Raw genomic sequence first — 227,570 nt, 5'->3', positions numbered from 1 at the left:
GCACAGCAGCAAAAAGGGCGCTTTGCCGCGCGGGATTTCCACGGCGGCGGCAGAGGGTTCATCGGCGGACAATAACGGCGGGATAAACGAATGGGGCATGACGGGCTCCGGCGGTGGAAAGCAAAACGTTTATCGTAGCGCTATCCCGTCGCCGGCCCCAAGGTCGTGCTTAGATCAAAAAGGCATGAGTCAGAATGTAGTCATGCCGTCTCGGCCGGCTGCGGCTGGTGCACCGCGATGTAACGCTGATACCGCGATGGCTTGAGCCGCGTGGTATCCACCAACACCAGCCCGTCGATACAGTTGTTGAACGCCGGATCGGTGCCGAAATCGATAAACTGCACCCCGCCCGGCTCGCACAGTTCGGTGTACTGCTTGTACAGCGTTGGGATCGAGCAGCCGATATTGCTGAGCAGGCTCTTCAGCCGCACCAGATCTTCCTGATAGTTGTCCCCGGCAAACTGCGCCAGCACCTGCGGCAGCGACGCCGGATAAGGCCGCCGCGACTGGCCGAACGCGTGATCCGGCGAGAAATAGAGCCGATAGAAGGCGATCAGCAAATCACGTGCTGCCAGCGGCATGCCGCCGGAGATCGACACCGGGCCGAACAGATAGCGGTACTGCGGGTATTTCGACAGATAGGCGCCGATGCCCAGCCACAAATAGTCCAGCCCGCGCTTGCCCCAATAGGCCGGCTGAATAAAGCTGCGCCCCAGCTCGATGCCCTGCGCCAGGATCGGTTCCATATCGCGGTCATAATGGAACAGGCTGTTGCTGTAGATGCTTTCCAGCCCTTTGCGCGCAATTTGTTCGGCGGTAGGGATAAAGCGATAGGCGCCGACGATCTCCAGCTCCTCCTCGTCCCACAGCACCAGGTGGTAGTAATCGTCGTCGTAGCTGTCCAGATCGCGGCGGCGGCCGGATCCTTCCCCCACCGCGCGGAAGGCGATCTCACGCAGGCGCCCCAGCTCGCGCAGGATTGGCGTACGCGCTTCGTCATGGCGACGATAGAGATAGATGGTTTTACCGTCCGGCGTTACCCCCAACCGTTCGCAGTTCGCCAGCGCCTTTTTCAGCTCCAGACGATCTTCCGGCAGCGCGATCGGCGATTCGCTGGCGAACAGCCCCGGCTTGCCCTGGCCCAGACGATAGACGTGGCGGCGAAAACGCTCCGCCAGATCCTTGGCGCTGGTGTGGCCGTCGTGCCAGTTGGCGAACGGCACGCGGCCGCCGACGCGGATCTTGATGCGCCCGCCCCGCTGCTGGAACATTTCGCGCACCAGCAGCAAGGTCGACAGCGGCCGGTAGACCAGAGAGGTAAAGTAGAACAGGTTGCTGTTGCGTGCGCTGATGTGGATCGGCACGATCGGCGCGCGCGCTTTGGCGGCCAGGCGCAGAAAACCGGTATGCCAGTGGCCGTCGCGGATGCCTTTCGGGCTCATGCGCGACACTTCGCCAGCCGGGAACAGGATCAGCGCCCCCTGGTTGTCCAGCTGCTGCTGCATGCCTTCAATCTGTTTGCGGCTGGTTTTATAAGCGACGTTATCCACCGGCACGAACAGGCTGCGCAGCGGTTCAATGTAGGTCAGCAGCTGGTTGGCCACCACTTTCACGTCCGGGCGCACCGCGGCAACGGCGCGCAGCAATACCAAGCCGTCGAGCGAGCCGATCGGGTGATTGGCCACGAGCACCACCGGCCCCTGGCTCGGGATGTTTTCCAGATCGCCGTCCACCAGTTCGCAGCTGAGGTTAAAGTAGTCCACCACCTGCTCGATCAGATCGAGCCCTTTCAGATGGGGATAATCGGCGGCGAACTGTTTGAATTCTTTTTCGAAGAGAAGGGTTCTTAGCAGGCTGCGCTGCCAGGCGGGGGTATTGCGGTGTGGAAATGCATCTTGCAACAGAGAATCCAGGCTGAACATCGCGTTATCTCCTGACGTAGTCGCTGCAAACTTAAGCCAGAGCCGTGACTCTGACATGTCAGTTACATGACAATAAAGTGAATCCATCGACTATCAGGTATAGCAAAGTAATGGCGAATTGGGAGCGAAAGACGCATTTTCGCCCCCACTTGCCTTCACATCGGCGCCAGCAACGCTTCGATGCGGCGGTTTACCGCGTCGCGCAGGCGCAGCAGCGGCCCGGCCTGGTGCGGATAACGCTTGAAGGTGATGCGCATGCCCAGCTCACTTTCTATAAGCGCTTCCACCGTCGCCCGATCGGTCAAACTCTCCAGCAGCTGCAGCGCGCGCATGTCCTGCAGCCCCTGGTGCAGCACCCGCAGGCGCAGCGACTCCACCGGCTGCAGATCCTCACCGGGGTAGACCACGAACGGATCGCCGGAGGGAAACGCATGGCCGCTGTCGGTCACCGCGTACGGATTGATGCGTTCACGCGAATGGGCGCTGTTATAGAAGTTGAATCCCCAGTGCAGAAAGCCGGCGATGCGGTACAGATACAGCTGCACGCCCAATATGCGGTTGCGCGCCGAAGGCTGAGCGAAGAAGCGATTGGCGACCTCAGTCTTCTGCACGCAGCAGTAATAGGCCCACAGGCCGGGGACCTGGTGTTCGATAAAAGGTTCGAGGTGGTCGGTCGCAACGACCGGGGTTTCCACCAGGCCTTGCTGATAAAACGCGAAATCCGACAGCGCATCGAAGGTGCGGAAGCCATCCAGCAGCGGGCGCAGCGCGGCGCTGGCGCGCCGGTAGGCCGCCAGGTTGTCCAACGTCGGCTCATCGGAAACATGGAACCATACCTGCCGTTCCAGCCCCCGTTCGCGGAACCAGGCGATCAACGCCGGCAGCAGCGCCTGTAGGAAACGCTGATACGCTTCGCCCTGCGCATCGGTGTGCCAGCCGAACGGCGTTCGCGTCTCGCCCTGCTCCTCCACCACGATCTTCGGCGCATGCGCCGCGCCCCATTGGGTAAACAGCGGCGCGATTTCGAAGTGCTCGATGCCCTCTTCCTGCGCCAACGCCACCCACTGCGCCAGACGGCTGAAATCGAAGCCATACCCGTGCGCCGAATGTGTCACCCTCACCAACTGTACCGTGGTGCGTTCGCCGCCAACGGCGGTATCCAGCGGCGGCGTGAACAGCGGCGTCAGCAGCATATTGACGCCGGCCTGCACCGCGCAGCGCACAAAGTTGCGCACCGCGCGCCAGTACGCCGGGCTGAACACCGCCAAACGGTAGTAATCCGCCAGGCAGTCGGTGTGCAGCCATTCGGTGTGCAACAGCGTTTGCGGCGGCAACGCCGCGGGCACCAGATGCAGCGTCAGTGTGGCCTCGGCCAGCGCCTCGCCGCTCTGGGCATCCAGCAGCCGCAGGGTCAACGGAAAGTCGCCGGCCAGTTGCGCGTCGGCCGGCGGCGTCAGGGTCAACCACAGGCTGCCATAATAGCGGCAGGCGGCAAAAAAACGCCGTTGCGGCAGCGGTATCAGCGGATCAGGAAATAAGCCCGGCTCGGTGGTCAGGTAATTCTCATCGGTCTCGCGATAACAGGGAAAACCGCTCGGCACCGATTGCACCTGGCGCACGCTGATATACTCCGCCAGCGGCCCGTCGAGTTGATAACACAGCTCATGGCGAGTCTCGTTGCCCGGAGTTTGCAAACAGTACACCGCCTGCCAGGACAGCACCTCGTTATTTAACCCGCTCAGCCGATTTTCCACGGCAATGGGCGGCATATTTTGGCAATGAAATACTTTTTCCAGGCAATGCGTAAATACCAGAGACAGGCGCATGATATTTCGCCCTCTTTATTTTGGATGAATAAATGTTGTGAGATTCAGGCTAGCGTCTTTTATCGCCACAAACAATAGCCGGCAATAAAAAACGTTCAAGTGCCCTCCGCGGACAGCCCCAGCAAGATTTTTTTGTTTATTTGCATCACAAAAATGAAAGAAGCTGAAGCTTGCACAATAAAAATATTTTTAATCCCCATTATGGTGCAAGGGTTATCAGTTATTCCTATGCCTGCGAAGGCCGCTAAATGCCGCGCCACCGGGGAAAAACCCCGCCAAAAGGTTAATGAGATGTGAACAAAAACCCCTTTCACTTGGCCGTAAAAGCCTTTCGATTTTAACAACAATGAAACATTGTCGCCCCATTTTTGGGCGTTTGGGGGTGTATTGACACATTGAAAGTTAAGGGATAGAAAGAATTTACGTTGCGAAAAACGCTATTCGTCGCTCACCGAGGGGAAAGCAATGTCACCGATAAAAAATACCGGCCGCCTGCTGGCGCATTCTATTCTTGCCAGCGCATTATTATTACCCACACTGCTCCATGCCGCAGATAAAATAACTTTACGCTATGCCGTTTGGGACAGAAACCAATTACCCGCCGAACAGGAGATTGCCAAGCGTTTTGAACAAGCTAATCCGGATATAAAAATAGAAATAGAATTAACCCCCTCGGCGCAATATTTCGTTAAATTAGATTCCGCTGCCGCCGGCGGCGTAGCGCCGGATATATTCTGGATTAATATGCCTTATTTTGTGCAGTACGCCAAAAACGGCATTATGGAGCCGCTGGCGCCTTATATTAAGGACAGCGGCCTTAAACTGGACGACGTGGTCGCCAGCTCGGTGAAAGCCTATCAGTACGACGGCCAACAGATGGCCATCCCGCGCGACGTCGATTCCATCGCCGTGTGGTACAACAAAAAACTGTTCGATCAGGCCGGCGTCAGCTATCCCACCAGCGACTGGAGCTGGGACGATCTGAAGAGCAAGGCCGCCGCGCTGAAAAACGGGCTGAAAGGCGCCGCCTTCCCGCTGGTGATGGATCTCAGCATCGACGGTCAGGACAGTTACATGAACCTGCTGTTCCAAAACGGCAATCACATCGTGCCGAAAGATGGCCAGCCCACCGACATCGCCAACGATAAATCCCTCTGGGTCTATCAGCAGCTGCAGGGCATGATGAAAGACGGCCTGATGCCAAGCGCCCAGCAGATGAGCGAAGTCAAAACCGAGAACATCTTCCAGTCCAACCGCGCCGCGATGGTCTATGCCGGTTCCTGGCTGGCGGCGCCGTTCGCCAATAACCCGCTGATCAACGACCACATCGGCGTGGTGATGATGCCCAAAATTGAACGCCAGTCCGGCGTGGCCCACAGTTTGGCCTTCGCCATGTCGGCGAAAAGCGCCCACAAGCAGGCCGCCTGGAAATATATCGCCTTCATGAGCAGCGAGGCCTCACAGGCGGAGCTGGCCAAGGTGGTGATCCCGGCCAACAAGACGGCGGCCAAGGTCTGGGCGCAGCAGATTCAGAAAGTCGACGTCTCGCCTTACATCCAGACCCTGGAAGTGACCCAGGCTTACCCCACCGCCGGCACCAATACGCCGAAGTGGCAAAACATGTGGATCGCCAGCCTGAAGAAGATCTTTATGGGCGCGGACGCCAAACAGGAAATGGACAAATCGGTCAAGAAGATCGCGCGCGTCATGGAGCAGTAATCGCCCCGCCGCGGCGCGCTGCCCCGAGCGCGCGCCGCGGTGGACCCACGCTGAACGTCATAGGTGAGGAATGGCAACATGTCGCTGGCAGAAACGGCTACGGTCACCCTGAAACCATCCCGGCGCACCGCCCGCCCCGCGCTCAATCGGCTCGAACGCGCCGAACGCTTCTGGGGCTGGGTGATGATCCTGCCGCTGCTGTTGGGGGTGACGGTGTTTTACCTGATCCCCTTTTTGCAGAACATTTTCTACAGCTTTACCGATCTGAACCAATTCATGCGCTGGAGCAGCATCAGCGTCGATAACTATCTCAACCTGTTTGAAGACGACGACTTCTACACTGCCGCCGCCAACACCCTGTTTTACGTGGTGGTCTGCGTGCCGATCAGCCTGAGCCTGTCGCTGCTGCTGGCGATTGGCCTCAACCAGAACATCCGCGGCAAAGGCCTGCTGCGCACCCTGCTGTTCCTGCCGGCGGTCACCATGCCCGCGGCGGTGGCCATGGTGTGGCAATGGCTGTTCAACAAGGATTTCGGCCTGATCAATCAGGCGTTGGGCCTGCTGCACATTGCGCCGGTCGCCTGGCTGTCCGATCCGGACGTGGTGCGCATCAGCGTGTCCATCATCATCATCTGGTCGTCGCTGGCGCTGAAGATCATCATTTTGCTGGCCGGGCTGCAGAGCATTCCGCGCCAGCTGTACGAAGCGGCGGACATCGACGGCATCGGCACCCTGCGGCGCTTCTTCTGCATCACGCTGCCGATGATGGTGCCGACGCTGTTCTTCGTGTCGGTGATGAGCTTTATCGAGATCCTGCAAGTCTTTGACGTGGTGTTCCTGATGTTCGACCGCGCACTGGTGGAGAACGACGTGATGACCGTCACCAACCTGTTCTACAAGTACGCGTTTTACCTGCAGGAAAAAGGTTACGCCTCCGCCATCACCGTGGTGCTGTTCGCCGTCACGCTGGTGATCACCCTGATTCAAATGGCGATCGGCAAGCGCCTGAAAGTCAGCTGAGGAGCTGCATATGAACGCAAGCAAGAAAACGCTGGTGTACCTGTTTATGGGGCTGGCGGCGCTGGCCTCGGTGGTGCCTTTTATCTGGATGCTGGTGACCTCGCTGAAAACCCAGGCCGAGAGCATTCAGATCCCGCTGACGCTGCTGCCGGCGCATCCCAGCCTGCAGGCCTACGGCCGGGTGATGCACGAAATCCCGTTCGCCGGTTTTTATCTCAACTCGCTGCTGGCGACCTTCTTCACCGTCACCCTGCAGATGGCGATCGCCACCCTGGCCGCCTATGGCTTCTCGCGCCTGCATTTTCGCGGCCGCGACGCGGTGTTTCTGGTGTGCGTGTCGATCCTGATGGTGCCCGGCCAGGCGTTTCTGATCCCGCAATTCCTGGTGGTGCAGAAGCTGGGGCTGGTCAACAGCATCACCGGGCTGGTGCTGCCGGGCATTTTCAGCGTTTACGCCACCTTTCTGCTGCGCCAGTTCTTCCTGGCGGTGCCGAAGGAGATGGAGGAAGCGGCGTTGATCGACGGTTACAGCTACTTCGCCATCTTCTGGCGCATCATGCTGCCGCTGATCCGGCCCGGCATTATCGCCTGCGTCATCATCAACGGTCTGTGGAGCTGGAACAACCTGATGTGGCCGCTGATCGTCAATACCACCACCGAGAAGCTGACGCTGCCGGTTGGGCTGGCCTCGCTCTCCAGCCGCGCCGGGGTGGAATACCCGTTGCTGATGGCCGGGGCGCTGATGGCGGTGATCCCGATGCTGATGCTGTTCATTATTTTCCAACGCTATTTCATCCAGGGCATCGCCAGCGCCGGGGTGAAAGGCTAACGCGCAGACAAGGTAAACGACATGGCCGGAATTCAGTTAAACAGCGTTAAAAAAGTGTACCCCAACGGTTTCCACGCGCTGCACGGCGTCGATCTGGACATTGAGGATGGGGAATTTATGGTGTTCGTCGGCCCGTCCGGCTGCGCCAAATCCACCCTGCTGCGGATGATCGCCGGGCTGGAGAGCGTCAGCGAGGGGCAGATCCTGATCCACGATCGCTGCGTCAACGACAGCATGCCGAAGGATCGCGGCGTCGCCATGGTGTTCCAGAACTATGCGCTGTACCCGCACATGACGGTGTACAAGAACATGGCGTTCGGCCTGATCGGCAAAGAGAGCAAGGCCGAGATCGACCGCCGGGTGCGCGACGCGGCGGAAAAGCTGGAGATCACCAATCTGCTGCAGCGCAAGCCGGGCCAACTCTCCGGCGGCCAGTGCCAGCGGGTGGCGGTCGGCCGCGCCATCGTACGCAAACCCAAGGTGTTCCTGTTCGATGAGCCGCTGTCCAACCTCGACGCCAAGCTGCGGGTGTCGATGCGCGTGCAACTGATCGAACTGCACAACCAGCTGAAGCAGGAAGGCGCCGCCGCCACCATGGTGTACGTCACCCACGATCAGGTCGAGGCGATGACCATGGGCGATCGCATTTGCGTGATGAACCGCGGCGCCATCATGCAGGTGGATAAACCGATCAACCTGTACCACCACCCCGCCAACCGTTTCGTCGCCGAGTTTATCGGCAGCCCGTCGATGAATTTGCACGATCTGGCGATCGTGCGCGACGGCCAAACGGTGCGGCTGCGTATCGGCCTGCAGCACCAGCTCGATCTGCCGCCTGCGCTGCAACGGCAATTGGCGGACTACCCGCATGCGCGGGTGTGTCTCGGCATCCGGCCGGAGTCCTTGCGGCTGTGCGCGCCCGGCAGCGCCAACTGTTTCCCGGCGCAGATCGTCACTATCGAGCGCATGGGCAACGAAGAGCTGCTGCACTGCGAACTGGCCGATCTGCGCTTCGTGCTGCGCATGGCGTCGCTGCCGGATTGGGAGCCGCGCCTCGGCGAAAACATTCATCTGGCATTCGATCTGACGCGCGCGCATTTGTTCGACGAGCTCAGCGGCCAAAACCTCAAATAACAACAGCGGAGTATCCAGCAATGTCGTCAACACAACCCAACAGCTTTGCCCATCGCCCGGTGCGGGTGCTGGTGGTCGGCGCCGGGGCGCGCGGTGAGATCTACTCGCGCTATGCGCTGGCGCATCCCGATTTGATGCAGGTGGTGGCGGTAGCGGAACCGCGCGACGCCTACCGCGAGCCGTTCGTGGCGCAGCATGCCATCGCGCCGGAAAACGTCTTCACCGACTGGCGTCAGGCCGCCGACGCCGGCAAGCTGGCCGACGCGGTGCTGATCTGCACCCAGGATCAGATGCACCTCGAACCGGCGCTGGCCTTCGCCCGCCAGGGCTACGCCATGCTGCTGGAAAAACCGCTGTCGCCGGACGCCGACGAGTGCCGCGCCATCGTCGCCGAGGTGACGCGCCAAAAGCTGATCTTCTCGGTCGGCCACGTGCTGCGTTACACCCGCTATACCCAAAAGCTCAAGCAGCTGCTGCGCGACGGCGCGATCGGCGATATCGTCAGCCTGCAACATTTGGAACCGGTCGGCTACTGGCATCAGGCCCACTCCTTCGTGCGCGGCAACTGGCGCAACGATCGGCAGGCCGCTTTTATGCTGCTGCAGAAATCCTGCCACGACATCGACTGGATCCGCTACGTGATGGAACAGCCCTGCGAACAGGTCAGCTCCTTCGGCAACCTGCGCCACTTCCGCCAGGAAAACCAACCGGCCGGCGCGGCGGACAACTGCCTGGATTGCGCGGTAGAGGCAAACTGCCCCTATTCCGCCAAACGCATCTATCTGGGCGACAATCACAAGGCCACGCCCGGTTTTCTGCGGGTGCTGACGCCGGAACCCGACCAGACGACGCTGCGGGCGGCGCTGCGCGACGGGCCTTACGGACGCTGCGTCTACCGCTGCGACAATAATGTGGTCGACCATCAGGTGGTCAATATGCAGTTCGCCGGCGGCCGCACCGCGTCGTTCACCATGACGGCCTTTACCCGCCACGAAGATCGGCACACCCGCATCTTCGGCAGCCGCGGCTGCCTGGAAGGCGACGGCCGCCATATCCGCATCACCTCGTTCCTCGACGACGGTGAAACGCATTACGACACCGACGCCGGCCAGGATCTGCACGCCATGGCCGGCCACGGCGGCGGCGACTACTACCTGATGCAGCACTTTATCGCGGCCATTCGCGCCAACGATCCGAGCCAGGTGCTGGCCGGCCCGGCGGAAGCGCTGGAGAGCCACCTGATGGTGTTCGCCGCCGAACGCGCACGCCGCGAGGCGGCGGTGGTCACCCTGAGCGGAGCCTAAAGCATGGCGATGAGAGAGATGCGTTACGGCTTCGACATCGGCGGCACCAAAATTGAAATGGCCGCTTACGATCGCCGGCTCAATCAGGTGCTGCTCCAGCGGGTGCGCACCCCAACCGGCGATTACGGCGAGTTCGTGGCCTGCATCGCCGGGCTGGCCGAGCAGGCGGATCGCGAACTGCACACGCGCGGCAGCATCGGCATCGGTTTACCGGGGATCACCGATCCCGTCAGCCGCCGCCAGTTAGCGGTCAACGTGCCCTGCCTGACCGGCCATTGCCTGGCGGATGACCTGACGCAGGCGTTGGCGCGACCTATCGCCATCGAGAACGACTGCCGCTGCTTCGCGCTGTCGGAAGCCAGCACGCCGCAAACCGCGCACCTGCCGCTGGTGTTCGGCGCCATCATCGGCACCGGTGCCGGCGGCGGCCTGGTGGTGAACCGGCAACTGCACAAAGGGCGCAGCGGCGTGGCGGGCGAATGGGGCCATATGCCGATATCGGCCCAGCTGGCGCAACGTTACGATCTGCCGCTGTTCAGCTGCAACTGCGGGCTGACCGGCTGCTTTGAACGCTACGTCTCCGGCAGCGGGCTGCTGGCGCTGAGCCGCCATTTCTCCCATCCGGCCGCCGACGTGCCGGCGCTGGTCGCCTGCTATCGTGCCGGTGATGCGCTCGCACAACGGCTGATGACCATGTACGTCGACATCCTGGCCAGCGCGCTGGCCGGCTTACAGCTGCTGCTGGACGTCGATGCCTTCGTGCTGGGCGGCGGGCTGTCCAACGTCGGCGAGCTGTATCGGCTGTTGCCGCCGGCGATGCGGCGCTGGCTGCTGCCGGGCGTGGAACCGGCGGCGGTGTTCCCGCCGGTGCACGGTGACAGCAGCGGCGTGCGCGGCGCAGCGCTTTTAAGCGCGCCGGCATAAAAAAACAGTGAAAGCCCGGCGGTTGTCGAGCGATCGCTGCGGCTTTCGGCATCGATGGACTGAATGAATAAGCGCTGGGAATTGGCGACTGAAAAATAACGAATTTGCCGTTTTCACTTTGCGTTAACACCGCTTTCGGTTGCCGCTCAACCGAAAGCAAAATCAAATATAACCAACTGATAGATATGGATATTTTAAAATTAATCGATTGCATTTCAGTGTTTCGTTTGCTGTAATTTGCCACGAACAACTGAAAGCGCTCCGGTCGGTATCGCTGCGGCTTATTAAGCCGCGGTCGGGCACGGCTACAGGTAAATCAGGAGTCTGCATTAATGATCAATACCGCAAAACGCCGGGAATTAATTATCGACCAGCTGTGCCGCGAGGGCACGGTGCGCGTGGAGCAGCTTAGCCAGCAGTTTTCGGTGTCCAGCGTCACCATCCGCAGCGATCTGCGCCAGCTGGAAAAACACGGCTGCGCGGTGCGTGCCTACGGCGGCGCCATGTTGAACAAACAGTTCGCCTTCGACCGCCCGCTGCAGGACAAGGGCCGCATCAATCGCGACGTAAAACACGCCATCGCCTGCGCGGCGGCGGCGCTGATTGAAGACGGCGACGCCGTCATCCTCGACTCCGGCTCCACCACCAGCCAAATGGCGCCGCAGCTGGCGGGGAAAAAGGATCTGGTGGTGATGACCAACGCGCTCAACATCGCTTTCGAACTGGCCAACAACGAGCAGATCGACCTGATGGTGGTCGGCGGCAGCGTGCGCCGCAAAGCCTGGTCGCTGTACGGCCCCGCCGCCGAACAACAGCTGCGCCAGTATCGGTTCGACAAGCTTTTTCTCGGCGTCGACGGCTTCGATCTCGCGAGCGGCATCACCACGCCGGATCCGGGCGAAGCGCAGCTGAACCGGGTGATGTGCGAGGTGGCGCGCGAAGTGATCGCCATCGCCGACGCCAGCAAATTCGGCCGCACCAGCTTTTGCATGATCCGCGACATCGGCCAGATCCACCGCCTGGTCACCGACAGCCGCATTCCTGAACACTATCTGCAGGCGCTGCACCATTTAGGGATCGACGTGATTATCGCCGACCGTTAACCGAGGCTTTTTAAGGAGCTGTCATCATGAACGCGTATTTCTCTTACGAGACGAATTGGCTGAAGCAGCGCAACGCCTGGCATACCGCCGCAGAAATTTGGCAACAGCCGGATTTGTGGGCGACGCTGCATCGCCAACTGCAGGATCAACAGGCGCAGTGGCAGCCGTTCCTGGCGCCGCTGCTGGCCAATCCGCGCCTGCAAATCGTGCTGTGCGGCGCCGGCAGCTCGGCGTTCGCCGGCCGCGCTCTGGCCCCCTGGCTGCGCGAACGCACCGGCCGCGACGTGGTGGCCTACGGCACCACCGATATTGTCGCCAACCCGCTGCAGTATCTCGACCCTGAGCGGCCGACGCTGCTGGTCTCCTTCGCCCGCTCGGGCAACAGCCCGGAAAGCGTGGCGACGGTGGAGCTGGCCGACCAACTGCTGCCGGAAAGCTACCACCTGATGCTGGTGTGCAACCCGGACAGCCGGCTGGCGCAGTACGCGCATCAGCGTGGCAACGTCTGCTCGCTGGTAATGCCGCAGGGCGCCAACGATCAGAGCTTCGCCATGACCTCCAGCTTCAGCTGCATGATGCTGAGCGCCGCGCTGCTGCTCGGCCCAACGTCGCTTGAGGCCGCCCAGGCGCCGTTGAACGCCATGGTGCAGCGCTGCCGCACACTGCGCGAAACGCTGCAGCCGCAGGTGAAGGCGCTGGCCGCCAGCGGTTTCCGCCGTTATATCACCCTCGGCGGCAGCTGCTTTACCGGCCTCGCCGAAGAGGCTTCGCTCAAGATGCTGGAGCTGACCGCCGGCCGCATCGTTACGCGCTACGACTCGCCGCTCGGCCTGCGCCATGGCCCGAAATTTATGGTCGACGGCCAGACATTGGTGGTGCTGATGTTCTCCCACCACGACTACGCCCGTCAGTATGACCGCGACCTGTGGAACGAACTGCAGCGCGACGGACTGGCAATGCAGCTGGTCGGATTGACCGGCGAACGCCAACCTCTCGCCGATGCCCTGCTGCATATGCACGATGCCGCTGACGATATCTGGCTGCTGTTCCCGTACCTGCTGTTCAGCCAAATGCTGGCCTTCGAGAGTTCGCTGGCGCTGGGGCTGACCCCGGACAACCCTTGCCCGACCGGCGAGGTTAACCGGGTGGTGAAAGGCGTGACGATTTACCGTTTTCCTTCCCTCGAGCTGTAAGGAGATCCCATGTATCTGATAGCCAACCGAGACATGCTGCTAAAGGCGCAGCGCCAGGGTTACGCCGTGCCGGCGTTTAACGTCCACAATCTGGAAACCGTGCAGGTGGTGGCGGAGACCGCCGCCGAGCTGCGCTCGCCGGTGATCATGGCCGGCACGCCCGGCACCTTCAGCTATGCCGGCACCGACTACCTGATCGGCATCTGCCAGGCGGCCGCGCACCGCTACGATCTGCCGCTGGCGCTGCATCTCGATCATCACGAAGAGCTCGATGACATCGAGCACAAGGTAAAAAGCGGCATCCGCTCGGTGATGATCGACGGCTCCCATTTGCCGTTCGAGCAGAATATCGCCAAGGTGGCCGCCGCAGTGGCCCTGTGCCACCGCTACGGCGCCAGCGTGGAGGCGGAGCTGGGCCGCCTGGGCGGGCAGGAAGACGATTTGATCGTCGATACGGCGGACAGCTTCTATACCGACCCGGTGGCGGCACGCGAGTTCGTCGCCGCCACCGGCATCGATTCGCTGGCGGTGGCGATCGGTTCCGCCCACGGCCTGTACCACGGCGAACCGAAGCTGGACTTCGAGCGCCTGGCGCTGATCCGCGAGCAGGTGGACGTCCCCCTGGTACTGCACGGCGCTTCCGGCATTCCGGAAGCGATGGTCAAGCGCGCGATCTCGCTCGGCGTTTGCAAGGTCAACGTCGCCACCGAATTGAAAATCGCCTTCGCCGATGCGGTAAAAAGCTACTTTTCACAGCACCCGGATGCCAACGATCCGCGCAAATACATCGTCCCCGGCAAGCTGGCGATGAAAGAAGTGGTGGCGGAAAAGATCCGCATCTGCGGCAGCAGCGGCATGCTGTAACCCCGCTCTCGCCCCCGTTGCTGCCGCCGCGCAACGGGGACGAAACAGCCCGCCCTTGTCCGACTTTCCTGAGAGAACGATCACAGCCTGTTATCCCGCCTGCGCCTGAAATCATTAACCGGTCTTCACTATGATCCAAATCATGGTTTTACTCATCCTACCTCCCTATTATCAAATTCATTGAATGCGGGCAGTAGGATTTTTGCCCATTCGTTTTTATTTCTCCAAGCGAAATAGCTTATTTGATGAAAACAAGCGCGCTTGTTTTTTAATTGGCAGTGTTTTTACTCTGAAAGGAACAGCATATGAACCATTACTTAGCCGTATTAAGCGCATTGGTCATTCTGCCCTTCGCTCTGCAAGCAAAACCGCTTTCCGGCAGCCAGGTCGCCTCCGGCGTCGTGCGCTTCACCGGCGCCATTACCACGCCGGCCTGCACCGTCAAACATCAGGATGAAAAGCTTATCTCCAGCTGCTTCGGTAAAGTGACGGAATATCAGAACGGGTATATATCCTCTTCGTTAAAAGAGATGCCAAAAGAATTAGTTTCTGCCGTCAGCAGTGAGTTGGTGAATAACGATCCCCATTTAAAGCGCGTGACTATCAGCTATAAGTAAGCACAAAGCGTTACTGCCTGCTTAAATAATAAACAAGACACAACTTGTCTTGATGACTTATAAATTTATTTTATAAATTTATCGCACAATAACTCCCCGCCTTACCGTAAGCCGGCTATTCGGGCAACCCTGCGGTTGCCCATCAGCATGTCCGAAATCCGCCATCGCACCCTCCCATTTCATGCGATAATCGCCACACTAAACTGAGGAGTGAGCCAGATGCAGACTTTTTTGATTGATCGTACCGCCACGCCGGTGGGAGAACTGGTGCTGATTGCCGATGAACAGGGGCGCCTGCGGGCGATCGACTGGACCGATCACGAAGCGCGCCTGATGAAGCTGCTGAACACCCACTACCGCGCCGATCGGTTCACCCTGCGCGAACAGCGCGATCCCAGCGGGCTGACCGACGCCATGCAGCGCTATTTCGCCGGGGAACTGAGCATTATCGATCGGTTGCCGGTGATGACCGCCGGCACCGAGTTCCAGCGCACCGTCTGGCAACAGCTGCGCCAAATCCCCTGTGGCGAGATCCTGACCTACGGCCAGCTGGCGCAACGCATCGGCCGTCCGACCGCCTCGCGCGCCGTCGGCATGGCCAACGGTTCAAATCCGATCAGCATCGTGGTGCCCTGCCATCGAGTGATCGGTTCGCAGGGCGCGCTGACCGGCTATGCCGGCGGCGTACAGCGCAAGCAGTGGCTGCTGCAGCATGAAGGCTACCTGCCGAAAAGTTTGCTGTAGCCGCTGCGATCGGCTTATCCAGCGCCATTGTTTGGCGCTGCTTAATAAAGCACAGTGCCCAACGCCGCGCTCGTGCCCGCAGGGCACTATTAATAACTTGTGTGAATAGAACACATAAGTCACAAATAATACTCATAACTTCAGTCCGATACAGAATAATCGGCGGCATGTGTGCGCAAAATTCGCACACAATACCCCTATTCATGCTAATGCCACCCTTATCAGCTGCAGCAAAAGATGTTAAAATTGACTCATATCAATTATTGAATGAGCGTAATCTATGATCCCGGAAAAACGCGTGATTCGTCGTATCCAGTCTGGTGGTTGTGCGATCCATTGCCAGGACTGCAGCATCAGCCAGCTGTGCATTCCTTTCACCCTCAATGCTCACGAGCTGGACCAGCTCGACAACATTATCGAGAGGAAGAAGCCCATCCAGAAAGGCCAGACCTTGTTCAAGGCCGGCGACGAGCTGAAATCGCTGTACGCGATCCGTTCCGGGACCATCAAAAGCTACACCATCACCGAGCAAGGTGATGAGCAGATCACCGGCTTCCACCTGGCGGGCGACCTGGTAGGCTTCGACGCCATCGGCGGCCTGAAGCACCCGAGCTTCGCTCAGGCGCTGGAAACTTCGATGGTGTGCGAGATCCCGTTCGAGACCCTCGACGATCTGTCCGGCAAAATGCCGAACCTGCGTCAGCAAATCATGCGGTTGATGAGCGGCGAGATCAAAGGCGACCAGGACATGATCCTGCTGCTGTCGAAGAAAAACGCCGAAGAGCGCCTGGCGGCGTTCGTTTACAACCTGTCGCGCCGCTTTGCGGAGCGCGGCTTCTCACCGCGTGAGTTCCGGTTGACCATGACCCGCGGCGACATCGGCAACTACCTTGGGCTGACGGTGGAAACCATCAGCCGCCTGCTGGGGCGCTTCCAGAAAAGCGAAATCCTCAGCGTGAAAGGCAAATACATCACCATCGAAAACGCCGACGCGCTGTCGGTGCTGGCCGGTACGCCGCGCATCAACGTGACCGTCAACGCCTGATCCCCCCGCCGGATCAACATTTCACCGAAATTGTTGATCCGGCACGCTTCCGTTGTTGTTCTGTTTTTCAATGTTGGGTTACTCTGTAAATTAACAGACTGTTGATTTCAGCTGTAAGGAGGCCCTATGGCGAAGTATCAGAATCTTCTGGTGGCTATTGACCCCAATCAGGACGATCAGCCGGCATTGCGCCGCGCCGTGTACCTGGTAAAACGGAACGGCGGGCGCATCAAGGCCTTCCTGCCCATCTATGACTTCTCTTACGAAATGACGACCCTGCTCTCCCCGGATGAAAGAACGGCGATGCGGCAAGGTGTGATCAGCCAACGCGCCGCCTGGATCAACGAGCAGTGCCGCTTCTATCTCAACGACGGCGTGCCGATCGAAATCAAAGTGGTTTGGCATAACCGCCCCTTCGAAGCCATCATTCAGGAAGTGCTTTCCGGTCAACATGACCTGCTGCTGAAAATGGCGCACCAGCACGACCGGTTGGAGTCGGTGATCTTTACCCCCACCGACTGGCACCTGCTGCGCAAATGCCCTTGCCCGGTGTGGATGGTGAAAGACCAGCCCTGGCCGGAAGGCGGCAAGGCGCTGGTGGCGGTCAATCTGGCCAGCGAAGAACCCTATCACGACCCGCTCAATATCAAACTGGTGCAAGAAACCGTCGAACTGGCGCAAAACGTCAACCAGACCGAGGTTCATCTGGTCGGTGCCTATCCCGTTACCCCGATCAACATCGCCATCGAATTGCCCGACTTCGACCCGAGCGTCTACAACGACGCCATTCGCGGCCAGCATCTGATCGCCATGAAGGCGCTGCGGCAGAAATTCTGCATTAAGGAAGAGTTCACCCACGTGGAAAAAGGCCTGCCGGAAGAGGTCATCCCCGATCTGGCCGAACATCTGCAGGCCGGCGTGGTGGTGCTGGGCACCCTGGGCCGTACCGGTATTTCAGCCGCCTTTATCGGCAACACCGCGGAACATGTGATCGATCATCTGAAATGCGACCTGCTGGTGATTAAACCGGAAAACTTCAACTGCCCGATCGAGGCGGATGAAGATGATGAGCATGACGACGAAGATTAACCTTCGTGCATAAAAAACGGGCCGCTTAGCGGCCCGTTTTTTTGGTTGCCCAATTCTACTTCTGCAACGCCCGCAGAATCGCTTCCACGCTGTCTTTGGCGTCGCCGAACAGCATCTGGGTGTTCTCCTTGAAGAACAGCGGGTTCTGCACGCCGGCGTAGCCGGTGTTCATCGAGCGTTTGAACGCGATCACGTTCTGCGCTTTCCACACTTCCAATACCGGCATGCCGGCGATCGGGCTGCGCGGATCCTCCAGCGCCGCCGGGTTCACCGTATCGTTGGCGCCAATTACCAGCACGGTATCGGTATCCGGGAAATCGTCGTTGATTTCATCCATCTCCAGCACCACGTCGTACGGCACCTTCGCTTCCGCCAGCAGCACGTTCATGTGGCCCGGCAAGCGCCCCGCGACCGGGTGAATGCCGAAACGCACCTTCACGCCGCGCGCCCGCAGTTTTTCGGTGATTTCCGCCACCGGATACTGCGCCTGCGCCACCGCCATGCCGTAGCCCGGGGTGATGATCACCGAGGTGGAGTTCTTCAACTGCTCGGCCACCTCTTCCGCCGTGGTTTCACGGTATTCGCCCATCTCTTCGGCGTCGCCGGTGGATGAACCGTCACTGCCGAAACCGCCGGCGATCACGCTGATAAACGAACGGTTCATCGCCTTGCACATGATGTAAGACAGTATCGCCCCCGAAGAACCCACCAGCGCGCCGGTGACGATCAGCAGATCGTTGCTCAGCATGAAGCCCGCAGCGGCCGCCGCCCACCCCGAGTAAGAGTTGAGCATCGACACCACCACCGGCATGTCGGCGCCGCCGATCGAGGCGACCAGATGCCAGCCGAACGCCAGTGCGATCGCCGTCATCAGCAGCAGCGCTATCACCTGCCAGCCCACGCTGTCGGTACGCACGAACGCCACCAGCAGCAGGAACGAGATCACCAGCGCCGCCAGATTCAGCTTGTGGCGGTTCGGCAGCATCAGCGGTTTGGAAGAGATGATGCCGCGCAGCTTGCCGAAGGCGACGATCGACCCGGTGAAGGTCACGGCGCCGATAAAGATGCCGAGGAACACTTCGGTCAGATGGATATTCGCCATCACCGGCTCCATCGGCGCGCCGTGATCCAGGTAGCTGTTGAAGCCAACCAGCACCGCCGCCAGGCCAACGAAGCTGTGCAGCACCGCCACCAGCTCCGGCATTTCGGTCATCTCGACCTTTTTCGCCAGATAGACGCCGATCGAGCCGCCGATGATCATGGCGATGATGATCCAGCCGACGTTGCCGGAATCCGGCCCCAAGATGGTGGCGATCAGCGCGATCGCCATGCCGGCGACGCCGAACAGGTTGCCCTGCTTCGACGTTTCATGACGCGACAGGCCCGCCAGGCTGAAAATAAACAAAATAGCGGCAACAATGTATGCAGCTGTAACCAATCCTCCAGACATTTGTTACCCCTTAGTTCTTGCGGAACATCTTCAGCATGCGCTGAGTGACGGTGAACCCACCGAAAATATTGATGCTGGCGATCAGCACGGCAATAAAGGAGAGGAAACTCACCCAGCCGCCGTGGCCAATTTGCAGCAGCGCACCGACCACGATAATCCCTGAGATCGCGTTGGTAACCGACATCAGCGGGGTATGCAGCGCGTGGCTGACGTTCCAGACCACGTAGTAACCGACCACGCAGGCCAGCGCGAACACGGTAAAGTGCGACAGGAACTCTTTCGGCGCCGCGTCCGCCAGCCAGCCGAACAGCAGGATCGCCAGGGCCATCAGGCCATACTTCAGCCACGGCGAGGTCGGTTTGGCTTCGGGTTTGGCGGCCGGTGCGGCGGCGGGCGCCGCTTTCGGTTGGGCCGAGACCTGGATCGGCGGCGCCGGCCAGGTGATTTCACCGCTGCGCACCACGGTAACGCCGCGGATCACCGTATCGTCGAAATCGATATCGATCTCACCGTTTTTCTCTTTCGACAGCAGCTTCAGCAGGTTGACCAGGTTGGTGCCGTACAGCTGCGAAGATTGGGTCGGCAAGCGGCTCGGCAGATCGGTATAGCCGATGATTTTCACGCCGTTGTCGGTCACGGTAATGGTGTCGGCCACGGTCAGTTCGCAGTTGCCGCCGGTTTGCGCCGCCAAATCGACGATCACGCTGCCCGGCTTCATCGACGCCACCATCTCTTTGGTGATCAGCTTCGGCGCCGGTTTACCCGGGATCAGCGCGGTGGTGACGATGATGTCAACCTCCGCCGCCTGCGCGGCGAACAGCGCCATCTCGGCCTTGATAAAGGCTTCGGACATCACTTTGGCGTAGCCGTCGCCACTGCCCGCTTCCTCTTCAAAATCCAGCTCGAGGAACTCCGCCCCCATGCTCTGCACCTGCTCTTTCACTTCCGGGCGGGTGTCGAAGGCGCGCACGATGGCGCCGAGGCTGCCCGCGGCGCCGATCGCCGCCAGGCCGGCCACGCCGGCGCCGATGATCATCACCTTGGCCGGCGGCACTTTGCCGGCGGCGGTGATCTGGCCGGTGAAGAAACGGCCGAACTCATGCGCCGCTTCGACGATCGCGCGGTAGCCGGCGATGTTGGCCATCGAGCTCAGCGCGTCCATCGACTGGGCGCGCGAGATGCGCGGCACCGAGTCCATCGCCAGCGCGGTGACGTTGCGCGCCGCCAGCTTGGCCATCAATTCGGGATTTTGCGCCGGCCAGATAAAGCTGACCAGCGTGCTGCCTTCGCGCATCAAGGCGATCTCGTCGTCTTGCGGCGCGTTGACTTTCAGGATCAGATCCGACTGCCACACTTCGCTTTCGTCCACCAGCGCCGCGCCGGCGGCTTCGTAAGCGACGTCTTCAAAACTGGCCAGTTTGCCCGCCCCGCGTTCAATCGCGACGGTAAAACCCAGCTTCAGCAGTTGTTCCACCGTTTTCGGCGTGGCTGCGACCCGGGCTTCATTGGCCAACCGCTCTCTTGGTACACCAATACGCATAATGTTCCCTTCTCACCTGTCTTGGATGATGTTTATTATTTTCCTGCCCATAGCACGGCGCCGTCGGCGAGCATTGCGTTAACTTGCCCGCACTGATTTCAGGCGCCAACTATAACCTACTGAAAATAAGGTCGATGATCCATAATTGCTTACGCATTCATCCCTGTTTTTACATAAAAACGCCGCGCGCGATATGACAAATCGCAATTTACAGTGAAAAAATCCATACAGAACAGCACATTCTGCGTGACAAGAGGTTTACGCCCGGCGTAACGATTTATGGCCGCGCGCGGCGTAAAAGCATAAAAGTTATCATTTTGTGAATAATTAACATTAATGACACCAAAGCCGTTATTATGGAAACTTATGACGGCGGTGCCATCCGTGCGCCCCGCGTCGCCATCGGCGATTTGTCGCACGGGATAACATAAAATGCTGAGACAGTTTTCAGAATTACATGTAATAATCGACGGCTGAATTACACTTAAACAGTTCAGTACGTTATAAACGTTAATGCGCTAGGCGAAAGGATTTTTTATGAAGCTGAAGACCACGATCATCGCGTCAGCCTTGTTATCACTCACCGCGCTGTCTGCTCATGCGGCGCAAGAGTTAACTCCTGAGAAAGCAGCGGCACTGAAGCCGTTTGATCGCATCACGATTACCGGCCGCTTCAATGCCATCAATGAAGCCGTCGACGCCGTATCCCGCCGTGCAGACAAACTGGGTGCCGATTCCTTCTATATCCAGGACAGCAACAACAGCAACAACGGCGGCAACTGGCGCGTCACCGCAGACCTTTATCATAAAGATGCGCCAGAAGTGAGCAAAACACCAAAATACCGCGTATTTAACGGCGTGAACGAACTGCCTAAAGAGGAAGCCTACCTGCTGGAGCCTTACGATACCGTGAGCGTCAGCGGCTTCTACCGCAGCCAGCCGGACATCAACGACGCCATCTCCAAAGAAGCGAAGAAAAAAGGCGCCGCTTCGTTCTTCATCGTGCGCCAGGTTGACGCCAACTCCGGCGGCAACCAGTTCGTCACCGCCTATATCTATAAGGCCGATGCGCCGAAACGCCGCGTGCAGAGCCCGGACGCCATTCCGGCCGATTCTGACGCCGGGCGCGCCGCCCTGGCCGCCGGCGGCGCCGCAGCCGCGAAAGTCGAAATTCCTGGCGTCGCGTCTTCCGGTTCGCCAAGCCGCGAAGTGGGCCGTTTCTTCGAAACCCAGTCCTCTACCGGCCAACGCTATACCGTCACGCTGCCTAACGGCACCAAGATCCAGGAAGTGAACAACGTGACCGCCGCGCAGATGGTGCCGTTCGATTCCGTCACCTTCACCGGCCACTTCAACAGCATGACCGATGTCTCCACCGAAGTGGCGAAACGCGCGGCCGAGAAAGGCGCCAAGTACTACCACGTCACCCGCCAGTGGCAGAACAAGAGCGGCGGCAACCTGACCGTCAGCGCCGATCTGTTCAAATAAAACCCGTTTTTAGGTTTACCATCGGGCAGCCCTTGAGCTGCCCGTTTTTATTGCCGCTTTTTCCATCGCGCGTTGAATAGTTTTTTGTAAATTCCGCATATTCAATCATTGCATCTCTAATCATCCCTCCGTAGAATTTGCGCCAATTTTTAGGGCTATTGTCTATTCGCGCAGTGGTTGTTAATACATTGTTGCCGCCAAGCAGTTCCCTTCCAGTTGTTTATTCTGCGTTCAGGATCCGTCATTGGAAAAAAAACTCGGTCTTACCGCGCTAACCGCTTTGGTGCTCAGCTCGATGCTGGGCGCCGGCGTGTTCAGTCTGCCGCAAAACATGGCGCAGGTCGCCAGCCCCGCCGCGCTGCTGCTGGGTTGGGGGATCACCGGCGTCGGCATTCTGTTTTTGGCATTCGCCATGCTGTTGCTTACGCGTTTGCGTCCGGATCTGGACGGCGGCATCTTCACCTACGCCAAAGAAGGATTCGGCGAACTGGTGGGCTTCTGCTCCGCCTGGGGTTACTGGCTGTGCGCCGTGATCGCCAACGTCTCGTATCTGGTGATCGTGTTCGCGGCGCTGAGCATTTTTACCGATCGCGGTGGCAACGTTATCCTCGGTGACGGCAATACCTGGCAGGCGCTGATCGCCGAATCTGCCCTGCTGTGGATCGTGCACGCGCTGGTGCTGCGCGGCGTGCAAACCGCCGCCAGCATCAATCTGGCGGCCACCCTCGCCAAGCTGTTGCCGCTGGGGATGTTCGCCGTTCTGGCGGCGATCGCCTTTAAAATGGACGTGTTCACACTGGATTTCAACGGCATCGCCCTCGGCAAACCGGTGTGGGAACAGGTCAAGGACACCATGCTGATCACCCTGTGGGTGTTTATCGGCGTGGAGGGCGCGGTGGTGGTTTCCGCCCGCGCCCGCAATAAGAAAGACGTGGGCCGCGCCACTATGCTGGCGGTGCTGTCGGCGCTGGCGGTGTATCTGATGGTCACGCTGCTGTCGCTGGGCGTGGTGCCGCGCAGCGAACTGGCGGAGATGCGCAATCCGTCGATGGCGGTGCTGATGGTAGAACTGATCGGCCCGTGGGGAGACGTGCTCATCGCCGCCGGCCTGATCGTTTCCGTGTGCGGCGCCTACCTGAGCTGGACCATCATGGCGGCGGAAGTGCCGCTGCTGGCCGCGCAGCACGGCGCGTTTCCGCGCGTGTTCGGCAAGCAGAACCGCCATCACGCCCCGTCCTCTTCGCTGTGGCTGACCAACATCGCGGTGCAACTGGCGCTGGTGCTGATTTGGCTGACCGGCAGCAACTACAACTCGCTGTTGACCATCGCGTCAGAGATGATCCTGGTGCCTTACTTCCTGGTTGGCGCGTTTCTGTTCAAGGTGGCTTACCGCCGCCGCGACAAACGCCTGATCTTCGCCGCCACCGGCGCCTGCGTCTATGGCCTGTGGCTGCTGTATGCTTCCGGGCTGATGCACTTGCTGATGTCGGTGCTGCTGTATGCGCCTGGGCTGTTGGTGTTCATGTATGCCCGCCGCGGCCATCGAGATATCAATCTGCTCAATCGCCTGGAAAAAAGCAGCATCTTCTTGCTGCTGGTGGCCACGCTGCCTGCCGGCTGGTTTATGTTGCACTAAAATCGCCTGCCCATGCGGCTGCCCGTCAGCCGCATTTTGCTTCCTCTTTTTCCCCTGCTACCGCGTTTCCCCCCTTTGTACAGTCAGCCATGCGCCACGCTTGCGATCTCAAATGCAATTAATTATCATTATCATTTATTGGTCAATGGTAAGACGCGAGTGCCCCTGGCGAGAGGCGTCAGGCGGCGGATGAAGACAGGCTGAAAATGGAAGGCATTTCATGGCTGAGAAACTGCTGCACGCATTACCTTTGTTTACCGCCTGGGAGGCGCTGATCGCTGAGGGCAACACGGCATTCAATCAGCGGCGCGATCGCCTGGCGATGGCGCGCTATCAACAGGCGCTGGAGGGGGCTCAGGCGATCATCGCCGAGAAGCCCTGGCTGAATGCGGAATATACCGCCAGATTTGAAGCGCTGAATATTTTCGAGTCTGCCCTTGCCGCGCTGATCGTCACGTTCAACAACATTACCCATCTGCGCCTGCGGCAGAAGCCTCTTCGCGGCGTCGAGCTGCATGTTCATCAGGCCCGAGTCGCTATCGAGCAACTGTTGGACGATACGTCGCTGTGCGAACAGATGCAGCAGATCGCCGAACGGCACCTGCTGCGTTTCAGGATTGAAACTCTGCACTTGCTGCGCGAACACCGGCTGCCGGAAACCAGCGTCTGCGCGCCGGCGGCCAACGCTTCCGCTACCTTGCATTAAAAGTGACACACCAATCTGAGGGTCATCTGTAATGAATGAATTGAATGACGAGATGAAGAAGATGCTGGCTAAACAGCTGCCTGTGCAGGCGACCAGCAGCCCGAACGGCGTTCCCGATATCGGCCCCAAGCGCTCTTTGCGCCTCTATGATGACCGTACGCTGATTTACAACGAAAATACCGGTGGCCAAACGCTGAAAAACATCAAGGCCGGCTCGAAAATGGCCGTGGTGATCATCGATCGCGAGGCGCTGGACGGTTACCGCTTCGTTGGCACGCCCGAACTGTTTCTGGCGGGCAAGCCGTTTGACGATGCGTTGACGTTTGCGGAAAAAAATGGGATGAAGCCGCCGAAGTACGCGGTGTTAATTCATATAGACAGTATTTATACCCTGCGCTCCGGCCCGAATGCCGGGACCCAGCTCTAGACACCGGCCGTCATGCGGCGTGAGACATCACGTTCATGGTTAGGCCATCGCGGTAAGTCAATTGCCTAACCATGAACGGGCGGCCTGGTCGGTACACCCGGTCAGCTTTTAGGGGGAATGGTGATGGTCATGCGCTCACCCACCAGGGCGATCGCAATGCCTTCCTCGCACTCTTTTTGAATGGCCGCCAGCTGTTGTGCTTCCAGCGCATAGGGCAACTGAATATCAAACACCGTCAGGCCCTGCTGCTGCGCCAGGTCAATCAGGCGCACGATATTGGTTTCATCGCTGACCTGTGTCGACACCACTTGCAGCGCCAGCTCTTTCAACTGCTCTTTGCGCGTTTGTGACGTGGTCACGCGCGATTTCAACACCATGCCGAAGATCGGCATCACACCATAAATAGCATCAACAAAGCGCCAGTGCTTCCTGCACGATGCGGACAGAAAATCCATATAGTCGAAACAGATTTTCTCACTGCGCGCGATGGATGCAAGGTGATTGCTGTTCATCCCCTCATTCCTCTCATGGCCAGTGTTAACCCGTGGTCTTTCAAGCCGCCGCCGGGCGGCAACCTGAAACGCATTGGGGATCTTACATCCAGAAATGGATAATCATGCGAAGCTTTAACGACTTTCCGCCGTATGATGGCATAATTCCCCTATTGTTTGCCAGTCTGTCCAGGAGCTTTAATCAATGGAACACCCCAACTCTGCCCCGGTGCTGATTACCGGCGGCGCGCGGCGCATCGGGCTGGCGCTCGCCAGAGCGTTTCTCCAGCGCGGCGTTCCCGTCATCATCGCCTATCGCAGCGAATATCCGGCGATGACCGAGTTGAAAGCCTTGGGCGCCAGTTGCATTCAAGGCGATTTTTCCACGCACGAAGGTATCTACCGTTTCGCCGACCAGGTGCGGCAGGTGGCGCCCAAATTGCGCGCGGTGATCCACAACGCCAGCGCCTGGCAGGCCGAGTCGGCGGAAGTGCCGCCGGAGCAAGTGATGGCGGCGATGCTGCAAATTCACGTCTATACGCCCTATTTGCTCAACCAACTGCTCGAATCTTGCCTGACCGGCCAGGGCCAGGCGGGCGCTGACATTATCCATCTGACCGACTACGTGGTGGAAAAAGGCAGCGACAAACATATCGCCTACGCCGCCAGCAAGGCCGCGCTGGACAATATGACCCGATCGTTCGCCCGCAAGCTGGCGCCGGAGGTGAAGGTCAACGCCATCGCGCCGGCGCTGATCATCTTCAATCCGGGCGACGATGAGGCCTACCGCCAACAAGCGCTGGCGAAATCGCTGATGAAGGTCGCGCCGGGCGAGAGCGAAGTGGTCAATCTGGTGAACTACCTGCTGGAGAGCCGTTACGTGACCGGCCGCACCCACGGCGTCGACGGCGGGCGGCCGCTGCGCTGAGGCAAAGATCCGCATGGCGCATCGCTGTAGGCCGCGCTATGCTGAAATCCGCTTTTCTTATTAAAACACGGGCATATGCATAAAATTGTTTTTGTGGAAGACGATCCTGAAGTCGGCAAGCTGATCGCCGCCTATCTGGGCAAACACGACATCGAGGTGCTGATCGAACCGCGCGGCGACAGCGCGCAGGCGCGCATTGAGCGCGAGCAACCCGATCTGGTGCTGCTGGACATCATGCTGCCCGGCAAAGACGGCATGACGCTGTGCCGCGATCTGCGCCCTACCTTCCCCGGCCCGATCGTGCTGCTCACCTCGCTCGACAGCGACATGAACCATATTCTGTCGCTGGAGATGGGCGCCAACGACTATATCCTGAAAACCACGCCGCCGGCGGTGTTGCTGGCCCGCCTGCGTTTGCACCTGCGCCAACACAGCCAGCAGCCGAAAGAAGAGTCGGTTCAGCCGCTCACCCAGCACAACGCGCTGCATTTCGGGCTGTTGTGCATCGATCCGGTCAACCGGCAGGTCACGCTGGGCGAAGAGACGATCACCCTGTCCACCTCGGATTTCGATTTGTTGTGGGAATTGGCGACCCACGCCGGGCAGATCATGGATCGTGAGGCGTTGCTGCAAAACCTGCGCGGCGTAAGCTATGACGGCATGGATCGCAGCATCGACGTGGCGATCTCCCGCCTGCGCCGCAAGCTGTACGATAACGCGCTGGAACCGTTCCGCATCAAGACCGTGCGCAATAAAGGCTATCTGTTCGCCCCTAACGCCTGGGCATCGGTGCAACAATGAGAAAACTTTTCGTCCAGTTCTTCCTGTTGCTGTTCGTCTGTTTTCTGGTGATGGCGATGCTGGTTGGCCTGGTGTACAAGGTGACCGCCGAGCGCGCTGGCCGCCAGTCGATGGACGATCTGATGAAAAGTTCGCTGTACCTGATGCGCAGCGAGCTGCGCGAAATCCCGTTGAAGGACTGGAACAAGACCATCGCCACGCTGGATCTCAATCTGTCGTTCAAACTGCATATCGAACCGCTCGGCAAACAGGCGTTGAGCGAGGATCTGAAAAAACGGCTGCGGCTGGGGGAAATCATCGCCCTCGACGATCAGTACACCTTTATGCAGCGCATTCCGCGCAGCCACTACGTGTTAGTGGTCGGCCCCATTCCTTATCTGTTCTACCTACACCAGATGCGCCTGCTGGATCTGGTATTGCTGGTGTTTATCGGCATGTCGCTGGCGCTGCCGGTGTTTCTGTGGATGCGGCCGCACTGGCAAGACCTGCTCAAATTGGAAAACGCCGCCCAGCGGCTCGGCGCCGGGCATCTGGATGAGCGCACCCACTTCGATCCCACCTCCAGCCTGAGCCGGCTCGGCGTGGCGTTCAACCAGATGGCCGACAGCGTCAACACCCTGATCGCCAGCAAGAAACAGCTGATCGACGGCATCGCGCACGAGCTGCGAACGCCGCTGGTGCGCCTGCGTTACCGGCTCGAAATGAGCGATAATCTGTCCGAAAGCGAGCAGCAGGCGCTGAACCGCGATATCGGCCAGCTGGAGTCGCTGATCGACGAGCTGCTGACCTATGCCCGTTTGGACCGCCCGCAGGTTGCGTTAAACATTGAACCCATCGATCTGCCAAAATGGCTTGAGGACAAGGTCGATGATATCCGTCTTATTCATCAGGAACGTGACATCCAGCTCGATATCCCACACGTCGGCGACTTCGGCGGCGTCGATCTGCGCCTGATGGAGCGCGTGCTCGACAACCTGGTCAACAACGCGCTGCGCTATTCCGAACAGCGTCTGCGCGTCGGCCTGTGGTTTGACGGCGACCTCGCCTGCTTGCAGGTCGAGGATGACGGGCCGGGCATTCCGCCGGAAGAGCGTGAACGGGTGTTTGAACCTTTCGTCCGTCTCGACCCCAGCCGCGATCGCGCTACCGGCGGCTGCGGGTTGGGACTGGCCATCGTCCATTCCATCGCCGTCGCCTACCAGGGGCAGGTGTTCGTCGAAGGCAGTTCGCTCGGCGGCGCCAGTTTCCGTTTCTGCTGGCCGGTAAAGCCGACATTCAGTTTAAAAGCCGATCTGGCATAATGCCGCCAGACCTTCTCATTGGAGCCGAATAATAATGACATCTGCACATTCCAACACGTCTGCTTACGATCACCTGCGCGCCCTGTTCAGCCGGTTGTCGCGTTTCGGCCACCTGTCCGCCATCGCCGGTTGGGACATGCAAACCATGATGCCACCGGGCGGCAGCAAGGCGCGCTCCGAAGCGCTGGCCGAGCTGAGCGTACTGCAGCACCAGATTTTAACCGCACAAAGCACCGGCGCGCTGTTGGATCGCGCGCAGCAAGAGACGCTGGACGAACTCGACCGCGCCAACCTGCGCGAGATGCGCCGCCAATATGAAGACGCCGTGCTGCTGCCGGCGTCGCTGGTCGAGGCCAAGTCGCTCGCGGGTGCGCGCTGCGAACACGCCTGGCGCGCCCAGCGCCCGGCCAACGATTGGGACGGCTTCGCCGACAACCTGCGCGAGGTGGTCAAGCTCAGCCGGGAAGAGGCGCAGATCCGCGCGCAGGCGGCAGGCACAAGCCGTTATGATGCCCTGCTCAACCTGTATGAGCCGGGCATGCGCAGCAGCGATCTTGACCGTATCTTCGGCGATCTGAAAACCTGGCTGCCGGATCTGCTGCAACGCGTGGTGGCCAAACAGGCCAACGAACCCTGCCAGGCGCCGCAGGGCCCGTTCAATGTGGACACCCAACGCCAGCTGAGCCTGAGCGTGATGAAACTGCTCGGTTTCAACTTTGACAACGGCCGCGTCGACGTCAGCGCCCACCCGTTCTGCGGCGGCGTGCCGGAAGATGTACGCATCACCACGCGTTACAACGAGAAAGAGTTTCTGACCGCGCTGCTCGGCATCGTGCACGAGACCGGTCACGCCCGTTACGAACAGAATCTGCCGCGCGATCTGCTTGGCCAGCCGGTCGCCCTGGCCCGTTCTACCGCTATCCACGAATCGCAGAGCCTGCTGTTCGAAATGCAGCTGGCGCGCGGCAATGAATTCCTGAAAATCTTGCGTCCGTTAGTCACCGCGCAGTTTGGCGAACAGCCGGCGCTGGAAGAGACCAACTTCATTCGCCTCAACCAGCGCGTTAAACCGGGCCTGATCCGCGTCGACGCCGACGAGGTGAGCTATCCTGCTCACGTCATCCTGCGCTACGAAATTGAAAAGGCGCTGATCGAAGGCGACATTGAAGTGGAAGACATTCCGGCGCTGTGGAATGAGAAGATGAGTGCTTACCTCGGCCTCGACACCATCGGCAACTACCGCAACGGCTGCATGCAGGATATTCACTGGACCGACGGTGCCTTCGGCTACTTCCCGACTTACACCCTCGGCGCGATGTACGCCGCGCAGCTGTTCCACAGCGTGCGTCAGGCCCTGCCTTCGCTGAACGAAGATATCGCCGCCGGCAACCTGCAGCCGCTGTTCCACTGGTTGCAGCACAACATCTGGCGCCACGGCAGCCGTTTCCCGACCGAGACGCTGATCGCCAACGCAACCGGCGAAGCGCTCAACCCACGCTATTTCCGCCAGCATTTGGAAAACCGCTACCTGTAATCTCCCCTGGCGCGGCCCTGCCGCGCCCTTTTCCCGCCTGTAAGACCGGATAATGCTTCATAACGCACGTTCTGTGCCGACATCGCCTTGGCTACAGAGTGGCGTGTGGCCACTCACCATTAGTATGTTGTAACTAAAATAGCAAGAAACGCCGGCATTCCGGCCTCTCATCCCAGTGCATGACGGGCGATCATCGCCGCCAGCTGCGGCCTCAACGAGGCCGGCAGGTCATGCCCCATGCCTGGCATGATATGCAATTTGGCGTTGGCGACCGCGCGGGCGATCGCCACCCCACCCGCCTTGCGTACCAGCCGATCGCGATCGCCGTGAATGACCAGCGTCGGCGCGGCTATGCGCCGGCTGTAGCGACGCAGATCGCCGCTGCCGAGCAACGCGGAAAGTTGCCGCTGCACGCCTTCGGGATCCACGCCCCGCTTCAACAGCCGATTCACCAATGCATCCAGCTCCGCCTCCTCCGGCGGATAAAACCGGGTACCGAGCGCGCGCAGGAAGACCTTCATTCCTTCGTGGCGCTGCTGCAGCGTCAAATCGGCCGCCGGCCGGCGCACCAACAGCCACAGCAGCGAAGGCGCCGGCGGTGGCAACAGCGGCTGATTGGTGCTGGAGAACAAGATGCATAACGAGGCGACGCGCTGCGGGTATTCGGCGGCCAGCACCTGGGCGATCATCCCTCCCATCGAAGCGCCCAGTACGTGAGCCTGCGGGATGCGTAAATGATCGAGCAGATGCGCCGCGTCCGTCGCCATGTCCGCCAGGGTATAAGGCACCGGCGTTTGCCAACCGAGCTGGGCGCGCAGCATCAGCAGCCACAACGGCTGCGTGCGTTGCGCCTGCGTTTTGCCGGAAAGGCCGACGTCGCGGTTGTCATAACGGATCACCCGAAACCCCTGAGCCACCAGGGCGCGGCAGAAGTCGTCAGGCCACAGCAACAGCTGCGCGCCGATGCCCATGATGAGCAGCAGCGGCGGATGCGCCTCATCGCCCCAGTCCTCATAGGCCAGCGGCACCTCGCCCTGTTCGGTTACGCCACAACGAATCACTATCTCGTTCATTTTAAATCCCTTTTATCGCGCCTGGCGGTCATTATAGCAGCAATCCCCTCGCCGCCGTCGCCCTGTACATTAGGTTACATGCCGAAACCAATCACTCACGGAAAGCCGGGCGCCGTTTGCCTACTATCATTTCAACGGCCCCGCAGTGGGGTTGATACCCAAAAGTCATGTTGAGGATTCTACGATGAAAAAAGTATTAGCTCTGGTTGTTGCCGCTGCAATGGGTCTGTCTTCCGTGGCTTTCGCTGCCGAGGCTGCCACCACCGCACCTGCGGCTACCGCAACCACCGCCACCGCTGCGCCGGCTAAAGCTCAGGTGAAACACCACGGCAAGAAAGCGCCGGTACAGAAAGCGCAGGCGGCCAAGAAGCATCACAAAAAAGCCGTGAAGAAAGCCCCGGCGCAAAAAGCCCAGGCGGCTAAAAAGCACCACAAGAAAACCAGCCACAAAAAAGCGTAATGACGTGAGGGTCCCCTCACCGCTTCAGGCTTGACGTGTACGACACCCGGTTCGCCGGGTGTTTTTTCATCGGGGGGTTCTCATTGATGCTGCGCCGCTACCTGTTCGAGATCGTTCTGACCGCCCTGATCCTTTGCGGACTGATCGCCGTCTTTTTTTACCTGTAGCCTGCCGCATTGCCGGCGGGAAATTATTGAAAAATCAATTATTGCCCATCCACATGGCTGCTAAATCAGTCTATAGTTAGCATTCAGTGTGTTTATGGATGATCCGTATTTGTCAGGCAAGAGATCTATGCGCATATCCGTTTTACTGTTGCTGTGCTCACTCCCGCTCATCGCTACTCAGGCGGCACGCGCCGACGGCCCGTCCAAGGCCGAGCAAACGCGTCTGTTTTTCGGCAAAGATGAACGAATCAAGGTCACGGATACCGCCGCCCAGCCGTGGCAAGCCATCGGCCAGGTCGAAACCGCCAGCGGCAATCTGTGTACCGCCACGCTGATCTCCCCGCACCTGGCGCTGACCGCCGGCCACTGCGTGCTGGCGCCGCCCGGGCAACTGGATAAAGCCATCGCTCTGCGCTTTGTGGCAGGCGATAAATCCTGGCAGTATCAAACCGGCAATATCGAGACCCTGGTCGACAGCAAGCTGGGCAAAAAGCTGAAGCCGGACGGCGATGGCTGGATCGTCCCGCCCGCTGCGGCCGCTTATGATTTTGCGCTGATCCGTCTGAAAGACAAAAAGCCGCTGCCGATCGCACCGTTGCCGCTGTGGCAAGGCGACAGCAAGGCGCTGACCCAGGCCCTGAAACAGGCCAAACGGCTGATCACTCAGGCGGGTTACCCGGAGGATCATCTGGATGACCTCTACAGCCACCAAAACTGCAAGGTCACCGGCTGGGCCCAGCAAGGCGTACTGTCGCACCAGTGTGATACCCTGCCCGGCGACAGCGGCTCACCGTTGCTGTTGAAAACCGCCGACGGCTGGCAGCTGATCGCCATCCAAAGCTCGGCACCGGCGGCGAAAGATCGCTATCGCGCCGATAACCGCGCCCTGGCGGTACCCGGCATCCGCGACGCGCTGGACGCCCTGGCGGCGGGCAACTAACCCTCTCACAACGGCGCATTATGCGCCGTTGTGCTTTTTCAGCCCCCTTGCATATAGCGCCGCGGCGTGGTGCCGGTGAACTGGCGGAAAAAAGCGATAAACGCGCTGTCGCTGGAAAACCCCAACCGCTGTGCCACCGCGCTGACCGACGGCAACGACGCCAGCAGTTCGATCGCGCGCATCAGCCGCCACTGCTGGCACCACTGCTGATAGCTCAGACCGGTTTCCCGCTGAAACAGCCGCGTCAGCGTTTTGGCGTGCAGATGCAAACGCTGCGCCAACGCCGCCAACGCCGGCAACTCGTCGCTCTCCGGCAGCGTCGCCAGCCAGGCGGCTAGACGCTTATCCTGCGGCAGCCGCAACTGGGTATTCTCGCGCTGCGCCTCGCCCAACTCATTGATCAGCACCGCCAGCAAATCGCGCGCCTGGGGCTGCGCCAACGCATAGTCCAGCGGCCAGTGCGCGATGCGCTCAACGATCGCCGCCAACAGCGGGTTTACCGCCAGCACCGCTGCCTGTGGCGGCATGGCGGTCGTCAGCGCCGGATCGAAATACAGCGAGCGATACGCGACGCGGCCACGCAGCTGCACCCGATGCGCAATGCCGCCCGGTATCCAGACGCTGCGCGTCGGCGGCAGAATCAGCCACTGCTGCGCCAACGTGACCGTCATGCACCCCTGCGGCGCATACAGCAGCTGCGAACGCTGATGCCAATGCAGCCCGGAGTCGTGCTCCACCAGTTCAGCCGCGATGCCGAGAGCCGGTGCCGGCAGCCGATCCGGGTCGAACGGGTGATGCTGTTGAATCAGCGCCATCAGATTGTCCTATACCTGTTGTTTTTTGTCCGGATGATTGTAATCGAACAAGACGCGACTCCCTATACTGACGCCTTAACATTTAGGGAGCCCCTGCATCATGCAACGCTTATCTTTACCGCTGCTCGTCACCGTCATCATGACGCCGCAGATCCTGGAAACGCTGTACAGCCCGGCGCTCACCGCCATCCGCAGCGACTTCGGCGTCAGCGCCGCGCAGGCCGGGCAGACGTTATCCATCTATTTCTTCGCCTTCGCCCTCGGCGTCGCCTTTTGGGGAGCCTTCTGCGATCGGTTCGGCCGCCGTCCGGCGATGCTGGCCGGCCTGGCGCTCTATCTGGTCGGCGCCGGCCTCGCCCTGCTGAGCGGCAGTTTCACGCTGTTGCTGGCCGCCCGTGCGCTGATCGCCTTCGGCGCCGCGGTCGGCTCAATCGTCACGCAAACCATGCTGCGTGATGTCTATCAAGGCCCGGCGCTGGGGCGCATGTTCGCGCTGGTCGGCATCGCGCTCTCCATCAGCCCGCTGCTGGGAATGCTCGCCGGTGGCGCGCTGGTCGCCTGGGGCGGCAGCGCGGCGATTTTCACCGCGCAGGCGGCCTGGGCGCTGGTGCTGCTGCTGTGGAGTTACGGCAAATTGCCGGAAACGCGGCCGCGGCAAACCGCAACGGCCGCCGCGCCGGGCATTGCCCTGGCGACGATGTTGCGCGATCGGCACATCTGGTGTTCGGCGCTGCTGGTCGCCAGCTTCAATATTATGGTGTTCAGCTACTTCAGCCTGGCGCCGTTCATGTTCGAAAGGCTGGGGTTGAACAGCCAACAGTTTGGCTACTCGGGTGTGATGCTGGCGCTCGGCAGCCTGGCGGGGGCGCTGTTGAACCGCCACCTGCTGGCGCGCGGCGTCAGCGCCAAACGTCAGATCCTGCTGGGCGGTTTGCTGGCGGTGGCCAGCGGTGTGGCACTGTTCGGGTGGCAACACAGCCTGTGGATGCTGCTTCCCTGTGCGCTGGTGATGCTGGCGTTCGGGTTGGCTATCCCGAATGTGCTCAGCCAGGCGCTGAGCCGCTACCGGCAGCAACTCGGCACCGCCGGCGCGTTATTCGGGCTGCTGTACTATCTGTTGATCGGCCTGGGGCTGACGATTGCGGCGCGCGGGCAGGATTTGGCCGCCACGCTGCTGCTGTGCGGCCTGTTGAGCCTGTGGTGCGCCGGCCGCTTGCCGGCCGGTGCGCCCGAGCTTAACCCGAAAGCTGCTCGATAGTTTGCAAAATGCGCTTGTCGGAGATCGGGTAAGGCGTGCCCAACTGCTGCGCGAACAGGCTGACGCGCAGCTCTTCGATCATCCAGCGCACCGCCTTCACCTCTTCCTCCTGCTGTCGCTTCGGCGGCAGCTTGTTCAACCACTGCTGCCACGCCTGCTGTACCTGCTCCACCCGCAGCATCTGCGCCCGATCCCGGTGCGGATCGATAGCCAGTTTTTCCAACCGCCGCTCGATCGCCTGCAGGTAGCGCAGCGTGTCCGGCAGGCGTTTCCATCCGTTGCCGGTGACGAAACCGCGGTAGACCAGGCCGCTGAGCTGGGTCTTGATATCCGACAATGCCAGCGCCAACGACATGTCCACCCGCCCCTTCAGCCGTTTGTTGATGTTGAAGACCGCCGTCAGGATCTGCTCAACCTGTTTGGCCACCTCGACCACTGTGTCGTTCAACTCGGCGCGGATCTGCTCCTGCAGGCGCGCAAAGCCTTCCTCTTGCCAGACCGGGCCGCCGTGTTCGGCGATCAGCTTGTCGATGCCACACGAAATGCAGTCGTCGATCAGCTCCAGCACCTTGCCGTACGGGTTGAAATAGAGCCCCAGTTTGGCCTTGTTCGGCAGCTTTTCATGCAGATATTTGATCGGCGAAGGAATATTCAGCAACAGCAGGCGGCGTGTGCCCTGCCACATCGCCTGTTGCTGCTCGATTTCGCTGTCGAACAGGCGGATCGCCACGCTGTCCTTTTCATCTACCAGCGCCGGGTAAGCCTTCATCGAATAGCCGCCGCGCTTCTGCTCGTAAAAGGCAGGCAGTTGACCAAAGCTCCAGACATGCAGGTTGCTCTGCTCCAGCCCATCGTCGGCCACCGCCGACAGCGTCTCCTGCACCTTCTCTTTCAGCTGCAGGCGCAACGCGGCCAGGTCTTTGCCTTCGCGCAGCGTCTGGTTTTTCTCGCCCACCACGCGGAAAGTCATCTTCAGGTGATCGGGTACCTGATCCCACTGCCAATCATCACGTGACACGGTCACGCCAGTCATGCGCCGCAGTTCACGCTCCAGCGCGTCCAGCAGCGGCAACTCCAGCGCCGTTACGCGGCCGAGGAACGCTTCGGCGTAGTTCGGCGCCGGCACAAAGTTGCGACGCACCGGTTTCGGCAGCGACTTGATCAGCGCGATCACCAGCTCACGGCGAATACCGGGGATCTGCCACTCGAAGCCCTGCTCCTCCACCTGATTGAGGATCGGCAGCGGGATGTGCACCGTCACGCCATCGGCGTCGGTGCCCGGTTCAAACTGGTAGCTCAGCCGCAGCTTGAGATTGCCCTGATGCCAGAAGTTCGGGTAGTCCAGCGCGCTGATCTTGTTGGCGCCGTCTTTGATCAGCATCTCTTTTTCGAAGTTCAGCAGATCCGGCTGCTGCTTGGCGGCATTCTTCCACCAGCTGTCGAAATGACGGCCGGAAACCACATCGTTGGGGATGCGGCGATCGTAGAAGCCGAACAGCGTTTCGTCGTCCACCAGAATGTCGCGGCGGCGCGATTTATGCTCCAGCTCTTCCACTTCGGCGCGCAGCTTCTGGTTGTCGCGGAAGAAGGCGTGGCGCGTCTGCCAGTCCCCCTCCACCAGCGCATGGCGGATAAACAGCTCACGGCACAGCAATGGATCGATGGCGCCGTAATTGACCTGGCGCGCCGCGACGATCGGCAAACCGAACAGCGTGACCTTTTCGCTGGCCATCACCGCCCCTTGCGACTTCGACCAGTGCGGCTCGCTGTAGCTGTGTTTCACCAGATGCTGAGCCAGCGGCTCGATCCATTCCGGTTCGATGCGCGCGGCGATGCGCCCCCACAGGCGGCTGGTTTCCACCAGTTCGGCCACCATGGTCCACTTCGGCGGCTTCTTGAACAGGCCGGAGCCGGGGAAGATCGAGAAGCGGGCATTGCGCGCGCCGGTGTATTCCTGCTTGTCCGCATCCTTCTGGCCAATGTGCGACAGCAAGCCGGTCAGCAGCGCGGTGTGCACGCTGCGGTAGTCGGAAGGCGTGCTGTTGATCGGCAGCCCCAGCTCTTTCACCACCTGGCGCAGCTGGGTATAGATATCCTGCCACTCGCGCACCCGCAGGTAGTTGAGGAAATCGTTGCGGCACAGCCGGCGGAACTGGCTGGAAGAATTCGCCTTTTGCTGCTCCTGCAGATAATCCCACAGGTTGACGAACGCCAGGAAATCGGAGTCTTTGTCGGCGAAGCGGCGGTGTTTTTCGTCCGAGGCCTGCTGCTTGTCCATCGGGCGCTCACGCGGATCCTGAATCGACAGCGCGGCGGTGATGATCATCACCTCGCGCACGCTGCCGCTCTTCTGCGCTTCCAGCACCATGCGCGCCAGACGCGGGTCAATCGGCAACTGCGCCAGCTGCCGGCCCTGCGGCGTCAGCTGATAGTGGCCGTTGTCGGCGGTGGCGATCGCCCCCAGCTCTTCCAGCAGGCGCACGCCATCCTGAATGTTGCGTTTATCCGGCGCTTCGACGAACGGAAACGCGGCGATGTCGCCCAGCCCCAGCGAGGTCATCTGCAGAATGACCGACGCCAGGTTGGTGCGCAGAATTTCCGGATCGGTAAACGCCGGCCGCGACAGGAAGTCCTGTTCGGAATATAAACGGATGCACACCCCTTCCGACACGCGGCCGCAGCGCCCTTTACGCTGGTTGGCGGAAGCCTGGGACACCGGCTCGATCGGCAGGCGCTGCACCTTGGTGCGGAAGCTGTAGCGGCTGATGCGCGCGGTGCCCGGATCGATGACGTATTTGATGCCCGGCACCGTCAGCGAGGTTTCCGCCACGTTGGTGGCCAGCACGATGCGGCGACCGTGGTGCGACTGGAACACCCGGTTCTGCTCGCTGTTCGACAGGCGCGCATACAGCGGCAGCACTTCAGTGTGCGGCAAATTGAGGCGGTTCAGAGCGTCGGCGGTGTCGCGGATCTCGCGCTCGCCGCTCATGAAGATCAGAATGTCGCCCGGCCCTTCGCGCCCAAGCTCGTCCACCGCATCGAAAATCGCCTGCAGCTGGTCGCGGTCGGTATCGTCGCCGTCGTCGACCACCGGGCGGTAACGCACCTCCACCGGGTAAGTGCGGCCGGAAACCTCGATGATCGGCGCATTGTTGAAATGGCGCGAGAAGCGCTGCGGATCGATGGTCGCCGAGGTGATGATCACCTTGAGATCCGGGCGCTTAGGCAACAGTTCGCGCAGGTAGCCGAGAATAAAGTCGATGTTGAGGCTGCGCTCGTGCGCTTCATCGATGATCAGCGTGTCGTACTGCATCAGCAGGCGATCCTGCTGAATCTCCGCCAGCAAAATGCCGTCGGTCATCAGCTTGACCAGGGTGTTTTCCCCGACCTGATCGTTGAAGCGCACCTTGTAGCCCACGCTGCCGCCGAGCGGGGTTTCCAGCTCGTCGGCGATGCGGTTGGCAACGGTGCGCGCCGCCAGGCGGCGCGGCTGGGTGTGGCCGATCAGCCCTTTCACCCCACGCCCCAGCTCCAGACAGATCTTCGGCAACTGGGTGGTTTTCCCCGAACCGGTCTCCCCGGCAACGATCACCACCTGGTGATCGCGGACAGCGTTTAAAATGTCCTGCTTTTTCTGACTGACCGGCAGGCTTTCCGGATAGGTAATGCGCGGGCAAGACGCGGCGCGCGCCAGCACTTTTTGCCGCGCCGCCGCGATGTCGCTTTCCACTTCGGCGGCAACCGCCAGCTGGGCATCGGGATTTTTGATTTTTCGTGCGCCCTGCAGGCGACGACGCAGGCGTTGTTGATCGCGGAGCATCAGCTCGCCCAGTTGGGCCGGCAGTGCCTCGAGCGGAGATTTCACGTTCGGTGTTCCTTGTTTCTTCGCCGCCAAGACCAGGCTTAGCAACGGTTTAATGTTTTTTTAGCGATTTTTTTGCTTTAGCCGCACAGCCTATCACAAACGGCTTTTTCGCCCTACTTCCGCGAGCAAAACCTCGGCATGTCATTCAATAAAATCGAACGAAGATCTCGAAATATTGCGCTATCACTGTTGGAGGAATGTGAATAGCATGTACTTCATGCAAGGGACGCTGAGTCCTGATGTCACTGTCACAACGTAAGGAATTATCGATGAGCAACGTATTGGTTCTGAAATCAAGCATCCTGGCGACCTACTCTCAGTCTAACCAACTGGCCGATTTCTTCGTAGAGCAATGGAGCAACGCCCATAGCGGCGACACCATCACCGTGCGCGATCTGGCCGCACAGCCAATCCCGGTGCTGGACGGCGAACTGGTTGGCGCGCTGCGTCCTTCCGATGCGCCGTTGACCCCGCGTCAACAAGAAGCGCTGGCGCTGTCGGACGAGCTGATCGCCGAGCTGCAGGCCAATGACGTCATCGTGATTGCCGCACCGATGTACAACTTCAACATCCCGACCCAGCTGAAAAACTATTTCGATCTGGTTGCCCGCGCCGGCGTGACCTTCCGCTACACCGAAAACGGTCCGGAAGGCCTGGTGAAAAACAAACGCGCCGTGATCCTGACCAGCCGCGGCGGCATCCATAAAGGCACCCCAACCGACCTGGTAGAACCTTACCTGCGTCTGTTCCTGGGCTTCATCGGCATTACCGACGTGGAGTTCGTCTTCGCGGAAGGCATCGCCTACGGCCCGGAAGTGGCCACCAAAGCCCAGGAAGACGCCAAAGCGGCCCTGTCTCAGGTGGTTGCTGCCTAAGACCCTGCGCAGGGGCGCCGTGCCCCTGCCGGACAAAAGGCAAGTCCTGTCAAACCTGCACTACCCTCATAATAATCATCTATCCGTATCATTTAGCGCGCCAGACGGCGCGCTTTTTTTTATTTCTTCAGCCATTGTCCGTTGATGCCGCGCACATACTCGCCGCTCTGCGCACGCGTCACCAGCTTCTGCCCCGCCATGCGCGCCACTTCGTCGACGGCGATATGGTTGCCGTCCGCCACTTCCTGATACTTCTCGGCGCGGCCGGCGTTGATGCGCTTCACCAGCGCCAGCGTTTCCGCATCCTGTTTCACCGGCGCAATATAGCCGCTCAGGGTTTCGCCCACCCGCCCTTGCTGCTTCGCCTCATCCAGCGTCAGCGCCATCGCCACGCCGCTGAACAGCCAGACGGCGCCGGCCAGCCACACATAACGTTTTTTCATGTCGGCTCCTAGAACAGACCGCTTTGGGTTTTCAGCAGGTTTTCGACGTCCTTATCCACCTTGATATGAATCTCATGCTCGATCTTGACGTTCATATTGATGGTGATCGGATCCTTCGGCGTCGCCACCTCGATGCGCGGCACGCAGCCGCTCAGCAGCGAAACGCACAGCACCGCTGCCAGCGCCGACACACTCATGATTTTCATTGTTGCTCCCCAGGTTGTGAGAGGGCCTGCTCCAGCCACTCCTGTAAATTGTCGCCGAAGCGCAAACTGCGCCACAGCTGAAACACGTTTTCCTGATGGTGATAGTTCAGGATCACCTCGCGCTTGGCGCTTTTCTGCGGGTTGATGCCGTCGATGCGCGCGCTCAGCGTCAGCTCGCCCAGGTTGTCGAGATCGACCCGGGCGTGCGAACGGTTGATTTCCATGTAGCGCAGCCAGTCGATCGCCGCGCCGGTCGCCAGGTTATTGCTGCCGATGGCGTCGGCCATGTCTTTGTCCAGCCGCAGCGTCAACGTGCCGGCGTTGGCGATCCAGCCGTTTTGCACCAGCCATTTCGGGTGATTCAGGAACAGCGGCAGTTCGCCGTCGACCCGGCCGGACATGGCGAACTGCTTCGGTTTCAAAGCGGTGAACAGCGCGCTGAGATCGACCTTGTCCAGCTTCAGCACCGCGGCGTCATGCTGCGGCAACCGCAGCGCCGACAGGCTGATATGCCCGTTGAGCATGTCCACGCCGACGTTGCTCAACGTCAGCGGCTGCCTTTCGCTATAAGGATAGGTGCCCTGCAGATCGGCGGAAATATTCTGCATCTCGAACAGGTTGGTGAAAGACTTGATGCGCAGCGACACCGGCTGTTTGGCCCCCAATTGCCACTGATGCTGCTTGAACCGGTACGACAGGATGAAATCCAGGCCGCTCATCTCGCCGTCCTTCAGCCACATGCCGCCGTTTTTCACCACCCAGTGGCCACCGGCCTCGAACCCCTGTTCGCGAGCGGCGGAAAACGCCGACTGCGCGTAAAACTCGCCGTCGCGCAGCGTGAGATTGAGATCCGGCGCCAGCAGCGGTTGGAACACCTTCAGCGACTGTTTCGGCCACCAGGCTTCGCCGCGCAGACGTTCGCCGTCCCAACGGCCGCGCAGCGCTATCGGCCCAATCTGTTGCGCCTGCAGTTTGCCCTGCAGCTGGAAACTGTCCGGTGAACGGCCGTTTACCTGCAGCGCCAGCACCGGCGCCGGCAGATAGCCGCCGTCGCTGAAGCTGACCTTATCCGCCGCCAGCTGCAACTCGCCGTTGAACTGCGGACTTTGTTCATCACGCCGCCAGCGCAGCGGCTGATTGAGGCTCAGGCGCGGCGCGGCGACCGTCACCAGACCGTACTTCAACTTATCGAAGCCGGTGGAAAGTTTGTCGAGCACCAACTCACTGTCGCGCCAACGGCCGCTGCCGGCGACGTCCCAGGCGGCCTGCAGCGGCGGCAAGCGGCCATTGCCCCAGTAACGCCATTGCCAGTTGCCCTTGTCCGGCCAGAAATCCTGTGCCTGGCCGTCCAGGTGCAGCTTGAAGCGGCCCCAGTAACTGTCGCTGGCGCTCAAAATCGCCTGCAGGCGGCCGGTGATGCCGGCGGCGGTCACCTTCACGCCCGCCAGCGGCAAACGCGCCTCTTCCAGCGTCATTTCCGGCGTCACCTTGCCCCACAGGCGCAGCAGCGAACCGGGCTGCAGCACCAGCGTCGGGTTGAGAATGCTGCCGCCGATCACACCCGGGATCGACGCGGTAGTGGAAAAGTCGGCCAGATTGGCCTGGCCGGTCAGTTGGAAGCGCAGATCGCTGTCGGTCAACCCCACCTTGCCCGGCCCGAGGGTGAGCACCGCATTGCCCTTGCCGTTGTGACCCGCGGTGATCACGTTCAGCCGCGCGCTGATCTCCGTTTCATCCAGCCCTTTGCTCCAATCGTGCAACGCGATGCTGAGCCCGCCGTTCAACGGCTGCTCGCTGTACGGCCAACGCCACTCGCCCTGCTTGATGCTGACCCGCTGCGGCGAGACTTCCCACGGCAACACCGCCAGCGGGCGATCGTCGCCTTTCTCGCTCACCGTCAATACGCCCTGCTGCTGTTGCCAGCGCATGTCCAGCAATACCGGTTTTTCCAGATAGGCGGTCTGCATTTCCCCCTGCAACGCGCCCTGCGTCGGCAGGCTGGCCAGATCCAACGGGATGGTTATCTTGCCGGCGAGGTGCAGCGGTTGTGCGCTGTTGGGCGGAACCACGGTCAGGCTCTGCAACGTCAGCTGCTGTTTTTCATCCAGCTGCGCCTCGGCGCTGAGATTCGGGCCCCGATAATGCAGACGTTGCCCGTCGGGGCCGGAGGAAAGCTGCAGCTTGCCGGCATAGCGCTGCCAGGGAATGAGCGTCAGGTCATTAATGGTGAGATCCAGCGGCGGCAGCTGTTGCTGCAGCTGATCGAGCGCCAGCGGCGCGCTGTTGGCGTCGCCGCTCGGCAGTTTTGACAAACAGGCGCTATCGATGCTGACCTTATCGCTCGACAGCTGCCAGCGGCCCTGGCGGTAAGCCAGCCGCGTCGGCCCGACGTTGGCCAACAGGCAATCTTGCGCAGTGAAACGCGCCCCCGCCAACGCCAGGCCGCCCTGGCGCCAGTGCAATTTGCCCTGCAATTCCAGGCGGCTCCCCGCCGGCAACCAATGCGATAACACCCCCGGCAGCCAGCGCGGCAAGGTTTGCCACAACGTCAGCACCAGGATTGCGCAGCCCGCCACCGTCCCTATGAATACTTTCAATCGCCTGGTCATTAAATGATTGCTTCGTTCCTGAGTTAGGCATTGGTTAAGTCTATGCCTGAATTGACAATAATGATGGCACGAATTTGACATAGGGTGAAGCCGAGCGGGCTCGCAGAAGCGATTTGCACCTTTTTGGCGCAAACGTGTGCGGGGTTGTAGATTTTCGTTACATATACATCACATAAACAGGACAGTTTTCAGACTTTTGTTATTGTTGTTACCATTGATGATTAATAGTCTTGCAACCATTCTAATAAAAGTTTAGCTGCTAGCTAACTGTGTACTAGAGAAGCCATTCCCCACACCCCCGTGGGGATTTTTTTGCCGCCTGTCGCCACCGTCGCCTTCCCTTCACCGTACCAAGCCCCCAGCGCAGCCCGATAGCGGCGATTTTGACCATGTCGGAAATGGCTAACCAATTGTCGAATTTACTAAAATCTGTTAAATTGATCACAAAATCACGGTGGAGAAACCACGATGAAATTGGCGATATACAGTACCAAACAGTATGACCGTAAATACCTCGAACTGGTGAATCAGCAGTTTGGCTATGAGCTGGAATTCTTCGACTTTTTACTCAGTAAAAAAACCGCCAAAACGGCCGCCGGTTGCAAGGCGGTGTGTATCTTCGTCAACGACGACGGCAGCCGTGAAGTGCTCGAAGAACTGGCGGCGCTGGGCGTCGAAATTCTCGCCCTGCGCTGCGCCGGTTTCAATAACGTCGATCTGGACGCCGCCAAAGAACTGGGCATCAAGGTGGTGCGCGTGCCGGCCTACTCGCCGGAGGCCGTGGCAGAACACGCGGTCGGCATGATGATGTGCCTGAACCGCCGTATTCACCGCGCTTATCAGCGTACCCGCGACGCCAACTTCTCGCTGGAAGGGCTGATCGGTTTTAACATGCACAATCGCACCGCCGGCGTGATCGGCACCGGTAAAATCGGCGTGGCGACGATGCGCATTCTGAAAGGCTTCGGCATGAAACTGCTGGCCTACGATCCGTTCCCGAGCGAACAGGCGCTGGAACTGGGCGCGGAGTATGTCGATCTGAAGACGCTGTACGCGCAATCCGACGTGATCACCCTGCACTGCCCGCTGACGCCGGAGAACCACCACCTGCTGAATGCCGACGCCTTCGCGATGATGAAAAACGGCGTAATGGTGATCAACACCAGCCGCGGCGCGCTGATCGATTCCACCGCCGCCATCGATGCGCTGAAGCAGCAAAAAATCGGCGCCCTCGGGATGGACGTCTACGAGAACGAACGCGATCTGTTCTTTGAGGACAAGTCTAACGATGTGATTCAGGACGACGTGTTCCGCCGCCTCTCGGCCTGCCACAACGTGCTGTTTACCGGCCATCAGGCTTTCCTGACCGAAGAGGCGCTGACCAGCATTTCGCAAACCACGCTGCAGAACATCAGCCAGTTGGATCGCGGCGAAACCTGCCCGAACCAGTTGAACGCCTGAGCGTAACCTCGGGGCGCCCTTGCGGCGCCCTGTTTATTTGAGAGAACGCGATGAGAAAAACCACGGTAGCCGCCCTTGCGGCGCTGGCCTTAGCGGGGTGCAGCATGAAACCACACACGGCCGTCACGCCAGGCGATCTGTTGCATCACAACTTCGTGTTGCAAAGCGTGGATGGCGAAACGGCAAAATCACCGGCGGGCGGCGGCCTGCTCAATCTGGAGTTCGGCGAGAACCTGCATGTCTCCGGCACGATGTGCAACCGCTTTTTCGGCCAGGGGCAATTACGCGACGGCGTGCTGACGGTGAAATCGCTGGCCACCACGCGCAAGCTGTGCCCTGATGAGCCGCGCAACCGCTGGGATCGGGCGATTGGCACCGTGCTGGAAAACGGCGCCGAAGTGACGCTAAACGCACAGCAGCTGACGCTCACCGGCAGCGGCCACACGCTTATTTATACCCTGCGCGATTGGGTGTATTGATCCTGCAGGCCAGGCGCCGCGGGCTTATCCGGCGCAGCTGCCCAGGCCCAGCGTGCGTTCCTCACACTGTTTGCCGTTCGGCATCTGGCACATGCGCAGCGCTTCGCCGTTCAAGTTGTGCGCGATGGTGGTGACGCCGCCGACCGCCGCGCAACCGGCGCTGGTCTGCAACGTATTGATTCTGGCACTGTTGCCCTGCTGTACTGGCTCTTCGTTATTGCTGCTGCAGGCGGCTAAAAGCAGCACGGCGCTGGCAAGCAGCCATTTTGATGTCGTCATTATCCCACTCCTGAACCCGGAACTGCGCTGTGTAAAATCGCCATTGCTGATAACGCGCGTCACTTGGCGGACACGTTTCGCTATCTTTGATGCAAACTTGTTTAATCTAGCTCGATATATAAATAATGAAAATATATTCCAGCCATTATTTGTCGTTTTTTTGCGCCGGCCGAACATTTATTTTGTTTGCAGAATATTTCCGTGACGGCGCCACGCGCTGTCAGGCGCTGGCCGCACGCAAAAAAGTGATAACGTCACCGCGGCCATCGAGGAAGTTTTTCCCGCGACAGCGGTATTAATTATCTTCGTGTGCTTTCATTGCAGCGGCGCATTTTTTGCTACCGGAGAGAACGATATTTGTGTCTATGCTGGCGGCGCTAAGTAATTAGCATTCCACTATTTTCAGTGAATGATGACTGAATTCTTCAACCGGCGCGACTTGCTGTCACGCCGGCTTTTTTTACATCAAAATAACATTTAGTGCACAGAGGCTTTCGACAGTAAATTAATCACCAGCACGCCGGCAATAATTAATCCCATGCCGACGATCGCCGGCCAATCCAATTTTTGCTGATAAACGAACACCGCGGCGACCGACACCAGCACAATCCCCATGCCCGACCAAATCGCATACACGATGCCCAGCGGCATGCTCTTGACCACCATCGACAGCCCCCAAAACGCCACACCGTAGCCCAGCACCACCAGCAGCGACGGCCACAGGCGGGTAAAGCCCTCAGAGGCTTTCAACATGGTGGTGGCGATCACTTCCGCGACTATCGCCATCGTCAAATACATAAATGCGCTCATGGTTTTCTTCTGTCAATTTGCCGATGCGCAATTATGACGCGCCGGAAATAAATTGTCTTTAAACGGTGAAAACAATTTATTGCCGCCGGCCCCTAATCGGCGAGGAAATATGCCTTTGACGATTTATCACCCGCCACACAAACGCGATAAAGCCACGTTCGCCCCCTCTGTTAGACTTTTTTCCATTACTGCGAAAGTGCGCTTTCGCGGCTTTGTGAGCAATGAAAAGGTAACGCCGATGATAACTACAGATGGTAATAATGCAGTCGCTTCCGTGGCCTATCGCACCAACGAAGTGATTGCCATCTACCCTATCACGCCGAGCTCCACCATGGCGGAGCAGGCTGATGCCTGGTCCGGCGATGGCCGGCAAAACATCTGGGGCGATATTCCGCGGGTGGTGGAAATGCAGTCGGAAGGCGGCGCGATCGCCACCGTGCACGGCGCCTTGCAAACCGGCGCGCTGTCGACCTCGTTCACTTCATCGCAGGGTCTGCTGCTGATGATCCCCACGCTGTACAAACTGGCCGGCGAGCTGACGCCGTTCGTGCTGCACGTCGCCGCGCGCACCGTGGCCACGCACGCGCTGTCCATCTTCGGCGACCATTCGGACGTGATGGCGGTGCGCCAAACCGGCTGCGCCATGCTGTGTGCCGGCAACGTGCAGGAGGCGCAGGACTTCGCGCTGATCTCGCAGACCGCCACCCTCAACGCGCGCGTGCCGTTTATCCATTTCTTCGACGGTTTCCGCACCTCGCACGAGATCAACAAGATTGTGCCTCTCAGCGACGATACGCTGCGGCAGATGCTGCCGCAGGCGGCGATCGACGCGCACCGCAGCCGGGCGCTGTCGCCGGATCATCCGGTGGTGCGCGGCACTTCCGCCAACCCGGACACCTATTTCCAGTCGCGCGAAGCCACCAACCCGTGGTATGACGCCACCGGCCAACACGTGATCGACGCCATGGAAGCCTTCGCCGCCCTCACCGGCCGCCGCTATCGGCCGTTCGACTATTACGGCCACCCGCAGGCCGAACGCGTGGTGGTGGTGATGGGTTCCGCCGCCGGCACCTGCGAAGAAGTGATCGACACCCTGCTGACCCGCGGCGAGAAAGTCGGCGTGCTCAAGGTGCGGCTGTTCCGGCCGTTCTCCGCCCAGCATCTGCTCGGCGCGCTGCCGGACAGCGTGCGCAGCGTCGCGGTGCTCGATCGCACCAAAGAGCCGGGCGCGCTGGCCGAGCCGCTGTATCTGGACGTGATGACCGCGCTGGCGGAAGCCTACAGCCGGGGGGAGCGCGCCACGCTGCCGCGGGTGATCGGCGGCCGTTACGGCCTGTCGTCGAAAGAGTTCGGCCCGGACTGCGCGCTGGCGGTATTCCGCGAGTTGGCCCTGCCGCAGCCACGCCCGCGTTTCACCGTCGGCATCTTCGATGACGTCACCGGGCTTTCGCTGCCGCTGAGCGACGAAATCCTGCCGCAGCGCGCCTCGCTGGAAGCGCTGTTTTACGGTTTGGGCAGCGACGGCTCGGTCTCGGCCACCAAGAACAACATCAAAATCATCGGCAACGCCACGCCGCTGTATGCCCAGGGCTATTTCGTCTATGACTCCAAAAAGGCCGGCGGCCTGACGGTGTCGCACCTGCGCGTCAGCGAGCAGCCGATCAATTCGGCCTACCTGGTCAGCCACGCGGACTTCGTCGGCTGCCACCAACTGCAGTTTATCGATAAGTACCAGATGGTCGAACGCCTGAAGCCCGGCGGCACCTTCCTGCTCAATACCCCTTACGGCGCCGATGAGGTCTGGTCGCGCCTGCCGCAGGAGGTTCAGGCGCTGTTGCACCAACGCCAGGCGCGTTTCTATATCATCAACGCCGCCAAGCTGGCGCGTGAATGCCGGCTCGGCGCGCGCATCAACACCGTAATGCAGATGGCGTTCTTCCACCTGACGCAGATCCTGCCGAGCGACGTGGCGCTGCAACAGCTGCAGGACGCCATCGCGCGCAGCTACAGCAGCAAGGGCCAGGAGATCGTCGAGCGCAACTGGCAGGCGCTGGGCGCCACCCGCGCCGCGCTGACCGAGATCCCGCTGCAGCCGGTCGACGCCAGCAGCCCGATGCGTCCGCCGGTGGTGTCGGACGCCGCGCCGGACTTCGTCAAAACCGTTACCGCCGCGATGCTGGCCGGGCTGGGCGATGCGCTGCCGGTTTCCGCCTTCCCGCCGGACGGCACCTGGCCGGTGGGCACCACCCAGTGGGAAAAGCGCAACATCGCCGAAGCGATCCCGATCTGGCAGCCCGACCTGTGCACCCAGTGCAACCACTGCGTCGCCGCCTGCCCGCACTCCGCCATTCGCGCCAAGGTGGTGCAGCCGGCGGAGATGGAACACGCCCCCGCCTCTCTGCAGTCTCTGGATGTGAAAGCGCGCGATATGCGCGGCCAGAAATACGTGCTGCAGGTAGCGCCGGAAGATTGCACCGGCTGTAACCTGTGCGTCGAGGTCTGCCCGGCGAAAGATCGCCAGAACCCGGAAATCAAGGCCATCAACATGGCGTCACGCCTCGATAATCTGGTGGCGGAGAAAGACAACTATGACTTCTTCCTGCAGCTGCCGGAAATCGATCCGGCGCAGCTGGAGCGCATCGACATTCGCACCTCGCAGCTGATCACGCCGCTGTTCGAGTACTCCGGCGCCTGTTCCGGCTGCGGCGAAACGCCGTACATCAAGCTGTTGACCCAGCTCTATGGTGACCGCTTGCTGATCGCCAACGCCACCGGCTGTTCGTCGATCTATGGCGGCAACCTGCCGACCACGCCGTACACTACCAACGCCGAAGGGCGCGGGCCGGCGTGGGCCAACTCGCTGTTCGAAGACAACGCCGAATTCGGCCTGGGCTTCCGCCTGACGGTCGATCAACATCGCGCGCGAGTGCTGCGTCTGCTGAACGCACTGGCGCCGCAGCTGCCGGAGCAATTGGTCAACACCCTGCAGATGGAAGACGTGGCGCCGGAGCCGCGCCGCAAGCAAATCGCCGAACTGCGCACGCTGTTGGCGAGTTTCGAAGGCGAAGATGCGCGCCAGCTGGCGGCGGACGCCGACTACCTGGTGGATAAATCGATCTGGCTGATCGGCGGGGACGGCTGGGCCTACGACATCGGCTTTGGCGGTTTGGATCACGTGCTCAGCCTGACGGAGAACGTCAACGTGCTGGTGCTCGACACCCAGTGCTACTCCAACACCGGCGGCCAGCAGTCGAAAGCCACGCCGCTGGGCGCGGTGACCAAGTTCGGCGAGCACGGCAAGCGCAAGGCGCGCAAGGATTTAGGCGTCAGCATGATGATGTACGGCCATGTCTACGTCGCGCAGATCTCGCTGGGGGCGCAGCTCAACCAGACGGTGAAAGCGATTCAGGAGGCCGAAGCCTATCCGGGCCCGTCGCTGATCATCGCCTACAGCCCGTGCGAAGAGCACGGCTACGATCTGGCGCTCAGCCACGATCAGATGAAACAGCTGACCGCCACCGGTTTCTGGCCGCTGTACCGCTTCGATCCGCGCCGCAGCGCCGAGGGCAAGGCCGCATTGGCGCTGGATTCGCGCCCGCCGAACAGCAGCCTGGCTGAAACACTGCTGAACGAGCAGCGTTTCCGTCGCCTGAACGCGCAGCAGCCGGAGGTGGCCAGCGCGCTGTATCAGGCCGCCGAGAAAGAGCTGAAGGAGAAATACGATTTCCTCAGCCTGCTGGCCGGCAAGGCGGAAAAGTCCGCCGCTGAGTAACCTCCCTCAGGGCGCGAGCGATTCGCGCCCTGTTCTTTTACCGCCGACGTAAATCGCAGCAACAAAACCTGCTGGCATTCCGGCGCGCAATCCGTACCATACAGGCCTCGCGTCGGGTGCGTGGCGGCTGGATGATGAATAATGATCAAAATCGGCCGGTTGAATGGTAAACTCGCGGTCTATAACGCCATGCCCCTAGTGCCCCCCATTGAGAATGAGCACGATTTAAATGTCAGAAAAGCAATCCGTTAGCCAAAAAGAGCAGTACAACCTGAACAAATTGCAAAAGCGCCTGCGCCGCAACGTGGGCGAAGCGATCGCCGATTTCAATATGATTGAAGAAGGCGACCGCATTATGGTCTGCCTGTCCGGCGGCAAAGACAGCTACACCATGCTGGAGATCCTGCGCAATCTGCAGCAAAGCGCGCCGGTCAACTTCTCGCTGGTGGCGGTGAACCTCGATCAGAAACAGCCCGGCTTCCCGGAGCACATTCTGCCCGCCTATCTGGAAAGCCTGGGGGTGGAGTACAAGATCGTCGAAGAAAACACCTACAGCATCGTTAAAGACAAGATCCCGGAAGGGAAAACCACGTGTTCGCTGTGTTCGCGCCTGCGCCGCGGCATTCTGTACCGCACTGCCACCGAACTGGGCGCCACCAAGATCGCTCTGGGCCACCACCGCGACGACATTCTGCAGACGCTGTTCCTCAACATGTTCTACGGCGGCAAGATGAAAGGCATGCCGCCCAAGCTGATGAGCGACGACGGCAAACACGTGGTCATCCGCCCGCTGGCCTATTGCCGCGAGAAAGACATCGAGCGTTTCTCGATCGCCAAAGCGTTCCCGATCATTCCATGCAATCTGTGTGGCTCGCAGCCTAATCTGCAGCGCCAGGTGATCGGCGACATGCTGCGCGACTGGGACAAGCGTTACCCAGGCCGGTTGGAAACCATGTTCAGCGCCATGCAGAACGTGGTGCCTTCGCACCTGAGCGATATCAACCTGTTCGATTTCAAAGGCATTCACCACGGCAGCGCCGTGGTGGACGGTGGCGATTTGGCCTTCGATCGCGAAGACATCCCGATGCAGCCGGTCGGCTGGCAGCCGGAAGACTCGGACGACGCGGCGCCTGCGCCAGAGCGTTTGAACGTGCTGGAAATCAAATAAGCCCCCTCGCCGCTTGCCATCCTGCGAGCGGCGACATTTCCCTTTCCCGACGATCTCGATCCTGTTCACAGTTTGCGCAAAATTTACTGGGCAGTGCCGTTTTTACCCTATACTGTTTATCCATACAGTCATATGGAGATCGCGCAATGAATATCACCCCCTGCCTGTCCCACGTCTCGCTGGGCTCCAACGATTTCGAGGCCGCCGCCGCCTTTTACGATCGTGCGCTGGCCGCTTTGGGTTGCCGACGCGTGCTGGAGCATCCCGGCGCCATTGGCTACGGCCGCGACTACCCGGAGTTTTGGCTGCAGGTGCCGATCGACGGCCGGCCGGCCTCGCCCGGCAACGGCACGCACGTCGGTTTTTTCGCGACCAGCAAGCAACAGGTGGATGAATTCCATCGCCAGGCGCTGCTGGCCGGCGCCGTCGATGAAGGCGCGCCCGGTTCGCGGCCGCATTACGGCGAGGCTTACTACGGCTGCTTTGTCCGTGATTTGGATGGGCACAAGATTGAAGCCAGCTTCTGGGATGAAAGCGCGGCCTGAAGAAGAAGGAAATCGAATAAAAAAATGCCGGTGATTAAACCGGCATTGTACGAATCAAATGTGCTATGCAGTAATTCAAAAATAAGAAAGTAAGACAATTATGGAGCGCAACGCCCATCGCTTGACGTTGCATTCACCTGCGAGAGAGATCATGCCCCATTTCCCCCGGCTAAATGTTGATTTTGCTCAATGTTAACCGGGTTTTCGTCATTTTCGCCTACAGCCAGCGGCTGCGCTTCAGCCACCAGGCGACGCCAAGCACCAACCCGACCAGCATCAGGCAAAATGCCGCGAAACCGAAAGGATTACCGCCGCCCGGAATACCGCCAAGGTTGACCCCGAACAACCCGGTCAGGAAAGTGGTTGGCAGAAATACCATCGCCAACAATGACATGGTGTAAGTGCGGCGGTTCATCGCGTCGGCCATCACCGTGGTGATTTCGTCGGACAAGATGGCGGTGCGCGCGATGCTGCCGTCCAGATCGTCCAATCCCCGTCCCAGGCGATCGGCGATATCCTGCATGCGGCGACGATCGTCATCGCTCATCCACGGCAGGCGGTCGCTGGCCAGCCGCGCGAAGACGTCACGCTGCGGCGCCATGTAACGGCGCAGCACGATCAGCTGTTTACGGATCAGCGCCAGCTGGCCGCGCTCCGGCACCTGCTGCTCCAGCAACGCGTCCTCCAGATCGATAATCTTGTCGTGCAGATCCTCGATAAATTCGCTGGTGTGATCGGTCAACGCATCGGAAATTTCCACCAGCCAGCTGCCGCTGTTGGTCGGCCCGGCGCCGCTTTGCAGATCGTTCACCACCTGATCGATGGAATACACCTTGCGGTGCCGGGTGGAGATAATCAGCTTGTCGGTGATATATACGCGGATGGTGACCAGCTGATCCGGCCGGGAATTAGCGTTAAAGTTGATGCTGCGCAGGGTGATCATGGTGCCTTCGCCCTGGCGGCTGACGCGCGGCCGCGAGCTTTCGCCGGAGAGCGCTTCACGCACCGAGTCCGGCAGCAGCGGCGTGGTACTCAGCCATTCAGCGCTGGCCGGGTGCGCGTAATCAAGATGCAGCCAGCACGGCGCGTCGCAGGTGATCTTGTCATCCCGCTCGATCGGCGTGACGCCCCCCTTGCCGTCGAGCTGGTAGGCGTAAACCGCATCGGCGACCTGCAGCTCGCTCCCCTCAATCACATCCATTCATTTATCCCCTCAGTCTTGCTTATGTTGCTGAGTCTAGCGTTAACGCCTTGGAGATCAAAGGCCAAGCTGTAACGCCAGTTTTCTCGTTGTCCCATAAACGTGATCTATACTTCTGCCGCAAGGAACGAACGGAGAACCGCAGGAGATCGTCATGCTAAAAACTTTTCTGGACATCGTCGTACCCACCGTAGGCGCCTTTGGCGCGATGTTTTTCGCCCTCGTCAAAATGCCCTTCCGCATTCGGCGGGAAAACCACGATAAGCTGCTAAACCTGCTCGAATCCGTCGAGAAGCCCCAAAGCGCCCCCATACGCCTGTTGCGCTTTCGCGACTATATCGGCAACAGCAGCGCCAGCCTCACTGCGCTGCAGCTGCTGTTGGCGTTACCGGACAGCGTAGCGGCGCTGGAACGCTATCGTTTCACCGGTGGCCGTCAGCAAATCTTGCGCGCCACGCCCGCTGGCTTCGTGTTGCGGCCAAGCGCCAATAACGCTTTCAAACGTTTCCTGCTTTCCTGCCGCTATTTTTTGCTGTATTTGGTGTTCGTTACGCTGCTGGTGCTGTTCCCCGCTTTGACGCAATGGGGACTGCAGCAGTTAGGGGTATTGGTTACCCCCCATTCACTCCGCTATCTGCCTAATGCGCGCATCACCGACGGCTGGCAGCTGCTGTTCCCCGGCCTATTATTTATTATGATTATGTTCAGCCTGGCATTCCTGACCTTCAGGCAGCTGGCACGCGCGGGTAACCTCAGTTCGGAACGCGCCTTTTATCGCTACTATCAACGCGCGCGTGAGGAACAACGATGCCGGGAAGTCCTGAGACAAATGCGCACGGTGCTGCGCCGAACCTGACGAGGCTGCGCCGTCTGCGCGGCATCGCCATGGCCACCCTGCTGCTGTTCGGCCAATCGGTTCGCGCAGAACCGGTGTTAGAACATCTCGCCACGCCCTACCACGCGCCGACGGCGGCGGGTTCCCTGCCTTATTTTGTCGCTCGCGCTCGATTCCCCCAGCCGCGTACCGCGCTGGTGGTGATGCACGGGCATCCACGCGACGCCGCCAAGACGTTGCAAGCGGCGATCGATGCCGCGCAGGGAGCGGGAGACAACAGTTTGCTGGTCGCCCCGCTGTTCCAGGTTCCGGTGAAACTCGCCGTCCACTGCCATTCCGCCGGCCTGCCCCAGCCGCAAGACGGTGACGCTCTCTGGCGCTGTGGCTCGTGGATCGCAGGCGGTTTGGATAATGGCGGGAAAACCGGCTCGTTCAACGCCATGGATAACCTGCTGGCCGATCTGAAACGGCGTTGGCCTTCGCTGCAGTCGATCACCGTGGCCGGTTTTTCCGCCGGCGCCCAATTCGTGCAGCATTATGTCGGCTTTGCTCATCCGCCGAGCGGAGTGCGTCTGCGCTATGTCGTCGCCGATCCCGGCAGCTGGCTCTATTTTGATCGCCTGCGCCCTCTGCCCACAAGCTGGGGAAGCTGCGGCAATGAAACAACCTGCCGCTTCCGCTGGCAAACGCTGGACGCCGGCCGCTGCCCGCAGGCCAATCGTTGGAAATACGGTCTGGAAGCGCTTCCCGCTCACCTGCAGCGCACTGCAGATGCAGCCCGCCAGCGCTATGTGGCGGCCGATATCACCTATCTGGCCGCCGCCGATGATACCGGCACCGCGCCGGGCGCCTACTATCGGATACTCGACAAATCCTGCGCCGCCCAGCTACAGGGCCCCTATCGGCTGCAGCGCGCCCTGGCCTATGCCGACTATGACCGACGTTATCTGGCGCCGGATAAGCCGCATCGGTTAACGATCGTACCCGGCTGTGGGCACAACGTCGCCTGCGTCTTTCCGGCTCCGGCGGCCAGGCACGCGCTGTTTCCCATTAATGCAGACTAATAATAACGGCAATGAAATAAACCCTTGCCGATAAATCAGACAATATCACCGATAAAGCGCTGGTAATGCCGTTATTATTATGACTTAACATATTGCTATCAATTTTAATTCAAAATGATAATAATAAATCAACACAAAGCTGTTTCAGCGCAAATTTTAGGGGCATATACTTTTCTCACTACGAGGAGGTAGTTATGTTACGCGACCATTTAAAAATAAACGCCAGCGATACGCTGGAAAAAATCAGCAATATTCATTTGCAAAACCAGGGCCAGGAAGAGATCAGTGAGTTCGTGGTGAAAAACGCCGCCGGCCTGCAGATTGGCAAGGTCTCCGTCCACGATCGTTTCAGTACCCGCCGTTCTTATCCCACCAGCTACCGCATTACTCAGACCGATATGAGCGGCCGCGTAGTGGTGGACGCCATGCGGGACTGTCTGTAAGCGTAACCGAGCTCTGAAATAGACAATATTAATGTGATGATGGCAACCCTGTTTATTATTAAACGGGGTTTATCGCGTGGAAAAATTAATTAGTCTCGTGATTTCGCCGCCGAAAAAAAATACCCCCCCACATTGCGCGGGGGCGGTAAATAAGCCCACTCAGTGTTTGATGATATACATCGTTTGGCTATAGGCCACGTCTTCCGGATTGGTGATCGGGTAGCCTTTTACCCACGGTTTGATCAGGCGGCCGTTGGTGTATTGATATATCGGCGCGATTGGCGCCTGATCGGCAATGATCTGTTCCATCTTGTTGTAATCGGCGGTCACCGCCGCCGGGTTGGTTTCCCGCCCCGCCTGCGCCAGCAGCTTGTCGTAGTCCGCATTCTTGAACTTGGCGATATTGCCGCTGTGGGTGGAGGTCAGCAGCGACAGGAAGGTCGACGCCTCGTTATAGTCACCCACCCAGGAGGCGCGGATCACATCGAAATTGCCGGTATTGCGGCTGTCGATGTAAGTTTTCCACTCCTGATTCTGCAGCTTGACATCAATACCGAGCTTTTTCTTCCACATCGAGGCCACGGCGATGGCGATCTTCTGGTGGCTTTCAGAGGTGTTATACAGCAGCGTCAGCTTCAGCGGGTTGTTCGGGCCGTAACCGGCCGCCTGCAGCAACGCCTTGGCCTGTGCATCCAGCTCCGCCTGTGATTGCTGTTGCAGCAAGCTCGCTTCCGGTTTGAACCCGGCGGTCACGTCCGGCGTAAAGTGGTAGGCCGGTTTTTCGCCGGTGCCCAACACTTTTTCCGCGATAATCTTGCGATCGATGGCGTAGGACAAGGCCTGACGCACCCGCACGTCGTTGGTTGGCGCGCGCTGGGTGTTGAACGCGTAGTAATAGGTGCCGAGCTGATCCGGGGTGTACACCTGCCCCGGAATGTCTTTTAGCAGCTTCTGATACATGTTTTTCGGGAAGGATTCGGTGATGTCGATGTCACCCGCCAGGTAACGCTTGGTGGCGTTGGATTCCTGGTTGATCGGCACGAAGGTCACTTTGGTCAGCACGGTGCGCGCATGATCCCAGTAATGGTCGTTAGGCGTCAGCACCAGCTTCTCATTCACCACCCGTTCCTGCAGTTTGAACGCACCGTTGCCCACCAGATTACCGACCTTGGTCCAGTCGTTGCCGTATTTTTCCACCACCGCCTTGTTCACCGGGAACAGGCTGAAGTTGGCCGTCAGGCTGACGAAGTACGGCACCGGCTTGTCCAGCTGCACCTTGAGCGTGTAGTCATCCGGCGCCGATACGCCCAAGCGATCGGCAGGCAGTTTGCCGCTGATGATCTGCTCGGCGTTCTGGATCCCCGCCAGCTGCGCGAACCAGGCGAACGGCGACAAATTTTTCGGTTCTACCAGCCGCTGCCAGCTGTAAACGAAATCCTTCGCTGTGACAGGGTCACCGTTTGACCAGCGCGCGTCTTTACGCAGATGGAAGATATAAGTCTGGTTATCGCTGGTCTGCCAGCGGGTGGCGACGCCGGGGATCACTTTGCCGTTGGCGTCCTGATTGACCAGCCCTTCGAACAGATCGCGCGCCAGCTGAGCCTCCGGCAAGCCCACCGCTTTGATCGGATCGAGCGAGGCCGGTTCGTCTTTAATGTGGCGCACGATTTCCTGTTTGTCCGCCAGCGCGGTGCCCGGGGGAACCTGCGCCGCCATGGCGCTGCTCATACAGGCGCCGATCGCCGCCGCGCAGAGCGCCAAACGAAAACCCCGTTGCATTTTTTTTCCCGTCATTATGATTTGTCCCCCGTTAACCATCTGAATTTTTTATCATATAGCACAAGATCCGTCCGGCCTAGCGCTCACGGGCGAGAAGTTGCAAAAAGTGCGATTCAGGCGATAAAAAACCCGTGCGGCGCAGGGCGGCACGGGTGGGATTGCGGCAGCGACCGTCAGTCGTACAGGTGGATGCTGTTGATGCGGTAGCTGAACTCTTCGCCCTCTTCTTCATCGAACACGGTGAAAAAGCCTTTCTCGGCCAGCGGACGTGCCGAGATATCGGTTTTTTGCAGCTGGCGCGCATCCGCGTCGTCGTAACCGTAGTCGAGGTAGAAGGCATCTTTCTGGTAATCGATATGCAGGGTGAACGGATAGTTCGATTCGTCCCCGCGCCCGTCGTCATTTTTCACCACGCCGAACCATTCCCCCTGGCGGATCTGGTTTTCAGCGTCTACGCCGCACAGCAGCGTGATGGTGTCATTTTCATTTTCGCTATAGCTGGCGATGATTCTGGCTACTGGCATGTTAAATCCTCTTGCGGGTGATTGGCTTAGCTCTGCCGTTAGTATAACAACAGCCTCAGGCCAGGTGCGGTTTAATTGGCGTTTTCGCCGCTACCGCATCACAGATCGCGCAAACGCCGCACAATTGCGATGGGAAAGATGTCTCAAAGCGTAATACACTGAATAAAATGACAATGACTCTCGGCCTTTAACTCAGGGACAACACCATGACCGAACATCGACCACGCAGTGAACGTGGCCAGTTGGCCATCGCAGGAGAGAACTACGGCAGCTCGCTGCTGGGCGCACCGCTGCTCTATTTCCCGGCGGCGGTCAGCGGCCCGCAGACCGGGCTGATCATCGCCGGCACCCACGGCGATGAGAGCGCCGCCATCGTAACCCTGTCCTGCGCGCTGCGCAGCATCGCCCCCGAACAGTTGCGACACCACGTGGTGCTGGCGGTCAACCCCGACGGCTGCCAGCTGGGGCTGCGCGCCAATGCCAACGGCGTCGATCTGAACCGCAATTTCCCGGCCGCCAACTGGCGCTCCGGCGACACCGTCTATCGCTGGAACAGCGCAGCGCCGGTGCGCGACGTCAGGCTCTCCACCGGCGGGCGCCCCGGCTCCGAACCGGAAACCCAGGCGCTGTGTCATCTGATCCATCGCCTGAAGCCGCATTGGGTGGTGTCGTTCCATGAGCCGCTGGCCTGCATCGAAGATCCCGCCAGCTCGCGGCTCGGCGTTTGGCTGTCGCACAAGTTCGAACTCCCGCTGGTGACCAGCGTCGGCTATGAAACGCCCGGTTCGTTCGGCAGCTGGTGCGCGGATCTGTCGCTGCCCTGCATCACCGCCGAATTCCCACCGATCTCCGCCGATGCCGCCAGCGAGCGTTACATCGACGCGATGACCGAGCTGTTGACCTACCCGGATTAATCCCTACGGGGCGATATCGACGATCGCCCCGCATTCGAACGCCAGACCCGGTTCGACGTCTCGCGCCAGCCAGGTCGGGCCGTCCAGATCGACGAAGCGCGCCGCCGGCGCCAGCGGCAAGGCGGCGGATATCGCCCGCGACGTACACAACATGCAGCCGAGCATGATGGCGAACCCTTGTTCGCGCGCGGCCTGCGCCAGCGCCAACGCCTCGGTCAAGCCGCCGGTTTTGTCCAGTTTGATGTTGACCATCTGATAGCGCTGCGCCAGCCGCGGCAGATCGGCACGGGTGTGGCAGCTCTCATCGGCGCAGATCGGCAGCGGATGGATAAAGTGCTCCAGCGCGGCGTCGTCACCGGCCGGCAGCGGCTGCTCCAGCATCGCCACGCCAAGATCGGCCAGCAGCTGGCAGCGCGCCGCCAGCCCTTCCGCCTGCCAGGATTCATTGGCGTCGACGATCAGCGTCGCCTGCGGCACCGCGGCGCGGATCGCCACCAGCCGCTCGCTGATATAGTGATCGTCGAGTTTGATCTTCAGCAGCGTGGCGCCCTGCCGCTCCAGCTCACGCGCGGCGAAGGCCATCGCTTCCGGCGTGCCGATGCTGACGGTCTGCGCCATTCGGATCTGCGCCAGCGCCGTCACGCCGCTGCGCTGCCACAGGCTCTGCCCGTGCAGACGACACTCCAGATCCCACAGCGCCGAGTCCAACGCGTTGCGGGCCGCGCCCGCCGGCATCTGCGTCAGCAGCCGCTCGCGGGTGATGCCCTGCGCGATCGCCGGCGCCATCTCAGCCAACTGCGCCATCACCGATTCCTCGCTCTCGCCATAGCGCGGATACGGCGTGCATTCGCCGACGCCGCGTACGCCCTGCTGTTCGATTTCGACCACCACCACCCGGGCTTCGGTGCGGCTGCCGCGCGCGATCACGAAGGCGGTGTGCAGCGGCCAGGCTTCCGGGTAAAAACGCATGTCTCTCATAACGGCTCCTGAGCGAAAACTGCGCATCCAGGCAGGCTGATGCGCCGGTGATGTTTTATAGAACAGCCTAATATATACAACTATTTAGCAAACTTTGATATCCAATCCGCCCCGCTTGTCATAAACTGGCGCCAGGGTGTGAACCTGATGTTAACAGCCGTCGCCGGCGCGCCGTCCCATCAGGTTCATACCCTTTGTATAAACACCTGTAAAAGGAATCTAGCAATGACTCAGACAGTACATTTTCAAGGCAATCCGGTCAGCGTAGCGGGCAAACTGCCACAGCAGGGCGAACAGGCCAAGGCCTTCTCGCTGGTTGCCAAAGACCTGTCAGACGTAGCGCTGAGCAGCTTCGCGGGTAAACGCAAAGTCCTGAACATCTTCCCAAGCATCGATACCGGCGTCTGCGCGACGTCGGTGCGTAAATTCAACCAGTTGGCCAGCGGCCTGGATAACACCGTGGTGCTGTGCATCTCCGCCGATCTGCCGTTCGCCCAGTCGCGTTTCTGCGGCGCGGAAGGCCTGAGCAACGTGGTCACCCTGTCCACCCTGCGCGGCGCCGAGTTCAAGCAGGCGTACGGCGTTGAAATCGCTGAAGGTCCATTGGCAGGCCTGACCGCGCGTGCGGTCGTGGTGCTGGATGGCCAGGACAACGTGCTGTACAGCGAGCTGGTGAACGAAATCACCACCGAGCCGGATTACGACGCGGCGCTGGCAGCGCTGAAATAACAAAGCCGGCGTTCGCCGGCTTTGGAAACACGCTAAAGGCGCCGCAAGGCGCCTTTCTTATTCTTCGCCCTCGGCGCCGCCTTTACGGCTGCTCAGGCCATACTCGCGCAGCTTGTTGGCGATGGCGGTATGGGAAACGCCCAGGCGCTTCGCCAGCTTGCGGGTGCTGGGATAGGTGCGATACAGGCGCGTCAGCACCGAGCGCTCGAAACGCTTGCTGATGTCGTCCAGCGAGCCGTCCAGCACCTCGTCACCCAGCGACATCTCCACCTCGAACTCCGGCAACACGATATCCTGCGGCCGCAGCTCGTAACCTTCGGTTTGCGTCAGCGCGCGGTAGATGGCGTTTTTCAGCTGGCGCACGTTGCCCGGCCAGCCGTATTTGCTGAGGAAGCCGCCCAGATCGCTCGCCAGCTTAGGTCGCGCCACGCCCTGCTCATCGGCGAAACGCGCCACGAACAGTTCGGTCAGCGGCATGATGTCCTGCGGACGTTCGCGCAGCGGCGGGATGGTGATGGTCAGCACGTTGAGGCGATAATAGAGGTCTTCACGGAATTCGCCGCGCTGCACCAGCTCGGTGAGGTTTTTCTGGGTGGCGCAGATCACGCGCACGTCGACGTGCACCTCATGCTCCTCGCCGACGCGGCGGAACGTGCCGTCGTTGAGGAAACGCAGCAGTTTGGTCTGCATGCGCGGTGACATTTCGCCGATCTCGTCCAGCAGCACCGAACCGCCGTTGGCCTGCTCGAAGAAGCCTTTCTTGCCTTCCAGCGCGTTGGGATAAGCGCCCGGCGCATGGCCGAACAGCTCGCTCTCGACCACGTCATCCGGCAGCGCGGCGCAGTTCAGCGCCAGGAACGGCTGCTTGCCGCGCGGGCTGCGCAAGTGACAGGCGCGGGCCAGAATATCCTTGCCGGTACCGGTATCGCCGACGATCAGCAGCGGTGCATCGAGCATCGCCAGCTTGCGCGCCTGCTCCAGCACGTGACGCATCTTGGCGCTCACCGCGACGATGTGGTCGAATTCGGTATCGTCGTTCACCGACAGATTTTGCAGTTGGCGGCCCATGCGCGCGGTGGACTTCAACATCACCACCGCGCCGACCGCAGCCGGCTGTTGCTGTTCGTCTTCCAGATAGATAGGCGTAATGTCCATCAGGAAGTCCTGGCTGCGGATCACCACCCGTTCTGAGTGCGGCGCCGTATGCTCGCTCTCCAGCCAGCGGCTGAAGTTATAGCCGCCGATCAGCGCCCCGGCGGTCTGGTTGCGGATCTTGTCTTCGCTCAGGCTGAACAGCGCCTGCGCCGCCGGGTTGGCCAGCTCGACCTTGCCCTTCATATCGATAGAGAACACCGGCTCCGGCATCGACTCCAGCAGCGCACGCAGCGCGCGATGCTCGCGTTCAGAAGGCATAAAGCTGACGGTGCGCACGTCGGTTACGCCGGCGATGCGGCGGATCTCCGCCATCAACGCGCGGAAAGTATCGAAATCCAGCTGGGAGAAATTGAGGTAAATGCGGCCGATGGGATCGATCTCGATGCCACGTAAGTCAATGCTGCGCGATACCAAAAGATCGAGTAATTCTCGAGTGAGACCGAGGCGGTCTTCGCAAAATACTTCCAAACGCATCAGTGTTGGCCTTATCTCTGCAAGTGCGGGGATCGTTGACGATGATGATACTCCCTCGCACCGGGCGGTAGAAGCGATCTGTCAGCAAAAGTTGACAGAACTCTGATTTATTGCCGTGGTTGCTGATTTTAAACGCAAGTGAATAACAGCATCGGCGTAATTTTAGCCTACAAACAGAGAGTTATCACAATTATAATTAATTTTGCAGAGATTTATCACGCAATCACAGGGGGATCAACTGTCGTCAAGTCTCGATTACGTCCGGCGTCGGCACCGCTCAGAAAACGGCGCTCCTGAGAGCGCCGTCGCGGGGTTATTTGGCCTTGCCGTCGCCCTTTTTCAGCGTATCTTTCAACTGGCCGATCAGCTGGCTGCGGAAATCGCCGAGCTTCGGTTTCTCCCCTTCCAGCCACGGCAGCGGGCGGCACAGTTCCATCGCCTTGATGCCCAGCCGCGCGGTCAACAGCCCGGCGCCAATGCCCTGCGCCGCGCGCGCCGACAGCCGCGCCGCCAGATCCTGCGACATCCAGTCCATCCCCACTTCGCGCACCAGCTCGGAAGCGCCGGCGAAGGCGATATTGAGCAGTACCAGCCGGAACAAACGAATGCGGCTGAAGTAGCCCAGTTCGATGCCGTACAGCGCGGCGATGCGGTTAATCAAACGGATGTTGCGCCAGGCGATAAACGCCATATCCACCAGCGCCAACGGGCTGACGGCGATCATCAGCGTCGATTCGGCGGCGGAGCGGCTGATTTCGCGCCGCGCCTGATTGTCGAGCACCGGCTGCACCAGTTTGGCGTACAGCTCCACCACTTCACGATCGTTTTGCGTTTCATGCAGCGAGGCCTGCCAGCGCTGCAGCGCCGGATGCCCCTGATCCAGCCCGGCCTGGCGCGCCAGCTTCTCGCAGAATTCGCGCCCTTGCCCCAGCCCGTGGCTGTGCAACAGCTCGCGCGCCACGTCGCGCTCTTCCGCGCGCTGGCGCAGCCGATACAAACGCCGCCACTCGGTGACCACCGAACCGACGCCAGCGAACACGATCAGGCCGCCGGCCACGCCGCCGCCCATGGCGATCCAGTCCTGCTGCACCCAGGCGGTATGCACCCACTGCACGCCCTGCGCCACCACGCTGGCGCCGAACAGCGCCAGCCCGGCGGTCACCATTTTGCGCCACAGGCTGCGTTTCGGTTTCAGCGCGGCGTTAATGATGCCTTCGGCGCGCCCTTCCTCCTCTTCCTGCTGCAGCTCCGGCGCCGCCGGAAAGAAGCTTTCCGCCTGCTCGGCGTCGAAAGCGACGCCGGCGCGCAACGCCGGTTCCTGCGGCGGCTGCAGCGGCTCGTCAAAATCGATACGCGGTTTGATCGGCTCGCTCATCGCAATTTATCTCCCAATAAAAACTCCATTACCGCATCCAGGCGGATGTGCGGCAACGGGGTGTCCACGCTCATGGCGCGCGGACGAAACTCATCGAAGTGGAACCCCTGGCTCTGCCAGAACGCCGGCCCCGGCAGGCGGGCGGGCACTTCGCCAGGGAACACCGTCAGCGGCGCGCCGTCGCTGAGGCGGTTGCCCTTCAGCGCCGGGATACGCTGCCCCTGATGATCGACGATGCCGCTCTCGGTCGCCTGCACCGAGGCCAGGCCGACGCAATCCATGCTGATGCCTTCGAACGCCGCATTCTGCCACGCCTCTTGCACCAGCTGTTGCAGCAAGGACACCAGATTGGCGTGCTGATCGGCGGTGATATGGTCCGCTTTGGTGGCGGCGAACATCAGTTTGTCGATGGTCGGCGAGAACAAGCGGCGAAACAGCGTGCGCTTGCCGTAATGGAAGCTCTGCATCAGTTGGGTCAACGCCAGACGCATGTCGTTGAACGCCTGCGGGCCGCTGTTGAGCGGCTGCAGGCAGTCGACCAGCACGATTTGCCGATCGAAACGGACGAAATGCTCTTTGTAGAAGTTCTTGACGATCGACTGGCAGTAGTAATTGAAGCGAGCGCGCAACATGCCGATGTTGGTGTGTTTGTCGGCCTGCGCCAGCTTCGACTCGCCGATCGCGGCCACGTCAGGCCACGGGAAAAACTGCAGCGCCGGCGCGCCGGCCATGTCGCCCGGCAGCACGAAACGCCCCGGCTGAATGAAGTGCAGCCCTTCGCTCTTGCAACGCAACAGATAATCGGTGTAGGCCTGTGCGATCGCCGCCAGCCGGTTTTCGTCGGCCGGCGCCAGCGGATCGCAGGTTTTGCACAGCTCAAGCCAGGGCTTAGCCCATTCGGCGCGTTCGCCCTGCAGCAGCCCGGTCATCTGGCGCGACCAGGCCAGGTAATCCTGTTCGAGCATCGGCAGATCCAGCAACCATTCGCCGGGATAATCGACGATCTCCAGGTACAGCGTGGAAGTGTCTTTGAAATGGCGCAGCAGCGAGTCGTTGGAGCGGTAGCGCAACGCCAGACGAATTTCGCTGACGCCGCGCGTCGGCGTCGGCCAGGCCGGCGGCGTGCCGTACAGCTGCGCCAGCCCTTCGTCATAGGTGAAACGCTGGATGCCGAGATCGCGCTGCGGGATGCGTTTGACGCCCAGCAGGCGCTCTTCGCGCACCGGTGAAAACAGCGGCATGCGCGCGCCGCTGTGCACATGCAGCAGTTGGTTGACGAAGGCGGTGATAAAGGCGGTTTTGCCGCTGCGGCTCAGGCCGGTCACCGCCAGGCGCAGATGGCGATCCATTCCGCGGTTGACCAGCGAGGTTAACTCATTTTGCAGTCGTTTCATTGCTCTCCTTGACGTAACGCCCGAATGCCTTGTTCAGGCCTTTACGGAACAGCGGTTCCAGCACCAGCGCCAGCACGAAGCGCACCGGTTTGCGGCCGACGGTTTTCAACAGCCAGCCGGCGGCGCCCGCCGGGCCATAGTTCAATAACGCTATGATGATGACTTTAGCCAATGTCTTCAACATTGCCGCCGCTCCTCGTTTAAATCCACCCGTTCTGGCGGTGTTTGCGACATCGATTTTATTCATGGCAATGCCCTCCGGCACTAGATGATTAAGGTTACATTCACGGGATAGCGGCGGCGAAGATACCCGGCCTGTGCAGGCCGGGTATCGCAAGAAGGGTTACAGCTTGCGGAAACGGCTCTGTACGCCGAAGGTATCGGACGTCACGTAGCGCTCGACCTGACGCAGCTGCTGCTCGCCGCTGCCCAGCTCATACTCCAGCTGATCGAGCAGCTGGCGCGGCGTCTTCTGATGTTCGCCTTCGAAACGGCTGGCCGGCGCTTCGTCCAACACGAACACCAGCGCGATATAGGCCACCAGCGTGAAGAAGAACAGCCCGAAGAACAGCGACAGCACCACCATCACGCGGATCAGGCGCACCGGCACGTCGAAATAGTGGGCCAAACCGGCGCAGACGCCTTTCACCATGCCTTCTTCGGGAACGCGATAAAGCTTTTTACTGCCCAGCGTTGTGCTCATCAGGACTGTCTCCAGTTCGGGTGTTCCGCATCAAGGATCTCTTCCAGCGCCTGAATGCGTTCACGCATGCGTTTGGCGTCTTCCGCCAGCTGCGCCAGGCGCTGCATTTCTTGCTGACTCAGCTGGATGCCGGTCTGTTGCCGATTGCTGTAATGCAGCCAAAGCCAAATCGGCGCGACAAACAGCACGAAAATTGTCAGCGGAATGGCAAGTAATAAAGCACTCATTGTTATTCCTTCTTATCGGGTCCTGGATTGGCGGCCACCTCCGGCGTGTGGCCGCGGTTCGCCTTACTCTGAGCGGTTCATCTTGGCTTTCAGCGCCGCCAGCTGCTCACTGATGGCGTCGTCGGCTTTCAGCTCGGCAAACTCTTGGTCCAGCGACTTCTTTTTACCGATGCTGATACTTTCCGCTTCGGCTTCCATGTGGTCGATGCGGCGCTCGAACTGTTCGAAACGCGCCATCGCCTCATCCAGCTTGCCGCTGTCGAGCTGACGGCGTACCTCGCGCGAGGAAGAGGCGGCCTGATGGCGCAGCGCCAGCGCCTGCTGCCGCGCGCGGGTTTCGGTCAGCTTGTTTTCCAGCTCGCCGATTTCGCTCTTCATGCGCGCCAGCGTTTCTTCTACGGTCGCCACTTCCTGCGTCAGCGTGGCGATCAGATCGGCCACCTTTTGTTTTTCGATCAGCGCCGCACGGGCCAAGTCTTCTTTATCTTTGCGCAGCGCCAGCTCGGCTTTTTCCTGCCAGTCGCTGACCTGGTTTTCACCCTGCTCGATGCGACGCAGCAGCTGCTTTTTCTCCGCCAGCGCGCGCGCCGACGTAGAGCGGACTTCAACCAGCGTGTCTTCCATCTCTTGGATCATCAACCGCACCAGCTTCTGCGGATCTTCCGCCTTGTCCAGCAGGGTGTTGATGTTGGCGTTCACGATGTCGGCAAAACGAGAAAAAATACCCATAATTCACTTCCTCTTGGTTCTGATGGCGTCTGAAGCGCCGCGTTAAGTCGTACAGCTTGCCCAAAGATATAATCAAAACCCGTGCCAACTTTTATACCATTGAAAAACAACAACTCTTTATTTTTGACTCTCCGAGCGCTTGCTGTAGAGTGATTATTTTCACCAAACATTGGCGAATTTCATCATGAACGAACAGCCAGAGAATTTGTTGGGCGAAGCAAACGCCTTCGTCGAAGTCTTGGAGCAAGTCTCCCAGGTGGCAAAGCTGAACAAACCGGTGCTAGTGATCGGCGAGCGCGGCACCGGCAAGGAGCTGATCGCCCACCGCCTGCACTACCTCTCCAACCGTTGGCAAGGGCCGTTCATCTCGCTCAACTGTGCGGCGCTGAATGAAAACCTGCTGGACTCCGAGCTGTTCGGCCACGAGGCCGGCGCCTTTACCGGCGCGCAGAAACGCCATCTGGGCCGCTTCGAGCGCGCCGACGGCGGCACGCTGTTCCTCGATGAGCTGGCGACTGCGCCGATGCTGGTGCAGGAGAAATTGCTGCGGGTGATCGAATACGGTCAGCTGGAACGCGTGGGCGGCAGCCAGCCGCTGCGGGTGGATGTGCGGTTGGTGTGCGCCACCAACGACGATCTGCCGGCGCTGGCGGCGGCGGGCAAGTTTCGCGCCGATCTGCTGGACCGGCTGGCGTTCGACGTGGTGCAGCTGCCGCCGCTGCGCCAACGCCGGCCCGATATCATGTTGCTGGCCGGGCACTTCGCCATTCAAATGTGCCGCGAGCTGGGGCTGCCGCTGTTTCCCGGCTTTACCGAACGCGCCAGGCAGACGTTGCTCGAGTATGGCTGGCCAGGCAACGTGCGTGAACTGAAAAACGTGGTGGAACGTTCGGTCTATCGTCACGGCGACAGCGACAACCCGCTGGATGAGATCGTCATCAACCCGTTTGCACCACGCGAGGCCACGCCGCTTGCGCCCGCCCCTGAAGGCGTCGGCGTGTTGCCGTCGTTGCCGCTCGAGCTGAAAAACTGGCAGTTGGAGCAAGAGAAGGCGCTGATCGAGGCGGCGCTGCAGCAAGGGCGATTCAACCAGCGCAAGGCGGCGCAGCTGCTGGGGCTCACCTACCATCAGCTACGCGGTATGCTGAAAAAGCATGCGCTGCTGCAAAACGGCGAAACGGACGAGGAATAGCGGGCAAAAAAAAAGCCAGCACCCGAGCTGGCTTAAAAAACACTGGAAGCAATGTGAGCAATGTCGTGCCTTCCACATCAGAGCCGCAAACTGTGGCCTTCCGTGAACTGCCAGGCGATGATAATAGTTATCAGTATCGTCTGTAAAGCACTTTGTTGAGAATTTTTCTCATTACCACACGAAGATTGCGCAATTACCACTCAGGGAACGGGTCTGCCATCTCCAGCCAATAGTCCACGCCGGCGGCCATTTCGTCGTCGTTCAGCAGGCAGTCGTCCAGCAGACGCACGATCGCCGCCTGTTGCAAGTGCTGGCCGATAAACACCAACTCCTGGCGCATGTCGCCGAACGGCTCCACCCATTTCTCCTGAATATGCGCCCGCGTTTGCGGATCCTGCGGCCAATTATCTTGCGGGATCGCGCGCCAAAAGGTGCCCGCCAGGCCGTAATGGGCGATGCCGCCGGCCTGGCTCCACTGCCCGGCCTGCCGCGGCCGCGTCGCCAGCCAGAAGAAGCCTTTCGAGCGCAGCAGCTTGCCGCCGCCCCAATCGCCGTTGATCACGCGGTAGAACTTGTCCGGCGCAAACGGCCGCCGCGCCTGATAGACAAAGCTGCTGATGCCGTAGCTTTCCGTTTCCGGCACGTGTTCGCCGCGCAGCTCTTTCAGCCAGCCGGGCGCCTGCTGCGCCTTTTCAAAGCTGAAGCTGCCGGTATTCAGCACCGCCTCCAGCGGCAGTTTGCCCGGCGCGATCGGCACGATGCGGGCGTCGGGATTCAGGCTGGCCAGCAGTGCCATCACTTCGCCCTGCTGCGTTGGCGTCAACAGATCGGTCTTGCTGACCAGGATCACGTCGCAAAATTCAATTTGCTCAATCAACAGGTCCGCCACGCTGCGCAGATCGTCTTCACCCAGGCTTTGGCCGGCCTCCTGCAGGCTTTGCGCCTGCTGGTATTGCTGAATGAAATTCACCCCGTCGACCACCGTCACCAGCGTATCCAGCCGGGCGAATTGGGACAGGCTTTCGCCCGTTTCATCCTCAAAGGTAAAAGTTTCCGCCACCGGCAGCGGCTCCGAGATGCCGCTCGATTCGATCAACAGGTAATCGAAACGCCCCTCCTGCGCCAGTTCGCGCACCGACACCAGCAGGTCTTCGCGCAGCGTGCAGCAGATGCACCCGTTGCTCATCTCCACCAGCTTCTCTTCCTGGCGATCGAGATGCACTTCATTCTCCACCAGCGCGGCGTCAATGTTCACTTCGCTCATGTCGTTGACAATCACCGCCACGCGCATGCCCTGCCGGTTGTTCAGGATATGGTTCAGCACCGTGGTCTTGCCGGCGCCGAGAAAGCCGGAAAGCACGGTCACGGGAAGTTGTTTCATGGAAACCTCATTAAAATTCATTGCGTAATGCCTGATAACCGCGCACCAGTTCGACGTTGGTGGCGGCCACTTCTTCCGAAAACTGCAGCGCGCCGCGATCGACCTGGCGATAGCGCGACAGATCGCTGTCCGGCCCCACGCGTTCAGTCGAGGGGATATAGCGGTTTTCCGGCAGCGTCACGCCGTCCACCACCGCGTTGTAGCGCACCACGCAGCCGGACTGAACGTGGCAGTTGAACAGCACGCTGTTGAAACCGATAAACACCCGATCGCCGATGCGACACGGGCCATGGACGATGGCGCGGTGGGCGATAGAGCTGTAACGGCCGATGGTGACCGCCGCCCCGCTTTTGGAGTGGATCACCACGCCATCCTGAATATTGGAGTGCGAGCCGATGACGATCGGCTCCATGTCGCCGGCGGCGTTCAACTCGTCGGCGCGGATCACCGCATACGGGCCGACGTAAACGAAATCTTCAACGATCACCCGGCCGCAAATAATGGCGGTGGGATCGATGTAGGCCAGCGGCGAGACCTGCGGCAGATGGCCGCTGGGATTTTTACGCAGCATGGTGTTCTCCCCGCCAGCTCAGCTCCGCCACCGCATTGTGGGCATGCAGGCTCTCCTGATGTTCGACGCGCAGCGAGAAGGCGCGGTAGTCGCACTGGCTGCGCAGCATGCGATACAGGCGCCGCGCCGCATCCTCGCAAAACATCAGGTTCTGACCGTTAGCCAGCGCGAAGGCCTGCTCGACGCGGCGTTTCACCAGCGTTTGCACTGGCGTGCCCAGCGCGTGTTCGATGCGGTCGATCAGTTTTACCGGTTCGAACGCCCGTTCATTCTCGGGCGTTACGGTGATCCAGGCCCAGCTGCGCTGGCTGTGGGGCGTGGCCGGCATTCCCTGCTCCAACAGCCACTCGCTCACCTGCCGCTGGCTGACCCGCTCCGCCTCCTGTTCAAAATCAAACTGGAACTGTTGCTGCGCTAGCTGGCGGCTGAGCGCCGCTGAACTCGGGCAGGTGGAGGAATAAGGCACGCCGACGGTCAGCGCCAGCGTCAGCGTGTCCGTCAGGGTGGCCTCGATGCGCAGCGGATAGGCTTTCCAGCCGCGCTGCGGCGACAGCAGCGCCGGGCGTGACAGCAACAGCTCGCCGCTGAGCGTCAGGCTGGCGCGATCGCTGTGTTCCGGCTGCGAAGCCAAAAAGGCCTGCAACGTCCGACCGATGCGCTGTGGCGTCAGCTCTCCCTGCGTCAACTCGTCCAGCGCCAGATACAGCCGCGACATGTGAATGCCGCGTTCCCCCGCCGCTTCGGCGCGCAGGTTGATACCGGCGTCGACCTTCGCCATCAATGGCTTGCCGGCCAGCTCCAGCGGCAGCGCGATCCCTTGCATCCCGACCCAATCGAGCCCGACATCACTCATTTCGCCGCGCCATGCCTGAGCGTCCGGCAGCGAACGGCGTGGTGGAAGTGCAACTTCGTTCATACATCCCCTTGCGTTATTGTGACTTTGCCTGGGAACGGTAACACGATTTTGTTATGTTATAACATATCAAATAAGATTTTTTTCACGTCGCGAACCGCCTTGCTTAATCAAGTCGCAGAAAACTCAGCGATTTTGCTCAATGGATTGGGCTGCTGGTCAGAGTGCGATACACTAACGCTATTGCTGATTAACCCATGAGCCTCTATGCGTGGTTTACCCTTTTGGATACTGTCGTTGTGCCTGACGGGCTCTGCCCTGGCCGCGACAACACCGCCCGCGCCCACCGCGGCGCCGCTGCCGGACATTCGCCAAAGCGGCTTTGTTTATTGCGTCAGCGGCATACTGAATACCTTCAACCCGCAAATGGCCAGCAGCGGCCTGACGGTGGATACCCTGGCCGCCCAGCTGTACGATCGCCTGCTGGACGTCGATCCCTACACCTATCGTCTGATCCCCGAGCTGGCGCAAAGCTGGGAAGTGCTGGATAACGGCGCCACCTACCGCTTCCATTTGCGCAAGGACGTGCCGTTCCAGACCACCGCCTGGTTCACGCCCACCCGCAAGATGAACGCCGACGACGTGGTGTTCAGCTTTGCGCGCGTATTCGATCAGAAACACCCGTATCACGACGTGAACGGCGGCGAATACCCCTATTTCGACAGCCTGCAGTTCGGTGATTCGGTGCAGAGCGTGAGAAAGCTCGACGACTACACGGTGGAGATTCGCCTGCAGTCGCCGGACGCCTCGTTCCTGTGGCACCTGGCCACCCACTACGCGCCGGTGCTGTCCGCCGAATACGCCGACACGCTGACGCGCGAAGGCCATCAGGAGCTGATCGATCGCGAGCCGGTCGGCAGCGGCCCGTTCCTGCTCAACGAATACCGCTCGGGGCAATATATTCGCCTGGCGCGCAACGCCGCCTACTGGAAAGGCCTGCCGCGCATGCCGCAGGTGGTGATCGATCTGGGCGCCGGCGGCACCGGCCGCCTCTCCAAGCTGCTGACCGGCGAGTGCGACGTACTGGCCTATCCGGCGGCCAGCCAGCTGTCGATTCTGCGCGACGATCCGCGCCTGCGCCTGACGCTGCGCCCGGGGATGAACATCGCCTATCTGGCGTTCAACACCCGTAAACCGCCGCTCGACAACCTCAACGTGCGCCAGGCGATCTCGCTGGCGATCAACAATCAGCGGTTGATGCAGTCGATCTATTACGGCACGGCGGAAACCGCCGCCTCGATCCTGCCGCGCGCCTCCTGGGCCTATGACAACGACGCGCACGTCACCGAGTACGATCCGGCCAAATCGCGCGAGATGCTGCGGCAGGCCGGCGTCAGCCAGCTGAACCTGAAGCTGTGGGTGCCGACCGCCTCGCAGTCTTACAACCCGAGCCCGCTGAAAACCGCCGAACTGATCCAGGCCGATCTCGGCCAGGTGGGCATCAACGTCACCATCGTGCCGGTGGAGGGCCGCTTCCAGGAAGCGCGCCTGATGGAGATGAACCACGATCTGACCTTGACCGGCTGGGCCACCGACAGCAACGATCCGGACAGCTTCTTCCGGCCGCTGCTGAGCTGCGCGGCAATCCGTTCGCAAACCAACTATGCTCACTGGTGTGATCCGGGCTTTGACGAAGTGCTGCAGAACGCGCTGCTGTCGCAGCAGCTGTCTCAGCGCATCGACAACTACCGCAAGGCGCAGAAAATCCTCGAGCAGCAACTGCCGGTGCTGCCGCTGGCGTCTTCCCTGCGCCTGCAGGCCTATCGTTACGACATCAAGGGATTGGTGCTGAGCCCGTTCGGCAACGCCTCGTTCGCCGGGGTGTATCGTGAATCCGCGCCGGAGGTGAAAAAGTGATTATCTTTACCCTGCGCCGCATTCTGCTGCTGCTGATCACGCTGTTCTTCCTGACGCTGGTCAGCTTCAGCCTGAGCTATTTCACGCCGCGCGCGCCGCTGAACGGCGCCGCCCTGCTGGACGCCTATCAGTTCTACTTCGTCAGCCTGCTGCACTGGGACTTCGGCGTTTCCAGCATCAACGGCCAGGCGATCAGCGAACAGCTGCGCGAAGTGTTCCCGGCCACCATGGAACTGTGCCTGCTGGCCTTCGCTCTGGCGCTGTTTATCGGCATTCCGCTGGGCATCATCGCCGGCGTGCTGCGCGGCAAGTGGCAGGACACCGCCATCAGCACCTTCGCGCTGCTGGGCTTTTCGATGCCGGTGTTCTGGCTGGCGCTGCTGCTGATGCTGTTCTTCTCGCTGCATCTCGGCTGGCTGCCGGTTTCCGGCCGTTTCGATCTGCTGTATCAGGTGAAGCCCATCACCGGTTTTGCGCTGATCGACGCCTGGCTGTCGGACTCGCCGTATCGCGCCGAGATGATTGGCAGCGCGCTGCGCCACATGATCCTGCCGATCGCCGCGCTGGCGGTGGCGCCCACCACCGAAGTGGTGCGGCTGATGCGCATCAGCACCGACGACGTGCTGAGCCAAAACTATATCAAGGCCGCCGCCACCCGCGGCCTGTCGCGCTTCACCATCATTCGTCGCCACGTGTTGCACAACGCGCTGCCGCCGATCGTGCCCAAGCTGGGGCTGCAGTTCTCCACCATGCTCACGCTGGCGATGATCACCGAAGTGGTCTTCAGCTGGCCGGGCCTCGGCCGGTGGCTGATCAACGCCATTCGCCAGCAGGACTATGCGGCGATCTCCGCCGGCGTGATGGTGGTCGGCACGCTGGTGATCACCATTAACGTTCTGGCCGACATTCTGGGTGCGGCAACCAACCCGCTGAAACATAAGGAATGGTATGCCCTTCGATAACGTATACCGCGAGAAAAAGATGCCGAGCCCATTGCGCTACACCTGGCGGATTTTCTACGGCGACGCGCTGGCGATGATCGGTTTTTACGGCGTGATCGCCCTGCTGCTGCTGTCGCTGTTCGGCAGCCTGCTGGCGCCCTACGCGCTGGATCAGCAGTTCCTCGGCTATCAACTGCTGCCGCCGTCCTGGTCGCGCTACGGCAACGTGTCGTTCTTCCTCGGCACCGACGATCTCGGGCGCGACATCCTCAGCCGCCTGTTGACCGGCACCGCCGCCACCTTCGGTTCCGCGCTGGCGGTGACGCTGGCCGCGGCGTTCTGCGGGGTGATCCTCGGCGTGTTCGCCGGCGTCACCCACGGGCTGCGCTCGGCGGTGCTCAACCATATCCTCGATACCCTGCTGTCGATTCCGTCGCTGCTGCTGGCGATCGTGGTGGTGGCGTTTATCGGCCCCAAACTCGAACACGCCATGCTGGCAGTGTGGCTCGCCTTGTTGCCGCGCATGGTGCGCACCATCTACAGCGCGGTGCACGATGAGCTGGAGAAAGAGTACGTGGTGGCGGCGCGGCTTGACGGCGCTTCCACGCTGCAGATCCTGTGGTATGCGGTCATGCCGAACATCGCGGCGGTGCTGGTGACCGAGTTCACCCGCGCGCTGTCGATGGCTATTTTGGATATCGCCGCACTCGGCTTCCTCGATCTCGGCGCGCAGTTGCCTTCGCCTGAATGGGGAGCGATGCTCGGCGATTCGCTTGAGCTGGTGTACGTCGCGCCCTGGACGGTGATGCTGCCCGGCGCGGCCATCCTCGTCAGCGTGCTGCTGGTTAACCTGTTAGGCGACGGTATGCGCCGCGCAATCAATGCCGGGGTGGAATAATGCCGTTACTCGATATCCGCAATCTGACGATTGAATTTATGACCGCCGAAGGGCCGGTCAAGGCGGTCGATCGCGTCAGCATGACGCTGACCGAGGGCGAGGTGCGCGGCCTGGTGGGCGAATCGGGCTCCGGCAAGAGCCTGATCGCCAAAGCCATCTGCGGCGTGACCAAAGACAACTGGCGCGTCACCGCCGATCGTTTCCGCTTCGACGACATCGACCTGCTGCAGCTGAGCCCGCGCGAACGGCGCAGGCTGGTGGGCCACAACGTGTCGATGATCTTCCAGGAACCGCAGTCCTGTCTCGACCCTTCCGAGAGCATCGGCCGCCAGCTGGCGCAGGCCATCCCGGGCTGGACCTACAAGGGCCACTGGTGGCAGCGCTTCAACTGGCGCAAACGCCGCGCCATCGAGTTGCTGCACCGCGTCGGCATCAAGGATCACGACGACATCATGGGCAGCTTCCCCTACGAGCTGACGGAAGGCGAGTGCCAGAAAGTGATGATCGCCATCGCGCTGGCCAACCAACCGCGCCTGCTGATCGCCGATGAGCCGACCAACGCCATGGAACCAACCACGCAGGCGCAGATTTTCCGCCTGTTGGCGCGTCTCAACCAGAACAACAACACCACCATTCTGCTGATCAGTCACGACCTGCAGATGATGAGCAAGTGGGCCGACCGGGTGAACGTCTTGTACTGCGGGCAAACGGTGGAAAGCGCCCAGTGCGAAGAACTGCTGGCGGCGCCGCACCACCCTTACACCCAGGCGCTGATCCGCGCCATGCCGGACTTCGGCCGCTCGCTGCCGCACAAAAGCCGGCTGAATACGCTGCCGGGCGCCATTCCTTCGCTGGAACACCTGCCGATCGGCTGCCGCCTGGGGCCGCGCTGCCCTTACGCGCAGAAGAAGTGCATCGAAACGCCGCGCCTGCGCCCGGTCAAGAACCACTTCTTCGCCTGCCACTTCCCGCTGAACATGGAGGAGCAATAACATGGAAACGCTGTTGGAAGTGCGCAACCTGAGCAAAACCTACCGCTATCGCACCGGGCTGTTCCGCCGCCAGCACGTCGAGGCGGTGAAATCGGTCAGCTTTACCCTGCGCGAAGGCCAGACGCTGGCGGTAATCGGCGAGAACGGCTCCGGCAAATCCACGCTGGCGAAGATGCTCTCCGGCATGGTAGAACCGACCGCCGGCGAACTGTTGATCGACGATCATCCGCTGGAATTCGGCGACTATCGCTACCGCAGCCAGCGCATTCGCATGATTTTTCAGGATCCGAGCACCTCGCTCAACCCGCGCCAGCGCATCGGCCAGCTGCTGGACGCGCCGCTGCGGCTGAACACCAATCTTGAGCCTGCCGAGCGCGAGCAGCGTATCAACCAGACGCTGCGCCAGGTCGGCATGCTGCCGGATCACGCCTACTACTATCCGCACATGCTGGCCTCCGGGCAAAAACAGCGCGTCGCGCTGGCCCGTGCGCTGATCCTGCAACCGAAGGTGATCGTCGCCGATGAGGCGCTGGCCTCGCTGGACATGTCGATGCGCTCGCAAATCATCAACCTGATGCTTGAGCTGCAGGAAAAACACGGTATTTCCTATATCTACGTCACCCAGCACCTCGGCATGATGAAGCATATCAGCGACCAGGTGCTGGTGATGCACGAAGGGGAAATCGTCGAACGCGGCAGCACCGCGGAGGTGTTGGCGGCGCCGCTGCACGAATTGACCAAGCGCCTTATCGCCAGCCACTTCGGCGAGGCGCTGACCGCCGATGCCTGGCGGCGCGACGGCGGCCGCTTCTGAGTCACGCCTTCACCTACAAACCCGCTGCGGCGGGTTTTTTATCGCCTTGCGCGCCTGCCGCTTAGCAAGAAAGCGCACATGCAAATTACATTCTTGTTATATATCCTTATATTTTATTCCTTTCAGTTATTGATTAGTCCGTAACATTATTTTATCTCGCCAGGGCGATCGGTGAGGATATCCCCTACGTTGCACTTCTCATACGACAGGATATCGCACTGATGAACAGCATTCGCCATCGCCGCCTTACGCAGTTTCTGCTCACGCTGGCAGCCGGTTTTTCTGTTTACGGCCACGCCCTCTGCTGTGATGAGCTGCGCTAAAACCGCCTTTCGCCCCGCCTGCGGGCATGTTGCCTCTTTGTCCAGCCGACGCTGCCGCGCGCAGCGGCGGCTGTTGATCATGATTAAGGATTGACCCTATGGAACGACTCCGTCGACAACATAATGCCCAGTGGTATCACGAAACCCAAAGCAGCGTGCGGGGCGATGCGCCGCTGGAACCGCAGGCGGCCACCCTTCGCGATCGCTTTCTGCTGGGGCTGGGCGCCTTCGCCGATGAAGCCTTAAACAATGCGCTCAGCGCTCGCGCCGGCGTGTTCAGCGCCTCGTTGGCCGGCTACCACGCGCTGTTTCCCGACCAGGTTTCGCTGTCACGATACGTGACATTGTCACCCTATGATCGCCTCAGCACCGCGCTGACCGTCGCTCAGGTGACGGGCGTGCAATCGCTTTGTAGCCACTACGCCGCCCGCCTCGCCCCGCTGCACAGCCCGGACGCCTCCCGGGAAAGCAATATCCGCCTTGCTCAGATCACCCAATATGCCCGCCAGCTTGCCAGCCAGCCCACGCTGATTTGCCGCAAGGCGCTGCAACAGCTCGCCGACGTCGGGCTGAGCCCGGCGGATATCGTCACCTTTTCGCAGGTGATCGGTTTTGTCAGCTATCAGGCGCGCGTGGTCGCGGGTGTCGCGGCGTTGGCCGGCCGGCCGGCGGTGGTGGTGCCCGGCTTCCCTAACGTCGAAGACGCCGATGGCGTCGCGTTCAGTGCCGAAGAGTTAAGCTGGACCGCGCGTCTGCCGCCAATCGACACGGAAGCCGCCGCCGCCGAACAGCTTGATGTGCTGGATCAGAGCCACCCGCAGGCGCGCGCCGAATCTTATTATCTGCTGTTGGCGCACGATGCCGCCGCACTGCGCGAGCGTAACGGGGTGTTCAACGGCATCAATGCCGAAGGATATGGGTTATCGAGCCGCCTGAAGGCGCTGGCGACGCTGGCGGTCTCGCGCATCAACGGCAGCCATTACTGCGCGGCCACCGTCGCGCAAGAATTACAGGATGAGGGATTGGTTCAGGCGCTGTTCGCCGGGCTGCCTCAGGGACTGGCGTATACCGAAGACTCGGTAAAACTCGCGGTGATGCGCACTGCCGCCGAGCTGACGCGCGCACCGGAGAAGTTCACCCCGCAGAGCGTGCAGCCGTTGTTCAACAGCGGCCTGAATCAGGCGCAGGCGCTGGAAGTGATCCTCACCGCCGCGCTCTACGCCTGGGAAAATCGCCTGCGCCAAACGCTGGGCGATGCGGAACCGGCACAACCGGCGCCGTGATCTGTCATCACTGAGTTGACGGCTAGCGTCCTTCGCCGTTAACTCACCCTTCTCTGTTTCGGCGAAAAACTTCACCAAAATATAAATTGATAAAGCAAAAATCCAAACACACTTCATTTATCAGGATTATGATTCGTTTTGTTCTAGCATCGGCGAAAAACAGGGTTCGTCAAAATTATGTCTGCAAACAAAGCAATAGGCAGATTGCGCCATCGCTCAATTCTGTAACCGTTCTCATCGCATAAGCAGTAAAACAAGGTTTTAACCCTGCTAATTAATAGATGAACTCATTAACACCCCTAACCTTTCAGCAGTGGTCGTCTTGCTATTTCGTTTCTATGATTAAGCCGATAGCGGCGTTGTGATGCCCCCTTTTAAATATTCAACAAAGATAAACGCTCGCCGTTATTCCCATTATTTTAATTTTCTATCACAGCAAAAAAATATTGTGAGGTAACCCTATGTCTGAACAAGAACTTAAATCCAGCAACAGTATCGTTAACGTGATTGTCGTCATCGATACCGATGCCCTGATAGAAGCATTCGAGAATAACAACCCCAGCCAGGACGCCGGCAACCCGACGGGCATTGGCCATCAATACGCCTATATGGTCGTCACCTCCGAACAGGTGATCGGCGGCTCCGGTACGGCGGACCTGAATTTTAAAGCCAATGTCGGCGACGTCATTCGCTGGACCGGCACCTCGGAATCCGCCAATTTCGACGCCAGCGTGCTGATCTACGGGCTGCCGCAGTTCGGCAGCGGCACCCAGGTTTTCTCCAACCCGACCTTCAAAATGTATACCCGCAGCTCGATGATGCCGGCGCAAAATACCGTATTCCCCGTCAGCTTCACCAACCAAACCTATTGGTTTATACAGGCGGACATTACCAATACCGGCACGGAAAACTATTGCATCCAATTTGGCCTTTATTATCGGCCAAACGGCGGCGATCAGAAATTACTGGGTTATTTCTATTGGGATCCGACCATTACCATCAGTAATTAACATGATTTCATCGGCCGTTAGAGAAAACATGATTATGGCCCCGTGGGGCCATAATCATGGGGGAACATCGGATAAACTTAAACGTCTCTATTCCTTTTGCCGACGCAGCCACTCGCTGGCGGCATCGAAGAATTTTTGCGCCAACGGCGTGGCGCGCTCCGCCATATCAACCACCACCGCCGCATGGCGCGGCATGGCGGCGATGGCCACCGGCCGCCGCTGCAGTTCCGGCATCAGCGGCGATTGCAACTGGCCGCGCGGGAACAACCCGCAACCCAGGCCGACGAAAATCCCTTCCAGCAGTTGGAAGATCGAAGCGGTTTCCAGCCGCGGGTGCAGCGTCAACCCGGCGTCGCGGAAATGCTGATCGAGATAGCGGCGAAAATACCGCGTCGGCTCGGCCAGGCACAGCGGCAAGGCGGCCACCGCCTCCAGCGGCAACGGTGTGTCGCCCACCAGCTTAGGGAAGTGTTGCGGATGAAATACCAGCTCAACGCCGGTTTCCACCAGCGGTTGTGATTGAAAATGCAGTTCCTTCAGCGTCGACAGCTCGAAAAAGCCGATGCCGATGTCGACGGTATGCGCCGTCAACGCCTCCAGCAGTTGATCGGCGCTCAGCACCGCCAGCCGGTAATCAAGATGCGGATAACGCTCGCTGACCGCCTTGAGCATTTCCGCCACCGAGATGCTGCACTGCGGCACCACGCCAAGGCGTAACGTACCGTGCAAACCGTGCTTGAGCGACTCCACCTCCAGCTTCAGCCCTTGGTAAACCGAGACGATCTCACGCGCCCACGCCAGCACCCGCTCGCCTTCGGCGGTAAAACCGCCGAAATGGTTGCCGCGGTTAATCAGCGAAACGCCCAGCTCTTTTTCCAGGTTTTTCAATCGCATGGACAACGTCGGCTGGCTGACGAAGCTGGCCTCCGCCGCCCGGCCGAAGTGGCGTTCCCGTTCTAAATTACACAAATAAATCAGTTGTTTAATATCCATAGCGCGGCTCAATGATCGGCATTCGCGCTCAGTATACCACCGGGCGTCGTCGCTCGCCCGGTGAGTCAGAGCTTCAGCTTCATGTAATCCATCAGGCGTGAGAACACGCCGCCCTGCGGCACCGCCTGCAGCGCCACCAGCGGCAGGGTTTTCACCACCTGGCCATTATCGCTGATGCGGATCTCGCCAACGGTTTGTCCTTTGTTGACCGGCGCTTCCAGCCGCGCAGCATTGATCACGTACTGCGCCTTCAGTTTGTCCGCCTCGCTTTTCGGCAGGCTGAGCGACTGGTCCTGCGCACTGCCGACCGGCAAGCGGTGGTTTTCGCCGTACCAGACCGGTTCTTCCCCCAGGCTCTGGCCGGCGCTGAACAGGTGCACCGTGGTAAAGTCGCGCAGCCCCCACGTCAACAGCTTACGCGCCTGTTCCTCGCGGCCTTTGGAACTTTTGCCGCCCATCACCACAGCGATCAGGCGGCGATCTCCTTCGGTGGCGGAGGCGATGATGTTGAAGCCGGCCGAGGCGGTGTGCCCGGTTTTCAGGCCGTCGACGTGCAGAGTCTTATCCCACAGCAGGCCGTTGCGGTTCTGCTGCGTGATGCCGTTCCAGGTCAGCGATTTCTCGCTGTACATGTGGTATTCCGCCGGCTCGCTCATGATGATGGCGCGCGCGATCACCGCCAGATCGCCGGCGGTGGTGAACTGCCCTGGCGCATCCAGCCCGTGCACCGTCTCAAAATGGGTGTTCTGCAATCCCAGCTGGGCGCTCTTTTCGTTCATCAGCTTGACGAAGTTGGCCTGGCTGCCCGCCACATAGTCCGCCATCGCCACGCAGGCATCGTTGCCGGAATCAATGATGATGCCGCGGCTGAGATCGCGAACCGTGACCCTGTCACCTGGTTTCAGAAACATCAGCGAGGATCCTTTGAACACCGGGTTGCCCTGCGCCCAGGCGTCTTTCCCCACGGTGACGACATCGTCGAGGCCAATCTTATGCTGGTCGAGCGCGTGGTCGATCACCAACCCGGTCATCAGTTTGGTCAGGCTGGCCGGATTGCGCCGCTCGTCGGCATTGCCGGCGGCCAACACCTGGCCAGTGGTGTAATCCATCAAAACGTAAGAGGCGGCGTCTATCGCCGGCGGAGTCATGGCGGGAAAATGGGACGCCGTTTCCGCCGCCTGCGCCGCCAAAGGCAGTAACATACCGCCAATCACTACTGATACTGAACGCTTCACGCTGTGTTCCTCAGGCCCGCAGGCTAAATAAAATGCCAATATAATCCGCGAGATAGACTGCATGAATTCACTTTCAGGCGAAACCATTACTCTTTTGCAGCGGGTGTCTTTATGCAACCATTTGTTTAGGTCAACATCCATCTGCGATAGATATGCTCTATGCCGCCATTGCACCATTCGATTAGACGCCCGCCTGCCGCGCTCCTAAACTTGTGACATAAATACGCAAAACGCATAAAAAAGCGTTTACTTTTTAGCTACAACCACCTGCGAAGTGTCACCATGAAATTCAAACCGTCAATCAAGCCTTATACCGGCCCGGCGGGCGGCTGGGGTTCGCTTGAAGCCACCACCCGCTTTGTCCTCGACAGTAAACAAACGCTAAAAAACATGCGCAACCTGATGCGCGTCAACAAGGCGCGCGGCTTCGACTGCCCCGGTTGCGCCTGGGGCGACGATAATCACAGCACCTTCAGCTTTTGCGAAAACGGCGCCAAAGCGGTCAGTTGGGAAGCGACGCGCAGCGCCGTGGAGCCTGAGTTCTTCGCCGCCCACAGCGTCAGCACCCTGCAGCAGCAGAGCGACTATTTCCTCGAGTATCAGGGGCGCCTCACCCATCCGATGCGCTACAACGCCGAAACCGACCACTATGAGCCTATCCATTGGCCGGACGCGCTGGCGCTGATCGCCAAACACATCAACGGCATGGACAACCCGAACCAGATCGAGCTGTATACCTCGGGCCGCGCCAGCAACGAAGCGTCGTACCTTTATCAGCTGTTTGGCCGCATGCTCGGCACCAGCAACTTCCCCGACTGTTCCAATATGTGCCACGAGGCGAGCGGCGTTGGGCTGAAACAGAGCATCGGCGTCGGCAAAGGCACCATCCGCATCGATGACTTCGAAAAGGCCGATGCCATCTTCGTGTTCGGTCAAAACCCCGGCACCAACCACCCGCGCATGCTGCACAGCCTGAAAAACGCCGCCCGACGCGGCGCGCGCATCGTCAGCTTTAACACCCTGCGCGAGCGTGGGCTGGAAAGATTCGCCGATCCGCAGGATCCGGTGCAGATGCTGACGCCAAAATCCTCGCCGATCAGCTCTTCCTATTACCAGCCGAATCTGGGCGGCGATATGGCGGCGGTGCGCGGCATGGTGAAAGCCCTGCTGGAAACCCACCGTCAGCGCCTCGCCGCCGGTGAACCAGCCTTGTTTGACCTGGCGTTTATCGAACGGCACAGCGTCGGCGTGGAGGCTTATCTGGCGCAGGTGGACGCCACCGAGTGGCAGACCATCACCGCGCAATCGGGCCTGAGCGAAGCGCAATTGCGCCAGGCGGCGGCCACCTACCAGGGTGCTGAACGGGTGATCTGCACCTGGGCGATGGGCGTGACTCAGCATAAGCACTCTATTGCAACGGTGCGTGAAATCACCAACCTGCAGCTGCTGTTCGGGCAACTGGGCAAACCGGGCGCCGGTCTGTGCCCGGTACGCGGCCACAGCAACGTCCAGGGCAACCGCACCATGGGGATCGATGAGAAGTCGCCGAAGGCGCTGCTCGACAGCCTGGAACGCCACTTTAACTTCACCGCCAATCGCGCGCTGGGCCACAACACGGTGGAAGCGATCGAAGCGATGCTGCGCGGCGAAGTGAAAGTGCTGATCGCGCTGGGCGGCAATCTGGCCGCCGCGGCGCCGGACACCGAGCGCACCGCCCGCGCCCTGCGCAACTGCGATTTGACGGTACACATCAGCACCAAACTTAACCGCAGCCACCTGGTGACCGGCAAAGACGCGCTGATCCTGCCGACGCTCGGCCGCACCGAACTGGACATGCAGGCCAGCGGCTCACAGTACATCACGGTCGAGGATTCGTTCAGCATGGTGCACGCCTCGGAAGGCATCGGCAAACCGCTGGCGGATACTCAACGTTCGGAGACGGCGATCGTCTGCGGCATCGCCGACGCCGTGCTCGGTACGCAACAGCTGGACTGGCTGGAACTGGCCGACGACTACTCGCTGATCCGCGATCACATCGCCGCCACCATTCCCGGCTTCGAGGATTTCAACCGGCGCTGCGAGCAGCCCGGCGGCTTCTACCTGGGCAATGCCGCCGCCGAACTGCGTTTCGCCACGCCGAGCGGCAAGGCGGAATTCAGCGACGCCGCGCTGCCGACTACTCTGTTCCCGCAGCTGGGCGGCGAGCAAGCGCCGTTTACCCTGCAGACGCTGCGCTCGCACGATCAGTACAACACCACCATCTATGGTCTGGATGACCGCTACCGCGGCGTTTACGGTCAGCGCGAAGTGCTGTTCATTCATCCGGAAGATCTGGCGGCGCTGGGCCTGCAGGATGGCGAACGGGTAGAGATAGAAACCCTGTGGAACGACGGCGTGGTGCGTAAGGTAGATGGATTCAAGCTGGTGAGTTACGACATCCCGCGTGGCAATCTGGCGGCCTACTACCCTGAAACCAACCCGCTGGTGCCGCTGGCAAGCTTCGGCGACGGTACCGGCACCCCGACCTCGAAGTCGATTCCGGTGGCAATTCGCCGCAGCGAGCAGCAACCGTCGCTGCGCATCGCCTGAAAACGCGCGCCCGGTTCACGCCGGGCGCGCCAATATTTCCAGGATAGTCTGCAATTCCTCGGACAGCTGATGCCGCCGCCAGACGAAATAGAGATCGCTCACGCCCTCCTCGCCCATTTCCACCACCTTCAGCCCCGGCGCCGGCAAGATCAGCGGCAGCAACGAACCCGGCACGCAGGCGACACCGCAACCGGCCTGCACGCAGGCTGCCATCGCGGCATAAGATTCCATTTCCAGCGTCATGCGCGGTTTCAGCCCGCGCGAGGCCAGCCAGTGATCGACCTTCAGCCGGAACGAGCACTCGCGGCTGAACGTGTAAAACTCCAGCGGCGCCAGCGTGGCGGCGTCGGGCTGCCCGACATCCGCCGGCATCAGCAGCACCAGCCGTTCGTCAAACGCCTTTTGGCTGGCCAGCAGCGGATGTTCAATTGGGCCGTCGGTAATCGCCAGATCGAGATCGCTGTCGATCAGCATGCGTTCCAGCACCAGCGAGTCGCGGCTCAGCACGTTGATGTGCAAATGAGGCTGTAAACGGCGCAGCCGGGCAATGCGCGCCGGCAAGTGACTGACCAGCGAAAAATCCAGCGCGCCGAGGTTTAACAGCCCATGCTGTTGCTCGCCGGCGAACAGCTGCTTGCTGCGCTCGGCCTGCGCCACGATGTCGCGCGCCTGCTGATAGAACAGTCGTCCTTTGGGATTCACGTACAGCCGGTTCTTGTCGCGGAAAAACAGCTCGCCGCCCAGCGACTCCTCCAGCTCGCGCAGCCGCAGCGTGACGTTGGAAGGCACGCAGTGCAGCTCGCGGGCGGCGGCGGCGATGGTTTTGTGTTCCACCACGGTGCAGAAAAACTTCAGCTGACTCAGCTTCATTTATCATTCACTTTTAGTTAGTGTTTTAGTTAAAAACAATCACTTTAGATTAGCATCGATTTCATCTACAGTCTGCCGACACCCTGAGGAGGATCTCTGATGCCACTGAATGACCTACTGACGCTGCCCGGCGTGGCGGCCCAACCGGACGCGGTAACCGATGGTTACGTGTTCAACCACACCATGATCCGCGTGAAGGACCTGACCAAGGCGCTGGATTTCTATACCCGCGTACTGGGCTTTACGCCTGTCTATCTGGAAACGTTCGAAGAAGCCGCTTTCACCATTTGCTACCTGACGCGCAGCCCGCTCGAGCAGATCCCGCAGGATGACGACGAACGCAAACGCTGGGCGCTGAGCCAACCGGGCATTCTCGAACTGACCCATAACCACGGCACCGAAAATCAGGCGGATTTCCACTACCACAACGGCAACGGCGAGCCGCGCGGCTTTGGCCACCTGTGCGTCACGGTGCCGGACGTGCGCGCCGCCTGTGAGCGTTTTGAGCGCCTGGGCGTCACCTTCCAGAAACGCCTGCATGAAGGCCGCATGAACTACGTGGCGTTCATTCGCGATCCGGACGATTACTGGATTGAAATCCTGCAGCCGACGCCGCTGCGGGGCTGATTGTCACCCGCCCTTCACCCCGGCCCTCGCGCCGGGGTTTTTCGTCGATAGCGCTTCGATTGACCATTCTTGCGCAAAATCGCGCGGCAACGCGGGGTTCCGTGACGTTAGGCTTGCTCGCAGCGGGTGATTCGCGTAAAACTGTCAGCCGCAAATCTTGCCACTCACAACCCATTCACTGGACGATATGTTTCAAGATAACCCGCTGCTGGCGCAGCTAAAACAGCAACTTCACTCTCAGACCCCGCGCGTTGAAGGCGTCGTGAAAGGGACTGAGAAAGGCTTTGGCTTTCTTGAAGTAGACGGTCAAAAAAGCTACTTCATTCCGCCGCCGTACATGAAGAAAGTCATGCACGGGGATCGCATTATCGCCACCCTGCACACCGAGAAAGAGCGCGAAATCGCCGAGCCGGAAACCCTGGTCGAGCCATTCCTGTCGCGCTTTGTCGGCCGCGTGCAAAAGCGCGACGATCGTCTGTCCATCGTGCCCGATCATCCGTTGCTGAAAGAGGCGATTCCGTGCCGCCCGGTGCGTGAATTGACCCACAACTTCCAGGCCGGCGACTGGGCGGTGGCGGAAATGCGCCGCCATCCGCTGAAAGGCGATCGCGGCTTCAACGCCGATCTGACCCAGTTTATCACCAACGGTGAAGACCATTTCGCCCCGTGGTGGGTGACGCTGGCACGCCACAATCTGGAAAAAGAAGCGCCGGAGATGCAGGCCCTTAGCGAGCCGGACGCCGCGCTGACGCGTGAAGACCTGACCGCGCTTGAATTCGTCACCATCGACAGCGCCAGCACCGAAGACATGGACGATGCGCTGTACGTGACCGACAACGGTGACGGTTCGCTGCAGTTGACCATCGCCATCGCCGATCCGACCGCCTACGTCGAGCAAGGCAGCAAGCTGGACGATATCGCCCGCGTGCGCGCCTTCACCAACTATCTGCCGGGCTTCAATATCCCAATGCTGCCGCGCGATCTGTCGGACAACCTGTGCTCACTGCGCCCTAATGAGCGCCGTCAGGTGCTGGCTTGCCGCGTGACCATCGCCGCCGACGGCGCGCTGGGCGACGATATTCAGTTCTTCGCCGCCGAGATCGAATCCAAAGCCAAACTGGTGTACGACGAAGTTTCCGACTGGCTGGAAGGCATTGCCGGCTGGCAACCGCCGAGCGACGCCATCGCACAACAGATCACCCTGTTGAAACGCGTTTGCGACGCGCGTAACGCCTGGCGCCACCAGCATGCGCTGGTATTCAAAGATCGCCCGGACTACCGCTTCGTGCTGGGTGAAAAAGGCGACGTGCTGGAGATCGTCACCGAGCAGCGCCGCAGCGCCAACCGCATCGTTGAAGAGTGCATGATCGCCGCCAACGTCTGCGCCGCCATCGTGCTGCGCGATCGTTTGGGCTTCGGCGTGTACAACGTGCACACCGGTTTCGATCCTGCGCTGGTTGAGCAAGCGGTCACCGTATTGCAGGCTAACGGCGTGGAAGCCGAAGCCGAAAAACTGCTGACCCTTGAGGGCTTCTGCGAACTGCGCCGCCACCTGGATGCGCAGCCGACCCAGTTCCTCGACAGCCGCATCCGCCGCTTCCAGACCTTCGCCGAGATCAGCACCACGCCGGGGCCGCACTTCGGTCTGGGGCTGGAGGCTTACGCCACCTGGACATCGCCGATCCGTAAATACGGCGACATGGTCAACCATCGCCTGCTGAAGGCAATCATCAACCAGCAATCGGCCGAAAAACCGCAGGATGACGTGACGGTGCAGCTGGCGGAGCGCCGCCGCCTGAACCGCATGGCGGAACGCGACGTCGGCGACTGGCTGTACGCCCGCTTCCTGCAGGACAAGGCCGGTACCGATACCCGCTTCAACGCCGAGATTATCGACGTGACACGCGGCGGCCTGCGTGTGCGCTTGTTGGACAACGGCGCGGTTGCCTTCATCCCGGCACCGTTCATTCACGCGGTGCGTGACGAGATGCAGTGCAGCCAGGAAACCGGCACCGTGCAGATCAAAGGTGAAGTGGTTTACCGCCAGAGCGACACCTTGCAGGTCACCATCGCTGAAGTGCGCATGGAAACCCGCAGCGTGATCGCCCGCCCTGTGGCCTGAACGCCAACCTGAAACGGTCGTAACGCAAAACGCCGGCGGTGAGAACCGCCGGCGTTTTTTTCGCCCCGCGTCTGCTAGCGCAGCGGATCGCCGCCGGTTTCACGCAACAGCGGCAGCGCGGCCAGCGAGATCAGCGTCGCCAACATCAGATAGCCGGCGGGCGCCAGCAGCGAACCGCTGAGTGCGATCGACTGTGAAGCGATGTATTGGGCAAAGCCGCCGAAGATTGCGACGCCAAGGCTATAAACCAACGCAAACCCCAGCGCGCGCACCCGCTGCGGAAACAGCTCGGAAATCACCAACAGCGTAGGAACAGACCCCAACGTCGTTAACCCAACCATCAGCGCAACCACGCTCAGCAACACCGCCGGATACGGCGCCACCGTCAGCAGCCAGAAAACCGGCAACGCCAGCAGCAAAATAGCGATCCGCGCCCGGCGGATCAGCGGCAGACGGCCATAGCGATCGCACCAGCTCCCAACCAGCAAACTGCCGCCGAAAGTGATGATCCCGGCCAGCAGCATCGCGGCATAGCCGTATGTCTGCGCCATGCCCAGATACTTCACCGCAAAGGTACCGAAATAATACATAGAGATGTAAGTGGCGACCGTGGCGCCGATGGTCAACATCACGCCGAGTACCACCGCACGCGAGTGCCGGCGCAGCTGCACAGGCGGCTCCTGAGTGCGCGGCATCGGTGGACGGTCGCTTTCCAGCCCGAGGCGCAGCCAGCAACCGAGCGGAGCAAGCGCCACGCCGATAAAGAAAGGAATGCGCCAGCCCCATTCAGCCATCGCGTTCGGCTCGCCGGAGATCGCCGGCAACGCTGCGCTGAGCGCCAGCGCGGTGACGCCGCCAACCACGGTGGCGATGCCCTGCGTCGCCAGCGACCAGCTGGAATAGAAGCCGCGCCGGTTAGGTGGCGCCGACTCCACCAGCAACGACATCGATGCGCCCACCTCGCCGCCCGCCGCCACGCCCTGGATCAAACGCGCCACCACCAGCGTGATGGTTCCCCAATAGCCGGCGCTGGCGTAGGTCGGCGCAAAACCGATCATCGCCGTACCCAGGCTCATCAGTGAAATCGTCAGGATCATCGCCGGTTTGCGCCCGCGGCGATCGGCATAGGCGCCGATCAAAATACCGCCCAGAGGCCGCATAATAAAACTGACGCCGAACGTGGCGAACGCCAGCAGCAACGCCAGATTGGGATCGCTCGACGGCGGAAAGAACAGCACACTAATATAAATGACGAAGAAGTTATAAATGCCGAAGTCGAAAAATTCCAACGCATTACCGAAGGAGGCGGCAAATATCACTTTCTTGCCGCCCGTCTTCGACGGCGCGTTTATTTCTGATTGCGTCACCGCCGTATTTTCACTCATTATTATCTTCCCTGTTATTATTTTTCTGACTTATTTTAAATACGCTTCCGCCAGCGCGCCCCAATAATGGCTGCCCGCCGCCAGGCATTCATCGTTAAAGTCATATCCCGGGTTATGCACCATACAGCTGCCTTCACCGTCGCCATTGCCGATCAGCAGATAGCAGCCCCGCGGCTGCGCCTCAAGCATGAAGGTGAAATCTTCGCTGCCCATCAGCGGCTTAGCGCCGTAGTGCGCGCGCGCGGCACCAAACTGCTGCTGCGCCACCTGATGCGCGAAACGCGTCATGGCTTCGTCGTTGACCAATACCGGAGCACTGTTGACATGAGTCACGACCGCGCTGGCACCGAAACTTTGCGCCTGCGCCTGAATCAGCGCGGGAATGCGCGATAACAGCGTTGTTCGCCATTCGCGCCCCAGCGATCGCACGCTGAGCTTCATTTCCGCACTATCAGGGATCACATTGGCCGCCTCACCGGCTTTAATGCTGCCGACGGTGATCACCGCCGCTTCAAGCGGATTGGTATTGCGCGATACGATGCTCTGCAGCGCAATGACAATGTGCGACGCCACCAGCACCGGATCGACCGTCAAATGCGGCATGGCGCCGTGGCCGCCACGCCCCTGGATCGTGACCACAATCTGATCCGAAGAAGCCATAAAGGGACCGTGCTGGAAAAAGAACTCGCCGGCGGGCAACCCAGGCATATTGTGCATGGCGAAAATGGCGTCGCAGGGGAAGCGTTCGAACAGCCCCTGTTCCACCATGCGCGCACCGCCGTCCAGCGTCTCTTCCGCCGGCTGGAAAATCACATGCAACGTGCCGTTGAAATTGCGCGTTTGCGCCAGGTAACGCGCAGCGCCAAGCAACATGGTGGTATGCCCGTCGTGGCCGCAGCCATGCATGCGGTTGGCTACGCTGCTGCTCCAGGGTTTGCCGTTGTTTTCCTCTAGCGGCAAGGCGTCCATATCGGCGCGCAGCCCGAGGCTTTTCACGCCGTCACCCACCCGCAGCGTCCCCACCACGCCGGTGCCGGCCAAACCGCGGTGCACCTCATAGCCCCACGAACTCAAATAGTCCGCCACCAAATCGCTGGTGCGGAACTCTTCAAATCCCAGCTCCGGGTGCTGGTGAATATCGTGCCGAATCGCCGTGAGCTGCGGTAAATACCCTGCAATAACTTTATTTATCATAATTAAATCCCTTTCCTTTCCATATTATTTATTTAATGAATGAATAAACAGGCGGATGAAAATAAAGGTATAACACGACGCGCGCCATTTTATTCCGGCACACCTCTACAGGTGAAATAATAAGCCGGCAAACGCCGCGCCCAGATAAAAAACGGCGATGATTCGCTGCATGCGCAGTAAAAGTGCAGAATGAAAGTCTGTTCGGAAATGCGTGGGCGGCAGCCTGCGCCAACGGCGTTTCATCGCCTTGTTTTTACACTAAAACCCCACCTGCTTCACATTTCTCATCCGACCTGCCGCGGTTCAGCGGCAAAACTTCTACTGTTAAAACGTCATCCCTAATAACAACGTCAATTTCTACCTCTGTACGCCAAGGAGTTGTTTCATGAAAAACATCAGGTCCGGACTTATCTGGCTGCTGGTGGCGTTGGTCGGCGCTTTCGCCTTCGCCATGCTGGCGCTCAGCCGCGGCGAACACGTCAACGCCGTCTGGCTGGTGGTCGCCGCCGTCGCCTGCTACAGCATCGCCTACCGCTTCTACAGCCGGTTCATCGCCGACAAGGTTTTTGAACTGGATGACCGCCGTCTAACCCCGGCCGAACGCCATAACGACGGCCTGGATTACGTGCCCACCAACAAATGGGTGCTGTTCGGCCACCACTTCGCCGCCATCGCCGGCGCCGGGCCGCTGGTGGGGCCGATCCTGGCCGCACAAATGGGATTCCTGCCGGGGACCATCTGGATCCTGGTCGGCGTCATGCTGGCCGGCGCGGTGCAGGACTTCCTGGTGTTGTTCATTTCCACCCGCCGCGACGGGCGTTCGCTGGGGGAGATGGCCAAACAGGAACTGGGGGCGTTTGCCGGGGTGATCACCATGCTCGGCGCGCTGGGGGTGATGATCATCATCCTGTCGGCACTGGCGCTGGTGGTGGTGAAGGCGCTGGCCGACAGCCCGTGGGGGCTGTTCACGATCGCCGCCACCATCCCGATCGCGTTGTTCATGGGCATCTACATGCGCTTTATCCGGCCGGGCAAAATCGCTGAAATCTCAGTGATCGGCTTCGTGCTGATGCTGCTGGCGATCGTTTACGGCGGCAACGTGGCGCAAGATCCCTACTGGGGGCCGTTCTTCACGCTACACGGCACCACCCTGACCTGGGTGCTGGTGATCTACGGCTTCGTCGCCTCGGTGCTGCCGGTGTGGCTGCTGCTGGCGCCGCGCGACTACCTTTCGACCTTTATGAAGATCGGCGTCATCATCGGCCTGGCCATCGGCATCGTTTTCGCCATGCCGGAGATGAAAATGCCGGCGGTTTCGCGCTTTATCGACGGCAGCGGCCCAGTGTTCGCCGGTGCCCTGTTCCCGTTCCTGTTCATCACCATCGCCTGCGGCGCCATTTCCGGCTTCCACGCGCTGGTCTCCAGCGGCACCACGCCCAAACTGGTGGAGCGCGAAAGCCACATTCGCTTTATCGGTTACGGCGCCATGCTGATGGAGTCTTTCGTCGCCATCATGGCGTTGATCTGTGCCTCGGTGCTGGATCCGGGCGTTTACTTCGCCATGAACTCACCGGCGGCGCTGATCGGCACCACGGTGGAAAATGCTTCGCAGGTGATTAACAGCTGGGGCTTTATCGTCACGCCGGAGACGCTGGCGCTGATCGCCAAAGAGGTGGGCGAGAACTCCATCCTGTCGCGCGCCGGCGGCGCCCCGACCTTCGCCGTGGGCATGGCGCACATCATCAGCGAGGTGTTCAACAGCCGGGCGATGATGGCGTTCTGGTATCACTTTGCCATTCTGTTCGAAGCGCTGTTCATCCTGACCGCCGTCGACGCCGGTACCCGCGCCTGCCGCTTTATGGTGCAGGATCTGGTGGGCGTGGCGGTGCCGCAGCTGGCCAACAACCGCTCCTGGTTCGGCAACCTGGCGGGCACCACGGTGGCGGTGGCCGGCTGGGGCTTCTTCGTGTATCAGGGGGTGGTCGATCCGCTCGGCGGCATCAATACCCTGTGGCCGCTGTTCGGCATCGGCAACCAGATGCTGGCGTCGATGGCGCTGATCCTCGGCACCGTGGTGCTGTTCAAGATGAAAAAGCAGCGCTATGCCTGGGTCACCATTCTGCCGACCGCCTGGCTGTTCGTGACCTCCATGACCGCCGGCTGGCAGAAGATCTTCCATGAGAAACCGAGTATCGGTTTCCTGGCGCAGGCGAAGAAGTTCTCCACCGGCATCGAGCAAGGCACGATCATTGCGCCGGCCAAGTCGCTGAAGGACATGGAGACCATCGTGTTCAGCAACCAGATCAACGCCGCGCTGTGCGGGTTCTTTATGCTGGTGGCGGTGACCATGCTGATCGCCGCCTTCTTCGCGATCCGCCGGGCGCTGCGTTCCGAACAACCGACGGCGCACGAGGTCAGCGCCGCGCTTAGGGAAGAGGCCGGCCGCAGCTAAACGAACCGAGCATCAAGCAAGGGCGCCGCGGCGCCCTTTTTACTGGCTTTAGCCTAACAGCGTCGAGCCGAACGCACCCTGCCAATCCTGTTCGAATTTCTCGACCGCGGCCTGCACTGCCGGCGCGTTCAGGAACTGCTCCGCGACGTCCACCGGCAGCGTGATGGCCTGACAGCCCGCGAGCAGACACTCCAGCGCCTGGCGCGGCGTTTTGAAGCTGGCGGCCAGCACCTGCGCCGACGGCGCATGCAGGCTCAACAGCTGCTGCAGCTCGTGCACCATTTCGATGCCGTCGCCGCCCTGCGCGTCCACCCGGTTGACGTAAGGCGCCACATATTCCGCCCCGGCCAAGGCCGCCAACAGCCCTTGCCCGGCGCCGTACACTGCGGTGCCCAGCGTCGGGATGGACATCGTTTTAAGCTTCTTGATCGCCGCCAACCCTTCGGCGGTCGCCGGGATCTTCACTACCAGCCCCGGTACCCGCTGGCTGAGCAGCGCCGCCTCCGCCACCATACGTTCCGCATCGGTCGCCATCACCTGCGCAAACAGCTTGCCGGTGCCGCCGAGGGCGTCGCGCAGCGCGGGCAGCACTTCCCAGATCGGCTTGCCTTCCTTCGCCACGATGCTCGGGTTGGTGGTGACGCCGTGCAGCGGCAGAATGCGCGCCAGGCGTTTTACCGCGGTCACATCGGCGGTATCGAGATAAAGCTCCATCACGGACTCCTGTGTCATGTTCTGTGGGCGGATTCAAACTCTGATCATCATAGGGCAAAAAAACCGCCAACCTTTGATCAAAATCAATTCAGCTTTCATTCGAAACACCTTTAATGGCGAAAGATTCAGCAACGCCAAACGGGTGACTCATGTTCTTCAATCTGCAGCGCTACTCGACCCATGACGGCCCCGGCATCCGCAGCGTGGTCTTTTTAAAAGGCTGCCCGCTGAGCTGCCGCTGGTGTCAGAACCCGGAAAGCCGCTCGCGCCACGCAGACCTGCTGTTTGACGAGCGCCTGTGCCTGAGCGGCTGCACGCTGTGCGCCGAGCGTTGTCCACAAGGGCTGCAGCGCACCGACGGGCCGCTGACGCTGCAACGCGAGCTGATTAGCGCAGACGATTATGCCGCCCTCGCCGCCACCTGCCCGACCGGCGCGCTCAGCCTGTGCGGCAGCCCGGTCAACCCCGACGATATCATGGCCGAGGTGATGCGGGATAAGCCTTTCTACCTGCGCAGCGGCGGCGGTTTAACGCTGTCCGGCGGCGAGCCCTTTATGCAGCCGGAGGTTGCGGCGGAACTGCTGCGGCGCGGCCGCGAGGCCGGCATCCACACCGCCGTCGAATCCTGCCTGCACGTTCCCTGGCGTTACATCGCGCCTTCATTGCCGTGGCTGGATCTGCTGCTGGCCGATCTCAAGCACACAGACGAAGCGCGCTTCAGAGCCTGGACCGGCGGCTCCGCCCGCCGGGTGATGAACAATTTCCGCCGGCTGGCGGCGCATGGCGTGCCAATGACCGTGCGCGTGCCGCTGATCCCCGATTTCAACGCCGATCGCCGCTCTGTCCACGCGATCGTCGACTTCGCCGCCGACGAGATCGGCGTATCGGAGATCCACTTTCTGCCGTACCACACGCTGGGCATCAACAAATATCACCTGCTCGGCGAGCCCTACCGCGCCGCCCGCACGCCGCTGGACGCGCCCGATCTGCTGGCCTTCGCCGAAGACTATGCCGGCGCCAAAGGCCTGACCGCCATTTTGCGAGGATAACGCCATGACCACATTGGATTTGACCACCCTCAGTGCCCGCATCCAGGCGCACAAGAACGCGCTGATCCACATCGTCAAACCGCCGGTGTGCACCGAACGCGCACAGCACTATACCGAAGCCTATCAACAGCATCAGGACAAGCCGCTGCCGGTGCGCCGCGCGCTGGCGCTGGCTAACCATCTGGCGAAACGCAGCATCTGGATCGCCAACGACGAGTTGATCGTCGGCAACCAGGCCAGCGAACTGCGCGCCGCGCCGATCTTCCCCGAATACACCGTCGGCTGGATAGAAAACGAAATAGACCAGCTAGCCGACCGGCCGGGCGCCGGTTTTTCGGTCAGCGAAGAGAACAAGGCGATTTTGCATCGTCTGTGCCCCTGGTGGCGCGGCCAAACGGTGCAGGATCGCTGCTACGGCATGTTCACCGACGAGCAAAAAGCGCTGCTGGCCACCGGCATCATCAAGGCCGAGGGCAACATGACCTCCGGCGATGCTCACCTGGCGGTCAACTTCCCGCTGTTGCTGGAGCTAGGTCTCGACGGCCTGCGTGAAAAAGTGAACGCGCGCCGCAGCCGCCTGCGCCTGACCGAGTGGGAAGACCTGCACAAAGCGCAGTTTCTCAACGCTATCGACATCGTGCTGGCGGCGCTGAGCGAACACATCCTGCGCTTCGCCCGCCTGGCGCGCGACATGGCGCAAAACGAACCGCGCACTGGCCGGCACACCGAGCTGCTGGCCATCGCGGACAACTGCGACCGGATCGCCCATCGCCCGCCGCAAACCTTCTGGCAGGCGCTGCAGCTGTGCTATTTCATCCAGCTGACGTTGCAGATCGAATCCAACGGCCATTCGGTTTCCTTTGGCCGCCTCGATCAATACCTCTATCCCTGGTATCGGCGTGACGTGGAGCTGGAGCAAAAGCTGGCGCGGGAAGACGCCATCGAGCTGTTGCACAGTTGCTGGCTGAAGCTGCTGGAGGTCAACAAGATCCGCTCCGGCTCGCATTCCAAGGCTTCCGCCGGCAGCCCGCTGTACCAGAACGTCACCATCGGCGGACAGAAGCTGATCGACGGCCAGCCGTGCGATGCGGTCAACCCGCTGTCCTACGCCATTCTTGAGTCCTGCGGCCGCCTGCGCTCCACTCAGCCCAACCTCAGCGTGCGTTACCATGCCGGGATGAGCGCCGACTTCCTCGACGCCTGCGTGCAGGTGATCCGCTGCGGTTTCGGCATGCCGGCATTCAACAACGACGAAATCGTCATTCCCGAGTTCATCAAGCTGGGGGTTGAGCCGCAAGACGCTTACAACTACGCCGCCATCGGCTGCATCGAGACCGCCGTCGGCGGCAAATGGGGCTATCGCTGCACCGGCATGAGCTTCATCAACTTCGCCCGGGTGCTGCTGGCAGCGCTGGAACAGGGCCGCGACGCGACCTCCGGGCAGATCTTCCTGCCGCAGGAACAGGCGCTATCCAAAGGAAACTTCGCCGATTTCGAGCAGGTCTTAGCCGCCTGGGATCGGCAAATCCGCTACTACACGCGCAAGTCGATCGAGATCGAATGCGTGGTGGACAGCGTGCTGGAAGAGAATGCCCACGATATCCTCTGTTCCGCGCTGGTGGATGACTGCATCGAACGCGGTAAAAGCATCAAGCAAGGCGGCGCCAAATACGATTGGGTTTCCGGCCTGCAGGTCGGCATCGCCAACCTGGGCAACAGCCTCGCGGCGGTGCGCAAACTGGTGTTTGACCAGGGGGCGATCGGCCAGCAGCAGTTGGCGACGGCGCTGGCCGAAGACTTCGCCGGGCTGGATGGCGAGCAGCTGCGCCAGCGGCTGCTCAACGCCGCGCCCAAATACGGCAACGACGTGGACGAGGTCGATCGGCTACTGGTGCGCGCCTACCAAACCTATATCGAAGAACTGAAGCAGTATCGCAACACCCGCTTCGGCCGCGGGCCGATCGGCGGTGGTTACTACGCCGGCACCTCATCGATTTCGGCCAACGTGCCCTTCGGCGCCGCCACTCTGGCCACGCCCGATGGTCGTAAGGCGCACACGCCACTGGCGGAAGGCGCCAGCCCGGCGTCCGGCACCGACCATCTGGGGCCGACGGCGGTGTTCAATTCGCTCGCCAAGTTGCCGACCGAGGCGATCCTCGGCGGCGTGCTGCTCAACCAAAAGCTGAACCCGGCGACGCTGGACAACCCGCGCGATCGGGAAAAGCTGATGCTGATGTTGCGCACCTTCTTCGAGAGCTACCGCGGCTGGCATGTGCAGTACAACATCGTGTCGCGCGAAACGCTGCTGGCGGCGAAGCAACACCCTGACCAATATCGTGATTTAGTGGTTCGCGTAGCTGGCTATTCCGCCTTCTTTACCGCATTATCCCCTGAGGCGCAGGATGATATTATTGCGCGCACAGAACATACTCTTTAAACCTTTGACTCTTAGCGGCCGCGCCTTGGCGGCCGCATCATCAGGCCGATATGAATTTACGACAACAGACCATATTGCAGTTGGTTAACGATCGCCGGCGGATCAGCGTCAATGAGCTGGCGCGCGCCTCGGGCGTCTCGGAAGTCACCATCCGGCAGGATCTCAACCTGCTGGAAAAGCGCAGTTATCTGAAGCGGGTGCACGGTTCCGCCGTGGCGTTGGAGAGCGACGACGTCGACGCCCGCATGATGTCCAATTTCACCCTCAAGCAGCGGCTGGCGCAATACGCCGCCGCGCAGGTCAACGACGGCGAGACGATCTTTATCGAGAGCGGCAGCGCCAACGCCCTGCTGGCGCGCTACATCGCCGAACGCAAGCGCATTACGCTGATCACCGTCAGCCACTACATCGCCAACCTGCTGAAAGAAACCGACTGCGACGTGATTGTGCTGGGCGGCATGTACCAGAAGAAAAGCGAGACCGTGGTCGGCCCGCTGACGCGGCTGTGCATTCAGCAGGTGCATTTCAATAAGGCGTTTATCGGCATTGACGGCTTTCAGGCCGAAACCGGCTTTACCGGCCGCGACATGATGCGCGCCGATGTGGTCAGCGCGGTACTGGCCAAGGGCGTGGAGAATATCGTGCTGACGGACTCCAGCAAATTCGGCCAGATCCAGCCCAATCCGCTGGCGCAGCCGGGGCAAATCAGCCGGGTGATCACCGATTCACGTTTGGCGCTGGAGTATCAGCATCAGCTGAAACGCCAGGGCGTACAGGTGGAATTGGTCAACGAATAACGCAGACCACCGCCGCACCGCGCGGGCCACGCCGCGCGTCTTTCCCCTTGCGCCGCAGGATTTTAAGACTATTTACCTGTTTATCCTTCCCGAGAAACCTATACTCAGTTTCGGCGACTTTTTGGCCGTAACCTGCTAATTATTCGGCCGTTAACAAAAAATGCCATTTTTTATATCGATACCGCATGGGAATCAACAGCAGGCCTGATTTATGGTTAACGCCTATACTTATAGGGCACTTCCATATAGCCAATGCTAAGGAGAAGTCATTATGATGATTATCAATAAACGTTTCGCCACCGCCGCTCTGGCTCTGACTCTGGCGTTTTCACTGAGCGCCTGTTCCAACATGTCCAAACGCGATCGCAACACTGCTATCGGCGCCGGCGCCGGTGCAGTCGGCGGCGCAGTGCTGACCAACGGCAGCGCTTTGGGCACGCTGGGTGGGGCTGCGGTGGGCGGCATTATCGGTCACCAGGTAGGTAAATAATCTGACCGAGAGCCCTCCGCCGACAGGCGGGCAAAAGCGCCTTGGCGCTTTGACGTATTAACCAATAACGATGATTTCAGGTCTGTTTTACGTTAAGTCTATAGTTCTTTCGCCGTTAACGGGTTAACCCCCGGCAGCAACAACCTCTAGCCATGCCGCAGCATTGCACCGCGGCATGGCGATTCACCTCAGCCGCCCGCCAGTTTGACCTTCATGCCTTTGGCTTCCAGCAGCTGTTTGAGCAGATCGCGTTTATCGCCCTGGATCTCGATGACTCCCTCTTTCACCGAGCCGCCGCAGCCGCATTTCTTTTTCAGCTCGGCCGCCAGTTTGTCGAGCGCGGCATCATCCAGATCGACGCCGGTAATCAGGCACACGCCCTTCCCCTTGCGGCCGCTGGTCTGGCGCTGGATGCGCACGACGCCATCGCCCTTGGCGCGTTGCGGTTTAACCTCTTCCTGCTTGATGCGACCGGTGTCCGTGGAATACACCAGACGGCTGTTATCGTCATTCATCATCGCTTCCTCAGGCCAAAGAGGCGCGGATCGCGCGCAGCGTCGCGGCCGGATCGGCAGATTGGGTGATCGGACGCCCAATCACCATATAGTCCACGCCGGCGGCCTGCGCCTGCACCGGCGTCATGATACGACGCTGATCGCCCGCCGCGCTGCCTTCAGGGCGGATCCCCGGCGTCACCAGTTGGAAAGCCTGCCCGCAGGCCGCCTTCAGCCGCTGCGCTTCGTGTGCCGAACACACCACACCGTCCAGCCCGCAGTCGCGAGTCAGGCGCGCCAGGCGCTCGGCGTGTTCCGCCGGGCTGGCCTCGATGCCGATGCCGCGCAGGTCTTCCGCTTCCATGCTGGTCAGCACGGTTACGGCGATCAACAGCGGCGCATCCGTCCCGAATGACGCCAGCGCTTCTTTAGCGGCAGTCATCATGCGAGCGCCGCCGCTGGCGTGGACGTTAACCATCCAAACGCCCAGTTCGGCCGCCGCCGCTACCGCATGCGCAGTGGTATTGGGAATATCGTGGAATTTCAGGTCGAGAAACACGTCGAAACCGCGCCCATGCAGATCGCGCACCAGCTGCGGCCCAAACAGCGTGAACATTTCTTTGCCCACTTTCAGCCGGCAGTCTTGCGGATCGATACGGTCGGCGAACGCCAGCGCAGCGTTCTTATCGGCGTAATCTAACGCCACAACGATTGGAGATGATTTTAAGTCATTGTTATTAGCGTTATTTTCAGACTTCATTTCTTCTACCTTTTGTAAAATGGAGATAATCAGGGACTCACCCGCGAAACTGACCGCCGCATTCTACATGTCGGGGGCCCGAAATCCCAGCCGCAGCGCGCACCTACGCTCTGTCATGTTACCTCCCGCCTTTGTCATGGCGCGTCAATGAACGCCCGTCAGCAATAAACCACGCAGCGTAAAACGCCGTAAAGATGCGTAAATTGTTAATCAGATATTTTGAATGACTTGCTCAGCATTATCAGATTTTCAATCGGCACGGATGCTTTATTATTCACCCCATCGGAAGCGAATGGCTTCCTTCCTAAATAAACAGACTGGAGTCACCCATGAAAACCATCAAATATTTTGCAGCCACAGCCGCTATCGCACTGACCTCTTTCGCCACCTTCGCCGCTGAACCGATCAGCAGCCAGCAGGCCGATAACCTGACCGCCGCCGGCATCGTTTCCGCAGGCCACGCGACCACCCTCAGCAGCCTGGAGAAAAAGCTGGCCGCTAAAGCCGATGCCCAGGGCGCCAGCAGCTACCGCATCATCTCCGCCGGCGGTAACAACATGCTGAGCGGCACCGCGATCATCTACAAATAATGTTTCCGGTACAGGGCCCGAACGTTCGGGCCCTGCCTCTGTTTGCCGCCTGAAAAAACCGCATTTGCCCCGCCCCGCTTTGTTACAAAAATATTAAATTTTTATTACACACTAGACACCCGATCGCCAGTGGCTTAGCTTGAAGGCATCTTCCTGCAGAAAGGCTTTCAAAATGAGCGAGATATCGACACTTACCATTAAAATTCCTCTGGAACTGAAGGAAAAAATCCGCGCCGCCGCCGCTGAAAACGAATTTTCGTTGAGCGTAGAAGTGTGCCAACGCCTGGAAAGCAGCTTCAGCGCGCCCGCCGCCAAGGCTGAAAAACCCATCAAGAAAGCGGATGAGCTGCACCACGGCGAAATCGACAATCAAAGCACCGAAGAAGAAATTGAACAGCCGCTGAGCCAGAAAGAGCTGAAGAAACTCCGCCAGCTGTTAAAAACCGGCGCCAAAGGCGGCAAGAAAAAGTAAGTATGAACATAAAAAAACGGGGCGATAAATCGCCCCGTTTTATTTTGTCGCTCCGCCGCGTTATTGCCCGTCCAGACCGCGGATCGGTTTGACCGATGACCAGGCGCGGCACGACGGGCAATGCCAATAGAGCGAGTGCGCGGTGAAGCCACATTTGTGGCAGCGGTATCGCGGCTTGGTGCGAATTTGCTCGCCGACCATATCGCGCAACAGCAGCAGACTCTCTTTCGCCCGGCCGTCTTCAGCGTCCGCCAGGTGATAATCCATCAGCCGATAAAACACCCGCATGGTGGGATGACGCTGCAGCTGACGGTTGATATAGACCTGCACCACGTCGCGCCCTTCGTGCTGCTCGATGATCTCGGCCAGCATCAGATCGGCGGTAGCGCCGGTGTTCTCTTCCACGCAGCGCTTAAGAAAATCGACCCAGTTGTGCTGTTGTTCCGGCAGATGCGTGTAGCATTCCTGCAGCATCGGCAGCGTTTCGCTGACCAACTCTTTATCCTGGCTCAGTACGCGTTGCAGCGACTCTGCCGCTTTGGCGTAGTCGTTTTGCGCCATGTAGATGCGCCCGAACATGATGGACACGCGCGCACACTGTTTATCGGCGGCGTCCGCCCGCTTGAGCAGGTTCATCGCCCGATCGAGATCGTCGCTGCCCATTGCCTGCAGCGCCAACTCACAGTAAAAGTGCGCGATCTCGACGCGTTGCTTCTCTTTGCCCAGCTTGACCAGCTTTTCCGCCACGTCGATCGCTTTCTGCCAGTCGCTGGTCGCCTGATGGATCACCAGCAGCTGCTGCAGCGCCGAGACGCGAAAATCCGCTTCGTCAGTCAACTGGCTGAACATGTCTTCCGCGCGGTCATACAGCCCGGCCGCCATATAGTCGCGGCCCAGCTGCTGCACCGCCAGCAGGCGCTGTTCGAAGGTCAGGGAGGCGCTTTCCATCAAGGCCTGATGGATGCGGATGGCGCGGTCGACTTCACCGCGCGAACGGAACAGGTTACCCAGCGTCAGGTGGGCTTCAACGGTGTTGCTGTCCTCTTTCAACATGTCGAGGAACAGATCGACCGCCTTGTCCTGCTGGTTGGAGAGCAGAAAGTTCACCCCTGCCACGTATTCGCGCGACAGGCGGTTGGCTTCTTGCTGTTTATCCTGCTGAGCGCTTCTGCGCCCCATGTACCAACCGTACGCGGCAGCCACGGGCAGCAACAGAAACAGCAGTTCTAACATAGAGGATTATTCCTTGCTGACAACAGGCTGAGCCGCCGGTTCAGCGGGCTGCTCAAGCTGCAGCTCCAGCCTTTTGATCTTGCGCTCGGCGCGACCCAGCGCAATACGCGTGCGCAGGTAGAACAGGCCGCAAATGATCCAGCCGAGAACGAAACCGGCACCAAACAGCGTGGCCAACAGGGTCGATACGCGATAGTCGCCCTGCGCAACCAGATAGTTAAAATTGACCACCTGATCGTTATGCGCACCCAAGGTGACGGAAATCACGAAGATCACCAGAACCAACAAAAAAATCAGCAAATATTTCACATTCTTTCCCGCGATGCCGAGTGAATCGGATGAACGATGCCAAAATGTGGCGTCCCTAACCCTTAAGTTAGCATTTCCCGCTGCGGCAGGGAAACCCTGCCGCACGATAAAACCACATATCTGCTGGCATATTCGGCAGTAAACGGTCTTAGCGAACAAATTGATGAGAAAGCTTCTCAAAACGTCGAATTTATAAGGATATGGGGGCAACCGGGCGAATTGCAATGGCGGGAAAATGTAAGCGGTTAATGCGGCACCGATCCGATGCCGCCTATTTTGTGACATAGTCACGTCAGGACATGATTAACCCACCATCCACATTGATGGTTTGGCCGGTGATATAGTCGGCATCGTCTGAGGCAAGGAAGGTCACCAGACCCGCCACATCTTCGGGTTGACCGGCACGCTTGAGCGGAATGCCCGCCACCCACTCGGCCATCAACTCCCCTTTGCCGTAAGTTTTTTTCGGGCCGCTGAGAATTTCTCCCCAAACGCGGTCGTTATATTCCCACATCTCGCTTTCAATGATGCCGGGGCAGAATGCATTGACGGTGATGCCATGTGGCGCCAGCTCAAGCGCTAAACTCTGCGTAATGCCGATCACCCCCATTTTGCTGGCGGCGTAATGCGGTGTGTAAATGAACCCGTTACGTCCTTGGCCAGAAGACGTGTTGATCAACCTCCCTCGGCGTTGGCCAACCATATATTTGGCCGCCTCCCGGCAGCAGAGCCAGACCGCCGTGGTATTTACCGCCAACACTTTCTCAAAATCGCTTTTGGGCATCTGGTCAAAACGATCGATAGTGATCACCCCGGCGTTCTGAATGGAAACGTCGATCGCACCAAATCGCTCCCAGACCTGACGATAAAAATCAACCACCTGTGTTTCATCGGTGACGTCGAGGATGACCGACAGCACCTCCGCCCGATAACGCTGGCGCAGCGTTTCCGCCGTGGTCAGGATGCGATCCGCATTCGACGCGATCACCAAATTGGCGCCCAAACTGGCGAAACGTTCGGCGATACCGGCCCCAATGCCGCGGCATGCGCCGGTAATCACCACGGTTTTCCCCGTGAAGTCACGATTCATGATTGTTCTCCTGTCATCAATGAGGCCGTCTGCGGCCGCCACAAGGTGCGCTGTACCGCCTGCCGCCACGCGCTGTAGTTTTCCTGCAACTGCCGGTGGCGCTGCATATCGGGTTTAAACTCATCATGTTGAGGCAACAGTGCCGCCAGTTGCCGATCGGTAGCTCCCCACAGGCTGCGCATCGCCATCAAAGCCGCCCCCAGGGCCGACAGTTCCGCCGTGTTGCTGCGCCACACCGGGCAACCCAGCAGATCGGCCTGAAACTGCATCAGCCAGTCATTGCGGCTGGGGCCGCCGTCAGCCATCAGCCCCTGCAGCGCAAAACCCGGTTGTTGCCGCAGTACGCCGATCACATCGGCGATTTGATAAGCCACCGATTCAAAAGCGGCCCGCACCAAATGTTCTCGCCGCGTGCCGCGGCTGAGCCCGCAAATCACGCCGCGCGCCTGCTCATCCCACCAAGGTGCGCCGGCACCGGTCAGCGCCGGTACAAAATAGACGCCACCGCTGTCGGGCACGCGAACGGGCAGTTCACTCAACGGCGCTTCACCCTCCGACGGCATGGCGGCGATATCCAGCATCCAGGCAATAGCGTCGCCGGTGTGGGGAATATTGCCCTCCAGTGCGTACTGCATGCGTCCACCGTCATGCCAGGCGATGGTCGTTGCCAGAGCGCTCGTGTCGCATTGCGCTTTGACGATTGGCGCCATTACCGATGAGCCGGTGCCATAGGTGGCTTTAACCTGCCCAGCCTGACCCAGCGCATGGCCATAAAGCGCCGCATGTGAATCCCCCACCATCGCAGCAATTGGAATGCCGTCGGCAATGCCTTCCAATCCCAGCGTCGTGCCGAACAGATGGCTGGAAGGATGGATCGTCGGCAGCGCCTGACGGGGAATATTGAACAGCGCCAGCATCTGCTCGTCCCACTCCCCGGATGCGAGATTCAGCAGTTGAGTTCGGGCGGCATTGGAAACATCACAGCCGAATGCCCGCCCCCCGCTCAACTGCCACAGCAGCCAGGCATCGATGGTGCCCAGGCACAGCTCGCCGTTCTCCGCCAACCGTTGTCCCTCTTCGCAGTGATCGAGCAACCAGCGCATTTTCGACGCCGAGAACAACGGTGAAAGCGGCAAGCCGGTAGCGCGGCGCACCGCTTCCTCCTGCCGATCGCGCCGCAGCCGTTCGCAGAAATCGGCGGAACGCGCGCATTGCCAAGTTAAGGCTGGCCCGATAGGCTGGCCGTTGGAACGCCGCCAGCCGATGGCGGTTTCACGCTGGTTGCTGATGGCGATACCGGCAATGCGGGATGCTCCGGCCAGCGCAATAGCCTCCCGCAATACCGCCAGAGAGGCGGCCAGCAAGGCCTCGCCCCGTTGCTCCACCCAACCGGGCTTTGGCGTCTGCAGCGTCAGTGGTCTGCTGGCTTTGGCGACGATCGTACCCCGCGCATCCACCACCACGGCCTTGGCGTTGCTGGTGCCCTCGTCCAACGCGACAATGCAATCCGCTTTAACCATGGCTCACCTCAGCCAGCGGCTGCACCGCTTTTTTTTCCAGGCGCTGCATCAGAATGACCTTGCTCTGCAAACGCTGCTGAAACTGGTCAATCACCACGGCGGTGACGATCACCAGCCCTTTAATCACCATTTGCCAGAACTCGCTGACGCCCAACATCACCAAGCCGTCCGCCAGAAAAACGATCACAAAGGCGCCGATGATCGAACCGAATACCCTGCCGCGGCCACCGCTGAGCGCCGTACCGCCCAGCACCGTCGCGCCGATGGCGTCCATCTCGAACATATTGCCGGTCATCGGGTGCGCAGTTTGCAATTGAGAAGCGATGACCAGCCCCACCAGCGCCGCACACAGCCCGGAAAACGCATAGACGAACATTTTTACGCTGGCAATCGGCACCCCCGACAGCCGCGCCGCCGGCTCATTGCCGCCAATCGCATAGATATAACGACCCAGCGGCGTTTTCTTGGTGAGATAGATCCCTAACAACACGATGGCCAACATCAGCCAAATCGGGTTGTAAATCCCCAGAAAGGTGCCGGATCCCAGGGCCGCGAAACCGGTGTTGCCCAGCGCTTCCAGGCCCACCAGATTGGGATAGGTTTTGCCGTCCGCCGTCAGCAATGCCGCCCCACGCGCCACGTACATTGCACCCAGGGTGCAAATGAACGGCGCAACGCCGAGCCGTGTAATCAGCGTGCCGTTGATCAAACCCAACAGCACACCCAACAACGCCACCGCGCCGATCACTTCAAAGACGTTGAGAAACAGCCGATTGCCATCCCACAGCGGGATACCGACGGTCAACAGCGCACCGGCAACCATCCCGCACAACCCCGCCACCGCGCCGACCGACAAGTCGATGCCGCCGGTAAGGATCACCAGCGTCATGCCAACCGCCAGCAGCCCGGTGATCGCCACGTGCTGCGTCATGATCAGCAAATTGGAGACGGTCAGAAAATTCGGCACCATGCTGCTGAAGAACAGCACCACCAGCAACAGGGCGATAAAGGTACGCGCCTGCAGCAAATACATATACAACCGATACTTGGTTTGCATTGCCTTATCCTTATGCGTGAGGGGTGGAGGCGCGGATCAGCGTTTCACGATCGGCCCGTTCGCGTGGCAGATCGGCCGTCAACTGCCCGTCCGCCATCACCATCACCCGGTCGGCCAGCGAGACCACCTCATCCAGCTCCGACGAAGAGAACATCACCGCCAACCCCTGACGCGCCATCGCGCCAATCAGGTGGTAAACGTCCGTTTTGGCACCGACGTCGATTCCGCGCGTCGGCTCATCGAGAAACACCACCTGCGGCCCGGTCAGCAGCGCCTTGCCCAACACCACTTTCTGCTGATTGCCGCCGCTCAGGCTGGTGATTGGCAGCTCCCGGTCACTCACCTTGATCGCCAGTTTTTCGATCATGCCATCGACCAACGCGCACTCCCCGGCCGACGCCAACGGCCGTAGCGCATTACGCCCCAGGCTGGCCAGGGTCATGTTGGCCTTAATCGACATCATCTGCACCAGCCCCTCCGCCTGCCTGTCTTCCGGCACCAGCGCCATGCCCAACGCCTTGCGTTGACGAAACCCCAACCGTTCCACGCTTTTGCCGTTGAGCAAAATGCGGCCTGCCGTCTGGCGCATCACGCCGTTGAGCACTTTGAACAGTTCGGTACGGCCGGCCCCCAACAGGCCATAAATGCCGATCACTTCCCCTTTGCGCAGTGAAAAACTGACGTCGTTAAGGCAATAGCCGCCGTTTTCACGCGGCAGCGTTAGCTGTTCGACCTTCAGCACTTCATCCCCTTGCTCTGCCGCGCAATAATCAAAGTGCTTGCTCTTTTCCCCCACCATCTTTTCGATGATCCACGGAATGCTGACGTTACTGACCGGCTCGGCGGCGACAAAACGCCCGTCGCGAAACACCGTGATGCGATCGCCAATCTCCATCAGCTCTTCCAGTCGGTGAGAAATGTAGATGAGGGTGACGCCGCGTTTTTTCAGATCGGCGATCACCCGAAACAGCGTGCGCACTTCGGCCTGACTCAGCGCCGACGTCGGCTCATCCATGATCAGCACCCGGGTGTCCTTCGCCAGGGCACGGGCAATTTCAACCAGTTGCTGATGACCGATACCGAGGCTGCCCAACGGCGTATGCGGGTCGATATCCAACTCCAGCCGCTGCAGCAAGGACTTGGCCAGCTGATACTGATAGTCCACATTGATACGGCCGCGCTGGAAGAACTCGTTGGCCATAAAAATGTTGTCCATGACCGACATGTTGGGGAACAGGTTCAGCTCCTGAAAAATAATGCTGATCCCGAGCCGCTCCGCCTGCTGCGTGGAGGTTAACGTCACCGCTTTCCCCTCCAGCTCGATGGTGCCCGAAGACGGGGTTTCCACCCCCGCCAACAGCTTCATCATGGTCGACTTGCCGGCGCCGTTTTCGCCGATCAGCACGTTGACCTGATTGCGAAACACTTGATAACTCACGCTATCCAACGCGGTGACGCCAGGATAGAGACGCGAAACGTTGCGCGTTTGAATAATGATCGAATCGCTCATCACGCCCCCTTAAGGTTGAATGCGTACCGGCGTGATCAACAGCGGCTCGGCAGGCGCCTGCCAGCTGCTGAATACGCCATACACGGTAATGTGGTCACCCACCTTGGGTTGGAAGCCGGTCAGTTCGTCGATCGAAGCCAGGTTAATTGCCCTGGCAAAATCGCCGAACAGCGCCTGGTCATTGAAATCGCTGTAACTCAGGCCGCGATAGCTGTCGCGCAACGCCGTGCCGCGATAAACCGGCCCGATCTGCACCTCTACGCTGCTGAGCGGCGCATCGGTCAGTTTGAGCGTTACTTTTCCGCTGCGTGAACGGGTGTTGACCGCCGCAATTTCACCGCTGACCTTAACGTTGAAATAACAAGGAAACTCCGGTTGAGCGCGGTACCCCAACTGGCCGCAGGCGCTGTCAAAATCCTTGGCCTGGGCGATCCGGGCGATCAGCTCGCCCAGCGGCTGCGCCGTTTTGACCACTTGCGGGGCGATTTGGCTGCGGTAAATCTCCGCCGCCTGCGCCACATGGGGATTCACCGGGGAGCGAAGCTCCGCCAGCTTTTTCTCCGAGACGATACGACAACCGCTCAACGCCAGGACGACGATGACGGTCAACGCAATGCGCATCGACATAACAACACCTCCGATCGCACCCCGCCGCCAGGACGGGGTGGTGAAAGACGCCGCTCAGCGCGGGTTACGGTTTGAAGTTGAAGTCACTGACTCGTTGTGCATTGTCTTTGCCGATCAGGATGCCGCGGAACATCACGCGCTCCTTGCCGGTATAGCTGCCGGATTGGAAATAGCCGTCCAGGATCTCAACACCCTGCGCGGCGATCGCCTGCGCCTGCAGCATCACGCTGGCGTAGAGGTTGCCGTTGAGAATGGCGTCGCGTTCATCGTTGCTGCCGTCGATGCCCACCACGGTGACATCCTGCCGGCCGGCGGCCTTCAGCGCCGCCACTGCGCCCAGCGCCACCGGGCCGTTGCCGCAAATCACGCCTTTGATGTCCGGATGCGCCTGCAGGATGCTGTCCATAATGCGTTTCCCCTCCAGCAGATTGCCCTTGGCATCCTGACGCGCCACGCTGACCATCTCAGGATATTGGTCGATCACGTTGTGGAACGACTGCGAACGCGTAACGCAGTTATTGTCCGCCAGATTGCAGGTCAGCTCGGCGTATTTGCCGGTTTCCCCCATTTTTTCCACAAACTGGTTGGCGACGTCCGAGCCGGCCTGGAAATTGTTATGGGTGATCTGTGCCAACGCCACACCATCGACCGGGATCTCGCGGTTGATCAGCACCACCGGAATACCGGCGTTTTTCGCCTGCTGCACGGCGGCGACGCTGGCCTGGGAATCGGCGTTATCCAAAATGATGCCCTGAACCTTGCGGCCGATAACCAGGCTGATGAGCTCCCCCTGGCGCTTGACGTCTTCACCGTGCGACAGCACCAGCGTCTGGTAGCCGAGAGACTTGGCTTTGGCCTCGGCCCCCTTGGCTTCCGCGGAGTAATAAGGATTGTCCAACGAGTTGACGAGGATGGCGATCGTGCCCTTTTCCGCCGCCATGGCAGAGGTGCAGGCAAAACCGGTGAGCAGGGTAAGGTAAGTGGCTATTTTTCTCATGATGGTGTTCTCTTATCGTTGTGTTGAACATCGTCTGGTGTTGGCGATCGCTGCGGTTGCCGCTTACCAAATGGTAAAACCGCCGTCGATCATCAGATCCGCGCCGGTGATCATGTCGCTACCGTTGCTGGCAAAAAACAGGATCGCCGCTGCGATTTCATCGGTATAGGCAAAGCGCCCCAGCGGGATCAGCTTTTTCATCGCCTCGCCCTTCTCACCGCGCCAGGCTTTCTCTCCCATAGGCGTCAGCACTACGGTGGGCGATAAGGTGTTGACGGTGATGCCGTGTGGCGCCCACTCTTTGGCCATCACCTTGGTCATGCCCAGCAGCCCCGCCTTGGCAGAGGTATAGGCACAGTGATCGTCAATGGCGATAGAGGCCGCCTGCGACGCGATGTTGATGATTTTCCCTCCGTGGCCGGCGGTTATCGCGCGGCGCGCCAATTCTTGCGAGCACAGGAAAGGCCCGGTGAGGTTGACCGCCAGATGGCGCTGCCACTCCTCGAGCGTGACCTCCGTCGCTGGCTGCAAATTAACGTAACCGGCGCAGTTGACCAGGATATCGAGCCGGCCAAAGCGCCGCTCAGCCGCGTTGAAGGCGGCAACTACCGAGTCGGGGTCGGTCACGTCACACACCTGACAGAACACCTGTTCTTCGCCCAACTCTCGTAGCGCCGCCGCGGCCTTGTCCTGTTCAAAGGGCGGATACATCAACACCAGGCGCGCGCCCTTTTCCAACAGCAGGCGATTGGCGGCCATCGCGATGCCGCCCAAACCGCCGGTGATGACCGCAACCTTCCCTGCCAGCGACATCCGGCTATCGACACCGTAGCGTAAATTAACGTCGTATTCGTTCCGCTCCATCGCATTCCCCCTATTGCGTTAACTGAGCGTGCAATCCTGCCGCATCGATGGCGTATTGCCGCCGCAGCGCCGCCCGGCTGCTGCTGTGGGTAAACTCGTAAGCCGGCATGCCCAGTGCAGTAAACGGCTGCGGCAGCTGGTGCCGCAGCAACAATTCACCGATGATGGTGCCTAAACCACCGCTGAGCGCATGTTCCTCCATGGTCAACACCCGGCGGTGCGAGCGTATCAACGCCACTACCGCCGCCTCATTGAGTGGCCAGAGCGAAGGGAGAGAAACGATGGTCGGGTTGTCGCCCAATGCCAGTACCTTCATCGCCTCATGCGCCACCGTCCCCAGACAAAACACCAGGCTGTCGCCCCCCTGATGCAACACCTCCGGTTCTCCGGGACGGAAGTGATAGTCCGCGTTCAATACCGGCAACTTGTCGCTGTCCATGCGGATATAGGCTGGGCCAGGTTGTGCGATAACATAACGGACAATCTCTGCCGCTTGCCGCGCATCAGCCGGCGCATAGATGCAGAGATTGCCCAGCGTGCGGGCGATGGCGATATCGTTCATGCAGTGGTGCGTCGCCCCCAGCGGCCCATAGCCGAATCCGGCATTCAGGCCGAGCATTTTCACGTTGGTCCCCGTGTAGCAAACATCATTTTTCATCTGTTCGTTAGAGCGAGCGAACAGGAAGGGTGCCGCGTTGGCGGTAAAGACCGTGCGGCCACTGAGCGCCATGCCGGCGGCCATGCCCACCATATTTTGTTCGGCAATACCGACGTTCACCACCCGCTCCGGATAAGCCTGTTCAAAAGGCGCGATTTTCGACGTGGACGTCGAATCCGCCACCATCACGCTCAGATCTGCCCCCGCTCGTTGCTGTTCGATCAACGCCGTCACCACGGCATCGCGTAAATCCTGCATATTTACCCCTCCAGTTCCGCCAGCGCCTGCGCCAACTGTTGCTCGTCCGGTACCGCGTGATGCCAGGCGGCAACGTTAGCCATAAACGACACACCGTGCCCCTTTTCCGTATTGGCCAAGATCACTCGCGGCTTGTCCTGGCTCGGACGTTGGATCGCCGCCACCAGCGCCGCCGGATCGTGGCCGTCGCACTCCAGAGTTTCAAAACCGAAAGCGCGCCATTTTTCCGCCAGCGGTTCCAGCGGCATGATGGCCTCCGTCTTGCCAGCCAGCTGCAGCCGGTTGCGATCGACGATGGCGATCAGGTTGTCCAGTTTGAATTTACTGGCCGCCATCGCCGCCTCCCAATTGGACCCCTCCGCCAGTTCGCCGTCGCCCAGCAACACAAAAGCGCGGCGATGCGCACGCCCCGCCAGCTTGTTGCCCAGCGCCAGCCCCACGGCGATCGGCAGCCCATGCCCCAAACCGCCGGAGTTAATCTCCACCAGATCCGGCAGCTTTTGCCGCACCGGATGCCCGGCCAACAGGGTGTCGTCGCCCATGAACTGATCGAGCACCGCCGGATCGAGCAAGCCCATTGCCGCACAACTGCAGTAAAAACCGCCGGCGCCATGCCCTTTAGACAAAATGAACCGATCCTGATCGGGCCGGGCATTGCTGCGATCCATCACCGCCATATACAAGGTGCAGATGATGTCGATTTCCGACAGATCGGCGCCGGTATGGCCCTTGCCTGCCTTATGGTTCATGGTCACCACATATCGGCGCGCCTGGCGCGCCGTGTTTTTAATCGCCTGAAAGTCCATCGTCACCTCTGCATAAACGCCTTGATTATCGTTATCGCATCGAAAGCGATCCGTTAACTCGCCATTGATTTTCGAATGGAAATCATATGCAGCAAAAACGATAATTAATGTGGGCAAGATCAAATTTCAAACAAAAGCACTTAACAGACAACACCAAAGCTCATATAAATCCATATATAACAATAAAATAAAATAAAAAAAGCTACTTTTCCTTAGTTTTTATCGTTGGAAATCGCGGACACAAAAGACTTTCGAATAAAAATCAATAGGGATTGGCCGGGTTTATCCATAGCTTTATCAATAATCGCAAGCTAAAATTCAGCGCATCAATAAGGAGTTGCCGTGGCAAGCCGCGCGGCGGAAACTGACAGGTGCAGGAGTCTTTCGATTGAAAAGCAAAAGCGAACAGCTGGCGGAAATGCAGCAACGGCGCGAAAAGATCCTCGACATGATCCGCGAAGACGGCTCGGCGACGGTCAAAATGCTTACCGATACCTTCAAGCTAACCGAGGCGACCATTCGTACCGACCTGCGGATCCTGCAGCAACAAGGCTATGTGCAGCGTTTCCACGGTGGCGCCACCCTGGTTGATGGCAAGCAAAATACCCACGCCATGCTGCTGGAACGCCAGGTTAACCTGACCGCCAAAGATCGCATCGGCAAGCTCGCCGCCGGTTTTATCGAACCGGGCGACACCATCATTCTTGATTCGGGCACCACCACCACGGCTATCGCCAATCACCTGAATCACATAAAGAAATTGTCCGTTATCACCACCGGCGTCAATATTGCGCTGCAGCTGGGTGGCGAGCCGGGCGTGAATATTTTGCTGACCGGGGGCTCATTCAAATTTCCCACGCTCTCCACTTCCGGGGACAAGGCCGCCAGCTTCTTCGAAAACGTGCTGGCGCAGAAACTGTTCCTCGCGACGGCCTGCATCTCGCCCCGTCACGGCCTCAGTTTCCCAAGCGAAACCGACATCAAACTGAAAATGGCGATGATCAATGCGGCCAACACGGTGTATGTGGTGGCCGACTCCAGCAAGATCGATAAGGTTTCAATGTTTGCGCTGCCTTGTGACTGGCAACATATCGACTATTTGATTACCGATAACGGAATTGGCGATGCCGCCAGGCAGGCATTTGAACAGGTAGGCGTTAAGGTGTTGGTGGCAGACGCCTGACTGGCGCCTGCGAGAAGAATGCTTATTCCGGCTTGCGCGCCGCGATTTCCTGCTGCTCTTGTGGCGGCGGCGTCAGCGGGCCGAACCAGCGCTGCGCCAGCCAGCAGGTGACCACCACCAGCAGCCAACTGATCAGCGTAGCCATCGCCAGATCGCGCGGCCAGTGCATGCCCAGCAGCAGACGGCTGCCCATCACCCCCGTTGCCCACACCATCAGCAGCGCAACGGTTTTATAATGGCGGCGCGGCCACAGCAGCCCTACGCCCAACAGTGCCCAGGTGGCGGCGAACATCGTATGCCCCGACGGGAAAGCGAAGCCGGTTTCAAACTGCCAGTGCTTGCGCAGCCAGTTCGGCACCAGCGTCTGGTCTTGCAGTTGCTCGCGCACCAGCGCGCTGCGCTCTTTGCGATGCAGCGAATAGAAATATTTTCCGTCCACGCCGTGGGTTTGCTCGAGCCATACCACAAACGGCCGCGGTTCTTGCACCCGATCCTTGATCAACGACTTGACCCCCTGCCCAATCACCAACGCGGCGGAAAGCAGGATCGCCAGACCGATGGCCGCCTTCAGCCGAAAGCGCAGGCACCACAAAAACCAACCGCAAAGGACAGCGCTGGTCAGAATGCCCCACGGCGAGGTAACGGTTTCGGTCACCCAGAACAGCGCTTTGAGCAGCCGATCATTGCCGCCGGGCTGCCAATGCCAGCCGGATGCCCATACGACCAGCGGCATCAACAGCAGCAGCAGCGCGCCGCCCGCCGTACGTTTTGCTATCTCATACATTCCCGTTTTCCTCTGCGTGAATCAGGCTGCAGTGTAACAAGAGTGCAATATTGATAACACGCGAAAAATTAAACAGATAGAAAACCTATCGCAATAATAGGTGGCCAGAAAACGCCATCTGCTGGTTTGCTGAGCACCGCCCGGCAAGAAGTTGTGGCAAAATAGCCGATAATTAACGAAATAGAGATCGGCGTAGCACGTTTTAGTCTTGGTCAATTTACTGAACCGGACTTAGGATGCGCGACAATGATTGAATCGTAGGTTTTTGTGGAGAGTGACATGCAGCTGAAACGGGTGGCAGAGGCTAAACTGCCGACACCTTGGGGCGATTTCCTGATGGTAGGATTCGAAGAACTGGCGACCGGACATGACCATCTGGCACTGGTATTCGGTGATATTTCCGGCGAAGCGCCGGTGCTCGCACGCGTGCATTCCGAATGCCTGACCGGCGACGCGTTGTTCAGCCTGCGCTGCGACTGTGGTTTTCAACTGGAAGCCGCACTGGAGCAGATTGCGGAAGAAGGCCGCGGCATCCTGCTGTACCATCGCCAGGAGGGCCGCAATATCGGCCTGTTGAACAAGATCCGCGCCTACGCCCTGCAGGATAAGGGCGCAGACACCGTGGAAGCCAATCACCAGCTCGGCTTCGCCGCCGACGAGCGCGACTTCACCCTGTGTGCCGACATGTTCAAACTGCTGGGCGTCGACGCGGTGCGTTTGCTGACCAACAACCCGAAAAAGGTCGAGATCCTGACCGAAGCCGGTATCAACATCAGCGAACGCGTGCCGTTGATCGTCGGCCGCAATCCGAAGAACGAACGCTATCTGGCCACCAAGGCCGCCAAAATGGGCCATTTGCTCGACCAGAAGTGATCGCCACCGCCGCGGAAACAATCAGGGCGCCTTACGGCGCCCTTTTTATTGATTAATTACAGCATTTTCCTGATCACATAGTGCAGGATGCCGTCGTTTTCGTAGTAAGTCAGCTCATTGCCAGTATCGATGCGGCACCGGGTGTCGACCACTTCCTTGCGCCCGTCGGCATAGGTGATGTGCACCGGCACCGTCTGGCCCGGCTGCAGCTGTTGCAGGCCGCCAACGCTGATCTGCTCATCCCCGGTCAGCCCCAGCGTTTTACGCGTCACCCCTTGCGGGAACTCCAGCGGCAAAATCCCCATGCCGATCAGGTTAGAGCGGTGAATACGCTCGAAGGATTCGGCAATCACCACCCGCACGCCCAGCAGGCGCGGCCCCTTCGCCGCCCAGTCGCGGCTGGAGCCGGAACCGTACTCTTTACCGGCGATCACCGCCAGCGGCACCTTCTCCTGCTGATACTGCATGGCGGCGTCGTAGATAGACAGCTGCTGTTGCGAAGGAATATGGCGGGTATAACCGCCTTCCACGCCCGGCACCATTTCGTTGCGGATGCGAATGTTGGCGAAGGTGCCGCGCATCATCACTTCGTGGTTGCCACGGCGTGAACCGTAGGAGTTGAAATCCTGCGGCGCTACGCCATGCTCGCTCAGGTAACGCCCCGCCGGGCTGTCGCGCTTGATGTTACCCGCCGGCGAGATGTGATCGGTGGTCACCGAGTCGGCCAGAATCGCCAGAATGCGCGCCTCTTTGATGTCCTGCACCGGATCCGGCTTCACCTTCATGGTGCTGAAGAACGGCGGATGGCGGATATAGGTAGAATCCTCCTGCCACTGATAGGTCGCCGAACCGGTCACCTGGATCGCCTGCCAGTTGGCATCACCGTCGAACACTTCGCCGTACTCCTTGTGGAACATCTCGGTGCGCACTTCTTCCACCGCCTGAGCGATGTCCCGGCTGCTCGGCCAGATGTCCTTCAGGTAGACCGGCTGGCCATCGTTGCCCTCGCCCAGCGGCTCTTTGGTCAGATCGATCTTCATGCTGCCCGCCAGCGCATAAGCTACCACCAGCGGCGGCGAGGCCAGCCAGTTGGTTTTCACCAGCGGGTGGATGCGCCCTTCGAAGTTACGGTTGCCCGACAGCACCGCGCCCACGGTCAGATCGCCCTCTTTGATCGCCTGCTCGATCGGATCCGGCAGCGGGCCGGAGTTACCGATGCAGGTGGTACAGCCATACCCCACCAGGTTGAACCCCAACTCTTCCAGATAAGCGGTGAGTTTGGCGCTGTCGAAGTAGTCGGTCACCACTTTGGAACCCGGCGCCAGCGAGGTTTTTACCCAGGGTTTGCTGCGCAGCCCTTTCTTGACGGCATTTTTCGCCAGCAGGCCGGCCGCCATCATCACGCTCGGGTTGGAGGTGTTGGTGCAGGAGGTGATCGCCGCGATCACCACTGCGCCGTCGCGCAGTTCGTGCTGCTGCCCGTCCAGCGTAAAAGTTTTGCTGTCTGTTTTGGCCTTGTGACCGCCGATATCCAGCTCGGTAGCAGCCTTGAACGCCTGCGGCACATTCGGCAGCGCCACGCGATCCTGCGGGCGTTTCGGCCCGGCGAGGCTCGCCTCCACCGTCGACATATCCAGCGCCAGCGAGCTGGTGAATACCGGCTCATCTCCCGGGTTGCGCCACATGCCCTGCGCCTTGGCGTAAGCTTCCACCAGCGCGATTTGTTCGGCGCTGCGGCCGCTGAGCTTCATGTAGCCGAGCGTAACGTCATCTACCGGGAAGAAGCCGCAGGTAGCGCCGAACTCCGGCGACATGTTGGCGATGGTCGCCCGATCGGCCAGCGGCAGATCGGCCAGGCCATCGCCGTAAAACTCGACGAACTTGCCGACCACGCCGTGTTTGCGCAGCATTTGGGTGACGGTCAGCACCAGATCGGTGGCGGTAATGCCCTCGCGAAGCTTGCCGGTCAGCTTGAAGCCGACCACGTCCGGGATCAGCATCGACACCGGCTGGCCCAGCATCGCCGCTTCCGCTTCGATGCCGCCCACGCCCCAGCCCAGGATGCCCAGGCCGTTAATCATGGTGGTGTGGGAATCGGTGCCCACCAGCGTATCCGGATAGGCCACGCGGCGGCCGCTTTCGTCGCTGTGCCACACCGTTTGGCCAAGGTATTCGAGGTTAACCTGGTGACAAATGCCGGTGCCCGGCGGCACCACGCGGAAGCGGTTGAAGGCCTTCTGCCCCCAGCGCAGAAAGGTGTAGCGCTCGTGGTTGCGCTGCATTTCGATGCGCACGTTGTCTTCAAAGGCATTATCGTCGCCAAATTCATCGACGGTGACCGAGTGGTCAATCACCAGATCCACCGGCGACAGCGGGTTCACCTGGTCGACATTGCCGCCCAGTCGCCGTACCGCTTCGCGCATCGCCGCCAGATCCACCACCGCCGGCACGCCGGTAAAATCCTGCATCAGCACGCGCGCCGGACGGTAGGCGATCTCACGGTCAGCATGGCCGGTTTGCAACCAGGCGACGATGGCCTTGAGGTCGTCAACCTGCACGGTATCGCCATCCACATGGCGCAGCAGGTTCTCCAACAGCACTTTCATTGATTTCGGCAACCGGTCGATATCACCCAGCTGCTTCGCCGCCAGCGGCAGACTGTAGTAGTAATATTCGCTATTCAGCGCAACCAGCTTATCCAGACTTGTTTCACGAAGATCGGACGACATAGCTCCTCCATTTCTTATTGTGATTAAAACAGGGTAATCAGTGAGGTCTTGTTTAAAGATACCACAAAGATAAGTTAACGTTTTGATAACAACACGATTTGATCACAACGATAGGCGGGAACAATCAAGAGGAAGGAAGTGCGAGCGCAGCCAAGGGGTTAGGCCACACGTCAACGAAAACGCCGCAACGAGGCGGCGTTTTTGCAGGGAAAATCTCGCGGCTTTAGCGGGATTTGCGCACCAGGCGGCGACAGACTGTGAGCACAACTGCAGCAATGATGGCAGAGACACCCAATTTAATGGCAATGACAGCCGAGTCGAAATTATTCATCCCTATTTCACCATCACCGCTAATTTCTATGTTGTTGGAAACGAAGCTGTCGAAAATGCCGTCTGGCAGGTAGCGCAACAACAAAAGGGTTAGCAACAAGAACAGAACAATCCAGAGGCTTTTTTTCATTGTGATACCACGCATTTACTGTAATCAGGCTTGCCTTGAACATCTATACGACCGTACGCCATCAGCCCTCGACCTCCAGGCACTCTCACCTTTCTACGCCTTTGCAGCGCATCCCGAAGGATCTGAAAGTCAGATGCCTGATAAAGAGTAATGCATCCCCAAGAAACACCAGTACCATCTGTGTTGAGTGGATGCAGTCTAAAACTGTTTCGAATGGCGCCATTTACGACGAGGTAGTCACTCATCGTTTCATTGCTGAAGAGACCAAACCACTCAGAGTGGCGATTCTTGTAGAGATGATACAGGTCAACCAACTCAGAGCGAATTTGATTTGCGATACTGCCCTTTGGTCTGTCGACGATCCAGTATGTTCCTGGAGGAATGGCAGCCTTCTCACGATCCGAACAGTTTGGGTTGTTAATGTAATGCTCGATACCCGATAACACGTCGAATGTCCCCACTCCATAGCACCGAAATTTCACTATCTTGCCATCACTTGATAAATCAGCGTAGTTAAGCCTGCATATCTGCATAACGTTGAATTTCCTTATTCAATTATCTGAACGTTTTGCAGTCTACTTAGAGGCTAACGGGTTGAAAAGAGGACGGCAGCTTTTCAGGATGATCCTGAGAAACAAGGAAGGTGCGGGTTTCCGGGCTAAAAAACCCGGTTAGGCAGCCGCCTAACCGGGTTTGATTTGATATCGTCGATGGTTACTTAATCGGCAGCTTGATGTCCTTGAACATCGCTTCGATTTCTTCGTTGGAGCGCAGCGCCACCGCGCTGTCGACCACGTCGCGCGTCAGGTGCGGCGCGAAGCGCTGAATGAAGTCGTACATGTAGCTGCGCAGGAAGGTGCTGCGGCGGAAGCCGATTTTGGTGGTGCTGTAGGTGAAGATATCGCGCGCATCCACCGTCACCAGATCCGGATCCTGCACCGGATCCACCGCCATGCTGGCGATCACCCCCACCCCCAATCCCAGACGCACATAGGTTTTGATGACGTCAGCGTCGGTGGCGGTGAAGACGATGCGCGGCGTCAGGCCGGCGCGGTTGAAGGCGGTGTCCAGCTCCGAGCGGCCGGTAAAGCCGAAGGTGTAAGTGACGATGGGGTAAGCCGCCAGCTCTTCAATGCTGATGCTGCTTTTGCCCGCCAAAGGATGATCGGGCTTCACCACCACCGCACGGTTCCAGTGGTAGCACGGCAACATGATGAGATCGTCGTACAGGTGCAGCGCCTCGGTGGCGATGGCAAAATCGGCGGTGCCCTTGGAGACCGCTTCGGCGATCTGCGTCGGCGAGCCCTGATGCATGTGCAGCGAGACGCGCGGGTAACGCTCGATAAAGCCCTTGATCACGTTTGGCAAGGCGTAGCGAGCCTGGGTATGCGTGGTGGCGACGTACAGCGAGCCTTTGTCCGGGTAGGTGTGTTCACCGGCAACGGCTTTGATGGCGTCTACTTTGGACAACACTTCACGCGCGATGCGAATGATTTCCTGGCCGGCGGGGGTGACCTGGGTCAGGTGCTTGCCGCTGCGGGCGAAAATCTGGATGCCCAGCTCATCTTCGAGCATGCGCACCTGTTTGCTGATGCCGGGTTGAGAGGTATAGAGCCCTTCTGCCGTCGAGGAGACATTCAGGTTGTGGTTAACCACTTCCACAATGTAACGAAGCTGCTGCAATTTCATATCTTATACCATCCTAGGTTAAACACTGCGGCTTACCCGCAGCCAGGTATATCGGTGTCGCCCCGGTATGCTGAAACTCACAAGCCATAAACCCCGTGTTCTACCCTGATGGTGAAGAAAACGCCGTTGTTAATAAGCTTTAATAATAAAAAAACTTTTTATATAACCACTATACCACGATGCAGCTTCAAGTATAGATCCGCGTCACACTATGATAACGATTATTTTGCATTGGTATCAACGTGAAACGGCGATGTCGGAGGGATAAAAACAGCAAAGGATAGATCCGTTTGCCCCTTTTCACCAATAAAAAAACCAGCCGCCGGGGCTGGTTTTTCATCTTGCAGGCAGGACATCGCCCTTATTTCTTGCCTTCAACCCACTTGCCGTCCACGTAGAACGCAGACCAACCGGTCGCCTTGCCGTCTTTTTCAGAGGAGACGTACTGCTGCTTGGTTTTGCGGCTGAAACGCACCAGCGTTTTGTTGCCTTCGGCATCCGCCACCGGCGCATCGGCCAGATAGCGCAGTTTCTCCGGCAGACGATCCTTGAAGCGAGCCAGCTCTTCCACCAGCGGCGCGCGGGTCTCGCGCGATTTAGGGAAGGTGTTGGCCGCCAGGAACACGCCGGCAGCGCCGTCACGCAGCACGAAATAGGCGTCGGACTTCTCGCACGGCAGCTCCGGCAACGGCACCGGATCTTCCTTCGGCGGCGCGACATCGCCGTTACGCAGGATCTTGCGGGTGTTTTTGCAGTTCTCGTTGGTGCAGCCCATGTACTTGCCGAAACGCCCCATTTTCAGGTGCATTTCCGAACCGCACTTGTCGCACTCCACCACCGGGCCGTCATAGCCTTTCAGGCGGAACTCGCCCTCTTCGATCTCATAGCCGTCACACGCCGGGTTGTTACCGCAGACGTGCAGCTTACGCTGGTTGTCGATCAGATAGCTGTCCATCGCCGTACCGCATTTCTGGCAGCGGCGGCGGGCGCGCAACGCGTTGGTTTCCGCGTCGTCGCCTTCGAGGATGTTGAGCACTTCCGCTTCCGGCACCAGGTTGATGGTGGTTTTGCAACGTTCCTTCGGCGGCAGCGCGTAGCCGGAACAGCCGAGGAACACGCCGGTGCTGGCGGTACGGATGCCCATCTTGCGGCCGCAGGTCGGGCAGTCGATGCTGGTCATCACCATCTGGTTAGGCCGCATGCCGCCTTCTTCCGGATCCTTCTCCGCCGTTTCCAGCTGCTCGCTGAAATCGACAAAGAACTCGTCCAGTACCGCTTTCCACTCGGCCTGGTTGTTGGCGACCTCATCGAGGCCGTCTTCCATGCGCGCGGTGAAATCATAGTTCATCAGCTCGCGGAAATTTTCTTCCAGACGATCGGTGACGATCTCACCCATTTTCTCGGCATAGAAGCGGCGGCTTTCCACCCGCACGTAACCGCGATCCTGAATGGTCGAGATGATGGAGGCGTAGGTGGACGGGCGGCCGATGCCGCGTTTTTCCAGCTCTTTCACCAGCGAGGCTTCGCTGTAGCGCGCCGGCGGCTTGGTGAAGTGCTGGCTCGGGATCAGTTTCTGCAGATCCAGCTCGCTGCCGATTTCGACGTATGGCAGGGTGCGATCTTCATCGCCCTTGCGCAACGCCGGCATCACCTTGGTCCAGCCATCAAAGCGCAGCGTACGGCCCTTGGCGCGCAGCTGATAATCGCCGGCTTTCACCGTCAGCGTAGTGGAATCGTATTGCGCCGGCGTCATCTGACAGGCAACGAACTGGCGCCAGATCAGCTGATACAGCTTCTGCGCGTCCGCTTCCATGTCTTTGAGCTGCTCGGCGAGCACGTTCACGTCCGAAGGACGGATCGCTTCGTGCGCTTCCTGCGAATTCTCTTTGCTGCTGTACTGATTCGGCGCCTTCGGCAGGTATTTATCGCCGAAGTTGTCGCCGATATAGCCACGCACCATGTTGAGCGCATCCTGGCTCAGGTTGGTGGAATCGGTACGCATATAGGTGATGTGGCCGGCTTCATACAGCCGTTGCGCCATCATCATGGTTTTCTTCACGCCGAAGCTCAGGCGGGTGCTGGCGGCCTGTTGCAGCGTGGAGGTAATGAAAGGCGCGCCCGGCTTGCTGCTGGTCGGTTTGTCTTCGCGATCCAGCACCGTGTAGCGGGCTTTTTCCAGCAACTTGACCGCGGCGTGCGTCTGCTCGCGGTTGACCGGCTTGAACGGTTTATCGTGCGCGTGGGTCACTTCCATCTGCAGCGCGGTTTCACCCTTCGCCAGCAGATCGGCATGCAGCTCCCAGTACTCTTCCGGCACGAACGCCTTGATGTCGCGTTCGCGCTCAACCACCAGACGCACCGCCACCGACTGCACACGGCCGGCGGACAGGCCGCGGGCGATTTTCTTCCACAGCAGCGGCGAGACCATATAACCCACCACGCGGTCCATAAACCGGCGCGCCTGCTGCGCGTTGACGCGATCAATGTTCAGCTCGCCCGGCTGTTTGAACGCCTGTTGGATCGCGTTTTTGGTGATTTCGTTAAACACCACGCGGCTAAAGCGTTTGTCATCGCCACCGATCACTTCCCGCAGGTGCCAGGCGATGGCCTCCCCTTCGCGGTCAAGGTCGGTTGCGAGATAAATGTGGTCGGCGTTTTCCGCCAACGATTTTAACTCGGCGACCACTTTTTCTTTACCCGGCAGGATTTCATAATGCGCTTTCCAGCCGTGGTAAGGGTCGACGCCCATGCGATTTACCAGCGCCGCCTTCTCATCTTTTTTAACTTTTTTCTTGGCTTTGTCTTCGGTTGAGTCAGCGCTCTTTTTGCTGGCTGAGCCACTGGTCGGCAAATCACGGATGTGACCGACGCTGGACTTCACCACGTAGTCACTTCCTAAATATTTATTAATAGTTTTGGCTTTTGCCGGGGACTCAACTATTACGAGAGCTTTACCCATATTTACCTTTACCTAATTTATTTCTTCTAAAAAGAAGTCTTTTATCTCGCCGTGCCGCGGCAATTCGTGTCTCTTTTTTTATATTGCGGCAGTCTGGCAAGAGATCAACAGATTTTTTTCTTTTGGTTGCCCAACTGCTCAACCTGAACGCAAGTTGTTGATCCTGCCTGCTATTCACCCATGCCCCAGAAGTATGGCTGTGTGAGTTTTATTCATGGCGTAAACAAAACCTTCCACCCGACGCCGCAAAATCCCACACTGTACCTGATAAAAAGCGTCACGCAACCTAATTAGCATGGAAAGTCCGATTTCGCCAACCGGCGGCCGCCCATGGCCATCCAGACGGCAAATAAACCTTAGTCGGTTTGCGGATAAAAGCGAACCGGCGTTAGAATATGCGCAGAGTTTTTAGTTTGGAGTCTAATAAATGCGCACGAATACTGCACCTATCGGCCGCGAGGCCCTGCTGGCGGAAGCAAATAACATCATCCGCCAACACGAAGATTATCTGCACGGCATGATCGCCACCGACGTTGAACAAAAAAGCGGCGTTTTAGTTTTTCGCGGCGAATACTTTTTGGATGCCGATGGATTGCCCACCGCCAAAACCACCGCGGTATTTAATATGTTTAAACATTTGGCTCACCTGCTTTCGGAAAAATACCACCTGGTCGATTAAGACAAGAAAACGGGGGCGCCTGGCCCCCGTTGATTCCCGCTCTCGTTGCCGTTACAACAACGGCTTTTCCCCACGCTGCCACCAGCGCAGCAGCAAACGATCGACGCTTTCCGCCGCGCTGCCGGTGAAGCGATCCATCAGGCGTTTGCGGCGCGTATAGCGCACGGCGATCACTTCGTGGTTATCCAGCTCGGCGATCAGCAAATCATCGCTGGTGCCGATGGCGTCGATCAGGCCCTTCTCTTTCGCCTGTGAACCGAACCAGTGCTCACCGGTGGCGACGCTGTCGATGTCGAGCGACGGGCGCTGCTCATGCACAAAGCGCTTGAACAGCTCGTGCGTTTCGTTCAGATCTTCTCGGAACTTCTCGCGCCCTTGTTCGGTGTTTTCGCCAAACAGCGTCAGCGTGCGTTTAAATTGCCCGGCGGTGTGCAACTCCACGTCGATATCGTTCTTTTTCAACAGACGGTGGAAGTTCGGGATCTGCGCCACCACGCCGATGGAACCGATAATGGCGAACGGCGCCGCCACGATGCGATCCGCAACGCAAGCCATCATGTAGCCGCCGCTGGCCGCCACTTTATCCACCGCGACCGTCAGACGAATGCCGCCTTTGCGCAGGCGCTCCAACTGCGAAGCCGCCAGGCCGTAGCCGTGCACCACCCCGCCTGGGCTTTCCAGGCGCAACAGAACTTCATCCTGCGCCGACGCCACCGCCAACACCGCCGAGATCTCTTCGCGCAGCGAGGTGACCTCGTGCGCGTCCATGCTGCCCTTGAAGTCCAGCACATACAGACACGGCTTGGCCACTTCCACCGCGCCGGACTTGGCGCGCTGTTTCTTCAATTTGTCATCAGATTTGGTCTGCTTTTTGAACTGTTTCAGCCAAACCTTCTGCTCGGCGGCATCCATGCGCGCCAGGCGCATATCGCGCTGCATCTCGCGATACTGTTCGCCGAGATCGGTCAGCTGCAGCTCCCCTTTCTGGCGGCTCTTGCGTTGCCCCAAACTGACCGCCAGGATGGCCAACGCGGCGATGGCGAGCACCACCGTGGCGACCTTGGCCAGAAACAGGCCATAAACAGATATAAACTCCACAGATTCCGCCTTTATTTACAGGTTGTTAGTATGCTTATTTCCATTTTAGCCAACCGCAGCGGCTGCTGTCGCGGCTAAATGAAAATTCATTGCGCACAGAGCATCACTATGGGGACGATTTACGGCCGAACCAAGCCGCCACCGCCGCGCTTTTGTTACAAAAGAATGCCATTTCAGCCTGCTACGCATTGAAAATGCCCGCGGATTAAGGCATATAACACCCATTATTCATCAATATGATGAGACGGATTCGCTGCGCGGCCCGCAGACGGTCGAGCCTTCGCTCCCGCCCCGGCCGCGCGTTTCACCCTTGCTCCCCGATATCTGCGGGAGAACAGCCACCCAGGCGAGGATTTATCGTGCATTACCAACCCAAACAAGATCTGCTCGAACAACGTATCATTTTGGTCACCGGCGCCGGCGACGGCATCGGCCGTGAAGCGGCGCTGACCTACGCGCGCTTCGGCGCCCAGTTGGTGCTGCTGGGGCGCACCGAGAGCAAACTGCTGGCGGTACAACAAGAGATCGCAGCCCAGGGCGGTGCCCCGGCCCTGGTGGTGACGCTGGACTTGCTGCACGCCACTCAGGAGCAATGCCGGCAGATAGCCGACGATCTGGCGCGCCAGATCCCCCGCCTTGACGGCGTGCTGCACAACGCCGGCCTGCTCGGCGACATCGCGCCGATGGCCGACCTGTCGATGACCATGTGGCAAGAAGTGATGCAGGTTAACGTCAACGCCACCTTTATGCTGACTCAGGCGCTGCTGCCGCTGCTGCTGAAATCCCACGCCGGGTCGCTGGTGTTCACCAGCTCCAGCGTCGGGCGTACCGGCCGCGCAGACTGGGGTGCCTATGCGGTGTCGAAGTTCGCCACCGAGGGCATGATGCAGGTGTTGGCCGACGAGTACAAAAACCGCAATCTGCGGGTGAACTGCATCAATCCGGGCGGCACTCGCACCAAAATGCGCGCATCTGCCTTCCCGCACGAAGACAAGAACAAGCTGAAAACCCCGGCCGATATCATGCCGCTGTATCTGTATTTGATGGGCGAAGACAGCCGCCGCAAAACCGGCATGAGCTTCGACGCGCAGCCGAACCGCAAACCCGGCGCAGCCGAATAATCAGGAGCGTTTCATGGCGGAAGATCGTCATCAACAGCGCCAGCAGCGCCTGAAAGAACAGGTCGATGCGCGCATCGCCGCGGCGCAGGACACCCGCGGCCTGCTGCTGGTGTTTACCGGCAACGGCAAAGGCAAAACCACCGCCGCCTTCGGCACCGTCACCCGCGCGGTCGGCCACGGCATGCGCGCCGGGGTGATCCAGTTCATCAAGGGCGAATGGCCCAATGGCGAAAAGAATCTGCTGCAGCAACACGGCGTTGAATTTCAGGTGATGGCCACCGGTTTCACCTGGGAAACGCAGAACAAGGCCGGCGACACCGCCGCCTGCCAGGCGGTGTGGCAGCACGGCAAACGCATGCTGGCCGACAGCAGCCTGGATCTGGTGCTGCTGGACGAAGTGACCTACATGCTGACCTACGGCTATCTGGAACTGGAAGAGCTGAAGGAAGCGCTCCTGCAACGCCCTGCGCATCAAACGGTGATCCTGACCGGGCGCGGCTGCCATCGCGATCTGTTGGAACTGGCGGATACGGTCACGGAGATGCGGCCGGTGAAACACGCGTTCGACGCGGGCGTGAAGGCGCAACAAGGGATCGATTGGTAACAAAACGTTCTGGCCCCGAACGGGGCCAGAATGGCGGGATTAGCTGCGTTTGCTTGGCTTGCCTGGTTTGCTGCCTGGCGCACTGCGGCGGCCGCTGCCGGCCACCTGCGAGTGGCGTTTGACCGCCCGGCGGATCTGGTTGGCCTTCACGCGGCGGCGCTCACGCTCCACCGGCATTTTGCTGACCGTTTCCGGTTTCAACTCCACCAGCTCGCGCAGGTAGTTGATCGCCGGCAGATCCAGTTCGGCCCAACCGCCGCGCGGCAGGCCTTTCGGCAGATCGATGTCGCCGTAACGCACGCGGATCAGGCGGCTCACCTGCACGCCCACCGCTTCCCACAGGCGACGCACTTCACGGTTGCGGCCTTCGGTCAGGGTCACGTTGTACCACTGATTGAGGCCTTCACCGCCCTGGAAGCTGATGGTGCGGAAGGCGGCCGGGCCGTCTTCCAATTGCACGCCTTTGCTCAGCTGCTTCACTTTCGCATCGTCGACCTGGCCGAACACGCGCACCGCGTATTCGCGCTCCACTTCACGGCTCGGGTGCATCAGACGGTTGGCCAGTTCACCATCGGTAGTGAACAGCAGCAGACCAGAGGTGTTGACGTCCAGGCGCCCTACCGCCACCCAGCGAGAACCGCGCAGCTTCGGCAGGCGATCGAACACCGTCGGGCGGCCTTCAGGATCGCTGCGGGTACACAGTTCGCCTTCCGGTTTGTAGTAAGCCAGCACCCGGCAAACCACCTCTTCGGACTCTTTGATCGACAGGACATGACCGTCCAGACGAATTTTCATCGCCGGGGTCACTTCAACGCGATCGCCCAGCTTGGCGACCTTGCCGTCGACGCTGACGCGCCCGGCTTCAATCATGGTTTCGATTTCACGACGCGAGCCATGCCCGGCGCGCGCTAAAACTTTCTGTAACTTTTCGCTCATTGAGCAACCTCTAATGTCGCCTTCACAGGCGTCGGGGGGATACCGCCGCGGCCAACCGCCACCACGGTCATAATACGTTTATCAGGATCGAACCGCGCATTATACAGGCTTTCTAAGGTGTTGAAACCCACTTTATCGGCGGTGGCCCCCACAGGCGGCGTTCACGGCGCCAAAAAATCCTCCACCGCCCACAGCACCGCGTCAGGCCGTTCCAGAATACCGAGGTGAGTGCGGGCCTCCCCTAGACGCACCACGGAGAAAAACGGCTGCTCGGCGGCAAATGCCTGCTGTTGCCGCAGGTAGTCGTCGCGGCGATCCAACGAGTAGATGTGCCGGCACGGCGGCGGCGCGCTCATGCCCGCCAGGCGTTGCAGCGGCGAGCCGAATTGCCGGTAGGCCTGTTCGATGGCCACCCCGGCGGCACGCCAAAGCCGGTAATCCTCCTGCGCCATCTCGACCTCCAGATGGCGTTTGACCCGATCGTGGCGGATGCCGCCCTGCCAAAAGTCAAACAAGGCGTCGCGTGCCGCCAGCCACTGCTGCGGCTGCTGCATGCGGCTCACCGCCGTAAAGAACGCCGGCTCCGGCTGCGTCATGATCCAGTCGAGAAACACCATGCCCCGTACCCGTTGCGGCAACGCTTCGGCCAACGCTACCGCCAGCCAGCTGGCGTGCGCCACCGACAGAGTGACCGCGTTATCCAAACGTAGCGCCGTCAGCAGTTGGCGCACATCCTCCAGCAAGTCGTCCGCCGTCAGCGACATCTCCGTAGCTTTTGACGACAGGCCATGGCCGCGCCAGTCGATGCTGATCACCCGATAGCGTTCGGCCGCCAGAGCGATGAACGGCTCAAACACGGTTTTCGGTTCGCACCAGCCGGGCAGCAACACCAACGTGAGCGACCCTGAGCCGACATCCTGATAGTCGAGTATCATGTTGGCACTGTGAAATGCGGTCATATTACCTCCTGCGCGTCTCTCCCCGACCCGTTCGGGGAATACCGACGGGGATAAGGTGACAGCGCAGCAGGTATTGATCTATTGAAGTTCGTGCGGAAAGCCCCCTGGGCGCACCTTATGAAAAAATGCGCACTAATTGGAATGGGAACTTAATGGCGCACGCAGGGATAGGCGGCACTTAATGCCAGCATGATCACCGAGGGTGCGGAATAATGCAGTTGCTCAGGATGCTCGTTCAAATACTGCATCACCGCGTCGGCGGCTACGCCGATGCTCATCCCGGCTTCCGGGCAGATATTGCGGTTGCCCTGCATGGAATAAGTATCGAATACGCCGGCGACGTATCCCATGAACATGCCGCCATTCAGCGCTTCGGCCACGGTGGCTTCACCGCTTTTATTTTTTACGTAACCGCCGGATTCCGCCAGCAGACCACTGCCCGAATAAAACCCCGCATTTGCCATTGAGGAAAATAATAAGGCCGCTAAAAAAGAAACCTGTTTAATCATTGCTGCGCATCCTGCCCATTATCAATTCTGAAGTCTTCAAGAATAGCGGCTTTCACGCGAAATAGCGTCGCTTCAGCCGATTTTCAGACAATGGGCAAGGTGGCAACAATTGACATCAACGGAAAGGCGCCGCGTCGCCCGCCCCCTCACGCACCACTTCCGGCGAGGATTCGGTCAGATCGATCACCGTGGTCGGCTGTTGGCCGAGGAAGCCGCCGTGGATCACCAGATCGACCACCTTGCCCAAATGATCGTTGATCTCTTCCGGATCGGACTCGGCAAAATCATTGCCCGGCAGCATCAGGGTGGTGGACATCATCGGTTCGTTCAGCGCCTCCAGCAGCGCCAATGCGATCGGGTTCGACGGCACGCGCAGGCCGATGGTTTTGCGCTTTTCATTCATCAGGCGGCGCGGCACTTCTTTGGTCGCTTTCAGAATGAAGGTGTAGTTGCCCGGCGTATTGTTTTTAATCAGGCGGAACGCCGTATTATCGACGTGCGCATAAGTCGACAACTCGGACAGATCGCGGCACATCAGGGTGAAATTGTGGTTGCCGTCCAACTGACGGATGCGGCAAATGCGTTCCATCGCCGCCTTTTCTTCCAGCATGCAACCCAGCGCGTAGCCGGAATCGGTGGGATAAACGATCACCCCGCCCTTGCGCAGCACCTCAACCGCCTGGTTAATCAAACGCGGCTGTGGGTTGTCCGGGTGAATATAAAAAAGCTGACTCATGACTTGCTCCTAAAATGATGCCCGCGCGCGTTGCCACGCGCGAAAAATCAGACCGCCTCGCCAGGCTGCGGCCAATCGCGCCACACCGGCTCGACCCCGCCCGGCAGCCACAGTTTGCGGCCCAGTTCGATCCACGAACAAGGCTGATGAAAATCAGATCCTTGCGAGGCCAACAGGCGGTAGTCCTGGGCGTATTTCGCCAACTGCGAGCGCTCATGCGGCGCCTGCTGACACTGCGCCACTTCCATGGCGTCGCCGCCGTGTTCGGCGAAATGCGCCAGCAAACGTTTCAACCACTTCGCGGTCAGATCGTAACGGCCGGGATGCGCTATCACCGCCTGGCCGCCCGATTGATGAATCGCATCAATGGCTTGTTCTATTGTACACCACTGCGGCGGCACGTAGCCGGTTTTGCCTTTGGCCAGATATTTCTTGAACACCTGCGCCATGTTGTCCGCCACGCCAATCTCCACCAGGTAACGGGCGAAATGGCCGCGGGTCACCGCACCGGCCCCCGCCAACCGCTGGGCGCCGGCATAGGCGTCGGGAATGCGCGCTTTACCCAGACGCGCGCCGATCTCCTGTGCCCGCCGGTTGCGACGTTCGGTTTGTTCCGCCAATAGCGCCACCAGCGCCGGGTGCGCGACGTCCATGCCCAACCCAACGATATGAATTTCATGGTTTTCCCACAGCGTCGAGATTTCCACCCCGTTGACCAGCCGCAGCGGCAACGCCTGCTCCGCAATGGCGGCGGCGGCCTCGGCCAGCCCGGCGGTGGTGTCGTGATCGGTGATCGCCAGCACACCCACGCGCATCTCTACCGCCCGCAGCACCAGCTGCGTCGGCGTCAGGTAGCCATCGGAGGCGGTCGTGTGGCTGTGGAGATCGTACAGAGTAAAAGCGGTGGATGGGGGGTTACTGTCTGTCAAAACGGCTATCCGGCAATGGCTTGGCTTTCTATCATACCCGCGATCGGCGGCCGGACGGAAATCTATTCTGCGCCAGGCAGACGATGAATAGAATTCACGCTGATCGCTAAAACATTGTGCAAAAAGAGGGTTGACTTTGCCTTCGCGAACCAGTTAACTAGTACACAAGTTCACGGCAACGGCCGTGTCGGATGAGAGTTAACAAAGAGAGTCTGCAAATGAACACATACATTTCTCTTCACGGTTGGTGGCGTACCTCCCTCTTGCGGGCGGTGTAATCGCGCATAGCTGTCATCTGACAATGCAGATTTCCTGAGCCCGCACCTGATGCGGGCTTTTTTATGGACAGAATTCACTGGAACCACCGATGATGAACACCAAACCACAATTGACACTACTGAAGGTGCAAGCCAGCTACCGGGGCGATCCCACCACCCTTTTCCACCAGCTGTGCGGCGCCCGTCCGGCCACCCTGCTGCTGGAGTCGGCGGAAATCAACAGCAAACAGAATCTGCAGAGCCTGCTGGTGATCGACAGCGCGCTGCGCATTACCGCACTGGGCCACACCGTTAGCGTGCAGGCGCTGACCGCCAACGGCGCGGCGCTGCTGCCGCTGCTGGACGAAGCGCTGCCGCCCGAGGTGCGCAATCAGGCACGCCCTAACGGCCGCGAACTGACCTTCCCGGCGATCGACGCGGTGCAGGACGAAGACGCCCGCCTGCGTTCACTGTCGGTGTTCGACGCGCTGCGCACGCTGCTGACGCTGGTGGACTCTCCGGCGGACGAGCGCGAAGCCGTGATGCTGGGCGGCCTGTTCGCCTATGATTTGGTCGCCGGTTTTGAAAACCTGCCGGCGCTGCGCCAGGATCAACGCTGCCCGGACTTCTGCTTCTATCTGGCGGAAACCCTGCTGGTGCTCGATCACCAACGCGGCTCGGCCCGTCTGCAGGCCAGCGTCTTCAGTGAGCAGGCGAGTGAAGCGCAGCGTTTGCAGCATCGCCTGGAACAGCTGCAGGCTGAGTTGCAACAACCCCCGCAGCCAATCCCGCACCAAAAGCTGGAAAACATGCAGCTGAGCTGTAACCAGAGTGACGAAGAGTACGGCGCGGTGGTCAGCGAGCTGCAGGAAGCGATCCGCCAGGGCGAAATCTTCCAGGTGGTGCCGTCGCGCCGCTTTTCCCTGCCGTGCCCGGCGCCGCTGGCGGCCTACCAAACCTTAAAAGACAACAACCCCAGCCCGTACATGTTCTTCATGCAGGATGATGACTTCACCCTGTTCGGCGCTTCGCCGGAGAGCGCGTTGAAATACGACGCGGGCAATCGCCAAATCGAAATCTACCCGATCGCCGGCACCCGCCCGCGCGGCCGCCGTGCCGATGGGTCGCTGGATTTGGATCTCGACAGCCGCATCGAGCTGGAAATGCGCACCGACCACAAAGAGCTGGCCGAGCACCTGATGTTGGTCGATCTGGCGCGCAACGATCTGGCGCGCATCTGCCAGGCCGGCAGCCGCTACGTGGCCGACCTGACCAAAGTGGATCGCTATTCGTTCGTCATGCATCTGGTTTCCCGGGTGGTGGGCACCCTGCGCGCCGATCTCGACGTGCTGCACGCCTACCAGGCCTGCATGAACATGGGCACCCTCAGCGGCGCGCCGAAAGTGCGGGCGATGCAGCTGATCGCCGCCTCCGAAGGCACGCGCCGCGGCAGCTACGGCGGCGCAGTGGGCTACTTCACCGCCACCGGCGATCTGGATACCTGCATCGTCATTCGCTCCGCCTACGTTGAAGACGGCATCGCCACCGTGCAGGCCGGCGCCGGCGTGGTGCAGGACTCCATCCCGCAGGCGGAAGCCGACGAGACCCGTAATAAAGCCCGTGCCGTGCTGCGCGCCATCGCCACTGCGCACCATGCCAAGGAGGTGTTCTGATGGCCGATATCCTGCTGCTCGACAACGTCGACTCCTTTACCTACAACCTGGTCGATCAGCTGCGCGCCAGCGGCCACCAGGTGGTGATTTACCGTAATCAGATCGGCGCCGAGGTGATCATCGAGCGTCTGCAACAGATGGAACAGCCGGTGCTGATGCTGTCGCCCGGCCCTGGCGCCCCTTCCGAAGCGGGCTGTATGCCGGAACTGCTGCAGCGTCTGCGCGGCCAACTGCCGATCATCGGCATCTGCCTCGGCCACCAGGCGATCGTCGAAGCCTATGGCGGCCAGGTCGGCCAGGCGGGCGAGATCCTGCACGGCAAAGCCTCGGCGATCGCTCACGATGGCGAAGGCATGTTCGCCGGTATGGCCAATCCGCTGCCAGTGGCGCGCTACCACTCGCTGGTCGGCAGCAATATCCCGGCCGATCTCACCGTCAACGCCCGTTTCGGCGAAATGGTGATGGCGGTGCGCGACGACCGCCGCCGCGTGTGCGGCTTCCAGTTCCACCCGGAATCGATTCTGACCACCCACGGCGCGCGCCTGCTTGAGCAGACCCTGGCCTGGGCGCTGGCGAAGTAATATAAGGAACACGACGATGCAACCTATTCTTGAGAAACTGTACCGCGCCGAGTCGATGAGCCAGCAGGAAAGCCAACAGCTGTTCAGCGCCATCGTGCGCGGCGAGCTGGAGCCGAGCCAACTGGCGGCGGCGTTGATCAGCATGAAAGTCCGCGGCGAGCGCCCGGAAGAGATCGCCGGCGCCGCCAAAGCGCTGCTGGACGACGCTCAGCCGTTCCCGCGCCCTGACTATCTGTTCGCCGATATCGTTGGCACCGGCGGCGACGGCACCAACAGCATCAATATTTCCACCGCCAGCGCCTTCGTGGCGGCGGCGTGCGGCGCGAAGATCGCCAAACACGGCAACCGCAGCGTCTCCAGCCGTTCCGGCTCTTCGGATCTGCTGGCGGCGTTCGGCATCCGCCTGGATCTGCCGGCGGAAGAAGCGCGCAAGGCGCTGGACGATCTCGGCGTGTGCTTCCTGTTCGCGCCGCAGTACCACACCGGTTTTCGTCACGCCATGCCGGTGCGCCAGCAGCTGAAAACCCGCACGCTGTTCAACGTGCTGGGCCCGCTGATCAACCCGGCGCGCCCGCCGCTGGCGCTGATCGGCGTTTACAGCCCGGAACTGGTGCTGCCGATTGCCGAAACCCTGCGCGTGCTGGGTTATCAGCGTGCGGCGGTGGTTCACGGCGGCGGCATGGACGAGGTGGCGATCCACGCCCCGACGCACGTGGCAGAATTGAACAACGGCGAAATCAGCAGCTACCAGCTCACGCCGCAGTCCTTCGGATTGGAAACCTATCCGCTGGAAGCCTTGCTGGGCGGCACGCCGGAAGAAAACCGTGACATTTTGGCGCGGCTGTTACAAGGTAAAGGCGAGCCGGCGCACGCCGCGGCGGTCGCGGCCAACGTCGCGTTGCTTCTGAAGTTATTCGGACATGAAGACCTGCGCCAAAATGCGCGGCAGGCACTGGATATGATCAACAGCGGGCAGGCTTATGAGCGTGTCATCGCACTGGCGGCAAGAGGATAAATGATGCAGGAAACCGTGCTACACAAGATTGTCCGCGACAAAGCGCAATGGATCGCGGCGCGACAACAGCAACAGCCCCTGGCCGGCTTTCAGAACGACATCGTGCCGAGTGAACGCAGTTTCTATCACGCGCTGCAGGGCACCCGGACGGCTTTCATTCTCGAATGCAAGAAGGCCTCGCCTTCCAAAGGGCTGATTCGCGAGAGCTTTGATCCGGTAGAGATCGCCACGGTGTATAAAGATTTCTCCTCGGCGATCTCGGTGCTGACCGACGAGAAATACTTCCAGGGCAGCTTCGATTTCCTGCCGCTGGTCAGTAAAACCGTCAGCCAACCGGTGTTGTGCAAAGACTTTATCATCGATCCGTATCAGATTTACCTGGCGCGCTACTATCAGGCCGATGCCGTCCTGCTGATGCTGTCGGTGTTGACCGACGACCAGTATCGCCAGCTGGCGGCGGTAGCCCACAGCCTGAATATGGGCGTGCTGACCGAAGTGATCAGTGAAGAAGAACTGCAGCGCGCGATCGCGCTGGAAGCGCGCGTGGTCGGCATCAACAACCGCGATCTGCGCGATCTGAGCATCGATCTGAACCGCACCCGCCAGCTGGCGCCGCGCGTGCCGCATGGCGTGACGGTGATCAGCGAGTCAGGCATCAACAGCTATGGGCAGATCCGCGAACTGAGCCATTACGCCAACGGCTTCCTGATCGGCAGCGCGCTGATGTCGGAACCCGATCTGCGCGCCGCCGTGCGCCGCGTGATCCTGGGCGACAACAAAGTGTGCGGCCTGACTCGCCCGCAGGACGCCGCCGCCGCCTATCAGGCCGGCGCCATCTACGGCGGATTGATTTTCGTCGGCCGTTCACCGCGCTATGTGGACATCACCCGCGCCCGCGAAGTGATCTCCGGCGCGCCGCTGAAGTATGTCGGCGTGTTCTGCGACGCCCAGCTCGATACCGTGGCGTTGACCGTTGAGCGCCTCGGGCTGCACGCGGTGCAACTGCACGGCGCGGAAGACCAGGCCTATATCAGCGCCCTGCGCGCCCGTTTGCCGGCCGATTGCCGCATCTGGAAAGCGCTGAGCGTGAAAGATCGGGTGCCGGCGCGCGATCTGCAGCATGTCGATCGCTACCTGCTCGACAACGGCGCCGGCGGCACCGGCCAACGCTTCGACTGGTCGGTATTGCAAGGCGAAGATCTGACTAACGTGATGCTGGCGGGCGGCCTGCGCGCCGACAACTGCGTCGAAGCGGCCAAGCTCGGCTGCGCCGGGCTGGACTTCAACTCCGGCGTGGAAAGCGAACCGGGCATCAAAGATCCCGCGCGCCTGGCCTCGGTCTTCCAGACCCTGCGCGCCTACTGAATACGGCTCTATATTAATAACGGATAATAACGGGAACTCTCATGACGCTGCTTAACCCCTACTTCGGCGAATTTGGTGGCCAATACGTGCCGCAAATTCTGATGCCGGCCCTGAAACAACTGGAAGAAGCCTTTGTCAGCGCCCAGCGCGATCCGGCGTTTCAGGCGGAATTTATCGATCTGTTGAAGAACTACGCGGGCCGCCCGACGGCGCTGACGCTGTGCAAAAACCTCACCGCCGGCAGCAACACCAAGCTTTATCTGAAGCGTGAAGACCTGCTGCACGGCGGCGCACACAAGACCAACCAGGTGCTGGGTCAGGCCTTGTTGGCCAAGCGCATGGGCAAAACCGAGATCATCGCGGAAACCGGCGCCGGCCAGCACGGCGTCGCGTCGGCGCTGGCCTGCGCGCTGCTCGGCCTGAAATGCCGCATCTATATGGGTGCCAAAGACGTTGAGCGCCAGTCGCCGAACGTCTTCCGCATGCGGCTGATGGGCGCGGAAGTGATCCCGGTGCACAGCGGCTCCGCTACGCTGAAAGACGCCTGCAACGAAGCGCTGCGCGACTGGTCCGGCAGCTATGAAACCGCGCACTATATGCTCGGCACCGCCGCCGGCCCGCACCCGTACCCCACCATCGTGCGTGAATTCCAGCGCATGATCGGCGAAGAGACCAAAGCGCAGGTGCTGGAGCGCGAAGGCCGCCTGCCGGATGCCGTCATCGCCTGCGTCGGCGGCGGCTCCAACGCCATCGGCATGTTCGCCGATTTTATCGATGACGCCGAAGTGGGCCTGATCGGCGTGGAACCCGCCGGCCTGGGCATCGAGACCGGCCAGCACGGCGCGCCGCTCAAGCATGGCCACGTCGGCATCTACTTCGGCATGAAAGCGCCGATGATGCAGACCGCCGAAGGCCAGATTGAAGAATCCTATTCAATCTCCGCCGGGTTGGACTTCCCGTCCGTCGGGCCGCAGCACGCCTTCCTGAACAGTATCGGCCGCGCCGAATACGTGTCGATCACCGACGACGAAGCGCTGGAAGCGTTCAAGGCGCTGTCGCGCCATGAAGGCATCATCCCGGCGCTGGAATCCTCTCACGCCCTGGCGCACGCGCTGAAAATGATCCGTGAAACGCCGCAGAAAGAACAGATCCTGGTGGTCAACCTGTCCGGCCGCGGCGACAAAGACATATTTACCGTTCACGACATTTTGAAAGCACGGGGAGAAATCTGATGGAACGTTATCAGCAACTGTTCAAACGCCTGGAAAGCAACAAGGAAGGCGCCTTCGTCCCGTTCGTGACGCTGGGCGATCCTAATCCGACGCTGTCGCTGCAGATTATCGACACCCTGATCGAAGCCGGCGCGGACGCGCTGGAGCTGGGCATCCCCTTCTCCGATCCGCTGGCGGATGGCCCAACCATCCAGAGCGCGACGCTGCGCGCTTTCGCCGCCGGCGTCACGCCGACCCAGTGCTTCGAGATGCTGGCGGCCATCCGCCAGAAGCACCCGACCATTCCCATCGGCCTGCTGATGTACGCTAATCTGGTGTTCCATAAAGGCATCGATGGGTTTTACCAACGCTGCGCCGAAGTGGGCGTGGATTCGGTGCTGGTCGCCGACGTGCCGTTTGAAGAGTCTGCGCCGTTCCGCGCCGCCGCCGCTCGTCACGGTATCGCACCAATCTTCATCTGCCCGCCGAACGCCGATGACGATCTGCTGCGCGAAATCGCTTCGCACGGCCGCGGCTATACCTACCTGCTGTCGCGCGCCGGCGTCACCGGCACCGAAAGCCGGGCGCAGCTGCCGCTGCATCACCTGGTGAACAAGCTGCGCGAGTATCACGCCGCGCCGCCGCTGCAGGGCTTCGGCATCTCCGAGCCCGAGCAGGTGAAGGCCGCGCTGCAGGCCGGGGCCGCCGGCGCGATCTCCGGCTCGGCCATCGTCAAAATCATCGAACAGCACCATGCCAACCCGGCGGAGATGCTGACCAGGCTGGCGGCCTTCGTCAGCAATATGAAGCGCGCCACCCGGGCGTGATCCTCTCCAGCGAGCGCCCCGCCGGCGCTCGCTTTAACAGCTTGTTTCCCCTCAAAGTTTGTTCCATTTATTTACAGCAAAAATTTGAACAAACGCAGGTCTTGTCTCACAATGAAGTTTGTTCGCTATGCATTTCTTCGTTTGATTTGGGGAATGCGCTCGCTGCGGCGAAAAACCGTACGAGTTTCAACCATAACATTGCATGGAGAGTAATTTATGAAGCTTTTTAAAACCCTTTCGGCCTTGTGCATGGCAGCAGTTGTGGCGGTCGCGGTGAGCGCTTGCGCGCCGACGGCGAAATCTGAGGGAACGGGCGGTTATATCGATGACACGGTGATCACCACCAAAGTGAAATCGGCACTGCTGGCGGATAAAAACATCAAGTCACGTGAGATCAGCGTGGAAACCTTTAAAGGGCGCGTTCAGCTGAGCGGTTTCGTGACGTCCAGCGATGACGCCAATCGTGCGGTGCAGGTCACTCGCGGCGTTGCCGGCGTGAAATCCGTTGAAAACGTGATGCAACTTAAATAATACCGACACAGGGAGGCGCAACGCCTCCCTGTTTGTGGCCTTCATCAGAAGCGGTAACCCGCCCCGAACATGAACACCCACGGATCCAGACGCGTATCGAAGCTGTGGTGCCCACCGTTCGCATCGTTGAAGCGAGTTTTGGTTTCGATGTTCATCCACCACACCGACATGTTCAGCATCCAGTGCTCATCCAGGTTGTAATCCAGGCCGGCCTGCGCCGCCACGCCCCAGGAATCTTTCAGATCGAGGTTGCTCAACCCGGCGCTTTTGCCGTAGTCGTTGAACTTCTCGTCAAAGAAAGTGGTGTAGTTAACGCCAACGCCCAGGTAAGGACGCAGCTTATCCTGCTTGTCGCCGAAATAGTATTGCGCCATCAGCGTAGGCGGCAGTTGGTGAACGGTCGCCAAATCAGTGCCGCCCAGCGTAACCTTGTGGCGGAATGGCGTCGCGGCCAACAACTCAACGCCGATGTTGTCCGTCACCATGTAACCGAAGGTCAGACCGAGCTGGGTGTTGTTTTTCGCATCCAGCGAACCCAACCCCAGCACGTTGTCCGAACCTGCATTTGGACGCACCGTCGCGGTGCCCGCGCGGAACAGGAAATCACCGGCCTGATGCGCACTTGCCAACATAGGCGCCATCATCGTCGCCAATACCATCAGAGTTGTCTTTTTCATTATCCATTCCATTTGTGTGGTTAATCGCTCGAGGGGGAATATACCTACTTTCGGGTATTTGTGATCCCATCGAGATCACATCTTATGTGTAAAAATTTAAAATCCTACTAAAAACAAGGTTACCTAACCGTCTAATAAATCAAGGATTGATCTGCATCAAAAAATCGATTTTGTTGCAAATTATCTACATGTTCAAATTTCTGTTGCGGAGAAAAATGCGGCTGAGGTAATTTCATTTTCCGTGTTGGTTTTGGTTGGTGCCGTGAGGAGTCGGTGGGCAATCAAGATGAGCGAAATCCTTAATCCCTGTGTCAGCTGCGGCGCATGCTGCGGTTATTTTCGAGTGTCATTCTATTGGGCCGAAGCCGAAGACGGCGGCGGCACCGTTCCCCTTTCCTTAACAGAGCCTTTGACCCCGTTCCTGCGCTGCATGCAGGGGACCAACAGCAAGTCCCCCCGTTGCAGCGCGCTGGACGGTGAAATAGGTAAAGCCGTTTCCTGCTCGATCTACCTTAATCGGCCCAGCCCGTGCAGGGAGTTCGATCAGTCCGGTGAAAACGGCCTGCGCAACGAAGCCTGCGATCGCGCCCGGGAACGCTACGGCCTGCCGCCGTTGCCGGTGCCCTTGCCGCTTTCGCTGCCTGAGACGACGATCGTTGAAGAAATAGGCGTAGTGCAATTCGCGGGGTGCCACAGCGGCGTGGAACAGGGTACAATCACCCACTGATTTATCTCTGTTTTCCCGACGCCAAGGAGTCTGCATGCCTATCACGGCCAACGCTTTGTACCGTGACAGTTTTAACTTTTTACGCAACCAACTGGCCAGCATCCTGATGCTGGCGCTGTTGACGGCGTTTATCTCCGTGCTGCTGAATCAGGCCTTCAGCCCTGATGCCGAACAGTTGGCGACGCTCGCTGCCACCACCAGCGATTTCGCCTCGTCTACCGGCATGGGCATTCAGGAAGTGATCCAGCAGATGACGCCGGAACAGCAGATGGTGTTGCTGAAAGTGTCGGCGGCCGCCACCTTCTCTGCGCTGGTCGGCAACGTGCTGCTGGTCGGCGGGATGCTGACGCTGATCCGTCTGGTGTCGCAAGGGCAACGCACCAGCGCCCTGCGCGCGCTTGGCGCCTCGGCGCCCGACTTGCCGCGCCTGCTGCTGCTGCTGTTTATCTGCACCCTGCTGATCCAGCTCGGCCTGACGCTGTTTGTGGTGCCGGGCGTGCTGATGGCTATCGCCTTCGCGCTGGCGCCGGTGATCGCCTCCGTCGATAAAAAAGGCGTGTTCGCTTCGCTCAAGCTGAGCAGCAAATTGGCCTTCGCCAATGCGCGCGTGATTGTGCCGGCGATGATGCTGTGGCTGGCGGCCAAGCTGCTGGTGCTGTTCCTGGTGAGCCATCTGTCGGTGCTGACGCCGAACGTCGCCAGCGTGGTGCTGACCGCGTTGAGCAACCTGGTCTCCGCCCTGCTGCTGATCTACCTCTTCCGGCTGTATATGCTGCTGCGCGGCTAACGCCGGCGTAAGCAAAAACCAAGGGGCACGCTTCGGCGTGCCCCTTTTTTGTTTACCCCACCACGGCGGCTTCCGCCTGCTCCTTACTCTGAATCAGCTTCAGCGCCAGGTACAGATCCGGCACCAAAATCAACTCCTTATCGCGCCCTAAGCGGTTGATGCGGAACCAACGCGTCAGTTCGGTGCGGCGCCCCGCCAGCACCAGTCTTACGTTACGCTGTAACAGATCGCGTTTCAGTTCATCGATGGCCGCCAGCACGCTGATATCGGCATGGGTAAAACTGGCCACCGCATCCACCACTACCCAACGCGGCTGGAACGGCGTGCCGTCGACCAAATTGAGGATACGGCGTTTGAAATACGCCACGTTGAAATAGGTCAGCGGCGAATTGAAGCGATACATCATGACGCCAGGTACCGCCTTCACCCCATTGTTATTGCCCATGGAATGGATCATACCTTCATCGTTGACGCCCAGCAGTTGTTCCGTCGGCCGGAAGACGGTGCGCAGAAACTGCATCAGCCCCAGCAACACCGCCAGCCCGATGCCGCTGATCACGCCCACCAGCAGCACGCTGAGGAAGGTAAACAGCGCCAGGCGGAACGCCTGCGCGTTGCGACGGCGCAAGATCCAGATGCCGCGAATGTCCAGCAGCGACCAGGCCGCATACATCAGCACCACACCCAATCCCGCCACAGGAATAAACTGCAGCGGCGCCATCAGGAACAGCAAGACAAAGGCGATGACAGCGGCGGCGATGATCGACACCAACTGGCTCTTGCCGCCGTTGGCGTCATTCACCGCGGTGCGAGAATCTGCGCCGCTGATGGCGAAACCTTGCGACAGCGCAGAGACGATATTCACCAGTCCCAGCGCGCGAAACTCAGCGTCGGCGTTCACCTCATAACCGTTTTTGGCGGCGAAGCTGCGGGCGGTGAGCATCATGCTGACAAAGCTCACGACCGCCAGGTTAAGCGCCGGGATCACCATATCGCGCAGCAAACCGGGCTGGAAGTCCGGCCACTGGACGATCGGCAGCACGCCACTGAAACCGCCCACCGTCACCACGCCATGCTGCTGCAGGCCGCCCGCCCAGGTCACGAACGCCGCCAGCACGATAGCGAACAGCGGCGCCGGCCAATTAGGCCGCCATTTTTTAAATCCAAGCAGCGTCACCAGCGTCAGCAACGACACCGCCATCGTCAGCCAGTCGCTGTGCAGCAGGTTACCGGGCAGCGCGTAGATGCGCTCGATCAACTGTGCCGGGCGCATCGTAAACCCCAACACCTTGCCGATCTGATCGACGATAATGGTGATCGCCACCCCGTTCAGCAGCCCGCTGAGGATCGGCCGCGACAGCAGATCCGCCAGCGCCCCCAGCTTGAACCGGCTGGCCAGCAGGCACCAACCGCCCATCATGGCGGTCATCATGATGGTCAATTGCCAATGGCGTTCCATATTGCCCGCCGCCAGCGGCGTCACCACCGCGGCGATCACCGCGCAGGTGGCGGCATCGGGCCCGACGATCAGCTGGCGTGACGAGCCGAACAGCGCATAGGCCACCATCGGCAAGACGCAGGAATAGAGCCCCACCACCGGGCTGACCCCGGCCAACTCTGCGTAGGCGATAGCCACCGGCAACGCCACGGCGGCGACGGAAAGACCGGCGCGAATATCCGGCTTGAGCCAGCTGCGTTGATAGCCCAATAAATGCGTCAAACCAGGCGTCAGGGCCTGGAGAGATTTCCACTGCATGCTGTTTTCCGCGGTAAATTATCTGGTTATTATGATGCTTACTATGCGGCCTGCGGCCCGCGCTGGCAATGCGCCCGCGCTTTCTTGCGTAAGTTTATGCAAATTCCTGCTTTCGCGGCAGAAATCCGCCGACCAAACGCCGATAATCGGCAACGCCCGGCGGTACACAGAGCTCGCCGAATCCGGTATAGTCGGCCGATGAACAGATGATGGATTGATTTATGAAGCAGTTTCTTGATTTCCTCCCGCTAATTGTCTTTTTCGCTTTTTACAAGCTGTACGACATTTACGTCGCTTCCGGCGCGTTGATTGTCGCCACCGCGCTGGCGCTGGTGTTCACCTGGGTGAAATACCGCAAGGTCGAGAAGATGACGCTGATCACCTTCCTGATGGTGCTGGTGTTCGGCACCCTGACGCTGGTGTTCCACAACGATTTGTTCATCAAATGGAAGGTCACGGTGATTTACGCGCTGTTCGCGCTGGCGCTGCTGATCAGCCAATGGGTGCTCAAAAAACCGCTGGTTCAGCGCATGCTGGGTAAAGAGCTGACGCTGCCGGACAAAGTGTGGAGCAACCTTAACCTGGCCTGGGCGGTCTTCTTCCTGGCCTGCGGCCTGGCGAATATCTATGTCGCCTTCTGGCTGCCGCAAAGCGTCTGGGTCAATTTCAAAGTCTTTGGCCTGACGGTGCTGACATTGGTCTTCACCCTCCTCAGCGGTATCTATATTTACCGGCACATGCCGGAAGAACAGAAAAAATAGTTACAAAATTGTTAATGCCTGCGGCGCTTGCCGCGGGCAGTATGATGTTATTCCCTCCTTTTAAAAGCAGACTGCTATGACACAACAACGACCTTTACCCAGCGGCGAGCTGGTGCTGCGCACGCTGGCGATGCCGGCCGATACCAATGCCAACGGTGATATCTTCGGCGGCTGGCTGATGTCGCAAATGGACATCGGCGGCGCCATCCAGGCAAAAGAGATCGCCGAAGGGCGCGTAGTGACGGTACGCGTAGACGGCATGACCTTCCTGAAACCGGTGGCGGTAGGCGACGTGGTTTGCTGCTATGCGCACTGCATCCGCACCGGACGCAGCTCGATCACCATCAATATCGAAGTGTGGGTCAAAAAAGTCTCTTCCGCCCCGATCGGCCAGCGCTACCGGGCGACCGAAGCGGTGTTCACCTATGTGGCGGTCGATGCAGAAGGCAACTCGCGCGCGCTGCCTGAGGGCAAAATGAATTTCCGCGTCGGCTTCGAAGAATAAACTGACGCTACACTGCAAATGCAAAAAGGGTCGCCGAGGCGACCCTTTCTTTTTGGTATGACCGAACTCAGTTCAATTCGGTCGTGCCGTTCAGCTTGAAGCGGATAGTGACGGTACGATCTTTCGCTTCTTTGGCTTCATAGCGCCATTTGCGCATCGCCTGCTTCACTTCACGCTCAAACATGTTGCGCGGTTCGGCCGACAAGATACGCACGTTGCTGACGCGTCCGTCGCTGTCGATATCAAACTGCACCCGCACGCTGCCTTCGATCTGTAAAGCCTGGGCCCGCGGCGGATAGAGCGGATTGGCGCGGCTGATCGGCCTTGGCCCAACCTCGCGCGAGTTGCCCTGCACCGGCGCGGCAGGCGCCTGTTTCACCGGCGCTTTGTCGATCGGCTTGGCCGGCGAGTCGTTGTTGAACGGCGACGGTTCGCGCGGCTCGACTTTTTTCGGCTCCGGTTTCACCTGTTTTTCGACCTTCGGCTTCGGCTTGGGTTTCGGTTTCGGCTTGACCGGTTCCGGCTTCACCATCGCCTTCGGCGGCGGCTCCACAATAGGTTCCGGTTCTGGCTCCGGCTCAGGTTCGACCTGCGGCGGCTCCGGTTCGGCCGGTGCCGGCGGCGGCGGTTCGGCCATCGCGGCGGTATTGACCATCATGACGCTGATCGGCGCGTCCTCTGGCTTCGGCAGCTCCACCACTTCTTTTACCGAAGCGTAAAGCAAACCCGCCACCAGGGCGCTGTGCAGGCCTACGGACAAGACGAAAGGCACGGATATACGGCGATTAAGGAACATCTTTTTTAGCGGCATAATGATTCTGTTTCCTCTGGTTCGCCAAGTTTAAATGCAAATAGCAATCATATTCAATAACGAAAGGCAAACTATCGCTTTAATCGTCAGTATGCGCGGCTAAAACCAGCAAACTCATAAGGATATTAACCTGGCCGTTGCTTTTTTACCGCCGGGGCGACACGCTTTATTAACGTTTGGCCAGGCGTCAAAAAGTAAAAAACCCGCCGGAGCGGGTTAATTGTGGTGAGTCAGCGTTATTCTTCATCGCCATAGTAAAGCACGCCCAGCTTGATCAGCGGCCGCCCTTGCGCCTTACGGTGCAGGTTGGTGTCGCGCAGCGAATAGACGCAGCCGCAGTATTCCTGCTGATAGAAGCGTTCGCGCTTGCTGATCTCTATCATGCGCGACGAACCGCCCTTCTTGCGCCAGTTGTAATCCCAGTACACCAGATCGGGATACTTTTCCGCCGCGCGGATGCCGCAGTCGGTGATCTGCTGCATGTTCTTCCAGCGCGAGATGCCCAGCGAGCTGGAGATAGTGTCGTAACCATGCTCATGCGCATACAGCGCCGTGCGCTCGAAACGCATATCAAAACACATGGTGCAACGAATGCCGCGCTCCGGCTCATTCTCCATCCCCTTGGCGCGGGCGAACCAGTTGTCGGTGTCGTAATCGGCATCGATAATCGGCACCCCGTGCTGCTCAGCGAAACGGATATTCTCTTCTTTACGCAGCAGATACTCTTTTTGCGGGTGAATGTTGGGGTTATAGAAGAAAATGGCATACTCGATCCCGGAGGCCTGAATCGCTTCCATCACCTCGCCGGAACAGGGCGCGCAGCACGAATGCAGCAGCAGTTTGTTTTTGCCCGCCGGCAAATCGAGTTTTTCCCTTACCAGTTCCGTCATGTCCTCACCTCAATGGCATATCAGTTTAAGCGCGCCGCACTATACGAATAAAAAGTAGCGGCTTCAAGGCATAAGCGCCAATCCGCCGGGAAATTCGCCCTATGCCGTTCCCCTGCCGCGCCTTTTGCGCTACCTTGGTAGCACCGTTTTATAGCCATGATTTTAAAGGTGAAACATGCTTTATCTGATCTACGCGCAAGACGTCCCCAATTCGCTGGAAAACCGTCTGGCGGTGCGCCCGGCACACCTGGCGCGCCTGCAGGCGCTGCGCGACGCCGGCCGTCTGGTGGTCGCCGGCCCTAACCCGGCCATCGACAGCAACGATCCCGGCGCCGCCGGCTTTACCGGTTCGACGGTGATCGCCGAATTCGCCTCGCTGGCGGAAGCCCAGGCCTGGGCGCAGCAGGATCCCTATATCGCCGCCGGCGTCTATGCCGACGTGACGGTGAAGCCGTTCAAACAGGTGTTCTGATATCCAGACCGCCCAATACCGGGAACGCCCCGCGATACAACGTTCCCGGATCCAGCCACCTCTCTCCGTCACCTTCGTGCTCGATTCGTCTTGCCGATATTCATGTTCCCCACCGTAAATACTCACCGATGACGCTTTCCAGCATCGCCACCGCCGGTTGGCTGGCGGCCGTGGCAGAACGGAGCAGTTGCACTTCATGTGGTGCGACCGACGGCAATTCGTCGAGTATCCGCATCGCCGCCGAAACCCGTGCGCGGTCGAGCAGCGTGACGGCCAATCCTGCCTCAACGGCAGCCGCCACCACGCTGGCCGAAGGGCTGCTCACAACCACACGCCAATGCCTTCCCGCCCTGGTCAATGCATCGATCATAGCCTCACGATAAGGGCAATCGGCGGCATGCAACGCCAGCGGCAGTGGCCGGTTAGCCTGCAGCGCCAGCGAACGGCCTCCGGCCCACACCGGCGCAGTCACCGCGAGCGGTGTCTGGCACGGTTTCCCCGAGGGTTGAACCACCAGCGCGAGATGCAGCCGATTACGGCCAACTTGTTCCGCCAGCGCCTGACTGGCAGCGGTAGAGACCTCCAGTTCCACCGCGGGAAAACTGTCGGCAAACCGCGGCAAAATATGGCGTATCACATGGGAAGCGTACTCATCAGGCAACCCCAATTTGATATGGCCGCTTAGCGGCGCGCCCTGCAGTTCCCGCAGAATATCGTCATGGGCGCTCAGCAGCCCGAGCGTCGAAGCCAGCAGCTTGTGGCCCAGCGGCGTCAACGCCACGGACTGATTGTCACGCTCCAGCAAGCGGCCGCCCGCCACCTGTTCCAGGCGCCGGATATGCACGCTCACGGCGGCGGGGCTGCGATTGACAAATGCCGCCGCCGCGCGAAATTGCCCCAAACGCGCAATAGCGTGAAAAGTGCGCAAGAGATCGATATCCAATGTCGGCCGCATGATTTAACCCCATTAAACAACTGAACGAGAATTATTCGATTTATTAAATTATAGCCACTCACTACCATCGGGCAGAAAGGAGGTGACCATCATGTCCCTGCCACCATTTCGCCCCTCTTCCCACCGCGGCAAAGCCGCCCTCTGGCTGGCTGCGGCCGAGGTCCTGCTGATCGTGGCCTGGAGCTCCGGCTTCGTCGGCATCCGCTTCGCCGCCGATTACGCGCCGGTGTTGCTGGTGGCGTTCTGGCGCTGCGTGGTGGTCGCGTTCGCGTTGCTGCCGCTTAGTGTGCGTGCCATCAGGCGCGCATCTCCGCTGACGATAGCTGTTCACGCCGGGATTGGGTTGCTCGCCATGACCGGTTACCTGACCGGCGTCAGCAAAGGCATCGAATATGGCGTGCCGGCCGGGTTGGCCGCGCTCATCGCCGATTTGCTCCCGCTCGGCACCGCACTGCTGAGCATGCTGTTGCAACGCCGCTTGCCCGATGGCCGCGTTTGGTCCGGGTTAGCCTTGGGGGTTAGCGGGGTAACGCTGGCGACCGGCAGCGCCATCTCATGGGGAGACGCCCCATTGTGGAGTTACCTGTTGCCGCTGGCGGGGATGTTGGCGCTGGCGCTGGCAACGCTGTGGCAGGAACGGCTGCCGCAGACGCAAGCAATGAGTTTGCCAGCCTCGCTGGGGATACAAAGCGCGGTTTCCGCGCTGGCTTTCGCCGCCATGGCCGGCGCGGAAGGCCCGCTGCTGCCAACGGTAACGACGGGGTTTGTGATCGGCGTGCTTTGGACCGCGCTACTGGCGACGCTGGCCGGCTACGGTCTGTACTGGTTTTGTCTAAGGCTCACTTCTGCGCTGCGCGTGACGAGCCTGCTGTTTCTCAGCCCCTTCGTCACCTTCTGCTGGGCAGGGTTAATGTTCAATGAACCCCTTTCCTGGCCCATGCTGCTAGGCGCGGCGGTGGCAGGAAGCGGTTTATGGCTGCTCATCCGTCCCGCCGGGCGGGATGAGCCCAAAACAGCGCAACGCGCTGAAAAATGACGGATAAGGCGAAAGGTGGCGCCGTTATGCGACGAGTTTTCCCCGCACCACCACCTTGCCCGGCTTGATCTCGGGGTCGGCAATACGACGGATAGCCAGATTCAACGCTTGCCAGGCGATCTCTTGCAAGTCGTGTGACACGCATGGGAAATGAAAACCGTAGATCTCGGCATGTGAAACCTCATCGATGCTGAACAGCGACACCTCCTGCATCAACGGCAGCCGGTGTTCAATGCAGGCTTTGATAATGCCCAGGGAGATCTGGTTATTGCAGCCAACGAAAAAGTCCGGGGCGCGGTGATTGGCCAGCCAACGGCTCGTCTCTTGCCAGGCGACATCCATAAAGAAATCGGCGTACAGCACTTCAAACGACGCCACTTTCCCTTGCAGCGCCGCCTGCAGCCCTGTGACCCTGTCCCGTGCAACGTTGGAGTTCTCCGGCCCGGACACCACCACCACCCGCTGCGCTTTCTGTTCCAGCAGCCAGCGCCCCGCCTGAAGGCCGCAGTCCAGGTTATCGATATACACCCCGCTGCAGTGGCGATTGTCCAGCTCACGGTCGATCAATACCACCGGAATATTCAATGTTTCCAACCGCTTTAGATAGGAAGGCTGGTACAGATGATCGTTGGAAATGACCGAGAGAATGATCGCATCGACGTTGTAACCAATCAGTTTGTCGATGATTCTGTCTTCGCTTTCCTGTGACTCATAGGAATCGAACACCAGGGTGTCATATCCCATTTTTTGCGCTTCAAGCGTCATCAACCGCGTCAGGCCGCCAAAGAACGGGTTGGCCATATCAGGGTTGACGATGCCGATGGTTCTGCTGCTTTTCGCGCGCAGGTTGCGCGCCGCAGCATTGACCACATAACCGAGTTCGGCAGCGGTCTCCCGAATGCGGCGCAGCGTTTCCGGATGAACCTTGTCCGGCTGTGAAAATGCCCGCGACGCGGTGATTTTACTGACGTTTGCCTGTGCGGCCACGCTAGCCAGCGTCGCTTTCCGTCCTCGCCCCACCGCCAAATGCAGCTCCTTAGCTTAAAGTTATCATTTTGTACCATTAACAACATCATGACAGAACTTTCATCGTGGCGCTAATGGTTTACGCCTGCCAGCCGGTTAATCCGGGGATCGGTAAAGATATCCAGCTCGTCACGGCTCTCGGAAGAGAACTCGGACACCACCGCCCCCCGCTTTCCAGCCTGAAACCAGTGCCGGGTATTGGGCGCGATGGTGTATTGTTCGCCAGGCCGCAAGAGGATATAGCGATTGCAGGTATACCACTGCTCCGCGCCTTCAGGCACCCGGCATACCGGTTCACCGCCGGCGTCATTAAGCGTCAGGTTTTCATCGTCGACAAACAGAAACACCTCACCCCAACGGCAGCGAAACGTCTCTTGCTTGCCGGGCGTGCCGGCAAAAGGAGGATGCAAATGCTCTGGGCAAGTCTGCTCAGGAAACAGCACCAACTCTTTCGCACAATACCGAGGTGAGTTGACATAGGTCAGCAGCTGCAGCCCTGAGACAGGATAGTCGGCCAGGCCAAATGTCGCAATTTCAATACGTTGCTGCTCTTCTTCGGTCAGAACGATGGCCGCCTCGCGCAAATATTCCAGCGTAGCGGCTATGGCACGTTGTTGTTTGTTCATCATTTCCCCTGCAAGGTAACGGTATCGATATCAGAATGCTGATATTAAAACCGTCATTACATCGCCGATTTTGTGATCTTCATCCCCATATTGAATAACAACCCACCAGCAAAATTAACTCCCATCGAGTAATTCCAACATCGATCACAGTTTAACCACCCGCTTTGGCCCACTATCGCCGCATTGAAATGATATCGTTACCATAAAAATGATTCACCAGGAGGCAATATGAAAGCATTAGTGTTGGCCAAGGCGGGGGAAATCGCTATCGAGGACGTCCAGCTTGCCGAAACGCTGGGGCCCGATGATGTGCAGATAAAAATTCATTCCGTGGGCATCTGCGGCAGCGATGTGCACTATTACCAGCATGGCCGCATTGGCCCGTTCGTGGTCAAAGCCCCGATGGTGCTCGGCCATGAGGCCGCCGGCGTGGTGCTCGCGACAGGTGAAAACGTCACTCACCTCAGCGTCGGCGATCGCGTTTGCATGGAGCCCGGCATTCCCGATCTCAACTCGGCGCAGACGCGCGCCGGGATTTACAACCTGGACCCCGCCGTTCGCTTCTGGGCGACGCCGCCGGTGCACGGCTGTTTGCGCGAAACCGTCATCCACCCCGCCGCATTCACGTTCAAACTGCCGGACAACGTCAGTTTCGCTGAAGGCGCCATGGTTGAACCCCTGGCCATCGGCATGCAAGCGGCCACCAAAGCCGGGATCAAACCCGGCGATATCGCGCTGGTGATCGGCGCTGGGCCGATCGGCGTGGTCACCGCTCTCGCGGCGCTGGCGGGCGGCTGCTCGGACGTCATTATTTGCGACCTGTTTGACGAAAAACTCGCCGTTGCGGCCAGTTATGAGGGGCTGCACGCCGTCAATATCAAAACCGGCGACCTGGCGGGGAAAGTGGCCGCGCTCACCAGCGGCAATGGCGCCGATGTCGTGTTTGAATGCAGCGGCGCAAAACCGGCCATCGCTACGCTGGCCGAACATGCGGCGCCAGGAGCGACCGCCGTGCTGGTCGGCATGCCGATCGATGCCGCGCCGATGGATATCGTCGCCGCGCAGGCCAAGGAAATCACCTTCAAGACCATTTTCCGCTACGCCAACATGTACCCGCGCACGCTGCGGCTGTTGAGCAGCGGCAAATTGCGCGTCCAGCCGTTGATAAGCCAAACCTACAAGTTCTCCGACAGCGTGGCCGCCTTTGAGCGCGCGGCGGCGGGACATGCCTCGGACATCAAAATCATGCTGGAAATGGAGTGATCCTATGGCGCTCTATGCTGGCATAGACTGCGGTACGCAAGGCACGAAAGTCGTGATTGTCGACAGCACACAGGGCGTGATCCTCGGTGAGGGCAACGCCCCTCACCGTCTCATCAGCCAAGCCAATGGCCGGCGCGAACAGGAGGCCGACTGGTGGATTGAGGCGCTGGTCATCGCTTTTCGCCAAGCCGTGACTAACGCCGGTATTGATGCCGGGGAAATTCATGCTCTGGGGGTCTCGGGCCAACAACATGGGTTTGTACCGCTGGACGCAGACGGCAACGTGCTGCACAACGTCAAGCTGTGGTGCGATACCGAAACCGCAGAGGAAAACGAACGGCTCCTGCAGCAGCTCGGCGGTGCCAACGGCTCGCTGGAAACACTCGGCCTGCGGATCGCCACCGGTTATACCGCGTCAAAAATCCTTTGGTTCAAGACACACCATCCTGCGTTGTGGGCAAAACTGCACACCGTATTGTTGCCTCATGATTATTTGAACTTCTGGCTGACCGGAGAGCGCGTAGCGGAATACGGTGACGCTTCCGGCACCGGGTTGTTCGATGTGCGCACCCGTAGCTGGAGCAAAGCCGCCGTCGATCTCATCGATGACAGCGGCCGTCTGTGGCAAGCCCTGCCGCCGCTCAAAAATGCGGAGTGCTGCATCGGCACGGTGCGCCCCGCCGCGGCGGAAAAACTCGGCCTCAGCCCAACGGTGCGGGTATCGACCGGCGGCGGCGACAACATGATGGCGGCCATCGGTTCCGGCAACATCGAGGCCGGCACCCTCACCCTGAGCCTGGGCACCTCTGGCACGCTATTCGCCTGGTCTGCCGCCCCCGTCGCGGCGGAATCAGACATGATTGCCGGCTTCTGCTCCAGCACCAACGGGTGGCTGCCATTGATTTGCACCATGAATGTCACCTCGGCCACCACCGCGGTACAAACGCTGCTGGACGAGGACCTTGCGGGCTTTAACGGTTTATTGGCGCAGGCCTCACCCGGCGCAGGCGGTGTCGAGATGCTGCCGTTCTTCAATGGCGAGCGCGTTCCGCCGTTGCCTCACGCGCGCGCCAGTCTGCATAACCTCGATAGCGACAATTTTACCCGCGCCAATCTCTGCCTGGCGGTGGTCGAAAGCGCCACCTATGGCCTGCGCTATGGCATCGAGCTGTTTCGCCGTCAGGGCATTGAAGCGCGCGAGATCCGCCTCACCGGCGGCGGCGCTCGCAGCGCCGCCTGGCGACAAATCGTCGCGGACGTGATGGGGTGCCCGGTGGTATGTCTGAAAGCCAAAGAGACCGCTGCGCTAGGCGGCGCCATTCAGGCGATGTGGGCGACGACGTTGGCCGACGATCCGCTGCGGAATGCCGGCGCGTTGCTGTCCGAGCTGTGCCAACGTTTCGTTGCGCTGGATGAGGCCACACGCGCACGGCCACATGCCGGCAGACGGGCGCAATACGAGACGCTTTATCAACGGTACCTGCAACGCTTGCAGCAGACCTACCCGGAGGTGCAACTGTGACGCGAGATCCCCATACGCAAGCGCCCGCCTACCTGCTGGAGGTCAGCGGCGTCAGAAAAGCCTTTGGCCCGGTCGTGGCGCTCAAGAATGCGGAGTTTTGCCTGCGGCGTGGTTCCATCCATGCCCTGTGCGGCGGCAACGGCGCGGGTAAATCCACCTTTCTCAGCATTCTGATGGGCTTTATTCAACCCGATGGCGGCGACATTTTTATCAATGGCCAACGCTGTGAATTTCATCATCCCCGGGAAGCCCTCAACGCCGGCATCGCCATCGTGCAGCAGGAACTGAGCGCGATCCCGGATCTGACGGTGGCCGAAAACATTTGGCTGGGCCGTGAGCCGAGACGCCTGGGGTTCGTCGATTTCGCCACGCTCAATCAACGCACCACCAGCCTGCTCAAGGAACTCGATTTCAAGATCGACGCCCGAGAGAAAATGCGCAACCTGAGCGTCGCCGAGCAGCAGCTGGTCGAGATCGCCAAAGCGCTGTCGCATGCCAATGCCGACATCATCATCATGGATGAACCCACCTCGGCGATTGGCGAGGAGGATGCGCAAAAAATCTTTCAGACGCTTCAGCAATTGGCGGCGAAAGGTAAAGGCATTATTTACGTCTCTCACCGTTTGTCAGAGATATTTCAAATTGCGGACAGCTACACCATTTTCCGCGACGGTGCCTATATCCATGAAGGCTATATCGCCGACATTACCCGTGAGCAGTTGATCGAACACATTATCGGCGGCGAGTACGACAGCGAGTTCGCCAAATTCAATCAGCCCGGCGAAGAGGTCTTGCTGGAGGTCAACGGCCTGTGTTGGCGCAGCAAGATAAAGGATATCAGCCTGCAGCTTAAGCACGGTGAAATCCTGGGCATCTACGGGCTGGTGGGATCGGGCCGCAGCGAATTTCTCGATCTTATCTTCGGCATTCAGCATGCCGACAGCGGCACGATCCGTTTGGGCGACAAGACGCTGAACCGCCATTCCCCGCGAGAGGCCATCGACAGCGGCATTGCCTACGTGACGGAAGATCGCAAGGAAACCGGCCTGGTGCTGTGCCGTTCCGTCAGTGAAAACATCAATATCGCCTCTTTTGCCGGCATCAGCCGAATGGGGTTCGTCAGCGAGAAACGGGAGCAAGCGCGAACCCGCGACATGATCCAGCGCTTCAACGTTAAAACCCACGATGGCGAACAGCCCGTGGGCAACCTGAGCGGCGGCAACCAGCAAAAAGTGGTGCTGGGCCGCTGGGCGCTGCTGGATCCGGAGGTGTTGTTGCTCGACGAGCCGACGCGCGGCATCGACGTCGGCGCCAAGAAAGAGATCTATCGATTTATGTCGGAGTTCGCCTTGCAAAACAAGGGGATCATCATGGTTTCCTCCGAGCTTTCGGAAATTATCGGCATGAGCGATCGCATATTGGTGTTTCGTGACGGGCAGTTGGCCGGTGAGCTTTCGGCAGCCGATGCGACCCAGGCAGCACTGATGAAACTTGCGGTTTAACAGAGAGAGAAAAAAAATGAGCAGCGCCCACTCCTTATCACCAGGAATTTCATTTTTCACCCGCAATAAGCGCCGTATGCACAAATACGGCATTATCATCGCCTTCTTCGCGCTGTGCCTGATCGTGGCGCTGATTGGCGAATATCAGGTCGCCCAGGGGGCCTGGAGCAGCAATTATTTTCTCAGCAATGAAAACACCCTGATCGTCCTGCGCCAGGTCTCGATCAACGGCATTCTGGCGATCGGCATGACCTTCGTCATCATTACGGCCGGCGTCGATCTCTCCGTGGGCTCGGTGCTGGCGCTAAGCGGGATCGTCGCCGCCCGCTTCGCCACCAACAACAGCGGATTGGCTATCGGCGACACCGCGACCGCCGTCATGGCGCCGCTGATCGTGGCGCTGGGCATCGGGACCGTCTGCGGCCTGGTGAACGGCACCGTGTTGGCTCGCTACCGGCTGCAACCCTTTATCGTCACCATGGGCATGCTCTCTGCGGCGCGCGGTTTAACCATGTTGACCACCAACGGCAATCCGGTTTCGCAATTGAACAGCGATTTCCGCTGGTTGGGCAATGGTTATGTCGGCGGCGTTCCGGTGCCGGTCATCATCTTCATCGTGCTGTTCGCCCTCGCCTGGCTGGTGCTGAATAAAACCCTCTTCGGGCGCTACATCTACGCCGTCGGCGGCAACCCGAAAAGCGCGCGCACCTCGGGGATTAACGTCACGCGCATCAAAATACTGGTGTATACGCTGTGCGGCGCGCTGGCCGGCATCGCCGGCCTGATCCTCACCGCACGCACCGGTTCGGCGCAGACCAACGCCGGCGCAGGGTATGAGCTGGACGCCATCGCAGCGGTGGTGATCGGTGGCACCAGCATGGCCGGCGGCGTCGGTACGCTGGTCGGCACCTTCTTCGGCGTGCTGATTATCGGGGTGATGAATAACGGCCTCGATCTGCTCGGCGTGCAATCGTATTACCAACAAATTATCAAAGGCGCATTGATCGTTCTTGCCGTATTGCTCGACCCATCGCGTAAGCAACAGCGCGATTAATAACATCAGACCCAACTCTACCAGGAGAAAACCATGAATAAGACCAAGATAGCGTTGTTTGCCTCTGCCATGATGCTCGGTAGCCTGTCGGCTGCTCAGGCGGCCCCGGTTAAAATCGCGGTATTGATGTACGGCAACAAGGCCGAGTTCGTGCAATTGATGGAAAGGTTCGGCAAGGAACACCCGGCGGTGAAAAGCGGCGAAGCCGTGCTGACCTTCTACGATGGGCGTTATGATGCCTCGGTGCAAAACGATCAGGCCGCCACCGCTATCCAGACGCGCGCCGATGCCATTATCGTCAACCCGATGGATTTTGAGGCCAATATCGATATCGTCACTAATGCCAACGAAGCCAAAATTCCGGTGGTGGTCACCAACGCGCGCCTGAACACGGACGCGATGACGTCTGAAGTGGTGTCTAATGACGAGTTGGGGGGATACCTGGAAGCCAAAGCCGTCCTGGACAAACTCGACTGCAAGAACCGAAAGGTGAACGTGGTGATTATCGAAGGCCCGAAAGGCGGCAGCGGCGAGATCCAACGCGGCAAGGGCAACGATAAAGCGATTGCCGAGTGCGGTGTCGGCCAGGTCACCGTACTTGAACGTAAAACGGCCAACTGGTCACGCGCGGAAGCGCAGCCGCTGATGGAAAACTGGCTGCAGAAACACCGGGGCAAAATCAACGGCGTGATTGGCCAAAACGACGAGATGGCGCTGGGCGCTATCGAGGCGATCAAAGGCGCCGGCCTGAATGTGAAGGACTTCGCGATTGCCGGCGTTGACGGTGTCTCCGACGCGATTCATGCGGTGCAGGCCGGTGAAATGGTCTCTATTCTGCAAGATGCCAAAGGCCAGATGCAGGGCTCCATCGACGTCGCGTTGCGCGCCGTGAAAGGGGAAAGCTATCAACCGCAGTCGGAGATCTGGAAGCAATACGCCAAGGATCTGAAATGGGAGGGCGGCACGCAAAAGCATTACTACATTCCGTGGACCGTCGTTACCGCAGAGAACGCCCAGTCGCTGTTGGACGCCCGTAAATAATTTCCCCCGCCCCCTGTCTTCAGGGGGCCCCGCTGGGGCGCTTGCCTGCAAACAAAAAAAAAGCCAGCACGGAGTGGCTGGCTAAAAAGTTCTTCGAGGGAATATCTTGTGCGATAAACATACGCCTTTCACTGCGGGCTTTACTAGCTATCAGTGCGATAGGCACCCTCAGTTAAAATCAACGCCTGCATATCGGTGAACATCGCTTCCCATTCCGCCTGATCGATATCCATCAAACCAAAGTAACGCAGCATAAAGGCGCCTTCGGTGGCGAGAAACGCCAAGCGCGCGCGCTTGCCTTCTTCCGTCGTCAAATCCAAACCGGCGATGCGGCTGCGATACCATTCGCGCGTGCTCGCCAGATGCTCCGGCGTTTGAATCAGCGTCGCCATCAGCCCGGCGGCCTTGGCGCTGGCGGTCTGATCCGAGCTTTGCGTCGCCAGCATATGCGCCCGCACGCCGGTCTGCGGTGAAGGATCGTCACCGGCGATAGCGGCGAACAGCGTCTCGTAGGCACTGCCCCAGCGATCGAACATGGCGTCAATCAGGGCGTCTTTGCTGCCGAAACAGTACTGCACCCCGCCCTTGGAGATCCCCATCGCTTTGGCGACGGCGTCGATGGTCAAACCGGCGGCCCCCTGAGTGGCGACGATCTCTTCGGCGGTGTCCAAAACCTTGTCGCGATCGATGCTGCGTTGACGTCCCATTAAGAAACCCTTCTTTTCAATACGAACGTATGGATATATATTATTACCAGTATATCACCCGGCATCGCCGGAGGGTTACCCGAATGGCGGCGCCTTCGCGCCGCCCACTTTAACTGGATTATGACTTATGTACGCCAAGAACCGCTGGTTGATCCTGACGATGGTCGCCAGCGCCCTGTTCCTGATCGTCATCGATATGACGGTGTTATATACCGCTCTGCCGCGTTTAACCCAGGCGCTGGACGCCAGCGCCTCGCAAAAACTCTGGATCGTCAACGCCTACCCGTTGGTGGTGGCCGGTCTGTTGCCTGGCGCCGGCATGCTGAGCGATCGCATCGGCCATAAACGGCTGTTTCTCGCCGGGCTGCCGGTGTTTGCCGTCGCGTCGCTGTGCGCCGCTTTCTCGCCTACCGCCGAGTGGCTGATCGCCGCGCGGGTATTCCTCGCCGTTGGCGCGGCAATGATGATGCCCGCCACGCTGTCCATCGTACGCCACGTCTTTACCGATGAACGCGAACGGGCGCTGGCGATCGGCATCTGGGCGTCGGTGGCCTCCGGCGGCGCGGCCATCGGCCCGGTGGTCGGCGGCCTGCTGTTGGAGTATTTCTGGTGGGGCTCGGTGTTCCTGATCAATGTGCCGGTGGTGTTGCTGGTCTGGCCGTTGGCATGGAAACTGATCCCGCGCTGCGGCGGCGATAACCCGCGCCCCGCCGACATCGTCGGCTCGATACAGATCATGATAGGCCTGGTCGGCGCTATCTATGCGCTGAAAGAATTGAGCAAGCCGGCGCCTGACGTCAGCGCCTTGCTCGCGGCGGCTGCGATCGGCGTGTTGTTCCTGGTGCTGTTCGTGCGTCGTCAGCAGCGCAGCGCCCACCCGATGATCGATTTCTCTCTGTTCCGCAACCGGCTGTTCGCCGGCGGCATCGGCGTGGCATTGCTGTCGATGGTGGCGCTGATCGGCGTCGAGCTGGTGCTCAGCCAACGCTTGCAACTGGTGCTTGGCCTCAGTCCGCTGCAGGCGGCGCTGTTCATCTTGCCGATCCCGCTGGCCTCGGCGCTGGCGGGGCCGATGGCCGGTTTGCTGCTGCCGCGCTACGGCGAACGCAGCATCATCCTCGGCGGTTTCGCCCTGACCGCCTTCGGCATTGCCGCCCTCGCCCTGCTGTCTCAGAGCGGCATAGCGCCGCAGCTGGTGAGCCTGGCGCTGGTGGGCTTTGGCCTCGGCGGCGTGATCACCGCCGCTTCCACCGCCATCATGCTGAACGCGCCGGAGGAGAAATCCGGCATGGCGGCGTCCATCGAAGACGTCTCCTACGAGCTGGGCGGCGTGCTGGGCGTGACGTTGCTCGGCGGGCTGATGACGGCGGTTTACAGCCACACTCTGGCGCTGCCGGCGGAGCTGCCGGTCAGCGATTTAGCCTACGACAGCATCGACGAAGCGTTGCGCCTGGCGGCCGGAATGGCGGCCGATCGCGCGCAGCAGTTGACGCAGCTGGCGCGTCTGGCCTTTGATCGCGCCTTTATTTCGGTACTGATCGCCGCCGCGCTGTTAATGGCGCTGGGCGCAGGTGTGGTAAAACTGGCGCTGCGCAAGTAACCGAGAAAAGCGGCTTTTTTCGCCTGCGGAACCTGCGTAAACTGATTCGGCAATTTGCTCGACGGATTTATCGTCATCGGTTTGAGCGATGGCAATAATGCCTGTTATCGTATTTAACCCTGCGATAAATCCGGTTACTGTAACAGCTATGGAAATTGATTCTGTCTACTATCGGAACAAATAATCAGGAGAAGATTATTATGGCAACGGCAAAGAAAGCAGCGAAAACCCATATCGGCCTTGACAGTAAACAATCGGCAAAACTCGCCGAAGCGCTCAATGCGCTGTTGGCAAACTATCAGGTGCTGTATATGAACGTGCGCGGCTATCATTGGAACATTACCGGCCCGCAGTTCTTTGAACTGCACGCGAAATTCGAAGAGACATATAACGATCTGCTGACCAAGGTAGATGAGCTGGCGGAACGTATTCTGACGTTGGGCTCGCAACCGCGTCACGCTTTCAGCGATTATCTGAAAACCGCCGACATCAAGGAACACACCAACGTGACCGATGATAAGGGTACGCTGCGCGGCCTGTTGGAAGGGTATTCAATCTTGCTGCAACAGCAGCGTGAGCTGCTGACGGTGGCGGCAGACGCCGGCGACGAAGGCACCGCGTCGCTGATGAGCGATTACATCAAAGAGCAGGAAAAACAGGTCTGGATGCTCAACGCCTATTTGGGCAAATAACTCAGACGCCATAACAAAACAGTCCCTTACGGGACTGTTTTCGTTTTACCATTCGCAGGATACCGCAAACAGCAGCGCGCGCCGATGCTGATCGTCTAGGCGGCGCCGCACCCGGATAATATGGCGATTGCTGCACGACTGGCGTTCCAGCCAGCGATGCCGCCGACGTTGGCTCTGCCGCAACATGCGCCAGCGGCCCACTTCATTTCTACTGCGTCTCATAATTCCGTCACTCGTTCGTCTAATGCCAACCGCGGGCATTATAGCCCTTTCCGCCCGCGATCCAAGCCGCCGTTATCGGCGGCACAGCGGACGCCACGCGGGCAAAAGCCGCCCTTTCAATTTCGGCAAGTGCCTTAACTTCATCATATTTATGTAACATAAGCGCCGATAAAAGGTTTCGCCTTGCCCGATCTGTGCGTACACTCATCATTGGTGGTTTGCGAACGGGATTTTTCGCCTTTATGACAACATTTTATACCGTAATCAGTTGGCTCATGGTGTTCGGCTACTGGCTGCTGATCGCCGGCGTGACGATGCGCATTTTGATGAAACGCCGTGCGGTTCCCTCTGCCATGGCCTGGCTGCTGGTTATCTATATTCTGCCGCTGTTCGGCATCGTCGCCTATTTATCGTTCGGCGAACTGCACCTGGGCAAGCGCCGTGCCGAGCGCGCCAAGGCCATGTGGCCGTCGACCGCGCGCTGGCTGAAAGAGTTGAAAGAGAGCCGCCGCATCTTCGCCACCGAATACAGTGAAGTCGCCGAACCGCTGTTCCAGCTGTGCAACCGCCGCCAGGGCATCGACGGCGTCAAGGGCAACCAGCTGCAGCTGCTCACCACTACCGACGACACGTTGAAAGCGCTGATCCGCGACATCGAGCTGGCGCGCCACAACATCGAAATGGTGTTCTATATCTGGCAGCCCGGCGGCCTGGTCGATCAGGTGGCCGAATCGCTGATGGCCGCCGCGCGGCGCGGCGTACACTGCCGTCTGATGCTGGACTCCGCCGGCAGCCTGCCATTTTTCCGCAGCCCCTACCCGGCGATGATGCGCAACGCAGGCATCGAAGTAGTCGAAGCGCTGAAGGTCAACCTGCTGCGCGTATTCCTGCGCCGCATGGATCTGCGCCAGCACCGCAAGGTGGTGCTGATCGACAACTACATCGCCTATACCGGCAGCATGAACATGGTCGACCCGCGCTATTTCAAGCAGGATGCGGGCGTCGGCCAATGGATCGATCTGATGGCGCGCATGGAAGGCCCGGTGGCCACTACGATGGGCATCGTCTATGCCTGCGACTGGGAGATTGAAACCGGCAAGCGCATTCTGCCGCCGCCGCCGGACGTCAACATCATGCCGTTCGAGCAGGAAAGCGGCCATACCATTCAGGTGATCGCCTCCGGCCCCGGCTTCCCCGAGGAGATGATCCACCAGGCGCTGCTGACCGCGGTTTATTCCGCGCGCGAACAGCTGATCATGACCACGCCGTACTTCGTGCCGAGCGACGATCTGCTGCACGCCATCTGCACCGCCGCTCTGCGCGGCGTTGAGGTCAGCATCATCGTGCCGCGCGACAACGATTCGATGATGGTGCGCTGGGCCAGCCGGGCGTTCTTCTCCGAGCTGCTGGAAGCCGGCGTGAAAATCTATCAGTTCGAAGGCGGCCTGTTGCACACCAAGAGCGTGCTGGTCGACGGCCAGCTCAGCCTGGTCGGCACCGTCAATCTCGATATGCGTAGCCTGTGGCTCAACTTCGAGATCACCCTGGTGATCGATGACGACGGCTTCGGCAGCGATCTGGCCTGCGTGCAGGAAGATTACATCGCTCGTTCCAGGCTGCTGAACGCCAAAGAGTGGTTGAAGCGGCCATTCTGGCACCGCCTGGTCGAGCGCCTGTTCTACTTTTTCAGCCCGTTGCTGTAAAAGCCACGGCGAGCGTGCTTTAATAGCGCCAAATCATTTGTTATCAGGATTTTTTTATGGATTTGAATAACCGCCTTACCGAAGACGAAACGCTGGAACAGGCCTACGACATCTTCCTCGAATTGGCCGGCGACAATCTGGATCCGGCGGATATTCTGCTGTTCAATCTGCAGTTTGAAGAGCGCGGCGGCGCAGAACTGTACGACCCCTCCGAAGACTGGAGCGAGCACGTGGATTACGAGCTGAATCCGGACTTCTTCGCCGAAGTGGTGATCGGTCTGGCGGACAGCGACGGCGAGCCGATCAACGACGTGTTCGCCCGCGTGCTGATCTGCCGCGAGAAAGACCACAAGCTGTGCCACATTCTGTGGAAAGAGTGATTCGCCGCTCATATTTCGGATAAAAAAAGCCCCGCTGACTCAGCGGGGCTTTTTGTTGCCGGCTAGCGGCGCATTACAGCGGATCGACCTTCAGGCATGAAACCGCATGACGGAAACTGCCCTCCAGCAGCGGACGCGTCTTGGCGCACTCCGGCCCGGCGATCGGGCAGCGGGTGCGGAACACGCAGCCGGACGGCGGGTTGATCGGCGAAGGCAGCTCCCCTTCCAACAGCTGGATCTGCTTTTCCTTCTCCTTGTCCGGATCCGGAATAGGCACCGCCGACATCAGCGCCTTGGTGTAAGGGTGCTGCGGATTGTGGTACACCTCGTCATAGGTGCCCAGCTCCACCGCATGGCCCAGATACATCACCAGCACGCGATCGGAAATGTGCTTCACCACCGCCAAATCGTGGGCGATAAAGATCAATGACAGCCCCATTTCGCGCTGCAGCTGCTGCAACAGGTTTACCACCTGCGCCTGAATCGACACGTCCAACGCGGAAACCGGCTCGTCGCAGATCACCAGCTTCGGTTCGAGGATCAGCGCTCGCGCGATGCCGATGCGCTGGCATTGGCCACCGGAGAACTCGTGCGGATAACGGTTGATCAGGTTAGGCAGCAGGCCGACCTTCAGCATCATCGCCTTGACCTTGTCCTTCACTTCCTGACGCGGCATTTTCGGGTAGTAAGTGCGCAGCGGCTCGGCGATGATTTCGCCGATGGTCATGCGCGGGTTGAGCGAAGCCAACGGATCCTGGAAGATCATCTGGATATCGCTGCGGGTTTTGCGCCAGTCGGCGTCGTTCATGCCCAGCAGATCTTTACCCAGCCAGGCGACGCGCCCGCTGGTGGCCTTCACCAGGCCGATGATGGCGCGCGCGAAGGTGGATTTGCCGCAGCCGGATTCGCCGACCACGCCCAGGGTTTCCCCCTCGAACAGCCGCAGCGTAACGCCATCGACCGCCTTCAGGGTTTTCGGCGGCTGCCAAAACCACTGCTTATCGTCATGAATGTCGAAGTGCACTTTCAGATCGGCCACTTCGAGCAGCACTTTCTTGTCGGTTACCGCTGTCATACCAACGCCTCCACCGGTTTAAAGCAGGCGCGCAGGCGCCCTTCCCCAAATTGCTCCAATGGCGGAGCACTCGCGCACTGTTCCATGGCGTACGGGCAGCGCGGCTGGAACGGGCAACCTTTCGGCAGCCGCAGCAGGTTCGGCGGGTTGCCGGGAATGGTCAGCAACGCTTCGCCTTCGGCGTCGAGGCGCGGCACCGCGTTCAACAATCCGATGGAGTACGGGTGGCTCGGCTGGTAGAACACCTCGCGCGCGCTGCCGTATTCCATGGTGCGGCCGGCGTACATCACCAGCACCTTGTTGCAGATGCCGGCCACCACGCCCAGATCGTGGGTGATCATGATGATGGCAGTGTTGAACTCGCGCTTGAGCTCGTTGAGCAGCGTCATGATCTGCGCCTGAACGGTCACGTCCAATGCGGTAGTCGGCTCGTCGGCGATCAGCAGCTTCGGCCGGCACAGCAGCGCCATGGCGATCATCACGCGCTGGCGCATGCCGCCGGAAAACTCATGCGGATACATGCGCATGCGCTTGCGCGCTTCCGGCATTTTCACCGCGTCGAGCATGCGCACCGACTCTTCGAAGGCTTCGCTTTTGCTCATTTTCTTATGCAGCATCAGCACTTCCATCAGCTGTTCGCCAACGCGCATATACGGGTTGAGCGAGGTCATCGGGTCCTGGAAGATCATCGAGATCTCTTCGGCCCGCAGCTTGTTGAGCTGGTTTTCCGGCAGGTTGAGGATTTCGCGGCCGTTGAATTTGGCCGAGCCGCCGATGCGGCCATTGCTGGCCAGCAACCCCATCAGGGCGAACGCGGTCTGCGATTTGCCGGAGCCGGATTCGCCGACGATGCCCAGCGTTTCACCGGCGCGCAGATCGAAGTTCAGATCGTTCACCGCCGTCACGTCGCCGTCCGGGGTGGAAAACGTGACGCGCAGGTCTTTCACGTCCAGCAGCGGCGACGCTTTAATGCCGACGGCGGTTTGCAGCTCAGGATGTTCAATGGTGCTCATGGTGGCACTCCTTAACGATCTTTCGGGTCGAGGGCGTCACGCAGGCCATCGCCGATGAAGTTGAAACAGAACAGAGTGACAACCAGGAAACCCGCCGGGAACAGCAGCAACCACGGTGAAACTTCCATTGAGTTGGCGCCGTCGCTGAGCAATGCGCCCCAGCTGCTCAGCGGCTCCTGCGTACCCAGCCCCAGGAAGCTGAGGAAGGATTCGAACAGGATCATGCTCGGCACCAGCAACGAGGCATACACCACCACCACGCCGAGCACGTTCGGCACGATATGCCGCAGCACGATGTTGCGCGTGGAGACGCCGCACACCAGCGCCGCTTCGATGAACTCCTTGCGCTTCAGACCGAGGGTTTGGCCGCGCACGATACGCGCCATGTCCAACCACGACACCATGCCGATCGCCACGAAGATCAGCAGGATATTCTGGCCGAAGAAGGTCACCAGCAGGATCACGAAGAACATGAACGGGAAGGAGTTGAGGATCTCCAGCAGGCGCATCATCACCGAGTCGATCTTGCCGCCCAGATAGCCGGACATCGCGCCGTACAGGGTGCCGACGATCACCGCCACCAGCGCCGCCGCCACGCCGACCATCAGCGAGATGCGCCCGCCGATCGCCACGCGCACCAGCAGATCGCGCCCGGAGGAGTCGGTGCCGAAATAGTGCCCCGATTCAACGCTGGGTGCGGCGGACATCATCGCCCAATCGGTATCGTCGTAGGCGAATTGCGACAGCATCGGCGCCAGCACCACAAACAGTGTGATCAGCGCCAGTATGAACAGGCTGCTGACCGCCGCGCGGTTGTGCATAAAACGCCGACGCGCGTCTTGCCACAGGCTGCGCCCTTCCACTTCCAGCTTCTCGCTGAAGTGTTCCAGAGCTTCGCTGTTCTTTTTAGTCAACATCATTCGCGTGCTCCAGATTAATAACGGATTTTCGGATCGATGACCGCATACAGCACATCGACGATCGCGTTGAACAGAATGGTCAGAGCGCCCACCAGAATGGTCAGGCTCAACACCAGGGAGTAGTCGCGGTTCAGCGCGCCGTTAACGAACAGCTGGCCGATCCCCGGCAGACCGTAGATGGTTTCGATCACCATCGAGCCGGTGATGATCCCGACGAACGCCGGGCCCATGTAGGACAGCACCGGCAACAGCGCCGGCTTCAGCGCGTGGCGGAAAATGATGCGACGCATCGGCAAGCCTTTGGCGCGCGCGGTGCGGATGAAGTTGGAGTGCAACACTTCAATCATCGAGCCGCGCGTGATACGGGCGATGCTGGCGATATAGGCCAGCGACAACGCCACCATCGGCAAGATGATGAACTTAGGCGCACCGCCGTTCCAGCCGCCGCCCGGCAGCCATTTCAACGTGATGGCAAAGATCAGCACCAACAGCGGCGCCACCACGAAACTGGGTATCACCACCCCGGTCATGGCGAACCCCATTACCGTATAGTCCCATTTGGTGTTTTGATTCAACGCCGCGATCACGCCGGCGCTCACGCCCAGCACCACCGCCAACAGAAACGCGGCCAGGCCGAGCTTGGCGGACACCGGGAAAGAACTGGCCACCAAATCGTTGACCGAATAGTCCTTGTATTTAAAGGACGGGCCGAAGTCTCCCTGCGCAAGCTGCGCCAGATAATGACCGTACTGTTTCCAGATCGGGTCGTTCAAATGGTATTTGGCTTCGATATTCGCCATGACTTCCGGCGGTAATGCGCGTTCCCCGGTAAATGGACTGCCGGGCGCCAGGCGCATCATGAAGAATGAGATGGTGATAAGGATAAATAGTGTCGGGATCGCTTCCAACAAGCGACGAAGTATAAATTTCAGCATTGCCCTAACCCTGTGCGACAGCCTGATGACGGCTTATTATTCTCAACATGGGCCGGCGGCCTGCGCCGCCGGCTCTTACCGTATCAATGCTTGATGATGTACAGGTTTTTGTCGTACACGTTATCAAGCGGGTCTTTGCCGGTGTAGCCACCGACGTAAGGTTTCACCAGACGGGCGTTCACGTAGTAATACAGCGGAACGATGGCGGAATCTTTATCCAGCTGAACTTCCGCTTTCTGATACAGATCGGCGCGCTCGTCTTTGCTCTTCGCGGTCAACACGTTGGCCATCAGCTTATCGAACTCGGCGCTTTTGTAGTGCGGGGTGTTACTGCTGCTGTCGGACAGCATCATGTTCAGGAACGAACTCGGTTCGTTGTAGTCGGCGCACCAGCCGGCGCGCGCCACGTCATAGGTGCCCTGATGGCGGGTATCCAGGAAGGTTTTCCACTCCTGGTTCACCAGCTTCACGTCCACGCCCAGATTTTTCTTCCAGATGGAGGCGGCGGCGATCGCCAGCTTCTTGTGCAGGTCTGACGTGTTGTACAACAGGGAGAAGGTCAGCGGTTTACCCGGGCCGTAGCCGGCTTCCGCCAGCAGTTTCTTCGCCACTTCGTTGCGTTTTTCCTGCGTCCAACCGAACCACTCCGGCGGGGTCAGCTTGGCGCCGTCGGTGTATGGCGGCGTAAAGCTGTAGGCCGGCAGATCGCCCTGGTTTTTCACCTTGTTGACGATGATGTCGCGATCCATACCCAGCTTCAGCGCTTCACGCACGCGCGCATCGGTGAACGGCGCCTTCTGGTTGTTGATTTCGTAGTAATAGGTGCACAGATAAGGATCGACGTGCACCTCTTTCGGGATCTCTTTCTTCAGCTTCTGGAACAGTTCGATCGGCATGTTGTTATAAGTCATGTCGATTTCGCCGGTGCGGTAGCGGTTAACGTCGGTCACTTCCGACGAAATAGGCAGGAACGTCACTTTATTGATGATGGTTTTGGCGTTATCCCAATATTCCGGGTTGCGTTCCAGTACGATGCGTTCGTTGACAATCCAGTCTTTCAGTTTGTAGGCGCCGTTGCTGACGTAGTTGGCCGGCAGCGTCCACTTCTCGCCGAATTTCTCCACCGCCTCTTTATAAACCGGCTTCATGGCGTAGTGCGGGGTCATTTCAACCAGATAAGGCACCGGCTCGCTCAGGGTCACCTGGAAAGTGTGGTCGTCGATGGCCTTCACGCCCAGCGTCGACTTGTCTTTTTTACCGGCGATGATGTCATCGACGTTTTCCACATGGGCGTACTGCAGGTAGCTGGCGTAAGGCGACGCGGTTTTCGGATCCACTACGCGCTGCCAGCTGTAGACGAAATCTTGCGCCGTCACCGGCTTGCCGTTGGACCATTTGGCGTCTTTGCGCAGGTGGAAGGTCCAGACTTTGAAATCCTTGTTATCCCAGCTTTCCGCGACGCCCGGCACGATGGAACCGTCCGGGCTGTTGTTCGCCAGGCCTTCCATCAGATCGCGGGTCACGTTGTTTTCCGGCACGCCCTCGATTTTATGCGGATCCAGCGACTGCACTTCGGAACCGTTGTTTTTGACGATTTCTTGCTTATCCGCCAGCTGCACCCCCGCAGGAACGTCGGCGGCGAACGCGCCGGTGGTTGCTGTGATGCCGAGCGCGGCGATGACGCCGGCGGCAATGAGGGTTTTCTTCGTGATGTTGGTCATACTTATCGACTCCAGTTTTTATTATCACAGGCTCTTCGTGGAACCTGCGTTGCCCGTAAGCGGACTCTGTTTTCCCGCCGCCGCGGAACGAATGCGGCGGCCGGCCTTCCCTATATTCCCCAGCGCCTCGGCGTGAGGAATACCCCTTTACTGCTTGATAATGTAAAGATTTTTAACGTCGGTATAGTCCAGCGGATCTTTGCCGGTGAACCCGCCTACCGTCGGCTTAATCAACCGCGCGCTGACGCGGTAATACACCGGGATCAACGCGGAGTCTTTGTCCAGTTGCGCTTCTGCCTGCTGATAGAGCGCGGCGCGCGCGGCCTCATCCGGTGCCTTCAGGGTGGCGGCCATGATGGCGTCGAACGCCGGGCTCTTATAAAACACGGTATTGATGCTGCTGTTGGACAGCACCAGGTTCAGGAACGCGCTGGGCTCGTTGTAATCCCCGCACCAGGTGGCGCGCGCCACGTCGTATTGCCCCTGATGGCGGCTTTCCAGCGAGGTCTTCCACTCCTGATTGCGCAGCGTGACGTCGGCGCCGAGGTTCTTTTTCCACATCGACGCGGCGGCGATCGCCTGCTGTTTGTTTTGATCGGAGGTGTTGTACAGCAGCGAGAATTTCAGCGGCTTGGCGTCGCTGTAACCCGCTTCCGCCAGCAGTTTCTTGGCTTCGGCGTTGCGCTGTTCCTGGCTCCAGCCGGCCCAGGCGGGCTGCGTGAAGTTGGCGCCTTCGGTGAAGGTTGGCGTGAAACTGTAGGCCGGGATCTGCCCCTGGCCCATGATCTTGTTGGCGATGATGTCGCGATCCAGCGTCATCTTCACCGCCGCACGCACCCGCGGATCGGTGAACGGCGCCCGCTGGTTATTGAGTTCGTAATAGAAAGTGCACAGATAAGGGTTAACGTGCAGTTGCTCGGGCACTTCACGCTTCATTTTGACGTACAGGTACGGCGGAATGGCGCTGTTGGTGATGTCGATCTCGCCGCTGCGGAAGCGGTTGACGTCGCTGACTTCGGAAGCGATCGGCAGGAAGGTCGCCTGATTGATCACCGTCTGCTTGTTGTTCCAGTAGCTCGGGCTGCGCTCCAGCACAATGCGCTCGTTCACCACCCACTCTTTCAGACGGTAAGCGCCGTTGCCGACATAGTTGGCGGGCAGCGTCCATTTGTCGCCGAATTTCTCCACTACCGCGCGCTTCACCGGTTTGAGCGACGTGTGGCTCAGCATGCTGATGAAATACGGCACCGGTTCGCTCAGCGTCACCTGCAGCGTCTGGTCGTCCAGCGCCTTGACGCCGAGGGCCTGTGGAGGCTTCTTACCGGTCAGGATATCGTCGATATTGTCGACTTTGGTGTACTGCAGGTAGCTGGCATAGGGCGAGGCGATTTTCGGATCGGCCAGGCGCTGCCAGCTGTAGACGAAGTCTTGCGCGGTCACCGGGCTGCCGTCGCTCCACACCGCGCCGGGGCGCAGGTGGAAGGTCCATTGCTGATAATTCTGGTTTTCCCAGCTCGCCGCCGCCGCCGGTACCACATGCCCGTTGGCGTCGGTGCTCACCAGCCCTTCCAGCAGGTTAAGAATGATATTGCTTTCCGGTACGCCCTCGACCTTATGCGGATCCAATGAAGCCACTTCGCTGCCGTTATTGATCACAATATTCTGCTGCTGCGCCAACTGAACGCCGGCCGGCACTTCCGCCGCCAAACTGCTATTTATGGCGCCGACGCTCAGCGCGCCGCTAATCAACAAGGTCAAAGAAGTGCACTTCAGGGTTTGCTGCATAATCGAGGCTCCTTTTCACCGACAAGCATCGCTTATCGAAGTTTGTGAAGTGTTTATAAGAATTCTAAATAAACGGATACCAGCAAAAATCATTCCCGTTTTTATGGCGCATTTCAGTTAATTGACCACGGGAAAGTTGCTCGGAAATTAGCAGAAGCCAAATTCCATAGCCAATAAATTTTACGAAAATGTTAAGCAATTCTCTTTTATCGCACGAAGCCCGATCCGGCCCCCAAGATCGAGGACGCGGAGAAACAAAATCATCGCTATGATTTTAAAGAAAAAAAAGACGAAATCATTTCATTTGAAACCATCAACGCAATCTCATTACCGCACAAAGAAACATTCAGTTAACAATCCGGGCATTCAAAGAACAAACACCTGCCTATGGTCGGTTAATCACTAATAACACCTGGATGAAAGTGAGACAAGCCCCACAGAATGATGTGATTAATTTAACAACAGCTTTACCGTTGAGCGGGGGCAAAACGCGCAGAAATGGGGGAAGAAAAGTGTCTGAAATAACGCTTAGCGTTTTTTTTGCACAGCAACATGAGATTTATGCAACATAAGAGTGCAACCGCATAAATTTTATTCATCCTGTGCACTATAATAATGCGAACCAATAAATAATTTAAACTTTAAAATTAATTTTAGCCGCGCCAAGGCGAAAGGTGCGCGGCTAAACAAAGGGTATTACAACAGGCCGGGGAATATCGCCTTAATGCCGGTAACGATAAACTCGATCCCGAGCGCCATCAGCAACAGACCCATGATACGGGTGATCACGTTGATGCCGGTCTGCCCAAGCAAACGCACCAACAGCGGCGCGGCGCGGAACAACAACCAACAGCAAAAGGCGAACAAGGCGATCGCGACCGTAAAGCCGAGCAGGCTTTGCCAGTTGTGATAACGGGAACTCCACACGATGGTGGAACTGATCGCCCCCGGCCCCGCCATCAGCGGCAGTGCTAACGGCACCACGCCGATGCTCTCGCGGATCGCGCTCTCCGATTTTTCCTGTTTGTTCTGTTTGTCTTCTCCCAGCTTGCCGCTGATCATCGACATGGCGATGGTCACCACCAGAATACCGCCGGCGATGCGGAACGAATCGATGGAGATGCCGAACATCCGCAAGATCCCTTCGCCCAGGAACAGCGATGTCCACAGAATAATGGCGACCGACAGGTTGGCGGTCAGGTTGGTTTTATTGCGCCCTGCTTCCGCCTGGTAGCTGGTCATGCTGATAAACACCGGCAAGATGCCCACCGGGTTGACCAGTGCAAACAGACCGACAAAGAACTTGATAAAGCCGGAAAGATCCAACAGAGATTGGCCCACAGATGGCTCCGCGTTAAGTGCTATAAAAAGGTGTGCTGCCTATGCGCGCTAATGTAATGGAATTGCCGCGGGTAATCCATCCGGCCAGAGCAGCATTTTTGACTACCAGCAAGTTAGGCAACAAAACAAATGCCCTTTGTTAAAGTGATGTATGGCCTTTTGATTTTTTATGTTGAAAAAAGAGTCATCGATCACAGTTATTGATAACCACTCTCAACACCGTCAAGCTGAAAGGTGTCAGCTTGCACTTTTCATGATTTAGATCACAAATCAACTACCCAACAGTGGGTAAGCTCTTAGTCGTAGTCAGGGAGTAGAACAAAGTCGGTGGCAATCCAGCCGGTTCCGTTCTCTTCACTGCCTGCCCCTCCGGTTGGCGCAGGGTAAAGCTCTTTAAGCAAATCAGCAGCATGCGAAGAAATAACGCGGGAAACCCCCGGTATTCGAATCACCGTTTATTCCCGTTATGACTATACTAGTGGCTCGCACGGCTTATTTACTGAAAGAGTTTAACATTATCAGGAGAGCATTATGGCTGTAACGAATGTCGCTGAACTGAACGAGCTTGTCGCACGTGTCAAAAAAGCCCAGCGCGAATATGCCAACTTCACTCAAGAGCAAGTGGATAAAATCTTCCGCGCTGCCGCCCTCGCCGCTGCTGATGCCCGTATCCCGTTGGCCAAAATGGCCGTGGAAGAATCCGGAATGGGTATCGTCGAAGACAAAGTGATCAAAAACCACTTCGCTTCCGAGTACATCTACAACGCCTATAAAGATGAAAAAACCTGTGGCATCCTGTCTGAAGATGACACTTTCGGTACCATCACCATCGCCGAACCTATCGGCCTGATTTGCGGTATCGTCCCTACCACCAACCCAACTTCTACCGCGATCTTCAAAGCGCTGATCAGCCTGAAAACCCGTAACGGCATCATCTTCTCGCCGCACCCGCGTGCGAAGAATGCCACCAATAAAGCCGCCGATATCGTGCTGCAAGCCGCTATCGCCGCCGGCGCGCCAAAAGACATCATCGGTTGGATCGACCAACCTACCGTCGAGCTGTCCAACCAGCTGATGCACCACCCTGACATCAACCTGATCCTGGCCACCGGTGGCCCGGGTATGGTGAAAGCCGCCTACAGCTCCGGCAAACCGGCCATCGGCGTCGGCGCCGGTAATACGCCGGTCGTGGTAGACGAAACCGCAGACATCAAGCGCGTGGTCGCCTCTATCCTGATGTCCAAAACCTTCGACAGCGGCGTTATCTGCGCTTCCGAACAGTCGGTCATCGTCGTTGACGCTATCTATGATGCGGTACGCGAACGCTTCGCTTCCCACGGCGGCTATCTGCTGCAGGGTAAAGAACTGAAAGCGGTGCAGGACATCATCCTGAAAAACGGCGGTCTGAATGCGGCCATCGTCGGGCAGTCAGCACCGAAAATCGCCGAAATGGCAGGCATCAAAGTGCCGGCCAACACCAAAGTGCTGATCGGTGAAGTGAAGCTGGTCGACGAGTCCGAACCTTTCGCACATGAAAAACTGTCGCCTACCCTGGCGATGTACCGTGCCAAAGACTTCGAAGACGCCGTCGCCAAAGCCGAAAAACTGGTCGCCATGGGCGGTATCGGCCACACCTCCTGCCTGTACACCGACCAGGATAACCAAACGGCTCGCATCGCCTACTTCGGCGATAAAATGAAAACGGCTCGCATCCTGATCAACACCCCGGCTTCTCAGGGCGGTATCGGCGACCTGTATAACTTCAAACTCGCGCCTTCGCTGACGCTGGGTTGCGGTTCCTGGGGTGGCAACTCCATCTCTGAAAACGTCGGACCTAAACACCTGATCAACAAGAAAACTGTAGCGAAGCGAGCAGAAAACATGTTGTGGCACAAACTTCCGAAATCGATCTACTTCCGCCGTGGCTCGCTGCCTATCGCGCTGGAAGAAGTGGCGACCGACGGGGCGAAACGCGCCTTCATCGTGACCGACCGTTTCCTGTTCAACAACGGCTATGCTGACCAGATCACCAAGGTTCTGAAGTCTCACGGCATCGAAACCGAAGTGTTCTTCGAAGTGGAAGCCGATCCGACGCTGAGCATCGTGCGCAAAGGCGCCGAGCAGATGAACTCCTTCAAACCGGACGTCATCATCGCGCTGGGCGGCGGTTCGCCGATGGACGCCGCGAAAATCATGTGGGTGCTGTACGAACATCCTGAAACCCACTTCGAGGATCTGGCGCTGCGCTTCATGGACATCCGCAAGCGTATCTACAAATTCCCGAAAATGGGCGTGAAAGCGAAAATGATCGCCATCACCACAACCTCAGGTACCGGTTCAGAAGTCACGCCGTTCGCGGTCGTGACCGACGACGCCACCGGGCAGAAATACCCGCTGGCCGACTATGCGCTGACCCCGGACATGGCGATTGTCGACGCCAACCTGGTGATGAACATGCCGAAATCCCTGTGCGCCTTCGGTGGCCTGGATGCGGTGACCCACGCGCTGGAAGCCTACGTCTCGGTGCTGGCGAACGAATACTCCGACGGCCAGGCGCTGCAGGCGCTGAAACTGTTGAAAGAGTATCTGCCGGCCAGCTACAAAGAAGGCGCGAAAAACCCGGTTGCCCGTGAACGCGTGCACAACGCCGCCACCATCGCCGGTATCGCTTTCGCCAACGCCTTCCTCGGGGTTTGTCACTCCATGGCGCACAAACTGGGTTCGGAGTTCCACATTCCGCACGGCCTGGCCAACGCGATGCTGATTTCCAACGTCATTCGCTACAACGCGAACGACAACCCGACCAAGCAGACGGCCTTCAGCCAGTACGACCGCCCTCAGGCGCGCCGCCGCTACGCTGAAATCGCCGACCACCTCGGCCTGAGCGCACCGGGCGACCGCACCGCGCAGAAGATTGAGAAACTGCTGGCCTGGCTGGACGAGCTGAAAACCGAGCTGGGCATCCCAACCTCCATCCGTGAGGCGGGTGTGCAGGAGGCAGACTTCCTGGCGAAAGTCGACAAGCTGTCGGAAGACGCGTTCGACGACCAATGCACCGGCGCCAACCCACGCTATCCGCTGATTGCCGAACTGAAGCAAATCATGCTGGATACCTTCTACGGCCGCGAATTCAACGAAGCAGTCGAAGAGGAAGCGGCAGCTCCGGCTGCAGCCAAAGCCGCGGTAAAGAAGCCCAAGAAATAACGGTTTCGTGAACCGATAAAAAAACCCGCCAAACGGCGGGTTTTTTATTGCGCCGGAGGCGCTGCATTTCGACTCACGCCGCCAAAACTCCTCAGCGGGCTTTGGCGGCGTTTTCTCCCCTACTCCTGGGAGTGAATCGCCTCTTTATAATGCTTGCGGCAGACGGAGACATAGCTCTCGTTACCGCCAATCACCACCTGCTCACCGGCGTGCATCGCCTGGCCGTTTTCATCCAACCGCAACACCATATTGGCTTTGCGCCCACAGTGACAGATGGTTTTCAATTCCACCAGCTTATCGGCCCAGGCCAGCAAATATTGGCTGCCGGTAAACAGCTCACCGAGAAAATCGGTACGCAGGCCGTAGCACAATACGGGAATGTCCAGTTGGTCCACCACATCGCACAATTGCTCAACCTGCGCCTTGGTCAGGAACTGGCTTTCATCCAGCAGTACACAATGCACCGGCTGCTGTTGATGCTCTTGCTGAATCATGGCGTACAGCATCGAGTCGTTGTTATAGAGCTGGGCCTGCGAGGATAAACCGATGCGCGAGCTGACCTTACCTACGCCAAAGCGGTGATCGATCTCCGCAGTGAACACCAGCGTGCGCATACCACGTTCTTGATAGTTATATGAAGACTGTAGCAGCGCAGTGGACTTGCCGGCATTCATCGCAGAGTAATAAAAATAAAGTTGAGCCATGGCCCCGCAACTCCGATGGTATAAGAAATATTCAAATGTCGATTAAGACGGTAAGTGTACCATAAGCCGCCCCCCAGGCTCAGCCCAAAGCGAACGAATATTGCGTTCGCCGTAATAATGCGCTTTCAAGCGAAACATATCGTTCTGTCGGCCCGTTCTTTTTACAGCTATTTACAGGATAATGTATGCCTGTCATCACTATTAATTCTTGCTAATGGTTAACCGCGATCATTTGCCCATTAATGCATAATCACCCTTTCGCCGCGGCGGGTGCCGCAACCGCAACGGCGCGCCAGTCTATTATACACGGGGCCAATACAGGGCATTTAATCACCTCCGCTGTCCCCGACGTTTCCTGACGCAATCTTTACCTATATACCCCTATTGTTTACAATGTCTGCCTTGCCATGACGTGATTAAGCCCACAGAACCCATTGTAATATTGATATAAATTACGGCGATAACTTATCGATGAAAGCCTTGCGACACGCGCCTTTTAAAGCATGCCTGCTGAAATTTTGACTTAAGTGCGACAAGGGTAATAGTTAACAGCCCTTCCTATATTAGTCGGACAGATCCGATTAACGGTTTTTTAAAAGGTAAATTTGAGTATTCAAGTCAATTTGGCTATTGCAGAAAAGAAAATAGCGCTCTATTATTATCGAGACGCCCCCCACCAATATAATTTGAGACTAGGACAATGAGCGAAGCATTAAAGATTTTGAACAACATCCGCACTCTGCGCGCCCAGGCAAGAGAATGCACACTGGAAACGCTGGAAGAAATGCTCGAGAAACTGGAAGTTGTTGTGAACGAACGTCGCGAAGAAGACAGCCAGGCTCAAGCAGAAATCGAAGAACGCACCCGTAAACTGCAGCAATACCGCGAAATGCTGATTGCTGACGGTATCGATCCGAATGAACTGCTGCAAACCATGGCTGCCAACAAGGCTGCCGGTAAAGCAAAACGCGCAGCACGTCCTGCTAAATACCAATATAAAGACGAAAACGGCGAATTGAAAACCTGGACCGGCCAAGGCCGTACTCCAGCGGTGATTAAGAAAGCTATCGAAGAGCAAGGTAAATCTCTGGACGATTTCCTGCTGTAATAGCGATTCAGCCCGTATCTGAAAGGCTCCCTGCGGGGGGCCTTTTCATTTTAAAGCTTATCGCCGCGATCCTGCCTCATCCCTTTCCTTTTAGTAAATATCCTAATTCGCATTTTGTTCCTTGCATGAGGTTCCAGCGATAAAAAAGGGCCCTAAGGCCCCTTTGTCGCATATACCCTCGTTCAATTATTGAACCTGGTAGAATGCCTTATACCAATCAACAAAGCGCTTCACACCCTCTTCAACGCTGGTTTCCGGCTTAAAACCAATGTCACGATAAAGCTCCGCGGTATCCGCGCTGGTATCCATCACGTCGCCAGGTTGCATTGGCAGCATATTCTTGCGGGCAGTTAGCCCCAAAGCCTGCTCCAACGCCGTGATATATTCCATCAGTTTAACGGGGGTGTTATTGCCGATATTATAAACATGATACGGCGCGGAACTGGTCGCCGGCGATCCCTGTTCAACGGTCCATGACGGATCTGCCTGCGGAATAACCGCCTGCAGCCGCACAATCGCCTCGGTGATATCATCAATGTAAGTAAAGTCACGGTGCATTTCACCGTGGTTATATACATCGATACTCTCCCCCGCCAATATGGCCTTGGTAAACTTGAACAGCGCCATATCCGGACGCCCCCAGGGACCATATACGGTAAAGAAGCGTAGCCCCGTCGTCGGGAGACCGTATAAATGAGCGTAACTGTGTGACATCAGCTCATTGGCTTTTTTGGTTGCCGCATACAGTGACACAGGGTGGTCGACCGAATCTTCGGTAGCAAACGGCAACTTGCGATTGAGGCCATAAACAGAGCTGGAGGAGGCGTAAAGTAAATGCTCGACCTTATTATGACGGCAGCCTTCCAGAACGTTCAAATGACCGATCAGGTTAGCGTCCGCATAAGCCAACGGGTTGACCAGCGAATAACGCACGCCGGCTTGGGCACCCAAATGAATGACTCGTTGGAACTGATGCTCGGCGAACAATATCGCCATGCCTTCACGATCGGCCAAATCCAACTTGATGAAGCGGAATCCCGGCTTATCCGCCAGTCTGTCCAGACGGGCCATTTTCAGGCCCACGTCATAATAGTCATTCAGGTTATCGATGCCGACAACCTGATGCCCGGCGGTCAACAAACGCTCTGCAACGTGATAACCAATAAACCCTGCGGCGCCTGTAACCAGGAATTTCATGCCCACTCCTTAAATAACCGGTTTAATCGAGGCACCGCGGCCAATCGCATAGTAGGTAAAGCCGCGATTCGCCAAACGCTCAGGATCGTACAGGTTACGTCCATCGAAGATCACCGGCTGCTTCAACGCGCCCTTGATCACATCAAAGTCCGGCGCGCGGAAATTCTGCCATTCGGTGCAGATCACCAGAGCATCGGCGCCGTGCAACGCAGCCTCTTTGGTACCCATCAGCTTCAAGTCGTCGCGCTGACCATAGATGCGCTGAACTTCGTTCATCGCTTCCGGATCGTAGGCCTGAACGGTGGCGCCGGCAGCCCACAGCTGCTCCATCAGCACACGGCTGGACGCTTCACGCATATCATCGGTATTCGGCTTGAACGCCAGACCCCACAGTGCGAAGGTTTTGCCCTTCAAATCGCTGCCGAAATAGTCTTTGATAAAGCTGTTCAGCTTGTCTTTTTGTTGGTAGTTGACCTGCTCTACCGCCTGCAACAGCTTCGGTTGGTAACCGATCTGCTCCGCCGTGCGGATCAGCGCCTGAACATCTTTCGGGAAGCAAGAACCACCGTAGCCACAGCCAGGATAGATGAAGTGATAACCGATGCGTGAATCGGAACCGATGCCCTGACGCACTTTCTCGATGTCCGCGCCCAACATTTCCGCCAGGTTGGACATTTCGTTCATAAAGCTGATTTTGGTCGCCAGCATGCAGTTGGCGGCATATTTGGTCAGCTCCGCGCTGCGGATATCCATCATGATCATACGATCGTGATTGCGGTTAAACGGCTCGTACAGCTCGCGAATAGGTTCGATCACCTCTTTATTATCGGTGCCGATCACGATGCGCTCAGGGCGCATGCAGTCAGCCACCGCAGCGCCTTCCTTCAGGAATTCAGGGTTGGACACCACGTCGAACGGCACGTTGCTGCCGCGTTTTGCCAGCGTTTCCGCCATCACCTGACGCACTTTGTCCGCCGTACCGACCGGCACGGTAGATTTGTCGATCACCACTTTGCGATCGGTCATGTGCTCGGCGATGGTGCGCGCCACTGCGGTGACATATTTCAGATCGGCGGAACCGTCTTCATCCGGCGGCGTACCGACGGCGATAAACTGGATATTCCCGTGCGCCACGCCCGCTTTGGCATCGGTGGTGAAATGCAGACGGCCGGCCTCATAGTTTTGCTGTACCAGCGGCGTCAGGCCCGGTTCAAAAATCGGGATATTCCCTTTTTTCAGGTTCTCGACTTTTCGTTCGTCAACATCGATGCACATAACGTCATGGCCAACTTCAGCCAGCACGGCGGCCTGTACCAGCCCCACATAACCAATACCAAAAACTGTTACTTTCATGTGAAAATCCTAGTTTTTCAAATTAAGACGAAAGATCAAATTACTTCTTGTCAGCGGCAACAACCTGTTGCAGCCACTGAGAAAACTCTTTGCCCAGGCTGGCATGACGCATGCCGTACTCCACGAAGGCCTGCATGTAACCCAGTTTGTTACCGCAGTCATGGCTCACGCCTTTCAGGTGATACGCTTCCACCGTTTCCTGCTGCATCAGCATTTCGATGCTGTCAGTCAGCTGAATTTCATCGCCGGCGCCTGGAGGCGTTTTCGCCAACAGCGGCCAAATATCGGCGGACAACACATAACGACCGACAATCGCCAGGTTGGAAGGGGCTTTATCCGGTGACGGTTTCTCAACCACGCTGACCATCGGCGCGCTTTCGCCCGGTTGCAAATCAACGCCCTTACAGTCGGCTACGCCGTAGTTTCCGACATCCTTATGCGGCACGGGTTCAACCATGATCTGGCTGACGCCGGTGGCTTCGAAGCGCTGCAGCATTTCGTGCAGGTTGTCTTTTTGCGGATCGGCGCTGTATTCGTCGAGGATCACGTCCGGAAGCACCACCGCGACCGGTTCATCGCCCACCATCGGGTAGGCACACATAATCGCGTGCCCCAGGCCTTTGGCATTACCCTGACGAACCTGCATCACGGTAACGCCTTTCGGGCAGATCGACTGCACTTCGTCCAGCAATTGGCGCTTGACGCGTTTTTCCAGCATCGCTTCGAGTTCGAAACTGGTATCAAAATGGTTTTCGATCGAGTTCTTGGAGGAGTGGGTGACCAGCACAATCTCGTTAATCCCCGCCGCAATGCACTCATTGACGACGTATTGGATCAGAGGTTTATCAACCAGCGGCAGCATTTCTTTCGGAATGGCTTTGGTGGCCGGCAACATCCGCGTACCCAAGCCTGCAACCGGGATCACGGCTTTTCTGACTTTGCGATTTACAGCAGGCATTATTTCCTCTCTTAAAGCTAAAGCGCTCATTTTATGAGCTTGGGCTCGATATAAAAAAACCTTCGGAGTATACCAGCTTATGCGCGCCGAGCATTAACCAGAACACAAATAGAAAACATTTAGGACTATTACCCGTTCGGATAATCCGGAGAATAAATAAACGGTTTAATTACAGATAAGTAAATAGCTTAAGATCGCGCCGATCGCTGCCTGCTATTCAGCGCTGAGCATCAGTCGCAATCGGCCACCGCTGCCCCATACCTGACATTGCCAGGCGGTACAACGCTGGCTGATCTGATTCATGTAGGTTGCCCCCAGCGTCCCCAGTGGCACGCCGTTGCTCAGCTGGATTTGATTGTCACCGGTATTGACGTTGGCATGCAGCCCGGCGGAAACCAGAATCAGGTTTTTATTTTCGGCGTGATAATATCCCAACAACAGAGGGAATTGACCGTCTAATTTCCCCTGCCGCAATAATTGATTAACCTGCTTTAACAATGCCGACATTTGCGGCAAACGATGCTGTTGATTAGCCAGATGGTCCTGCAGCAGCCCATTAAATAATGCGCGCAACAGCAGTGCCGCCAATACGCCATTATCGCCGGCGCGCGTGACGTCCAGACAATAGAATGCCAGATCCTTTTCTGACAAGGCGGCGATATCCAGCACCAGGCCGGGATTTTCGCCGGTGGTTAACTGCCGATAGTTGATCCGGCAATGCGCAATGGTCTGCTGTACCGGCGGCTGCAGTTGCTTAAGCAGTTTGACGGCTTCGGAAGGATTTTTGCTCAACGCATCCCAATCCTGAAACAGTTCAACCTCTTCAATCGCCTGGGAGGTGAACATATTGGGGTATAAGCATGCCAGCACCGCTTCACGCAGGCGATTGAGATCGGTCAGCGGCTTGAGCAGCACATCCTGCACGCCCAACCGCAGCACCTTGGCGATGTCCGCCATCTTGTCGGTGGCCGAGATCACCAGCACCGGGATCTGCAGCCCCTGCAAACGCAGGTGTTCAACGAATTCGATACCGCCCATTTCCGGCATCGCGAGATCGCACAGAATCAGATCCGGCTTGAAGTCATCCACGGCACTCAGCGCCTGTAAACCGTTGGTCGCCTCGCCGGTTTCAGCGCCCAGCGAGGTCAGATAACCGACCAGCACGGAACGAAAAACCTGTTCGTCCTCAACGATCAAGATGCGCTTGTGAGTGAGTGGTAATGCCATCAGCCGAGCCTCGTCCCTTTCCATAGTGTAATAGTGGCTCAAAAAGGTCACTTATGCTCGTCTGAAACAGACCAACTGCGCATTGCCAACCAAGAACCGAGAATTATCTATTTTTTATCAACGGCAACAACCGATCCAGTTGTTTTTCAACCGCCAGCAACCCCGCCTCGATCGCTTCATCGGCGCGGTGGAAATCCAGCGTTGAGATTTGCGGGCAAAAAGGCTGGATCAAGACATCCGGCGGATCGCTCGCCATTCGGTTGCGCTTCAGGCGATTCTCCAGCATTTGAATCGATGTGCTCATAATCTCCATCGCCGTCGGCGCCGTCGCCGGTTTGCGCTTGCGCATTCTGCCGACGCGTTCCCGCAGACGCCCGCGCCAGGTAGCCGCAGGCGCATCGTCCGGGCTTTCTTCCTCGATACGTATCGAGAACAGATCCTGCTGCATCAGGTGCGCGTCATGCTGCAGATCGACCGCAATGACGATATCGGCACCCATGGCGCGGCAAAGCGACACCGGCACCGGATTGACCACCGCGCCATCCACCAGCCAATAGCCGTCGGCCCATACCGGCGCCAACAGGCCGGGCATGCTGCAGGAGGCGCGTATCGCCTGATGAATATCGCCTTCGGTCAGCCACAGCTCACGCCCGGTGCTGAGATTGGTCGTCACGGCACCGAACTTCAACGCACAATCGGCGATATCATTGATCTTCAGCAGCTGTCCGACGGCGTTAAACACCCGCTCGCCGCGCAACAGGCCGCCGCGCTGCCAGGAAAAATCCATCAGGCGAATCACGTCCCAATAGCTGAACGATCGCACCCACTGCTCCATCGCCGGCAGGCGATGGCTGGCGAACGCGGCGCCCACCAACGCGCCGACAGAGCAGCCGGCAACGATATCGACCTCAATCCCCAGCTTCTTTAACGCATTGATCACGCCGATGTGCGCCCAGCCTTTAGCCGAGCCCGCTCCCAGCGCCAGTCCGATCTTGATTTGCCGCATCGCGTCATCCTCTCGGTAAACGGTGTTCTCTGCTTTCAGGGTAGATTGTCACTGACGAATATTGTTAGGTAACATATGCGCTAAATTCATTTTCAGCCTCGTTTTCTCAGGAGTCATTTTGCCCGAATCATGCCCATGCGGCAGCGGACTGGCGTATAACGCGTGCTGCGCCCCTTTTATCAGCGGCATTCAGCCGGCGCCGACGCCCGGCCAACTGATGCGTTCACGCTTCACCGCCTACGTGAATCATAACGTCGACTATCTGATCGCCACCTGGCACCCCGACTGCGGCGCCGAAGCGTGGCGCAATGCCATCGTCGACAGTTTTAAGAATACCGAATGGCTGGGCCTGACGATCGTGGAAGAGAAAGCCGGTCATGAGCCGGATGAAGGCTTCGTCGAATTCATCGCCCGTTTCACCGATGGCGAAAGCGGCGAGCCGCAGGCGATGCATGAGCGCTCGCGCTTCCTTCGTCGCGATCAACGTTGGTATTATATCGACGGCACCAAACCCCAGCCCGGCCGAAATGCGATGTGTCCCTGTGGCTCAGGGAAAAAATACAAGAAGTGCTGCGGGCGCTAACCGGCCGGCGCTTCACGTTTACGCCTGCGCAGACAGGCCGTTCAGTATCAGACAGGATCCTCAAACCCATGCCACACCAAAATGTACAACGGAAAGTGTTACGCACCATCTGCCCGGACGCCAAAGGGCTGATCGCCAAGATCACCAACATCTGTTACAAGCACGAACTCAATATCGTCCAGAACAATGAGTTCGTCGATCACCGCACCGGGCGTTTCTTCATGCGCACCGAGCTGGAAGGCATTTTCAACGACAACACGCTGCTGGCCGATCTGGACAGCGCCTTGCCGGAAGGTTCGCTGCGTGAACTGCACAGCACCGGGCGCCGGCGCATCGTGGTGCTGGTCACCAAAGAGGCGCACTGCCTGGGCGATCTGTTGATGAAAAGCGCCTATGGCGGCCTCGACGTTGAGATCGCCGCCGTAATCGGCAACCACGACACGCTGCAATCGCTGGTGGAGCGTTTCGATATTCCTTTCCATCTGGTGAGCCACGAAGGCTTGACGCGCGAACAGCACGACCGCGAAATGACGGCCAAGATCGATCAATATCAGCCGGATTACGTGGTGCTGGCCAAATATATGCGCGTGCTGACCCCGGCCTTCGTGCAACATTATCCGAATCAGGTAATTAACATTCACCATTCGTTCCTGCCGGCGTTTATCGGCGCACGGCCTTATCACCAGGCCTACGAGCGCGGGGTAAAAATCATCGGCGCCACCGCCCATTACGTTAACGACAATCTCGACGAAGGCCCGATCATCATGCAGGACGTGATCCACGTCGATCACACCTATTCCGCCGAGGATATGATGCGCGCCGGCCGCGACGTGGAGAAAAACGTGCTCAGCCGCGCCCTGTATCAGGTGCTGGCGCAGCGCGTCTTCGTCTACGGCAACCGCACCGTTATTCTGTAATCGTTCAATAAATCGGTGCATTTCGTTCAGGGATGCACCGCCAAGAATAAAAAAACGGCAAACGATTCATTTTCTGCATTTCAATACTTTACACATCCGCTTCATTTGATATGATGCGCCCCGCTTACCGAGACAGCGCTCTCGCAAGCAAGGCCAGTTAAATAGCCATGTATATGGTGGGGTTCCCGAGCGGCCAAAGGGAGCAGACTGTAAATCTGCCGTCACTGACTTCGAAGGTTCGAATCCTTCCCCCACCACCATCTTCTCTTTGTTGATGAACTTGAAGCGAAAGCTGAAATATCATTAAACGCCGAGGGGGAGGATGAGAAGCTTCGACAAGGTTCGAGCCGAGCGCAGCGAGACAACGCGCTTTAGCGCGGTAATACTTAGAAGTGCACAATAGGAATTTAGCCGATTCCTTAAAAAATCAGCAAATCCATGAATACCATGGTGGGGTTCCCGAGCGGCCAAAGGGAGCAGACTGTAAATCTGCCGTCACTGACTTCGAAGGTTCGAATCCTTCCCCCACCACCATCTCTTGCAGAAAATCCCAAAACCCACTTAAAGCACATCGCATACAACACGTGCATCCAATGTTCTCGTATCAATAAATCAAGTTATCTCCCCTTATTAACCGCTTTCATCCAGCCGTTTTGTTCCTCACTCCCAGCCGTAACTTGAACTCCGGCCGACAATTCGCTATACCACTGGCTTCTTTAGTGCAGTAAGGAACAGGTGGATGCGAAACAATATTTGCGTTTTTTGTGGCGCCAGCGAAGGCGTCAATCCCGCTTATGCCGAGCAGGCTCGTCAACTGGGGCAACTGCTGGCCGCACAGGGGCGCCGTTTAATCTATGGCGGCGGCAAAAAAGGATTGATGGGGATCGTGGCGGACGCGGTGTTGGCCGCAGGCGGTGAAGCGGTCGGCATTATCCCCGAGCGTCTGGTTGAAGCGGAAACGGCGCATCGCGGCCTGACTGAATTGGAAGTGGTGCCAGACATGCATACGCGCAAAGCCCGTATGGCAGCGCTGGCGGACAGTTTTATCGCCCTGCCCGGCGGCATCGGCACGCTGGAAGAGCTGTTTGAAATCTGGACCTGGGGGCAAATCGGCTATCACAACAAGCCGGTCGGCCTGCTGAACGTCAACGGATTCTACCGACCGCTGAGCCAGTTCCTCGAGCACGTCGCCGATCAGGGCTTTATGCGTCACGACTATCTCGGCACCCTGCACATCAGCGAATCGGCACAGACGCTGCTGCAACAATTTGACGACTATCAACCTAAAAATTACGACCGCTGGGCGAAATAAACCCGCTGCGCAGTCAGCGGTCCTGCCGCTGTCTGCGTTACATTTCCCGCCAAACTCTGCTACTATCACAGCACATTTTTCTCGTGAAAACGGCACCGCTCATGAAGTTTGTCTCTTTTAATATCAATGGACTGCGCGCGCGTCCGCATCAGCTGGCGGCAATTATCGAACAGCACCAGCCCGACGTGATCGGTCTGCAGGAAACCAAAGTTCACGATGACATGTTCCCATTGGAAGAAGTCAGCCAGCACGGCTATCACGTGTTCTATCACGGGCAAAAAGGCCATTACGGCGTGGCGCTGCTGACCAAAGCGGAGCCCCTGGCCGTGCGCCGCGGTTTCCCAACCGATGAAGAAGACGCGCAGCGTCGCATCATCATGGCCGATCTGGCTACGCCGCAGGGCACGCTGACGGTGATCAACGGCTACTTCCCGCAAGGTGAAAGCCGCGACCATCCGATCAAATTCCCGGCTAAAACACGCTTTTATCAGGATCTGCAAAACTACCTGGAGCAGCAGCTGTCGGCGGAATCCCCGGTGCTGATCATGGGCGACATGAATATCAGCCCGAGTGATTACGATATCGGCATCGGCGAAGACAACCGCAAACGCTGGCTGCGCACCGGCAAGTGCTCCTTCCTGCCGGAAGAGCGCGAATGGATGGATCGCCTGCTGAACTGGGGCCTGGTGGATACCTATCGCCACGCCAACCCGGGGCGCAACGACGAGTTCTCATGGTTCGACTACCGCTCCAAAGGGTTCGACGACAACCGCGGCCTGCGTATCGATCTGCTGCTGGCCAGCACCCCGCTGGCTTCACGCTGCATCGCCACCGGCATTGATTACCAAACCCGCGGCATGGAGAAACCTTCCGACCATGCGCCGGTCTGGGCGGAATTCACGCTGTAACCCCATCCCCCCGGCGCTCGCCGGGGTTTTATTCTGTGAAGCCAATGAAAATTATCGACGTAGTAGCCGCCATTCTGGAACAAAATGGGCGTATTTTGCTGGCCCAGCGCGGCGCAGGCAGCGATCAAGCCGGCCTGTGGGAGTTTCCCGGCGGCAAGGTTGAAACCGGCGAAAGCCAGCCGGAGGCGCTGACGCGCGAGCTGGATGAAGAATTGGGGATTAGCGCCCGTATCGGCAACTATGTGGGCAGCAATCAGTGGCGGCAAGGCGAACGCATCATCCGACTGCATGCCTGGCGAGTCGCGGAGTTCTCCGGTGAACTGCAACAGCGCTGCCATTCGGCGCTGGTCTGGGTCACGCCGCAACAGGCGCAGGAATACCCCCTGGCGCCCGCTGACGTTCCACTGCTGGCGGATTATCTAGCCGCGCAAGGCGAGGCGCGCTAAGCGCGGTGACAGGTTACATCGTCACTTCTTTAATCGTACCCAAATCAAGGGGTTGGTGCCGATAGTATTAGGCTCACGCACGCACTGCAGCACTTCCCCTTCGACTTTGAGCACCGCCCCCTCGGAATAGTTCTGATTCTGGTAGACGCAACAACGGCTGCAGGGCTGCGCCGGCGGCGGATTGTCGCCGCTTTTGGCCGCGCCCCAGATCTCCGGCGAAACCGGTAGCACCACGTCCACATCGCCGCGATTGGCGGCGGCCAGGCCGGAAAACATCAGGGCCGCGGCAGCCAATACACCAGTGAGTCCATGCTTCATTCACTCTTCTCCTGCGCCTTGCCGGCGCTTTTCCTGCGTTTTTTGCCTCCGCTGGAGGGCGGCGGCGGCAATCCACGAAACGCCATGCTCGCCCGGCTCTGCTTGGCCTGATAAATCAGCTCTTGCAGCGTGCCGACCAACGGCTGCATAAAGTCCTGATAGCGGCAGGATTTCTCGCTGATTTGCGTCAGCGTGGCTTCCCAGTTGGCCGTCATATCAGGGCGTGCAGCAAGATCCGGCAGCGAGTGAATCAATGCGCGCCCGGTTTCGCTGGAGTGAATATAGCGTCCCTTCTTGTACAGAAACGCCCGCTTGAACAGCAATTCGATGATCCCCGCTCGCGTCGCTTCCGTACCTAAACCATCGGTCGCCCGCAGGATTTTCTTTAGCGCTTTATCTTGTACGAACCGCGCGATGCCGGTCATGGCCGACAACAGGCTGGCGTCAGTAAACGGCCGCGGCGGCTGCGTCTGGCGCTCCACCACTTCACCGCGCTCGCACAACAGCTCATCATCTTTAGCCACCACCGGCAGCGGCGCACCTTCGTTCTCCTCGTCGCGCTCCTTGCTGCCCAGCAGCGTACGCCAGCCGGCTTCCGCCAGGAATCGCGCCTTGGCGATAAATTTGCCGCCGGCGATATCCAGCTCGATCACACATTTGCGGAATACCGCATCCGGACAGAACTGCATCAGATACTGGCGCGCCACCAGCCCATACACGTTCCGCTCATCCTGCGTCAGATTAATCTTGCCGGCGCGGGCGGTGGGAATGATGGCGTGGTGCGCGTCGACCTTTTTATCGTCCCAGCAACGGTTGCGGCGATCGCTGTCGATCACCGGCTGCGGATACAGCTCGGGCTGGTGCACGCTGATGGCGTTCAGCACCGCGTGGCGGCCGGCGAAATGCTCTTCCGGCAGGTAGCGACAGTCGGAGCGCGGATAGGTAATCAACTTGTGGGTTTCGTACAGCCGCTGGCAAACGTCCAGCACCTGTTGCGCGCTGAGGTTATAACGCCGGGCCGCTTCGATTTGCAGCGTGGAGAGCGAAAACGGCAGCGGCGCGGTATCCGATTCCCGTTTATCATTATAAGACGTGACCAGAGCCGGCTGGCCTTCAATGCGCTTGACCACATGCTCCGCCAACGGCCGGTGCAGCAAACGCCCCTCTTCGTCCTGATAAGGCTCACAGGACTCACTGGGCTGCCACAGCGCCACGAAGCGTTCTTCTTTCGGCGTGACGATGTGCGCCTTGACCTCAAAGAAGTCTTTTGGCACGAAGTTTTCGATCTCTTCATCACGCCGTACCACCAATCCGAGCACCGGCGTCTGCACCCTGCCTACCGACAGCACGCCGTCGTAACCGGCGTTGCGGCCCAGCAGCGTGTAGGCGCGGGTCATATTGATGCCGTACAGCCAGTCGGCGCGCGAACGCGCCAGCGCAGACACGCACAGCGGGATGAAGTCACGGTTGTCGCGCAGGCGTTCAACCGCGCGCTCCACCGCCTGCGGGTTGAGATCGTTGATCAGACAGCGGCGCACGTTCTGGCGCTTTTCCGCCGTCAAATCCAGGTAGTCCAGCACCTCATCCACCAGCAGTTGCCCTTCGCGATCCGGGTCGCCGGCGTGAACCACTTCATCGGCTTCGAGCAGCAACTTTTTAATGGCGTTGAGCTGTTTGCTGACCGAAGGCCGCGGCTGCAACCGCCATTTTTCGGGAATGATCGGCAGGTCTGCCAACGACCAGCGCGCATAGCGGCTGTCATAGGCGTCAGGCTGGGCCTGCTCCAACAGGTGGCCGACGCACCAGGTCACCACGTCGTTGTTGCCACAGGCGATATAACCGTCGCCGCGGCGATGCGGCTTGGGCAAGACGTCGGCAATGGCGCGCGCCAAACTCGGTTTCTCGGCTATGAACAGTCGCATTAATCACCGTTTTTCTGGCTGAACGTCATCAAGAATTCTCTTACTTCTGCATAGTTACCACGGAAGACGATCCGCCGGGCTTTCTTTTCCAACTGATAGCAATACATCGGATCGTAGTACTGCTGCAACAAGGGCGCCAACCACTCGCGGTGCGCGTCACCCTGGCCGCTGAGACGCTGTGCCCGCAACGCTGCTTCCAGCCGCTGCGTCAGCTGCTGGAAGCGCTCCAGGCCCAACCGGCGGCGAATGGCGAACAGGCCGTGATGCAGATAGTCGTCGTACTGCCGCCAGCCTTCTTCCACGCCATAGGCCTGTTCGAACTGTTCGCGCATCCCGTCGATATATTCGGCCTGCAGGCGTGCCAGGCGAATATCAAACGGATCGTCGATCACCGCCACCGGCGCCTGCTGCATGCCGTTGAACAACGGCAACGGCAGATTGTTGCTGCCGATGATCCGCCCTTCGTCTTCCAGCACCCAACGGCGGCTGCCACCATGCTGTTTTTTCAGCAATAACACAGCCAGACGATTCTCAAAATCGATCTGTGAGCTTTGCCCCGTCAGCGTTCGGCCAAAAGATGAACCGCGATGGCGCGCCGCGCCTTCCAGATCGACGCCGTCGGCCAGTTCGTTGACCAGCAACGTCTTGCCGCTGCCGGTATTGCCGCCCACCAGGGCCATCGGCAATGCCGCGCTTTGCGCCAACACGCCGAGCAGATAATTGCGCAGCGCCTTATAACCGCCAGTGATACGCGGGTACTCGACGCCGGCCTCATGCAGCCATTGCTGCACCAGCTGTGAACGCAGCCCGCCACGGAAGCAGTAAATATAACCTTCGGGTCGCTGCGCACAGGCCGCCAGCCAGGCGGCGGTGCGCTGTTCGCGCAGTTTGCCGTTCACCAGGCTGTGGCCGAGCGCAATCGCCGCTTGCTGACCATGCTGCTTATAGCAAGTGCCCACCGCCTGCCGCTCGCTGTCGACTATCAGCGGCAGGTTCACCGCCTGAGCGAAGGCGCCTTGCTGAAACTCGATCGGCGCACGCACGTCAATCAGCGGCACGTCCTGCAGAAAAATGCGTTGATAATCGGCGCTGTCCGGCCTGCCTTGCATCTTGGACACTACACAACCTCGATCAGCGGTTTACCTGCCTGTGCGGCATGCAGCTCACCGATAGGATTGAGCGTGATGCCGTGCTGCTCGGCAATCGCCAGCACCTGCGCCTGCGCCTCAGGCAATACCGCCAACAGCAAACCGCCGGAGGTTTGCGGATCGCACAGCAGCTGACGCTGCAAATCGCTCATCTCGCCCACCAGATGGCCGTAGCTGTCGAAGTTGCGCCCGGTGCCGCCCGGCACGCAGCCCTCGGCGATGTACGCCTCGACATCCGGCAGCTTCGGCACCCGATCGAACCAGACCGTCGCCTGCAGACCGGAGCCCTGACAAACCTCGCTCAGGTGGCCCAACAGGCCAAAGCCGGTGATGTCGGTCATCGCCGTGACGCCCGCCACTTCGGCAAAGTCGGCGCCCGGCTTGTTAAGACGGCACATCACGTCCGTCGCCAGCCCTTGATGTTCAGGGCGCAGCTTGCTTTGCTTCTCGGCGGTCGTCAGCACGCCAATGCCCAGCGGCTTGGTCAGATAGAGTTGCGCCCCGGCCTGTGCGGCGCTGTTCTTTTTCACTCGCTCGGTATTGACCACGCCAGTGACCGCCAGGCCGAAGATAGGTTCCGGCGCATCGATGGAATGACCGCCGGCCAGCGCTATCCCCGCCTGCTGGCAGGCGAAACGTCCGCCGTCGATCACCTGCTGCGCCACCTCCGGCGGCAGTTTGGCGATTGGCCAGCCGAGAATGGCGATCGCCATGATCGGTTTGCCGCCCATGGCGTACACGTCGCTGATGGCGTTAGCGGCGGCGATACGGCCGAAATCGAACGGATCGTCGACGATCGGCATGAAGAAGTCGGTAGTGCTGATGATGCCGACGCCGTTGCCGATGTCATACACCGCCGCGTCGTCGCGGGTTTCATTGCCGACCAACAGACGCGGATCGACAAACTTTTCCCGCTCGCTGTGCAGGATGGTTTCGAGAACTTTCGGTGAGATTTTGCAGCCGCAGCCAGCGCCATGGCTGTACTGGGTTAAACGGATCGCTGGCGATGTCATAGTCCACTCCCTTCGGTAACGGCACTCAAGATAACATAGGGTAGCGCTTGCCGAGGGGATTGATAAGAGCGCGCCGCGGATAAGCGAGCGGCCTGCTCAGAAACCATGCAATTTTGCGGGGTTTGGCGCATTTTCGCCGCGCCCCGTTGGAAAAAACTTAGAAATAGCTGACGAAAGGCGTGCTGTCCGGCGGCGTCACTTTGGTGGCGGCCTTCAGCTGCGGCGTGCCCAGGTAGAGGAAACCGACGATCTCATCCTGCTCGCGGCAGCCGAAGGCTTCGCGCACCAGCGCATGCTCGGTCCAGGCGCCGGTGCGCCAGATGCCGTTAAAGCCCTGCGCCAACGCCGCCATCTGCATCGCCTGCACGGCGCAACCGGCGGAAACCACCTGCTCCCACCGCGGCACCTTGGTTTCCTCAGTGCAATGCGCGATGACGGTGATGATCAGCGGCGCGCGGAACGGCGCCTTGGTGGCTTTTTCAATCGCCGCTTCGTCCAGCTGATCCTGCTTCGCCGCCGCCTGAAGCAGCTGGCTGAAGCGCTCCAGACCCTGATTCTCGATCATCACGAAACGCCACGGCTGCAGCGCGCCGTGATCGGGCGCACGCAGGCCCGCGTTGATGATATTTTGGCGCACTTCCCCCGCCGGCGCCGGTTCCGCCAGACGCGAAGCCGAGCGGCGATTCAATAAAAGATCCAGAGCATCCATCGTAAACTCCTGATAACAATTTTCATTCCGGCCACGTTAACATAGCTAAACGACGAGTTACAGCCTCGACGATAGCGTCTGTGAGTCGCGATTTAAAGCTGACATTTACCCGGCCGCTCATTAGGATAGCGGAACATTCTCGACTCTTGTTGGAGAGCACATGCGCACATTGTGGCAAATTTTTGCCGGCATTTTCCGGTGGACATGGCGTCTGCTGAATTTTATCAGGGAACTGATCCTTAACCTGTTCCTGGTCTTGCTGATCCTGGTTGGGGTTGGCATCTATCTGTCCTTCCAAAGTTCCTCCACCTCGACGGCCCCGGCGCGCGGTGCGCTGCTGGTCGATTTAAGCGGCGTGGTGGTCGATCAGCCTTCGGTAAACAACCGGGTGCGGCAATGGGGCCGCGAACTGTTGGGCGCCTCCAGTAGCCGCCTGCAGGAAAACTCGCTGTTCGATGTAGTCGACAGCATCCGCAAGGCCAAAGACGACAAAAACATTACCGGCATGGTGTTGCAGTTGAATGACTTCGCCGGCGCCGATCAGCCGTCGCTGCGCTATATCGGCAAAGCGCTGCGCGAGTTCCGCGACAGCGGCAAACCGATCTTCGCCATCGGCGACAGCTACAACCAAACGCAATACTACCTGGCCAGCTACGCCAACAAGGTCTTCCTGTCGCCGCAGGGCGCGGTCGATCTGCACGGTTTCGCCACCAACAACCTGTACTACAAATCGTTGCTGGACATGCTCAAGGTCACCACCAATATCTTCCGCGTCGGCACCTATAAATCGGCGGTCGAACCGCTGATCCGCGACGATATGTCCCCGGCGGCGCGCGAAGCGGACAGCCGTTGGATCGGCGGCCTGTGGCAGAACTACCTGGAGACCGTGGCCGCCAACCGCCAACTGACGCCGCAGCAGCTGTTCCCGGGCGCAGCCGGCGTGCTGAGCGGCCTGCAGGCGGCCGGTGGCGACACCGCCCGCTACGCGCTGGACAATAAGCTGGTGGATGAGCTGGCGTCGCGCACCGCGATCGAAAATCAGTTGGTCAAGACCTTCGGCTGGGACAAACAGGCGAACGATTTCAACGCCATCAGCATCTACGACTATCAGCCGAAGCCGGACGCCAACCAGGGCGGCAAGATCGCCGTGGTGTTCGCCAACGGCGCCATCATGGACGGCCAGCAGACGCCGGGCAACGTCGGGGGGGACACCACCGCCGCCGAGCTGCGCCAGGCGCGTCTGGATCCGGCCGTCAAGGCCGTGGTGTTCCGCGTCAACAGCCCAGGCGGCAGCGTCAGCGCGTCCGAAGTGATCCGCTCCGAGCTGGCCGCCGTGCGCGCCGCCGGCAAACCGGTGGTGGTGTCGATGGGCGGCATGGCCGCGTCGGGCGGCTACTGGGTCTCGACGCCGGCCGACTATATCATCGCCAGCCCGAGCACCCTGACCGGTTCTATCGGCATTTTCGGCATCATCAATACCTACGAGAAAACCCTGGATACGCTGGGTGTGCACACCGACGGCGTGGCGACCTCGCCGCTGGCCGATATCGCGGTCACCAAGGCGCTGCCGCAGGAGTTCTCGCAGATGATGCAGCTGAATATCGAAAACGGGTATAAGAACTTCCTCGATCTGGTCGCCAAATCACGCAAGATGACCCCGCAGCAGGTTGACCAAATCGCACAGGGCCACGTCTGGCTCGGCAGCGACGCCAAGGCCAACGGCCTGGTCGATCAGTTGGGCGATTTCGACGACGCGGTGAAGAAAGCCGCCGAGCTGGCAAAGCTGCAGCAGTGGCAGCTCGACTGGTTCGTCGATACCCCAAGCCTGAGCGATATGGTGCTCAGCCAGTTTGGCGTTTCCATTCACGCCATGCTGCCGGCCGCGATTCAGGCCATGCTGCCCGCCCCGCTGGCTTCGGTCGCCAACGCGGTGAAAGAACAACCGGGCTTGTTCAATAACCTGAACGATCCGCAAAACCGTTATGCGATCTGTCTCACCTGCGGAGAAGTCCGCTAACAAATAATTCTGCAGCCCGGCCACCGCCGGGCTTTTTTTCTGCCGCCATGTCCCTATAATTCAGCCCATCTTATCTTTGTTAAAATCATAACCATGCAAAAGAAATCCATTTACGTCGCCTACACCGGCGGCACCATCGGCATGCAGCGTTCCGATCACGGCTACATCCCGGTTTCCGGGCACCTGCAGCGCCAGCTGGCGCTGATGCCCGAATTCCATCGGCCGGAGATGCCGGATTTCACCATTCATGAATACGCGCCATTGATTGACTCTTCAGACATGACGCCGGAAGACTGGCAGCACATCGCCGACGACATCAAGCAGAACTACGATCGCTACGACGGCTTCGTGATCCTGCACGGCACCGACACCATGGCGTTCACCGCCTCTGCGCTTTCCTTCATGCTGGAAAACCTGGCCAAACCGGTGATCGTCACCGGCTCGCAGATCCCGCTGGCGGAGCTGCGCTCCGATGGCCAAACCAACCTGCTCAACGCGCTGTATCTGGCGGCCAACCATCCGGTGAACGAAGTCAGCCTGTTCTTCAACAACAAGCTGTTCCGCGGCAACCGCACCACCAAAGCGCACGCCGACGGCTTCGACGCCTTCGCCTCCCCGAATTTGCCGCCGCTGCTGGAAGCCGGCATCCACATTCGCCGCCAGCAAGGCATCGACAGTCCGGCTTGCAACGGCGCGTTGCAGGTGCATGACATCACGCCGCAGCCGATCGGCGTGGTCACCATCTATCCGGGCATTTCCGGCGCGGTGGTGCGCAACTTCCTGCTGCAGCCGGTCAAAGCGCTGATCCTGCGCTCCTACGGCGTCGGCAACGCACCACAGAAGGCCGAGCTGATCGACGAGTTGCGTGCGGCCTCTGAACGCGGCATCGTGGTGGTCAACCTGACGCAGTGCATCTCCGGGCGCGTCAATATGGAAGGCTACGCCACCGGCAACGCGCTGGCGCATGCCGGGGTGATCAGCGGTTTCGACATGACGGTGGAAGCCGCCCTGACCAAGCTGCACTATCTGTTGAGCCAGCCGCTGACGCCGGAACAAATCCGCACGCTGATGCAGCAAGATCTGCGCGGCGAGCTGAGCATCAACGGTTAACCTACTGAACTCTGGAGCGGCGATGAAAACGGCCCTGTTGTTGATCGATCTGCAAAACGATTTCTGCCCCGGCGGCGCGCTGGCGGTCACGGAGGGCGACGCCGTCATCCCGGTAGCCAATCAGGCGATCGCCGCCTGCCTGGCGCGGGGCGAGCCGGTGGTGGCCAGCCAGGACTGGCATCCCGCCAATCACCGCAGCTTTGCGATGAACTCCCATGCGCAGGTCGGTACCCTCGGCGAGCTGGAAGGTCTGCCGCAGGTGTGGTGGCCGGTGCACTGCGTGCAAGGGAGCCACGGCGCCGATTTTCATCCTCAATTGCAGCGGCAACACATCAATGCCGTTTTTCGCAAAGGGCAGGATACGAGCATCGACAGCTACAGCGCGTTCTTCGATAACGGCCACCGGGCGCAGACCGAACTGCACGATTGGCTGCAATCGCAGGGCGTCCGGCGGCTGGCGATCATGGGCCTGGCGACCGACTACTGCGTGAAGTTCAGCGTGCTGGATGCACTGGCTGCCGGCTATCCGACGCAGGTGATCGTCGACGGCTGCCGCGGCGTGAATCTGCAGCCGGGCGACAGTGAGCAAGCGCTGCAGGACATGGCGCGCGCCGGCGCACAGCTAGTTACCCTGTCACAGTTCCTCGCCAACTAAATCCTCTCGGGCGCCACCGGCGCCCTCTCTACGCAGCGGCGAAATTATCGACGCCGCTCACAATACCACCTTTCTTCTTCCCCAACGGCTTGTGACCGGCAGGCGCTTTTGCTGTTATGGCTGCGACGCTTTTGGCGTCAATCGGTTATACGCATCCGGGGCCCCACTGAGCCCGGCTTTATTGTGCCCGCCCCTGGCGGTACGGTCGGCCTTGCCGACCACGAGGAGACAGACATGAAAATAACCCGAAAACTGCTGCCTTTGCTGGCGGCGGTGCAATTGGCTATGGCCGGGGTAAGCACGGCCCAGGCGGCCTATCTCTCCGTCGGCTACTTCAACGGCGGCGGCGACGTTACCGCCGGCCCCGGTGGTGACATCGACAAGCTGGACGTGACGCAAATCACCCATCTCAACTATTCGTTTGGCCTGATCTACAACGACGAGAAAGACGAAACCAATGCGGCGCTGAAAGACCCCGCTCGCCGCCACCAGATCTACCTGTCGCCGAAAGTCACGGCCGATCTGCAACGTCTGCCGGTGCTGCGCAAACAGAACCCCGAGCTGAAAGTGCTGTTGTCGGTCGGCGGCTGGGGTGCACGCGGTTTCTCCGGCGCCGCCGCCACCGCGGAAAACCGGGCAATTTTCATTCGCTCCGCGCTGCAGGTGATCGCACAGTACCGGCTGGATGGGATCGATCTGGACTGGGAATACCCGGTAAACGGCGCCTGGGGTTTGGTGGAAAGCCAACCGGCAGACCGCGACAACTTCACCCTGCTGCTGAGAGAGCTTCATCAGGCGCTGGGTAAAGGCAAGCTGTTAACCATCGCCGTCGGGGCCAACGTCAAAAGCCCGCAGGAATGGGTCGATGTGAAAAGCATTGCCCCTTACCTCAACTACATCAATCTGATGACCTACGATATGGCTTACGGCACACAGTACTTCAATGCCAACCTGTACGATTCAAAGCGCTGGCCAACCGTAGCCGCCGCCGACCGCTACAGCGCCGATTCCGTGGTAAAACATTATCTTGCCGCCGGATTAAAACCGGCGCAGATGAACCTGGGTCTCGGTTTCTACGGCCGGGTGCCGAAACGAGCGACCGAAGCGGGCATCGACTGGGACAAGCCGGACGCCGCCAAACATCCGGTGACGCAGCCTTATTTCAGTGCGCGAGAAACCGCTCTGTTCCGCACGCTGGGGTTGGATCTCAGCAAAGACACTTACTTTAAATACCACGATATCGTCAGCAAATTGCTCAACGATCCGCAGCAGCGTTTCCGCGAGCACTGGGATGACGACGCCAAGGTGCCTTACCTGACGCTGCAATCCGCCGAAGGCAAACCGCTGTTCGCCATCTCCTACGAGAACCCGCGTTCGGTGGCTATCAAAGCCGAGTACATCAAAAGCCAGGGATTGGGGGGAGCGATGTTCTGGGAGTACGGCGCGGACGACAATAACCGGCTGGCGCAACAGCTGGCGGAGTCGCTGGGAATAATAAAAGGCGAGAAACAGTAAATCGACGGGGCGATGGCGACATCGCCCCGCTTTAGGGACAGCTTACTGCGGTTTAAGTTTGACCAGCGGCTCGGCAACAAACTGCTGCTTCAGTTCTTGCTTGCTCTTCATCACGATCTGCCCGTCGGTGCCGATGCTCATGTGCTGCGGATCGACGTTGTTCATCGACTGCCACAGCATCACCGCCTGCAGGCTGTTTTCCTTCTGCTCAGGCGTCAGCGCCACGCCGTCCGGCCACTTGCCCAGCTCAACCGCCTGCACCAGGCGCTGGTATATCTCGGGCGTCATCGCCGCAATCAGATCTTTCACGTCCATCAGAGCCCTTCTCGCTTACAGATGAATAATTAGCTGAATCGATTTTGTTGATTAAATTACCACTTAACCGGCCGTTTGGTCGCCATTTTCGCCATCGGTGAAACTCAGCGAGGCGGAGTTGACGCAGTAGCGGTCGCCGGTCGGCTGCGGGCCATCAGGGAAAACGTGCCCCAGATGCGCGTCGCAGTGGCCGCAGCGGATTTCAACACGATGCATATTATGTGAATTATCATCAAGATAACGGATTGCATCGGCGGAAACCGGCTCATAAAAGCTCGGCCAGCCGCAGCCGGAATCGTATTTGGTTTCGGAATAGAACAGCGGCTGGTTACAGCACAGGCAATGGTACACGCCCTCGCGTTTGTTGTGCAGCAATTTGCCACTGAACGGCGCTTCGGTGCCGCGCTGTTGCGTCACATAACGTTGGATTTCATTCAGTTCCGTGACCGGATGACCGGGGGTTGTCTCTTTAGCCATTTGTGCTTATCTCTGAATGTGGATAATGTCAACGAAAACAATGATTAATAATAACAAAAAATTAACACCGCTGCAGGGGTTTTTGGCCTAAACTGTAGCCCATAAAGGCCACGTCACGATGATATGTGATAACGATCACACATCTTGCGTATGCTGACTTTATACTTGGCGGCTTGTCCCCATATAACGGATGAGGCCGAGCGCAAATGGACTGTGCAATAAGCGTGCAAAACCACCCTTCCGGTTTGACTTGCCGCAAGTATTGACACGATTCCGCTTGACGCTGGGTAAGGTTTTTGTAATTTTACAACCAACCTTTTATTCACTAACAAATAGCTGGTGGAATATATGACTATCAAAGTAGGTATCAACGGTTTTGGCCGTATCGGTCGCATTGTTTTCCGTGCTGCTCAAGAGCGTTCTGACATCGAGATCGTTGCAATCAACGACCTGTTGGACGCAGAGTACATGGCTTACATGCTGAAGTATGACTCTACTCACGGCCGTTTCAACGGTACGGTAGAAGTTAAAGACGGCCACCTGGTTGTTAATGGCAAAACCATCCGTGTTACCGCAGAGAAAGACCCGGCTAACCTGAAGTGGAACGAAGTGGGTGTTGATGTGGTTGCTGAAGCGACCGGTATCTTCCTGACCGACGAAACCGCGCGTAAACACATCACCGCCGGCGCTAAAAAAGTGGTTCTGACTGGCCCATCCAAAGATGCGACCCCAATGTTCGTTCGCGGCGCCAACTTTGACAAATATGCCGGCCAGGACATCGTGTCCAACGCCTCTTGCACCACCAACTGCCTGGCGCCACTGGCTAAAGTCATCAACGACAACTTCGGTATCGTTGAAGGCCTGATGACCACCGTTCACGCCACCACCGCTACTCAAAAAACCGTTGATGGCCCGTCTCACAAAGACTGGCGCGGCGGCCGCGGCGCATCCCAGAACATCATCCCTTCTTCTACCGGCGCAGCGAAAGCGGTTGGCGTGGTTCTGCCAGAGCTGAAAGGCAAACTGACCGGTATGGCGTTCCGCGTACCGACGCCTAACGTGTCCGTTGTTGACCTGACCGTGCGTCTGGAAAAAGCGGCTACCTACGAAGAAATCAAGAAAGCCATCAAAGACGCCGCTGAAGGCTCTATGAAAGGCGTTCTGGGCTATGTTGAAGACGACGTGGTTTCCACCGATTTCAACGGCGAAGTGCTGACCTCCGTGTTCGATGCCAAAGCCGGTATCGCACTGAACGACAACTTCGTGAAACTGGTTTCCTGGTACGACAACGAAACCGGCTACTCCAACAAGGTTCTGGATCTGATCGCTCACATCTCCAAGTAATGGCATGATGTTAAGCTGATAATGAGGGCGACATTTTTTTGTCGCCCTTTTTTTACCCGTCATCTTTCGAGTCACAGCGTTGTTCGCTGCACACACTCACCTCAGTCACTGTCTAAGCATGCGCCTGAGGGCCTGGTTGTGACCCGAAAGCTAATAGGGTCCATTTCTATCTCCGGCAAACAATAGGTCATGAAATGAACGAGAAAATTTTCACCCTGCCCGTTTCCGAACAAATTTCTCCTTATATCAGCCAGCGGCAACTCGATGAGCTGGGCGTGGTTGTGGTGTCGCACCCGAAAGTGCGCGCGGCCGTCGCGCTGCAAGGCGCGCATTTGCTGGCCTGGCAGCCCAGCGGTGAGCAGCCGGTGATTTGGCTCAGCAACAACACGCCTTTCGCCACAGGCAAGGCCATCCGCGGTGGCGTGCCGATCTGCTGGCCGTGGTTCGGCCCGGTGGCGCAACCCTCCCACGGCTTTGCCCGCAACCAGCCCTGGAGTCTGACGGCGCACGATGAAGATGAGAACGGCGTCATCCTGACCTTTACGCTGAAAGACAATGAGCAGACCCGCAAACTGTGGCCGCACGCCTTCACGCTGATTGCTCGCTTCAAGCTGGGTGAAGAGTGCGAGATCGAGCTGGAATCGCACGGCGATTATCAAGCCACGGCGGCGCTGCACAGTTACTTCCAGGTCGGCGACATCGATCGGGTCAGCGTGGCGGGCCTGGGCGAGCCTTATATCGACAAGGTGGCGGGCGGCGCAGAGGCGCATCAGACGGGCGAAGTGACATTCATCGGCCAAACCGACCGCGTCTATACCCGCCCGGAAGCTTTCAGCCAGATCCGCGATCCGGCACTCGCTCGCACCATCGAGGTTCACCACCATCATATGAGCGACGTCATCGCCTGGAACCCCGGCGTGGAACTCTCCTGCAGCATGGGGGATATGCCGAACGACGGTTACAAGACCATGGTCTGCATCGAGACCGGGCGCGTCAGCAAACCGCTGGTCGCTGCCGGCGAGCAACCCGCCCGTTTGGGTGTCACCTTCCGCAGTCGTAAGAAGGTCTGAGGAACCGTGCGCGGAAGCGCACCACGGATGTGCAAAAGGGGCGCCAGCGCCCCTTTTTGATGCACGACATGCACGATAGTTGTGCAATGCGTGATTAGAAGGTGTAGCTCACACCCGTCATCAACAAACCGGTGTAAGATTTATCCACCATCGGGCTGTCTTTCACTTCATCCGACAATTTCACATAGCGGCCGACGAAGAAGGCGTTCCAGCTTTTGTTGATCTGATAATTGGCGCTCAGCTCGAGATACGGAGCCCAGCTATCGCCAGGGGTGTAGCTGTCCAGGCCGCTGCGGCGTGATTCATTGGCGCTGACGCCGTAGTAATATTTGTTCTGGTTCTTGCTGTTCCACATCACGCCCACACCCGGGACCAGCGTCAGCGCGTCCAGATCAAACTTGTACAGATAAGCGACATCGCCCACCAGCCCGTTGCTGTTGTTCAGCGTGTCGCCGGTGAACGTGGTACGAAGGGTGCCCCATTCCGCGTTGTGCGAATAGGCCAGGCCGGCCATCAGCGTGCCGCGACGCTTGTCGAGGCGCTTCATGCGATCGTCGTCGCTGTCGCCCGGACGGTAGCCCCATGGCGTGTAGTAACCCATGATGCTCAGCTGGTTTTCTTGATCTTTCCACAGGTAGTAACCGGCGGTCAGAGTACGGAAGTAGAAGTCGTCACCTTCATAGTCGATGACGGGCACCGGATAAACGCGGTCCTGATAACCGCGATACGCGTCCGGACTAACCAGCGCGGCAGCACCGAGTGACCAGGTCCCCGCCTGAGCACTTTGCGCACAAACCATTGCGGAAGCGATAATTGCTAGCGTTTTGAGTTTTGAAATCTTCACTGGTTCTTTTTCCATAAATTACAGGGTTAATAGCCGCGATAGTTTATGTGAAAATTTAGTTGCGCGCCTAATCTTTACAAAGGAAAACGACCAAGATCGAATAACTTATAGCGGAATTATGAATTAATCATGGCGGAACGATGACGTTTTATCCCGCAGGCCGCGCCAGACAAGGCATTTGGCTTCCACGGTAATAACTGAGTCATTGATATGACTTAAAAAAAGCTTTTTCTGCGGCAGGAAATTTTCCGGCAAGCAAACTAAGCTTAAATCAGAAGGTGAATTTATCCTGGGCCCAGTGGCATACAGCGCAACTCGCGATAATAAGCGCACCAAGTTGGCATACGGGTTGCTGTACTCAGGCGTATTCTCATCTTTCGGGAGCCAGAACACTATCACACGCTCTCTTTAACCTGTGCTAATAACGAAAGGACGGGCATCATGAACATATTTGACCACTATCGCCAGCGCTACGAAGCTGCCAAGGACGAAGAGTTCACACTGCAGGAATTTCTTACCATTTGCCGGCAAGATCGCAGTGCCTATGCCAACGCGGCCGAACGTCTGCTGATGGCTATCGGTGAACCTGTGATGGTCGACACTGCGCTAGAATCACGCCTGTCGCGCCTGTTCTCCAACCGCGTGATCGCACGCTATCCGGCCTTCGAAGAATTCTACGGCATGGAAGAGGCCATCGAACAGATCGTCTCTTACCTGAAGCACGCCGCGCAGGGCCTGGAAGAGAAGAAACAGATCCTTTACCTGCTGGGCCCGGTGGGCGGCGGTAAATCCTCGCTGGCAGAACGCCTTAAAGCGTTGATGCAGCGCGTGCCCATCTACACCCTCAGCGCCAACGGCGAACGCAGCCCGGTCAACGATCATCCGCTGTGCCTGTTCAACCCTCAGGAAGATGCCTCAATCCTGGAAAAAGAGTTCAACATCCCAAGTCGCTATCTCGGCACCATCATGTCGCCGTGGGCGGCGAAGCGCCTGCACGAGTTCGGCGGCGATATCACCAAGTTTAAAGTCGTGAAGGTGCGCCCTTCCATCCTGGAGCAGATCGCCATCGCCAAAACCGAACCGGGCGATGAGAACAACCAGGACATCTCGGCGCTGGTCGGTAAAGTGGACATCCGTAAGCTGGAGAACCACGCGCAGAACGATCCGGACGCCTACGGCTATTCCGGCGCACTGTGCCGCGCCAACCAGGGGATTATGGAATTCGTCGAGATGTTCAAAGCGCCGATCAAAGTGCTGCATCCGCTGCTGACGGCGACTCAGGAAGGTAACTACAACGGCACCGAGGGCATCTCCGCCCTGCCGTTCAACGGCATTATTCTGGCGCACTCCAACGAATCCGAGTGGGTGACCTTCCGTAACAACAAGAACAACGAAGCGTTCCTCGACCGCGTGTACATCGTCAAGGTGCCTTACTGCCTGCGCGTGTCGGAAGAGATCAAGATTTACGACAAGCTGCTGGACCACAGCGAGCTGACTCACGCGCCCTGCGCGCCGGGCACCCTCGAAACGCTGGCGCGCTTTAGCGTGCTGTCGCGGCTGAAAGAGCCGGAAAACTCGAGCATTTACTCGAAAATGCGCGTGTATGACGGCGAAAGCCTCAAGGATACCGATCCGAAAGCCAAGTCCTATCAGGAGTACCGCGACTACGCCGGGGTTGACGAAGGCATGAACGGCCTCTCCACCCGTTTCGCCTTTAAAATCCTCTCGCGGGTATTCAACTTCGATCACGCCGAGGTGGCAGCCAACCCGGTGCACCTGTTCTATGTGCTGGAGCAGCAGATCGAACGCGAACAGTTCCCGCAGGATTTGGCCGAGAAATACCTCGAACATCTGAAAGGCTATCTGATCCCGAAATACGCCGAGTTTATCGGCAAAGAGATCCAGACCGCCTATCTGGAATCCTACTCGGAATACGGACAGAACATTTTTGACCGTTACGTGACCTACGCGGACTTCTGGATCCAGGATCAGGAGTATCGCGACCCCGACACCGGTCAGCTGTTCGACCGCGAGTCTTTGAACGCCGAACTGGAGAAAATTGAAAAACCGGCCGGCATCAGCAACCCGAAAGATTTCCGCAACGAAATCGTGAACTTCGTGCTGCGCGCCCGCGCCAACAACAACGGCCGCAATCCGAACTGGACCAGCTACGAGAAGCTGCGCACCGTGATCGAGAAGAAAATGTTCTCCAATACCGAAGAGCTGTTGCCGGTGATTTCGTTTAACGCCAAAACGTCGACGGACGAGCAGAAAAAACACGACGACTTCGTCGACCGCATGATGGAGAAAGGCTATACCCGCAAGCAGGTGCGCCTGTTGTGTGAATGGTATCTGCGGGTCAGAAAATCCTCATAACGCCTCAGGTAAGCGGCATTATCAGGGCCATGTCCACAGTCATGGACGTTGCAGCGCAGCCCAAGGAGGGGCTTACACATTGCGCTGTCGCGACCGGGACATGAAGAGTTGGCAACGTCGTTTGGGGGAAGTATGGCCTATTTCATTGACCGACGGCTGAACGGCAAAAACAAGAGCATGGTGAACCGCCAGCGCTTCTTGCGCCGTTACAAGTCGCAAATCAAACAGTCGATTGCCGAAGCCATCAACAAGCGTTCGGTCACCGACGTAGACAGCGGGGAGTCGGTCTCCATCCCCACTGACGATATCAACGAACCGATGTTTCATCAGGGGCGCGGCGGCACACGCCATCGCGTTCACCCAGGCAATGACCACTTCGTGCAGAACGATCGCGTTGAGCGGCCTCAGGGCGGCGCAGGCGGTGGCGGCGGCCAGGGCAACGCCAGCCAGGACGGTGAAGGCCAGGATGAATTCGTCTTCCAGATCTCCAAAGACGAGTACCTCGATCTTTTGTTCGAGGATCTCGCCCTGCCCAATCTGAAAAAGAATCAGTACAAGCAGTTGACCGAGTTCAAAACCCATCGTGCCGGCTATACCGCCAATGGCGTGCCGGCCAACATCAGCGTCGTGCGTTCGCTGCAGAACTCGCTGGCGCGACGAACCGCCATGACCGCCGGTAAAAGACGCGCGTTGCACGAGCTGGAAGATGCGCTGACCCAGTTGGAAAATACCGAGCCGGTGCAATTGCTGGAAGAGGAGCGGCTGCGCAAGGAAATTGCCGAACTGCGCAAGAAAATCGAAAGCGTGCCGTTTATCGATACCTTCGACCTGCGCTACAAAAACTATGAGCGCCGGCCGGAGCCCTCCAGCCAGGCGGTGATGTTCTGCCTGATGGACGTGTCCGGCTCGATGGACCAGGCGACCAAAGACATGGCCAAGCGTTTTTACATTCTGCTCTATTTGTTCCTGAGCCGAACCTATAAAAACGTCGAGGTGGTCTATATTCGCCATCACACCCAGGCGAAAGAGGTGGACGAACAGGAGTTCTTCTATTCGCAGGAAACCGGTGGCACCATCGTTTCCAGCGCGCTGAAGTTAATGAATGACGTAGTCGAAGAGCGTTATGACCCGGCGCAATGGAATATCTATGCCGCGCAAGCGTCGGACGGCGACAACTGGGCCGACGATTCACCGCTGTGTCATGAGCTGTTGGCGAAAAAGATCCTGCCGATGGTGCGTTATTACAGCTACATAGAAATCACTCGCCGCGCTCACCAAACGCTGTGGCGCGAATACGAGGATCTGCAGGCGAAATTCGACAACTTCGCCATGCAGCATATCCGCGAACCGGACGATATCTATCCGGTATTCCGCGAACTGTTCCGTAAGCAGACCGTGTGAATAACGCCGCGTGAATGTCACCACAGCCGGAAAGCACCGTTTTCCGGCTGTTTCTTTTCGCATTATATATTTGCAAAACCCATGTTTATTTTTTAAACAATGACAACAACAATAATAAGTCAGATTCCCCAGAACGGTCCTCTCTATTATTTGTTCTTCTGAGGTTATTCCTAAACATCCGCCGCTCCCCTCCGCACGGCTTGATAGGAATATTCCCATTCAGTTATCGTTACCCCATCGCTTAAGTCTCTTCCTAAGCGAAATTTGCCTCATTTTATTTTTCTATGGCTTCTCAGCCCGCTGCGGCGGGCATTTACCTGTCAGCAGGTTAGACATCATGATCGACTACACCCTCTATGGCCTCAACAAGCACGATGTTGATGAATACCATAAGCAAATATGTTGCCTGCTCGGCAAAAACGTGCTGCTGGTGTTGACCGCCAACAAGCCGATAACCAAACAGAACCTGCTCGCCAGCCTTATCCAGGAGATAGAAAAGCAGCCCGATGATTATTTTCAGCGGCTGCATCGCGCGGCAATAGAAATGATCGGCGTTAACGGGCGCTAAGGCGATATGCGTAAGGCAGACCTCTACGCCATTATTGCCGTCGCCGTCGTGTTGATGATGCTGTTATAGCGATATCAGCGAAGGAATAATCTGCCGCAGAATGTCGAGCCTTCCTGCCCCTGCATTATTTCAAACCGGCCGCTTCGTCAATCAAACCCGCCACCTCATCGGCATGGGAAACCAGCGAGGCATGGCTGGCATTCAGCACCATCACTTTCTTGGCCTGCAGCCGCTGCGCCATGCGCCGCTGATTCTCCGGCGCTATCATGCGATCGTCGCTGGAAAGTTGATACCATGACGGCTTATGTTTCCAGGCGGGCTCGCCGATGGTGTTGCCAAAGGTATCGGCCAGCGGGGCCTTCTGCGCCACCGCCATCACCAATGCCTCGTCGGCGGTCAGATCCTGGCAAAAGCTTTCGTGAAACTTGTCGGTTTTAATCCACAGATAACCGTCGCTGTCCGGGGCCAGATTCTCGACTGCCGCAGGAGGATGCGCTTGCGTAATACCGCCGGCACTTTCACCGGCATCAGGCGCAAACGCGGCGATGTAGACCAGGCCAACCACGTTAGGCTGGTTGCCCATTTCCGTGATCACGGCACCGCCGTAAGAGTGCCCGACCAACAATACCGGTCCCGCTTGCTGCGCGACCATCTTACGCGTACGTTCCGCATCCTCAGCCAGCGACGTCAACGGCATTTCCACCGCATGAATCGCCGTATATCCCCTGCGCGACAACTCGATGATGACCTTACTCCAGTGCGCGGCGCCGCCCCAGAATCCGTGTACCAGCACGATAGTTGGTTTTGTGCTCATTGCCGACTCCTTCATCTCATAGGAAAGCGCCGCAGGCAGATGAACGCCCCCGCAAGGGGCGAGCCTGGCTGCCTTCGACGCCACGCAGTCCCCCTTTTATATAGTCAGCCTCATGGCGTTCAGCAATAGCTACGACGAGTTAACGTCTCCGATTTTCCACCGCCGCCACGGCTTATCGAAGCGGCTTACGCCGCAAGGCCGGGAAAAAAAAGGATTAAAACTAGGATTTTTACCCATACCGATCTAAAATTTCGCGCAAAAACAAAGAGAAGTAAATTTGGCTCACCGGGAAAAGGAATGAAGTTGTGAAGGAAATGATCTCCATCGTTTTTATGGCATGCCTGCTGGCGCTGCTGTTTTCGTGGCTGTTCGTCTACGGTCTTAACATTCATTAAACCCGTAACGACAACCATCCCCCTCCCTGGCGGGCAAGCGGCGCATCGCGACTGATGCGCTAAAACCGGCGCCTGAAGGGTTCACGTACCCCCAAAACCGACGCCACCTCACCTTAGCCTTGCTGTTCGCAAATACATCATTAATTTTTATGAGTCATAACCCCACCGCGTTTCCCCCTTCACCAACTCTTTAACTGCTCAACGGAGTTCACTCCAGAAGGATGGCTTGCCTGACGCAAAATGTTACCGGTAACTATGCTGTTGATTTCTTTTGGCAATAAACATAAAGCCGCTAATAACCCTACGTTCTTTATAGAAATAAATTATGCATACTTATGGATAAAGGTTTGAATAAAGGGCCTTTGGTCATTGATTATCACCCGCCAAGCTCCTAGAATTCGCGCGTAAAAATACAACTGGGATCGGGTTTCATGTCACCGCTGTGGGTTGCAACGCAATACTGTTATTTTATTGGTCTGTTAGTTTCTATGGTTTTCACCTACCTGGTTAGCCGGGACACCGTCAAAATTCGCTGTATCAGCGCACTGACCATCGGGTTAACCTGGCCGTTGAGCCTGCCGGTGGTGTTGCTGTTTTCGCTGTTCTAACGCCCCAATGCCGCGCGCTGGCTTTTAACAGTCATATTAATGAAAAGAGGCTGACCACCGACGTCATGGTTTTTGGCGTGGGATAAAAAAGTGCCAGCGCAAGGCTGGCATGAAAACGGGAAGCAATGTGAGCAATGTCGTGCCGGATCGGGGGGCACAGAAGGAGACAACCCTTTTCCCCTCACCGGCGAATGAAATGATAATACGTCTCATTATTGAATGCAAAGTCATTTCCCCAGGCAACTTTCCCCTTTGAGAAACTATCAGCCGCGCGGCGATCGCCAGCGCTGATACAATCGCCCCGCTCCCCACACCAGCAGCCAGAGCAAAGCATTCAACCCCAACCATAGCATCAGCAAGTAGAAGAAAGTCTGATAACCGGGTATGCCCCGATCGGCCAAAAACGGGTTGAAGTGAAAAAATTTGACGATCGCGAACGGATTAAGATTGAAACGGTTGAACACGACCGCCGTCAGCAACGGTGGCAACAGCGTATAAAACGCCAGGCTGAACAGCAGCAGGATTTTTGTGCCCGAAGTGTTTTTATAATCTTTCATATCAATAAATTATATCTGTCATCATAGTGCAAAAACCGCCAGGCATTCGTACGCCAATCGACCCCGCGGGCGCAAAAGAGTTCCAGGCCAACGCGGAAATAAAGCCGATCCCGCGTTTAATTGTCATTTAGCGCTCGGGTGATATATACCCTGTGGATTTTAAATTACGATGTCGCCGCGCCGTCTTCAAGCACAGCGTTTACATGGCATCATCAGGAGGCATTAATGAAACCGGACGCACTCTCCCTGCCGCCGACCCCGAAAAAGCTCAAGGTCATCTACGGCTGGTATATTTATGTGATCTATATCCTGCTGGTTTTCAACATTTATATGGCGGTCTACAACGTCTGCGTTCGGCACCCGATCGAGGCCCCGCTGTTGTCGCTGTTTCACAGCCTGTTTCTCGCGTTGATGCTGCAGCAGGTGCTCAAGAAGAACGTCGTTTTCGCCTGGATCTTGCTGAGCTATTTTATTCTGATGCGCCTGTATTACGCCAATGTGCTGCATGTTGAGTTCACGCTGGTGAGCCGTTGCCTGGTGCTGCTGATTCTTACGCTGCTGCTGACCGGCGCCGTAGCCGTCGGGCAACTGTCCACACCGCCGCAGCGGCATGACTGGCTGGCGCGGCTGGGCTGGCGGCAATGGGGGGCACTCACGGCGCTGGCGGCCATCCTGACGCCGCTGATTACCACCGACTATCTGGGATAAACTGGGGGCTATTTGGGAATATGAGGTTCGGAAATGTCTACGACGCGGCATATTTTGGTGTAGTTACCCGCCTTCTCACAGATCTTGTCCGTGACGAACATGCTAAGGTAGCCCAGCAACAGCAAGTAGCCGGCCATGCACAGAATAAAGATAAGCGTTCTCACCGATAGCGACCAACCTGACAAGAGTATCACGAGCATCATAACCTGAACGAGGCGCTTTAAAAGGATTTCATGTGCGCACCGGCCGCATCGGCGCACGTTCTGTAGTAACATTAAGCCACCACGCCCACCACCGGAAACGCCGATGCACCATCTGATGTTAGACATTGAAACCCTGGATATAAAACCCAGCGCCGTCATTCTGGTGGTTGCGGCGGTGTTTTTCGATCCCCGGACCGGGGAACTCGGCGCCGAATTCGAGGCCGCCGTCAGCAGTCAGAAAGACCAACCAGGCCGTACCATCAGTCTGGACACGGTCGCCTGGTGGGCAAAACAGTCCGATGAAGCACGCAAACAGGCCTTCGGCGGCACCGAGAGCCTGAAGCGCGTGCTGAGCAGCCTCAGCCGCTTTATCCATATGAACAGCACCGATACGGTAAAGGTCTGGGGGAACGGAAAAGAGTTCGACTGCGCGATCCTCGAACACGCCTTCCAGCAGTTGGAAATGCCCTGCCCGTGGAAGTTTTGGGATACTCAGGACGTGCGCACGGTGATCACACTGGCGGAACTGCATGGCTTTAACCCGAAAAAGGCTCGCCCGTTCGAAGGTATGCCGCATCGTGCGCTGGATGATGCTCGCCACCAGGCCCGTTATGTGGCCGATACCGTCTCGGCGCTCTATTATCGTCAGGGGGCGCAGCGCTGACCCGCTTTGCCCCTTTTCATTTGCCGCCAGAGTCTCTACTCTAGCCCTCTTTGTCACTCGGACGTGCCTTTTCTGTTATGCAAAAGTTTCTGTTTATGCTTCTCAGCCTGGTGCTGCTCGGCCCATTAGGCATCGATCTTTATCTGCCGACTATTCCCGCTATTGCCGTCGGTCTGGGCAGCAGCGAAGCGTTGATCCAATCCACCATATCGCTATTTATTCTGGTACTTGGCCTCGGCCAGGTCATCGCCGGCCCGCTGGTGGATAACTATGGCCGCAAACCGGTGGCGCTGGCCGGTATTATCCTCTACATGATCGGCGCCGCGATGGCGGCGCTGGCCACCAGCCCGACGATTTTCATCGCTTCGCGTCTGCTGCAAGGGGTGGCGGTTTGCTGCACCGCCGTCGTCGCCTTCAGCGGCGTGCGCGATCGCCTGAATGGCGACGACGCCGCCCGCGCTTTCGGCTTTCTTAACGGCACGCTGAACATCATCCCGGCGCTGGCGCCGCTGCTCGGCGGCCTGCTCGCCGAAGCCTTCGGCTGGCGCGCGCCCTTCTGGTTCCTGGTCGGCTACGCGCTGCTGGTGTTGGTGCTCATCGCGCTGCGCCTGCCGGAAACTCGCCCCGTCGACACCGTGCCGGTCAAGGGGTTGCCGGTGCGTCAATACGCGCGCATCCTCAGCGAACGGCGTTTCCTCTCTTTTGCGGTGGTGAACTCCGGGGCGATGGGCATGGCGCTGACCTACGTTTCTCTGGCACCGAACGTGCTGATGGGCACCGCCGGCCTGACCCCGCTGCAATTCTCGCTGGTGTTCGGCGCCAACGGTTTCTGGATCATGCTGGTCAGCTTCTTCGCCAACCGCATCATCCACAAGGTCGGCCGCCCGGTTTGTCTGGCGACCGGCGGCATGTTGATGGGGCTGGGCTGTCTGGGCCTGCTGCTGGGCGTCATGCTGCTGCCCGCGACGGCGCAAACGCACTGGCTGGCGTATATGCTGCCAGTCGCCAGCGCCTGCGCCGGGTTGGCATTCGTGATGGGCCCGGCCACCAGCTACGCGTTGGAACCCTACTCCAATGAGGCCGGCGTCGCGTCCGCGCTGGTCGGTTTCGTGCAGATGGCGGGCGGCGCCGCGCTGGGTCTGGTGGCGATGGCGTTGCCGCTGCAACCCAAGCTGTCGCTGGCGCTGGTGATGCTGGCGGGCTGCCTGCTGGCGCTGCACGCGCGGCGGCTCAGCAAGCAGATTAAAGGGCAGATCAGAAAAGTCGCCTGAGCCCCGGCTCAGGCTTCGATGGCGACCGGCACTCGCGCCGCTAACGCCGACAGCAGTTCATAGCCTAACGTCCCTGCCGCCGTGGCCACCTCATCCACCGGCAGACGTTTCCCCCACAGCTCGACTTCGGCGCCCAGTTCGACTTGCGGACAGGGCGTCAGATCCACCGCCAGCATATCCATCGATACCGTTCCCAGGGTGCGCGTCAGCACGCCGCCAACCCATACCGGCGTACCGGTCGGCGCATGACGCGGATAGCCGTCGGCGTAACCGCAGGCCACCACGCCAATACGCTGTGCGCCTGCGGCGCTGTAACGACCACCGTAACCCACACGATCGCCAGACTTCAGCTGCTGAATGCCGATGATTTCACTGCTCAGCGTCATCGCCGGCTGCAGCCCCGTCGACGCAACGTCATTCCAGCAACCGCTCGGCGATGCGCCATAGAGAACGATCCCAGGACGGATCCAACTGCCGTGGGTCGAAGGGTGCCACAGCGTGGCGGCCGAGTTGGCCAGGCAGCGCGGCAGCGGTATATCGGTTGCCGCCGCCTCGATGGTGGCCATCTGCTGCGTCACGCCTTCGGGGCCGTCGGCGGTGGCGAAATGGCTCATCAGCGTAAGCTCGGCAATGTTGGCTACCGCCTGCGCCCTGCGCCACACCTCATGCAGCCGCCCGGGTGCGAACCCCAGCCGATTCATGCCACTGTTCACCTTCAGATAGACATTGAGCGGCGCGTTCAGCGTGGCGTCGGCGATCGCCGCCAGTTGCCAGTCGCTGTGCACCGCCGTCGTCAGGCGATAACGGTCAAGCAACGCCAGATCCTGCGGCTGGAAGAAGCCTTCCAACAACAGGATAGGCCCTTGCCAACCCGACTCGCGCAGCAGCACCGCTTCGGCCAGATCCAGCATGGCGAAGCCGTCGGTTTGCGCCATGCTGCGCCAAACGTGTTTGATGCCGTGGCCATAGGCGTTAGCCTTGACCACCGCCCAGACTTTGGCACCGGGGGCGAAACGGCGCACCACCTGCAGGTTATTTTCAATCGCGCCGAGATGCATCGTGGCGGTTATGGGACGGGGCATCGCTTCTCCTTGGGGCAGCGTACGGCGGCCACGCGCGCCTGTGCGTGGCCGGGAAAGTCTATGACAGAGTCAACGATTAACGTGCGGGATGCACGTCGTTCAGCGGAACCGCGTGTTGCTGACGAAACCCGGCGCTGTAACGCGCCACCGCCAGGTCATCGGAAGGGATCGCCGGCGTAATGCCGGACATCAGATCGGACAACAACTGCCCGGAGCCACAGGCCATCGTCCAGCCCAACGTGCCATGCCCGGTATTGAGATACAGGTTCTTCAGCGAGGTGCGACCGACAATTGGCGTGCCGTCCGGCGTCATCGGCCGCAGGCCGGTCCAGAACGTCGCCTCTTCCACCCGGCCGCCGTTCGGGTAGAGATCGCGCACCACCATTTCCAGCGTTTCGCGCCGTTTTTGCTCCAGCTGCGTATTGAAACCGACGATCTCCGCCATGCCGCCAACGCGAATGCGCTGGTCGAAGCGTGTGATGGCGATTTTATACGTCTCATCCAATACCGTAGAGAACGGCGCCGCCGCTTCGTCGGTGATAGGAATGGTCAACGAATAGCCCTTCAGCGGGTAAACCGGAATGGACACCAGGCCGCGCAGCAGCGCCGTGGAGTACGAGCCGAACGCCACCACATAGCTGTCGGCCTTGAACACTTCCTCGCCGCACTGCACGCCGGCGATCTTGTCGCCCTCCACCAGCAGACGATCGACGCTGCGGTTGAACAGGAAGGTGACGCCCGCCTGCTCTGCCATCTTCGCCAACTGTTGCGTAAACAGCTGGCAATCGCCGGTTTCGTCGTTCGGCAACTGCAGGCCACCGGTCAGCTTGTGCGCCACCTGCCCCAGCGCCGGCTCGACGCTGCCGAGCTGGCTGGCTTCCAGCAATCTGTAAGGCACGCCGGCATCTTCCAATACCGCAATGTCTTTCGCGGCGTTTTCGAACTGTTGTTGAGTGCGAAACAGCTGCAGCGTGCCGCCCTGGCGACCTTCGTACTGGATGCCGGTTTCCTGACGCAGCGCCTTGATACAATCGCGGCTGTATTCCGCCAGGCGCACCATGCGGCCTTTGTTGGTCATGTAGTGTTCGGTGTTGCAGTTTTTCAACATCTGCCACATCCAGCTCAGCTGGAAGCTGCTGCCGTCGAGGCGGATGGCCAACGGCGCATGGCGCTGGAACATCCACTTTATGGCCTTCAGCGGCACGCCCGGCGCCGCCCAGGGGGCAGCATAACCCGGTGAAATCTGCCCGGCGTTCGCCGCGCTGGTTTCCAGTGCGGGGCCTGGCTGACGATCGATCACCGTCACCTCATGCCCCGCCTTCGCCAAATACCAGGCACTGGCTACGCCCACCACTCCACTACCTAAAATTACCACTCGCATCGCTGACTCCAGCTCAAGGCTTCACAAAGCATAATCTTCTGCTTACAGGAAATTAACTCAGTGAAAAAATCCGTCCAACAACTTCGTCATCAAACGTGACAATATTCACAATTAATTTATCGTCGATGGGCCATGTATTTGCAATAGCCGTCTGAAAATAGCGATAAGATGCGGTTTAGGGGGGATTATGGCGTCATACCGCCACTGAATTGATATCAACGCTATCAATGATAGCACTCAAAAAAGGCGTAATAAGCAACATTGATTTAACAGAATATAAAAATACCAGCCAACACTTAATCAGAATAAAAATCTAATAAAATAAAAAATACCAACATAACAAACAAAGAGAGCCCCCTCCCTCCGCAGCAGAAAAATCGCGCAAAATTTCAGCTGCCGTTAACCTTACTTTCAGTACCGGAATAAAACACCCGAGCCCTTGGCCCGCCCGTTTATGTTGAACGCTGCAGCACGATATGAACGTTAAAGCCAGAAGCAGCGCCTAAAGTTCACACCGTCGCTATTGTGGAGAACGTCTTATGTTCATCGCCATCTACCAGTTTTCAGTCAAACCCGGACACGAACACGCCTTTCGCCAGGCTTGGCTGGCGTTGACCCAAGGTATCTATCTGCAGCGCGGCAGCCTTGGCTCGCGCCTGCATCGGGATGTGGGCGGGCAGTTTATCGGCTATGCGCAATGGCCAAGCCGAGTCGCATGGGAAAGCGCCGGTGATATTCAGTTGGATGAACGCTACCGGCAAGCCCGGGAACGAATGCGTGCGACCTTGTTGGCAGATAAAACGCTATTTGAAATGGAAGTGACGGACGATTACCTGCAAATCAGACCGTTTGACTGAGCACAAGCCCACACAGGCGGGCTTGTGGTTGCGGGAACGAGCAGCATCAATGATGCAGCATCTCGTCCACGACTTCTTTGGTTTGCAGTTGGAATGGGTAGTAAGTCGGCCAGTTATCCATCTCTTTCAGCAACGCTTCCTGCGACGTGTTGCCCATAAAGATATGGAAATGCGCCGATTTGCGCGGGCCGATAATGTGATCGCTGAACTGCACGAATTTCGGCGCCAGGCTGCCGGCATCCTGGCATTCAAACAGATAACGCACGCCCTTTTTACCGGAAACATACGTCAGGATCTTATGCCCGGCGTACTTATACTGACAGGCGCTGGATTGGTCACCGCGGTGAAATTCCATGACGCCGTTTTCAATGCCGATGGTATCCACATCGGTGGCATACCCTTTGCGGTAATACGCCTTCACTTCGGCGAAGGTCTTGCGCTTGTCCTGTGCCGCTTTCTTCTTGAATACCGGGTCAAGATCCCCATTGAGCAGATAGGGATACACGGATTGCCACACGCCCTCCCAGTCGGCCAGATCGCGATCTTTGACGTCCTTATCGTCGAACACCCCCGCCTCCGCCTTTTTTTCCGCCTCCGTCAGCGGCTTGCCATGTGAATGATGCCCGTGGGCGCATGCCTGCCCGCTGATAAACAACGCGGCCAGCGCCACCGCCAGTTTGCCAAAATGCCTCGCCAAAATGCGCTCCTTGTCCGTTATCGGGAAAAATTAAAAGTTACAATATAACATAACAATTTTCAATCCTTGTCGTGCAACAGGCATTGTGTTGCGCCCCCCTGCCGCAGGGTTATACTCGAAGAGGAAGTGCGGTGCCGCACCGCCTTCTGCCGGGACGGGCGCCGGATTGACCGCCGTTCGCTCCTTTGCGTACCGGCATTTTTATTTCACTGATTTGCAATGGTTAATTATGACTTGAACTATGCTTGTTACAGGGTCTGCCGTTTGAGCAAGACCCGTGAATAATGAGGGTGCGCTGATGACTACTTCAACACATGAAAAGGTTAAGGATGATAAACGTCTGAGCGATGGACCGGACTGGACGTTCGAACTGCTGCAGGTGTATTTGGAGCAGATCGACCGCGTCGCCAAGCATTACCGACTCGACACCTACCCCCATCAAATCGAGGTGATCACCTCCGAGCAGATGATGGACGCCTATTCGAGCGTCGGCATGCCGATCAACTATACCCATTGGTCCTTCGGCAAGAAGTTCATCGAAACCGAACAGCGCTACAAACAGGGCCAGCAAGGGCTGGCGTATGAAATCGTCATCAACTCCAATCCCTGCATCGCCTACCTGATGGAGGAGAACACCATCACCATGCAGGCGCTGGTGATGGCGCACGCCTGCTATGGTCACAACTCGTTCTTCAAGAATAACTATCTGTTCCGCAGCTGGACCGACGCCAGCTCCATCGTCGATTATCTGCTGTTCGCCCGCCACTACATCAGCCAGTGCGAAGAGCGCTACGGCGTCGATGAAGTGGAGCGACTGCTGGACTCTTGCCATGCGCTGATGAACTACGGGGTCGACAGGTACAAACGCCCGCAAAAAATCTCTTTGGTGGAAGAAAAAGCGCGCCAGAAAAGCCGCGAAGAGTATCTGCAAAGCCAGGTGAATACGCTGTGGAAGACCCTGCCACGCGTCGAGCGCGAAGAGTCGCCGGAGCAGGCGCGCCGGTATCCGAGCGAACCGCAGGAAAATATCCTCTATTTTATTGAAAAGAATGCACCGCTGCTGGAACCCTGGCAGCGTGAGGTGTTGCGCATCGTGCGCAAGGTCAGCCAGTATTTCTACCCGCAAAAGCAGACTCAGGTGATGAACGAGGGTTGGGCCACCTTCTGGCATTACACCATCCTCAACCATCTGTACGATGAGGGCCGAGTGACCGAGCGGTTTATGCTGGAGTTTTTGCACAGCCACACCAACGTGGTGTATCAGCCGCCGTACAACAGCCCGTACTATAACGGCATCAACCCTTATGCGCTGGGCTTCGCCATGTTCCAGGACATCAAGCGCATCTGCCAGTCGCCGACCGAAGAAGACCGCTACTGGTTCCCGGACATCGCCGGAAAAGACTGGCTGGACACGTTGCACTTCGCCATGCGCGACTTCAAGGACGAGAGCTTTATCAGCCAGTTCCTGTCGCCCAAAGTGATGCGCGACTTCCGCTTGTTTACCGTGCTGGACGACGATCGCAACAACTATCTGGAGATTGCCGCGATCCATAACGAAGCCGGTTACCGGGCGATCCGCCAGGAGCTGTCAGCGCAATACAACTTGAGCAACCATGAGCCGAACATTCAGATCTGGAACGTGGATCTGCGCGGTGACCGCTCGCTGACATTGCGCTACATCCCGCAGGAACGCGCGCCACTGGATAAGAGCCGTCGCGACGTGTTGAAGCACCTGCATCGCCTGTGGGGCTTCGACGTGATCCTCGAGCAGCAAAATGAAGACGGCAGTGTAGAGCTGCTCGATCGCTGCCCACCGCGGCCTACGCCGCTGTAATCGCCACAACGACTAAGGGCGCCGCATGGCGCCCTTTCTTATTTCATTGACTCGCGATTAACGACGCGCTTCGGTCAGATCGCTCGGCATGGTGCCCTGCATGCTCTGCCAAATCGCTCCGCTGTCTTTACCGTAGCTGCGCACGGTATCCATCACCTGGTCGTACAATTTCTCATGGCACAGCGTGGACAGCTTGCTGTAGAAGGCCAGCGCCAGCTTGCGCGCTTCCGGATTGGAGAAGTAGTAACGGCCCACGCGGGTGTACAGCCCTTTCAGACCGTTGAAGATCAGGCCGTAGATCGGGTTGCCGGAAGCGAACGCCAGACCGCGGAAGATCTCGTAATCGAGCAGATTGAAAGCGTCCGCCTGATCTTCTACCTCGGCGGCCTTCGCCAACACTTCCTGGGCTTGCTCCGGATGATTGCGCACCGCGGCGCGAATAAAGATCGACGCGATATTGGTGCGCACGGACAGCAGGTTATCGATCAGTTGAGGGACGCTTTTGTGATCGAGACGGGCCACCGTCTCAAGGATATTGAGGCCGGACGTTTCCCAAAAATTGTTCACTTTGGTCGGTTTGCCATGCTGAATGGTCAACCAGCCATCGCGGGCCAGACGTTGCAACACTTCACGTAACGTGGTGCGCGTGACGCCAATCAACTCCGAAAGCTCACGCTCCGCGGGCAAAATAGAGCCAGGGGGGAAGCGATTATTCCAAATACTCTCAATAATGTACTCTTCCGCGAAACCGGCAGGACTCTGCGCCTTTATGACCATGTGTTTGACGTTCCGTTGCGACGATAAAATCAGTAAAAGTAATCAGCTCATCATACCAGATCGTGCTGACATGACATAGCGTGAGCGAAAAACAATAAACGAAAGTGTGCATAACGTGGCAAAAAACGAGCAAAAATACCGGTCGTAGGAATTTTCTCATCGTAAAACAAGCTCAGGTTGCGCACGCCCCCGCAGCATTGTTAGGGTACGTGCTACGACTGATTGAAGGATGCATAGAGCACAATGGAAACAACCCTGCGCAGCGCCCTGCTCAAAAATTTTCTGGGGCAATCTCCCGACTGGTACAAACTGACCATTCTCATTTTTCTGGCGATCAACCCCCTGGTGTTCTTTTTCGCCAGCCCGTTTATCGCGGGTTGGCTGCTGGTGGTCGAGTTCATCTTTACCCTGGCGATGGCGCTGAAATGCTACCCGCTGCTGCCGGGCGGCCTGCTGGCGCTCGAGGCCGTGGCCATCGGTATGACCAGCCCGGCGCAGGTCTCGCAGGAAATCGAACATAATCTGGACGTGTTGCTGCTGCTGATCTTTATGGTGGCCGGCATCTACTTTATGAAGCAACTGCTGCTGTTCGTGTTCACCAAGCTGCTGCTCAACATCCGCTCGAAAACGCTGCTGTCGCTGGCGTTCTGCCTGGCCGCTGCCTTTCTTTCCGCCTTCCTCGACGCGCTGACGGTCGTGGCGGTGGTGATCAGCGTGGCCACCGGCTTCTATTCCATCTATCACAACGTGACGTCGAATCGCCCCGACGGCGACATCGGCGATGACAGCGATTTTACCGGCGAAGAGCGCAAACAGACGCTGGAGCAATTCCGCGCCTTTCTGCGCAGCCTGCTGATGCACGCCGGCGTCGGTACCGCGCTCGGCGGGGTCATGACCATGGTAGGCGAGCCGCAAAACCTGATCATCGCCAAAAACGCGGGCTGGGGTTTTATCGATTTCTTCCTGCGAATGGCGCCGGTCACGCTGCCAGTGTTGGTGTGCGGCCTGCTGGTTTGTTGGCTGGTAGAACGTTTTCGCCTGTTTGGTTACGGCGCGCAGCTACCGGAAGCGGTACGCGACGTGCTGAAAGAGTATGACCGCAAGGCCACTGCGGGCCGTAGCAAACAAGAACGGCTCAAACTGGTGATGCAAGCGCTGATCGGCGTTTGGCTGGTGCTGGCGCTGGCCTTCCACCTGGCTGAAGTGGGGCTGATTGGCCTGTCGGTCATCGTTCTCGCCACCTCCCTGTGCGGCGTGAACGACGAGCACGCCATCGGCAAAGCGTTCCAGGAAGCGCTGCCGTTCACCGCGCTGCTGACGGTGTTTTTCACCGTGGTCGCGGTCATCATCGAGCAGCACCTGTTCAGCCCGGTGATCCAGTTTGTGCTGCGCGCCGAGCCCGCTTCTCAGCTTTCGCTGTTCTACCTGTTCAACGGCCTGCTGTCGTCGGTTTCCGACAACGTGTTCGTCGGCACGGTTTACATCAACGAGGCGCGCACCGCGCTGGAAACCGGCGCTATCGGGCTGAAGCAGTTCGAGCTGCTGGCGGTCGCCATCAATACCGGCACCAACCTGCCCTCGGTCGCTACCCCTAACGGGCAGGCGGCGTTTCTGTTTCTGCTGACGTCTGCGCTGGCGCCGCTGGTGCGTTTGTCGTATGGCCGCATGGTATGGATGGCCCTGCCTTATACGGTGATGCTGACGGTGGTTGGCCTGCTGTGCGTCCAGTTCACCTTGGAACCGGCGACCGAGCTGTTGACGCAGTGGCATTGGCTGACGCTGCCGTCCATCGACGCCGTCGGCCACTGAGACGGCGCCGGCAGGGTGAACCGACTATTTTTACGCTGAATCCGGCCCAGGTGGCTGGCAGCGAAGAGGAATTGGTTTACACTGCCGGTTCAATTGCTTACTGCATGGAAGAATCTAGATATGTTGCAATTCTTTAACCGCTGTTCACAAGGACGCGGCGCCTGGCTGCTGATGGCCCTGACAGCGTTGGTGTTGGAACTGGTCGCGCTCTATTTCCAGCACGTTATGCTGCTGCAGCCGTGCGTAATGTGCATTTACGAGCGTTGCGCGCTGTTCGGTATCCTCGGCGCCTCGCTGGTGGGCGCCATCGCGCCGAAAACGCCGCTGCGCTACGCGGCGATCTTGCTGTGGATCTACAGCGCCTGGGAAGGCGTACAGCTGGCGTGGAAGCACACCATGATCCAGTTGCATCCTTCGCCATTCAATACCTGCGATTTCTTCGTCAGCTTCCCGTCCTGGCTGCCGCTGGACAAATGGCTGCCGGCGGTGTTCCACGCTTCCGGTGACTGCTCCGTGCGTCAATGGCAATTCCTGACGTTGGAAATGCCGCAATGGTTGGTCGGCATCTTCGGCGCCTATCTGCTGGTGGCGCTGATTGTGCTGATCGCGCAGTTTGTTCGCCCACGCCGCCGCGACCTGTTCGGCCGCTGATCGGCAGACAAACAAAAAACGGCGCCGGAAGGCGCCGTTTTTTTTAGGTATTGCTGCCACATTCCGAGATAAAGCCACCTCAGGTATGTGTAAGGAAGTAAACGAGCACGATCAGCGCTCCAGCTACGGCAAACAGGCGGATCATTTTCATTGTTATACTCTCGAACTTGCGGGAGAGCGGCCAAATTACCCAACTTATCGTTTAAAAAGAAGCATCCCGGCACAATTAAGCGCGTAATTTACATAACATTAAACTTCTGCGATATCGGCGACTAAAAACTGGCCGCTCTGGCTCATTCCTTTCAGCCTTCGAGCATCAATAAATTACCGTTACTTATGAACGACTGCACCTTTGTCACATTCAGAGCACAATATTTTGGTGAAGTTTACCCATAAAATCCTTATAGTATCGGCAAAGTGAGTACTACCGATTTCCCTGGTGTTGTTGTGTGTCTTGCCCCTCATCTTTGCAGGGGCTTTTTTCCCCCTCCTCCCCCGCACAAGCCCTTACCATCCTTAAATAAATTGTTGGAATTTGCCTCTATCCGGCAGCAAGCATCAACGCCATTCGCGCACTAAAGATTAAAATCGTTCGCGATGCTTTCCCTATGCTAAATGACGTGTTGACTTTCACCCTTTCTTCCTGTGAGCCAGGTTTTGGCTGACTACAGCACATCATATGACATCAAGGACACGATACTATGCCGGATACCACATTGCCCCCTTCGTCTCAGCGCTCCTTCCTGCGGCGCATGCTGCTCAAAGCCGGGAAAAAATTCCTGCGCTGGAACGGCGAATTTCAGACTCGCCATTCGCTCATCTCCACCACGCCGCGGATCGGTAATCATGAATTTCATTGGGTGACGGCGCTGGAAGCCCGTTGGCCGGCCATTCGCCAGGAGTTGGATCGGTTGCTGGAGCACCCGGAGGATATCCCAGCATTCCACCAAATATCGCCGGATCAGAAACGCATCTCTAAAGGAGATAACTGGAAAACCTTCGGGCTGTTTGTCTACGGGCAACGGGTTGATGAAAACTGCGCCATCTGCCCGCACACAGCAGAGGCGGTCAGCGAGATCCCGGGCATGCGCACCGCCATGTTTTCAATCCTCAAACCGCACTATCACATCGTGCCCCACAAGGGCCCGACTCGAGCCGTCGTGCGCGCGCATCTGGGATTGATCGTGCCAAAGGATCGGGACAAGCTCTGGATCCGCGTTGACGACCAAATTCTGCACTGGGATGAAGGCAAGGTGATTTTGTTTGATGATTCTTATGAACACGAGGTCCGCAATGATACCGACGAGCTGCGTGCGGTGCTGTTTCTCGATATCGACCGGCCAATGGACAAAGTGGGCACGGCGGTGAATAAACTGCTGTTCAGCCTGATCAAAGCCAGCCCGTATGTGAAGCAGCCGCTGAAAAATCTGGCCAACTGGCATCGCCGAGATAAAAAAGCGTGAAGCAAGAGTCTCACGCGCGTAAGCTCAATAGCCAAGAGGGCGGAATGTCTTAACACGCCGCCCTCTGGCATTAAAACTCGTGTTGCCGAGCAACATCTGTCAAGGTATCCGCGTTATCTGGCCCAGTCCGGCTTGTTGAGGATATGATCCTGCCAGTCCACCACTTCACTCTCGCGCACCGCGATATGCCGCACCGTGATGCGCTCGCCGTGCATCGCCGCCTTGGAGCCGCTCAGCAACGGGTGCCAGGGGAACAGCGGTTTACCTTCGCCAATCAGACGATAGGCGCAGGTCGGCGGCAGCCAATCGAAGGTGGTGAGATTTTCGCGCGTCAGTTTGATGCAGTCTTCTTCCAGCTCGAAGCGCCGCTCGTAGTTGCGGCATTGGCAGGATTTGATGTTGAGCTGGTTGCAGGCTACGTTGGTAAAATAAATCTCGTCGGTATCTTCGTCGATCAGCTTATTCAAACAGCATTGCCCGCACCCGTCGCATAGCGATTCCCACTCTTGTTCTGACATTTCCGCCAGCGTTTTCTGTTGCCAAAAAGCGAGTTGTGACATGTTAGCGTCCGGTTTCGGTAAATGGATAAGTCACCTGCGCGCAGGTTCGAGGGGGGACTATATAGACATTTTAGCCACAAGATGCAAGCTTTGCCGCCAACGATGCCGGCGGCAAGGAGAAATCAGATCACCCGGGTGCTGAGCGTTTTGCCGTTCAGGCTGATTTTCAGCATGTCGCCGGAAGCCATCGGGCCCACGCCCTGCGGCGTGCCGGTCAGGATGATGTCGCCGGCGCGCAGCGTGAAGAAGCGGCTCATGTAGCTGATAAGCGGCAGGATTGGCGTGATCATGTCGCGCGTATTGCCCTGCTGGCGCAATTGATCGTTGACGGTCAACGACAGCTCGGCGTTTTGCGGATCGCCGAATTCCGCCACCGGGATAAATCCCGACATCGGGCAGGAACCGTCGAAGGCCTTGGCCTTTTCCCACGGCTGGCCAGCCTTTTTAAAGCCCGCTTGCAGATCGCGCAGCGTCAGATCGAGCGCCACACCGTAACCGGCGATCGCCCGCGCAACGCGATCTTCGTTGGCCTGTTTCAACGGCGTGCCGATCAGCACCGCCAGCTCCACCTCATGGTGCACTGAACCGAACTCTTTGGGGATGGCCACCGGCTGGCGGATATCGCACAACGCCGTTTCCGGTTTGATAAACACCACCGGTTCGACGGACACCGCGCTGCCCATTTCCTTGATGTGATCGGCGTAGTTGCTGCCGACGCAGACCACCTTGTTCACCGGGAAATCGAGCAGCGAACCCTGCCAGTCTCTATGTTGATACATACCGCTTCTCCCAAACTGTAGAGGCTTGGCGCGCCAAGCCGATTATTGGTGTGCCGGATCAATGCCCGATCGCGTCTGCCATCATACCCACGGCGAGAGCGAAATAGTAAGAGCGATTCCAGTGCATGAGGGTGCGGAAATTATCATAGACCAGGAACGTCCGCCCCTGCAGATCATCCGGCGCGATAATCCAACCGCGCTGCACGGCATGCGGCAACGCACTGCCATCCGCGCGGCGCACGCCGCGTTTTTGCCAGTCGTTGACGCTGCGCGCCTGCGCGTCTTTCAGGCCCAGTTCGGCCCGGTTGAAACCGACGGGCAATTTGACCTCGCGCCCCCAACCGATGCCGGGCTGCCAACCCTCTTTGGACAAATAGCTGGCTGTAGACGCGAAAACGTCGTCAATGTTATTCCAGATATCGATGCGCCCGTCGCCGTCGCCATCCGCAGCGTAGCGCAAGAAGGAGCTCGGCATAAACTGGCATTGCCCCATCGCGCCGGCCCAGGAGCCTTTCAGCGGCGTATCGCCGACGTGCCCCTGCTCGACTATCTGCAGCGCCGCCATCAGTTCCTGGCTGAAAAAAGCTTCACGGCGCCCTTCAAACGCCAAGGTCGCCAGCGCAGACACCACGTCTTCCCGCCCCTGAATCTTGCCGTAGGCGCTCTCCATCCCCCACAGCGCGATGATATAACGCCCTGGCACCCGATAGCGCTCGCTGGCCCGCGACCATTGCGCATGGCGCAGCCGATACAGTTCGCGCCCCTGGCGCACCTTGGCGGGCGACATCACCCGCCGTAGATAGTCGTCCAGGGTTATCTTCTGCTCCGGCTGATTGCGATCGGCCTTGATCACCCGATCGACGAAATGGATTTGCGCAAACGCGCGATCAAGGGTGGCCTGACTGATGCCCTGTTCCCGCGCCCGGCGCTTAAGTTGATCGACATACGCCGGGAACTGCGCCGGATCGCGGCCGCTCGCCGCCAGCGTCGTCTCCTGCGCCGCCTGCGATGCGCCGGGCATCAGCACCCCGCCCAGCGCCAACCAGGCGGCCAATACGGTCTTTCTCGCCGAACGTGTCATCGCGCCTCCCCTGGCCGTGGCGACTGTCTCAGGCCTTATCGCCCGCCAGATGCTGATTGAGCAGGTTTTCAACCGGCGGCGGGAACTGCAGATAATAGCCTTCGTCTTTCAACGCCTGCTTCACCTTTTCGATATCCGCCGAGGCCAATTTCTTGCGCTCATCGAGCGACAGCATCATGGCGAATTGCGGCACGCCGAAACTTTTCATCAGCTCTTCCGGCACACGAGAGAAATCGTCTTTTTTTTCGACATAAAGATAAGTTTGATCGCGTTTCGGGCTTCTATAGATCACACAAAGCATTTTTTTAACTCTATTTAATTGAGGGAGCGTCTTGCCTGGATATAACTCTGACTATAACATGCTTATAGTACATCGGAATATCGCACCCCGAGTGGTATTCCGGGGATTTAAAGTTGCTGAGACTGAGTCAGGATAGATGTCACAATCGCCAATTGAGCTAAAAGGCAGCAGTTTTACCCTATCGGTTGTTCATTTGCATAATTCGCAGCCCGAGGTAATACGCCAGGCGTTACAGGAAAAAGTTGAGCAAGCGCCCGCTTTTCTGAAAAACGCCCCTGTTGTTATCAACGTCGCAACGCTGGAAGGCGATGCGAACTGGAAAGAACTTCAACAGGCTGTCGCGGCAGCAGGTCTGCGCGTTGTGGGTATCAGCGGTTGCAGAGATGAGCGTCAAAAGCGCGCGATAGCCCGCGCCGGGCTGCCGCTGCTGAGCGAAGGCAAAGGCCAGAAAATGGCGGCGCCGGAGCCTGCACCAGCGCCCGTGGTGGCGGATAACGCCCCCGCCAAAACGCGCATCATCAGTACGCCTGTCCGCTCCGGCCAACAGATTTACGCCCGCAACAGCGATCTTATCGTGACCAGCAGCGTCAGCGCCGGCGCCGAGTTGATTGCCGACGGCAATATTCATGTCTACGGCATGATGCGCGGTCGCGCACTGGCAGGCGCGTCAGGCGACACGCAATGTCAGATTTTTTGCACCCACCTGGCGGCTGAGCTAGTCTCTATCGCAGGGCAGTACTGGTTGAGCGACCAAATCCCGTCCGATTACGTCGGGCAGGCCGTACGACTCAGCCTGTTGGATAACGCTTTAACCATACAACCTTTAAATTAAGCCCTTTTGACAAGGAATCCATTTCATGGCACGCATTATTGTTGTTACATCGGGTAAAGGGGGCGTTGGCAAGACCACTTCGAGCGCGGCCATCGCTACCGGCCTGGCCCAGAAAGGCAAGAAAACCGTCGTGATCGATTTCGATATCGGTCTGCGTAATCTTGACCTGATCATGGGCTGCGAACGTCGGGTAGTTTATGATTTCGTGAACGTGATTCAGGGCGATGCCACGCTGAATCAGGCGTTGATCAAAGACAAACGCACTGAAAACCTCTATATCCTGCCGGCTTCGCAGACACGCGACAAAGACGCGTTAACCCGTGAAGGCGTTGAAAAAGTCCTCAACGATCTCGGCGAGATGGATTTTGACTTCGTGGTCTGCGACTCACCAGCCGGTATCGAAACCGGTGCGCTGATGGCGCTGTATTTCGCCGACGAAGCTATCATCACCACCAACCCGGAAGTCTCTTCGGTACGCGACTCCGACCGTATCCTGGGCATTCTCTCTTCTAAATCACGCCGCGCTGAGAAAGGCGAATCGCCTATCAAGGAACACCTGCTGCTGACCCGTTATAACCCGGGCCGCGTCAGCCGTGGCGACATGTTGAGCATGGAAGACGTGCTGGAAATCCTGCGCATTCCGCTGGTGGGCGTGATCCCGGAAGACCAGTCCGTACTGCGTGCTTCCAACCAGGGTGAGCCTGTCATTCTGGATGCCGAGTCAGACGCCGGTAAGGCGTATGACGATACCGTTTGCCGCTTGTTGGGGGAAGAACGCCCATTCCGCTTCATTGAAGAAGAGAAGAAGGGTTTCCTGAAACGCCTTTTTGGGGGATAAACCATGGCCTTATTAGACTTCTTTCTGTCCCGCAAAAAACAGACAGCCAATATAGCCAAGGAACGGCTGCAGATTATCGTCGCAGAGCGTCGTCGCGGGGACAGTGAGCCCCCGTATCTGCCTGATTTGAAACGCGATATTCTGGCGGTTATTTGCAAATACATTCAGATCGATCCTGAAATGCTGCATGTGCAGTTCGAGCAGAAAGGGGACGATATTTCGGTACTTGAACTTAACGTGACATTACCGGAATCGGAAGAAGCAGCTAAATGATTGCGACGCATTAATTACCCCCTGTATATTTTATGCAGGGGGTAACTGTATGTGCATCCAGTTATTAAGCATTGTCGGCAGCAAAAAATCGATTTTTCCCTTTGGGACAATTCCCAATTAACTTTGCCGCCACCTCGTTTAAAGTAAATTCTGGCCAGATTTACCTTCAACGCATTATTTCCTGCCTATATTCACCCGAGCAGAGTTTCCCTACCCTGCCCTGGTGATAACCAGCGATTAATAATCTTTCAGGATGTCCTGCAACGGCGCCATTAATAAATCGCCGCGCCAGCCGCTGATTAATTCAGGGCGACTTTCGCCGTCCTTCAGTTTCCAATGCCAGTTCAACAATTGGTTAATTTGGCGACGGGATGCCAGCAGCTCGCTGCTCAACCCGCTTTGCTCGCTGACGGTAGCGATCGCCGCCTTGATGTCTTTGAACACCTTCTTGTAGCCCGGCTGATCGATAAGGTTGGCCAACGGCGCCGGCAACTCGGACTCGTCCAGCGCTTCGGCCTCCGCCACCAGCGCCAGCAGCGTTTTACCGTGATAACGGATCTCCGGCCCGCTCAGACCCAGCGAATCCAGTTCTCCCAGCGAAGACGGCATATAGCGCGCCACCTGCCACAGGTTCTCCTCACGCACCACAAAGTTCACCGCCAGATCGCGCTCACGCGCCTGGCGCAGCCGCCATTCCGCCAACTTCTGCAGACAACCGAGCTGACGCGGGCGCAGCTGCCAGGCGTTGCTGATTTCGCGGTAGGCCAATGCCGGCGCCAGCGTCTCGCTACGGCGCTGGCACAGCAGCAGGCACTCGTTATTGGCCGCCGCGGTCCAACCGGCCTCTTCGGTTTCCTGCACCAACTGTTTAGCCATCGGCAGCAGGTAGAACACGTCGGCGGCCGCATACACGCACTGTCTTTCAGTCAGCGGGCGCGCCAGCCAGTCGGTGCGCGACTCGCTCTTGTCCAGCTCAACCTTCATGTACTCCGCCACCAGCGTCGCGAAGCCACAGGAGAGCGGCCGGCCGGTAAAGGCCGCCAGGATCTGGGTATCGACCATCGGCGTCGGCAGCGTTTTAAAGGCGTTGAGAAACACTTCGAGATCTTCACTGCCGGCATGCAGGAACTTCACCACGGCGGTGTCGGCCAGCAGGTCGACAAACGGCTGCCATTGCTTGATCGGCAGAGGATCGATAAGGGAGAGTTGTTCACCGTCGTAGAGCTGGATCAGGCCCAGCTGCGGATAGTAGGTGCGCGTTCTGACAAACTCGGTGTCCAGCGCAATCTGGGCATGCTTTCTCGCCTGCTCGCAGACCTGCTGCAATCCGGCATCGGTAGTGATCAACTGATAATTCAAAACATCATTCTCTTGTAGGATTCAAACACAACAACGCCGGCATTCACCGGCGTTGTTGATAGTCAGGCGCGAGAGCGACACCTAGGCGGCATCGGCCGGCTTCGGCGTTTTTAGCTCATCGCGCAGTTCTCGCCGCAAAATCTTGCCGACGTTAGACTTCGGCAGTTCATCGCGGAACTCAACAATTTTAGGCACTTTATACCCGGTCAGGTGCCGACGGCAATGGGTCAACAGCTCTTCCTTGGTCAGCGAGGCGTCTTTCTTCACCACGCAGATCTTCACCGTTTCGCCGGAGACCTCGCTCGGCACACCGATCGCCGCACATTCCAGCACTTTCGGATGCTGGCTGACCACGTCCTCGATCTCGTTCGGGTAAACGTTGAAACCGGAGACCAGGATCATGTCTTTCTTGCGGTCGACGATGCGCACGAACCCCTGCTCGTCTACGGTCACCACATCGCCGGTCGCCAACCAGCCATCTTTCAGCACTTCGTCGGTGGCGTCCGGGCGCTGCCAATAGCCTAACATAACTTGCGGCCCTTTGACCCACAGTTCGCCCGGTTCGCCCGGCGGTACATCCTGGCCATTGTCGTCCACCAGACGAATGTCCGTCGACGGCACCGGCAGGCCGATGCTGCCGCTGTAGTGTTTCAGATCGTAAGGGTTACCGGCCACCAACGGCGCGCACTCCGTCAGGCCATAACCTTCCAGCAGGTGTTTACCGGTGGTTTTCTCCCACTTCTCGGCCACCGCTTTTTGCACCGACATGCCGCCGCCGACCGAGAAACGCAGCGTGGAGAAATCGAGCTTGTGGAACTCTTCGTTGTTCAGCAACGCGTTGAACAGCGTATTCACCCCGCTCATGGCGGTGAACGGATATTTGCCCAGTTCTTTCACCAGCCCTGGAATGTCGCGTGGGTTGGTGATCAGCAAATTGCGCCCGCCCAGATCGATAAACAGCAGGCAGTTCACCGTCAGCGCGAAAATGTGATACAGCGGCAACGCCGTCACCACCAGTTCCTGCCCTTCGCGGAACAGCGGCGAATAGGCGGCCTTGGCCTGCTCGAGGTTGGCCTGCATGTTGCGGTGCGTCAGCATCGCGCCCTTCGCCACCCCGGTGGTGCCGCCCGTATATTGCAGGAAGGCCAGATCGGCATTAATGATGTCCGGTTTTACATACTGCAGGCGGCGGCCGCGCTGCAGCGCGCTGCGGAATGAAATGGCATCCGGCAGGTTGTATTTCGGCACCAGACGCTTGACGTACTTGACCACGAAGTTGACCAGCGTACCTTTGGCGGCCGACAGCTGATCGCCCATGCGCGTCAGGATCACGTGCTTGACCTGAGTGTTGAACACCACTTTTTCCAGCGTATGGGCAAAGTTGGAAACGATGACGATGGCGCTGGCGCCGCTGTCGTTCAACTGGTGCTCCAGCTCACGCGGGGTATACAGCGGGTTGACGTTGACCACCACCATGCCGGCGCGCAGAATGCCGAACAGGGCGATGGGGTATTGCAACAGGTTAGGCATCATCAGTGCGACGCGGTCGCCCTTCTTCAGGCCCAGTTCATTTTGCAGGTAAGCCGCGAAAGCCCGGCTGCGTTCTTCCAGTTTGCGGAAGGTCATCACCTCGCCCATATTGATAAAGGCGGGCTGATCGGCATAGCGCTGCACGGCATGCTCAAACATTTCGATCAACGACGAATAGCGATCGGCATCAATCTCTGCGGGCACATCTGCCGGATACCGTTTTAACCAGACCTTATCCAAGGTATTACTCCTGAAATCATTACTAATTATCATCGCAGCCCTCAAACTCGCAGCCTAACCATAACAATATTTTAACTCAGCAGACCAGTTCGGGTTTTAAACATTATTCAGGTTGCGATGTACGTCACTAATTGTCGGATATTCCTTATCCCAAAAAACAAAAGGGCGGCCTGAGCCGCCCTGTCAAATGTGTTCACATCAAGCGTATGCTACTCGGTTACGATGGTTTGCACCTGTGCCGGGCCAGGGTTGTACCAGCCATAGCCTGCGCCCCAACCGGGTCCCCACGGACCTCCGCGCCAGCCCCAAGGGCCCATCGGCGCCGGCGGCATCACCACCTGCTGCACCAGATGCCAGCGTTTGAAACCGGTCACGTTCATCGTCACGAAGCGATACGGCGTCATGCCGATTCGCCCCTCTTTCAGACCGGTAATGGCGCCGACGACGGTCACCAGCTGGCCTTTGAAATCGACCGGTTCGAGGAAGCCGTTTACCGTGGCCAGCAAGCGGCCGCGCGACGGTTCGCCCAGTATCGGCCGCGCACCGCTGTCGAGCGGCACCGCCGCAATCTCCAGCACCGTGCGCCCTTGTTCGTTGGCGACGTTTACCACGGTGCCGCCGAAACGGGCTTCCGCGCCGGTAAACAGGTTGGGTGCATTTTGTACCGAGGAAAGCTGAGTCACCGGCGTAGGGCTGGAGCCTTTGATCGCATCCGGTACGGTGACGCACCCGGATAAAACCAGTGCGCCGCAGGCGACGGCCAGCAGCGACAGCTTTTTACTTGCAGTGCGGATTAACATGGTCGCAATCTCCTGAAATGGCTGTAACTTTGACCGCGTTTCATCGTTCAAGTTGCAACCCCTCATCGCCCGGCATCAACATCAGCACAATACGCCGCGATCAGTCGCGGCCCGGCAGTTTTTTCCAGGTGACTTCATTGCGCAGATAGGTCGGCTCGGCGTTTTCCACCGCTACCGCCAGCCCTTCTTGCCAGGCCTGCAGTGCCAGCGGCAGCATGTCTTCCGCCTGCGGCAACAGCATCTGACCATCGCGCACGCTCAGCGTGGAACCGTTGACCAGATCGGGGTAGGTTTGCCACCCGGTGCCAACATGGGCCCATTCGCCCTGCAGGCGCTGCGCACGCTCCAGCGCCTGCGCCGGCGACAGCACGGCCTCGCTTTCGCTTTCCAACCAGCGGCCGTCCGCCTGGCGTTCGAACTGCCCCCAGTAAACTTCACCCATGCGCGCATCGATCGCCGCCAGCACACGCTCCGCGCCGCTGACGCGCCAGGCGCCCTGCGCCATGGTTTGCAGCGTGGAAACGCCGATCATCGGCAGATCGGCGCCCAGCGCCAGGCCTTGAGCGATGCCGATACCGATGCGCACCCCGGTAAAGCTGCCGGGGCCACGGCCGAAGGCCAGCGCATCGAGCTGGTTGAGCGCCAGACCGGATTCCGCCAGCACCTGCTGCACCATAGGTAAAATTCGTTGCGTATGCTCGCGTGGGCACAGCTCAAACAGGGCGTGGATTTCGCCTTGATTCCAGACGGCGACGGAACAGGCTTCCGTCGCGGTATCGATCGCTAAAATTCGCGTGGACATGCCAACCTCTGGCGGGAATAAAACTGGGTTTTTCATACAGGGCGCGCATTGTAGCACAGCCCCGTAAGCCCTTCATCTTTCACGTGGCCGACGTGTCGGCGGCCTGCAGGAAGGCGATTGCCTGCTTCAGATCGCGGGTGCGCGGCGTGGGCGGCAGGCTATTGAGGAACACCTCGCCGTAAGGGCGCATCACCAGACGGTTATCGCAAATCACCAGCACGCCGCGATCGCCGGTGTCGCGAATCAAACGGCCGACGCCCTGTTTCAGGGTGATGACCGCATCCGGCAGCTGCACATCATTGAACGGATCGCCGCCACGCAGGCGGCAATCTTCAATACGCGCCTTCAGCAACGGATCGTCCGGTGAGGTAAACGGCAGCTTATCGATGATCACGCACGACAGCGCATCGCCGCGCACGTCCACCCCTTCCCAGAAGCTGCTGGTCGCCACCAGCAGCGCGTTACCGGCGGCGACGAACTGCGCCAACAGCTGGCCTTTACTGGTTTCCCCCTGCAACAGCACCGGCAGCGTCATCGTGGCGCGAAACTCTTCCGCCAGCTCACGCATCATCTGGTGCGAGGTGCACAAGAAGAAGCAGCGGCCGTTGTTGGCTTCGATTAATGGCCGCAGCATGCGCGCCAGCTGGCGCGCCCCGCCGGGCTGATTCGGCGAAGGCAAAAAGCGCGGCACGCACAGCAACGCCTGTTTGGCATAGTCGAACGGGCTCGGCAGCAGCAGCGTTTTGGCCTTGGTCAGCCCCAAGCGTTCGGTGAAGTGGCCCAGCTGATCGTTGACCGACAGCGTGGCCGAGGTAAAGATCCAGCTGCCCGGCTTCTCGTCCAGCATTTCGCGGAACCGGTCGGCCACCGTCAGCGGCGTCAGCGCCAGCACGAAGTGGCGCGAATTGCACTCATACCAATAGCTGTAGCCCGGTTCCGTCACCGCCTTGAGGCGTTTGAGACGCGCGCGGTACAACGTGGCGCGCTCAAAGGCGGCGTCCAGCAGCGCCGAACGCCCCAGAGACAGCTTCATCACGTCGTAACACAGCTCCAGCGCGTCATCGAGCAGCAACAAAGCGCGCTGCACGTTCGGCTCCCCGAGCACGTCGCGCAGATTGCCGCGAAAACCCGGCTCTCCCAGATTCAGGCGAAAATCTTGCGTGCTCAGGCTGAGACGGTCGGCGCTTTTTTGCAGTTGGGCGGCATCGCGCACCTCGGTGCGGTAGGCGATGGTGATGTCCTTCGCCAGATCCAACAATTGGCGGCTGGTGAGCTGCTGGCCGAAATACTGGCTGGCGATGTCGGGGATTTGGTGCGCCTCATCAAAAATCATCACCTCGGCTTCCGGGATCAGCTCGGCGAAACCGCCCTCTTTCACCACCATATCCGCCAGGAACAGGTGATGGTTCACCACCACCACATCCGCATCCATCGCGCGGCGGCGCGCTTTGACCACGAAGCAATCCTGATACAGCGGGCAGTCGCTGCCGAGACAGTTGTCATTGGTGCTGGTTACCAATGGCCAGACGAAACTGTCTTCCGCCACTTCGCTGCAGGTGCTGATGTCGCCTTCTTTGGTCTGCGACGACCACTTGCGCAGCTGCACCAAATCGATCAGCGTCTGCCCCGCCAGTTCGCCGCCGGCCATCGACTGCTGCTCCAGCCGCTCCAGGCACAGGTAGTTGGAGCGCCCCTTCAGCAGCGCCAG

The 227,570-nt window shown here is 58.9% G+C and carries 215 protein-coding genes, 2 tRNA genes, 1 pseudogene and 1 other annotated feature (2 of these 219 only partly in view); of the genes and pseudogenes, 110 read left to right on the top strand and 108 right to left on the bottom strand.

All coding sequences use genetic code 11. The features are described 5' to 3' along the window. From ACJ8QF_RS14335 to ACJ8QF_RS14325, 3 genes are all read right to left on the bottom strand, one after another. On the bottom strand, nt 1–99 hold the 5' end (the start) of the coding sequence (locus ACJ8QF_RS14335) for an N-formylglutamate amidohydrolase (protein WP_049188971.1). It extends 684 nt beyond the left edge of the window; the window shows 99 of its 783 coding nt (coding positions 1–99); the start codon lies at nt 97–99; its stop codon lies beyond the left edge, outside the window. Nucleotides 100–200: 101 nt separating this feature from the next. Next, on the bottom strand, nt 201–1,922 hold the full coding sequence (gene olsF / locus ACJ8QF_RS14330; RefSeq protein ID WP_004938233.1) for an ornithine lipid synthase OlsF: 1,722 nt from the start codon (nt 1,920–1,922) through the stop codon (nt 201–203). Nucleotides 1,923–2,077: 155 nt separating this feature from the next. Beyond that, complete coding sequence (locus tag ACJ8QF_RS14325) at nt 2,078–3,748, bottom strand: DUF4091 domain-containing protein (protein WP_442537599.1); 1,671 nt, start codon at nt 3,746–3,748, stop codon at nt 2,078–2,080. Nucleotides 3,749–4,213: 465 nt separating this feature from the next. Here ACJ8QF_RS14325 and ACJ8QF_RS14320 point away from each other — a divergent pair, with 465 nt between their 5' ends. From ACJ8QF_RS14320 to uspE, 13 genes are all read left to right on the top strand, one after another. Next, nucleotides 4,214–5,467, top strand: coding sequence for an ABC transporter substrate-binding protein (locus ACJ8QF_RS14320; RefSeq protein ID WP_049188973.1), 1,254 nt, complete (start codon nt 4,214–4,216; stop codon nt 5,465–5,467). 78 nt (nt 5,468–5,545) lie between these two features. Continuing rightward, the gene (locus ACJ8QF_RS14315) at nt 5,546–6,487 is read left to right on the top strand and encodes a carbohydrate ABC transporter permease (RefSeq protein ID WP_049188974.1); all 942 of its coding nucleotides are present in this window, start codon (nt 5,546–5,548) and stop codon (nt 6,485–6,487) included. A 10-nt stretch (nt 6,488–6,497) separates the two neighbouring features. After that, nucleotides 6,498–7,316 (top strand): carbohydrate ABC transporter permease, encoded by an 819-nt coding sequence (locus ACJ8QF_RS14310; RefSeq protein ID WP_004938251.1) that lies wholly within the window; start codon nt 6,498–6,500, stop codon nt 7,314–7,316. A gap of 21 nt (nt 7,317–7,337) precedes the next feature. Next, on the top strand, nt 7,338–8,450 hold the full coding sequence (locus ACJ8QF_RS14305; RefSeq protein ID WP_004938255.1) for an ABC transporter ATP-binding protein: 1,113 nt from the start codon (nt 7,338–7,340) through the stop codon (nt 8,448–8,450). Between the two features lie 20 nt (nt 8,451–8,470). After that, entirely contained in the window at nt 8,471–9,754 is a 1,284-nt protein-coding gene (locus ACJ8QF_RS14300) for a Gfo/Idh/MocA family protein (protein ID WP_004938257.1), read from the top strand. Nucleotides 9,755–9,772: 18 nt separating this feature from the next. Continuing rightward, the gene (locus ACJ8QF_RS14295; RefSeq protein WP_131165118.1) at nt 9,773–10,678 is read left to right on the top strand and encodes an ROK family protein; all 906 of its coding nucleotides are present in this window, start codon (nt 9,773–9,775) and stop codon (nt 10,676–10,678) included. Nucleotides 10,679–11,010: 332 nt separating this feature from the next. After that, complete coding sequence (agaR, locus tag ACJ8QF_RS14290; protein ID WP_004938263.1) at nt 11,011–11,781, top strand: transcriptional repressor AgaR; 771 nt, start codon at nt 11,011–11,013, stop codon at nt 11,779–11,781. A gap of 26 nt (nt 11,782–11,807) precedes the next feature. After that, nucleotides 11,808–12,974 carry an SIS domain-containing protein gene (locus tag ACJ8QF_RS14285; protein WP_325961799.1) on the top strand — a complete coding sequence of 389 codons (1,167 nt, stop codon included), beginning with the start codon at nt 11,808–11,810 and terminating at the stop codon, nt 12,972–12,974. Nucleotides 12,975–12,983: 9 nt separating this feature from the next. After that, nucleotides 12,984–13,838, top strand: a complete 855-nt coding sequence (locus ACJ8QF_RS14280; protein ID WP_033650298.1) for a tagatose bisphosphate family class II aldolase — start codon at nt 12,984–12,986, stop codon at nt 13,836–13,838. Between the two features lie 305 nt (nt 13,839–14,143). Next, complete coding sequence (locus ACJ8QF_RS14275; protein WP_015377982.1) at nt 14,144–14,455, top strand: hypothetical protein; 312 nt, start codon at nt 14,144–14,146, stop codon at nt 14,453–14,455. Nucleotides 14,456–14,674: 219 nt separating this feature from the next. After that, nucleotides 14,675–15,199: a methylated-DNA--[protein]-cysteine S-methyltransferase gene (ogt, locus tag ACJ8QF_RS14270; protein ID WP_004938274.1), complete on the top strand. Its 525-nt coding sequence runs from the start codon at nt 14,675–14,677 to the stop codon at nt 15,197–15,199. Between the two features lie 280 nt (nt 15,200–15,479). Further along, nucleotides 15,480–16,244, top strand: coding sequence for an FNR family transcription factor (locus ACJ8QF_RS14265; RefSeq protein ID WP_004938278.1), 765 nt, complete (start codon nt 15,480–15,482; stop codon nt 16,242–16,244). 126 nt (nt 16,245–16,370) lie between these two features. Then, entirely contained in the window at nt 16,371–17,333 is a 963-nt protein-coding gene (gene uspE / locus ACJ8QF_RS14260) for a universal stress protein UspE (RefSeq protein WP_004938281.1), read from the top strand. Between the two features lie 55 nt (nt 17,334–17,388). Here uspE and pntB read toward each other — a convergent pair whose 3' ends face one another. The 3 genes from pntB to ACJ8QF_RS14245 all read right to left on the bottom strand — a co-directional run bounded on the left by pntB (nt 17,389) and on the right by ACJ8QF_RS14245 (nt 20,742). Beyond that, nucleotides 17,389–18,783 (bottom strand): Re/Si-specific NAD(P)(+) transhydrogenase subunit beta, encoded by a 1,395-nt coding sequence (pntB, locus tag ACJ8QF_RS14255; RefSeq protein ID WP_004938285.1) that lies wholly within the window; start codon nt 18,781–18,783, stop codon nt 17,389–17,391. 10 nt (nt 18,784–18,793) lie between these two features. Then, a complete protein-coding gene (gene pntA / locus ACJ8QF_RS14250) occupies nt 18,794–20,323 on the bottom strand; it encodes a Re/Si-specific NAD(P)(+) transhydrogenase subunit alpha (RefSeq protein ID WP_004938288.1) in 1,530 nt (509 codons plus the stop codon). Between the two features lie 149 nt (nt 20,324–20,472). After that, complete coding sequence (locus ACJ8QF_RS14245) at nt 20,473–20,742, bottom strand: hypothetical protein (RefSeq protein ID WP_144240700.1); 270 nt, start codon at nt 20,740–20,742, stop codon at nt 20,473–20,475. Nucleotides 20,743–20,860: 118 nt separating this feature from the next. Here ACJ8QF_RS14245 and ydgH point away from each other — a divergent pair, with 118 nt between their 5' ends. From ydgH to ACJ8QF_RS14225, 4 genes are all read left to right on the top strand, one after another. Further along, nucleotides 20,861–21,811 (top strand): DUF1471 family protein YdgH, encoded by a 951-nt coding sequence (gene ydgH, locus ACJ8QF_RS14240; RefSeq protein ID WP_004938291.1) that lies wholly within the window; start codon nt 20,861–20,863, stop codon nt 21,809–21,811. A 244-nt stretch (nt 21,812–22,055) separates the two neighbouring features. Next, nucleotides 22,056–23,447 (top strand): amino acid permease, encoded by a 1,392-nt coding sequence (locus ACJ8QF_RS14235; RefSeq protein ID WP_033632944.1) that lies wholly within the window; start codon nt 22,056–22,058, stop codon nt 23,445–23,447. Between the two features lie 220 nt (nt 23,448–23,667). Beyond that, nucleotides 23,668–24,153: a hypothetical protein gene (locus ACJ8QF_RS14230; protein ID WP_044031151.1), complete on the top strand. Its 486-nt coding sequence runs from the start codon at nt 23,668–23,670 to the stop codon at nt 24,151–24,153. A gap of 31 nt (nt 24,154–24,184) precedes the next feature. Beyond that, nucleotides 24,185–24,580 carry a pyridoxamine 5'-phosphate oxidase family protein gene (locus ACJ8QF_RS14225; RefSeq protein ID WP_004938299.1) on the top strand — a complete coding sequence of 132 codons (396 nt, stop codon included), beginning with the start codon at nt 24,185–24,187 and terminating at the stop codon, nt 24,578–24,580. A 101-nt stretch (nt 24,581–24,681) separates the two neighbouring features. Here ACJ8QF_RS14225 and ACJ8QF_RS14220 read toward each other — a convergent pair whose 3' ends face one another. Next, nucleotides 24,682–25,092 (bottom strand): hypothetical protein, encoded by a 411-nt coding sequence (locus ACJ8QF_RS14220; RefSeq protein ID WP_004938301.1) that lies wholly within the window; start codon nt 25,090–25,092, stop codon nt 24,682–24,684. Nucleotides 25,093–25,276: 184 nt separating this feature from the next. On the opposite strand from ACJ8QF_RS14220, the gene folM reads away from it, so the two are divergent. From folM to ACJ8QF_RS14200, 4 genes are all read left to right on the top strand, one after another. Further along, nucleotides 25,277–25,999 (top strand): dihydromonapterin reductase, encoded by a 723-nt coding sequence (folM, locus tag ACJ8QF_RS14215; protein ID WP_016927586.1) that lies wholly within the window; start codon nt 25,277–25,279, stop codon nt 25,997–25,999. Between the two features lie 75 nt (nt 26,000–26,074). After that, nucleotides 26,075–26,800 carry a two-component system response regulator RstA gene (rstA, locus tag ACJ8QF_RS14210; RefSeq protein WP_004938307.1) on the top strand — a complete coding sequence of 242 codons (726 nt, stop codon included), beginning with the start codon at nt 26,075–26,077 and terminating at the stop codon, nt 26,798–26,800. Next, nucleotides 26,797–28,101, top strand: coding sequence for a two-component system sensor histidine kinase RstB (rstB, locus tag ACJ8QF_RS14205; protein WP_031299665.1), 1,305 nt, complete (start codon nt 26,797–26,799; stop codon nt 28,099–28,101). Before rstA ends, rstB begins: the two co-directional genes overlap by 4 nt. Nucleotides 28,102–28,135: 34 nt before the next feature. After that, a complete protein-coding gene (locus tag ACJ8QF_RS14200) occupies nt 28,136–29,635 on the top strand; it encodes a carboxypeptidase M32 (protein WP_015377988.1) in 1,500 nt (499 codons plus the stop codon). Nucleotides 29,636–29,802: 167 nt separating this feature from the next. Here ACJ8QF_RS14200 and ACJ8QF_RS14195 read toward each other — a convergent pair whose 3' ends face one another. Continuing rightward, a complete protein-coding gene (locus tag ACJ8QF_RS14195; protein WP_265260735.1) occupies nt 29,803–30,708 on the bottom strand; it encodes an alpha/beta fold hydrolase in 906 nt (301 codons plus the stop codon). 184 nt (nt 30,709–30,892) lie between these two features. Here ACJ8QF_RS14195 and asr point away from each other — a divergent pair, with 184 nt between their 5' ends. From asr to ACJ8QF_RS14180, 3 genes are all read left to right on the top strand, one after another. Continuing rightward, nucleotides 30,893–31,168, top strand: a complete 276-nt coding sequence (gene asr / locus ACJ8QF_RS14190) for an acid resistance repetitive basic protein Asr (protein ID WP_004930450.1) — start codon at nt 30,893–30,895, stop codon at nt 31,166–31,168. A gap of 35 nt (nt 31,169–31,203) precedes the next feature. Next, on the top strand, nt 31,204–31,335 hold the full coding sequence (locus ACJ8QF_RS14185) for a hypothetical protein (protein ID WP_016927581.1): 132 nt from the start codon (nt 31,204–31,206) through the stop codon (nt 31,333–31,335). A gap of 127 nt (nt 31,336–31,462) precedes the next feature. Continuing rightward, nucleotides 31,463–32,275: a trypsin-like serine peptidase gene (locus ACJ8QF_RS14180; RefSeq protein WP_004930453.1), complete on the top strand. Its 813-nt coding sequence runs from the start codon at nt 31,463–31,465 to the stop codon at nt 32,273–32,275. Between the two features lie 38 nt (nt 32,276–32,313). Here the strand turns inward: ACJ8QF_RS14180 and ACJ8QF_RS14175 are convergent, their stop codons facing one another. Further along, on the bottom strand, nt 32,314–33,090 hold the full coding sequence (locus ACJ8QF_RS14175) for an AraC family transcriptional regulator (RefSeq protein WP_004930456.1): 777 nt from the start codon (nt 33,088–33,090) through the stop codon (nt 32,314–32,316). Between the two features lie 100 nt (nt 33,091–33,190). Here ACJ8QF_RS14175 and ACJ8QF_RS14170 point away from each other — a divergent pair, with 100 nt between their 5' ends. Further along, nucleotides 33,191–34,348 (top strand): MFS transporter, encoded by a 1,158-nt coding sequence (locus tag ACJ8QF_RS14170; RefSeq protein ID WP_004930459.1) that lies wholly within the window; start codon nt 33,191–33,193, stop codon nt 34,346–34,348. Here ACJ8QF_RS14170 and hrpA read toward each other — a convergent pair. Next, complete coding sequence (hrpA, locus tag ACJ8QF_RS14165) at nt 34,326–38,213, bottom strand: ATP-dependent RNA helicase HrpA (protein WP_015377993.1); 3,888 nt, start codon at nt 38,211–38,213, stop codon at nt 34,326–34,328. The genes ACJ8QF_RS14170 and hrpA overlap by 23 nt on opposite strands. Before the next feature lie 269 nt (nt 38,214–38,482). On the opposite strand from hrpA, the gene azoR reads away from it, so the two are divergent. Further along, nucleotides 38,483–39,088: an FMN-dependent NADH-azoreductase gene (gene azoR / locus ACJ8QF_RS14160; RefSeq protein ID WP_015377994.1), complete on the top strand. Its 606-nt coding sequence runs from the start codon at nt 38,483–38,485 to the stop codon at nt 39,086–39,088. Between the two features lie 119 nt (nt 39,089–39,207). Here azoR and ACJ8QF_RS14155 read toward each other — a convergent pair whose 3' ends face one another. From ACJ8QF_RS14155 to ACJ8QF_RS14145, 3 genes are read right to left on the bottom strand one after another with little or no spacing between them, the layout of a single operon-like run. Beyond that, nucleotides 39,208–39,531, bottom strand: a complete 324-nt coding sequence (locus tag ACJ8QF_RS14155) for a YdbL family protein (protein WP_004930469.1) — start codon at nt 39,529–39,531, stop codon at nt 39,208–39,210. Between the two features lie 8 nt (nt 39,532–39,539). Beyond that, complete coding sequence (locus ACJ8QF_RS14150; RefSeq protein ID WP_004930472.1) at nt 39,540–39,737, bottom strand: YnbE family lipoprotein; 198 nt, start codon at nt 39,735–39,737, stop codon at nt 39,540–39,542. Beyond that, complete coding sequence (locus ACJ8QF_RS14145) at nt 39,734–42,346, bottom strand: YdbH family protein (RefSeq protein WP_442537598.1); 2,613 nt, start codon at nt 42,344–42,346, stop codon at nt 39,734–39,736. Before ACJ8QF_RS14145 ends, ACJ8QF_RS14150 begins: the two co-directional genes overlap by 4 nt. A 468-nt stretch (nt 42,347–42,814) precedes the next feature. Between ACJ8QF_RS14145 and ACJ8QF_RS14140 the strand changes: the two genes are divergently transcribed. Continuing rightward, nucleotides 42,815–43,807, top strand: coding sequence for a 2-hydroxyacid dehydrogenase (locus tag ACJ8QF_RS14140; RefSeq protein ID WP_015377997.1), 993 nt, complete (start codon nt 42,815–42,817; stop codon nt 43,805–43,807). A gap of 50 nt (nt 43,808–43,857) precedes the next feature. Further along, nucleotides 43,858–44,286: a heat shock protein HslJ gene (gene hslJ, locus ACJ8QF_RS14135; protein WP_260952789.1), complete on the top strand. Its 429-nt coding sequence runs from the start codon at nt 43,858–43,860 to the stop codon at nt 44,284–44,286. Nucleotides 44,287–44,310: 24 nt separating this feature from the next. On the opposite strand, the gene ACJ8QF_RS14130 is transcribed toward hslJ, so the two are convergent. Then, nucleotides 44,311–44,565, bottom strand: coding sequence for a DUF333 domain-containing protein (locus ACJ8QF_RS14130; protein ID WP_015377999.1), 255 nt, complete (start codon nt 44,563–44,565; stop codon nt 44,311–44,313). A 477-nt stretch (nt 44,566–45,042) separates the two neighbouring features. Continuing rightward, entirely contained in the window at nt 45,043–45,375 is a 333-nt protein-coding gene (gene ssmE / locus ACJ8QF_RS14125) for a multidrug efflux SMR transporter SsmE (protein ID WP_004930487.1), read from the bottom strand. A 238-nt stretch (nt 45,376–45,613) separates the two neighbouring features. Here ssmE and nifJ point away from each other — a divergent pair, with 238 nt between their 5' ends. From nifJ to ACJ8QF_RS14110, 3 genes are all read left to right on the top strand, one after another. Further along, the gene (nifJ, locus tag ACJ8QF_RS14120) at nt 45,614–49,147 is read left to right on the top strand and encodes a pyruvate:ferredoxin (flavodoxin) oxidoreductase (protein WP_442537597.1); all 3,534 of its coding nucleotides are present in this window, start codon (nt 45,614–45,616) and stop codon (nt 49,145–49,147) included. Between the two features lie 229 nt (nt 49,148–49,376). Continuing rightward, complete coding sequence (gene ttcA, locus ACJ8QF_RS14115) at nt 49,377–50,315, top strand: tRNA 2-thiocytidine(32) synthetase TtcA (RefSeq protein ID WP_004930494.1); 939 nt, start codon at nt 49,377–49,379, stop codon at nt 50,313–50,315. A 146-nt stretch (nt 50,316–50,461) separates the two neighbouring features. Next, nucleotides 50,462–50,860: a VOC family protein gene (locus ACJ8QF_RS14110; protein ID WP_004930496.1), complete on the top strand. Its 399-nt coding sequence runs from the start codon at nt 50,462–50,464 to the stop codon at nt 50,858–50,860. Between the two features lie 217 nt (nt 50,861–51,077). On the opposite strand, the gene zntB is transcribed toward ACJ8QF_RS14110, so the two are convergent. Next, nucleotides 51,078–52,061, bottom strand: a complete 984-nt coding sequence (gene zntB / locus ACJ8QF_RS14105) for a zinc transporter ZntB (RefSeq protein WP_004930499.1) — start codon at nt 52,059–52,061, stop codon at nt 51,078–51,080. Between the two features lie 154 nt (nt 52,062–52,215). Between zntB and ACJ8QF_RS14100 the strand changes: the two genes are divergently transcribed. The 3 genes from ACJ8QF_RS14100 to ACJ8QF_RS14090 all read left to right on the top strand — a co-directional run bounded on the left by ACJ8QF_RS14100 (nt 52,216) and on the right by ACJ8QF_RS14090 (nt 54,403). Continuing rightward, nucleotides 52,216–52,917, top strand: a complete 702-nt coding sequence (locus ACJ8QF_RS14100; RefSeq protein ID WP_442537596.1) for a hypothetical protein — start codon at nt 52,216–52,218, stop codon at nt 52,915–52,917. Then, nucleotides 52,869–53,960 (top strand): hypothetical protein, encoded by a 1,092-nt coding sequence (locus ACJ8QF_RS14095; protein ID WP_131164742.1) that lies wholly within the window; start codon nt 52,869–52,871, stop codon nt 53,958–53,960. Before ACJ8QF_RS14100 ends, ACJ8QF_RS14095 begins: the two co-directional genes overlap by 49 nt. Nucleotides 53,961–54,154: 194 nt before the next feature. Next, nucleotides 54,155–54,403, top strand: a complete 249-nt coding sequence (locus ACJ8QF_RS14090) for a hypothetical protein (RefSeq protein WP_004930507.1) — start codon at nt 54,155–54,157, stop codon at nt 54,401–54,403. A gap of 159 nt (nt 54,404–54,562) precedes the next feature. Here ACJ8QF_RS14090 and ACJ8QF_RS14085 read toward each other — a convergent pair whose 3' ends face one another. Both ACJ8QF_RS14085 and ACJ8QF_RS14080 read right to left on the bottom strand, forming a co-directional pair. Then, the gene (locus tag ACJ8QF_RS14085) at nt 54,563–56,197 is read right to left on the bottom strand and encodes a peptide ABC transporter substrate-binding protein (protein ID WP_015378005.1); all 1,635 of its coding nucleotides are present in this window, start codon (nt 56,195–56,197) and stop codon (nt 54,563–54,565) included. Nucleotides 56,198–56,355: 158 nt separating this feature from the next. Next, entirely contained in the window at nt 56,356–56,706 is a 351-nt protein-coding gene (locus ACJ8QF_RS14080; RefSeq protein WP_015378006.1) for a hypothetical protein, read from the bottom strand. A 206-nt stretch (nt 56,707–56,912) separates the two neighbouring features. Here ACJ8QF_RS14080 and mpaA point away from each other — a divergent pair, with 206 nt between their 5' ends. Beyond that, on the top strand, nt 56,913–57,620 hold the full coding sequence (mpaA, locus tag ACJ8QF_RS14075; RefSeq protein WP_004930517.1) for a murein tripeptide amidase MpaA: 708 nt from the start codon (nt 56,913–56,915) through the stop codon (nt 57,618–57,620). Between the two features lie 3 nt (nt 57,621–57,623). On the opposite strand, the gene ycjG is transcribed toward mpaA, so the two are convergent. Next, a complete protein-coding gene (gene ycjG, locus ACJ8QF_RS14070) occupies nt 57,624–58,598 on the bottom strand; it encodes an L-Ala-D/L-Glu epimerase (protein ID WP_342578895.1) in 975 nt (324 codons plus the stop codon). A 225-nt stretch (nt 58,599–58,823) separates the two neighbouring features. Here ycjG and tpx point away from each other — a divergent pair, with 225 nt between their 5' ends. Beyond that, nucleotides 58,824–59,327, top strand: a complete 504-nt coding sequence (gene tpx, locus ACJ8QF_RS14065) for a thiol peroxidase (protein WP_004930536.1) — start codon at nt 58,824–58,826, stop codon at nt 59,325–59,327. A 57-nt stretch (nt 59,328–59,384) separates the two neighbouring features. Here tpx and tyrR read toward each other — a convergent pair whose 3' ends face one another. The 7 genes from tyrR to pspA form a co-directional block, all read right to left on the bottom strand. Beyond that, nucleotides 59,385–60,956: a transcriptional regulator TyrR gene (gene tyrR / locus ACJ8QF_RS14060; RefSeq protein WP_004930541.1), complete on the bottom strand. Its 1,572-nt coding sequence runs from the start codon at nt 60,954–60,956 to the stop codon at nt 59,385–59,387. A gap of 313 nt (nt 60,957–61,269) precedes the next feature. Continuing rightward, nucleotides 61,270–62,331, bottom strand: coding sequence for a TIGR01620 family protein (locus tag ACJ8QF_RS14055; protein ID WP_442537595.1), 1,062 nt, complete (start codon nt 62,329–62,331; stop codon nt 61,270–61,272). After that, nucleotides 62,328–63,725, bottom strand: coding sequence for a YcjX family protein (locus ACJ8QF_RS14050; RefSeq protein ID WP_164123783.1), 1,398 nt, complete (start codon nt 63,723–63,725; stop codon nt 62,328–62,330). Before ACJ8QF_RS14050 ends, ACJ8QF_RS14055 begins: the two co-directional genes overlap by 4 nt. After that, nucleotides 63,706–63,972 (bottom strand): phage shock protein PspD, encoded by a 267-nt coding sequence (gene pspD / locus ACJ8QF_RS14045; protein ID WP_031299672.1) that lies wholly within the window; start codon nt 63,970–63,972, stop codon nt 63,706–63,708. The genes ACJ8QF_RS14050 and pspD overlap by 20 nt, the downstream gene beginning before the upstream one ends. 96 nt (nt 63,973–64,068) lie before the next feature. Further along, nucleotides 64,069–64,428: an envelope stress response membrane protein PspC gene (pspC, locus tag ACJ8QF_RS14040; protein ID WP_004930552.1), complete on the bottom strand. Its 360-nt coding sequence runs from the start codon at nt 64,426–64,428 to the stop codon at nt 64,069–64,071. After that, nucleotides 64,428–64,655 (bottom strand): envelope stress response membrane protein PspB, encoded by a 228-nt coding sequence (pspB, locus tag ACJ8QF_RS14035; protein WP_004930553.1) that lies wholly within the window; start codon nt 64,653–64,655, stop codon nt 64,428–64,430. The genes pspC and pspB overlap by 1 nt, the downstream gene beginning before the upstream one ends. Before the next feature lie 63 nt (nt 64,656–64,718). Then, nucleotides 64,719–65,384 (bottom strand): phage shock protein PspA, encoded by a 666-nt coding sequence (gene pspA / locus ACJ8QF_RS14030; protein ID WP_131164745.1) that lies wholly within the window; start codon nt 65,382–65,384, stop codon nt 64,719–64,721. A gap of 184 nt (nt 65,385–65,568) precedes the next feature. On the opposite strand from pspA, the gene pspF reads away from it, so the two are divergent. Then, the gene (pspF, locus tag ACJ8QF_RS14025) at nt 65,569–66,576 is read left to right on the top strand and encodes a phage shock protein operon transcriptional activator (RefSeq protein WP_275094827.1); all 1,008 of its coding nucleotides are present in this window, start codon (nt 65,569–65,571) and stop codon (nt 66,574–66,576) included. Between the two features lie 193 nt (nt 66,577–66,769). Here the strand turns inward: pspF and zigA are convergent, their stop codons facing one another. From zigA to folE2, 3 genes are read right to left on the bottom strand one after another with little or no spacing between them, the layout of a single operon-like run. Next, on the bottom strand, nt 66,770–67,957 hold the full coding sequence (zigA, locus tag ACJ8QF_RS14020) for a zinc metallochaperone GTPase ZigA (protein ID WP_004930567.1): 1,188 nt from the start codon (nt 67,955–67,957) through the stop codon (nt 66,770–66,772). A gap of 10 nt (nt 67,958–67,967) precedes the next feature. Continuing rightward, the gene (locus tag ACJ8QF_RS14015) at nt 67,968–68,528 is read right to left on the bottom strand and encodes a carbonate dehydratase (protein WP_049239781.1); all 561 of its coding nucleotides are present in this window, start codon (nt 68,526–68,528) and stop codon (nt 67,968–67,970) included. Then, nucleotides 68,518–69,444 carry a GTP cyclohydrolase FolE2 gene (folE2, locus tag ACJ8QF_RS14010; protein WP_442537594.1) on the bottom strand — a complete coding sequence of 309 codons (927 nt, stop codon included), beginning with the start codon at nt 69,442–69,444 and terminating at the stop codon, nt 68,518–68,520. The genes ACJ8QF_RS14015 and folE2 overlap by 11 nt, the downstream gene beginning before the upstream one ends. A gap of 204 nt (nt 69,445–69,648) precedes the next feature. On the opposite strand from folE2, the gene sapA reads away from it, so the two are divergent. From sapA to sapF, 5 genes are read left to right on the top strand one after another with little or no spacing between them, the layout of a single operon-like run. Continuing rightward, on the top strand, nt 69,649–71,298 hold the full coding sequence (gene sapA, locus ACJ8QF_RS14005) for an ABC transporter substrate-binding protein SapA (protein ID WP_015378016.1): 1,650 nt from the start codon (nt 69,649–69,651) through the stop codon (nt 71,296–71,298). Next, entirely contained in the window at nt 71,295–72,260 is a 966-nt protein-coding gene (gene sapB / locus ACJ8QF_RS14000) for a putrescine export ABC transporter permease SapB (protein WP_004930575.1), read from the top strand. Before sapA ends, sapB begins: the two co-directional genes overlap by 4 nt. After that, a complete protein-coding gene (gene sapC / locus ACJ8QF_RS13995; RefSeq protein ID WP_004930580.1) occupies nt 72,247–73,137 on the top strand; it encodes a putrescine export ABC transporter permease SapC in 891 nt (296 codons plus the stop codon). Before sapB ends, sapC begins: the two co-directional genes overlap by 14 nt. After that, on the top strand, nt 73,137–74,129 hold the full coding sequence (gene sapD / locus ACJ8QF_RS13990; protein ID WP_004930587.1) for a putrescine export ABC transporter ATP-binding protein SapD: 993 nt from the start codon (nt 73,137–73,139) through the stop codon (nt 74,127–74,129). The genes sapC and sapD overlap by 1 nt, the downstream gene beginning before the upstream one ends. 1 nt (nt 74,130) lies before the next feature. Next, nucleotides 74,131–74,943, top strand: a complete 813-nt coding sequence (gene sapF / locus ACJ8QF_RS13985) for a putrescine export ABC transporter ATP-binding protein SapF (RefSeq protein WP_442537593.1) — start codon at nt 74,131–74,133, stop codon at nt 74,941–74,943. Nucleotides 74,944–75,089: 146 nt separating this feature from the next. Here the strand turns inward: sapF and ACJ8QF_RS13980 are convergent, their stop codons facing one another. Then, on the bottom strand, nt 75,090–75,347 hold the full coding sequence (locus tag ACJ8QF_RS13980) for a hypothetical protein (protein WP_004930590.1): 258 nt from the start codon (nt 75,345–75,347) through the stop codon (nt 75,090–75,092). 17 nt (nt 75,348–75,364) lie between these two features. On the opposite strand from ACJ8QF_RS13980, the gene ACJ8QF_RS13975 reads away from it, so the two are divergent. Together ACJ8QF_RS13975 and ACJ8QF_RS13970 are read left to right on the top strand one after the other, a co-directional pair. Then, nucleotides 75,365–76,549, top strand: a complete 1,185-nt coding sequence (locus ACJ8QF_RS13975; protein WP_442537592.1) for a CMD domain-containing protein — start codon at nt 75,365–75,367, stop codon at nt 76,547–76,549. Nucleotides 76,550–77,010: 461 nt separating this feature from the next. Beyond that, entirely contained in the window at nt 77,011–77,559 is a 549-nt protein-coding gene (locus tag ACJ8QF_RS13970) for an inclusion body family protein (RefSeq protein ID WP_015378018.1), read from the top strand. A gap of 87 nt (nt 77,560–77,646) precedes the next feature. Here ACJ8QF_RS13970 and ACJ8QF_RS13965 read toward each other — a convergent pair whose 3' ends face one another. Continuing rightward, nucleotides 77,647–78,552 (bottom strand): LysR family transcriptional regulator, encoded by a 906-nt coding sequence (locus ACJ8QF_RS13965; RefSeq protein WP_004930593.1) that lies wholly within the window; start codon nt 78,550–78,552, stop codon nt 77,647–77,649. 65 nt (nt 78,553–78,617) lie between these two features. Beyond that, nucleotides 78,618–79,787, bottom strand: a complete 1,170-nt coding sequence (gene dacD, locus ACJ8QF_RS13960) for a serine-type D-Ala-D-Ala carboxypeptidase DacD (protein ID WP_131164750.1) — start codon at nt 79,785–79,787, stop codon at nt 78,618–78,620. Nucleotides 79,788–80,069: 282 nt separating this feature from the next. On the opposite strand from dacD, the gene ACJ8QF_RS13955 reads away from it, so the two are divergent. Further along, a complete protein-coding gene (locus ACJ8QF_RS13955) occupies nt 80,070–82,376 on the top strand; it encodes an FdhF/YdeP family oxidoreductase (protein ID WP_131164751.1) in 2,307 nt (768 codons plus the stop codon). Nucleotides 82,377–82,391: 15 nt separating this feature from the next. On the opposite strand, the gene ACJ8QF_RS13950 is transcribed toward ACJ8QF_RS13955, so the two are convergent. Then, nucleotides 82,392–83,246: a LysR family transcriptional regulator gene (locus ACJ8QF_RS13950; protein ID WP_015378022.1), complete on the bottom strand. Its 855-nt coding sequence runs from the start codon at nt 83,244–83,246 to the stop codon at nt 82,392–82,394. 99 nt (nt 83,247–83,345) lie between these two features. Between ACJ8QF_RS13950 and gloA the strand changes: the two genes are divergently transcribed. Together gloA and ACJ8QF_RS13940 are read left to right on the top strand one after the other, a co-directional pair. Beyond that, nucleotides 83,346–83,873 carry a lactoylglutathione lyase gene (gloA, locus tag ACJ8QF_RS13945; RefSeq protein WP_049188996.1) on the top strand — a complete coding sequence of 176 codons (528 nt, stop codon included), beginning with the start codon at nt 83,346–83,348 and terminating at the stop codon, nt 83,871–83,873. Between the two features lie 187 nt (nt 83,874–84,060). Next, nucleotides 84,061–85,995: an exoribonuclease II gene (locus tag ACJ8QF_RS13940; protein ID WP_442537591.1), complete on the top strand. Its 1,935-nt coding sequence runs from the start codon at nt 84,061–84,063 to the stop codon at nt 85,993–85,995. 74 nt (nt 85,996–86,069) lie between these two features. On the opposite strand, the gene ACJ8QF_RS13935 is transcribed toward ACJ8QF_RS13940, so the two are convergent. After that, nucleotides 86,070–87,380 (bottom strand): MFS transporter, encoded by a 1,311-nt coding sequence (locus ACJ8QF_RS13935; RefSeq protein WP_442537590.1) that lies wholly within the window; start codon nt 87,378–87,380, stop codon nt 86,070–86,072. A 30-nt stretch (nt 87,381–87,410) separates the two neighbouring features. Beyond that, nucleotides 87,411–88,574, bottom strand: coding sequence for a M20 aminoacylase family protein (locus ACJ8QF_RS13930; protein WP_442537589.1), 1,164 nt, complete (start codon nt 88,572–88,574; stop codon nt 87,411–87,413). A gap of 385 nt (nt 88,575–88,959) precedes the next feature. Here ACJ8QF_RS13930 and ACJ8QF_RS13925 point away from each other — a divergent pair, with 385 nt between their 5' ends. Further along, complete coding sequence (locus ACJ8QF_RS13925) at nt 88,960–91,026, top strand: carbon starvation CstA family protein (protein ID WP_004930612.1); 2,067 nt, start codon at nt 88,960–88,962, stop codon at nt 91,024–91,026. Nucleotides 91,027–91,074: 48 nt separating this feature from the next. On the opposite strand, the gene fsa is transcribed toward ACJ8QF_RS13925, so the two are convergent. Next, complete coding sequence (gene fsa / locus ACJ8QF_RS13920) at nt 91,075–91,740, bottom strand: fructose-6-phosphate aldolase (protein WP_004930615.1); 666 nt, start codon at nt 91,738–91,740, stop codon at nt 91,075–91,077. Between the two features lie 149 nt (nt 91,741–91,889). Between fsa and ACJ8QF_RS13915 the strand changes: the two genes are divergently transcribed. From ACJ8QF_RS13915 to osmB, 4 genes are all read left to right on the top strand, one after another. Then, on the top strand, nt 91,890–92,789 hold the full coding sequence (locus tag ACJ8QF_RS13915; protein WP_440484238.1) for a glycyl-radical enzyme activating protein: 900 nt from the start codon (nt 91,890–91,892) through the stop codon (nt 92,787–92,789). A 4-nt stretch (nt 92,790–92,793) separates the two neighbouring features. Continuing rightward, the gene (locus ACJ8QF_RS13910; protein WP_442537588.1) at nt 92,794–95,226 is read left to right on the top strand and encodes a formate C-acetyltransferase/glycerol dehydratase family glycyl radical enzyme; all 2,433 of its coding nucleotides are present in this window, start codon (nt 92,794–92,796) and stop codon (nt 95,224–95,226) included. Between the two features lie 50 nt (nt 95,227–95,276). Further along, entirely contained in the window at nt 95,277–96,023 is a 747-nt protein-coding gene (locus tag ACJ8QF_RS13905; protein ID WP_004930631.1) for a DeoR/GlpR family DNA-binding transcription regulator, read from the top strand. Between the two features lie 271 nt (nt 96,024–96,294). Continuing rightward, the gene (osmB, locus tag ACJ8QF_RS13900; protein ID WP_004930634.1) at nt 96,295–96,513 is read left to right on the top strand and encodes an osmotically-inducible lipoprotein OsmB; all 219 of its coding nucleotides are present in this window, start codon (nt 96,295–96,297) and stop codon (nt 96,511–96,513) included. A gap of 188 nt (nt 96,514–96,701) precedes the next feature. Here the strand turns inward: osmB and yciH are convergent, their stop codons facing one another. Together yciH and pyrF are read right to left on the bottom strand one after the other, a co-directional pair. Continuing rightward, nucleotides 96,702–97,028, bottom strand: coding sequence for a stress response translation initiation inhibitor YciH (gene yciH, locus ACJ8QF_RS13895; RefSeq protein WP_004930637.1), 327 nt, complete (start codon nt 97,026–97,028; stop codon nt 96,702–96,704). 10 nt (nt 97,029–97,038) lie between these two features. Beyond that, on the bottom strand, nt 97,039–97,767 hold the full coding sequence (pyrF, locus tag ACJ8QF_RS13890; protein WP_004930640.1) for an orotidine-5'-phosphate decarboxylase: 729 nt from the start codon (nt 97,765–97,767) through the stop codon (nt 97,039–97,041). 329 nt (nt 97,768–98,096) lie between these two features. On the opposite strand from pyrF, the gene bhsA reads away from it, so the two are divergent. After that, nucleotides 98,097–98,357 carry a multiple stress resistance protein BhsA gene (gene bhsA / locus ACJ8QF_RS13885; protein ID WP_088381650.1) on the top strand — a complete coding sequence of 87 codons (261 nt, stop codon included), beginning with the start codon at nt 98,097–98,099 and terminating at the stop codon, nt 98,355–98,357. A gap of 172 nt (nt 98,358–98,529) precedes the next feature. After that, a complete protein-coding gene (locus tag ACJ8QF_RS13880; RefSeq protein ID WP_442518193.1) occupies nt 98,530–98,829 on the top strand; it encodes an Arc family DNA-binding protein in 300 nt (99 codons plus the stop codon). Nucleotides 98,830–98,889: 60 nt separating this feature from the next. Here the strand turns inward: ACJ8QF_RS13880 and lapB are convergent, their stop codons facing one another. From lapB to ACJ8QF_RS13825, 11 genes are all read right to left on the bottom strand, one after another. Beyond that, on the bottom strand, nt 98,890–100,062 hold the full coding sequence (gene lapB, locus ACJ8QF_RS13875) for a lipopolysaccharide assembly protein LapB (RefSeq protein ID WP_049187862.1): 1,173 nt from the start codon (nt 100,060–100,062) through the stop codon (nt 98,890–98,892). A 6-nt stretch (nt 100,063–100,068) separates the two neighbouring features. After that, on the bottom strand, nt 100,069–100,371 hold the full coding sequence (locus ACJ8QF_RS13870; RefSeq protein ID WP_004930650.1) for a LapA family protein: 303 nt from the start codon (nt 100,369–100,371) through the stop codon (nt 100,069–100,071). A 292-nt stretch (nt 100,372–100,663) separates the two neighbouring features. Next, a complete protein-coding gene (locus tag ACJ8QF_RS13865; RefSeq protein ID WP_154870301.1) occupies nt 100,664–101,461 on the bottom strand; it encodes an SDR family oxidoreductase in 798 nt (265 codons plus the stop codon). After that, complete coding sequence (locus ACJ8QF_RS13860; RefSeq protein ID WP_154870300.1) at nt 101,458–102,981, bottom strand: FGGY family carbohydrate kinase; 1,524 nt, start codon at nt 102,979–102,981, stop codon at nt 101,458–101,460. Before ACJ8QF_RS13860 ends, ACJ8QF_RS13865 begins: the two co-directional genes overlap by 4 nt. Next, nucleotides 102,974–104,038, bottom strand: a complete 1,065-nt coding sequence (locus ACJ8QF_RS13855; protein ID WP_004930657.1) for an ABC transporter permease — start codon at nt 104,036–104,038, stop codon at nt 102,974–102,976. Before ACJ8QF_RS13855 ends, ACJ8QF_RS13860 begins: the two co-directional genes overlap by 8 nt. A 10-nt stretch (nt 104,039–104,048) precedes the next feature. Next, on the bottom strand, nt 104,049–105,548 hold the full coding sequence (locus ACJ8QF_RS13850; RefSeq protein WP_442537587.1) for a sugar ABC transporter ATP-binding protein: 1,500 nt from the start codon (nt 105,546–105,548) through the stop codon (nt 104,049–104,051). Nucleotides 105,549–105,557: 9 nt separating this feature from the next. Continuing rightward, nucleotides 105,558–106,175, bottom strand: a complete 618-nt coding sequence (locus ACJ8QF_RS13845; RefSeq protein ID WP_442537586.1) for a DUF2291 family protein — start codon at nt 106,173–106,175, stop codon at nt 105,558–105,560. 64 nt (nt 106,176–106,239) lie between these two features. After that, nucleotides 106,240–107,172, bottom strand: coding sequence for a D-ribose ABC transporter substrate-binding protein (locus ACJ8QF_RS13840; protein WP_033632905.1), 933 nt, complete (start codon nt 107,170–107,172; stop codon nt 106,240–106,242). A 63-nt stretch (nt 107,173–107,235) separates the two neighbouring features. Next, nucleotides 107,236–108,036, bottom strand: coding sequence for a GolD/DthD family dehydrogenase (locus ACJ8QF_RS13835; protein ID WP_033645621.1), 801 nt, complete (start codon nt 108,034–108,036; stop codon nt 107,236–107,238). Between the two features lie 10 nt (nt 108,037–108,046). Continuing rightward, entirely contained in the window at nt 108,047–108,952 is a 906-nt protein-coding gene (locus ACJ8QF_RS13830) for a transketolase family protein (RefSeq protein ID WP_004930670.1), read from the bottom strand. 2 nt (nt 108,953–108,954) lie between these two features. Continuing rightward, nucleotides 108,955–109,758: a transketolase gene (locus ACJ8QF_RS13825; RefSeq protein WP_060559730.1), complete on the bottom strand. Its 804-nt coding sequence runs from the start codon at nt 109,756–109,758 to the stop codon at nt 108,955–108,957. Nucleotides 109,759–110,146: 388 nt separating this feature from the next. Between ACJ8QF_RS13825 and ACJ8QF_RS13820 the strand changes: the two genes are divergently transcribed. Further along, the gene (locus ACJ8QF_RS13820) at nt 110,147–110,941 is read left to right on the top strand and encodes a DeoR/GlpR family DNA-binding transcription regulator (protein WP_004930674.1); all 795 of its coding nucleotides are present in this window, start codon (nt 110,147–110,149) and stop codon (nt 110,939–110,941) included. A 22-nt stretch (nt 110,942–110,963) separates the two neighbouring features. Here the strand turns inward: ACJ8QF_RS13820 and pgpB are convergent, their stop codons facing one another. After that, complete coding sequence (gene pgpB, locus ACJ8QF_RS13815; RefSeq protein ID WP_004930675.1) at nt 110,964–111,725, bottom strand: phosphatidylglycerophosphatase B; 762 nt, start codon at nt 111,723–111,725, stop codon at nt 110,964–110,966. A gap of 279 nt (nt 111,726–112,004) precedes the next feature. Here pgpB and ribA point away from each other — a divergent pair, with 279 nt between their 5' ends. Further along, nucleotides 112,005–112,598 (top strand): GTP cyclohydrolase II, encoded by a 594-nt coding sequence (gene ribA, locus ACJ8QF_RS13810; protein WP_004930678.1) that lies wholly within the window; start codon nt 112,005–112,007, stop codon nt 112,596–112,598. A 56-nt stretch (nt 112,599–112,654) separates the two neighbouring features. Here ribA and acnA read toward each other — a convergent pair whose 3' ends face one another. From acnA to topA, 6 genes are all read right to left on the bottom strand, one after another. Next, nucleotides 112,655–115,327: an aconitate hydratase AcnA gene (gene acnA / locus ACJ8QF_RS13805; RefSeq protein WP_004930681.1), complete on the bottom strand. Its 2,673-nt coding sequence runs from the start codon at nt 115,325–115,327 to the stop codon at nt 112,655–112,657. A gap of 223 nt (nt 115,328–115,550) precedes the next feature. Then, entirely contained in the window at nt 115,551–115,787 is a 237-nt protein-coding gene (locus ACJ8QF_RS13800) for a hypothetical protein (RefSeq protein WP_004930684.1), read from the bottom strand. Then, nucleotides 115,784–116,320 carry a DUF2778 domain-containing protein gene (locus ACJ8QF_RS13795; RefSeq protein ID WP_442537585.1) on the bottom strand — a complete coding sequence of 179 codons (537 nt, stop codon included), beginning with the start codon at nt 116,318–116,320 and terminating at the stop codon, nt 115,784–115,786. The genes ACJ8QF_RS13800 and ACJ8QF_RS13795 overlap by 4 nt, the downstream gene beginning before the upstream one ends. A 181-nt stretch (nt 116,321–116,501) precedes the next feature. After that, a complete protein-coding gene (cysB, locus tag ACJ8QF_RS13790) occupies nt 116,502–117,476 on the bottom strand; it encodes an HTH-type transcriptional regulator CysB (RefSeq protein WP_004930690.1) in 975 nt (324 codons plus the stop codon). 221 nt (nt 117,477–117,697) lie between these two features. After that, a complete protein-coding gene (locus ACJ8QF_RS13785; RefSeq protein ID WP_257214265.1) occupies nt 117,698–117,832 on the bottom strand; it encodes a hypothetical protein in 135 nt (44 codons plus the stop codon). Between the two features lie 5 nt (nt 117,833–117,837). After that, complete coding sequence (topA, locus tag ACJ8QF_RS13780; protein WP_004930691.1) at nt 117,838–120,435, bottom strand: type I DNA topoisomerase; 2,598 nt, start codon at nt 120,433–120,435, stop codon at nt 117,838–117,840. Nucleotides 120,436–120,862: 427 nt separating this feature from the next. Between topA and ACJ8QF_RS13775 the strand changes: the two genes are divergently transcribed. Beyond that, a complete protein-coding gene (locus ACJ8QF_RS13775; RefSeq protein WP_004930700.1) occupies nt 120,863–121,114 on the top strand; it encodes a YciN family protein in 252 nt (83 codons plus the stop codon). 51 nt (nt 121,115–121,165) lie between these two features. Here ACJ8QF_RS13775 and sohB read toward each other — a convergent pair whose 3' ends face one another. Next, nucleotides 121,166–122,212 carry a protease SohB gene (gene sohB / locus ACJ8QF_RS13770; RefSeq protein WP_004930703.1) on the bottom strand — a complete coding sequence of 349 codons (1,047 nt, stop codon included), beginning with the start codon at nt 122,210–122,212 and terminating at the stop codon, nt 121,166–121,168. Nucleotides 122,213–122,571: 359 nt separating this feature from the next. Between sohB and ACJ8QF_RS13765 the strand changes: the two genes are divergently transcribed. Both ACJ8QF_RS13765 and cobO read left to right on the top strand, forming a co-directional pair. After that, nucleotides 122,572–123,333, top strand: coding sequence for a YciK family oxidoreductase (locus ACJ8QF_RS13765; RefSeq protein WP_004930705.1), 762 nt, complete (start codon nt 122,572–122,574; stop codon nt 123,331–123,333). 13 nt (nt 123,334–123,346) lie between these two features. Next, the gene (gene cobO, locus ACJ8QF_RS13760) at nt 123,347–123,937 is read left to right on the top strand and encodes a cob(I)yrinic acid a,c-diamide adenosyltransferase (RefSeq protein ID WP_004930707.1); all 591 of its coding nucleotides are present in this window, start codon (nt 123,347–123,349) and stop codon (nt 123,935–123,937) included. A 39-nt stretch (nt 123,938–123,976) separates the two neighbouring features. Here the strand turns inward: cobO and rluB are convergent, their stop codons facing one another. The 5 genes from rluB to rnm form a co-directional block, all read right to left on the bottom strand. After that, nucleotides 123,977–124,873 carry a 23S rRNA pseudouridine(2605) synthase RluB gene (gene rluB / locus ACJ8QF_RS13755; protein WP_015378049.1) on the bottom strand — a complete coding sequence of 299 codons (897 nt, stop codon included), beginning with the start codon at nt 124,871–124,873 and terminating at the stop codon, nt 123,977–123,979. 161 nt (nt 124,874–125,034) lie between these two features. After that, a complete protein-coding gene (locus ACJ8QF_RS13750) occupies nt 125,035–125,832 on the bottom strand; it encodes an alpha/beta fold hydrolase (protein ID WP_442537584.1) in 798 nt (265 codons plus the stop codon). A gap of 149 nt (nt 125,833–125,981) precedes the next feature. Beyond that, nucleotides 125,982–126,341 carry a Rap1a/Tai family immunity protein gene (locus tag ACJ8QF_RS13745; RefSeq protein ID WP_016927523.1) on the bottom strand — a complete coding sequence of 120 codons (360 nt, stop codon included), beginning with the start codon at nt 126,339–126,341 and terminating at the stop codon, nt 125,982–125,984. A gap of 115 nt (nt 126,342–126,456) precedes the next feature. Then, nucleotides 126,457–127,077: an L-threonylcarbamoyladenylate synthase gene (locus tag ACJ8QF_RS13740; RefSeq protein WP_004932058.1), complete on the bottom strand. Its 621-nt coding sequence runs from the start codon at nt 127,075–127,077 to the stop codon at nt 126,457–126,459. Between the two features lie 47 nt (nt 127,078–127,124). Further along, complete coding sequence (gene rnm, locus ACJ8QF_RS13735) at nt 127,125–128,006, bottom strand: RNase RNM (RefSeq protein ID WP_015378064.1); 882 nt, start codon at nt 128,004–128,006, stop codon at nt 127,125–127,127. A 239-nt stretch (nt 128,007–128,245) separates the two neighbouring features. After that, nucleotides 128,246–128,349, top strand: a sequence feature (Trp leader region). A gap of 24 nt (nt 128,350–128,373) precedes the next feature. On the opposite strand from rnm, the gene ACJ8QF_RS13730 reads away from it, so the two are divergent. The 6 genes and pseudogenes from ACJ8QF_RS13730 (at nt 128,374) to ACJ8QF_RS13705 (ending at nt 135,466) form a co-directional block, all read left to right on the top strand. Next, complete coding sequence (locus ACJ8QF_RS13730) at nt 128,374–129,936, top strand: anthranilate synthase component 1 (RefSeq protein WP_131164763.1); 1,563 nt, start codon at nt 128,374–128,376, stop codon at nt 129,934–129,936. Continuing rightward, nucleotides 129,936–131,532, top strand: a pseudogene (gene trpD / locus ACJ8QF_RS13725) (bifunctional anthranilate synthase glutamate amidotransferase component TrpG/anthranilate phosphoribosyltransferase TrpD). The gene ACJ8QF_RS13730 and the pseudogene trpD overlap by 1 nt, the downstream one beginning before the upstream one ends. A 3-nt stretch (nt 131,533–131,535) precedes the next feature. Then, nucleotides 131,536–132,897 carry a bifunctional indole-3-glycerol-phosphate synthase TrpC/phosphoribosylanthranilate isomerase TrpF gene (gene trpCF, locus ACJ8QF_RS13720; RefSeq protein WP_131165119.1) on the top strand — a complete coding sequence of 454 codons (1,362 nt, stop codon included), beginning with the start codon at nt 131,536–131,538 and terminating at the stop codon, nt 132,895–132,897. Between the two features lie 41 nt (nt 132,898–132,938). Beyond that, nucleotides 132,939–134,129, top strand: a complete 1,191-nt coding sequence (gene trpB / locus ACJ8QF_RS13715) for a tryptophan synthase subunit beta (protein WP_015378068.1) — start codon at nt 132,939–132,941, stop codon at nt 134,127–134,129. Beyond that, entirely contained in the window at nt 134,129–134,935 is an 807-nt protein-coding gene (gene trpA, locus ACJ8QF_RS13710; RefSeq protein WP_049242962.1) for a tryptophan synthase subunit alpha, read from the top strand. The genes trpB and trpA overlap by 1 nt, the downstream gene beginning before the upstream one ends. Before the next feature lie 216 nt (nt 134,936–135,151). Then, nucleotides 135,152–135,466 (top strand): BON domain-containing protein, encoded by a 315-nt coding sequence (locus ACJ8QF_RS13705; RefSeq protein WP_004932073.1) that lies wholly within the window; start codon nt 135,152–135,154, stop codon nt 135,464–135,466. Between the two features lie 44 nt (nt 135,467–135,510). On the opposite strand, the gene ompW is transcribed toward ACJ8QF_RS13705, so the two are convergent. Beyond that, on the bottom strand, nt 135,511–136,143 hold the full coding sequence (gene ompW / locus ACJ8QF_RS13700) for an outer membrane protein OmpW (RefSeq protein ID WP_004932076.1): 633 nt from the start codon (nt 136,141–136,143) through the stop codon (nt 135,511–135,513). 286 nt (nt 136,144–136,429) lie between these two features. Between ompW and ACJ8QF_RS13695 the strand changes: the two genes are divergently transcribed. Next, entirely contained in the window at nt 136,430–136,870 is a 441-nt protein-coding gene (locus ACJ8QF_RS13695; protein WP_031299680.1) for a YkgJ family cysteine cluster protein, read from the top strand. Nucleotides 136,871–136,904: 34 nt separating this feature from the next. Continuing rightward, the gene (locus ACJ8QF_RS13690) at nt 136,905–137,657 is read left to right on the top strand and encodes a YciC family protein (RefSeq protein WP_004932079.1); all 753 of its coding nucleotides are present in this window, start codon (nt 136,905–136,907) and stop codon (nt 137,655–137,657) included. Between the two features lie 52 nt (nt 137,658–137,709). Here the strand turns inward: ACJ8QF_RS13690 and ACJ8QF_RS13685 are convergent, their stop codons facing one another. Next, nucleotides 137,710–139,413 (bottom strand): SulP family inorganic anion transporter, encoded by a 1,704-nt coding sequence (locus ACJ8QF_RS13685; RefSeq protein ID WP_004932080.1) that lies wholly within the window; start codon nt 139,411–139,413, stop codon nt 137,710–137,712. Nucleotides 139,414–139,634: 221 nt separating this feature from the next. Between ACJ8QF_RS13685 and ACJ8QF_RS13680 the strand changes: the two genes are divergently transcribed. Next, nucleotides 139,635–140,174 carry a septation protein A gene (locus ACJ8QF_RS13680; protein ID WP_004932082.1) on the top strand — a complete coding sequence of 180 codons (540 nt, stop codon included), beginning with the start codon at nt 139,635–139,637 and terminating at the stop codon, nt 140,172–140,174. 76 nt (nt 140,175–140,250) lie between these two features. Continuing rightward, nucleotides 140,251–140,679, top strand: coding sequence for an acyl-CoA thioester hydrolase YciA (gene yciA, locus ACJ8QF_RS13675; RefSeq protein WP_004932085.1), 429 nt, complete (start codon nt 140,251–140,253; stop codon nt 140,677–140,679). 67 nt (nt 140,680–140,746) lie between these two features. Here the strand turns inward: yciA and tonB are convergent, their stop codons facing one another. Together tonB and ACJ8QF_RS13665 are read right to left on the bottom strand one after the other, a co-directional pair. Then, a complete protein-coding gene (tonB, locus tag ACJ8QF_RS13670; protein ID WP_004932086.1) occupies nt 140,747–141,490 on the bottom strand; it encodes a TonB system transport protein TonB in 744 nt (247 codons plus the stop codon). 236 nt (nt 141,491–141,726) lie between these two features. Continuing rightward, nucleotides 141,727–142,380 (bottom strand): epoxyqueuosine reductase QueH, encoded by a 654-nt coding sequence (locus ACJ8QF_RS13665; RefSeq protein WP_015378073.1) that lies wholly within the window; start codon nt 142,378–142,380, stop codon nt 141,727–141,729. Nucleotides 142,381–142,555: 175 nt separating this feature from the next. On the opposite strand from ACJ8QF_RS13665, the gene ACJ8QF_RS13660 reads away from it, so the two are divergent. Then, nucleotides 142,556–142,852, top strand: coding sequence for a YciI family protein (locus tag ACJ8QF_RS13660; protein WP_004932096.1), 297 nt, complete (start codon nt 142,556–142,558; stop codon nt 142,850–142,852). 100 nt (nt 142,853–142,952) lie between these two features. On the opposite strand, the gene ACJ8QF_RS13655 is transcribed toward ACJ8QF_RS13660, so the two are convergent. Beyond that, a complete protein-coding gene (locus ACJ8QF_RS13655; RefSeq protein ID WP_442537583.1) occupies nt 142,953–143,807 on the bottom strand; it encodes a LysR substrate-binding domain-containing protein in 855 nt (284 codons plus the stop codon). 91 nt (nt 143,808–143,898) lie between these two features. On the opposite strand from ACJ8QF_RS13655, the gene ACJ8QF_RS13650 reads away from it, so the two are divergent. Continuing rightward, nucleotides 143,899–144,843 carry a DMT family transporter gene (locus ACJ8QF_RS13650; protein ID WP_049242977.1) on the top strand — a complete coding sequence of 315 codons (945 nt, stop codon included), beginning with the start codon at nt 143,899–143,901 and terminating at the stop codon, nt 144,841–144,843. 24 nt (nt 144,844–144,867) lie between these two features. Here the strand turns inward: ACJ8QF_RS13650 and ACJ8QF_RS13645 are convergent, their stop codons facing one another. Continuing rightward, nucleotides 144,868–145,869, bottom strand: coding sequence for a LacI family DNA-binding transcriptional regulator (locus tag ACJ8QF_RS13645; protein WP_015378079.1), 1,002 nt, complete (start codon nt 145,867–145,869; stop codon nt 144,868–144,870). A 71-nt stretch (nt 145,870–145,940) separates the two neighbouring features. Beyond that, nucleotides 145,941–146,495 (bottom strand): D-lyxose/D-mannose family sugar isomerase, encoded by a 555-nt coding sequence (locus ACJ8QF_RS13640; RefSeq protein ID WP_154870288.1) that lies wholly within the window; start codon nt 146,493–146,495, stop codon nt 145,941–145,943. A 228-nt stretch (nt 146,496–146,723) separates the two neighbouring features. On the opposite strand from ACJ8QF_RS13640, the gene ACJ8QF_RS13635 reads away from it, so the two are divergent. The 5 genes from ACJ8QF_RS13635 (at nt 146,724) to ACJ8QF_RS13615 (ending at nt 152,877) form a co-directional block, all read left to right on the top strand. Beyond that, nucleotides 146,724–147,758, top strand: a complete 1,035-nt coding sequence (locus ACJ8QF_RS13635) for an NAD(P)-dependent alcohol dehydrogenase (RefSeq protein WP_154870287.1) — start codon at nt 146,724–146,726, stop codon at nt 147,756–147,758. A gap of 4 nt (nt 147,759–147,762) precedes the next feature. After that, nucleotides 147,763–149,280, top strand: coding sequence for a xylulokinase (gene xylB / locus ACJ8QF_RS13630; RefSeq protein ID WP_044031109.1), 1,518 nt, complete (start codon nt 147,763–147,765; stop codon nt 149,278–149,280). Then, the gene (locus tag ACJ8QF_RS13625) at nt 149,277–150,782 is read left to right on the top strand and encodes a sugar ABC transporter ATP-binding protein (protein WP_004932117.1); all 1,506 of its coding nucleotides are present in this window, start codon (nt 149,277–149,279) and stop codon (nt 150,780–150,782) included. The genes xylB and ACJ8QF_RS13625 overlap by 4 nt, the downstream gene beginning before the upstream one ends. Nucleotides 150,783–150,858: 76 nt before the next feature. Continuing rightward, nucleotides 150,859–151,836 (top strand): ABC transporter permease, encoded by a 978-nt coding sequence (locus ACJ8QF_RS13620; RefSeq protein WP_425326763.1) that lies wholly within the window; start codon nt 150,859–150,861, stop codon nt 151,834–151,836. 33 nt (nt 151,837–151,869) lie between these two features. Next, nucleotides 151,870–152,877 (top strand): substrate-binding domain-containing protein, encoded by a 1,008-nt coding sequence (locus ACJ8QF_RS13615; RefSeq protein WP_004932124.1) that lies wholly within the window; start codon nt 151,870–151,872, stop codon nt 152,875–152,877. A gap of 143 nt (nt 152,878–153,020) precedes the next feature. Here ACJ8QF_RS13615 and ACJ8QF_RS13610 read toward each other — a convergent pair whose 3' ends face one another. Beyond that, a complete protein-coding gene (locus ACJ8QF_RS13610; RefSeq protein WP_004932127.1) occupies nt 153,021–153,584 on the bottom strand; it encodes a TetR/AcrR family transcriptional regulator in 564 nt (187 codons plus the stop codon). Between the two features lie 127 nt (nt 153,585–153,711). On the opposite strand from ACJ8QF_RS13610, the gene smfY reads away from it, so the two are divergent. Together smfY and ACJ8QF_RS13600 are read left to right on the top strand one after the other, a co-directional pair. Continuing rightward, complete coding sequence (gene smfY, locus ACJ8QF_RS13605) at nt 153,712–155,184, top strand: multidrug efflux MFS transporter SmfY (protein ID WP_049187823.1); 1,473 nt, start codon at nt 153,712–153,714, stop codon at nt 155,182–155,184. Nucleotides 155,185–155,384: 200 nt separating this feature from the next. Beyond that, nucleotides 155,385–155,876 carry a Dps family protein gene (locus ACJ8QF_RS13600; RefSeq protein ID WP_004932132.1) on the top strand — a complete coding sequence of 164 codons (492 nt, stop codon included), beginning with the start codon at nt 155,385–155,387 and terminating at the stop codon, nt 155,874–155,876. Between the two features lie 45 nt (nt 155,877–155,921). Here ACJ8QF_RS13600 and ACJ8QF_RS13595 read toward each other — a convergent pair whose 3' ends face one another. Continuing rightward, complete coding sequence (locus ACJ8QF_RS13595) at nt 155,922–156,098, bottom strand: YciY family protein (protein WP_025159792.1); 177 nt, start codon at nt 156,096–156,098, stop codon at nt 155,922–155,924. Between the two features lie 242 nt (nt 156,099–156,340). On the opposite strand from ACJ8QF_RS13595, the gene cls reads away from it, so the two are divergent. Then, nucleotides 156,341–157,801, top strand: a complete 1,461-nt coding sequence (gene cls, locus ACJ8QF_RS13590; RefSeq protein ID WP_049187821.1) for a cardiolipin synthase — start codon at nt 156,341–156,343, stop codon at nt 157,799–157,801. A gap of 56 nt (nt 157,802–157,857) precedes the next feature. Next, complete coding sequence (locus tag ACJ8QF_RS13585) at nt 157,858–158,181, top strand: HI1450 family dsDNA-mimic protein (protein ID WP_442537582.1); 324 nt, start codon at nt 157,858–157,860, stop codon at nt 158,179–158,181. 73 nt (nt 158,182–158,254) lie between these two features. On the opposite strand, the gene oppF is transcribed toward ACJ8QF_RS13585, so the two are convergent. The 7 genes from oppF to ACJ8QF_RS13550 all read right to left on the bottom strand — a co-directional run bounded on the left by oppF (nt 158,255) and on the right by ACJ8QF_RS13550 (nt 166,971). After that, on the bottom strand, nt 158,255–159,256 hold the full coding sequence (gene oppF, locus ACJ8QF_RS13580; protein WP_004932143.1) for a murein tripeptide/oligopeptide ABC transporter ATP binding protein OppF: 1,002 nt from the start codon (nt 159,254–159,256) through the stop codon (nt 158,255–158,257). Further along, nucleotides 159,253–160,269 (bottom strand): ABC transporter ATP-binding protein, encoded by a 1,017-nt coding sequence (locus tag ACJ8QF_RS13575; protein WP_004932146.1) that lies wholly within the window; start codon nt 160,267–160,269, stop codon nt 159,253–159,255. Before ACJ8QF_RS13575 ends, oppF begins: the two co-directional genes overlap by 4 nt. Nucleotides 160,270–160,280: 11 nt before the next feature. Beyond that, a complete protein-coding gene (gene oppC / locus ACJ8QF_RS13570) occupies nt 160,281–161,189 on the bottom strand; it encodes an oligopeptide ABC transporter permease OppC (RefSeq protein WP_004932149.1) in 909 nt (302 codons plus the stop codon). Nucleotides 161,190–161,203: 14 nt separating this feature from the next. After that, nucleotides 161,204–162,124, bottom strand: coding sequence for an oligopeptide ABC transporter permease OppB (oppB, locus tag ACJ8QF_RS13565; RefSeq protein WP_004932150.1), 921 nt, complete (start codon nt 162,122–162,124; stop codon nt 161,204–161,206). An 83-nt stretch (nt 162,125–162,207) separates the two neighbouring features. Continuing rightward, nucleotides 162,208–163,845: an oligopeptide ABC transporter substrate-binding protein OppA gene (oppA, locus tag ACJ8QF_RS13560; protein WP_004932153.1), complete on the bottom strand. Its 1,638-nt coding sequence runs from the start codon at nt 163,843–163,845 to the stop codon at nt 162,208–162,210. Nucleotides 163,846–163,992: 147 nt separating this feature from the next. Beyond that, nucleotides 163,993–165,630 (bottom strand): ABC transporter substrate-binding protein, encoded by a 1,638-nt coding sequence (locus ACJ8QF_RS13555; RefSeq protein ID WP_049187818.1) that lies wholly within the window; start codon nt 165,628–165,630, stop codon nt 163,993–163,995. Between the two features lie 696 nt (nt 165,631–166,326). Continuing rightward, nucleotides 166,327–166,971, bottom strand: a complete 645-nt coding sequence (locus tag ACJ8QF_RS13550) for a YchE family NAAT transporter (protein WP_015378089.1) — start codon at nt 166,969–166,971, stop codon at nt 166,327–166,329. Between the two features lie 531 nt (nt 166,972–167,502). Here ACJ8QF_RS13550 and adhE point away from each other — a divergent pair. Then, nucleotides 167,503–170,175, top strand: a complete 2,673-nt coding sequence (gene adhE, locus ACJ8QF_RS13545; RefSeq protein ID WP_342578917.1) for a bifunctional acetaldehyde-CoA/alcohol dehydrogenase — start codon at nt 167,503–167,505, stop codon at nt 170,173–170,175. Nucleotides 170,176–170,294: 119 nt separating this feature from the next. Here the strand turns inward: adhE and ACJ8QF_RS13540 are convergent, their stop codons facing one another. Then, on the bottom strand, nt 170,295–170,879 hold the full coding sequence (locus tag ACJ8QF_RS13540; RefSeq protein WP_154870282.1) for a thymidine kinase: 585 nt from the start codon (nt 170,877–170,879) through the stop codon (nt 170,295–170,297). Between the two features lie 700 nt (nt 170,880–171,579). Here ACJ8QF_RS13540 and hns point away from each other — a divergent pair. Further along, entirely contained in the window at nt 171,580–171,987 is a 408-nt protein-coding gene (gene hns, locus ACJ8QF_RS13535; protein WP_004932170.1) for a histone-like nucleoid-structuring protein H-NS, read from the top strand. Between the two features lie 186 nt (nt 171,988–172,173). On the opposite strand, the gene ACJ8QF_RS13530 is transcribed toward hns, so the two are convergent. The 5 genes from ACJ8QF_RS13530 to rssA all read right to left on the bottom strand — a co-directional run bounded on the left by ACJ8QF_RS13530 (nt 172,174) and on the right by rssA (nt 177,728). Further along, on the bottom strand, nt 172,174–173,184 hold the full coding sequence (locus ACJ8QF_RS13530) for an NAD-dependent epimerase (protein WP_442537581.1): 1,011 nt from the start codon (nt 173,182–173,184) through the stop codon (nt 172,174–172,176). 9 nt (nt 173,185–173,193) lie between these two features. Beyond that, on the bottom strand, nt 173,194–174,537 hold the full coding sequence (locus tag ACJ8QF_RS13525) for a UDP-glucose dehydrogenase family protein (protein WP_004932175.1): 1,344 nt from the start codon (nt 174,535–174,537) through the stop codon (nt 173,194–173,196). A gap of 40 nt (nt 174,538–174,577) precedes the next feature. After that, nucleotides 174,578–175,495 carry a UTP--glucose-1-phosphate uridylyltransferase GalU gene (gene galU / locus ACJ8QF_RS13520; RefSeq protein WP_004932177.1) on the bottom strand — a complete coding sequence of 306 codons (918 nt, stop codon included), beginning with the start codon at nt 175,493–175,495 and terminating at the stop codon, nt 174,578–174,580. A gap of 213 nt (nt 175,496–175,708) precedes the next feature. Further along, on the bottom strand, nt 175,709–176,722 hold the full coding sequence (gene rssB / locus ACJ8QF_RS13515) for a two-component system response regulator RssB (protein WP_004932178.1): 1,014 nt from the start codon (nt 176,720–176,722) through the stop codon (nt 175,709–175,711). A 103-nt stretch (nt 176,723–176,825) separates the two neighbouring features. After that, nucleotides 176,826–177,728 carry a patatin-like phospholipase RssA gene (rssA, locus tag ACJ8QF_RS13510; protein WP_015378095.1) on the bottom strand — a complete coding sequence of 301 codons (903 nt, stop codon included), beginning with the start codon at nt 177,726–177,728 and terminating at the stop codon, nt 176,826–176,828. A gap of 118 nt (nt 177,729–177,846) precedes the next feature. Here rssA and ACJ8QF_RS13505 point away from each other — a divergent pair, with 118 nt between their 5' ends. From ACJ8QF_RS13505 to ACJ8QF_RS13475, 7 genes are all read left to right on the top strand, one after another. Then, entirely contained in the window at nt 177,847–178,311 is a 465-nt protein-coding gene (locus ACJ8QF_RS13505; RefSeq protein ID WP_049187815.1) for a YchJ family protein, read from the top strand. A gap of 68 nt (nt 178,312–178,379) precedes the next feature. Next, complete coding sequence (gene purU, locus ACJ8QF_RS13500; protein ID WP_016927485.1) at nt 178,380–179,228, top strand: formyltetrahydrofolate deformylase; 849 nt, start codon at nt 178,380–178,382, stop codon at nt 179,226–179,228. A 175-nt stretch (nt 179,229–179,403) separates the two neighbouring features. After that, nucleotides 179,404–179,488 (top strand) — tRNA-Tyr (locus ACJ8QF_RS13495). Nucleotides 179,489–179,677: 189 nt separating this feature from the next. Beyond that, nucleotides 179,678–179,762: transfer RNA gene (locus tag ACJ8QF_RS13490), tRNA-Tyr, on the top strand. A gap of 205 nt (nt 179,763–179,967) precedes the next feature. Next, complete coding sequence (locus ACJ8QF_RS13485; protein ID WP_004932190.1) at nt 179,968–180,540, top strand: TIGR00730 family Rossman fold protein; 573 nt, start codon at nt 179,968–179,970, stop codon at nt 180,538–180,540. A 101-nt stretch (nt 180,541–180,641) separates the two neighbouring features. Then, nucleotides 180,642–181,448: an exodeoxyribonuclease III gene (xthA, locus tag ACJ8QF_RS13480; RefSeq protein ID WP_004932192.1), complete on the top strand. Its 807-nt coding sequence runs from the start codon at nt 180,642–180,644 to the stop codon at nt 181,446–181,448. A gap of 44 nt (nt 181,449–181,492) precedes the next feature. Then, nucleotides 181,493–181,894 carry a pyrimidine (deoxy)nucleoside triphosphate diphosphatase gene (locus tag ACJ8QF_RS13475; RefSeq protein WP_021503849.1) on the top strand — a complete coding sequence of 134 codons (402 nt, stop codon included), beginning with the start codon at nt 181,493–181,495 and terminating at the stop codon, nt 181,892–181,894. A 21-nt stretch (nt 181,895–181,915) separates the two neighbouring features. Here the strand turns inward: ACJ8QF_RS13475 and ACJ8QF_RS13470 are convergent, their stop codons facing one another. The 5 genes from ACJ8QF_RS13470 to ACJ8QF_RS13450 all read right to left on the bottom strand — a co-directional run bounded on the left by ACJ8QF_RS13470 (nt 181,916) and on the right by ACJ8QF_RS13450 (nt 187,004). Further along, the gene (locus tag ACJ8QF_RS13470) at nt 181,916–182,212 is read right to left on the bottom strand and encodes a YnjH family protein (RefSeq protein ID WP_442537580.1); all 297 of its coding nucleotides are present in this window, start codon (nt 182,210–182,212) and stop codon (nt 181,916–181,918) included. Then, the gene (locus ACJ8QF_RS13465; protein ID WP_004932196.1) at nt 182,209–184,134 is read right to left on the bottom strand and encodes a DNA topoisomerase III; all 1,926 of its coding nucleotides are present in this window, start codon (nt 184,132–184,134) and stop codon (nt 182,209–182,211) included. The genes ACJ8QF_RS13470 and ACJ8QF_RS13465 overlap by 4 nt, the downstream gene beginning before the upstream one ends. Beyond that, the gene (gene mnmH, locus ACJ8QF_RS13460; RefSeq protein WP_442537657.1) at nt 184,134–185,243 is read right to left on the bottom strand and encodes a tRNA 2-selenouridine(34) synthase MnmH; all 1,110 of its coding nucleotides are present in this window, start codon (nt 185,241–185,243) and stop codon (nt 184,134–184,136) included. Before mnmH ends, ACJ8QF_RS13465 begins: the two co-directional genes overlap by 1 nt. Before the next feature lie 8 nt (nt 185,244–185,251). Continuing rightward, a complete protein-coding gene (gene selD, locus ACJ8QF_RS13455) occupies nt 185,252–186,295 on the bottom strand; it encodes a selenide, water dikinase SelD (RefSeq protein ID WP_004932201.1) in 1,044 nt (347 codons plus the stop codon). A gap of 157 nt (nt 186,296–186,452) precedes the next feature. Further along, complete coding sequence (locus ACJ8QF_RS13450) at nt 186,453–187,004, bottom strand: NAD(P)H nitroreductase (RefSeq protein WP_004932204.1); 552 nt, start codon at nt 187,002–187,004, stop codon at nt 186,453–186,455. Between the two features lie 160 nt (nt 187,005–187,164). Between ACJ8QF_RS13450 and sppA the strand changes: the two genes are divergently transcribed. The 4 genes from sppA to ACJ8QF_RS13430 all read left to right on the top strand — a co-directional run bounded on the left by sppA (nt 187,165) and on the right by ACJ8QF_RS13430 (nt 192,301). Next, entirely contained in the window at nt 187,165–189,021 is a 1,857-nt protein-coding gene (gene sppA / locus ACJ8QF_RS13445) for a signal peptide peptidase SppA (RefSeq protein ID WP_049186407.1), read from the top strand. A 93-nt stretch (nt 189,022–189,114) separates the two neighbouring features. After that, a complete protein-coding gene (ansA, locus tag ACJ8QF_RS13440; protein WP_049186406.1) occupies nt 189,115–190,131 on the top strand; it encodes an asparaginase in 1,017 nt (338 codons plus the stop codon). A 22-nt stretch (nt 190,132–190,153) separates the two neighbouring features. Then, nucleotides 190,154–190,786 (top strand): bifunctional nicotinamidase/pyrazinamidase, encoded by a 633-nt coding sequence (gene pncA, locus ACJ8QF_RS13435; RefSeq protein ID WP_442537579.1) that lies wholly within the window; start codon nt 190,154–190,156, stop codon nt 190,784–190,786. 234 nt (nt 190,787–191,020) lie between these two features. Further along, entirely contained in the window at nt 191,021–192,301 is a 1,281-nt protein-coding gene (locus ACJ8QF_RS13430; protein ID WP_049186404.1) for a glycoside hydrolase family 18 protein, read from the top strand. Nucleotides 192,302–192,343: 42 nt separating this feature from the next. Here ACJ8QF_RS13430 and ACJ8QF_RS13425 read toward each other — a convergent pair whose 3' ends face one another. Both ACJ8QF_RS13425 and msrB read right to left on the bottom strand, forming a co-directional pair. Further along, nucleotides 192,344–192,616, bottom strand: a complete 273-nt coding sequence (locus ACJ8QF_RS13425) for a YeaC family protein (RefSeq protein WP_004932218.1) — start codon at nt 192,614–192,616, stop codon at nt 192,344–192,346. A gap of 63 nt (nt 192,617–192,679) precedes the next feature. Further along, a complete protein-coding gene (msrB, locus tag ACJ8QF_RS13420) occupies nt 192,680–193,093 on the bottom strand; it encodes a peptide-methionine (R)-S-oxide reductase MsrB (protein WP_004932219.1) in 414 nt (137 codons plus the stop codon). 348 nt (nt 193,094–193,441) lie between these two features. Here msrB and gapA point away from each other — a divergent pair, with 348 nt between their 5' ends. Further along, nucleotides 193,442–194,437, top strand: coding sequence for a glyceraldehyde-3-phosphate dehydrogenase (gene gapA, locus ACJ8QF_RS13415; protein WP_004932222.1), 996 nt, complete (start codon nt 193,442–193,444; stop codon nt 194,435–194,437). A 194-nt stretch (nt 194,438–194,631) separates the two neighbouring features. After that, the gene (locus ACJ8QF_RS13410; protein WP_004932225.1) at nt 194,632–195,507 is read left to right on the top strand and encodes a D-hexose-6-phosphate mutarotase; all 876 of its coding nucleotides are present in this window, start codon (nt 194,632–194,634) and stop codon (nt 195,505–195,507) included. A gap of 94 nt (nt 195,508–195,601) precedes the next feature. Here the strand turns inward: ACJ8QF_RS13410 and ACJ8QF_RS13405 are convergent, their stop codons facing one another. Next, nucleotides 195,602–196,366, bottom strand: a complete 765-nt coding sequence (locus ACJ8QF_RS13405) for a MipA/OmpV family protein (RefSeq protein ID WP_015378103.1) — start codon at nt 196,364–196,366, stop codon at nt 195,602–195,604. Between the two features lie 108 nt (nt 196,367–196,474). Next, nucleotides 196,475–196,750 carry a hypothetical protein gene (locus ACJ8QF_RS13400; protein WP_153297016.1) on the bottom strand — a complete coding sequence of 92 codons (276 nt, stop codon included), beginning with the start codon at nt 196,748–196,750 and terminating at the stop codon, nt 196,475–196,477. A 42-nt stretch (nt 196,751–196,792) separates the two neighbouring features. Between ACJ8QF_RS13400 and yeaG the strand changes: the two genes are divergently transcribed. From yeaG to ACJ8QF_RS13385, 3 genes are all read left to right on the top strand, one after another. Beyond that, the gene (gene yeaG / locus ACJ8QF_RS13395) at nt 196,793–198,727 is read left to right on the top strand and encodes a protein kinase YeaG (protein WP_004932230.1); all 1,935 of its coding nucleotides are present in this window, start codon (nt 196,793–196,795) and stop codon (nt 198,725–198,727) included. A 132-nt stretch (nt 198,728–198,859) separates the two neighbouring features. Continuing rightward, nucleotides 198,860–200,128 (top strand): YeaH/YhbH family protein, encoded by a 1,269-nt coding sequence (locus ACJ8QF_RS13390; protein ID WP_004932234.1) that lies wholly within the window; start codon nt 198,860–198,862, stop codon nt 200,126–200,128. A gap of 337 nt (nt 200,129–200,465) precedes the next feature. After that, nucleotides 200,466–200,696: a hypothetical protein gene (locus tag ACJ8QF_RS13385; protein ID WP_004932237.1), complete on the top strand. Its 231-nt coding sequence runs from the start codon at nt 200,466–200,468 to the stop codon at nt 200,694–200,696. A 124-nt stretch (nt 200,697–200,820) separates the two neighbouring features. On the opposite strand, the gene ACJ8QF_RS13380 is transcribed toward ACJ8QF_RS13385, so the two are convergent. Beyond that, entirely contained in the window at nt 200,821–201,510 is a 690-nt protein-coding gene (locus ACJ8QF_RS13380) for an alpha/beta hydrolase (RefSeq protein ID WP_004932239.1), read from the bottom strand. Nucleotides 201,511–202,336: 826 nt separating this feature from the next. Between ACJ8QF_RS13380 and ACJ8QF_RS13375 the strand changes: the two genes are divergently transcribed. Further along, on the top strand, nt 202,337–202,513 hold the full coding sequence (locus ACJ8QF_RS13375) for a GhoT/OrtT family toxin (RefSeq protein ID WP_015378105.1): 177 nt from the start codon (nt 202,337–202,339) through the stop codon (nt 202,511–202,513). 263 nt (nt 202,514–202,776) lie between these two features. Here the strand turns inward: ACJ8QF_RS13375 and ACJ8QF_RS13370 are convergent, their stop codons facing one another. Next, entirely contained in the window at nt 202,777–203,070 is a 294-nt protein-coding gene (locus ACJ8QF_RS13370) for a hypothetical protein (protein WP_015378107.1), read from the bottom strand. Between the two features lie 225 nt (nt 203,071–203,295). Between ACJ8QF_RS13370 and ACJ8QF_RS13365 the strand changes: the two genes are divergently transcribed. From ACJ8QF_RS13365 to ACJ8QF_RS13355, 3 genes are all read left to right on the top strand, one after another. After that, the gene (locus ACJ8QF_RS13365; RefSeq protein ID WP_004932246.1) at nt 203,296–203,778 is read left to right on the top strand and encodes a hypothetical protein; all 483 of its coding nucleotides are present in this window, start codon (nt 203,296–203,298) and stop codon (nt 203,776–203,778) included. Nucleotides 203,779–204,084: 306 nt separating this feature from the next. Continuing rightward, nucleotides 204,085–204,645: a 3'-5' exonuclease gene (locus tag ACJ8QF_RS13360; RefSeq protein ID WP_004932251.1), complete on the top strand. Its 561-nt coding sequence runs from the start codon at nt 204,085–204,087 to the stop codon at nt 204,643–204,645. 77 nt (nt 204,646–204,722) lie between these two features. Beyond that, nucleotides 204,723–205,916 (top strand): multidrug effflux MFS transporter, encoded by a 1,194-nt coding sequence (locus ACJ8QF_RS13355; RefSeq protein WP_442537578.1) that lies wholly within the window; start codon nt 204,723–204,725, stop codon nt 205,914–205,916. Between the two features lie 8 nt (nt 205,917–205,924). On the opposite strand, the gene dadX is transcribed toward ACJ8QF_RS13355, so the two are convergent. Together dadX and ACJ8QF_RS13345 are read right to left on the bottom strand one after the other, a co-directional pair. Then, nucleotides 205,925–206,998: a catabolic alanine racemase DadX gene (gene dadX / locus ACJ8QF_RS13350; RefSeq protein ID WP_442537577.1), complete on the bottom strand. Its 1,074-nt coding sequence runs from the start codon at nt 206,996–206,998 to the stop codon at nt 205,925–205,927. 76 nt (nt 206,999–207,074) lie between these two features. Beyond that, nucleotides 207,075–208,379, bottom strand: a complete 1,305-nt coding sequence (locus ACJ8QF_RS13345; protein ID WP_442537576.1) for a D-amino acid dehydrogenase — start codon at nt 208,377–208,379, stop codon at nt 207,075–207,077. Between the two features lie 539 nt (nt 208,380–208,918). Between ACJ8QF_RS13345 and ACJ8QF_RS13340 the strand changes: the two genes are divergently transcribed. After that, entirely contained in the window at nt 208,919–209,236 is a 318-nt protein-coding gene (locus ACJ8QF_RS13340; protein WP_033632861.1) for an antibiotic biosynthesis monooxygenase family protein, read from the top strand. A gap of 46 nt (nt 209,237–209,282) precedes the next feature. On the opposite strand, the gene zinT is transcribed toward ACJ8QF_RS13340, so the two are convergent. Next, nucleotides 209,283–209,933 (bottom strand): metal-binding protein ZinT, encoded by a 651-nt coding sequence (gene zinT, locus ACJ8QF_RS13335; protein WP_004932265.1) that lies wholly within the window; start codon nt 209,931–209,933, stop codon nt 209,283–209,285. A 298-nt stretch (nt 209,934–210,231) separates the two neighbouring features. Between zinT and ACJ8QF_RS13330 the strand changes: the two genes are divergently transcribed. After that, a complete protein-coding gene (locus ACJ8QF_RS13330; RefSeq protein ID WP_004932268.1) occupies nt 210,232–211,767 on the top strand; it encodes a SpoVR family protein in 1,536 nt (511 codons plus the stop codon). Nucleotides 211,768–211,824: 57 nt separating this feature from the next. Here the strand turns inward: ACJ8QF_RS13330 and fadR are convergent, their stop codons facing one another. After that, nucleotides 211,825–212,544, bottom strand: coding sequence for a fatty acid metabolism transcriptional regulator FadR (fadR, locus tag ACJ8QF_RS13325; RefSeq protein WP_004932271.1), 720 nt, complete (start codon nt 212,542–212,544; stop codon nt 211,825–211,827). Between the two features lie 243 nt (nt 212,545–212,787). On the opposite strand from fadR, the gene nhaB reads away from it, so the two are divergent. The 3 genes from nhaB to ACJ8QF_RS13310 all read left to right on the top strand — a co-directional run bounded on the left by nhaB (nt 212,788) and on the right by ACJ8QF_RS13310 (nt 216,467). Continuing rightward, nucleotides 212,788–214,353 (top strand): sodium/proton antiporter NhaB, encoded by a 1,566-nt coding sequence (gene nhaB / locus ACJ8QF_RS13320; RefSeq protein ID WP_442537575.1) that lies wholly within the window; start codon nt 212,788–212,790, stop codon nt 214,351–214,353. Nucleotides 214,354–214,473: 120 nt separating this feature from the next. Then, nucleotides 214,474–215,004: a disulfide bond formation protein DsbB gene (gene dsbB, locus ACJ8QF_RS13315; RefSeq protein ID WP_004932277.1), complete on the top strand. Its 531-nt coding sequence runs from the start codon at nt 214,474–214,476 to the stop codon at nt 215,002–215,004. A 701-nt stretch (nt 215,005–215,705) separates the two neighbouring features. Then, entirely contained in the window at nt 215,706–216,467 is a 762-nt protein-coding gene (locus ACJ8QF_RS13310) for an aspartyl/asparaginyl beta-hydroxylase domain-containing protein (RefSeq protein WP_442537574.1), read from the top strand. Between the two features lie 113 nt (nt 216,468–216,580). On the opposite strand, the gene ACJ8QF_RS13305 is transcribed toward ACJ8QF_RS13310, so the two are convergent. From ACJ8QF_RS13305 to ACJ8QF_RS13290, 4 genes are all read right to left on the bottom strand, one after another. Continuing rightward, nucleotides 216,581–217,027, bottom strand: coding sequence for a YcgN family cysteine cluster protein (locus tag ACJ8QF_RS13305; protein WP_025159803.1), 447 nt, complete (start codon nt 217,025–217,027; stop codon nt 216,581–216,583). Between the two features lie 122 nt (nt 217,028–217,149). Then, the gene (locus ACJ8QF_RS13300; RefSeq protein ID WP_025159804.1) at nt 217,150–217,806 is read right to left on the bottom strand and encodes a fumarylacetoacetate hydrolase family protein; all 657 of its coding nucleotides are present in this window, start codon (nt 217,804–217,806) and stop codon (nt 217,150–217,152) included. Nucleotides 217,807–217,864: 58 nt separating this feature from the next. Next, the gene (locus ACJ8QF_RS13295; RefSeq protein WP_442537656.1) at nt 217,865–218,827 is read right to left on the bottom strand and encodes a lytic murein transglycosylase; all 963 of its coding nucleotides are present in this window, start codon (nt 218,825–218,827) and stop codon (nt 217,865–217,867) included. Nucleotides 218,828–218,915: 88 nt separating this feature from the next. Next, nucleotides 218,916–219,188: a YcgL domain-containing protein gene (locus ACJ8QF_RS13290; RefSeq protein ID WP_004932294.1), complete on the bottom strand. Its 273-nt coding sequence runs from the start codon at nt 219,186–219,188 to the stop codon at nt 218,916–218,918. 136 nt (nt 219,189–219,324) lie between these two features. Between ACJ8QF_RS13290 and minC the strand changes: the two genes are divergently transcribed. The 3 genes from minC to minE are packed head-to-tail and all read left to right on the top strand — an operon-like array spanning nt 219,325 to nt 221,131. Beyond that, the gene (minC, locus tag ACJ8QF_RS13285; RefSeq protein WP_004932297.1) at nt 219,325–220,020 is read left to right on the top strand and encodes a septum site-determining protein MinC; all 696 of its coding nucleotides are present in this window, start codon (nt 219,325–219,327) and stop codon (nt 220,018–220,020) included. A gap of 25 nt (nt 220,021–220,045) precedes the next feature. Further along, a complete protein-coding gene (gene minD, locus ACJ8QF_RS13280; protein WP_004932300.1) occupies nt 220,046–220,858 on the top strand; it encodes a septum site-determining protein MinD in 813 nt (270 codons plus the stop codon). A 3-nt stretch (nt 220,859–220,861) separates the two neighbouring features. Continuing rightward, nucleotides 220,862–221,131, top strand: coding sequence for a cell division topological specificity factor MinE (gene minE, locus ACJ8QF_RS13275; protein ID WP_004932303.1), 270 nt, complete (start codon nt 220,862–220,864; stop codon nt 221,129–221,131). Between the two features lie 237 nt (nt 221,132–221,368). On the opposite strand, the gene rnd is transcribed toward minE, so the two are convergent. The 5 genes from rnd to ACJ8QF_RS13250 all read right to left on the bottom strand — a co-directional run. Further along, the gene (rnd, locus tag ACJ8QF_RS13270; protein ID WP_033632853.1) at nt 221,369–222,490 is read right to left on the bottom strand and encodes a ribonuclease D; all 1,122 of its coding nucleotides are present in this window, start codon (nt 222,488–222,490) and stop codon (nt 221,369–221,371) included. Between the two features lie 81 nt (nt 222,491–222,571). After that, on the bottom strand, nt 222,572–224,260 hold the full coding sequence (gene fadD, locus ACJ8QF_RS13265; RefSeq protein ID WP_004932309.1) for a long-chain-fatty-acid--CoA ligase FadD: 1,689 nt from the start codon (nt 224,258–224,260) through the stop codon (nt 222,572–222,574). 209 nt (nt 224,261–224,469) lie between these two features. Further along, nucleotides 224,470–225,060, bottom strand: coding sequence for a Slp family lipoprotein (locus ACJ8QF_RS13260; protein ID WP_004932312.1), 591 nt, complete (start codon nt 225,058–225,060; stop codon nt 224,470–224,472). Between the two features lie 100 nt (nt 225,061–225,160). Further along, nucleotides 225,161–225,862 (bottom strand): tRNA (adenosine(37)-N6)-threonylcarbamoyltransferase complex dimerization subunit type 1 TsaB, encoded by a 702-nt coding sequence (gene tsaB, locus ACJ8QF_RS13255; RefSeq protein WP_154871183.1) that lies wholly within the window; start codon nt 225,860–225,862, stop codon nt 225,161–225,163. 79 nt (nt 225,863–225,941) lie between these two features. Further along, on the bottom strand, nt 225,942–227,570 hold the 3' portion of the coding sequence (locus ACJ8QF_RS13250; RefSeq protein WP_442537573.1) for an ATP-dependent DNA helicase. 288 nt of this gene lie beyond the right edge of the window; only the last 1,629 of its 1,917 coding nucleotides appear in the window; the start codon falls outside the window, past its right edge — the gene reads right to left on this strand; the stop codon is at nt 225,942–225,944.

This window comes from Serratia sp. CY81684 (assembly GCF_052166595.1).
In the GTDB taxonomy this organism is placed as follows: domain Bacteria; phylum Pseudomonadota; class Gammaproteobacteria; order Enterobacterales; family Enterobacteriaceae; genus Serratia; species Serratia nematodiphila.
Note: the sequence above shows the minus strand (reverse complement) of the source record. Positions and strands in the feature narration are given on the sequence as shown.

Coding starts and splice junctions, on each gene's coding strand:
- gloA (WP_049188996.1), top strand. CDS start 83,346: ATGCCACTGAATGACCTACTGACGCTGCCCGGCGTGGCGGCCCAACCG.
- ACJ8QF_RS13290 (WP_004932294.1), bottom strand. CDS start 219,188: ATGCTTTGTGTGATCTATAGAAGCCCGAAACGCGATCAAACTTATCTT.
- ACJ8QF_RS14015 (WP_049239781.1), bottom strand. CDS start 68,528: ATGCTGCGTAAAAATCCCAGCGGCCATCTGCCGCAGGTCTCGCCGCTG.
- sapC (WP_004930580.1), top strand. CDS start 72,247: ATGCCCTTCGATAACGTATACCGCGAGAAAAAGATGCCGAGCCCATTG.
- ACJ8QF_RS14300 (WP_004938257.1), top strand. CDS start 8,471: ATGTCGTCAACACAACCCAACAGCTTTGCCCATCGCCCGGTGCGGGTG.
- ACJ8QF_RS14155 (WP_004930469.1), bottom strand. CDS start 39,531: ATGAAAAAACGTTATGTGTGGCTGGCCGGCGCCGTCTGGCTGTTCAGC.
- adhE (WP_342578917.1), top strand. CDS start 167,503: ATGGCTGTAACGAATGTCGCTGAACTGAACGAGCTTGTCGCACGTGTC.
- smfY (WP_049187823.1), top strand. CDS start 153,712: ATGTACGCCAAGAACCGCTGGTTGATCCTGACGATGGTCGCCAGCGCC.
- ACJ8QF_RS13845 (WP_442537586.1), bottom strand. CDS start 106,175: ATGTCGATGCGCATTGCGTTGACCGTCATCGTCGTCCTGGCGTTGAGC.
- agaR (WP_004938263.1), top strand. CDS start 11,011: ATGATCAATACCGCAAAACGCCGGGAATTAATTATCGACCAGCTGTGC.
- ycjG (WP_342578895.1), bottom strand. CDS start 58,598: ATGAGAGACATGCGTTTTTACCCGGAAGCCTGGCCGCTGCACACCGCC.
- ACJ8QF_RS13680 (WP_004932082.1), top strand. CDS start 139,635: ATGAAGCAGTTTCTTGATTTCCTCCCGCTAATTGTCTTTTTCGCTTTT.
- ACJ8QF_RS13600 (WP_004932132.1), top strand. CDS start 155,385: ATGGCAACGGCAAAGAAAGCAGCGAAAACCCATATCGGCCTTGACAGT.
- pntB (WP_004938285.1), bottom strand. CDS start 18,783: ATGTCTGGAGGATTGGTTACAGCTGCATACATTGTTGCCGCTATTTTG.
- ACJ8QF_RS14130 (WP_015377999.1), bottom strand. CDS start 44,565: ATGACGACATCAAAATGGCTGCTTGCCAGCGCCGTGCTGCTTTTAGCC.
- ACJ8QF_RS13705 (WP_004932073.1), top strand. CDS start 135,152: ATGAAGCTTTTTAAAACCCTTTCGGCCTTGTGCATGGCAGCAGTTGTG.
- ssmE (WP_004930487.1), bottom strand. CDS start 45,375: ATGAGCGCATTTATGTATTTGACGATGGCGATAGTCGCGGAAGTGATC.
- ACJ8QF_RS13260 (WP_004932312.1), bottom strand. CDS start 225,060: ATGTTAATCCGCACTGCAAGTAAAAAGCTGTCGCTGCTGGCCGTCGCC.
- ACJ8QF_RS14305 (WP_004938255.1), top strand. CDS start 7,338: ATGGCCGGAATTCAGTTAAACAGCGTTAAAAAAGTGTACCCCAACGGT.
- ACJ8QF_RS13925 (WP_004930612.1), top strand. CDS start 88,960: ATGAAAAACATCAGGTCCGGACTTATCTGGCTGCTGGTGGCGTTGGTC.
- ACJ8QF_RS13405 (WP_015378103.1), bottom strand. CDS start 196,366: ATGGAAAAAGAACCAGTGAAGATTTCAAAACTCAAAACGCTAGCAATT.
- sapF (WP_442537593.1), top strand. CDS start 74,131: ATGGAAACGCTGTTGGAAGTGCGCAACCTGAGCAAAACCTACCGCTAT.
- purU (WP_016927485.1), top strand. CDS start 178,380: ATGCCACACCAAAATGTACAACGGAAAGTGTTACGCACCATCTGCCCG.
- acnA (WP_004930681.1), bottom strand. CDS start 115,327: ATGTCGTCCGATCTTCGTGAAACAAGTCTGGATAAGCTGGTTGCGCTG.
- sppA (WP_049186407.1), top strand. CDS start 187,165: ATGCGCACATTGTGGCAAATTTTTGCCGGCATTTTCCGGTGGACATGG.
- ACJ8QF_RS13585 (WP_442537582.1), top strand. CDS start 157,858: ATGGATTTGAATAACCGCCTTACCGAAGACGAAACGCTGGAACAGGCC.
- ACJ8QF_RS14145 (WP_442537598.1), bottom strand. CDS start 42,346: ATGACCAGGCGATTGAAAGTATTCATAGGGACGGTGGCGGGCTGCGCA.
- sapD (WP_004930587.1), top strand. CDS start 73,137: ATGCCGTTACTCGATATCCGCAATCTGACGATTGAATTTATGACCGCC.
- pyrF (WP_004930640.1), bottom strand. CDS start 97,767: ATGAAGTCTGAAAATAACGCTAATAACAATGACTTAAAATCATCTCCA.
- bhsA (WP_088381650.1), top strand. CDS start 98,097: ATGAAAACCATCAAATATTTTGCAGCCACAGCCGCTATCGCACTGACC.
- ACJ8QF_RS14295 (WP_131165118.1), top strand. CDS start 9,773: ATGCGTTACGGCTTCGACATCGGCGGCACCAAAATTGAAATGGCCGCT.
- ACJ8QF_RS14200 (WP_015377988.1), top strand. CDS start 28,136: ATGACATCTGCACATTCCAACACGTCTGCTTACGATCACCTGCGCGCC.
- ACJ8QF_RS13935 (WP_442537590.1), bottom strand. CDS start 87,380: ATGAGTGAAAATACGGCGGTGACGCAATCAGAAATAAACGCGCCGTCG.
- ACJ8QF_RS13330 (WP_004932268.1), top strand. CDS start 210,232: ATGACTACTTCAACACATGAAAAGGTTAAGGATGATAAACGTCTGAGC.
- ACJ8QF_RS13485 (WP_004932190.1), top strand. CDS start 179,968: ATGCGAAACAATATTTGCGTTTTTTGTGGCGCCAGCGAAGGCGTCAAT.
- folM (WP_016927586.1), top strand. CDS start 25,277: ATGGAACACCCCAACTCTGCCCCGGTGCTGATTACCGGCGGCGCGCGG.
- ACJ8QF_RS14275 (WP_015377982.1), top strand. CDS start 14,144: ATGAACCATTACTTAGCCGTATTAAGCGCATTGGTCATTCTGCCCTTC.
- ACJ8QF_RS13555 (WP_049187818.1), bottom strand. CDS start 165,630: ATGCAGCAAACCCTGAAGTGCACTTCTTTGACCTTGTTGATTAGCGGC.
- ACJ8QF_RS13825 (WP_060559730.1), bottom strand. CDS start 109,758: ATGGACTTTCAGGCGATTAAAAACACGGCGCGCCAGGCGCGCCGATAT.
- ACJ8QF_RS13750 (WP_442537584.1), bottom strand. CDS start 125,832: ATGACCGCATTTCACAGTGCCAACATGATACTCGACTATCAGGATGTC.
- xylB (WP_044031109.1), top strand. CDS start 147,763: ATGGCGCTCTATGCTGGCATAGACTGCGGTACGCAAGGCACGAAAGTC.
- ttcA (WP_004930494.1), top strand. CDS start 49,377: ATGTCAGAAAAGCAATCCGTTAGCCAAAAAGAGCAGTACAACCTGAAC.
- ACJ8QF_RS14325 (WP_442537599.1), bottom strand. CDS start 3,748: ATGCGCCTGTCTCTGGTATTTACGCATTGCCTGGAAAAAGTATTTCAT.
- ACJ8QF_RS13955 (WP_131164751.1), top strand. CDS start 80,070: ATGAAATTCAAACCGTCAATCAAGCCTTATACCGGCCCGGCGGGCGGC.
- ACJ8QF_RS14180 (WP_004930453.1), top strand. CDS start 31,463: ATGCGCATATCCGTTTTACTGTTGCTGTGCTCACTCCCGCTCATCGCT.
- ACJ8QF_RS13830 (WP_004930670.1), bottom strand. CDS start 108,952: ATGCAGGATTTACGCGATGCCGTGGTGACGGCGTTGATCGAACAGCAA.
- zigA (WP_004930567.1), bottom strand. CDS start 67,957: ATGAAACAACTTCCCGTGACCGTGCTTTCCGGCTTTCTCGGCGCCGGC.
- rssA (WP_015378095.1), bottom strand. CDS start 177,728: ATGCGGCAAATCAAGATCGGACTGGCGCTGGGAGCGGGCTCGGCTAAA.
- ACJ8QF_RS13980 (WP_004930590.1), bottom strand. CDS start 75,347: ATGATCAACAGCCGCCGCTGCGCGCGGCAGCGTCGGCTGGACAAAGAG.
- yeaG (WP_004932230.1), top strand. CDS start 196,793: ATGAACATATTTGACCACTATCGCCAGCGCTACGAAGCTGCCAAGGAC.
- yciA (WP_004932085.1), top strand. CDS start 140,251: ATGACACAACAACGACCTTTACCCAGCGGCGAGCTGGTGCTGCGCACG.
- ACJ8QF_RS13385 (WP_004932237.1), top strand. CDS start 200,466: ATGATCGACTACACCCTCTATGGCCTCAACAAGCACGATGTTGATGAA.
- azoR (WP_015377994.1), top strand. CDS start 38,483: ATGAGCAACGTATTGGTTCTGAAATCAAGCATCCTGGCGACCTACTCT.
- ACJ8QF_RS14280 (WP_033650298.1), top strand. CDS start 12,984: ATGTATCTGATAGCCAACCGAGACATGCTGCTAAAGGCGCAGCGCCAG.
- ACJ8QF_RS14285 (WP_325961799.1), top strand. CDS start 11,808: ATGAACGCGTATTTCTCTTACGAGACGAATTGGCTGAAGCAGCGCAAC.
- oppC (WP_004932149.1), bottom strand. CDS start 161,189: ATGATGTTGACTAAAAAGAACAGCGAAGCTCTGGAACACTTCAGCGAG.
- yciH (WP_004930637.1), bottom strand. CDS start 97,028: ATGAATGACGATAACAGCCGTCTGGTGTATTCCACGGACACCGGTCGC.
- cls (WP_049187821.1), top strand. CDS start 156,341: ATGACAACATTTTATACCGTAATCAGTTGGCTCATGGTGTTCGGCTAC.
- ACJ8QF_RS13295 (WP_442537656.1), bottom strand. CDS start 218,827: ATGCCCGGCGCATCGCAGGCGGCGCAGGAGACGACGCTGGCGGCGAGC.
- ACJ8QF_RS13775 (WP_004930700.1), top strand. CDS start 120,863: ATGCGCACGAATACTGCACCTATCGGCCGCGAGGCCCTGCTGGCGGAA.
- ACJ8QF_RS14150 (WP_004930472.1), bottom strand. CDS start 39,737: ATGAAAATCATGAGTGTGTCGGCGCTGGCAGCGGTGCTGTGCGTTTCG.
- ACJ8QF_RS14085 (WP_015378005.1), bottom strand. CDS start 56,197: ATGACGGGAAAAAAAATGCAACGGGGTTTTCGTTTGGCGCTCTGCGCG.
- ACJ8QF_RS13615 (WP_004932124.1), top strand. CDS start 151,870: ATGAATAAGACCAAGATAGCGTTGTTTGCCTCTGCCATGATGCTCGGT.
- rssB (WP_004932178.1), bottom strand. CDS start 176,722: ATGGCATTACCACTCACTCACAAGCGCATCTTGATCGTTGAGGACGAA.
- sapA (WP_015378016.1), top strand. CDS start 69,649: ATGCGTGGTTTACCCTTTTGGATACTGTCGTTGTGCCTGACGGGCTCT.
- rstB (WP_031299665.1), top strand. CDS start 26,797: ATGAGAAAACTTTTCGTCCAGTTCTTCCTGTTGCTGTTCGTCTGTTTT.
- ACJ8QF_RS13340 (WP_033632861.1), top strand. CDS start 208,919: ATGTTCATCGCCATCTACCAGTTTTCAGTCAAACCCGGACACGAACAC.
- ACJ8QF_RS13525 (WP_004932175.1), bottom strand. CDS start 174,537: ATGAAAGTAACAGTTTTTGGTATTGGTTATGTGGGGCTGGTACAGGCC.
- pspA (WP_131164745.1), bottom strand. CDS start 65,384: ATGGGTATTTTTTCTCGTTTTGCCGACATCGTGAACGCCAACATCAAC.
- olsF (WP_004938233.1), bottom strand. CDS start 1,922: ATGTTCAGCCTGGATTCTCTGTTGCAAGATGCATTTCCACACCGCAAT.
- ribA (WP_004930678.1), top strand. CDS start 112,005: ATGCAGCTGAAACGGGTGGCAGAGGCTAAACTGCCGACACCTTGGGGC.
- ACJ8QF_RS14220 (WP_004938301.1), bottom strand. CDS start 25,092: ATGAACAGCAATCACCTTGCATCCATCGCGCGCAGTGAGAAAATCTGT.
- ACJ8QF_RS13905 (WP_004930631.1), top strand. CDS start 95,277: ATGAATTTACGACAACAGACCATATTGCAGTTGGTTAACGATCGCCGG.
- minE (WP_004932303.1), top strand. CDS start 220,862: ATGGCCTTATTAGACTTCTTTCTGTCCCGCAAAAAACAGACAGCCAAT.
- ACJ8QF_RS13730 (WP_131164763.1), top strand. CDS start 128,374: ATGATGAACACCAAACCACAATTGACACTACTGAAGGTGCAAGCCAGC.
- ACJ8QF_RS13695 (WP_031299680.1), top strand. CDS start 136,430: ATGAGCGAAATCCTTAATCCCTGTGTCAGCTGCGGCGCATGCTGCGGT.
- ACJ8QF_RS14320 (WP_049188973.1), top strand. CDS start 4,214: ATGTCACCGATAAAAAATACCGGCCGCCTGCTGGCGCATTCTATTCTT.
- pspF (WP_275094827.1), top strand. CDS start 65,569: ATGAACGAACAGCCAGAGAATTTGTTGGGCGAAGCAAACGCCTTCGTC.
- ACJ8QF_RS13430 (WP_049186404.1), top strand. CDS start 191,021: ATGAAAATAACCCGAAAACTGCTGCCTTTGCTGGCGGCGGTGCAATTG.
- ACJ8QF_RS13965 (WP_004930593.1), bottom strand. CDS start 78,552: ATGGATATTAAACAACTGATTTATTTGTGTAATTTAGAACGGGAACGC.
- ACJ8QF_RS13840 (WP_033632905.1), bottom strand. CDS start 107,172: ATGAGAAAAATAGCCACTTACCTTACCCTGCTCACCGGTTTTGCCTGC.
- oppF (WP_004932143.1), bottom strand. CDS start 159,256: ATGACAGCGGTAACCGACAAGAAAGTGCTGCTCGAAGTGGCCGATCTG.
- pgpB (WP_004930675.1), bottom strand. CDS start 111,725: ATGTATGAGATAGCAAAACGTACGGCGGGCGGCGCGCTGCTGCTGCTG.
- ACJ8QF_RS13410 (WP_004932225.1), top strand. CDS start 194,632: ATGAACGAGAAAATTTTCACCCTGCCCGTTTCCGAACAAATTTCTCCT.
- ACJ8QF_RS13850 (WP_442537587.1), bottom strand. CDS start 105,548: ATGAGCGATTCGATCATTATTCAAACGCGCAACGTTTCGCGTCTCTAT.
- ACJ8QF_RS13795 (WP_442537585.1), bottom strand. CDS start 116,320: ATGCAGATATGCAGGCTTAACTACGCTGATTTATCAAGTGATGGCAAG.
- ACJ8QF_RS13800 (WP_004930684.1), bottom strand. CDS start 115,787: ATGAAAAAAAGCCTCTGGATTGTTCTGTTCTTGTTGCTAACCCTTTTG.
- ACJ8QF_RS13690 (WP_004932079.1), top strand. CDS start 136,905: ATGCCTATCACGGCCAACGCTTTGTACCGTGACAGTTTTAACTTTTTA.
- dsbB (WP_004932277.1), top strand. CDS start 214,474: ATGTTGCAATTCTTTAACCGCTGTTCACAAGGACGCGGCGCCTGGCTG.
- rstA (WP_004938307.1), top strand. CDS start 26,075: ATGCATAAAATTGTTTTTGTGGAAGACGATCCTGAAGTCGGCAAGCTG.
- ACJ8QF_RS13880 (WP_442518193.1), top strand. CDS start 98,530: ATGAGCGAGATATCGACACTTACCATTAAAATTCCTCTGGAACTGAAG.
- minD (WP_004932300.1), top strand. CDS start 220,046: ATGGCACGCATTATTGTTGTTACATCGGGTAAAGGGGGCGTTGGCAAG.
- xthA (WP_004932192.1), top strand. CDS start 180,642: ATGAAGTTTGTCTCTTTTAATATCAATGGACTGCGCGCGCGTCCGCAT.
- ACJ8QF_RS14110 (WP_004930496.1), top strand. CDS start 50,462: ATGAATATCACCCCCTGCCTGTCCCACGTCTCGCTGGGCTCCAACGAT.
- ogt (WP_004938274.1), top strand. CDS start 14,675: ATGCAGACTTTTTTGATTGATCGTACCGCCACGCCGGTGGGAGAACTG.
- oppA (WP_004932153.1), bottom strand. CDS start 163,845: ATGACCAACATCACGAAGAAAACCCTCATTGCCGCCGGCGTCATCGCC.
- ACJ8QF_RS13860 (WP_154870300.1), bottom strand. CDS start 102,981: ATGGTTAAAGCGGATTGCATTGTCGCGTTGGACGAGGGCACCAGCAAC.
- ACJ8QF_RS14170 (WP_004930459.1), top strand. CDS start 33,191: ATGCAACGCTTATCTTTACCGCTGCTCGTCACCGTCATCATGACGCCG.
- ACJ8QF_RS13530 (WP_442537581.1), bottom strand. CDS start 173,184: ATGAAATTCCTGGTTACAGGCGCCGCAGGGTTTATTGGTTATCACGTT.
- lapB (WP_049187862.1), bottom strand. CDS start 100,062: ATGTTAGAACTGCTGTTTCTGTTGCTGCCCGTGGCTGCCGCGTACGGT.
- cysB (WP_004930690.1), bottom strand. CDS start 117,476: ATGAAATTGCAGCAGCTTCGTTACATTGTGGAAGTGGTTAACCACAAC.
- ACJ8QF_RS13575 (WP_004932146.1), bottom strand. CDS start 160,269: ATGAGCACCATTGAACATCCTGAGCTGCAAACCGCCGTCGGCATTAAA.
- ACJ8QF_RS14310 (WP_004938251.1), top strand. CDS start 6,498: ATGAACGCAAGCAAGAAAACGCTGGTGTACCTGTTTATGGGGCTGGCG.
- ACJ8QF_RS13470 (WP_442537580.1), bottom strand. CDS start 182,212: ATGAAGCATGGACTCACTGGTGTATTGGCTGCCGCGGCCCTGATGTTT.
- ACJ8QF_RS13855 (WP_004930657.1), bottom strand. CDS start 104,038: ATGCAAACCAAGTATCGGTTGTATATGTATTTGCTGCAGGCGCGTACC.
- ACJ8QF_RS13745 (WP_016927523.1), bottom strand. CDS start 126,341: ATGATTAAACAGGTTTCTTTTTTAGCGGCCTTATTATTTTCCTCAATG.
- folE2 (WP_442537594.1), bottom strand. CDS start 69,444: ATGAACGAAGTTGCACTTCCACCACGCCGTTCGCTGCCGGACGCTCAG.
- ACJ8QF_RS14140 (WP_015377997.1), top strand. CDS start 42,815: ATGAAATTGGCGATATACAGTACCAAACAGTATGACCGTAAATACCTC.
- ACJ8QF_RS14175 (WP_004930456.1), bottom strand. CDS start 33,090: ATGGCGCTGATTCAACAGCATCACCCGTTCGACCCGGATCGGCTGCCG.
- ACJ8QF_RS13380 (WP_004932239.1), bottom strand. CDS start 201,510: ATGAGCACAAAACCAACTATCGTGCTGGTACACGGATTCTGGGGCGGC.
- ACJ8QF_RS13360 (WP_004932251.1), top strand. CDS start 204,085: ATGCACCATCTGATGTTAGACATTGAAACCCTGGATATAAAACCCAGC.
- rluB (WP_015378049.1), bottom strand. CDS start 124,873: ATGAGCGAAAAGTTACAGAAAGTTTTAGCGCGCGCCGGGCATGGCTCG.
- ACJ8QF_RS13375 (WP_015378105.1), top strand. CDS start 202,337: ATGTCACCGCTGTGGGTTGCAACGCAATACTGTTATTTTATTGGTCTG.
- nifJ (WP_442537597.1), top strand. CDS start 45,614: ATGATAACTACAGATGGTAATAATGCAGTCGCTTCCGTGGCCTATCGC.
- fadR (WP_004932271.1), bottom strand. CDS start 212,544: ATGGTCATAAAGGCGCAGAGTCCTGCCGGTTTCGCGGAAGAGTACATT.
- selD (WP_004932201.1), bottom strand. CDS start 186,295: ATGACATCGCCAGCGATCCGTTTAACCCAGTACAGCCATGGCGCTGGC.
- pspC (WP_004930552.1), bottom strand. CDS start 64,428: ATGAGCACAACGCTGGGCAGTAAAAAGCTTTATCGCGTTCCCGAAGAA.
- pspD (WP_031299672.1), bottom strand. CDS start 63,972: ATGAATAAAATCGATGTCGCAAACACCGCCAGAACGGGTGGATTTAAA.
- pspB (WP_004930553.1), bottom strand. CDS start 64,655: ATGAGTGCTTTATTACTTGCCATTCCGCTGACAATTTTCGTGCTGTTT.
- ydgH (WP_004938291.1), top strand. CDS start 20,861: ATGAAGCTGAAGACCACGATCATCGCGTCAGCCTTGTTATCACTCACC.
- ACJ8QF_RS13475 (WP_021503849.1), top strand. CDS start 181,493: ATGAAAATTATCGACGTAGTAGCCGCCATTCTGGAACAAAATGGGCGT.
- tonB (WP_004932086.1), bottom strand. CDS start 141,490: ATGCCGCTAAAAAAGATGTTCCTTAATCGCCGTATATCCGTGCCTTTC.
- ACJ8QF_RS13835 (WP_033645621.1), bottom strand. CDS start 108,036: ATGGAGCGGAACGAATACGACGTTAATTTACGCTACGGTGTCGATAGC.
- ACJ8QF_RS13610 (WP_004932127.1), bottom strand. CDS start 153,584: ATGGGACGTCAACGCAGCATCGATCGCGACAAGGTTTTGGACACCGCC.
- minC (WP_004932297.1), top strand. CDS start 219,325: ATGTCACAATCGCCAATTGAGCTAAAAGGCAGCAGTTTTACCCTATCG.
- ACJ8QF_RS13665 (WP_015378073.1), bottom strand. CDS start 142,380: ATGACGGAACTGGTAAGGGAAAAACTCGATTTGCCGGCGGGCAAAAAC.
- ACJ8QF_RS13635 (WP_154870287.1), top strand. CDS start 146,724: ATGAAAGCATTAGTGTTGGCCAAGGCGGGGGAAATCGCTATCGAGGAC.
- ACJ8QF_RS14230 (WP_044031151.1), top strand. CDS start 23,668: ATGGCTGAGAAACTGCTGCACGCATTACCTTTGTTTACCGCCTGGGAG.
- cobO (WP_004930707.1), top strand. CDS start 123,347: ATGGCGGAAGATCGTCATCAACAGCGCCAGCAGCGCCTGAAAGAACAG.
- ACJ8QF_RS13915 (WP_440484238.1), top strand. CDS start 91,890: ATGTTCTTCAATCTGCAGCGCTACTCGACCCATGACGGCCCCGGCATC.
- zntB (WP_004930499.1), bottom strand. CDS start 52,061: ATGGATGTGATTGAGGGGAGCGAGCTGCAGGTCGCCGATGCGGTTTAC.
- ACJ8QF_RS14050 (WP_164123783.1), bottom strand. CDS start 63,725: ATGAAACGACTGCAAAATGAGTTAACCTCGCTGGTCAACCGCGGAATG.
- ACJ8QF_RS14225 (WP_004938299.1), top strand. CDS start 24,185: ATGAATGAATTGAATGACGAGATGAAGAAGATGCTGGCTAAACAGCTG.
- ACJ8QF_RS13660 (WP_004932096.1), top strand. CDS start 142,556: ATGCTTTATCTGATCTACGCGCAAGACGTCCCCAATTCGCTGGAAAAC.
- ACJ8QF_RS13365 (WP_004932246.1), top strand. CDS start 203,296: ATGAAACCGGACGCACTCTCCCTGCCGCCGACCCCGAAAAAGCTCAAG.
- ompW (WP_004932076.1), bottom strand. CDS start 136,143: ATGAAAAAGACAACTCTGATGGTATTGGCGACGATGATGGCGCCTATG.
- ACJ8QF_RS13785 (WP_257214265.1), bottom strand. CDS start 117,832: ATGTCCTGCCTGCAAGATGAAAAACCAGCCCCGGCGGCTGGTTTTTTT.
- ACJ8QF_RS13620 (WP_425326763.1), top strand. CDS start 150,859: ATGCACAAATACGGCATTATCATCGCCTTCTTCGCGCTGTGCCTGATC.
- ACJ8QF_RS14055 (WP_442537595.1), bottom strand. CDS start 62,331: ATGAGCGAGCCGATCAAACCGCGTATCGATTTTGACGAGCCGCTGCAG.
- ACJ8QF_RS13390 (WP_004932234.1), top strand. CDS start 198,860: ATGGCCTATTTCATTGACCGACGGCTGAACGGCAAAAACAAGAGCATG.
- ACJ8QF_RS13930 (WP_442537589.1), bottom strand. CDS start 88,574: ATGATAAATAAAGTTATTGCAGGGTATTTACCGCAGCTCACGGCGATT.
- hns (WP_004932170.1), top strand. CDS start 171,580: ATGAGCGAAGCATTAAAGATTTTGAACAACATCCGCACTCTGCGCGCC.
- tsaB (WP_154871183.1), bottom strand. CDS start 225,862: ATGTCCACGCGAATTTTAGCGATCGATACCGCGACGGAAGCCTGTTCC.
- ACJ8QF_RS13355 (WP_442537578.1), top strand. CDS start 204,723: ATGCAAAAGTTTCTGTTTATGCTTCTCAGCCTGGTGCTGCTCGGCCCA.
- osmB (WP_004930634.1), top strand. CDS start 96,295: ATGATGATTATCAATAAACGTTTCGCCACCGCCGCTCTGGCTCTGACT.
- gapA (WP_004932222.1), top strand. CDS start 193,442: ATGACTATCAAAGTAGGTATCAACGGTTTTGGCCGTATCGGTCGCATT.
- dadX (WP_442537577.1), bottom strand. CDS start 206,998: ATGCCCCGTCCCATAACCGCCACGATGCATCTCGGCGCGATTGAAAAT.
- ACJ8QF_RS13740 (WP_004932058.1), bottom strand. CDS start 127,077: ATGAGTCAGCTTTTTTATATTCACCCGGACAACCCACAGCCGCGTTTG.
- ACJ8QF_RS13975 (WP_442537592.1), top strand. CDS start 75,365: ATGGAACGACTCCGTCGACAACATAATGCCCAGTGGTATCACGAAACC.
- uspE (WP_004938281.1), top strand. CDS start 16,371: ATGGCGAAGTATCAGAATCTTCTGGTGGCTATTGACCCCAATCAGGAC.
- ACJ8QF_RS13345 (WP_442537576.1), bottom strand. CDS start 208,379: ATGCGAGTGGTAATTTTAGGTAGTGGAGTGGTGGGCGTAGCCAGTGCC.
- ACJ8QF_RS14080 (WP_015378006.1), bottom strand. CDS start 56,706: ATGCCAGTAGCCAGAATCATCGCCAGCTATAGCGAAAATGAAAATGAC.
- ACJ8QF_RS13595 (WP_025159792.1), bottom strand. CDS start 156,098: ATGAGACGCAGTAGAAATGAAGTGGGCCGCTGGCGCATGTTGCGGCAG.
- ACJ8QF_RS14265 (WP_004938278.1), top strand. CDS start 15,480: ATGATCCCGGAAAAACGCGTGATTCGTCGTATCCAGTCTGGTGGTTGT.
- ACJ8QF_RS13910 (WP_442537588.1), top strand. CDS start 92,794: ATGACCACATTGGATTTGACCACCCTCAGTGCCCGCATCCAGGCGCAC.
- trpB (WP_015378068.1), top strand. CDS start 132,939: ATGACGCTGCTTAACCCCTACTTCGGCGAATTTGGTGGCCAATACGTG.
- ACJ8QF_RS13300 (WP_025159804.1), bottom strand. CDS start 217,806: ATGTATCAACATAGAGACTGGCAGGGTTCGCTGCTCGATTTCCCGGTG.
- ACJ8QF_RS13865 (WP_154870301.1), bottom strand. CDS start 101,461: ATGAATCGTGACTTCACGGGGAAAACCGTGGTGATTACCGGCGCATGC.
- ACJ8QF_RS13465 (WP_004932196.1), bottom strand. CDS start 184,134: ATGCGACTGTTCATAGCCGAGAAACCGAGTTTGGCGCGCGCCATTGCC.
- ACJ8QF_RS13950 (WP_015378022.1), bottom strand. CDS start 83,246: ATGAAGCTGAGTCAGCTGAAGTTTTTCTGCACCGTGGTGGAACACAAA.
- nhaB (WP_442537575.1), top strand. CDS start 212,788: ATGGAAACAACCCTGCGCAGCGCCCTGCTCAAAAATTTTCTGGGGCAA.
- ACJ8QF_RS13650 (WP_049242977.1), top strand. CDS start 143,899: ATGTCCCTGCCACCATTTCGCCCCTCTTCCCACCGCGGCAAAGCCGCC.
- tpx (WP_004930536.1), top strand. CDS start 58,824: ATGACTCAGACAGTACATTTTCAAGGCAATCCGGTCAGCGTAGCGGGC.
- ACJ8QF_RS14315 (WP_049188974.1), top strand. CDS start 5,546: ATGTCGCTGGCAGAAACGGCTACGGTCACCCTGAAACCATCCCGGCGC.
- ACJ8QF_RS13370 (WP_015378107.1), bottom strand. CDS start 203,070: ATGAAAGATTATAAAAACACTTCGGGCACAAAAATCCTGCTGCTGTTC.
- ACJ8QF_RS13940 (WP_442537591.1), top strand. CDS start 84,061: ATGTTTCAAGATAACCCGCTGCTGGCGCAGCTAAAACAGCAACTTCAC.
- tyrR (WP_004930541.1), bottom strand. CDS start 60,956: ATGCGTTTGGAAGTATTTTGCGAAGACCGCCTCGGTCTCACTCGAGAA.
- ACJ8QF_RS13425 (WP_004932218.1), bottom strand. CDS start 192,616: ATGGACGTGAAAGATCTGATTGCGGCGATGACGCCCGAGATATACCAG.
- ACJ8QF_RS13305 (WP_025159803.1), bottom strand. CDS start 217,027: ATGTCACAACTCGCTTTTTGGCAACAGAAAACGCTGGCGGAAATGTCA.
- ACJ8QF_RS14100 (WP_442537596.1), top strand. CDS start 52,216: ATGCTAAAAACTTTTCTGGACATCGTCGTACCCACCGTAGGCGCCTTT.
- mpaA (WP_004930517.1), top strand. CDS start 56,913: ATGACCGAACATCGACCACGCAGTGAACGTGGCCAGTTGGCCATCGCA.
- ACJ8QF_RS14195 (WP_265260735.1), bottom strand. CDS start 30,708: ATGAACGAGATAGTGATTCGTTGTGGCGTAACCGAACAGGGCGAGGTG.
- ACJ8QF_RS14090 (WP_004930507.1), top strand. CDS start 54,155: ATGTTACGCGACCATTTAAAAATAAACGCCAGCGATACGCTGGAAAAA.
- fsa (WP_004930615.1), bottom strand. CDS start 91,740: ATGGAGCTTTATCTCGATACCGCCGATGTGACCGCGGTAAAACGCCTG.
- msrB (WP_004932219.1), bottom strand. CDS start 193,093: ATGGCTAAAGAGACAACCCCCGGTCATCCGGTCACGGAACTGAATGAA.
- asr (WP_004930450.1), top strand. CDS start 30,893: ATGAAAAAAGTATTAGCTCTGGTTGTTGCCGCTGCAATGGGTCTGTCT.
- trpA (WP_049242962.1), top strand. CDS start 134,129: ATGGAACGTTATCAGCAACTGTTCAAACGCCTGGAAAGCAACAAGGAA.
- ACJ8QF_RS13685 (WP_004932080.1), bottom strand. CDS start 139,413: ATGCAGTGGAAATCTCTCCAGGCCCTGACGCCTGGTTTGACGCATTTA.
- ansA (WP_049186406.1), top strand. CDS start 189,115: ATGCAAAAGAAATCCATTTACGTCGCCTACACCGGCGGCACCATCGGC.
- galU (WP_004932177.1), bottom strand. CDS start 175,495: ATGCCTGCTGTAAATCGCAAAGTCAGAAAAGCCGTGATCCCGGTTGCA.
- ACJ8QF_RS13640 (WP_154870288.1), bottom strand. CDS start 146,495: ATGAACAAACAACAACGTGCCATAGCCGCTACGCTGGAATATTTGCGC.
- trpCF (WP_131165119.1), top strand. CDS start 131,536: ATGCAGGAAACCGTGCTACACAAGATTGTCCGCGACAAAGCGCAATGG.
- ACJ8QF_RS13970 (WP_015378018.1), top strand. CDS start 77,011: ATGTCTGAACAAGAACTTAAATCCAGCAACAGTATCGTTAACGTGATT.
- topA (WP_004930691.1), bottom strand. CDS start 120,435: ATGGGTAAAGCTCTCGTAATAGTTGAGTCCCCGGCAAAAGCCAAAACT.
- ACJ8QF_RS13310 (WP_442537574.1), top strand. CDS start 215,706: ATGCCGGATACCACATTGCCCCCTTCGTCTCAGCGCTCCTTCCTGCGG.
- oppB (WP_004932150.1), bottom strand. CDS start 162,124: ATGCTGAAATTTATACTTCGTCGCTTGTTGGAAGCGATCCCGACACTA.
- ACJ8QF_RS13450 (WP_004932204.1), bottom strand. CDS start 187,004: ATGGATGCTCTGGATCTTTTATTGAATCGCCGCTCGGCTTCGCGTCTG.
- ACJ8QF_RS13655 (WP_442537583.1), bottom strand. CDS start 143,807: ATGCGGCCGACATTGGATATCGATCTCTTGCGCACTTTTCACGCTATT.
- ACJ8QF_RS14095 (WP_131164742.1), top strand. CDS start 52,869: ATGCCGGGAAGTCCTGAGACAAATGCGCACGGTGCTGCGCCGAACCTG.
- pntA (WP_004938288.1), bottom strand. CDS start 20,323: ATGCGTATTGGTGTACCAAGAGAGCGGTTGGCCAATGAAGCCCGGGTC.
- ACJ8QF_RS13540 (WP_154870282.1), bottom strand. CDS start 170,879: ATGGCTCAACTTTATTTTTATTACTCTGCGATGAATGCCGGCAAGTCC.
- hslJ (WP_260952789.1), top strand. CDS start 43,858: ATGAGAAAAACCACGGTAGCCGCCCTTGCGGCGCTGGCCTTAGCGGGG.
- mnmH (WP_442537657.1), bottom strand. CDS start 185,243: ATGCAAGGCAGGCCGGACAGCGCCGATTATCAACGCATTTTTCTGCAG.
- pncA (WP_442537579.1), top strand. CDS start 190,154: ATGAAAACGGCCCTGTTGTTGATCGATCTGCAAAACGATTTCTGCCCC.